We start from the raw sequence: 230,686 nt of genomic DNA on the forward strand, positions 1-230,686 counted from the left end.
TTAACGAATTCCCAACACTGGATTACACGCATCGAACGGAGGACGCGGCGCGCTCCGGTGGCGGCGTCGATTTCTCGCGAAATCGCCGCGCCGCTGGACGAGGCCGACGGTGGACATGGGGCGGTTCCCCGCGCGGAGGCCGTCAATTTCTCGCGAAATCGCCGCGCCGCTACGACGCAGCGCCGAACTCCCACCACTTACGCAGTCGGCACCGCCGCGGGTTCTCCGGTGCGGCTCTCGCGAGGAAGGCCCGACGTGGCGTAGGTCGCTACCCGATGTCGGGCCTCCCCGCAGCGAGAGCCGTGCCAGAGGTTCCGCCACCCCACCTCGGGGCGGCGTCGATTTCTCGCGAAATCTCCACCCCGAAGACCGCCGTGGGGACGCGACCATACGGCGTGAGCAGCGTACGTGTCCCTGGTGCGTGAGTCGGATGCATTGCCAGGCCGGGCCGCTCGCCGCGTAGGTCGCTACTCAAGAGCCGGCCCAACACTCCCAAGGCGCCGACTCACGTGCCGGTTACCCAGCCACGTAACCAAGACACTCGAATTCAATTCTCCGGAGGTTGCCAGGGATCTTCCCTGGGGAGCCCGGCGGCACGCCCCTTGGCCGCCACCACGAGCGCCATCTTGCGGGAAGCCTCGTCGATCATCTCGTCACCCAGCATGGCGGCACCACGCCTGCCACCGGCTTCCGAGGTGTACCAGGCATAGGCGTCGAGGATGTTCTCCGCCCGCTCGTAGTCCCGCTGCCGCGGCGAGAACACCTCGTTGACGGGCTCGACCTGGCCGGGGTGCAGCACCCACTTGCCGTCCAGACCGAGCGCGGCGGAACGACCGGCCACCCGGCGAAGTCCCTCGAGGTCCTTGATCTGCAGGTACGGCCCGTCGATGGCCTGCAGACCGTTGGCGCGGGCCGCGGTGAGCAACCGCATCAGCACGTGATGGTAGGCGTCGCCCACGTCGTATCCGGGAGGCTGCTCACCGACCACGAGCGAGGGCATGTTGATGGAGGCCATGAAATCGGCCGGGCCGAACACCAGTGCGCGCAGCCGGCCCGAGGCGGCGGCTATCGAGTCGACCGAGGTCAGCCCCTTGGCGTCCTCGATCTGCGCCTCGATACCGATCGTCCCCACGGCGAGCCCCAGTGCCCGTTCGATCTGGGTGATCGTGAGGTCGAGCCAACTCACCTGCTCGGGACCGGTGACCTTGGGGAGCATGACGGTGTCCAGCGACCGGCCCGCCCCCTCCACCACGTCCACCACGTCGCGGTAGGCCCACTGGCTTTCCGGATCGTTGATCCGGACGGTGCGGATCCGGTCTCCCCAGCCTCCCTCGTTCAGCGCGGCGACGACGTTCTCGCGTGCCTGGGCCTTGGCCAACGGGGCAACCGCGTCCTCCAGATCGAGGAAGAACTGGTCCGACCCCAGCCCCCTGGCCTTGTCGATCATCTTCGGGCTGGAGCCGGGCACCGCGAGACAGCTGCGGCGGGAACGTTGCGGATCGGCCACGTCGGGCACTCCTTCGCGCGGGAACACTGCTGTCCGATCCTCCGCCCGCCGGGCTCACCGGACGGAAGCGGCCCGGTCTCACCATGTGGACAGGCGGAGACATCGAGTGGTCACGTCGGCGATTCCGGGCGAGGTGTCACCACGAACCGCCGCGAACCGGGTTTTGTCTACCACGAGGCGACCGGCATGCGGTCCTCGCCGCGTTTCGCCGCTGCTCAGCCCGGTCGGAACAACTAGCCTGATCGGCGTGGCTGGCAGCAGCAGGGTATTCGCGGCGCGCATGTCCGGCCTTGTCGTCTTCGGACCCGACGGGCAGTCCATAGGCAAGGTGCGCGACGTCGTGGCGGGGCTGCGCAAGGACCGACGCCCACCACGCGTGCTGGGGATCGTGGTCGAGGTCGCCACCCACCGCCGCATCTTCGTCCCCATGCTGCGGGTCACCGGTATCGACTCCAATGCGGTGCTGCTTTCCACCGGCAGCGTTAACATGCGCCGGTTCCACCAGCGTCCGAACGAGGTGCTGGTGCTCGGCCAGCTGCTGGACGCGCGGGTGACGCTGCTCCCCTCCGGCAGGTCGGCCGTGCTCGTCGACGCGGCGCTGGAACAGCAGCGCAACCGGGAGTGGCAGCTCGGCAAGGTGGCCGTGCACGTGCGCAGCGGACCGCTGGGACGCAAGGGACCGATACAGGTGCTGGCCTGGGACCAGGTCGCCGGACCCGCCACGGCACAGCTGACGGAGCAACCGCAGGAGGTCAACGAGCTGCTCGGCGTCCTCGACGAGATGCGCGCGGTCGACGTGGCCAGCGCGCTGCACGACCTGCCGGAGAAGCGGCGGTACGAGGTGGCGGAGGCTCTGGACGACGAGCGGCTGGCCGACGTCGTCGAGGAACTCCCGGAGGAGGACCAGAAGGATCTGGTGGCACATCTCGACGAGGACCGGGTGGCCGACCTGCTCGAGGCGATGAACCCGGACGACGCCGCCGACCTGCTGGCCGAGTTGACCGAACCGGACAAGGAACGACTGCTCAACCTGATGGCCCCCGAGGAGTCCGAACCCGTCAAACGGCTGCTGGCGTACTCGGCCGACACCGCGGGCGGTCTGATGACCCCCGACCCGGTGGTGCTGGCACCGGACGCCACCGTCGCGGAGGCCCTCGCCCGCGTGCGCAACGCGGAACTGCCGGTCGCGCTGGCGAGCATGGTCTTCGTCTGCCGCCCGCCCTCGGAGACCCCGACGGGCCCGTATCTCGGCTGCGTCCACATCCAGCGGCTGCTGCGCGAGCCCCCGTCCAACCTCGTCGCCGGAGCGGTGGACACCGATCTCGCCAGCCTGCCGACCGGAGCCAAACTGGCCGAGATCACCCGGTACTTCGCCGCCTACAACCTGGTCTGCGGAGCGGTGCTGGACGACCAGGAACATCTGCTCGGCGCCGTCACCGTCGACGACGTGCTGGACCACCTGCTCCCGGAGAACTGGCGCGAGGGAGGTCTTCCCGACGCCGGGACTCCCGACTTCGAGCCGAAGACGGACGGTGAGCATGCCTGAACTCTTCCCGCGCAGACGGCTCGACCAGCCACGCAGACGCCACCGCCTCGCCTTCGAGCTCGACCCGGAGATGTTCGGCAAGTTCTCCGAACGGATCGCGCGCCTCCTCGGCACCGGCAAGTTCCTGTTCTGGCAGACCGTGCTCGTCACCAGCTGGATCACGATCAACCTCGTGGCGGTACGATTGGCCTGGGACCCCTACCCGTTCATCCTGCTCAACCTGGCGTTCTCCACGCAGGCCGCCTACGCGGCACCGTTGATCCTGCTGGCGCAGAACCGGCAGGACGACCGGGACCGGGTGTCGCTCGAGGAGGACCGTGCGCGGGCGGAGCGGACCAAGGCCGACACCGAGTACCTCGCTCGGGAGCTCGCCGCCCTTAGACTGGCTGTCGGCGAGGTCGCCACACGGGACTACCTGCGCGGCGAACTGGATCGGTTGCGTGACGACCTCCCCGGCACGGAGAGCCCGGAAAGCAGGCGACGAAGAAGCAGCGCACGGGGTGAAGGATCCGACAGCTCCGGAGCCGTCGAGCAGGATTGAACGGAACGATTGCCGGTCGGGCTGTGAATCCTCGGGTACTCGTCCGTAACATGAGTGTCGGCACACCAGCTCAGGAAAGGTCGGTGTCGCGTAACCGTGACCACTACGCAGCCCACTCCCACCGAGGACGCGGTGCGGCAGGCCCTCACCAAGGTGGAGGACCCGGAGATCCACAAGCCGATCACCGATCTCGGCATGGTCAAGGACGTGACCATCGGCTCCGAGGGTGACGTCAAGGTCGGCGTGTACCTGACGGTGCAGGGCTGTCCGATGCGGGAGACCATCACCCAGCGGGTCGACTCAGCCGTTTCCGAGGTCACCGGGGTCAGCTCCGTCGAGGTGGAACTCGACGTGATGAGTGACGAACAGCGCACCGAACTGCGCAAGCAGCTGCGCGGTGACTCCGAGGAACCCCGCATTCCCTTCGCCGAGCCGGGATCGCTCACCCGGGTTTACTGTGTCGCCTCCGGCAAGGGCGGCGTCGGCAAGTCCAGCGTGACCGTCAACCTCGCGGCCTCGATGGCCGAGCGCGGCCTGTCCGTCGGTGTCGTCGACGCCGACATCTACGGCCACTCGGTGCCACGAATGCTGGGGACCGAGAGCAAGCCCACCCAGGTCGAGAACATGATCATGCCGCCGCAGGCGCACGGGGTCAAGCTGATCTCGATCGGCATGTTCACCCCGGGAAACACGCCGGTGGTCTGGCGTGGCCCGATGCTGCACCGCGCGTTGCAGCAGTTCCTCTCGGACGTCTTCTGGGGGGACCTGGACGTGCTGCTGCTGGACCTGCCACCGGGTACCGGCGACGTCGCGCTGTCCACCGCCCAGCTGATCCCGAACGCGGAGATCCTGGTGGTCACCACACCGCAGCAGGCCGCGGCAGAGGTGGCCGAGCGTGCGGGCGCCATCGCGATGCAGACCCGACAGCGCATCGCCGGTGTCGTGGAGAACATGTCGTGGATGGAGCTGCCCGACGGTCAGCGCGTGGAGGTATTCGGCACCGGCGGCGGTCAGATCGTCTCGGACTCGCTGACGCGCTCCGTCGGTTCGGATGTCCCGCTGCTCGGACAGGTACCGCTGGACACCCGACTTCGCGAGGCCGGGGACAGCGGCTCCCCACTGGTGCTGGAGGATCCCGACTCGCCCGCGAGCCAGGTGCTGGCCGACGTCGCCAAGAAGTTGTCGACCAGGGCACGGGGACTGGCAGGGCAGTTGCTCTCCGTCTCCCCCGCATGAGACAGCGGGAGTCCGACCGGTTTGCGTGGCTGGCTTCGTGGCGGAACCTCGCGTGCGGTGCCGACTCACGTGCCGGCTACGCAACCACCTGTGCAACCGGCACCCGACCAATCCACCATCAGGGGTGTCGATTTCGCGAGAAATTGACACCCCGGCATGGCGGTGTGGCCCCGGCTCCGTCAATTTCTCGCGAAATCGCCGGGCGGTGGGACGAGGCGGTGCCGAACTCCCGCCACTCCCGCAGGCCGAACTCCCGCCGCCCTCGCAGTCGGCACCGCCGCGGGTTCTCGCGTGCGGTTCTCGCGAGGAAGGCCCGACGTGGCGTAGGTGGCTACTCGATGTCGGGCCTCGCCGGAGCGAGAGCCGTGCGCGAGGTTCCGCCACCCGCACCGCTGTGCGGACCGGGTGGAGCAAGGTCACGCTCAGGTGCGGGCGATGGCCAGCAGACCGCTGCCGATGGGCAGGGCGACCGGGACCAACCTGGGATCGGCGTGAATGGCGTTCAGGATGTCGCGGGGCATCTGCGGACCGCCGTCGGGATCGAACACCCTGTCACCAGCGGCATGCCGAAACGCCCCGTTGAGAATCAACGTCGCACCGGGGCGCAGCAGCGGTGCGGCCAGTTCCAACAGCTCCGCCATGGGCGAGTTCCCGACCACGACGTGCACCAGGTCGTAGGCGTCCTCGGCCAGCCTGGGCAGCACCTCCGCCCCCACACCGGTGATCATCCGAAGCTTATTGCCCGACAGTCCGGCCTCGGCGACCGCCTCGCGGGTCGCCCGCTGCGCCTCGGTGTCGAGTGTGATACACGTCAGGGTGCCTTCCGGGATCATTCCCTCGCACAGGGCGAGCGCCGTGGACGACGAACCGGCGACCTCCACCGCCGCCCTGGCGCGCAACGCCGATGCCAGGAAACGCAACATCGCCTCGGGCGACCCGAACCGTTCCTCCACGACCCCGTCGGTCATCGGCGGTTCCCCGACCAGCTCCACTGGGGCGCGAGCGGAGTTCCGGACGCGGCCGGGTATACCCCCGCCGCGGTCGCGGGGTGGCGGAGGGCCACTACCCATCGGCACGGGGGAGGAAATCTCGGGTTGCACAATTGCACAGGTTATCGTTGCGGGAGTGGCTACTCGCCGAGGTGGGGTACAACGATCGCGTAACCTCTGCCCACCGCCGGGTAACGCTCCGGGAGTCCACGTACGCACCGTTCCGGCAGCTCCCGCCGCACGAATTTCCGAATCCGACTCACAACAGAGCGAAACGAGTTCGGAAGAGATCGGTTACGCATGGAACCCGGCCGCGGCCCCGGAGGACCGGACCGTTCGCGGGAGACCCCGGTACTCACCGGGATGGCGGGCCGATGGGTGAGAACAAGTTCTCAGGAGCTTCTCAGGCTCTTATCACGGTCACCTAATCCCCGGGAAGCACACTCGAAGGGTGACAGTCGGCAGGATTTGCGACGCATCGCCGCTACGTCCCCACGAAGAGCCGCGGTGCCGGGAACAAACCGGCCGAGGCGATCGTTCTACCGGGCGCAACCGCCCGCAGGAGGTGCCTTCTCGCCACATGGCCACCCACACGGCAGCACCGAGCCCGATTCCACCGAACACCACGGGAACAGCACGTTCCGACAGCGGAACCACGGCCCCCCGGTCGGTGGATTCGGAAGAGCACGGCGAACAACACGTGGTTTCCCCCGAGGAGACCACCGCCAACTGGACACCCCCCTCGTGGGAGGAAGTGGTCCGGGAACACGCTGACCGCGTGTACCGGTTGGCGTTCCGGCTCTCCGGCAACAAGCACGACGCGGAGGATCTCACTCAGGAGACCTTCATCCGGGTGTTCCGGTCACTGGCGTCGTACCGCCCCGGCACCTTCGAGGGATGGCTGCACCGCATCACGACCAACCTCTTCCTGGACATGGCACGCAGGCGCTCCAGACTGCGCATGGAGGGACTGCCGGAGGACACCGATCGCATTCCGGGACGCGGCCCGAGTCCGGAGCAGGTTTTCCAGGACACCCATCTGGATCCGGACCTGCAGGCTGCCCTGGAGGAGCTCTCTCCGGAGTTCCGTGCGGCGATCGTGCTGTGTGACGTCGAAGGGCTCTCCTACGAGGAGATCGGTGCCACGCTGGGCGTCAAGCTGGGAACCGTACGTAGCCGCATCCACCGCGGGCGGCAGTTGCTGAAGTCGGCCCTGGAAGCTCGCCGTGAGCTCACTCGGGAGGAAACAGCATGACCGGTCTTCGAGGGTGGGGGCTGCCTGAGCAGCATCTGGCGCTGGACGCGCTCGTGGCTTTCGTGGACGGCGAGCTCAGCCCGGGGGCGCACGACCGCGCCGCCGCGCACCTGGCCACCTGCCCGAGTTGTGCCACGGAGGCGGACGCACAGCGGCAGGCACGTTCGGCCGTACGAACCGCGTCGACACCTTCGATCTCCCCGCAACTGCTGCAGTCGCTGCAGTCGATCCCCGCGACCGCCGAGCTACCCGAGCAGCCGGACAACCTGGCGCTGAGCGAGGACGGACAGCTCGTCACGCTCAACCGGCGTCCGGGGAGCTCGAAATCCGCACCCTTAGGGACGAGCACCCCGTTGGGAAAAGGTTCCGGCCGATTCGGATCCGTCTCCGAGGGCGGCTCGCTCCCGACCGACACGGGGACGCAGCAATCGAGGCTCGGCGGACGTCGCGCCAAACAGAGTGCCGGTGTGGTGTTCTCCGGCCTCGTGCTGGGGGCGCTGGCATTCATGAACACCCCGGCGGACGGAGCACGTAACCCGGCGAACACGGTGCCCGATCCGATGCCGCAGGGCGGAGCTGTCGAGGAGGCGGGCAGCTCGGCCACGCCGAGCGAGGGCGCCCCGACCACCGCGGCGACGATTCCCACGGCCGAGTCGACGACAGCTCCGGCCACCAGTGTCTCCGTGCGGCCGGACTCGCTGGACAGGAGTTCCACTCCCGAGCCCGACCCGGCTTCGTAACCGCCACACACCGAGTTCACGCGCGGAAGCCAACGAGGACTTCACTCCCGCTCGGGCAACATGGCACGTGCGCCGAAGTGTCGAGCGCGGGAGACGGCCGGAGGATTCGCCGAGCGGCTATCCCACTCCGGTGAGCGCGATGTCTCCTTCGTGTGATGCACTCAGGGCAGCCGGCCGAACCGACACGTGCGTAAAACCGGGGAGCGATGAGCGAGCAGCCGAGGACATCCGCGCATCAGGGGGATCCGGGAGAGCATTCGGGCACGGATGGACCCGCTGCGAGCGTCGAGCACGATGAGCCGACGAAACACCCGGAGACAGCGCCGCGGTACTCCTCAGCCGGGAACGGCTCGGAAGAGCATCCGCCCGAGGCCGCCGTCTTCGGCAGGCCCGAGGGAGTTCGAGGCAGCTTCGACCACCGGGGGATCGACAGCACTCCCCGGGTGAATCACGCGCCACCGACCCCGGAATCACTGGCGCACGCGTTCGGTCGTCCGGCGGGCGCCTCGGAACCATTACAACGCGCACCGTGGGAAACGGGAGCACGGCAGTCGGGCGAGGACGGCGCCGACGAACCGGTCTTCTGGAACGAGCAGGGCGAACGGGATCCCTGGCGCGATCCAACCTCCGGAGCGGTACTCGGTGGCCCCGCGCTGGAGGAGAACCGCTCGGAGTCGGGGACGACCCCCGGTGATGGGCCGCTGCTCAGTGCCCGCGAAGTGCTGTTCGGACGCAGGGTCCGTCCCCGTTCCCTGCTCACCCTTGGACTGGTGGTGTTGCTGCTCGGAGCGGCCGGGGGATTCGTGGGGCGTATCACCGCCGAGGAGGGCAATCCGCTCACCAATCCGGACGTGACGCTGGCCAGTGTGGAGCCGGGCAACGACCGCCCCGCGGGTTCGGTTTCGGGAGTCGCCTCTCGCGTGGTGCCCGCTGTGGTCTCGGTCGAGGTGAGAATAGGTTCCGAGGGGGGTACCGGCTCGGGTGTCGTGATCGACGGCAACGGCTACGTCGTGACGAACAACCACGTGGTCTCGATGGCCGCGGAAACACCGAACGCGAAGATATTCACGGTTTTCTCGGACGGCACCAGGACATCGGCTCGAATCGTCGGACGCGATCCGCAGACCGACCTCGCGGTGCTCAAGGTGGAGGTCAGCAATCCGACCGTCGCGCGGTTGGGGTCCTCGGAGGATCTGCGCGTCGGGGACAGAGTACTGGCCATCGGTTCCCCGCTGGGGCTGGACAACACCGTCACCAGCGGCATCGTCAGTTCGATTGACCGGCCGATGCGACTCGCCGGTGAGGGCACCGACACCAACGCCGTGATCGACGCCATTCAGACCGACGCGGCCGTGAACCCGGGCAACTCGGGCGGAGCGTTGGTGTCGGGGAACGGAGCCGTGGTGGGCATCAACACGGCCATCAGGACGTTGGGCACGGGCGGCAGCAGCGGATCGATCGGTCTCGGGTTCGCGATACCGATCGACAAGGTCCGCCGGATAGCCCAACAGCTCATCCGCACCGGTGAGGTACGGCACGCCGAGCTCGGCGTGAACACCAAGTCGGTCACCGACGGCATCGCCGACGGTGCCCAGGTCCAGAACGTGCAGCAGGGCAGCGCCGCCGAGAAGGCCGGAATCGTCGAGGGCGACGTGATCACCAAGGTGGACGACCGTGAGATCACCGGGGCCGACGAGTTGCAGGTCGCGGTGGACGAGCACGACGTGGGTGCGGTCGTTCCGGTGACCGTGGTTCGCGATGGCAACGAACTCGTCCTGGACGTCACCCTCCAATAGCGCGCCGAGTTTGGATAGGCTGAGTCCGGACAGCGGTTCCCGCTCACCCCACAGTGCGGGCACCGACGCGACGCCCCGGAAGGAGTCGAGGTGTTCGATAGCATCGGCTGGGGTGAGATCCTGGTTCTCATCGTCGCCGGTCTGTTCATCCTCGGACCCGAACGGCTGCCTTCCGCGGCGGCCTGGCTGGGTAAGACGGTTCGTCAGGTCCGCGAGTACGCCACCGGAGCACGAGACCAGCTGCGTTCCGAGCTGGGACCGGAGTTCGACGATCTGCGCAAGCCGTTGGAGGATCTGCGCGGCATCCGCGATTTCGACCCCAAGCGGGCGGTGAGCAAGCACCTGTTCGACGACGAGAACCCGCTGGACGGGGTCACCAACGACCGGGGTTCGGGCACGAACGGGCACAAACCGAGATCGGACGCTCCCCCCTCGTTCCGTCGGGAAAAGCCGCTGGATCCGGGCGAACGCCCACCGTTCGACTCCGACGCCACCTGACGGTCGGGACGGTCCCGCGCCCGGACAAGCACCGTGAGTAGCGCGGCGTCGATTCGCGGCGTCGATTTCTCGCGAAATCGCCGCGCGGTTGGGTGGCCCTCGGTGCGTGAGGTGGTGGGACTCCGGCTCCGTCGATTTCTCGCGAAATCGCCGCGCCGCTACGGCGCAAGTCGAACTCCCACCACTCCCGCAAGTCGAGTCCCGACCGCCCTCGCGATCGGCACCGCCGCGGGTTCTCCGGTGCGGCTCTCGCGAGGAAGGCCCGACGTCGCGTAGGTGCCTACCCGATGTCGGGCCTCCCGGAGCGAGAGCCGTGCGAGAGGTTCCGCCAAGAACCCAGCTACGGAAGCCGGGAGACCGACCTAGTCACCCAGGCCGGCGACGAATTCGACGAGGGTGCGGGCGGCGAACCCGGTGGCCCCCGCGACCACCTCGTCGTAGGGTTTGTCGGCGCGCGCGGGACCGGCGATGTCGAGGTGCGCCCACGGCAACTCGCCGGTGAACTCGCGGAGGAACAGTGCCGCCATCAGCGCGCCAGGGCCCTGTGCTGCCTGCTTGACGTCGGCCGTGGTGCCGCGGACGTCGGTGGCGTGGTCCTCGGACAGCGGCATGGGCCACCAGTTCTCACCGGCACGCCGCCCGGCGTCACGCACCCGTTCACCGAGTTTCTCGTCGCTGCTGAACACACCACCGGTTCGCAGCCCGAGCGCGACCTTCATCGCACCGGTCAACGTGGCGACGTCCACGATCAGATCGGGCTCGTGGTTGCGAACGGCGTAGCCGAGCGCGTCAGCCATCACCATGCGCCCCTCGGCGTCGGTGTTGGCTACCTCGGTCGTGGTCCCGTCGTAGTGACGCACCACGTCACCTGGGCGGTAGGCGGACCCGGAGACGTGGTTCTCCGCCATCGGGACCAACGCGGTCACGCGGGCGGGAAGCTCCAGCCTGGCTATGGCCAGCATGGCGCCGATCACGGCACCGCCACCCGCCATGTCGGTGCGCATCATTTCCATGCCCTCGGCGGGTTTCAACGAGATCCCGCCGGTGTCGAAAGTGATCCCTTTGCCCACCAGCACGACGTGGCGGATCCCGGAATCGGCGTTACCGGAACCCTGCCAGGTGAGTTCGAGGAGCCGCGGCGGCCTGGAAGACCCGCCACCGACCGCGAGCACACCACCGAATCCCTGTCCGGCCAGCCACTTCTCGTCGCGCACCGTCGCGTTGAGTCCGGTTACGGAGCCGGTCATGGCAGCGGCGGTGTCGGCCAGCCAAGCCGGGCTCTTGACGTTGGAAGGCGCGTTGGCGAGGTCGCGTGCGACCGAGGTCGCCGAGGCCCACTCCCTGGCGCGTCGGGCGGTCTCGCGCAGCCGCGTGACGTCCTCACCCGGCTGAGCCACCAGCAGAACCTTGCGCACGCGGGGCGGGGTCGGACGCGCACTCACCCTGAAGTGGTACTCCCCCAGTGCCACGCCCAGGGTGAGGGCGCTGACGAGCTCCGGGGTGACCCCGGAGGGCAGCCGGAACTGCACGTACTCCACGTCCAGCGCCTCACCCAGATCGCGGGGATCGGCTCCCTCACCACCGGAGTCGCCGATACGGGCGCGAATCGCCCTGGCCAGTTCACCACCAGCGGTGCGCCAGCGGAACGGCTCACCGTCACCGATGCCCACAGCCCAGCCGAGTCGCCCCTCGGAAAGCGGAACCGCGCGGACTTCACCCGCCTTGCCACTGACGTCCAGTGCTCGCAGGGTCGCGGTGTCGACGCCGAGGTTCCCGGCGGCGGTTTCCAGATCCGGTTCGCCGTCGATGTCGGCCACCGGTACCGCGGCCGGGATTCCCTCACCCCATCGTTCGACGACGTCGACCTCGACCAAAGCGGTCGGAATCACGGGAAGAACGGCTTCCGGGTTCGAAGCCGCGGGAGCGGAACCGGGCACTGCGGCACCTTCCTGACCTGGTTGTTCGGTTGGTTCGTGCTGTCGTGGGACCAAAACGATCACTCGATCGAGACCATAACCGGGGATCGTCCCGGCCCGTACCGGCGCGCCGGAAAGTGACCCCGGCACCCACCGGCGCCGGGATCGCTCGCATGGCGGGGCGAGCGGACGCTCGCCGGTCACCTCACGGCGGCCTCAACCGGTGACCGAGTTTAGAGCCTCGCTCAGATTCGTGGCCTCCTCCATCGTCATTTCGACGACAAGACGCCCACCACCCTCGAGCGGGATGCGCATCACGACTCCGCGTCCCTCCTTGGTCACCTCGAGGGGACCGTCACCGGTCCGGGGCTTCATGGCCGCCATAGCGTGCTCCCTCCGTGAACTCATCCCACCGACTGGTCACCGGACCAGCCTTTGTCCTACATTCTCCCCCATCCGGACGCACCCGCGAAACCGAACCGATCAACTTCCGTCCGTGCTGCGCTGCTCGAACGATGCGTCCAGGCTGCGAACTCCATCATCCTGGCCCGCCGATCGGCGAGTCGAAGACCTTTCGGGCGCGTCGCCGTGCCGGTCGGCCACATCCACGACGGGTGGGCACCACAGCGGACATCCCACCACAACCACGAACCACCGCCCGTGTTCCCGCGGTGCACACTGCCGAGGTGACGGGGTCGGGACGGGTGCGCACGGCTACTCACCGAACGAAACGAGGTCTACTGTGGAGCAAGAGGCGAACGACTCGACCGTGGTGAGTATCACAACGAACCGGGGACGGGCCACCGTCCACGCCGATGACGAGGGAGATGTGGCGTGACCGAGGTACTGCTGACCGAAAACATCGATGGTGTGCGCCGAATCACACTCAATCGGCCCGACTCGTACAACTCGCTCACCGTGGAGCTCAAGGAACGGTTGATCGAAGCCTTCCGAGCGGCGGCGGCCGACGACTCGGTCCGGGCGGTGGTGATCACCGGAGCGGGCAAGGCGTTCTGCGCCGGTCAGGACCTCAAGGAACACATCAGTCAACTGGACTCCGGCGACAGCACGCCGATGCACACCGTGGAGGAGCACTACAACCCGCTGATCCGTGCGATAACCACACTGCCCAAACCGGTGATCGCGGCGATCAACGGCGTCGCGGCCGGAGCGGGCGCCTCGATCGCGTACGCCTGCGACCTTCGCATCGCGGCGGAGAACGCCAAGTTCGTGATGTCGTTCGCCGACGTGGGTCTCTCCACCGACTCGGGGGCCTCCTGGACCCTGCCCCGGCTCATCGGCTACGGACGCGCGATGGAACTGCTGCTGCTGGGAGAGGCCGTGACCGCCGAAGCGGCGGAGCGGATGGGCATGGTCAACCGCGTGGTGCCCCGCGACGAGGCGGTGGACAACGCCACGGAACTGGCGGGACGCATGGCCACCGGACCCACCAGCGCCTACGCCAGGATCAAGGAAACGATGCTGGCGGCGGCCGCCGAGGGGCTGGACGAGGCCCTCGCCGTGGAGGCCGGGGCGCAGAACCAGTGCGGCGGCACCCGGGACCACCGGGAGGCCGTGGACGCCTTCGTGGCGAAACGCTCCCCGGAGTTCACCGGCCAGTGAGCGACCCGGCTAGCGTCGCCCCCGGGGTCGCGCGACAACGCCCGCGCGGCTGCCCGGCTCCCGACACACGCGCCGAGAACCACGTGGTGCTCACCCGGCGAGCCAGCACCCGGCGACGTGATCGTCGATCATTCCTGTCGCCTGCATCAACGCGTAGCAGGTGACGGGGCCGAGAAACCGAAAACCACGGTCGCGCAGTCGAGTGGCCATCGCGGCGGACTCCGGGGTGCTGGCAGGCACCTCCGCCGTGGTGGCCGGACGCGTCCTCGTGGCCGGGTCCGGCGCGAAGGACCAGAGCAGCTCGTCCAACGACCGGTCCAGTTCGAGCACGGCACGGGCGTTGCCGATGGCGGCGTCGACCTTGGCCCGGTTCCGCACGATCCCACGGTCGGAGAGCAGTCGCTGCCGGTCTCGTTCGTCGAACTCGGCGACCCGCCGGGGATCGAAGTCCGCGAAGGCCGCCCGAAAGGCCGGGCGTTTCCGCAGGATGGTCAGCCAGGAGAGCCCGGACTGGAAGGATTCCAGACAAAGTCGCTCGAACAAGGCGTGCTGCCCGTGCACGGGCTTGCCCCACTCGGTGTCGTGGTACTCCCGGTAGTCCGGCGGGTCCGCGCCCCACGAACAACGCGGTTTGCCGTCCGCACCGACGATCGCGGTCACCGTTCTCCCCACTCGGTCTCGTAGTTCCGGCAGAACGCGACGAAGGAGCGCAGCGAACGGCGCAGGCCCCACTCGACGGCGGGTGCGGCCAGCGGCCAGCCGACCGCGAACACCGTGGGGAGCTCGAAGCGTTCCCACCAGAGGAACCGGCTACCACCCGCACCGTCGGGTTCCACCACGAAACCGCCGGTGCCCCGCACCAGCGCCCCGGTGTGCCGCACGGAGCACCTCTCGGGTGGTTGCCAGACCTCGATCCGCATCGTGTCGAGCACCCCCAGCGAACCGAGCCCGGTGAAGGCCGCCAGTTCCGAACCGGGACGGTCCCCACCGCCTCCCGCGATCCACACCCGGGTTCCCAACATCCACTCGCCCTGCCTGGACCAGTCGGTCACCGCGGCCCAGACCACCTCGGGAGCGTGGGGAACCGATATCGCGGACCGCAGTTCACGTTCGATCATGGTTGTCACCTTCCCGGCCGGTCGGGTCCGCTCCCCCGTGCTGCTGGTCCTCACCGCCGTGGGACCGCTCCGCTTCCTCGTGTGGCCGGTCCGCTTCCACATGTGGCCGGTCCGCTTCCTCGTGTGACCGGTCCGCTTCGCCGCACGGCGCGCGGCTCTCGACCTCGCGAAGCGACTGTTCGAGCACCGCGACGCGCTGCCGCGTGTCGTCGAGCTCGTCGGCCAACCGATCCAACGCCCAGTCGACCTCGGAAGCCTTGTAGCCGCGGAAGACCTGTTGGAAACGCAGCGACCGGACATCGTCCCCGGTCACCGGCGGGGGCGGCAACCGGGTGGGTGTGGCCCCCGGCGGCAACGGTTCCAGTTCCTCACCGCGTCCGAACACGAGCACGGCCAGCAGATAGACCACCGCCGCCACCGCGAGCACGATCACGACGTAGATGAGTGCACTTGCCACAGCACAGATCGTGGCACGTGACTTCCCGCGCGGCGCTATCGGACCGATGCGGCTGGCGGCCCCAGCACACCGTCGATGGCCGCCGTGAACTCGCGCCAGGCACGCCGTTCGTCGTTGAGCGTTCGCATCCCGGAGGGGGTCAGGCTGTACGTCCGCCGCTGCCTGCCACCGACGGTACTCCACTCACTGCGCACGTAACCCGCTCGTTCGAGCCGCCGCAGCGCCGGGTACACGGTCCCGGTGGGCAACGACACGGCGCCACCACTGCGCTGTTGCAGTGCCTCGATGATCGCGTAGCCGTGCAGCCGTTTGCCGTCCAGTGTGGCCAGCAGCAGTCCGTCCAAATGACCGCGGAGCGCATCAGCTTTCACAGGTAGCCACTCTACGTTCCCGGATGGACACTGTCACCGAATTTCCCGCAAGAGACTTAGGTCCCGTCGACCCCCCGGGATAAATGAGTTGTGTCACAGCCAGCTCTCGAATCCCGAGCGGGGCGTCGGGAGTCAGCCCGAACAGGCCCGCAACGCCGAGTCCACGTCCTCGACCACTGTCAGCGCGTCCAGCGATCCCCGCGAGGCGAAGCCGGACTCCACGAGTTCACGGGTCCAGTCCAGCAGGCCGCGATAGTGCCCGTCCGGATCCAGCAGCACCACGGGTTTGGTGTGCATGCCGATGTAGCGCGATGTCCACACCTCGAACAGCTCCTCGCAGGTACCGATACCGCCCGGCAGCGCGAGAAAGGCCGTGGCGTGCGCGTCCATGAGCCCCTTGCGTTCCCGCATCGTGTCGACCACCAGCAGCTCGTCCGCCTCGGTGTCGGCCACTTCGCGGTCGACCAGCTCGCGGGGAATGACGCCGACAGTACGGGCTCCGCCCGAGCGGGCGGCCCGGGCGACTTCGCCCATCATGGACACTCGTCCACCGCCGGAAACCAGCTTCCAGCCACGTTCGGCGATCCCGGCACCCACCTCTCCCGCGAGGCGTACGTAGCGTTCCGGGACGGGACGCGAGGCGCAGTAGACGCACACGGTGACCTGCCCGGTCGCCCCCTGTCCCTGGACGTGCTGTGTCATGCTGCCTCCGGCTGCGAAGCCTGTCAGTGGGCCGCGTCCCAGGCGGCGTACGCCTCCTCCACCACCCGCACCGCGTCGTCGACGTCATCGGTCAGGTGGAGCAGCCCCAGTTCCTGATCGCCGATCTTACCGCTGGAGTGCATGGTGTCGCGGATCCACTCGTAGAGCCCGCGCCAGTACGAACGGCCGAACATCACCACGGGGAACTTGGTGACCTTCTTCGTCTGCACCAGGGTCAGCGACTCGAACAGCTCGTCCATGGTCCCGAATCCACCGGGCAGGCACACGAACGCCTGGGCGTACTTGACGAACATCGTCTTGCGCGTGAAGAAGTACCGGAAGTTCACCCCGAGGTCGACCCACGGGTTCAGCCCCTGCTCGAAGGGGAGCTCGATCCCCAGCCCGATGGACAGCCCGCCCGCCTCGGAGGCGCCTCGGTTGACCGCCTCCATGGTGCCGGGCCCACCACCGGTGATCACCGCGGAGCCGGTTCCCGCCAGGGCCGATCCCAGCCGCACGCCCTCCCGGTACTCCTCGTGCTCCCGTGGCGTGCGGGCCGAACCGAACACGGTGGTGGCACGGGGAACCTCGGCCAGCGCGCCGAATCCCTCGACGAACTCGGCCTGGATCCGCATCACCCGCCAGGGATCGGTGTGCACCCAGTCGGCGGGACCCCTGGAATCGAGCAGCCGTTGGTCGGTGGTCGTCGGCTCGCCCATCCTGGAGCGGCGCAGCACTACGGGACCGCGCTGCTTTTCGTGGGGGTGTTCGTCCCCGTCCGGATACTCACCGTCACCGCCGAGAACCTCTCCCACCGGTTGCTGTTCCTCGCTTTCCGGGTGGTGTGCTCCGTTGCCTTCCGGACCGTGGTGTCGCTGACCGTCGATCGTCATGCCACCGAGCTTATGCACTCCGCGTGAACCCGAGATGATGTCCCCGGAACAGGCGACGGGCGATCGGCTCAACCCGGTACCGCTTCCGGACGCGTTCGGCGTCCCCCGAAAGCCGTGAGCGGAGTAACATCCTGGGCAAGCGACCCGTACCGTCACCGCGCGGCGGTGACGCGCACGAGTCGTCGGCGTGGTCTCCCGGTCCCGACGAGCGGCGGAGGGGCCGGGACGGAATCTCGCCGCTGCAGGGGGCCGGAAATGATCATCGAAGTACTCATCGGCGTACTGGTCGTTCTCGCGCTCGTCGCCGCTTCCAGTGTGCGGATCATCAGGCAGTACGAGCGCGGTGTGGTGCTGCGCTTCGGACGGCTGCAGCGCACCGTCAGACCTCCGGGCCTGACGGCGATCGTGCCCGGGGTCGATCGGCTGCGCAAGGTCAACATGCAGATCATCACGATGCCCGTACCGGGTCAGGAGGGGATAACCAGGGACAACGTGACCGTGAAGGTGGACGCGGTGGTCTACTTCAACGTCACCGACCCCGCCAGGGCCGTCATCAACGTGGAGGACTACCTGTTCGCCATGGGCCAGGTGGCCCAGGCCTCGCTCCGCTCGATCATCGGCAAGAGCGATCTCGACGACCTGCTGTCGGACCGGGAGAAGCTCAATCAGGGGCTGGAGGTCATGATCGACAGCCCCGCGTTGAACTGGGGCGTGCACATCGACAGGGTCGAGATCAAGGACGTCTCACTGCCCGAGGCGATGAAACGCTCGATCGCGCGACAGGCCGAGGCGGAACGGGAACGCCGTTCGCGGATCATCTCCGCCGACGGCGAGTTCCAGGCCTCCCGCAAGCTCTCGGAAGCCGCGGCGGTGATGGGGCAGACCCCGGCCGCGTTGCAGCTGCGTCTGCTGGAGACCGTGGTCGAGGTGGCCGCCGAGAAGAACTCCACCCTCGTGCTGCCGTTCCCGGTCGAACTGCTGCGCTTCGTGGACCGCACGCGGGACGGTGCCGCCGAAGCCCCCGCCGCGGCGATGGACACCTCGGGCGACGACCACTCCGGGACGGAGGACGGCGGAGAGACCGAACAGCGCCGTTCCACGGCCGAGGAGTGGTACGAGCTGCCGGACGACGCCGGAGGCGGTGTGTCCGTTCGAACCGATACGGCCGGAACGGAATCACCACCGCACGTGCCGGGACAACGGGAGACTCAGCAGCGGGCCGAGGAGCAGGAGGACGCCACGCGCACCGGACCCGCCCGGTAAGGCCCGGTGGATCCGGTTGTCGCGGTCAACAGCGCGGTCAGCCCGGTACACCGTCCCCCAGTGCCCGACGCAGCACCTCGGCGCAGTGCCGGACGTCGGCCGCGGCGACGTTCTCCTGCTGGGTGTGGGCGAGAGTCGGCGAACCGGGGCCGAAGTTCACGGCGGGCATGCCGCGCGCGGCGAACCGCGCCACATCGGTCCAGCCGAGCTTGGCGACCGGTGAGGATCCGGAAGCACGCACCAACTCGCTGGTCGCCTCCTCGGCCAGACCGGGGTGCGCTGCCCTGGCGGCGTCGACCACGGTCACCTCGAACCCCTCGAACACCTCCCGGACCCGCTGTTCCGCCTCGGCCAACGAGGTGTCCGGGGCGAACCGGTGGTTGACGGTGACCACGCACTCGTCCGGCACCACGTTGCCCGCCACGCCGCCGCTGATGCCGACCGCCTGCAGCCCCTCGTGGAAGCGCAACCCGTCGATCTCGGGTTCACGCGGGGTGTACTCGGTGAGCCTGCGCAACACCGGCTCGGCCGCGTGGATGGCGTTCTCCCCCATCCAGGCGCGTGCCGAGTGCGCCCGGACCCCGCGGGTTCGCACCTCGACCCGCAGCGTCCCCTGGCACCCCGCCTCGACGGCCGCGTTGGACGGCTCGCACACCACCGCGAGCCCCCCGTCCATCCAGTCGGGCAGGTCACGCTCGATCCGGTTGAGCCCGTTGCGGTCGGCGGAGACCTCCTCGCAGTCGTAGAACACGAAGGTCAGGTCGTGCTTCGGCCGGTCGAGCGTCGCGGCGAGGTGCAGCATCACCGCGTCGCCGCCCTTCATGTCCACCGTCCCGCAGCCGTGCAGTATCTCCTCGTCCGCGCCACCGGAACGGCGCAGCGGCAGGTTGTCGTTGACGGGAACGGTGTCCAGGTGGCCGGCGAGGACCACTCGGGACTCCAGACCGAGGTTCGTGCGGGCCAGCACGGCGTTCCCACTGCGTACGACCTCCAGCCCCGGGGCGTCCGTACGCAGCGCCTGTTCCACGGCGTCGGCCAGCTCGTCCTCGGAACCGGAAACGCTCGGGATGTCGACCAAAGCGGCGGTGAGTTCGACCGGGTCGGCGGTGAGATCCAATCGCGGCGTCACGTCCGGCACCCTACCGCCCACTGCGAGGCGGCACCGGCGCGGCGATTACCGTTTTCACGGCCCCGGGTGTGGCCGCACGAGCCCCGGGAAGACTCTCCCGCTCGGCTCGAATGCCGAGTTCAAAGCCGATTGGAGAACGATGAGCAGCCCGAACACTCCGGACCCGCAGGTTACCGGCGCCCACGGTGTGGGAATCGCCACGATCACCGACGACGGAACCGTGCTCGACACCTGGTTCCCGACCGTCCGGCTCGGTGAGCCCGAGCAGGTCGGCAGCAGCCGACTGACCACTGCCGAGGCAGCCGACTCGCTGGGGGACGCCGGAGCGGAGCTGCTCGGCCGCGACGAGGCGCGCGGTGTGGAGGTGGTGGCCGTGCGCACGGGCATCGGCAAGCTCGCCGACGCCCCCGCCGACACACACGATCTCTACCTGCGGCTGCACCTGCTCTCGCACCGGTTGGTGCGCCCGCACGGGCAGAACCTGGAGGGCATGTTCGGCCTGCTGTCCAACGCGGTCTGGACCAACCACGGCCCCTGCCCGGTGGAGGGCTTCGAGGCCACCAGGCTGCGGCTCAGCGCGCGTGGCCCGGTGACGGTCTACAGCGTCGACAAGTTCCCCCGCATGGTGGACTACGTCATCCCGTCGGGGGTCCGTATCGGCGATGCCGACCGGGTTCGGCTGGGTGCCCACCTGGCCAGCGGCACCACCGTGATGCACGAGGGATTCGTCAACTTCAACGCGGGCACGCTGGGTGCCTCCATGGTGGAGGGGCGCATCTCGGCGGGCGTCGTCGTCGGTGACGGCTCGGACGTCGGGGGCGGCGCCTCGATCATGGGCACGCTGTCCGGTGGCGGTCGTGAGGTGATCTCGGTCGGCGAGCGCTGCCTGATCGGCGCGAACGGCGGCTGCGGCATCTCGCTGGGCGACGACTGCGTCGTGGAGGCGGGGCTTTACCTCACGGCGGGCACCAAGGTCGCCCTGGAGGACGGCAAGCTGACCAAGGCCGCGGAGCTGTCCGGCGCGGACGGGTTGCTGTTCCGGCGCAACTCGAACACCGGCGCCGTCGAGGTCATGGCGCGCACCGGCGGCAAGGTGGAGCTCAACGCCGCGTTGCACGCCAACGACTGATCGAGGCTTTCCGGTCGGATTGCTCGCTCGGCGGAACCTCCCGCCTGCTCTCGCTCCGGGCGGCCCGACATCGGGTAGGTGGGCGGCACGGGGGCGGCCTGCCGCGAACACGCCCCGGAAACCGGGCCGGGAAGGTCGTGTCGGCACTACCATGACGGCATGTCCTCGGACGACGCTCGGGACGACGCGCGTAACCGGACCTCGGCGGGGACCGATCCGGTCGACATCGGTCTGCCCGCCGAGCCGGTGCGCGCCGCGCGCGGCGCGTCGGTCGTCGAGCACATCCGCGCCGCGCTGGACACCAGGACCAGGGCACTGCTGGCACATGATCCGGGTACGCGTTCCGGCTCGGATCCCGAGGACCTGCACCGGATGCGGGTGTCGGTTCGCCGGATGCGGGCGGTGCTCAAGGCCGGGCGGAGCTGGCTCGAACGGGACTGGTGCCGCTCGCTGCGGGCCGAGCTCGGCTGGCTGGGACGCGGTCTGGGGCCGGTTCGGGATCTGGACGTCCAGCTGGCAGGGCTTCGCGAGGAACGCGATGAGCTGGACGAGGCCGAGCGGAGACCGGCGACGCGGCTGATCGACGAGCTGACCGAGCGGCGCGAGTCCGCTCGCGCGGACCTGCTGGAGATGATGCGGGCCGAACGCTACGAGCGGTTGCTGCGGTCGCTGGGCGAGGCGGTGCACGAAGGCCCGCCGACCGCCTCGACTCCGCCCGCCGAGTCCGACGCGCTGTACGAGTTGGTGCGTGGCGGCGTGCGAACCGTCGAACGCGCTGTCGGTCGGCTGGGCGACCCACCGACGGACGAGCGGCTGCACGCGCTGCGGATCGAGGCCAAACGGCTCCGCTACTGCGCGGAGCTGGCGGTGCCGGTGTTCGACGGAGTCGTCAAGGACGTGCTGGCAGCCGCCGAGAAGCTGCAGGACGTGCTCGGGGTGCACCAGGACGCGGTGGTGACCGAGGAGTGGCTGTGGTGGTTGACCCACGGCGATGAAAACGGTTCGGAACCGGCTCCCGTCCGGGATCCCGAGGTCGTGTTCGTGGCGGGGCGGCTGGCCGAGCGAGCGCGGGCTCGCAGGGTGCGACAGCGCGAGGCGTGGTGGCCCGCCTGGCGGAAGCTGCTGCGGTTGGAGCTGTAGCGGGTCGTACGACGACAGGGCGCGAGCCGGATCGCCAGAACCGGGATGCCGTGCGGATCTCACTTCGGTTCCCGGGACCGCGCCGACCCGACACGCCCGGGAGAGGACGTGAAGCAGCGCCCCTGCGCAGGCGGCGGCGATTTCTCGCGAAATTGACGCGCCGTCGGTGTCGGGGCCGGCCGATGTCGTCGGGGCCGGCCGATGTCGTCGGGGCCGGCCGATGTCGTCGGGGCCGGCGGCGAGAGCCCCGTGAGAGGGTCCGCCAACCGGGCGCCGCGGCGAACCGGTCCCGGCCCCGGAACGACCGCTATTCGGCGAGACGCCGCGCGGCGGCTTCGACACGCTCGTCGGAGGCGGTCAGCGCCACCCGCACGTGCTGCTCACCGGCGGGGCCGTAGAACGTGCCGGGGGCCACCAGGATTCCGCGCCGAGCCAGCCAGTCCACCGTGCTCCAGGCGTCCGTGCCGCCGCCCGCCCACAGGTAGAGCCCGGCCTCGGAGTGGTCGATCCGGAACCCGGCGCCCTCCAGTGCGCTCCACAGCCGCTCACGCCGCGCACGGTAGCGCTCGTACTGCTGCCGCACGTGCTCGTCGTCGCCGAGCGCGGCGGTCATGGCCTCCTGCACGGGCCGGGGCATGATCATTCCGGCGTGCTTGCGCACTTCCAGCAGGTTGCCGACAAGCCGCGGATCACCGGTGACGAAGCCCGCGCGGTAGCCCGCGAAGTTGGAGGTCTTCGACAGCGAGTGAACCGCCAGCACCCCATCCGGTCGCTCGCCGGACACCGCCCGGTCCAGTACGGACACCGGCCGGTTCCGCCACCCCAGGTCCAGGTAGCACTCGTCGGAGGCCACCACGGCGCCGACCTCGCGTGCCGCGCGCACCGATTCGGCCATGGTGGCGGCACCGTCGACCCGCCCGGTGGGATTGGACGGCGAGTTCAGCCACACCAGGGCGGTCCCGGCGGGCGGGGCCTGTCCGGGAGCCAGCCGAACGATCTCGGCACCGGCCAGGCGGGCTCCCACCTCGTAGGTGGGATAGGCCAGTTCGGGAATCGCCACCACGTCCCCGGGACGGACCCCCAACAGGGTGGGCAGCCAGGCGACGAACTCCTTGGAGCCGACCGTGGGCAGCACGGCTTCCGCGTCGAGCCCGGTCACGCCGTGCCTGCGCCGCAGGGCCTCGACGGCGGCGGAACGGAGTTCCGCCGTGCCGTGCGTCGCCGGGTAACCGGGCGAGTCCGCCCCGGCGGCGAGGGCTTCACGCAGCACGGGCGGCACCGAGTCGACGGGGGTACCCACCGACAGGTTGACCACGCCGTCGGGATGCGAACGCGCCAGCTCACCGGCCGAGGCGAGCGAGTCCCAGGGGAACTCGGGCAGCCGGGGGCCCCGCGGCTCGGGCGATGACTGCCCGGTTACCGCGACACCGCCGGACAAACCGTCGACACTCATTCGCCCTGCGGGGGCAGGCTGGACACGGGCTCGACGTCCTTGTTGACCTTGCCCACCTTGGCGGCGCCGCCCGGTGAACCCAGGTCGTCGAAGAAGTCCACGTTGGCCTGCGTGTAGGCAGCCCACTCGTCGGGAACGTCGTCCTCGTAGTAGATGGCCTCAACCGGGCAGACCGGTTCACAGGCACCGCAGTCGACGCACTCGTCCGGATGGATGTAGAGCATCCGCCCGCCCTCGTAGATGCAGTCGACGGGGCATTCCTCGATGCATCCCTTGTCGAGCACGTCGACGCAGGGCTCGGCGATCACGTAGGTCACGATTGCTCTCCTGCTTGGTACGTTTTCTCGTCCCGCGCCGGTTTCCCGCGCGGCTGACGCCAGTATCTCTCGGAAGCGCCCCGTACACATAGGTGGTTCCACAGCGCGGGAGCCACGATGAGGGTACTCGGCGCCGCACGCGCAGGTAAACGGCCACGCGCCGTAGCGGCACCGTGAGTACTCAGTCGGTTGACAACCTACCGTGCTTGTTGATCCATTTGCTCGCCTTCCGCGCGATACTCCGCAGCGCGGCTCGTTCTCCCAGGTAACCGCCCACGACACCGACCACGGGCAGCGAACCGAGCACCTCGTGGTGCAGCCTTCCCTGCGGGCGCGCGTCCAATGCGGCGTGCACCTCCCAGAGCGCACGTGCCATTCGCCACACCGCCCGTGCGAGCGCCCTGGGGCGGGAGCGCCGCCCGTCCGTCAGTTCACCGGTGAGCTCGACCGCCCGCCGCTCGTCGACCAGTCGCTGCTCGGTCCACTGCCGCTCGGAACCGCCGCCCGCCGCTACCTCACGGGACATATCGCGACCGAGCATCACGTGCGCGATCATCCTGACCTGCTCCGTCCGGTCGTGCAGTCCGTGTTCACCGGCGACGGCGACGAGGACGAGTCCCTGCGCGACCGTGCCCAGCGCGTTGCGCAGGGGAAGTTTGGAAGTGATGACCCCGCCGAAGCGGGGCAGCCCGACGATCGCGGCGAGGAACCTGCCCACCCGCAGCGACCACCAGTCGCAGCGTTGCGAGACGGTCATCGCGTCCCAGGCCGAGCTGCCGGGAAGCCGCATGCCGTCGAGCCTGCGCAGCAACCCCGCGGTGTTCTTCCGCCGGGAACCGCTCGCCGCATCCGTTCGGTGGTCCACCACCGATTCGAGCTCGCCGGTGGCTCGGCCGCTCGCGCCGTCCGCCCCCGCGCGAAGGTCGTCCCCGGTGGGCTGTGGACCGAACTTGCCGCGCAGCCGGAACGGGTCGGACTCCCGCAGCGCGCGCAGCACCGGATCGCAGGCACGCACGAACGGCCGCAGCACCTCGGCGAGTCGCTCGTCGGTGATCACCTCGGCCACGGCTGTTCACCTCGCACCCGGCGGAGCGTTCCGCACGATGCCGATCATGGCCGCCGCGGGCAGCACCCCGGCCGCGATCAGCAGATAAGTGCGCCAGTCCTGCGCGGGCAGCAGCACGTCGCCACCGGGGCCGAACACGCCCAGCACGAACACGGTGAGAAACCACACCAGCACCGGCACCCAGCAGGCCGCACCGTTCGGGGAGCTCTTGGCCGCCACCGCCACCAGCAGGGGGTTGGTGACGGCCGCCACGGCAGCGGTTATCGGGAACTGCACCGGCCCCAGGTACGAGGGCAGGAAGAACAGTTCGATGATCGCCAGCAGCAGCGCGTCCAGCGCCAGCAGTGCGATCAGGCCGTGCTCCGGCTGTTTCGTGATGTGCTCACTCGTCATGGCTTCCCGCCTGTTCGGAAGTCGCGGCCCGCTCCGAGGTCGTGTCCAGCCCCGCGAACAGGTCCGTGCTCGGTGCCGCCTCGTCGCCGCTGCCCAGTGCGTAGTACTCGGTGGTCGACACCGGCTGGCCGATCCCGTTGGACAACGCGTAGGCAGCCGTTCCGACACCCTCGGACGAGTCGCCGGTCCAGACCCGCACCTGGGTGCGGTGCGCCCGCAACGCCGCGAGCTTGGCGGGCAGCTGTTCCGCGACATCGACGGAGGTGGTGATCTCGTCGGGCTCGACGGCCGGTAGTTCCGCGGCGTCGGGCAGCGGGAACGGCACGTCGCAGGACTCGCCGAGCCGTTCCAGTCCCGCCCGGAGATCGGCCACGGACCGGACCGCGTAGAACAGCCTGCGCACCTCGGGCACCCGTTGGGTGGCCGCCACGGTCAACTCGTGCGCCCGAACGTGGTCCGGGTGGCCGTACCCGCCGTCCGAGGCGTAGGTGACCACCACCTGGGGGCGAACCTCGCGCAGCACGGCTTCCAGCTGGGCGATCTGCTCGGCGGGATCGCCCGCCACCAGTGAGCGGGGGTGGCTTCGCGGTGCCGCGGTGGCGGTCTTGCCGTGCTCCTGCCACACCATCCCGGAATCGCGCCAGCGCCCGATGCCGCCGAGGAAGCGCTGCTCGGTGACTCCCAGCGAGGAACAGGCACGACGCAGTTCACCGATGCGGTAGCCGCCCAGCTGGTCGGCCCCGTCGGAATCCAACCCGCGCAGTTCGTCGGGAATGACCTCACCCTCCTCACCCAGCGTGCAGGTGACCAGGGTCACCCGCACTCCGGCGGCGGCGTAGCGGGCGATGGTTCCACCGGTCCAGAGTGTCTCGTCGTCCGGATGCGCGTGTACCAGCAGCAAGCTCGGTTCAGTCGTCGATGTCACTGGTCCAGGTTAGGACTCCGTGGCGGGCCACCGGAGGCAACCGGTTACCGAACCGATCACGGCAGCGGAACCGGTCACGGCAGGGTGGCGGGCTGGTGCGAAGCGTGCGAAGTGATCAGGCTCACCACCCGGTCCTCGGGTGAGAACTCGCCCTCGCGCCACAGGCGATCGGCGGCCACCAGCGGAGCGGCGGAGCTGAGTTCGGCCGCCACACCGGCCGCGGCGAGTCGATCGGTGGCCGTGCGGAGCTCCGCCTCGGAGCAGGCGACCGCCGTTCCTCCGGACTCGCGCAGCACCCGCAGCGACATGACCGTGCCCTGCGGATTGCCGATCGACGATGCGAAACTGTCGGGGTCGACCGGCTGTTCGGGCGGCAGTTCCAGATCCAGCCGCGACGCGGTGGACAACGAGGGGTAGCGCTCCGCGGCGATCATGCGGGGCGTGCGCCGCGCGAGGCCGAGCGTGTGCAGTTCCCGGAACCCCAGCCACAGTCCGGCGAAACCGTCGCCTCGGGACACGGGCACGACCACCGCCTCGGGGGACTCGCCGAGTTCCTCGACGATCTCGTAGGCCATCGTCTTGTAACCTTCGATGCCCGCCCAGTGGCTGGCGACCGGGATCGTCGAGGTGTTGGTGAGCACCGCCCAGCCTTCCACCGAGGCCCTGTCACGAAGCAGCTCCCACCGCTGGTCGACGTCGGCGGCCCGAAGCACTCGACCGCCGTGCAGCTCGATGAGGCCACGCCACACGTCGGGAATTCCGGGCGCGGTGACCACGACGCAGTCCAGCCCCGCCAACGCGGCGTAGGCCGCGGCGGAGACCCCGGCGTTGCCGCTGGAGGCCAGCGCCACCGTGCCGTAACCGTGTCGTGCGGCGCGGGAGACGGCGGCGCTGTAGAACCGGTCCTTGAAACTGCCGGTGGGGTTGCGGCGCTCGTCCTTGAGCAGCATCCGGTGGCTGCCCTCGTGCGCTCCCGCCGCCAGCGGCACGAGCGGGGTGCCGCCCTCACGCAGGGTCACCGCGTGTTCGCGAGCCACCGGCAGCAACTCACGGTAGGACCACATGCCCTCGCGCCTCGCCGCCCAGCGACGTGCCAGTTCGGCACCGTCCACTCCGCTGAGATCGTGCTCGGCCAGCATCGCGGCGGGCACGCCCTCGCCCCGGCAGTCCGGACAGCCCTCGGTGTCCTCGCTCGGTTCGCCGCGCGCGCCGCACCGGACGCAGCGCAGCCCGAGGAGCAGGGGAGCACCGGAGGAGTTCCCGGCGGCGTCGTGCGGATCCGAACCCGGGATCACTGCGGCCAAGACGGTTCGCTCCCTTCGGTGTGCCGGTCCCGATCAACCCGGATATCCCGGTCAACCTAACCGACCGGGGCGTGCGGTACCACCCGGTTTCCGGGGGCCGGACCTGAACGGATCACCAGTCGTAGCTCTCACCGGGTGCTCCCACCCACTCACCCGCACTGCTGAACGGACCCGCGAACCCAGGGCCGTCGTGCACTCCGCTGACCTCCCGCCGCACGGCGAGCACCTGCGCCTCCTGGTAGAGCGGCAGTGCGACCGCCTCGGACCACAGTGCGGGCTCGACCCGCTCGGATGCGCGCCGGAAGGGCACCTCTCCGGTCGTGGCCGCCTCGATCGTCGGCTGCAGCAGCTGATCGCAGAAACCGACCATGTTGAACTGGCGTGTCCGTCCAGTGTCGGGATCGACCGCCGGACAACCCCACTGTGCGGCCATGGTGGCGGCGGGATCGGTGTTCACCGGTCGGGAGACGACCGCGAGGTCGATACCGGCGGAGCTCGGCGGGTCCTGCACATCGGGGTCCGTGGTGAGCATGGTGCGGTAGAGCTCATCACCCTTGGGGGTGACAACGGTGGTCTGAATGTCCTGCTCGTTGAGCTGTTCCGCCACGGAGTTGGCGATCGCCTCGTGGGAGTCCTCCCGGAACTGGGCGGCGATGACCAGATTCAGCGGTGACCCGTTCCGCACCCAGCTACCACCGCTGTGCTGGTACCCCGCCTTGGTGAGCAGCTGCTCGACGCGTTTCGGCGAGGGACCTTCCGTGTACTCGCCGGAGGGCTCGGTGGGAACGTAGCCGGGCTGGGAAGGGGCCAGCACCTGGGCGTGCGCGGGAAGGTCCGCGGCCGGACCGCCACCGGTCCCGGTGTCGATCAGCTCCTGCCGGTCCAGCGCGGCCAACACGGCTCGGCGTACCCGAACGTCGCCGAGCTGTGGGCTGTTCGGCCGCAGCAACAGTGTGCTGCTCACCGGACGGGGCATCGTGGTCAGCTGGACGTCCTCACCGAGACCGCGCAGCGCCTCCATCGTGGCGGCATCCGCCGAGAACATCCCCACCTGCACGTTCCCGCTGCGCAGTGCGGTTATGTTCTCGGCACGTGCCGCCTTGCGCAGCACGATGCGGTTGGACTGGGCGGGGTTGCCCCAGTAGCGCTCGTTGCGCATCAGCACGACCTCGCCACGGTCGAGGTCGAACGTGCGTATGGCGAACGGTCCGCCGGAAGCGGGGTATCCGTAGTCCAGGGTGTCCGCCCATCCACCGGGGGCGTCCTTGAGCAGATGCGCCGGCAGCAGGTGGTCGAACAGCGATTTCCAGCCCGGATACGGCTTCTCGAAGGTGACCCGCACGGTTTTTCCGCCCTGGCGGGACTCCACGTTCGAGATCAACCGGTAGCCCACGGGATTGATCACGCCGGGCTGGACGCGGAGCTGCTCCCAGAGGTAGACGAAGTCCTCCGCCGCGATCGGCGCACCGTCCGACCAGCCCGCCGCGGTGCGAATCCGGTAGCGCACGGTGAACTTCTCGGCGTCCTCGACCACCTCGGCCGATTCCAGCAACGTCTCGTTGAGCACCCGCTCGCCGTTCTTACCGGGCACGAACACCGAGGGAAGCATGAGCTCGGCCAGAGCGTCGGTGACCGGTGACTGGTCGGCCAGCACGTGCGGGTTGAAACCACCGCGCAGTTCGTCGACGCTCGCCACGACGACCTTGGGTTTGGGCGGTTCGGTCGGGGGTTCGGAGCTGGGGGGCGGCGAGGTCGACTCGACCAGCGGTGGTGGCGGCGCGTTCGTGCAACCCGCGATCATGGTCAACGAGACCAACAGCAGTGACACGACGGGAAGCACACGACGCCGAGTTCGGTACACGCTGGACGAACCTCCGTTGCGGATCCGGCCGGAACCACGACCCTCACGGACGCCCCCTGCCCGGGCGGCGTCGTTCTACCCGCCACCCTGCCGTCACATGGTTCCGAACGGACACGACCATGCCACACTCCGAACCGGTTCCACCCGGCGACTCCGCGAGATGGTCGGCACGGGAGCGGCGTCCCCTGCCGACCACCCCGAAACTCCGGGGCGGGCCGGAACCGGTTCGGACCGACGGCAGCGTTCGGTCAGCCCTGCGAGTCCCTGGACTTGGCCCGGGAGCGTTCCCTGCCGCGCTGGGTGCCGTCCAGGGTGACCTTGCGAATGCGCAACGCCTTGGGCCCCACCTCGACGCACTCGTCCGCGGAGCAGAACTCCAGCGCCTCCTCCAGACCCAGCTTGCGCGGGCGAGCGAGCCGTTCCAGCTCCTCGGAACCGGCCGAGCGCATGTTGGTGAGCTTCTTCTCCTTGGTGACGTTGAGGTCCAGGTCCTCGGCCCTGGGGTTCTCCCCGACGACCATTCCCTCGTAGACATCGTCACCGGGCTCGACGAAGAAGGTCCCCCGGTCGGACAGCTGCATCAGGGCGTAGTTGGTGACCGGACCGGTGCGGTCGGCCACGAGCGATCCGCTGTTGCGGGTGCGCAGTTCACCCGCCCACGGGTAGTAGCCCTCGAAGACGTGGTTGGCGATTCCCGCCCCCCTGGTCTCGGTGAGGAACTCGGTGCGGAAACCGATCAGTCCGCGCGCGGGCACCACGTAGTCGAGCTTGATCCGGCCGGTGCCGTGCCCGTCCATGGTCTCCATCTTGCCCTTGCGACTGGCCAGCAACTGGGTCACCGCGCCCAGGTGGTCCTCCGGGATGTCCAGGGAGAGGCGTTCGAAGGGCTCGTGCAGTTTGCCGTCGATGGTCTTGGTTACCACCTCGGGCTTACCCACGGTGAGTTCGAATCCCTCCCGGCGCATGGTCTCCACCAGCACGGCCAGGGCCAGCTCGCCACGGCCCTGCACCTCCCAGGTGTCCGGGCGTTCGGTGTCCACGACACGTAGGCTCACGTTGCCGACGAGCTCGGAGTCCAGACGGTTCTTGACCAGGCGGGCGGTGACCTTGCTACCGCCGTTGCGCCCCGCGGTGGGCGAGGTGTTGGTGCCGATCGTCAACGAGATGGCGGGGGCGTCGACCGTGATGCGCGGCAACGGATCCGGTTGTTCCGGATCCGTGAGGGTGTCACCGATGTTGATGTCGGGAATCCCCGCGATGGCGACCAGGTCACCGGCCGAGGCGTAGTCGGCGTTGACCCGCTCCAGGTTCTCGGTGACCATCAGCTCGGTCAGCCGCACCTTCTCCACGCTGCCGTCCTCGCGGCACAGCCCGACGGTCTGCCCCTTGCGCAGCTCACCGGCGTGGATCCGGCACATACCGATCCTGCCCAGGAACGAGGACGCGTCGAGATTGGTGACCAACGCGCGCAGCGGAGCCTGCGGGTCCCCCTTCGGTGCGGGCACGTGCTCGAGCAGGGTGTTGAACAGCGGGGTGAGGTCGCTCTCGGGGACCTCACCCAGCGCCGGAGCGGTCATGTCGGAGCGCCCCGCCTTCGCGGAGGCGTAGACGACGGGGATGTCCAGCACCGACTCGTCGGCACCTACCTCGGCTGCCAGTTCGAGCAGCAGTTCGTGGGTCTCGTCGACCACCTCGGCGACCCTGGAGTCCGGCCGGTCCACCTTGTTGACGACCAGGATGACCGGAAGCTCGGCCGCGAGGGTTTTGCGCAGCACGAACCTGGTCTGCGGCAGCGGCCCCTCGCTGGCGTCGACCAGCAGCATGACGCCGTCGACCATCGACAGGCCACGTTCCACCTCACCGCCGAAGTCGGCGTGGCCCGGGGTGTCGATGACGTTGATGGTCGTCGCCCCCTCCGGAGTCACCCGCCGGATCGCGGTGTTCTTGGACAGGATCGTGATGCCCTTCTCCCGCTCCAGGTCATTGGAGTCCATCACGCGGTCAACGGGCTCGGTGCGCTCGGAGAACGCGCCGGACTGCCGGAGCATGGCATCCACCAGGGTGGTCTTGCCGTGGTCGACGTGCGCGACGAGCGCGATGTTGCGCAGATCGGTACGGGTGCGCTGGTTCGGGCTGGCGACACTGGTGGCGGACACGCAGGAACTCCTGGCTGTCGTACGGGTCGTGGTAACGGCTTCGTTTCGGAAACCACCCGGATGGTTCGCCCGCGACGGAACCGGCGGGTGTGGCCACCGCGGAATCGAATTCGTGATCACACGCCAGCGGCGTGCTCCCCTTCCGGCGGCCTGCTTCTTCTCCCCCAGGGTAGTGCACCGAGGAGGTCATTCGGTCGTGTGGCTCGACACCATCGGCCAACGGTTGACCCAACAGGGTTAGGTTCGCCTATCCTCATCCCTGACCGCCGCTCCCCGCAGGAGGACCACGTGGGAAAGAAGAAAGACACCATCAAGGTGAAACGAAAGTGCTGCCAATCGAAATCAGCGTGCAAAACCTGCCCGATCGTGGTACTGCGCGAAGCGCTCCGGGAGTCCAAGGCGGCGGAAGCCGAAAAAGCCCGCAAGAAGAAGAAAAAGAAGAAAGCGACCCTCGAAACGACCCAGCAATAGCATCGCACCGGAGGACGTCGCCACGCGGAGGACTCCGCGTCCGAGTCCCGAAACCCGATTCCCGGCATTCGAACCCAGGGCATTCGGATCCGGGACATCCGCCCCAGAACATCCACACTGCCCGCCCCCGGAACGTGCACCGAGGGCTGTCCACCCCGTGACCATTCCACTCCAGTGACCGCCCCCGTCCCGCGAGCACCCCGGAACCCGACACCGTGCGAACGGTGTCGCGAACCGAGGCGGCCCGCTCGCTACTCCGCCGGGGTCAGATGATCGGCGTAATCGGCCAGCTCCGGGATGGTTCGAAGCGCCTGGAACTCGATCACCTCCTGACTTGCCACCTTGTGCACGACGAACGGGTCGGTCGCCAGGATGGCGTCCAGCTGCCCACGCGACATGGACCGCGCGATGATGACTCCGCCGGTTCGGGGGTGCCGCCTTCCCGAAGCCACGAAGTCTCCGGAGTCTTGATGATGGGACAACCATTCGGAATGATCCGGCAACAGCGCGTCCACATCCGCCAACGGGGCCGTGTAATGCACCAGAACTACGTACATTCTTTCACGATAGCTCCGATCGACAATCGAGGCGAGCAACCTCGTACAACGCCACACTATTCGACCAACCGGAAGAACATTTCAGACAAATCCGAAATTTAGTCGCGAATCCGCTTCGGGTTATTTTGGATCATGTTTTCCGCTTTCGGCGACCATGATCGTCCGCAGCGAGTCGAGCAGCAGCCGGTCGGCCTCCAGCCATTCCAGTCCCGCCAGCTGGGAGAGTTCGATCCAGCGCAGCGCCCGGTGCTCCACCGGAACGGGCGGGCGCGCGCCCGCCGCCAGCCGTGCCCGCCAAACCCGCAGCAGCATCCCGGACCCCGCTGACAGCGGAATGTCGGTTCCCACCCTCCCCAGCGGGACCACCTCGGTGGCGAGCTCCTCGCGGCACTCCCGCACCACCGCCTCCGGCTCGTCCTCACCCGGTTCGACCCTGCCGCCGGGTAGCTCCCAGCTGCCCGCGTGGTGAGCGGGATAACACCGCTGCTGCGCGAGCAACATCCCGTCCTCGACGAGCGCGGTACCCACCACGACCGGCCGGGGCGCCCACTCCGAGACGAGCTCCCGCACCGCCGCGAGACAGGCGCTCACTCGCCCGCACAACCACCGGGGAAGGCTTTCCCCCGCCAGGTGAACCTCGCAGCGGGAACGGTTACCCGTCGTACGCTCTTCCGGCCTGAACTCCAGCAGTACCGGACCACCGACCGCGGGCGAGTCGAGGCGCAACCGCAGTCCCGCCTCGTCGGCACGCAGCACGGTTCCCACCCCGCCACCTTCGCCGCCCGCGTCCTCGGGCTCCGCCGCGTCACCCGCACCGACGGCGACGGGAAACCGATCGCCGGCCAGCAACAGCTCCCCCACCGCTTCGGGCGCTCGTTCCGCTGTCGCGCCGAGAAATCCGGTCACGGTACGGGTGTGCCGCAGCGCCGCGGCGACCACGTGGACGGGAGCGTCGACGGCGAAAGCTGATTCCGGCACGACAGGAATCGTGCCCGCCCCGGTGCGGGACGAGTTCCCCGGGGCGAGAACACCGCCGGAACACCGACGACTCCGGACGGCCCGCCGCTCCCTGCTCCGGTCACAGCGCTCTACTCCGGTCACCGCCCCCGGCCGGGCAGGCGAACCTCGAACCGCGCGCCCCCTTCCGGGGAACTCCCCACCTGTGTCGATCCGCCGCGGCGTCGGACCACTTCGGCGACCAGCGCCAATCCCAGCCCCGAGCCACCACCGTCGCGTGCGCGATCGGGCTCGGCACGGTAGAACCGCTCGAACACGTGAGGGCGGTGCTCCGGTGCTATGCCCGGCCCGTCGTCGTCCACGAGCAGCCGCGCGCCCCGCGAGGTCGGCAGCACGGAGACACGCACGATGGCCCGCGCGTAGCGCAGCGCGTTCCCGACGAGGTTGTCCAGCACGGTGGCGACCTCGGCGGGCGTGGACCACACGGTGACGGCGGACAGCGGCGTGGTCAGTCGCACCCTGGTCCCGGCACCCGCCGTGTTCGACCGGTCCACCACCAGCCGTGCCGCCGCCACGAGTTCCACCGGTTCCCCCTCGGGGGGTGTAGCGGTGTCCGAACGCGCCAGCGCCAGCAGCCCCTCCACCAGCTCGGACAGGCGCCGGGCCTCCTGTTCGATCTGCCGCAGCGTCTCCTGGGCCAGTTCCGGATCGGGGTGAACCACCGCGACCTCCGCCTGTGCCCGGATCGAGCCCACCGGATTGCGCAGTTCGTGCGCCGCGTCCCCGGTGAACCTGCTCAGTCGCTCGGTGTCCGCGTCACGCCGGGCGAGCATGTCGTTGGTAGCCCGCGCGAGCGAGCGCAGCTCGTCGTCGGCCTCCGGCAGCGGTAGTCGCTCCCCCACCGGCAGTTGTGCCGCGGCCAGCCGCATCCGGCGCACCGGGCGAAGCGCCCCGCGTACCGCCAACCAGGTCGCCGTGCCCACGAGCAGCGCGACCACCAGCGAGCCGATCCCGAGCACCCGGTTCGCGGTGGTGCGAACGTCGCGATAGGCCGAGAGGTCCGCCCGGGCCAGCACCAGCAGAGGTTTGCCGCTCGGCGCGGCCACCACGCGCCCCACCCAGCGCACTCCCGCACCGGAACCACCGGTTCCGCCGGACCTGGTGACTCCCTTGCCCGCTTTCAGGCTGTTGATCTCCCACGGTCGCAGCGCGGTGGTTCCCCGGCCGTCCACCGGGTTGCCCGCGGTGTCCAGCACCCGGATGCCGTCTCCGGCGACCCGCCCGGGAGCGGCACCCCCGGTCAGGTTCGCCGCGACGGCGCGCGACTCGGTGCGAAGCCTCGTGTCCACCGACTCCAGCGAGAGCAGCCCGATGAACGCACCGCTGATGGACACGATCACGGCCAGCCCGAGCAACGAGGCGAACACGGCGGCGACGCTGGTGCGGAACTGCACGGTCCGCCGCCGCCACCAGGCACGGGGGTCGCGACCGGCCACGAACCGGAAACGGCGTCTCATGAGGTGACACGCCCTTCGCGCCGGGCTGGAACAGCGGCGCCGGAGCCGAACCGGCGCCGTGCCTCACGCATCGTTCATCCGGTACCCGTGGCCGCGCACCGTCTCCACCAGTTCTCCCGCACCGACCGCGTCGAGCTTGCGCCGCAGATAACCGACGTAGACCTCCACCACGTTGCGGGTGACCTCCTGGTCGTTGCCCCACACCGCCTGCAGCAGGTCCTCCTTGGTCAGCACCGTGCCCGGACGACTCGCCAACGCCACCAGCAGTTTGTACTCCCTGGGGGACAACGCGATCGGATCACCGGCCCAGCTGACCTTGCGTCCGGAGCGGTCGATCTCCAGTTCACCGACCCTGAGGCTGTCCTGCCTGGCGGGGGTGTCACCTCTGCGAACGAGCGCCCGCACCTGCGCGGTCAGCACCACGAACGAGAACGGTTTGACCACGTACCCGTCGGCTCCCAGATCCAGCCCGTCGGCCTGGTCGAACTCACCGTCCTTGGCCGAGACCAGCAGCACCGGTGTGTGTATCCCGCGATGCCGTAACCGCTCCAGCACCCGGTAGCCGGACAGGCCGGGAAGCAGCACGTCCAGCAGAATGACGTCGAACGATCCCGTCGCGCCCAGCCGGAGTGCTTCGTGCCCCTCCGCGCAGACGGTGACCTCCATACCTTCGGCGGACAAGCCGCGACGCAACGCGGTCCGGACACCCGCTTCGTCGTCGACCACCAGTACCCGGACGGGAGTGTTCTCATGGTTCACGACTCTCAGCATGCCCGCGACACCATCGACAACGCATCGCACGCCCGGTTTCCATCGCGGTGGACGGCACGGTCCATCATTAACGGGTCGTCGGCGTCCGCCCCGCCCGCCGGGGCGCGGATGCCCGCACACGAGCCCGAACGAAAGCCCCGGCCGTATTCTCAGGATCATCTCAGCGGGACGGGTGCAAGGTGGGTGTCGACCACAAGGAATTCGAAGGGACTCGGATGAGACGCAGGAACATCGCGCTTACCGCCTCGGCCGGAGTCGCCGCCGGAGCGCTCGGACTCACCTCGATGACGCTTCCCGCCGGCGCGCAGAGCCCCCAGCTTCCCCAGGTGTCCGCCGATGAGCTGGTCGCTTCGGTGATGGAGTCGGATCCACCGGCACTCGCGGGCAGGATCACCGTGCACAACGAGCTCGGGTTACCCGCTCTCCCCGGAGCGGGCGAGGCGGGCGAGCTGCTCTCGGGCGGCGACAAGTCGATGCGGGTCTGGTACGACGGTCAGCAGCGGCAACGGATCTCGATGTCCAACGGTAGCGGCGAGACCACCGTGGTCGACGACGGCAACACGGTGTGGAAGTGGGACTCCGCCGAGCGCACCGTGGTCAAGTACTCCCACGGGGAGTCCTCCCAGGGGGAGTCCGGGACGAAACGTCCAGACGCGGGCACTCCGGCGGCCCCCTCGGAGATCGCTCAGCCCTCGGAGATCGCCCAGCGGCTCGTCGGCAAACTGCGGGACACCAGCACCGTGCAGGTGGACGGTACCGCGAGCGTCGCGGGGCGGGACGCCTACGAGCTGGTGCTGACGCCGAAACCGAACGAGCGCACCAAGCTGCGGGAGGTCAGGATCGCCGTGGGAGCCGAGAGTCGGATCCCGCTGCGGGTGGAGGTCAACACCAACGGTTCGAGCGATCCCGCGCTGCGGGCCGGGTTCTCCGAACTGAGCACGGGCGAGCAGGACGCGGAGCTGTTCCAGTTCACCCCGCCGGAGGACGCGAAGGTACGCACGCCCGAAAAACCCGAGGAGCGGAGTTCCGCTCCCTCCCGGCAGGGGAGCTCCGACTCCGGCGACGACAACCGTCCCAGGACCGAGGGAACCGGCTGGGACACGGTGGTGCTGAGCCGGTTGCCGGAGAACGCGATGCGTTCGTCGGCCGGTGACGATGAACAGTCCGCACCCGGTGCGGCCGAAGCCGGGGGAACCGGTGTTCGCGCCATGGCCGAGCGCATGGGATCGCCGGTCAGCGGATCGTGGGGCCACGGCTGGGTGATCAACACCTCGGTCGGCTCGGCGGTACTGACCTCCGACGGCCGGGTGGCCGCGGGAGCGGTTCCGCAGCAGGTACTGATCGAGGCACTGCGGGACTCCTGATGACAGGACCCGCTGACACCGCCGAGGCGGGGGCCACGAGCGCCCCCGTCTCCGGGCGGGACGAACCGGAACCCGCACTGCGCACCAGCTCGCTACGCAAGACCTACGGCGGGACAGTGGCGGTCGCCGATGTGGACCTGTGGGTACCGCGCGGTGCGGTGGTCGGCATGCTCGGCCCGAACGGATCGGGCAAGACCACCACGATCCGGATGCTGCTGGGGCTGACCGAGCCGTCCTCCGGATCGGTCGAACTGCTCGGACACCGCATGCCGGACCAGAGCGGTCGTGCACTGCCTTCGGTGGGAGCCCTGGTGGAAGGACCGGGGTTTCACCCCTTCATGTCGGGTAGGCGGAACCTGCTCCGCTGTGCCGCCATGGAGCCCGCGCTGTACGGCTCGGACATCGCCACGGCGGTGCGGCAGGCACTGGAGCGAGTGGGCCTCGTCGAGGCCGCGGAGCGCAAGTACCGCTCCTACTCGCTGGGCATGAAGCAGCGGCTCGGGCTGGCAGCCGCGCTGCTCGTGCCGCGCGACCTCGTGGTGCTCGACGAACCCACGAACGGTCTGGATCCGGCCGGCACCAGGGAAATACGTCGAATCATCGCGGAGCTGCACGCGAACGGGACAACGGTGGTGGTCTCCTCACACCTGCTGTCCGAGGTGGAGGCGACCTGCACCCACGCGGCCGTGCTGCAGGCGGGTTCGCTGATCGCCCAGGGCGAGTTGGCGACCCTGCTGGAGTCCGGCGGCCCCAATCTGCTGCTCCGGGTCTCCGACAACGACTCGGGGCTGGAAGCGCTGCGGCAGAGCGGCATACCGGCTCGCGTGGAGCTGGGAGAGCTACGAGTGGAACTGTCCGAAACGGACGCACCCGAAGTCGTCGCGGCACTGGTGCACGCCGGGATCGGGGTGCACGAGGCACGCCGGGACCGTGCCGGCCTGGAGGAGATCTTCGCTCGACTCACCGAGGGGGAGTCATGACGGGAACGGCCTCACGAGTCGAGCTGCCGTCCGGCGTCCGGCAGCGTGCTTCGGCGCCGTTCGGGCGAGTGGTGGGCTCCGAGCTGAGTTGGATACTGCACCGGCCGCGCAATCTGCTCGCGCTGCTCGGGCTGGCGGTGATCCCCGTCCTGATCGGAACGGTGCTCGCCATAACCGGAGGCCCTTCAGGCGGAACGGGACTGTTCTCGGCGGTCGCGGGCAACGGGCTGGTCCTTCCGGTGCTGGCCCTGATGCTGACGCAGAACCTGCTGCTGCCGTTGATCACCGCGATGGTGGCCGCCGACGGACTGGCGGGCGAAGCGGCCAACGGCACGCTGCGCGGACTGCTGCTGGCACCGGTCGGCAGGGTACGGCTGGTGGTGGTCAAAGCGCTGGGCGTGCTGCTGATGGTGGTGCTCGCCGTCGGGGTCGTCGCGTTGAGCGGAGTGCTGACCGGACTGCTGATCGTCGGAAGCGACGGTCTGGTCACCCTGTCCGGCACCACTCTCCCGCTGGGGGAAGCACTGGGCAGGGTCGCACTGGCGACGGGTTGGTGCGCGGTACAGATGGCCGCGGTCGGCGCGGTCGCGCTGGCGATATCCGCGACGACCGAGCACTCGCTGCTGGTGCTGATCGCCACGGTGGGGGGTTTGATCGTGTTCGGGGTGCTGGAGGCCATCCCGGCCCTGGAGTGGCTCAAGCCGATCTTCATAACCGCCGACTGGTACTCCATCAGCGATGTGCTGAGCGATCCGATCCGCTGGAACGATCTGGTGGACGGGCTGTGGCGCGCCGGTTGCTACATGCTGGTGGGCTTTTCGGCGGCGGTCGCACGGATGGCCACCAAGGACACCTGATCGCTCGAACCGGACGAGCTGCGAGTTCCACCACGACCGTCCATCGGTCGTTGCAGTGTTCCGGATGACCTCGCCGAAAGCCACCGAGGACGCACGACCGCCCCGGTCGAAGGTTACGAACGGGGCGGTCTCGGGATGACCCGTCTCACCTCCAGGAGTCAGCTCGCGAAGCAGTAGGCGCTACCACCGAAGTTCCAGCAGTCCACCCCTCGCGTCGCGGAATCCGAGTGGCCATTGCCGTCGATCACGGTCAACTCGACGATGTAGCTGTCGGTCGCGGCCGGATAGGCGTGGTCCGTCGTCACTCCACTGCCGCTGTCCCCGTCACCGAAGCTCCAGCCGTACTCGACGATGTCGCCGTCCGGATCGGTGCTCTCGCCCGCGTCGAACGAGCATTCATCGTAGTCGCAGTTGACGATGAACGAGGCCGAGGGCGGCTCACCGGAACCGGGCGGTGTCCCGACGTCGACCGTCTTCGTCACCTCGTCGGTGTTGCCCGCGTCATCGGTGACCGTGAGTGTCACCCGATACTCACCGGCCTCGGCGTAACTGTGCGAGGGGCGCACGCCGGTTCCGGTGGCACCGTCACCGAAGGTCCACTCGTAGGAGCGCACCGAACCGTCCGGGTCCCTCGTCGCCGAGGCGTCGAAGGAGCAGAAGGCTTCGGAGTCGGAGCATTCAGCCGAGAACCGGGCCGTGGGAACGCCGTTCCCACCGCCGCAGTACTTCTCCCCCTCGCCGATGGCGCTGTAAGGGCAGTCGGAGTAGTCGAGCAGCGACAACACTGCCTCACGATTGCGTTCGGTCTCGCGATCGATCACCTCGTCCGGTGGGTAGAAGCCGGGACTGCTGGATTCCGGATACATCTCGAAGGTGAACGAGAAGATCCCCTGCTCGGCCCACATCCAGTCGTTGACCGAACCGTCGGTGATGTAGAGATCACTGGACTGCTGCGGCGTGTAGTCGTTCGTCGCCGCCAGCTCCTCACCGATCGTCACGAACGTCTCGTGCGCGTCCCGCGACATGTCCGAACCGGTGTCGTCATAGGTGTAGCCCATCGGCCACAGCACCAGCTCACTGTAGGTGTGGAAGTCGATGTGGGCCTCGATTTGTTGCTCACCGTCGACCACGCGACCGCGCACGAAGTCTGCCACCGCGCTGACTTCGGGAGCGGATTCGGGGCTCGGGCCCCGGTATGTGCTGCTGCTCGGATTCCCCGAGGAGCCTCCGCAGCAGCCCCACTGATAGGCCCAGTTCCGGTTCAGATCGGTACCGACGGCACCCTCGTTCGGCTGGCGGTTCTTGCGCCAGGAACGGTACCGACTGCCGTCGATATCGTATTCGACACCGTCCGGATTGACCATGGGCAGAATCCAGACCTCCCTGGAATCCACCAGCTCGGTGACGCGGCTGTCCGAACCGTAGGACTCGGTGAGCATATCGGCGATGTAGAGCGCCATCTCGGGAGTGAGATGCTCGCGAGCGTGCTGGTTCGCGGTGAAGAGCACTTCGGGTTCGTTCTCGTCGGTCTCGGCGTCGTCGCTGATCTTGATTCCCGGAATGTCCCGGCCCTCGTAGGTCTGCCCCACCGTGAAGCGGTCGGACAGATCCGGGTGTTCGGAGGCGATCCGGTCCAGTTCGGCCACGATCTCGCCGTAGTCGTGGTATCCGGAGTCCTCCGAGGGGAAGTCCTGGGTTCGAGCGAGTCGCTCGGTTTCGAATCCGAGTCGCCGGACCGAGCTCAGTTCACTCGGTAAAGCGGTGATGGTGACCGTGTGCTTGTCGACGCCCTCGATGGAGGAGCCCGTACGGGCGATACTGGTGCGTTCTTCCTTGGTGTCCACACCGAGCACGCGGTAGATGTCCGACGTCGGCGCGTTTCCGAAGGGGGAACCGGGTCCGGACTCCGTCGCCACGGCCGTGCCGCTCGGGTTCGGAACATCAGCGGCTCGCTGGTCCGCTTGCGAGACGGCGGGGGTCAGCAGGGCGAGGCCGATACCGGCGGCCACTATTCTTTTGATCATCGAGTTCTCCCGTATACGGTTGAACAGGTGGTCGGGTGGTACCGCGCGGCGGCACCACCCGACCCGTCCCCGGATGCGACCGGCACCGGGGTGTCATCGGTGAGCGGCGTCAGCCCGCGAAGCAGTAGGCGCTGCCGCTGAAGTTCCAGCAGTCCACCTCTCGCGTGGCCGAATCGGAGTTGTCCTTGCTGTCGGTCACGGTCAGCTCGACGGTGTAGGAGCCGTTGGCGGCGGGGAAAGCGTGGTCGACCTTCGCGCCGGTGGCGGTTTCGCCGTCACCGAAGTTCCAGGCGTATCCGGTGATGTCGCCGTCGGCATCGGTGCTTTCACTCGCGTCGAAAGCGCACTCGCTCCATCCGCAGTTCACGGTGAAGGACGCGCTGGGGGCACGGCCCTCGCCGGGATCGGGATCCGGCTCGCCTCCGCCGTCGCTCAGATAGGAGACGTTGAGCAGTCTGTTCGGCGAACCCTGCCCGATGCCGGTGAGTCGGCCGGCGGACGCGTTGTTCACCAGCGCGTCGCTGACCTGCCGAGGTGTCGCGTTCGGATTCTCCCCGAGATGCAGGGCGGCGGCACCCGCGACGTGCGGCGAGGCCATCGACGTGCCGTTCTTGGACTCCGTGGCGGAGTCGCCCGAATTCGACGCGGAGGTGATGTCGGTTCCGGGGGCGAAGATGTCCAGGCAGCTACCGTAATTGGATTCGGCGCCCGGGATCGCGGGCCACGTGGAGCGCTCGTCGCTGCCGTTGGAAGCTCCGACGGTGATCGCGTTCGGAGTCCGGGCAGGTGTCACGTCGCAAGCGTCCTTTCCGGAGTTGCCTGCCGCCACGGCAACCGTCACTCCCGATTCCACGGCTCCAGCGACCGCGTCGTCCACCGACTCGTTCGGGCTGCCGCCGATGCTCATATTGGCCACGGCGGGCCCGTCCGCGTTCTCGGCGACCCAGTCGATACCGGAGATGACCTGCGACCAGGCTCCCCGGCCGTCACAGCCGAGAACCCGAACCCCGACCAGCGTCGTCTCCTTCGCCATGCCGTAGGTCTCGCCGCCGACAGTGCCCGCCACGTGGGTTCCGTGCCCGTTGCAGTCCCCGGCATCGGGGTCGTCGTCGACGAAGTCGTACCCGCTTCGGGCACGGTCCTCGAACTCGTCGTGGCTGGTTCGCACACCGGTATCGATGATGTAGCTCGTGACACCGCTGCCCGCGCTCGTCGGGTAGGAGTAGGTGTCGTCGAGCGGCAGTTCCGACTGGTCGCTACGGTCGAGTCCCCACGTGGGATTGTTCTGGTTGTCCATCGTGTGGACGGCGGAGTCCTGCTCGACGTAGGCGACGCCGGGCTCACCGGCGAGATCACGCGCCTGCTGCTCGCTCATCCGCGCCGAGAAACCGTTCAGCGCCGTGTCGTACGTCGCCAGCAACTGTCCGCGGTGTTCGTCGGAAAGCGAGCGTGCCCTGGCGCCGACCGACCGCGTCCCGGCTCCGTCCTCGAATACGACGATGTAGTTCTCCGAGATGGCAGCGGGGTCGTCGAGACCTCGGATCTGGCCGTCCGCCGCGGACTGTTGAGCGACAGCGGTGCCACCCGCCGCGAATGCGGCCACGGCAGTGGCTCCTGACAACGCGCACGCCCCCGCGGTGCGTCTCAGGGACCGACGGTGTTCCTTCATCGGGTGCTCCAATAGCCATCGATCTGGTGTGCGATACGGCGCGGCAACCGATTAACGCTTACTCAGTGCCACGCGATAGATCACTCTTGGAGGTGAAACCGCTAGGAACAATCCGGGGACTACTACGTACCGATACGTATTTAAGGCGAGAATTCCGGTACGGACATCAATCTAAAGTGGGTTACCTTCACACGATGGTGTGGCTATGGTTGATGACACACTTCATGCACCGTTCGGCGTAGTCACCGGAGGCTGTATGGCGAACGCGGTACGTTCTTCCGCTGGGCACACTTCTCACCACGCGACGGTGCGCACGACCTCACCGGTACTGGTCGGCCGAACGGCGGAACTGAACACGCTGCTCGATTACGCGACCGACTCACCCTCGGCGATTTTCGTGGAAGGTGAAGCGGGTATCGGAAAGACCCGCATCGTGCACGAACTGATCGAGCACCCCCGACTGGCGGGAAAACGATTCCTGACCGCGCACTGCCAACCCATGCGCGAACCGTTCCCCTACGGTGTCCTACTGGACGCGCTGCGCGCGGCGGGCAACCGAATCACCCCAGTCACCGAGCTGAGTCCGGTGACGGGGGTACTGCGGAGCTACCTTCCGGAACTGGCCGGGATACTGCCACCGGCCCCGGAACAACTCCACGACACACGTGCCGAACGGCACCGTCTCTTCCGTGCGGTTCGCGAGTTGCTCGACGCGTTCGGTCACACCGTGCTGATCGTCGAGGACCTGCACTGGGCCGACGAGGACTCGCGCGATCTGCTCCGCTTCCTGCTGGCCGAACTGCCGAGTCACTTCACGCTGCTGGTCACCTATCGGCGCGAGGAAGTAGCGGGCGGCATGCCGCTCGGTCCCGCCTGCCGTTCATCCGCTTCGGACAAAACCGCCACGGTCGTCGTCGGACCGCTCGACGTGTCCGGCGTGCAGCGGCTGACCGCCGCCATCCTCGGTGACTGCTTCGTCTCACCCGACTTCGCCGCACGGCTCCACGAGCGAACCGCGGGCATCCCGTTCGTGCTGGAGGAAACACTACGGGCCCTGCGTGATCCGGCGGGAGCGGTGCGAACGGACGGCGTTCGGGCACGCCGCCTGCTGGAGGAGGCCGAGGTACCCGCGCTGCTCCGCGAAGCCGCGCTGGAGCGGCTGTCCCGACTCTCGGACTCCGCCAGACGTACCACCCAGACAGCCGCCGTACTGGGAATCCCGGCCTCGACGCGGCTGCTCGGTGATATGACGGCGTTTTCCGCTGAAAACGTACGTGCCGCCCTGACCGAAGCGATCGAAGCCGGAATCCTGTTCGAATGCGGTCGAGCGCGCTACGGGTTCCGACACGCGTTGGCACGCCAGGCCGTGTACTGGACGTTACCCGGTCCCGATCGGGAGCGGCTGCACGCGCGCGCGGCGATCGAGCTCGCTCGTACCGTCCCACAACCGCTGGTGCGGCTCGCCGAGCACAGTCGATACGCGGGCGCACACGAGGACTGGCTGTACTACGCCGAAGCCGCCTCCGACCAGGCGGGTGAAGTCGGTGACGCGGCCACGGCGACGAGCTCGCTACAGGCGCTGCTCGACGAAGCCGACCTCGCCCCGTCGGACGTGGGCAGGCTCGCGGGCAAACTGAGCCGAGTGGCCTACACCGGACTCAATCAGCACGAGGTCACGGCGGCGTTGGAGCGGCTGCTCTCCGACTCTCGCCTGCCCGCCTCGGTACGCGGTGAGGTACGGCTGGCACTGGGGCTGCTGCTCAGCAGACAGTCCGGTGGACTCGAATCCGGCCGCACCGCGATCACCAACGCTATCGACGAGCTGACCGGACGCCCCCAACTGCGGGTGAAGGCGATGTCGGTGCTCGCGCAGCCCTACATCGGTGCCGTCGCACTCGGCGAACATCGGGCTTGGATGAGTGAAGTCGACAGGGCCGTCGAGGACGAGCCCGATGCGTCGTTTCGACTGAGCATGCTCGCCAACAACGCGCCGGCCCAACTCATGATCGGAGAGCCCTCGGCGTGGCGGGCGATCGAACGGCTGCCCACGAGCACGGACACCTCACACGAACAACGCGATCTCGCTAGGGCACACTGCAACATCGCGGATTCCTGTTCCTGGGTCGGCCACTTCGAAACGGCGCGAGGTTATCTGAACAGCGGGATCCGCTTGGCCAACGACTGCGGAGCACCGTTCATAGTCAGTACGGCACGCGCGACACGAGCACATCTGGACTGGGTGACCGGCCATTGGCACGGCCTGGCCGAACGCGCGGCGACGTTGCACGAGGAGTACCGCGACCTGCTACCCGTGGCCAGCGAACTCTCGCTGATCATGGGGTGCCTGGCCGTGGCGACCGGACAGTGGCAGCGTGCCGAACGACATCTGCGTGACACCGGTATGGACGATCCCAACAACGCCTACGCCCCCGTGGTCGTCAACGCCTATGCGGCCACGTTACGTATGCTGTCGGCGCAGCGGGAGCACGACAGAGCCGCGGAGATCGCGGATATCGGTATCCGACTGGTGCGCCGCAAGGAGGCGTGGGTTTGGGCCGCCGAACTGGTCCCCGGAGCCGTCGCGGCTCAGCTGCGGGTCGGACGCGTGGCGGCGGCCGAGCGGGTGGCCGAAACGTTCGACACGGCGGTGGCCGGCCTCGACGCTCCGGCCGCGAGGGCCGCGCGTCCGATGTGCCGTGGTCTGCTGGCGGCTCGGTGCGGGGACGAACGAGCAGGTCGGTTGTTGGAAGAGGCACGTGATCGTGCTGTCAATCTACCCGCGCCGTACTTCGCCGCGCTCGCGGCGGAGCGATTGTGCCGATGGCGCGTCGAACGTGCCCGAACTGACCGGGACAGGACCACGGAATCGGCGGACGGCTGTGCGGATCCCGCGGCGTTCGGAGCGTTGGCCGAGGAGTTCGACGCGCTCGGGGCCACCCACGACGCCGCCCGCTGCCGGTACGCGTTGCGGGAGCACGGTGTCACGCAGTCCTCGCGGCGCGGCAGACGGGGATACGGCGAGCAGCTGTCGCCTCGGGAAGAAGAGGTGTGTCGATTCGTCCGGGACGGAAACACCAACCGCGAGATCGCGCGGGTCATGTTCCTTTCGACACGCACGGTCGAGCAGCACGTCGCCAACGTGCTGCGCAAGCTCAAGCTCGCTTCCCGCGAGCAACTTCGACACCGCTCACCGGAACACCGCCGAGTGTGACTCCTCCGCCTCGCCGTTCTTCCCGGCGGATCGGGTGGCCGGTGTCAAGCGATCGGTTTCCGCGGCGGTACGGAACGAGCACCGGTCTTTCCCATCAGGAGCGCCGAGATGGGCGGCTGTCGTGGCGGTCGAGGTGACAGCCAACAGGGCCTCGGGGGAACGGTCGCCGACGGGGACCGTTCGATTGGTTCGATCGGCTGATGGACATCACCCGATAGAACACGAGCATCGCTCGGATGGCCGTAGCAACGCACTACTCCGAATTGCCAACCTGCTCCTCGGCATTCCGCAGTCGACAGAGTAGGCGGACCGATGGTCGCTTTCACCTACCCGGAGTTCTACCTGCCCCACCCCGCCCGGCTGAATCCGCACCTGGAACGTTCCCGAAGGCACAGCGCCGAGTGGGCGGAGCGGATGGGCATGTTGGAAGCTCCCAAACCGGGAGGTGGTGTGATCTGGGACCGGCAGGCGCTGGAGAAGATGGACTACGCGCTGATGTGCGCCTACACCCACCCCGACTGTGACGGACCGATGCTGGATCTGATCACCGACTGGTACGTGTGGGTGTTCTTCTTCGACGACGACTTCCTCGAGCAGTTCAAGTACTCCCGGGACCCGCGCGGCGCACAGCGGTACCTGGACCGGCTGGACCTGTTCATGCCCGAGGATGACCAGCAGGCACCGGAACCCGCCAACGCCGCTGAGGCGGGTCTGCACGATCTCTGGCAGCGCACCGCACCGTCGATGTCGAGCGGTTGGCGCAGGCGGTTCACCCGCAGCACCCACAATCTGATGGTCGAGTCGATGTGGGAACTGGACAACATAACCCGCGGCAGGATCGCGAATCCGATCGAGTACATGCAGATGCGGCGCAGGGTGGGTGGCGCGCCGTGGTCGGCCAACCTGGTGGAGTGCGCCGTCAAGGCGGAACTACCGGACCACATCACCGCTCTTCGCCCGATCGAGGTGCTGTCCGACAGCTTCTCGGACGCGGTGCACCTGCGCAACGACCTGTTCTCCTACCAGCGGGAGGTCGCCGAGGAAGGCGAGAATTCCAACGCGGTGCTGGTGTTCGAACGATTCCTCGACTGCTCCACGCAGCAGGCGGCCGAGCTGGTCAACGACCTGCTGACCTCTCGGCTGCAGCGTTTCGAGAACGCGGCGCTGCACGACGTTCCCGCGCTGTTCGCCGACAACGGTCTTCCCCCCGACGAGCAGGCCAGAGTGGCGGCCTACGTCAAAGGACTGCAGGACTGGCAGTCCGGCGGCCACGAATGGCACGCCACGTCCAGCCGCTACACCAACGAACAGCTCGAACCCCGGGGCAACCCGGTGCTGGGGGTGCTGGGAGGCCCGAACGGGCTGGGAACCTCGGCGAGCAGGCTCCACACGTCCACCGCGACGATCGGGGTGGCGCACCGCTCACGGCAGCACTCCCACCAACCGTTCGAGCGAGTGGGACCGCTTCCCCTCCCCGAGCTGGACGTGCCCTACGCCTTCCGCACCAGTCGACACATCGACACGGCACGCGCCTACGCGATCGACTGGGCACGCCGTATGGGAATGTTCGACTCGGTGCCCGGGGTGGAACTCGGCGGCGTCTGGGACGAAGAGCGTTTCGTGAATCTGGACCTGCCGCACTGCGCCTCGATGATCCACGCCGACGCGGAGTTGGACCAGCTCAAGCTGTCCTCGGACTGGTTGGCCTGGGGAACCTACGGTGACGACTACTACCCGCTGGTGTTCGGGACCACCCGCAACCTGACGGCAGCCAAGCAACAGGACGCGCGGCTCCCGGACTTCATGCCGCTGGACATGAGCGGCACACCGGAACCGAGCAACCCGGTCGAACGCGGCCTGGCCGACCTGTGGCAGCGCACCGCCACACCGCTGTCCCCCGCCGCCCGTGGCGAGTTCCGCGAGGCAGTGCTGGACATGACGTCCAGTTGGGTCTGGGAACTGGACAACCAGACGGCCAACCGGATACCGGACCCGGTGGACTACATCGAGATGCGTCGTAGAACGTTCGGCTCGGACATGACCATGAGTCTGTCGCGGCTCTCGGCGGCGAACTCGGTCCCGCCGGAGATCTACCGCACCCGCACGCTGCGGGAGCTGGACACCGCCGCACAGGACTTCGCCTGCTTCGTCAACGATCTGTTCTCCTACCAGAAGGAGATCGAGTTCGAGGGCGAACTGCACAACATGGTGCTGGTGGTGCGTAACTTCCTGGGAGTCGACCAGCAACGGGCACGCGATGTCGTGGGAGAGCTGGCCAACTCCAGGATGGCCCAGTTCCAGCACATCATCGCCAACGAGCTGCCCGGGCTGTACGAGCAGTTCGATCTGGACGAGGACGTGCGGCGCCGGCTGGAACGTCACGTGGCGGAGCTGCAGGACTGGATGTCGGGCATCCTGGAGTGGCATCGCCGCTGTGTGCGCTACACCGAGGCCGAACTGCGGCGTGTCGCGAACCCCTTCGGTTTCAGCTTCGGGCCCACCGGCCTGGGGACCTCCGCCGCCCGGATCGCCTGAGCGGGAGCTCTCACCGGTCGTGCCCACTCGAAGTCGGGGCTCCCGCGACGAGGATCCGCGAAAGGTTCCGTCGGACGAGCACCTGCGAAAACCCGGTCGACGGAGTCGCGCTACGAGTCGACGATCAGGGCCGTCCCGTTCGGTTCGAGCGTGAGCGTCACCTCGTCGTCGACGTGGGGAACGTCGTCGAGCGAGGTGACGGCTTCCAGCCAGTCGAACCCGGGCGCGTCCGGGAGGGTCACCGTCAAGCGCACGTGGTCGTGCCGATGGACCCGTTCCCGCACCACAGCACGCGATCGCCCGACCGGGGTGCCTTCGCGAGCGGGAGCGGCCCGCAGTCCCGCCGAACGTAGTCCGATTCGGACTGTCCCCACGGGGCAGTCCGGTGGGCGGGGCAGCGTACCGAGCTCACAACGGATCGTCTCCTCATCGGCGAGACCGGACAGAACGATGCCGCAGCCCAGGAACCGCGCCACCTCCTCGGTGGCGGGCCGGTGCCAGAGGCGCCACGGGGTATCGAGCTGTTCGATCCGCCCCGCCGCGAGTACCGCTATCCGGTCGGCGAGTGTGAAGGCCTCGTCGTGGTCGTGGGTCACCAGCACGCCGGTCATCCGATTCCGATCGAGCACCCGTGCCAGATCCACGGCCAGCCGCTCCCGCAGAATCCGGTCCAGCCCGGAGAGCGGTTCGTCGAGCAACAGCAACCGGGGCTCGGCCGCCAGCGCCCGAGCCAGCGCGACCCGTTGCGCCTGCCCTCCGGACAACTCGGTGACTCGTCGATCCTGATAACCGGCCAGCCCGACCAGTTCGAGAAGTCGAGCCACCGTCTCGCGGCGCTCGCGTCTGCCGACCGATCGCATCCGCAGCGCGAAGTCCACATTGCCCGCCACGTCGCGGTGCCCGAAGAGCTGGCCGTCCTGGAAGACCATGCCGAAACCGCGGCGGTGCACCGGCACCCCGGACAGCTCGACACCGTCGAAGGCGATCCGTCCTCCCGAAGGACGCTCCAGCCCGGCCACGCTCCGCAGCAGGGTGGTCTTGCCGCAACCGGAGGGCCCCAGCACTGCCAGCACCTCACCGCGTGGCACGTGAAGGTCCACACCGGACAGTGCCGTGGTGCCGCCGTAGCGCACCGTCAGCTCTTCCAGCCGCAGGCCGTCGTCCGGCTCACGGCGGTTCTCCGGAACCGCCGTTGTTTCCCGGGACCCGAGTACGGAGCGCATCAGAACTCCCCCGACGAATCGGAACGCAGGGTTTCGATGACCAGCACCGCGCAGGCGGTGACCAGCATCAGCAATGCACAGGCCGCGTAGGCCATCTGAGTGTTCAGCTCTCCGGGACGACTGAGCAGCGTGCTGATCGCCACCGGAAGTGTCGGCGCCTCCGGACGGGCCAGGAAACCGGTTGCGCCGAACTCGCCCAGTGCGACGACGAAACCGAATCCCGCGGCGGTGACCACCGCCCGCCCTGCCAGCGGCAGGTCCACCTCGCGACGGATCCGCCACGGTCCGGCCCCCAGCGTCGCGGCGGCAGCACGCACCCGCCGATCCACCGAGCGCAGGACCGGCAGTATCGTCCTGATCACCAGTGGCGTGATCACCAGGGCCTGGGCGAACGGCACCAGCAGCGGCGAGGTCCGCAGATCGCCTGGCAGCACGTGCAGCGTGACGAGGTAGCCGAACCCGACCGTGACGGCGGAGACTCCCAGCGGGAGCATCAGGGCGGCGTCCATGAGTTCCGCCGCCCACCGGCTGCGCAGACTCGTCAGCACCAGGCAGGCGAGCACACCGAGCAGCAACGACATCCACGTCGCGTCGGTGGCGGTGCGCAGCGAGTTCCACGCGGCCTGCCACCCCGACACGTCCAGCACTCCCCCCGTGCCGGACAACGCCCGATAGCCGGCCAGACTCCAACCACCGCGCGCGTTCACCGAACGCACGAGCAGGGCGACGATCGGAGCGGCCAGAGCTCCGAGCACGACGACCGCGCAGCCCACCGGTACCCACTCGCCACCGATAGGGCGTCGTAGGGCGGCTCGTGACCGGCGCAGCGCGAGCACGTTCTCCCTGCGTCCGCGAGCGAACGCGGCGACGGCTAGCGCGGCCAGCACCGCCGCGAACTGCAGCAGCGACAGCGCGGCCGCGCCGGACAGGTCGAGCAGCCGCACGGTGCGCAGGTAGATCTCCGTTTCCAGCGTCCGGTACCGCCCGCCACCCAGTACCAGCACCACGCCGAAGCTGGTGGAGCAGAACAGGAAGACCACCGCCGCGGCCGACCACAGTGCGGGGCGCAACGCGGGTAGCGTCACGGTGCGGAAGGCCCGGAGAGGTCCCGCCCCGAGGCTGCGGGCCGCGTCGGTCGCTCTCGGGTCGAGCTGGGTCCACAGGCCGCTGACGGTCCGGGCGACCACGGCGACGTTGAAGAACGCGTTGGCGAGCACGATCGCCCACGCGTTCGGCTCGGCGGTGCCGAGCAGAGCGCGAAAGGCCATTCCCACCACCAGGGTGGGGAGTACGAACGGGACGGTGATCAGGGCGCGCAGCAGGGCCTTCCCCGGCACGGGCACCCGCGCGAGCAGGTAGGCCAGCGGCATCCCGGCCACGATCGCCAGGACGGTGGAGGCCGCAGCCTGGCCGAGCGTGAAGGCGACGATCCGCCAGGTTTCCGGAGCGGTCAGTACCGCACCGAGGCCCGAGCCCAGTCCGAGGCGCAGGATCGCCACCACCGGCCACGCGAAGAAGACGCCGAGAAACCCCAGCACCAGCGCGGCGCCCACGGTGATGAACACGGCGTGTCCGCGTGGTCGCGGACCGGAAACCGCGGTGCCGTCGGCCCCGGCCTTGTTCTTCGCCGTCCCGTTCGCCGGGGCCTCGCCGGCCGTCACCGGTTCGTCAGGGACCGCCACTGGCGTATCCACTCGGCGCGGTCGCGCTCCACCCGCTCCGGCCGCATCTCGGTGGGGTCGGACGGCCGCGGGGCGACGCCCTGCCAACTCTCCGGCAGCTCAACCCCCATGAGCACCGGATAGACGTACATCTGCTCGGGCATCCGGCGCTGGAACTTCCACGAGAGCAGGAAGTCCATCAGCTCCCGCGCTCCCTTGGGGTTCGTGGCCCCGTCTATGACACCGGCGTACTCGATCTGGCGGTAGCACGTGTCCAGCAGTGCCTTGGTGCGCGGTTGTCCGTTCCGGCCGACTTCGGCGGCGGGTGAGGAGGCGTAGGACAGCACGATCGGACGGGACCCACCGCCGGACGAGCCGGAGAAGTCCTGCTTGTAGGCCTGCTGCCAGCCCGAGGAGATGCGAACGTCGTTGTCCAGCAGTTCTCGCCAGTAGTTCTGCCATCCCTGCTCACCGAACGTGGACACGGTGTTGAGCAGGAAAGCCAGACCGGGCGAGGAGGTCGCCGGATCGGGAACCGCGAACAGGCCCGCGTAGCGCGGCTCGGCCAGATCCGCGAGTTCGGCGGGCGGTTCGAGGTCGTGCTGTTCGAACCAGCGCAGATCGATGTTGACGCAGACGTCGCCCGCGTCGACGGGTGTCGGGCTGTCGTTGGCGCCGTGGCCGTACTCGATCGGGATGTGGCCCGCCCCCTCGGGGCGGTAGGAGGCGAACACCCCGTTGTCGACGGCGCGCGAGAGGTACGTGGAGTCGACACCGAAGGCGACGTCGCCGATCGGGGCGTCCTTGGTGAGCACCAGCTCGTTGGTGAGTTCGCCCGCGTCTCCCTTGCGCAGGATTCGGAGGCGGTAGCCGGACTCCTGCTGGAACCTCTTCCGTAACTCATCACTGATCACGAACGAATCGTGCGTGACCAGCGTCACGGTGGGGGCCTGCGAGTCACGGCCGGTGCCCATGAGTGAGCACCCGGCCACCAGTAATGTGACTGCCACTGCCAGCGTGGCACGCGTTCGACGTGCGGTACTGCGTCTCAACGATCCTCCCGTGGTCACACCACGAGTGCGACACCGAGCTGATCGCACGCCTCCCTGCGCCGGCATTACCCGGGTTCAGGTAGGACGGTCGAGGACCCCGTGTCCTCCTCTCAGCCCAGCGCACTGGACTCCCGTGGCGAACCGGAAGTCTACTGCATCGCACTATCCCGACCGAGACCCGAGAGCGATTCACTCCGGTTGGGCCTCGTTGGCCCGCTCCTACCGGCGACGCACCTCGCGGAGGCTCCCCAGGAGAATCGCACCGCTACTCGTCCGTGGCCAGCTCGGCCGCCTCGTGGGCACATCCCCAGGAGACCGCCACCCCATCGCCGCCGTGGCCGTAGTTGTGCACGATGCGGGCGCCTTCGTAGTGCTCCACCTTGAGCCGTACGCTCTCGCTCCTGGGGCGCAGGCCGACGATCTCCTCCCGGACGGGCGCGTCGCGCAGCTCGGGTCGGATCTCGGCACAGCGACGCAGGATTCCCGCCGTGACCTCCCCGTCCGGAACGCGGTCCCAGGCGTACGGCACCGCGACACCGCCGAGCACCAGCCGGTCGCCGTGCGGCATGTAACTGGCCCACCGGCCGCTCTCGGAGAGCTCGACGAAGTACTCCGCGATCCCCGGGTTCTCCACGACGACGTGTTGCCCGAGCACGGGCAGCACACCGGCGTCACCGACCAGCTCACGTGCTCCCACCCCGGTGCAGTTGACCACGATCCGGCTCTCCCCCGCGGCGTCCGAGAGGCTCGGCACCTGGCTGCGGAGCAGCTCACCACCCGCCTCGCGGAACCGCCGGGTGAGGTAGTCCAGATAGCGGGGCATGTCGATCAGCGGGAGCGTGGCCCGCGCGCCTGCCGTGAACCCGTGCGGCAGTTCGCCCGGCTCGCAGGCACGAAGATCCGTCATCAGCCGGGTCTCCTCGGGCCGCTTCGCGGCGATCGGCTCCCGACTGGCCACCGTGCCGAGGGCCAGGTGAACTCCCGTACCCGGCTCGTTCGCCAGTTCCAGGAACCGACCGTGGGAGCGGCGCGCCCAGGCGACGGTGCGGTCACGGGGAGCCAACGAGATCGGTCCCCATATCGCCCCGGCCACCGCCGAGGTGGTCTCGCCGGGGTACTCCGTGGTTCTGATACGCACGCGACAACCGCGTTCGGCGAGCAACACGGCCGTGGTTAACCCGGAAACGCCGGCACCGATGACCAGAACCCTCGGCGATCGACCACTCATTGGCTGACGATAGCACCGGGCGAGTCGTCGGGACACCTTCTTCGCGGGCACGGATACCGACGCTCGCCCGCCGGACGCGCACCCGAGAAGTGACCGCGACGTGGTTCGCCCCGCTCAGCGGGAGTCAGCGTGCGGCCCCGAGCCCGACCGCGTCCCACTCCCCGCCGAGTGCGGGCGCCAGCCCCGATACCGCGACGGCGTGGAACTCGGCTCCCCGCAGTCGCCCGGCTCCCTCGGGCAGCGCCCCGAGCAGTGGAACGCCGGTCACGGCGGGAAGGTCGGCCGCGTTGCAGCGCGCCGCGAGATCGGGATCACTCGGTCGGCTTCCGATCACGAGCCCGGGGCAGTCCAACCCACGGTGGCGCAGTTCCCGGACGGTCAGCGCGCTCGCGTTCAACGCGCCCAGTCCCGCCGGGCACACCACCAGCACCGGCGCGGCCAGTGAACCCGCCGCGTCGGCGAGCGTGCCGCCGTAATCGTCGTAGGGCACCAGCAGCCCACCGGCCCCCTCCACCAGCACGAGATCGTGCGAGGCGGCCAACCGAGCGACCGCCGCGACGATCCGCTCCGGCGTGACCGGCGAGGCCCCCTCGCGTCGCGCCGCCACGGCGGGTGCCAACGGGTCGCGGTGGCGCGCGAGTTCCAAAGTGGTGACACCGCCCGTCGTTCGCTCGACCCCACCGGTCATTCGCCCGATCGCGGCGGTATCACCCTCGTCGTCGCCCACGGTTCCGGTCTGCGCGGGTTTGAGCACCGCCACCGAGCCGGAGGCGGTGGCGGCCAACGCGGCGGTGACCACGGTCTTGCCGACCCCGGTGCCGGTACCGGTCACGAAAAGCGTCCTGCCCACCGTGCTCACCCCGCTGCCGCAGCCGCGCGAACGGCCTCGGTCACCGTGGCCAGGTCCTCGGGACCGATCACGTAGGGCGGCATGGTGTAGATCAGGTCGCGGAACGGACGCAGCCACACCCCGTGCTCGACCGCGGCACGGCTCGCGGCGGTGGTGTCCACCTCGTGATCGAGCTGTACGACACCGATCGCTCCGAGCACTCGCACATCAAGCACCCCGGGCAGCTCCCGCACCGGGGACAGCCCGTCCCGCAGCCCGGACTCGATCGCGCCGATCTCGGTGCGCCAGTCCTTCTCCAGCAGCGTCCGCAACGAGGCGCAGGCCACCGCGGCGGCGAGGGGATTACCCATGAAGGTGGGCCCGTGCGCCAGCACGGGCACCGAGCCCCGCGCTATCCCCTCGGCGACTCGGGTGGTGCACAACGTCGCGGCCATACTGAGGTAACCACCGGTGAGCGCCTTTCCCACGCACATCACGTCCGGCGCGACCCCGGAGTGGTCGGCGGCGAACAGCTCGCCCGTACGTCCGAAGCCGGTGGCGATCTCGTCGAAGACGAGCAGCACCTCGTAACGGTCGGCCAGCTCGCGCAGCGCGCGCGGGTACTCGGGCGAGTGGAACCGCATGCCGCCCGCGCCCTGCACGATCGGTTCGACCACGACGGCGGCCAGTTCCTCGTGGTGGCGCCGCAGCAGCTCCTCGAAGTGCTCGAGGTAGTCGCGCTCGACCTCGGCATCGAACCCGGCGGGTGGAGCCGCGGCGAAGAGCTGCTCGGGCAGCGCACCGCGCCACAGGTGGTGCATCCCGCCTTCCGGGTCACACACCGACATCGGATGCCAGGTGTCGCCGTGATAGCCGCCGCGCCAGGTGAGCAACCGTCGTTTCCCGGCCCGCCCCCGACCGCGCCAGTACTGCAGACACATCTTGACCGCCACCTCGATCGCCACCGAGCCGGAGTCGGCCGGGAAGACGTGCCGCAGCGGGTCGGGGGTGATCTCGACGAGGCTCGCGGCGAGCCGCACGGCGGGTTCGTGGGTGAGGCCGCCGAACATCACGTGACCCACGCGGTCGAGCTGCCGCCGAACCGCCTCGTCGAGGTCGGGGTGGCGGTAGCCGTGGATCGCCGCCCACCAGGAGGACATGCCGTCGATGAGTTCCCGCTGCCCGTACCGCTCGGAGCGGGTGCGCAGCCTCACCCCCTGGGCGTCGGTCACGGTCAGCGGCTCCGGGGCGGCGGGCATCTCCGAATAGGGGTGCCAGACGTGATTTTTGTCCAGTTGGGACAGTTCTTCCGGCGACAGCGGTGTGTCCGACAGGGCTCTGAGCACACCGGAATGCTGCCGCGCCACCGGACGGAACCCCATTCGCGGCGGGAACAAATCCCCGGCACCGCGGTTGTACGTCCCGGCCACTGGTCACCGGCTCGCCACTCCCACAGGCTCTGACGACATGGCCCCTCGGACCACCACCCCCGACGAGCCGGATCCGGAAACGGTGTTCGACCGACTGGACCGGGAAGCCGAACGCCGCGACCGCGCGGGGCTGACCAGGAGACCACCGACGAGATCGGCGGCGGAGAGCACACTGGACCTCGCGGGCAACGACTATCTCGGGCTGGCGACCCACCGCGCGGTCACCGGAGCGGCCGCGGACGCCGCACGACTGTGGGGAGCGGGCTCGACCGGTTCCCGCCTGGTCACCGGCACAACCGAGTCGCACGCCAAGCTGGAGACCGAACTCGCGGAGTTCTACGGGACGGAATCGGCGCTGGTTTTCTCCTCGGGATACACCGCCAACCTGGCGATGATCACAGCGCTGGCCGATGAGCGTTCGGTGCTCGTCTCCGACCGCCACAACCACGCCTCGCTCATCGACGGGTGCAGACTCTCCCGAGCCGGGGTGCGCATCGTGGACCACACCGATCCCGACGCGGCGGCGAGCGAGCTCTCCCGGTACCCGGGGGCCGGGCTGCTGCTGACCGAGTCGGTGTTCTCCGTGGACGGTGACACCGCACCGCTGCGGGATGCGCTGCGGGTCTGCCGCGTGAACGGCGCGGCGCTGCTGGTCGACGACGCGCACGGCCTCGGCGTGCTCGGTGAGGGCGGGGCGGGCGCGCTGACCGAGTTCGGCATGCGCGCCGCTCCGGACGTGGTGAGCACGGTGACCCTGTCCAAGTCGCTGGGAGCGCAGGGCGGGGCGGTGCTGGGGCCGCACCGCGTGATCGAGCACCTCAGGCAGACGGCCCGCACGTTCGTTTTCGATACCGGCCTGGCCCCGCCGGCTGTGGCGGCGGCAGCGGCGGCGTTGGGGGTGCTGCGGGAGCAGCCGGGACGTGGCGCACGGGTGCGCGAGGTGGCCGAAGGACTGCACCGGGAACTGGTGCGACGCGGCGTGCCCGCCACACGGCCCGGGGCCGCGGTACTGGGTATTCCCGTGGGCGGGGCGAACACCGCCGTGGCGTGGGCCGCGGCATGCCTGCGCCGGGGCGTACGAGTGGGGTGCTTCCGACCGCCCTCGGTCCCCGACGGTGACGCGCGGTTGCGGCTGACGGCGCGGGCCGACCTGGGCCCGGAACGACTCACCGAGGTGGCAGCCGTGATCGCCGAAACCGCTCCGGAAGGCATCGGGTGAGCCGGGTGTCGCCCGGTACGGCCACGAATCCGTCCACCTGAACCGACTCGAGCGGCCGGAATTCTTCCGGAACGGTTCGTCGCGGCGCTCGTCTCGGCGGGAGTGCCCCTCCGGCACGACAGCGCAGGAGGGGCACTCCCGAGGTCGTCACCGTCACCGGTTCCGCCACGGCGGATTTCCGCGGGAGATCCCGCCGATCGGTCCGGAAAGGTAGGGCGGGACTTCGATCAGGGCTTGCGGCCCACGGCCCCGACGATGCAGTTCGACACTTCCGGCTCCTGCTTGTAACGGGGGCCGTCCGGCCACCAGTCACAGCACCGCACCAGCCCCGGGTCGACCAGTTCCAGCCCCGAGAACATGCTCCGGATCTGTTGTTCGGTGCGGAACTTCCCACTTCCCATCGGACTGTGGGTGAATCGTTCGTCCATCCTGTTGGCCAACGCGGTGTAGTAGTCGTCGTCACGCGGATCGTAGAAGTGGCTCAGCACCACGAACGATCCCGAGGGCAACGCCTCGATGTACTCCCGCATGATGTCGCCGGGATCGCGTTCGCCGACGTAATGGTGCAGCGTTCCGACCTGGAGCAGTGCCAGCGGCTGGGAGAAGTCGATGTGGGCGTTGACCACCGGATCTTCCAGAATGGTTCGCGGTTGGAAGATGTCGGCCGGGCTGAAGTGGGTCTTCTCGTTCTCCTCCAGCAACGCACGGCCGTGGGCGAGCACCACCGGATCGTTGTCCACATAGACGACCCTGGCCTCGGGGTTGAGCCGCTGCGCCACTTGATGGGTGTTCTCGGCGGTCGGTAAGCCGGAGCCGCAGTCCAGGAACTGCGAGATGTCGGTCTGGCTGGCCAGGAAACGGATCGTCCGGATCAGGAACTCGCGGTTGTCCCAGGCCAGATCAGCCGCTTCCGGCGCTGCCTGCTTGACTCCCTCGAAGACTTGCCGATCGACTTCGTAGTTGTCCTTGCCACCGAGAAATGCGTCGTAGACCCTGGCGATACTCGCCTTGCTCGTATCGATGTGGACCGGAGTAGCGCTCTCCGGCGGGGATCCTGCTTCGGTCATCTCAACCTCGTGTCGGGGGTCGGGTTCAGGGTCGGACGGTGCACTCGGCGTAGGAGTGTCAGCGCATGCTGTAAATGCAAGCACAAGGAGGTAATCTCACGAAACCGTGCGGCAGAACTTCGATTGGCACGAATGCCGGATCGCCTTCCCCCCGAACGAGTTCACCGCCGACTACAGTGTGAGAGCGAGAATCCGGTGTGTACACCGATGAACAGGAGTGGGGATGACCACCGTCGATTCCGGCGAACCCGATGACGAGCACGTCGAGGAACATCCGAAACCGACAGCCAGGCGAATCGTGTTGGGCGCACAGCTGCGCAGGCTGCGCGAGAGAGCCGACATCACGCGCGCCCAGGCAGCGGACGAGATTCGTGGGTCCGAATCCAAAATCAGCCGGATCGAGCTCGCCAAGGTCAGCCTGAAGGAACGCGATGTCCGCGACCTGCTCAAGTGCTACGGGGTCACCGACGACGAGCAGCAACGGCCGTTCCTGGAAATGGTGCGCGAGTCCAAACAGCCCGGCTGGTGGAACCGCTACAGCGATCTGATGCCCGAGTGGTTCCAGGACTTCGTCGGTCTGGAGGAGTCGGCCTCGCGGATCCAGACCTACGAACTCCAGTTCGTGCCGGGACTGCTGCAGATCGAGCCCTACGCCAAAGCCATCGCCAGTCACGGCAGACCGGAGCTGGCCGACGAGAACGTCCGGCGCAGGGTCGCACTGCGCATGCAGCGGCAGAAACTGCTCAACGGGCCGCAAGCCCCTCGGGTGTGGGCGGTGATCGACGAGTCCGTGTTACACCGACCGATCGGTGGACTCGACGTGATGCGGCAGCAGGTGGACCACCTGCTGGAAATGACCAAGCGTTCCACCATCACGCTGCAGGTGGTCCCGTACCGGCTCAGCGGTTACGCAGCGGAGGGCTCGTTCAGCATGTTGCGCTTCGCGGAGCCCGAGCTTCCGAATCTGGTCTACGTGGAACATCTCGCGGGCGCGCTGCACCTGGACAAACCGGAGGAGATCGAACAGTACAGCAGGGTGTTCGACCACCTGACCGTGGACGCCGAAACCCCGGAGGAGTCCAGGAAGTTGTTGCACAAGGTGCGAGCGGAACTCTGAGTCCCCGGATCGGCCGGGTTCTCGTAGCCCGGGTTCTCGTAGGTGGTTACGTGGCGGAACCTCCCGCTGATTCCCGCTTCGGGAGGTTTTCCCGGCGACCGGGCCAGCACTTCGGACCACCGATCACTCACCGCCACCCCGGTCGTCCATTCAGGTGAGTCGCGTCGTCGAATCAGAGCAACTCGGCGGAAACGAACCGTGAAACGGGTTTCCCCGGACATCGAATCGAGCAGCACGCGACACCAGCGAATCGCGCCGCTCAACCGGCCGAAGGCCAAGTTTCCGAGCAGTGTACCCCGGCGACGCCCTGCACAGGAACCCTGAACAATCTCGCACGATCGTGTGTATTCGTGCAGCTGCACGTGCAGATGCATTGCCTTTTCGGCGCCCCGTTGGCAAGATCTCGTGCACGTGCAGATGCACAACACAGAAAAGGTGACCACATGAGCGAGATGAGCCGCACCAGCACCTCGGCCGCCGAGCTACCGAGTGTGCGGTGGCGCAAGAGCAGGCACAGCGGTGCGATCGGGAACTGTGTGGAGGTCGCCGCGCTCAACGGCGGCGAGGTCGCCATGCGCAATTCCCGTGACCCGGAAGGCACCGCTCTCGTTTACACCCGCGCCGAGATCGCCGCGTTCGTGGCCGGCGCGAAGGACGGAGAATTCGATGACTTCATCAACTGACACCCAGTGCGATTCGGACGCGCGGCTGCGCGAACTGATGGCCCGGGGCTTTCAGTTCATGCAGTCCACCGATTCCCGTGGCGAGCTGCGGGCGCTGGTCGGCGTGCGTGGGCACGACAACGTCATCGACGTGGTGAGCCTCGAATCGGAGGACCACGTGACGGCGACCAGGATGCCGAGTTACGAGGAGAACGTCTTCGAACCCAGCACCACCTGGTGGCATTCCAGTGGCCGGGTATGCGACGTGATCGACCGTCTGCTCGAACTCCCCGACGACCACACTCCCGGCTCTCTGCTGGTCGCCGCCGGACTCTAGTCGGACTTCGTCGACCGGTTACACCGAAGTGGTCGCGTGGCGGAACCTCTCTCCGACCCCGCCACGGAAGAACCGACATCGTGCGGACACCTCTCCGGTGTCGGGCCGTCCGCACGAGAATCGCACGAGCCCCTGCGGGTGATCCGGCAGTGTGAGCGGTCGTTCGCCGCTCGCGGCGTCGAAGAGCACCGCCCATGTCGGCGACACGCCCTGAAGAACAGCGGTCGGGAACCGTTCCCGGCGAGACAACCGACCGATCCGACTCGGAACCACTACCTCCTGATGTGACGGAGAAACCCTTCCGAAACCGCGCGGCCGGAATCGGCCCGGAAGTTCCGTCGCACATGACCGGGATCACTGCCCGCCTCGTAGCCACGGCCTACCGTGTACGGGGCGGGCAGATCTCGCAGGGCACCCGATACGAACCTCTCCCGGCGGCGATTCCGCGACTTCCGCCGGTGACCAGGGCGACCTTATCGATGAGTTGATTCATCTCGACTCCCGTGTTATGTCCGCAGTGGACATCGAGTCAGCCGCCTCCGCAACGGGCTCCGACCCAGAATCCGGTGCGGCGTTCGTTCCTGAGAAGGCTCCCCTGCTCAAAATGTCGGGAAGCAGGGTCAGAAAACCGGCGACCGCTATCACGGCCCCGATCCACAACGGTGCCCGCAATCCGTAACCGGCACTGATCCCCAGGCCACCCACCCAGGATCCGAACACGACTCCCATCGTGATGCAGGACGTGTGCACCGTGTTCACCAGTGAACCGCCGTTCGCCGTCCCCATCACGCGGGCCACCAGCGCTGGATTCATGGTCACACCGACCAGACCGATTCCGATCAGCGCGAGGACGACCGCAGGGGGCCGTGTGGTGAACAGCCCGAAAACGATCAGCAGGACGATCAGTGACACCACTCCGGCCGTCAGGGTGCTGATGGCCCTCGTGTCCGCCAGCCTGCCGACGATGTGGTTGCCGAGGATCGTGGCCGCCCCGTACGCGAACAGCAGCGTCGTGACAGTGGTCGCACCGAGGTCGGTCACCTCGGACAGGATGGGCGTGAAGTAGCTGAACGCCGCGTAAGTCGCGCCGATGACCAGGGTGCTGGTGGAGTAGACCGCCCACAATCTCCAGTTCTGGAACGCGGCGATTTCGCTGCGCACGCTTGTGTACTGCGAAGCCTGGAGACGAGGCACGACGAGAGCGGTGAGTGCGCCCACCGTAATCGCCATGACGGCGACGATCCAGAAGCTCATCCGCCAACCGAAGGACGATCCGATGTAGTTCGCCAGCGGAAGCCCCAGCACGGTGCCGGCCATGAGACCGCTGAGGACGACGGAGCTCGCCCGAGCCGCGACGTTGGGGCCGGCGAGTTGGATCGCGGCGGCGATGGCCACGCCGAAGAAGGCTCCCGAAACCGCACCGGTGATCAAGCGGGCGACGAGCAACGATCCGTATCCCGGCGACAGCGCTCCCAGCACCTCACCGGTTACGAAAGCCCCGAACAGGACCATGAGAGCCCACCGGCGAGGCAGCCTCAGCAGCGCGGTGTTCAGGAGCGGCCCGCCGATCGCCATGGCCAGGGCGTACAACGAGATCAGATAGCCGACCCGGGAGACGGAGACGCCGAGTTCCTGCGCCATGGCGGGCATCATTCCGGTGACCTGCAGTTCGCTGGTCACCAGGGCGAATATTCCGAGCCCCAGTACATATACGGCGATGGGCATGGCGGTGGAGTTCCTCTCGACGGGATTCGTTGTCGTACTGGGTCAACCGACGGAGTCGGCCTGTGCCTGAAAAGATCCGTAACGTCTTCCCACCTCGATCACGTGCTCGTTGTCGGAGGGCTGGAAGCGGGGAACGGCTACTCCTGGCACCGCGGGTCTCCCGGTTTCGAGGAAAAACGCTCGAAGCCGCCTGGTGTGAAGATGAGGAGCCGCCGAGCGGTGTGCGGGCTCTTGTCGCGGGATCCGCGCATCGTGTTGCGCGGAATGAATACGAAATCGCCGGAGCGCCCGGTCACGGTCTGATCGCCGATGCGGATTTCGAGTTCGCCTTCGGCCGCGTGAGAAGCCTCGTCCACGTCGCCTGTCCCCTGAGCCGTGAGCAAGCGCGGCTTCCGGCATGACGGACGCCGCGCACAAATCTTGACCGATCGGTCATGATTAGATCGAGACAGCACGTTGCTGTCAAGCGGTAATCTGGTCTCTCGAAACGGCGTCCGTGGTCAACGGCCGTTGACCACGAGCCAGCACAAACCCGCAGCACGGGGAGCCCCATGCCGAGAGGACGTCACCGGGAGTTCGACTTCGACGCGGCTGTCGACGCTGCCCTCACCGTTTTCTGGAGCAAGGGGTACGAAGGCACGAGCCTGGCCGATCTGACCGACGCGATCGGTATCCGCCGCGGCAGCCTCTACGCGGCGTTCGGCAGCAAGGAAGCCCTGTTCGAGCGGGTGCTGCTGCGCTACAGCCGCACCATCGCTCAGTACGTCGAAGAGGCGATAACCGCTCCCACCGCCCACGCGGTCATAGCTCGGGTCTGGCGCGGGGCCGCCGAGGCCACCACCGGTGAGAACGCGCCGCACGGTTGTCTGATCGTGCACGGCGCGCTCAGCTGTTCCAGCGAGAACGACGCCGTCAGGTCACGTCTGGCCGAGATACGACACAGCGACAAGCAGCGGCTGCGCGAAAGATTCGAACGCGCGATAGCGGCCGCGGATCTACCGGCCGAGACCGATCCCGCCGCGCTGGCGAGCTATGTCGTGACGGTACAACACGGCATCGCCGTACAGGCGCGCAGCGGAGCGACTCGTCAGGAACTGCTGGCCATGGTCGATTTGGCGCTCACCGGAATAGACCAGTCAGTGTAATGCCGACAGCTACTCGGACAGCACGTCGCCGCGACGGCATGGGGTGCCCTCCCGACCGCATTCGCTTTCGGACCTCGCACATGGTCGACGAGCCCCCGGAGCGCGGCCACGATCTACCGTGCGGGGGCAGATCTCGTCGGAGGAGGAGTTGACTCGAATGGACGATTCAGCGCGGGATGTCGAGAACAGCGGCTCGGAACCCGAACCGCTCGAAGTGACCGACGAGGCGGAACTGCGGGAACTGCTGGGCACTCCGTTGCGGCGGACCCTGGACAAGGAACGCGCCGAACTGCACGAGCTGGACAAGCGGTGGCTGGCCCACTCCCCGTTCTGCCTGGTGGCCACCTCCGACGAACTGGGGCACTGCGACGTCTCACCCAAGGGAGACCCGCCCGGGTTCACACTGGTGCTGGACGACTCCACGATCGCGCTACCGGAACGCCCCGGTAACCGCCGCGCGGACGGTTTCCGCAACATACTGCGCAATCCGCACGTCGGGCTGCTCTACATGCTGCCCGGCAGGGGCGACACACTGCGGATCAACGGAAGGGCTCGGATCGTGCGGCGTGCCCCGTTCTTCGAACGCATGGAGGTGAAGGGACACCGACCGGTACTGGCACTGGTGGTCGAGATCGAGCAGGTCTTCCACCACTGCGCCAAGGCGTTCATGCGTTCCGGGCTCTGGAACCCGGAGAGCTGGACTCCGGAAGCGATGGAATCGCGTCCGGCCATCGCCAAGACGCTGGAGACTCCGGAGAAGAGCCTGGCCGAGTTGGAGCACTACTACGGCGCGGAGTACGCGAAGAAGCTGTACGGCTGACGTGTCCGCCACCTTCGCTCCCCTGCCACCACCCCACCCCGGAACCGCGTCCCCGCGCTCCGACAGTTGGGACCACCGCACCGAGCCGGTTCGGCTCGGACAGTCGTGATCGGACACACCACTGTCGAAGTTGACCATCGCTACCGAGTGATGATGACCTGAGTGAGGGGAACATGCATCGGAGTCGCTCATGGAACGAGACAACAAGGTATTTCAGCCGCTTTCCAAGCGGGAGTACATCTGGCGGGGCGTGGGGTTCATGGCGGCTCCGACTGCCCCTCTCGTCGTGAACGTGCTGGAAGTGCCCCTCTGGGCGGGTTTGCCGCTAGTCGCGGCCGCGGGCGGTGCCGGATTCCTCGTGCTGCGGCACTTCACGACCATGGAACCGAACCCCACGGGGCCGATGAAACCGGCGAAGTGGCGGTTCGGGTTCCCCGACCGCTCGACGTTGCGCCCGAACAGGTACCGCTCCGCGGAAACCGCGGACGGGGCCGACTGACCGTCCTCACCGGACGATTGTCGAGGCGCTCACGTGCCGGAACCGAAACGCACCGGAGTCCAGCTCGCGCTGTACACGCTGTCGGTGCTGCTGCTGCCGGTGTTCCTGTACGTCACCTGGCGGGTGGAGTCGCCCTGGCCACGGCTCGGTTGCATGCTACTCGCGTTCGGCTGCCAGCTGGTCGCGAAGCTGCTGCGGCAGCGCCAACTCAGGCTGTTCGAACGCGAGTCGGCAGCCGGGAGTTCCGTTCCAGAGAACCAGGGTCGTGCCCGCCCTGGTGACGGGGAAGACGGTCTCCCCGCCACCGAGAAATCGTCCTCCCGTCCTTGATGATCTCCCCGCCAGGCTTCGGCACATCGGCCCAGTCGGCGAGCGAAACCATTACAACGATCAGATGCTTTTTGCTCCCACCGGCTTCGCGGCTCTGTCGCGGAAGAAGATCGGTTGGTTACCTTCCTCTCAGTCACGAACTTCGGGGGAGGTTCACAGCAGTGACCATGCGAGCCGATCCGGCGTTCATCGCCGAGCTGGGAAACGAACTGGAAAGGTCGACCGAAGGGCTGCGTAACAGGATTCCGGCCCCCAGGGCCGACGCCGGGCCTTCGACGCAGGCGATAGCGGCCACCGTTGCCGAGGTGCTACGCGCGGCCGCCGGGTTGACCGAGACGACTTTCGACACGGCCGACGATCTGCACGCCAACAGAGCGACCTACGCCACTGTCGAGGACGACAACACCGGCCGGTTCGAGGGGCTGGAATCACCTCGGTAACCGCGTTTGGGGGAACGCGTCATGCCACTGAACACCTACGTCGCCGGTGATCCCGGTTCACTGCGGGAGCTGATCGACACCCTGCGCGGGCTCAGCAGTGGAATCGAACGAGCGGCCACCGGATGGCATCACACCAGATCCAGATCCGAAACGGATTGGCAGGGCCCCGCCGCGGAAGCGTACCGGGAAACCGCACGAAACACCGGCCGCGATGCCGACGAACTGGAGAACACGCTCCACGAGCTCACCCACTGCGTCGAGGAGTTCACCACCGATCTGGACACCGTTCTGACGCGCATGAGCCGAGCACGCGAGGTCGCCCGACAAGGCGGGCTGATGGTGCTCGGGGAAATGATCCATCAACCACGCAAGATCTCGGCACCGACGATCGGTGGGCTCGCCACCGAACCGAACGATCCGAACGCGTCCGGCACCGGGGGCGAGTGGTTCGCCCGCGCGGAAGCCACCTACACCGAAGTCGAGACGCTGGTGACAGCGGCCAGGACAACGGAGCGTACCGCTCACGAACGCCTCGGCGCCGCACTCGACCGGATCGGGAAAGAGCTCCGTGAACTGGTCGGACGCTCGGATTGGAGAACGGCGGCGAACTCGGCCGACCATCCGGCCGCCGCCGGACTGAGCGAGACAGCCGACGCGCTGGAGAAACGTTCCGCCGAAACGACTCGGGTCATGATGCGGGAGGCCGTGGCGAACGGTCCGGATCGCGTACGCGGGGTTTGGGAAACGCTGACCGCTGCCCAACGAGCGGACCTCGAGGCCCGATTCCCGCGACTCGTCGGTGATGCGGACGGCCTGCCCGTGGCGGTACGGCACGAGGCGAATACCGCACTGCTGGCACGGGAACGGAATCGTCTCCGAGAACAGATACGCGAGGTAGTGGCGCGGGCCCGTGCCGAGGGACGCTCCAGCAGTGACGCGGCGGAATCACTGTACGAGTCACTGGACACGTTGGAAGAGCTCCAGGCATATCTGCGGCAGGACGAGAAATATCTGCTCTCCCTGGACGGCACGGCCGACAACAGGGGTCGAGTGATCGTCGCTTCCGGAAACCCCGACACGGCGGACCACGTTGCCACGTTCGTGCCGGGAACGAGATCGGACCTGGGGAACGCGATGGACTACATCGTGGACGGTGACAAGGTACGGGAACGAGCGGAACAACTCGCACCGGGCGAGGACGTCGCCAACATCACCTACCTGGATTACGAATCACCGGATTCGCTCGTCAGCGCCGCTCGCGAGTCGTTCGCGGAGAACGGCAGTGCGGATCTGGCCCGCTTCCAGGAAGGTCTTCGGATTTCCCACCAGGGCCCGGTGAGCCACAACACGATCATCGGGCATTCCTATGGCACCACGGTGATCGGATACACCGCCTCCGGCGCAGGACTGGCCGTGGACGACATGGTCTTCATGGGCTCCCCCGGCGTCGGGACGTGGCGCGCGAGTGAACTGGGAATCCCTTCCGAACACGTCTGGTCCGGCACCGCGCCGCTCGATCCGATCCGCTCCGTCCCGGACGGATGGTTCGGACAGGACCCCAACAATCCGTTCTTCGGAGCACGAGAGGTTCCCGTGGACGCGATGGGAGATCACAACACCTACTGGGACGACCGGGAATCCGTGGACGGCATGGCACGAATAGTGGCGGGAAGAGCAGCGGGAACGGATTGACGGAATGGTGCCGAAGAAGCAGCGTCCTCCCGGTGTCGATCCACGGACCCGCGATCCGCTCGCGATCCTGGGTGGGATGCTGTACGCACTGGGAGTGTTCGAATGGGTTTCGGTGGTACCCATCAATCTGCTCGGGGCCGCGATCAACGGCACCACCGATTCCACGACGAACGAGTTGTTCACCGTTCTGCTGGTGCTATTCGCGCTCGTCTGCGGGGCGGGCACGCTCATCATCTGCGCGAACATCGGCATGGTCGGGACGACGTCGAAGGTGGTACTGGGGGGATACCTGCTGCTGCTGACGATCGGCATCGGAGCCAACATCTGGTTCGTCACGCTGACCGGTAGCCCGCCGAACCGGTGCGAAGTCCCGCCGTGCGGGTGATCCGTTGCCGGTTCCCTCGCGGGCAACCGCTCAACCACGCCACTCGGGACGCTCGATAACGGCTCGATAAGAGAGCTGTTCACACTACACGAGAATCGGTTACTCTCCGGACTTACGAGATCGACCGCGCGTGGGAAACGGATATGACTGTTGCGGGAATACTGCTGGTTCTGATCGGACTGGGCGTGATCGTGTGGTCGATCGTGTTCGCCCTGCGCCGGTACGAGCGGTGGAGCACGACCACCACCAGGAGATTCTGGACCGGCCTGAGTGGTGGACTCCTCGCGCTGCTCGTGGGTTTCGTCGCCACCGTGCTGAGCATCGTGCCCGCCCCGGAGAACACCGCCGGGAGCGGAAACGGCACCACGGCCCCCTCCACCCCGGCGGTCGCGTCGAGTACCCCCGCGACCTCCGCCAGCACACCACCCACCGGCCCCACACCTCCCTCGGTCGTTCCGGGCGGCGTGACTCGCGCCGAGGTGGCCGGGATCATCGACGGTGACACCGTGGAACTCCTCGGTCGCACCGGAGCGGGCCCACTGCCGGACGAGAAGCGGGTAGAGGTACGGCTGCTGGAGATCGACGCCCCGGAAGTGGGGCAGCGGGAGCAGTGCTACGGCGACGAGGCCACCGCTCGGCTGCGTGAGCTGCTGCCGGTGGGCGGCACCGTGTGGATCCAGCGGGACGAACGGTTACGCGACCGGTACGACCGCTACCTGCTCTACCTATGGAACGCGGACGGCGTCTTCGTGAATCCGGAGCTGGTGCGCGACGGGTTCGCCAAGGCGGTGCTCCACCGACCGAACGACAAGCACTGGAACACGATCAGCGGTGCGCAGCCGGGCGCACGCGGCGCCGGATCCGGGCTGTGGGGTGCCTGCGAACGGTTCGGGCAACCCGGCGACACGTCCACCACGGAGCGGAGACCCTCCCCTGAGCCGAATCCTCGGCCACGACCGGAACCACGGCCCGAACCGGAACCACGGCCCGACCCCGAAACACGGCACCAAACCGAACAGCGCGACTCCGGCGGATACCGATTCCCACCACCGCCACCGGACAGGGACTGCTCCCAGGTCTCGGCCCACGACTTCCGGGTGAGGCCGGGTGACCCGCATCGGTTCGACTCGGACGGCGACGGGATCGGCTGCGAGAGCTGACGGCGATGCCACCACGGCGTTCCTCTGCGGCGTTCCTCTGCGGCGTTCCTCTGCGGCGTTCCTCTGCGGCGTTCCTCTGCAGCGCTCCGGTCGGGCAGCGATCCTGACAGGACTCATCCTGGGTAACTACGACACACGCTGGGTGTCCGCCCGCGCGCCCCCGTCGGCCTCACCACGCTGCCTCGCACGGTAGAGAAACACCCCGTACAGCATCGCCATCGGGCCACCCAGCAGGACGCAGAGGAGGTTGATCAGCAGAACCCAGTAGTTGCGGTCCGGCACCTGGCTCAACGTGAACAGCAGTGCCACGAAGTTGAGCAGCGCGACGAAGGACCACGCGAGCACGGCGGTCAACGCGTTCCTTCGCGAAATGTTCGACGCACCAAGAGCCAACGTTCCACCTCCGGACCGACAGACCGCGTCCGGCAACCGTTCCGGTTGCACCGGCAGCACGAACGCTGGGAAAGACCCTCAAGAACTCACACTATAGAGTGTCACCCCGACCGGACGCTTGCCGCCGAATTCGAACCGGGAGTGACCAAGTGCACACCTTGAGGTGAAACTGTGCCGACATCACGGGAGTTGACGCAGGGTGGAAGCACAACGGCACCCCTGCGGTCGGTTCGAACGCCGGAACCGCCGATAATCGCTGCTGCCCCCGACCCGCTGGAAAGCGAGCACTCCGTTGGCGCGTGAACCGAGCAGAGCAGAAGGCAACCCGACGTTCATCGGCAGTATCGATCCCTTCTGCTGGATAGCGGTCGTCCCACTGCTGATGGCGGCATTGTTCGTGAGCCTGGCGATCATGCCGACGCTGGGACTGATCATGGCCGTGCTGGGCGTCCTCGTCCTGGTGCTGGACGGTTGGATCAACTGGCGCTGGCACAACACCTGGGGCAACCGTCAGGATGCGGGCCGCGGCTCGACCCGCTCCGGCGGTTCGAGGCCGGGCAACGGTTCGAGATCGGGCAGCGGTTCGAACTCCGGGCGCGGAGCCACCTCGGGCGGCAGGCCCACCTCCACCGGAAGGCGTCCCACCGCGGGCCGCAGGTGACGCCCACGGCTCGCTTCGGTTCTCCAGTCGATCGGGCAGGCCCCGGCACCGGCCCCGTGCGCGACCGGTGCCGAGCACCGCGCGGAAATCAGCGCAGGAACTTGTCGGGAGTCAGCGGCAGTTCCCGAACCCGCACGCCCGTGGCGTGGTGCGCGGCGTTGCCGACGGCCGCCGCCGTACCCACGATCCCGACCTCGCCGATCCCCTTGGCACCCACCGGGTTGACGTGCGGATCGTGCTCGTCGACCCAGCTCACCTCGATCGAACCCACATCCGCGTTGCTCGCGATGTGATACCCGGCGAGGTCGTGGTTGACGACGTGGCCGAACCGTTCGTCGACGACGCTGTGCTCGTGCAGCGCCATCGAGATCCCCATCGTCATCCCACCGAGGAACTGCGAGTGCGCGGTGCGCGGATTGACGATCCGGCCCGCCGCGAACACTCCCAGCATCCGGGGAACCCGCACCTCACCGGTGTCGGCGTGCACCCGCACCTCGGCGAACTGCGCACCGTAGGCGTTCATCGCGTACTTGCCCAGGTCCGGATTGCCGGCCGCACCCGCCGTGGTTTCGACTCCCTCTCCGGGATCGCTGCCGTGCTCGGCGCGGAACGCACGCACCGCGTCCACGACGGTCGAGCCCCACGAGGCGGTACCGGCGGACCCGCCCGCCAGGCCGGCGTTCGGCTGCTCGGTGCTGCCGAGCCGCAGTTCCACTGCTTCGAACGGGACCTCCAGCCCCTCGGCCGCGAGCTGGGTCAGCGCCGTACGGGCTCCCGTACCGATGTCGGCCGCACCGATCTCCACCCGGTACTTCCCGTCGGACTCGTGCCGAATCGTGGCCAGCGAGCCGGGGAACAGCAGGCTCGGGAAGCTGGCGGCGGCCACGCCGGTGCCCACGAACCAGTCGCCCTCCCGCCGCGTACCGGGCCGGGGATCGCGTTCGTGCCACCCGAACCGCTCGGCACCCTGCCGCAGGCAGGCGACCAGGTTGCGGCTGGAGAACGGCAGCCCGGAGACCGGAGCGACCTCCGGTTCGTTCCGCAACCGGAGGTCGATCGGGTCGATCCCGGAACGAACCGCCAGTTCGTCGACAGCGCTTTCCAGCGCGTACATCCCGCTCGCCTCACCGGGCGCCCGCATCCAGGTGGGGGCGGGGACGTCCAGCGCGGCGAGCCGGTTGGTGACGCGGCGGTTCGGTGACGCGTACATCTCCCGGGAGGCGCTGGCGCTCTGCTCGGCGTACTGCTTGAACCGGGAGGTCTGCTCCAGCGAGTCGTGCTCGGTGGCGGTGAGCCGCCCATCGGAGTCGGCCCCGAGCCGCACCCGCTGCCGGGTGGGTGGGCGGTACCCCACCAGCTCGAACATCTGGGTGCGCGAGAGCGCGCACTTGACCGGTCTGCCCGCCGTCCGGCGCGCGGCCAGCACCGTCAGTGCCACGTGCCCGTGCGGCATCCCCTTGGAGCCGAAAGCACCCCCGACGTGCGGCGCGATCACGCTGATCCGCTCCTTGTCGAGGCCGACCAGCGGGGCGAGCAGGTCCCGGACCAGGTGCGAGCCCTGGTTCGAGTCGTGGAGGGTGAGTCCGTCGTCGTCCCACGTCGCGATGACGGCGTGCGGTTCGATCGGATTGTGGTGTTCGGGCGGCGTGGTGTAGGTGACGTCCACCGTGTGGGTCGCCTCCGCCAGCGCGGTGTCCACGTCGCCCCGCTCCAGGTCCGGCGACAGCATGGGACTGGCATCGGCGTCCGGGGTGTAGACGATGTTCGCGTCGTCCCGGAACTCGCTGTCGTGCGGCAGCCGCTCGTAGCGAATGTCGACGAGCCCGGCCGCGTGCGCCGCGATCTCCGGCGTCTCGGCGACCACCGCGCCGACGAGCTGGCCGCGGAAGTCGATCCCGTCGGACTGCAGCACGGCCAGTTCGGGGTCACCGACGGGGTTCAGGGCGTCCGCGTTGTGGTGGGTCAGCACGGTGTGCACCCCGTCGACCCGCTCGGCTGCCGCGGTGTCGATGCTCGCGATGCGGCCCCGTGCGATGCCCGCCCGCAGCGGATGCAGGTAGAGCGGGTCCGTCACCGGGTACTCGAAGGCGTAAGGCGCGGTACCGGTCACCTTGGCACGGCCCTCGACCCGTTCCGGCCCCTGCGAGGTGGCCCGCGTCGCTCCGGTCATGATCCCTCCTGCTGGGTGAGCTCGCGCAGCACCGATGCCAGGGTGTTGCGAGTCATGGGCACCTTGAACTCGTTGTCGCGCAGCGTTTCCGCCTCGGCGAGTTCGGCGTCGGCCGCCGCGCGGAACGCCTCCTCGGTGGCCGGGGCGCCGTGCAGCGCCCGTTCCGCCGCCGTGGCCCGCCAGGGCTTGTGCGCGAGCCCGCCGAAGGCGATCCGGGCGTCGGTGATGTCACCGTCGGTGACCTCGACCGCCGCCGCCACCGAGACGAGCGCGAAGGCGTAGGAGGCCCTGTCCCGCACCTTGCGGTAGCGCGAACGAACGGCGAAGGGCAGTGAGGGGAGCTCGACGGCGGTGACGAGCTCGCCGTGCCGCAGCACGGTGTCCTGCTCCGGCTCGTCGCCCGGCAGCCGGTGCAGCTCGGTCACCGGCACGGTGCGCTGCCCGTCCGGCCCCGCCACCAGCACGTCGGCGTCGAGCGCGGCCAGCGCGACCGCCATGTCCGAGGGATGGGTAGCCACGCACCGCTCGGAGGCACCGAGGACGGCGTGGTGCCGGTTCCAGCCCTCCAGCGCCGAGCACCCCGAGCCGGGTTCGCGCTTGTTGCACGGGGTGGTGACGTCCTGGAAGTAGGAGCAGCGGGTGCGCTGCAGCAGGTTGCCGCCCGTGGTCGCCAGGTTGCGCAGCTGCCCGGAGGCCCCGGACAGCAGTGCCTGCGCGAGCACGGGGTAGCGCTGCCGGATCACCGGCTCCGCCGCCAGGTCGCTGTTGCGCACCGTGGCGCCGATGCGGACCCGGCCGTCGGGCAGCGACTCGACCGAGTCGTAGGGCAGCCGGGTGATGTCGACCAGTTTCCCCGGTTCGGTGATCCCCAGCTTCATGTGGTCGACGAGGTTGGTCCCGCCACCGATGTAGCGCGCTTCGGGATCGCGGCTGACGGTCGCTATCGCGCTGTCGGCGTCGGTGGCGCGCTGGTAGTCGAAGGGTTTCACTCGGCGGCCTCTCGGATGGCTGTGACGATGTTGGCGTAGGCACCGCAGCGGCAGAGGTTGCCGCTCATGCGTTCACGGATCTCGTCCTCGTCGAGTTCGACCGACTCGTCGAGATCCTCGGTCACGTAGCTGGGCCAGCCCGACTTGGCCTCGTCCAACATGCCCACCGCGGAGCAGACCTGCCCCGGGGTGCAGTAGCCGCACTGGAAACCGTCGTTGTCCAGCAGCGCCCGCTGCACCGGGTGCGGTTCGTCCTCCTCGGCCAGTCCTTCCGCGGTGACGACCTCGCTGTCGTCGTTCGCAACGGCGAAGGTCAGACAGCTGGTGGCACGCCTGCCGTCCAGCAGCACGGTGCAGGCACCGCACTGCCCGTGGTCACATCCCTTCTTCGGAGAGGTCACCCCCAATCGTTCGCGTAGTGCGTCCAGCAGAGTCGTCCGGGTGTCGACGGACAGGGTTTCCCGCCGTCCGTCCACCCGCAGGGTTATCTCCGAGTCCATTCCGAAAATCGCCTCTTGGTCGTGTAGGGCGGTGATCTCGAACGACACCCGTGTCAGAGCGGGGTTCAGTGATCATCGTACGCGCGCAGTCTGCCCGCGATCCGGACTCGCGTCGAACCCTCCTCGTCGCGGAGCGGGATGCACCGTCCCCACCCGGTGCCGGACGGCCACCGGCGTACCCGGAACCCGGTGGGGGCCGTGCCTCGCGGCACGGCCCCGTGCGAAGCGACGAACTCGGCTCACCCGGTGTGTTCCACGGGCAACCACAGTTCGTAGTTCATCCGGGTGCCGTCGCCGGTCGGCTGGGCACTCAGGATCTCCGGGCCGGGCACGCCGCGGTAGGGGTTGGAGGGGAACCACTGGGTGAACACGTCCCGCCAGATGTACTGCGCGGCTTCCGGTGGTTCGCCCTCGGAGCGGAACACCGCCCACGTCCCGGCGGGCACGACTCGCTCCGCTACTCCTTCTTCCTCGGGGGCGGCGGCCGAGGACACCACCCCCTGCAGGAACTCGGTCAGGCTGCCCTCGGAACGCGACGAGTCGTCGTGCGGCTCCACCGCGGAAACGATGCCCTCCGGTTCCTGGTCCGAGAGCGGCTTCAACCGCGCCAACCGCTCGGTGCCGATGCTCGCGGTGAACTCCGCGATGGCCTCGTTGTGTCCCTCGTGCACGATCGGCACCTCGGTGCGGTAGCCGAGCAGCCGGAACTCCGCCTTGTCGACGATCCGGAACTCCATGGGTGTGCTCCCTTCGACGGTGAGGTGAAACGTCATCCGTGGTTGGGAGGTCAGTGCCGCCCCGGAACGTCTCGCCTCGGCCGGACCGACACCGTGCACTGCACGGAACGCCCGCGCGAAGGTCTCGCCGGAGCCGTAGCCGTAGGTCACGGCGATGTCGAGCAGCGAGCGCCGCCCGGCCAGCACCTCCCCCGCTGCCAACGTCAACCTGCGTCTGCGCACGTACTCCGACAGCGGGATTCCGGCGAGCGTCGCGAACATCCGCCGGAAGTGGTACGGCGAGGTGTGGGCGATCCGTGCGAGCACCTCGATGTCGATGTCGGCGGCGATGTGCCGCTCGACGTGGTCCATGGCCTCGTTGAGACGGTCGAGCACGGCGACCTCCTTCCCGGATTCGAAACTAGGGCCTCGGCCGTAGCGTCCACCCGACCTTCCGTGCCCGATTCGGTCGGCTCGTGCCGGATGCGGTCGGACGGGAGGTCGATCACCGGCGAGCGGCACCCGCGCACGAACCGACCGGTTCCGCGTCGGCAGGCGGTTCGGTGCACCACCGAACCACCCCGAAGCGGCTTCGACCGCGTGAAACCGCCACGACGAAAGAAGATCACACCAAAATCCACCAGAAATCCGCCCTGAACACCGGAAAAACCATCACGAAAAATTCCCCCGGTTCATAAAAAATTCGCATCAGCGCCACGTCAGCACCGTGTCAGCACCTTCCTGTAGATTTCACCGAAACTTCGACACCGAAAACCGCGAACGAAATCGTCGGGGTGTTAAATTGCAAGAACGAACAGCTTTTCTGTTCCCCGGACAAGGAGCGTACGTCCCGGGTATACTGGACGAGAGAGCGAATGGGTTCCCACGTGTTCGGCACGTGCTCGCCGAAGTCGACCAGGTAGCCGGAGAGTACGGTTACGGCCCGGTTTCTCCGCTGTTGTCCGACCCGTCGTCCCCCACCACGAAATCACTCGCTTCGGAACAACCGGACCTGACCGATCTCGCTATTTTCGCCACGAACGCCGCCACCAACGAGATACTGCTCGGCCTGGGGGTCAAAGCCGATGTTCTGGCAGGGCACAGCTTTGGGGAGCTCGCCGCGCTGACGTCGGCCGGAGCGATGGACGTCGACAGCGCCACGAGACTGGTGTGCGAGAGAGCGGCAACACTACGGCGAACCGGACCCACCGAAACCGGAATGGCAGCCGTGTCCGCGGACGCGAGGCGCGTGGAACATCTCGTTGGTTTCGTCGATGACCCCTCGATAAAAGTAGCCGTGGACAACGGCCCCGGACAGACCGTGATATCGGGCCCGAGATCCGCGTTGGAGTCACTGGGGGAAGTGGCTCGGGCAGCAGGAGCCGTGGTCACGCCACTACACACGGCATACGCATTCCACAATCCGATCATGCGGAACTCATCCGAAGAATTCACGGCCGCCACGGCTTCGCTGCCGATCAGTGCCCCGCGTCAAGCGGTATTCTCCGCCACACTGGGACGTTACCTGGTTTCCGCTGATGACGTGAGAATGCTGGTGGACAATCACATGGTAACACCGGTTCGGTTCTACGACGGACTGTTAAGGCTGTTCCGTGACGGTGTGCGCACTTTCGTGGAGGCCGGCGCGCGCAAGGCACTGACGGGAATAGTCCGCAACTCCCTGCCCCCACTGGTCACCGCTGTTCCCGTCCTCCCGAAGCGGGGAGCGACAAACGATCTGGAACGGAGACTTTTCCCGGACGAAGCGGACGGCGAAGGGCCGGAGGCCCCCACCTTCCACAACCCTCCGGAGTCGACCTCGGTACCGGCGGAAACACCAACCCGACCAGAACCGCTCAAGGCCGAACGAGCCCAACCGGACACCGCCGCGTCGACACCGGAACCGACTCCACGAGCGGACGATGCGGCTCCCGGCGTGCGAACACCTCCCCCCGAGAGCCGGGAAACCCCGGATGAATCCGAACCAGCTCCGGAAAGCGATTCACTGCTCTCCCGAACCCGTAAGATTTACGCCGAAAATCTCGGATTTCCCGAGGAGATGCTCACCGAAGACATCGACCTGGAGGCCGATCTCGGCACGGACTCCATCAAGCAGGTGGAAATTTTCGGGATCGCCCGCGAACACTTCGGTCTCCCCGAACCCTCCACCGGCCTCTCACCGGCGGATGCCAGCACGCTCGGTGAGATCACGAGTCTGCTGAAAAGCCTCGGTTCCCGGGACACGAACGAGGGGTGACCGATAAATGGAACGTCGGAACGGCACTGATGACCAGCTCATCGCGGTGGTCGGTATGGGACTGGCGCTGCCGACCGCGTACTCGCCCGAGGAACTCTGGAAAGCCCTGCAGCGAGGCGACAACGTGTTCAGCGAACCCGGTGAGCGTTTCCACCTGAACCATTTCTGGTCGGCCGATCGGTCGGAGCGGGACCGCACATACGCGCGGGTTTCGGGCTACATCCACGACTTCTCACCACATCCTGGCCTGCGCAGGGACGAGGACCTGCTCGGAGCGAGCATGCGCGAGCGGGGAACACGGTGGTTGCGCCACAGCCTGCTACAGGCGCGGGACGGCGTCGGATCCGACGAGCACGATCGGTGCGGACTGTACTTCGGTGGCTGGTCCGGGGGCAGTCAGAGCCTGATGGAAGCCGTCACGGTAGCGAGGTCCCGCGGCGCACTGGGTGAAAGCGACGAGGAATCGGAACGGGTAGTGCGTTCCCTGCTGAGACACTACCGGAACGCACTCGAAGTTCCCGAGCAATCGACTCCGCACCGCATAGTCAGGGATTCCGCTTCCGGAGTGATCAGCAACGTCTCGGAGTCCCTGGTGGTCGACACGGCGTGCTCCTCTTCGCTGTACGCGATCGACCTGGGGACGAAAGCATTGCTGGCGGGCGACTGCGATATAGCCTACTGCGGCGGATTCTCCGTGCTGGATCCGAGCATGTCGGTAATGTTCTCAAAGGTCAGCGGACTGTCTCCCACCGGTCAGGTAAGGTCTTTCGACCACGAAGCCGACGGAACGCTGTTCTGCGACGCGGCCGGAGTGGTGACTCTCAAGAAACTGTCGAAAGCGACGGCGGACGGCGATACGGTACTCGGAGTACTGACCGGTTTCGGCGCGGCGGCGGACGGGCGGGGGAAGTCCATTTCCGCACCCAACCCGGCCGGACAGGAACGTGCCGTACACCGCGCTCGGACCGTCAACGGGCTTCGCCCGGAGGACGTGGACGGGGTCATCGCGCACGCCACGGGAACACCGGCCGGTGACGCTTCCGAGCTCGGTACGCTCGCCGCCTTGGCGCCGAGTCGTGGATACCCGACTGTCGCGAACAAGGCGGTGTTCGGTCATCCGGGCTGGGCGGCCGGAGTGATCTCGGCCATCCACGCGATCTCGGCTCTGCGAGCGGAACGTCTTCCCGCCCAGCCGGCTTTCACACGACCGAGTAGCGACATCGACACCTCCCGCACCCTAATCCCGGTCGAGGAGTTCCCACTACCGAGAACTCGAGATCGCAGGCGCACCCTCGGCGCGTCCGCGTTCGGTTTCGGCGGCACCAACGCGCACCTGCTGGTCTCCGACGCTCCGGAAGCGGGACGCCCGGACAATGAGTTCCCGCAGCGCTCCGGCCCGCCCCCGCTCAGCGGTTCGACGGTACTCGTCGCCTGGTCAGCGCTCCTACCCACCGAGCCTTCCACGAAAGAAGTCAGCGATTGGCTGCGCGGTGACACCGAGGCTTTCCCCCACTCGTTCGGAGAGCACTATCCTCTACCGAATCCCGTGGAGACACGGCTGTCACAGCGCACGATGGGAACGATCGATCGGACGCAACTGATGGCCCTGCAGGTCACGAATCGCTTCATCGAGGATCACGGGGAGCTTTGGGCCGAATCGCGGGACACCACGGGAATCATCGGCGCTCACACGGGAGTGCCGACCAGGTTGGCCGATACGGCGTTCCGGTGCTACTTCGACGATCTCAGCCAAACGCTGGAACACGCACTCGAACCGGAGACACTCACCGGTGTCCTCCCTCGACTACGAGAATCACGCGACGCGATCCCACCCCCCAGTGAAGACACCCAGGCAGGCGTGCTGCCGAACGTCATCGCTTCTCGTATCGCGGCTCGCCACGACCTGCACGGAGCCTGCATGACGGTGGACAGCGGGAACGATTCGACGTTGCACGCCCTGCACACCGCGGACCGCTACCTCCGGACGGGGGAGCTCGAACTGGCTCTGGTACTCGGTATCAACGGCAAGAGCCGCTCGGCGACAGCGATCAGTGGACGGCGCGAAGAGTACTCGGAAGGTGCCTTCCTGATGGCCGTCACGGACGAACGCACCGCTTCCGAACACGGGTGGCCGGTACTCGCCAACCTGGACATCATCCGCTCCGGTGAGGATGTCCCGACTCCCCGAACCGGGAGGCGCTTTCCCGGGGCGGACGGCGCGGTGGATGTGCTCCGCGCCCTGCACTCCGACGACGGTACTACCGACGTGGTGGGCGAGGAGATCACCGTGGCCGTCCGGCCGGTGAGCGGAACGACTGTCGAGACGCCGGACGAGCACTCCACTCAACGGAACTCAGCGGAACTCACGCGCAGATACGTCCCTTCACTGCTGCCCTCCCCCATGACCGGGGAAGGGCGAGTACCGCCAGTACCACCTGGCAGTGTGGTGTTGAGCGATCATCCCGAGACCATCGCTCCGTTCCGTGCGGAGCTCGACAGCCTCGGAGCCGTGGTGGTCGACGCTGATCATTCGGAAACGACGGCTCAGGACGTGCGGGCGGGAGCGGACCTTCGGGACGCCACCTCGCTGGAGCCGTTCCACCGAGCGCTGGACGAAGCCACACCACATCTGACAGTGATCGTCGACCTTCCGGCGGAGCGAACACGAGAGAGTCCTGATCAACGGTTTCTCCGGTTACACGACCTGGCTTTCCTGGCCGTGCGACGACTCGCCCCACGCTGGGCGGGGGAAACCGGATCAGTGGCGGTACTGTTCACCAACCACCCGCCCGGCGACACCGAGCATCCCAAGGCAGCGTTGTTCTCCGGGATGATCAGAGCGCTGAATCGTGAGTACCCGGATACGGCCATGTCGGTCGTGACCACCGAGGAGGAACCGAATCACGACGTGCTCCGGAATCTGGCGCGAGAACGCGAGAACGATCTGCCGCGCACCGTGGTCCGCATTGTCGAGGGTGTACGCCACACCGAAGCGCTCCTCGCCGATCCTCTTCCCGACGAGGTACCGCGGTTGCCTGTCAGTGACGACTCGGTAGTGCTCGTAACGGGAGGAACCAGTGGGGTGGTTCGTTCGATTCTCGACGGGCTGAGCCGAAACGTCGCACCGCGACTGTGGTTGCTCGGACGTACCGCCCCGCGGGAGATACCCGCGCGGATCGCCGAGGCCGAGGACGATCAGTTGCTCGCACTCCGTCGCTCACTGATAAGTGAACTGCACGAGTCGGACGAACGACGTTCCCCGCAATCAGTCGTCAACGAAGTCGACGACATGCTCCGAGCACGTGAAATACAGCGCGATCTCGAACAATTGCGCGAAGCGTTCGGCGAGGACAGGGTTCACTACCTCTCATGCGATATCACGGATTCGGAAGCCGTGCGGAACGCGAGCGGGGAAATCTTGCGGACCGAGGGCCGCGTCGATCTGGTCATCCACGCGGCGGGTGTGGAGCAACCGGCCAAACTCGAGCGCAAGACGCTCGACTCCTTCCAGCGGGTCCGCGACACCAAAGTGGTGGGACACGACAACCTGAAGAGAGCTTTGGCGGATCACCCACCTACCTTGTGGTGTAACGTTGGATCGATCGCCGGCGTCCTCGGGGTCCCGAACGACAGCGACTACTCCTGCGCGAACGCGTACTTGCAGAAGACGGGGCCGTACACGAACTCGGAACGGGAGTTCACCATAGGATTCCCTCTCTGGGAGAACACCGGCATGGCGTCACAACCGCTACTGCGCGCACGCCTCGACCGAAATCAATGGTTCACCCCGATTTCGACCTCGGAAGGGAACGAGCAGTTCATTCGCGAGCTGCGCGCCGCGAGAACGCGTGCGGACGACCCGGTGTACCTCGGCGGGAACGAGCAGGAATGGAACCAGTCCAACGGACCCGAAATATCCGGCAACAGAACCGAACCGAAGAAGAAAGAAATGTCGGCACGAACCTTGCCCACTACCAACTCCACACTCCGAACCGCGACATGGCGACTGAGATTCGATCCGAATCGTGATCGATACCTGCACGATCACCTGGTACGAAACCAGCCCACCCTGCCGGGAACGTTCATGTTGAACCTCGCCGCGAACGCGGCGCAAACCTTCGCCCCGGACAGGACGGTCACCGGTTTTCGCGATGCGCTGTTCGGAAGGTTCGTCCGCCCCTTCGCGGGAAAGTTGCCGTTCTCGCTGCAAATCGAGGGGGAGCTGGCAGCGGAACCGGATCGTCCGGCCGATCCCATGCGGATCCGGGTGTATCTGCGTTCGGACCTGATCGGACCGGACGGCCACATACGAACCGCGTCTCGGGAGCACTTTCACACGGATGTTCTGCTGAGTCGAAAGGACGAGGTGGTTCGTTCACCACGACCCCCCGAAAACGGACAACACGGCAGCAGCGTCAACGACCCCTACCCGTCGGAGACCTCGCCGGTGAGACTGAGCGGCGTGTTCGACAACCTCCGCGACGCCCGTGCCGATGAGAAGAGTGCCAGGGCGACCTGGGCACCGAACTTGGCGGGGGAACGGTTTCTCGACGAGATGAGCATCCCGGCCCTGCTGATCTGCTCAACCCTGCGCACCGCCGCGTTGCCTCCCGCAGAGGACCTCTCGCAGGCGGTCTACGTTCCGCGCGGACTGGAAGGACTCGACCTTTTCACGGAAAACGCGAATGATCTCGACCTCTTCGGACAGTACGGAAACCACATCAGAGTTGAGGTCACGGGAGACGAACGCTACTACGCGAGTTCACCCGACGGAAACGTCCTGTTGCGGGCTTACGGGGTCGAGCTGGCCCGGATAGGCGACGTTCCGGCCAGTACGGACAGGAGGGCTTCATGAACCAGCATGATCGGTCACGACTGGAACGCGGCCACGAGGTGATCCGACAACGCGAACCGGAGGCCGGCGAACGCATGCTGGATCGGTTACGATCCCTGGACCCGGTTTTCGAGGACCTCATGGTCGGTTTCGTCTTCGCCGATGTCTACGATCGTTCCGTACTCTCCGTCAGGGAACGAGAGCTGATCAGACTCGCCTCGATAATCGCGCTCGGGGTCACGGAATCTCCGCTCAAGGCGAACATCGCCGCCAGCCTCAACAACGAGATTTCCCGCGAGGAGGTCAAGGAGGTCTTCGTGCAGAGTCTGCCTTACGCGGGTTTCCCCCGAACCGTCGCGGCGCTCGAGACGCTCGGAGAAGTTCTGGCGGAACGAGGCGAATCGTTCGAACGAGATTCCGACCGATCACGGTGACGCCCGCTCTCATCGCCTTCGTTCGGCCCCCACTACGGAGTTACCGGCCTGGGACCCCGGCTCGAGCGGTGCCGCCCGGCAGGCCGGGATGAACCCGGTGGGCGACAGGAGCGTAGTGGCCGAGAGTAACCGGTTCGATCCCTCCAGAGCACTTCTCCTTCGGTAGCGACGAACACCGTGCCCACGCCATCCCCTGGAAACGATCCACAGCACCACCCGAACAGATAGAAGCAAACAGTATTCACTTCCGGGCGGTGTCCAGGCGAGTCGAGGCGTAAGCTGTGTTCGTCGCGAACCTCCGGTGTGGGAGAGCTTATGACCGGCCTCGACGAATCACACGACCACGGTTACGGGTTCCCCGGCGACACCGACGTCGGTCTTCCCAATCCCGCGCGGGTCTACGACTACTGGCTCGGCGGGTCGGCGAACTTCGCCGTGGACCGCGAGCTGGGGGATCACATCGCCGAGAGCGAGCCCCGGATCGCGAGCATGGCGCGGGAGAACAGGTCACTGCTGCGCCGCATGGTGGCCCACTGCTGCCGGCAGGGGGTGGATCAGTTCCTCGACCTGGGTTCCGGGGTGCCCACGATCGGCAACGTGCACGAGATCGCGCACCGGCACGATCCGGATTCCCGGGTGGTCTACGTGGACAACGAGCCCGTGGCGGTCTCGCACAGCGAGTTGCTGCTCGAAGGGGTGGACAAGGTCACGATCCTGCGCGGCGACCTCAACGACCCGGCGGAGGTGCTGAACTCGCCGGTCACCCGCGGCATGCTGGATCTGAACCGGCCGGTGGCGGTGTTGCTGCTCTGCGTGCTGCAGTACTTCCCCGACACCGATCGGCTGCGTGACACGGTGGCGAGGTACCGGGCGGGGCTGGCGCCCGGCAGCTACATCGCGATCTCGCACCTGACCACCGACGACGGTGCCGTGAACACGAGCGGAGTGGCCGAGCGCATCCAGCACAGCCGCGCCAACCACCAGGCCTACCCGCGGGGCTACGAGGATGTGCTCAGCCTGTTCGAGGGCACCCGGCTAGTCGAGCCGGGAATCCGCTACGCCCAGGACTGGCACCACGGCGAGATCGCGGGCCCCACCGAACCCAGCGGCATCTACGCCGGACTGGCCCGGGTGCCGGAGTGAGGACCTCCGGGTGCTCGCGGATTTCGCGCGAAATTCACGCGTGACCGGCACACGCGGTGTCAACGAGGACTTACCCCGCGACAGCTGGAATGTGCGCTGCGTCCACCACTGTCGTCACCGGGACGACCGGAACGAACAACCGTTCGACCGAAACATAGGATGGAGCGGCTCTGAAACCGCATCCCTCGGGGAGACATCCGATTGAACGCTGAATACGACATGATGGAGTACCAGGCCAGACAGAAGTCGCTGGTGGTCAGCTACGTGCTGTGGCTCTTCCTCGGCCTGTTCGGTGCCCACCGATTCTACGCGGGCAACCGCGTCGGTACCGCCGTGGCGCAGCTGGTGTGCACGGTGCTCGTCATCACCAGCCCCATCAGTGCCGTGTGGGCACTCGTGGACGCCTTCCTCATTCCCGGCTGGATCAAGCAGCACAACCTGGAGCTGGCCGGCGAACTGCGGCAGCGCGACCCGGGCAGGGCGTAGCGATGAGATCGTTGCCCGCGCGGTCGTGAGACCGCGACGTTCGAGGGAAGTACCCTCCCGGTTCGTTCCGGCCACGGTCGCGCTCATCCGGTCGCGAGGTCCGCGCCGATCCCAACAGTGGGTCCGGCGCGGGCACGCCACCCACGCCGACTGCGAACGGTACGTGGGATTCGTTCCCGCGTAATCGCCGCTTCCGGGGGAGCCGGACACCGCCCGGGCGTAAATTTCGCGCGAAATCGTCGCGGCACCCCGAAGGACCGCGTCTCGGTGGGAACGGGGCCGGTGGCGGAACCGGGCAACGACGCGGCCACCGTACCGGTCGAGGCCGCCGGCAACAGGGGTCCGCGGCTGAACATCCGTCTCCAGTCGACGATCACGGCACCATCCACCCGAGGACCGGGGTGGACTGCAGGAACACCAAGCAGCACACGGCCAGCAGCAACAGCAGGCTCCAGCCGAAGATACGGCGGAACAGCACGCCCTCCTGACCGACCAGGCCGACCGCGGCGGTCCCCACCGCCAGGTTCTGCGGCGAGATCATCTTGGCCATCACGCCGCCGGAGGAGTTCGCCGCGCCGAGCAGCACGGGGTCGGCACCGATCCGGGAGGCCGCCGTGCTCTGCAGCTTGCCGAACAGCGCGTTCGATCCCGCGTCGGTGCCGGTGATCGTGACGCCGAACCAGCCGACGATCGGCGAGAGGAACGCGAAGAACGGCCCGGTGTCGGCCAGCCACGTGCCGAGGGTGGTGATCTGCCCGGAGAAGTTCATGACGTAGGACAGCGCGAACACCGCCAGGATGGCCAGGATCGCCCAGCCGAACTGGCGCACGGTCCGGCCCCACACCAGCGCTCCGTCGCGTGGCGAGACGCGCAGGAACGGCAGGGACAGCAGCCCGGAGATCAGCAGCAGGGTGCCGGTGGCCGAACCGAAGGCGAACTCGTAGTCGGTGTCGACGGTCGCGCCCGTCGACGAAACGATGTCCAGTCCCGGCCAGGCGAAGGTGGTGCCGATCGCCGCCAGCGGCGCTCGAAGCGCTTCGACCCGCACCAGCGAGAACACCAGAATGATGATCACGTAGGGCGCGAAGGCGCGCAGCACCTCGGAACGCCGATCCCGCTCGGGGCCGGAGTCCTCGACGGCGCCGCCTCCCCCGGCGATGGCCGCGGCGGTCACCGGTTCACCGGCGGGGCGCCAGACCCGGAGCAACAGCAGCAAGGCGGCGGCGGAGACGATCGCGGCGACGATGTCGGCGAGCTGGTAGACCAGTTCCGAGGCCACGAACTGCGCGACCGCGAAGCTCACCCCACCGACGAGCGCGCCCGGCCACGCCTGGCGCAGCCCACGCCTGCCGTCGGCCACGAACAGCAGCACGAACGGAACGACGATCGCCAGCAGCGAGACCTGCCGTCCGGCCATCGCACCGAAGTCCCCGGCCGGCAGACCGGTGACCTCGCCGAGCACCGTGATCGGGTTTCCCATCCCGCCGAAGGCAACCGGCGCGGTGTTGGCGATCAACGTCAGGGTGGCCGCCTTGAGCGGTCGCACCCCCAGCGCGATGAGCATCACCGCGCAGATGGCGACCGGGCTGCCGCCGCCGGCCAGGGCTTCCAGCAGCGCGCCGAAGGAGAACGCGATGACGATCGCCTGGATCCGGATGTCGTCACCGATCGAGGAGAACGCTCTTCGCAGCACCGCGAAATGACCGCTGTGGACGGTCATGTTGTAGATCCAGATCGCGTTGAACGTCAGCCACAGGATCAGCAGCACGCTCTGCGCGGCGCCGTAGATCCCGGCGTTGACCGCCATGAGCGGCGGCATCCCGTAGGCCCCCACGGCGATCAGCAGCGAGACCCCGAGCGTCGCGACCCCGGCCCAGTGCGCCTTCCACCGGAAGACACCCAGCAGCACCAGCAGCACGACCAGCGGGAGCAGCGCGAGCAACGCCGAGAGCAGCAGTGATCCGGCCGGATTCGCTTCCTGTTGGTACGGCACTACGACCTCCGGACCCCCGAATGGCGGTTGTTCCGAAATACAGAACGCGGTTCCATTTACCGCGACAACATCGTGACCCCGAACACATTCCGGAGCTATCGACCGCATGGACGAAATCGATTGCTCCCGAAAGGACGGCGACGTGGAGATCAGGCACCCCACCCATCCCGGCCAGTACACGGAGTTCGGCACCGAGGAGCTCCGGGCGCACTACCTGGTCGAGGACCTGTTCGCACCGGGCGAGATCCGCACGGTCTACACCCACCAGGACCGAATGGTGCTGGGCGGCGCCGTCCCACGGCCGGGAACCGCACTGGAACTGAGCGCCGAACCACCGCTGCGAAGCGAGTACTTCTGCGAACGCCGGGAACTGGGCGTGATCGCGCTCGGCGGCGGATCGGTGACCGCGGACGGGGAGGAGTACGAGCTGGCGCACCGCGACTGCCTCTACGTCGGCAGGGGGACGAGGTCGGTGTCGTTCAGCAGTGACGAGGGGGCGCGGTTCTACCTGGTCTCCGCGCCCGCCCACACCGAGTACCCGACGCGGGTGGCCCGACACGCGGACACGACTCCCGCCGAGTTGGGCGATCCGGCCACCGCCAACGTGCGCGGGCTGCGCAAGTACGTTCACCCCGAGGGAATCCACTCCTGCCAACTCGTCATGGGGATCACCGAACTCGCCGAGGGCAGCGTGTGGAACACGATGCCGTGTCACACGCACGACCGACGCACCGAGTGCTACCTCTACGTGGACCTTCCACCGGAGCACCGGGTGATCCACCTGCTGGGCCGTCCCGACGAGACGCGCCACCTGGTCGTGCGCAACGAGCAGGCGGTCATCTCGCCGAGCTGGTCGGTCCACAGTGGTGCGGGGACCCACCGCTACGGCTTCGTGTGGGCCATGGCCGGGGAGAACCAGGACTTCGGGGACATGGACCACGTGGCGATCGACGAACTTCGCTGACCGGGGGGCGATCAACGATGACGAGTACCGAACTGTTCTCCCTGAGCGGGCGCACCGCACTGGTCACCGGCGCGCGTACCGGCATCGGGCGCGCGGTGGCCCTCGGGTTGGCCGCCGCTGGCGCGGACCTGGTCCTGCTCGGGCACCACGACGACCTCGACGAGGTCACCGCCGAGGCGGGCGCGCACGGCGGCAGGGTGCACCGGGTGGTGGCCGACCTCACCGACCCCTCCGGAGCACGCGAGGTGCTGGAACCCGTCGTGGCCGAGCACCACATCGACATTCTGGTCAACAACGCCGGAATCATTCACCGCGAACCGGCCACCGAGGTCGGCCTCGACGACTGGAGTCGCGTGCTGGGCATCAACACCGACTCGGTGTTCGCGCTCAGCCAGCTGGTGGGGCGGCGGATGGTCGAGCGCGGCGACGGCAGGATCATCAACATCGCCTCGCTGCTGTCGTTCCAGGGTGGCAAGGGCGTCGCGGGCTACGCGGCGTCGAAGCACGCCGTCGCCGGACTGACCAGGGCGCTGGCCAACGAGTGGGGACCCCACGGCGTCCGGGTCAACGCGATCGCCCCCGGCTACATCACCACCGACAACACCGCCCCGCTGCGGGACGACCCCACGCGCGAGGCCGAGATCAGATCACGCATCCCGGCCGGGCGCTGGGGCGAGCCCGAGGATCTGGTCGGGGCGGCGGTGTTTCTGTCCTCGAGGGCGGCGAACTACATTAACGGCCATGTTCTCGTCGTCGACGGTGGCTGGATGAGCAGGTGAGCAACAACGAGTCGTTCGAAGGCCCCGGGGCGGCGCGCAAGGTGCTGCGTGTGCTGGAAGGTCTCACCGAGCACAGCCGGGTGGTCGACCTGGCGACCGCCACGGGGCTTCCGAAGTCCACTGTGCACCGACTGCTGCGGGTGCTGGTGGAGACGGGCTTCGTCAACACCGACGGCGCGGGTGAGTACCGGGTCGGCAACCGGGTGGTGCGGCTGGCGAACCGGGTGATCGACCGGTTCGACCCGACCACGCAGGCCGAACCGGTGTTGTCCTGGCTGCTGCACGAGACCGGCTGCACGGTGCACTTCGCGCTGCGCTTCGGCGACGAGCTCTGCTACGTCCACAAGAAGGAACCGGACAAGCCGTACCGGATGAGCTCGCGGGTCGGGATGCGCCTGCCGTGGCACAGCAGCGCCATAGGCAAGGCCGCGCTGGCGGCGATGCCCACGGGCGAACTCGACACCCTGCTGGACACGCTGACGCTGGAAGCGCGGACGGCGAACTCGCTGACCACCCGCGAGGCGCTGCTGCGGCGGCTCGCCGACGTCCGCCGCGGCGGCCACGCCCTCGACGACGGGGAGAACGAGCCCGGCGTGCGGTGCGTCGGTGCCGCGGTGCGCGACCACACCGCGGCGGTCATCGGCGGCGTCAGCGTCTCCGCGCTGTCCCTGGAGCACAGCATGGACGAACTCGCCACGCTGGCCCCGACGGTGGCGCGCGCCGCCGACAGCATCTCGAGCGCGCTCGGCCACCTGCCGTGAGCACGGCCGACGCGGCCGACCACTCGGGGCCGTCGCCCGGTTTCGGCACGTCGGCCGCTCCCCCGCAGGCCCACACGACGCAGCTCTACTTCCCCACCGGAGGATTCCCCCAGACCGGAACGACGGCGTCCCGGACCTCGGCGAGCAGCTCGCGCATGGCGTCCTCGGCCTCCTCCGATCTCGCGTTGGCCACGGCGTGCGCGGCTCGCTCGTGCAGGTCCAGCGCGCGAGGAACCGGCTGGTGCGGCATCAGTCCCAGCTGAGTTCGCCCCCGCAGCACCACCGCGACCACATCGGCCAACGCCTCGAACATCTCGTTGCCGCTGGTCCGCAACAACGCGGTGTGGAACTCGATGTCCAGCTCGAGGAAGTCGTCGAGCTCACCCGCTTCGCCCTTGGCGCGCATCATCGAGGACAGCTCCACCACACGCGATCTCACCTCGCCCGAAGCGTTGCGCGCGGCGTCGGCCGTGGCCAGTGGTTCGACCGCGATGCGAAGCTCGGTCAGCGAACGCAACTGGGCCTCCCGCCCCTCGCCCGCGAGTCGCCACCAGATCACACGTGGGTCGAACACGTTCCAGGACCGCCTCGGCTGAACCGTGATGCCGACCCGGCGCCGGGACGTGACCAGCCCCATCGACTGCAGCACCCGCACGCTCTCCCGCACCACGGTGCGCGACACCCCGAACCGCTCCTCGAGCAGGTCGAGCGTCAGCACGTGTCCGGTGGGCAACCTACCGTCGGTGATCTCCTTGCCGAGCGTGTCCAGCACGCCACTGTGCAGCACTTCGACATTCGACTCCCCGGCACCGCCTCCCACCGCATCGGCCGGTGAAGCACGCACGGTCGCGGTGTCGTTCGCAGAACTCGCCCGCTGCTCACTCCCCTCGTGTCCGTGTCCGGACCTCGTCACGTCGTTCTCCTGCTCCACGGTTGCCGGGTTTACCCGTACAGATTACCGAGTTCCCGGTGTCTTCCCAGTCACATCATTTGGTGATAACTTTCGCCGCCAAAGGTAATACTTTTTAGCCGCGTGGACATGACACGGAAACGGACGCAGCTCGACGAGGGAGTCGTATGACAGCCACATGCCTGGTGGTGATGGGCGTTTCGGGGGCGGGCAAGAGCACCGTCGCGCAGCTGCTCGCCCAACAGCTCGATCGGCCCTCGGCCGAGGCCGACGAGTTCCACCCCGAAGCCAACATCGCCAAGATGACGGCAGGCGTCCCGCTCACCGACGAGGACCGGCTGCCCTGGCTGTGGCGGATCCGCGACTGGATCACCCGACACGCCACGAGCGGGACGAACACGATCGTGACCTGCTCCTCGCTGAAGCGGACGTACCGGGACGTCCTGCGGCAGGCCGGGGCGAACGTGCGGTTCCTGCACCTGTCCGGCTCGGCCGAAACGATCGAGGGCAGGCTCACGAGCCGTTCCGGGCACTTCATGCCCAGCTCACTGCTGCGCTCGCAGTTCGACGACCTCGAACCGCTACACCCCGACGAGGCCGGCCTGACCGTCGACGTCGTCGACACCCCGCAAGACATCGTGCGGCAGACCCTCGCGGCTCTCGACCCCGGCGCCTGCCACGCCGCGCGATGACCATCGAAACCGGCACAAAGCAACGGAGCTTTTGAATGAACATCGATGGCTGGACACAGACAATGGGTTCGGGCCCATTACTCGGCATAGCGGCGGCCGCGATCGCCGTACTGCTGTTCCTGATCATCAAGCTGCGCGTGCACGCCTTTCTCGCGCTGGTGCTGGTCAGCCTCGCCACCGCGTTCGCGTCCGGCATCCCCGCGAACAGCATCATCGAAACACTCACCAGCGGATTCGGCTCCACGCTGGCCAGCGTGGCGCTGCTGGTCGGGCTCGGCGCGATGCTCGGCAGACTCCTGGAAGTCAGCGGAGGCGCCCAGTCGCTGACCGACGCGCTGCTGAACAGGTTCGGCGAACGACGCGCACCGATGGCGCTGGGCGTCGCCTCGCTGATCTTCGGCTTTCCCATCTTCTTCGACGCGGGACTCGTCGTGATGCTGCCGATCGTGTTCGCGGTGGCACGCAGGCTCGGCGGCGGCGTGCTGCGCTACGGCCTGCCCACGGCGGGCGCGTTCTCGGTGATGCACATCTTCGTTCCACCGCACCCCGGGCCGGTGGCGGCCAGCGGACTGCTGGGTGCCGACGTCGGGCTGGTCCTCGCGCTCGCCCTGGTGGTCGCGATTCCGACGTGGTACCTGACCAGCTACCTCTACGGCCTCTGGGTGGGCAAGCGCATCGTGCTGCCGGTGCCGGAACTGCTCAACGGCGGCGGTCCCGTGGAGCAGGACGAGAACCCGCCCCCCGCACGCACCGTCATCTCGCTGCTGCTGCTTCCGCTGCTGCTGATCTTCGCCAACACCGGGCTGAACACCGCCGGCGAGGCGGGGTGGGCGAACCCCGAGGCGGGCTGGTTCCAGGTCGCCCGCACCCTGGGTGCCACACCGGTCGCGCTGCTGATCACCGTGTTCGTGGCCACCTACGTCCTGGGGACCCGCCGGGGACGCGGCCAGGACGTCGTCGAGAAGCTGCTCGACTCCGCGCTCGGCCCGGTGTGCGCGATCATCCTGATCACCGGCGCGGGCGGCATGTTCGGCGGCGTGCTGCAGGCCAGCGGCATCGGCGACGCGCTCTCGGACGTCATGTCCGACATCGGAATGCCGGTGATCGTCGCCGCCTACGTGATCGCCGCGGTGATCCGCATCGCGCAGGGCTCGGCCACCGTCGCGCTGACGACCGCGGCCGGACTGGTCCAGCCGGTGGTGCTCGGACAGGACTTCAACTCGGTGCAGCTGGCCGCGCTGGTGCTGGCGCTGGCGGCGGGCTCGGTCACCGCGGGCCACGTCAACGACTCCGGGTTCTGGCTGGTGGGCCGCTTCTTCGGGATGGACGTGAAGACGACGCTGAAGACCTGGACGGTCATGCAGACCACCATCGGACTGATGGGCTTCGGCATCGCCTCCCTGCTGTTCGTCGTCGCCTGAGCGGAGGACTCCTTGGTATCCGAACTGTTCGACCTGACCGGCCGGGTCGCGCTGGTCACCGGCAGCAGTCGCGGCATCGGCAACGCCGTCGCGAAAGGACTCGCCGAGGCCGGGGCCACGGTGGTGCTCAACGGCCGCGACCGACAGCGGGCCGCCGAAGCACGTGACGCGCTGCGCGCGGCGGTACCGGGCGCCGAGTGCGACGTGGTGTGCTTCGACGTCACCGCCGAGAACGAGGTCGTCGAAGGGGTGGCCGAGATCGCCCACCGCCACGGCGGAATCGACGTCCTGGTCAACAACGCGGGCTTCCAGCACCGCGAGCCGATGTTCGACCTCTCGGTGGAGCGCTGGGAGGAGGTGCTGCGCACCGACCTGACCAGCGCCTTCCTCGTGGGACGCACGGTGGCGCGCGACATGGTGCGACGCGGGAGCGGCAGGATCATCAACATCTGCTCGGTGCAGGCCGAGCTCGCCCGACCGTCGATCGCGCCGTACACGGCGGCCAAGGGCGGGCTGCGGAACCTGACCCGGGCCATGACCGCCGAGTGGGCGGGCAGCGGCCTGCAGATCAACGGCATCGCACCCGGCTACATCGCGACCGAGCTGACCTCGGCCCTGGTCGACGATCCCGAGTTCAGCGGCTGGGTGACCGGCCGCACTCCCGCCGGTCGGTGGGGCAGCACCGACGATCTGCTCGGCCCGGCGGTGTTCCTGGCCTCGGACGCCGCGTCGTTCGTCAACGGGCAGATACTGTTCGTCGACGGCGGCATGACGGCAGTGGTCTGACCGGCGGTTCTCCGGTGGTTTCGGGTGGGGCGGTCCATCGTGGACCGCCCCTTCCCGGCCGCGCGACCGATGCCGGGCACGGCGTCGCGTGCCAGTCGCGGCCACTCGCACGGCAGGAGCGGCCACTCGCGTGGCATCGGTGGGTCACCCGCGCAGGAACTCCAGCAGGTCCGCGTTGATCGTCTCCGCCTGCGTGGTGGGCATACCGTGCGGGAAGTTCTCGTAAGTCCGCAACGTGGCGCTGCGCAGCAGCTTCGCCGACAGCGGCCCGGAGGCCACGTAGGGCACGACCTGGTCGTCCTGGCTGTGCATCACCAGCACCGGCACGGTGATCTTCTTCAGGTCCTCGGTGAAGTCGGTCTGGGAGAAGGCGACCACACCGTCGTAGTGGGCCTTCGCGCCACCCATCATGCCCTGGCGCCACCAGTTCTGGATCACCGCTTCCGAGGGCTCGGCGCCCGGGCGGTTGAAACCGTAGAACGGGCCCGCGGCTATGTCGCGGTAGAACTGCGAGCGGTTCGCGGCCAGCTGCCGCTGGAAGTCGTCGAAGACGTCCTTGGGCAGGCCGTCCGGGTTGCTCTCGGTCCGCACCATCAGCGGCGGCACCGCGCAGAGGAGCGCCGCCTTGGCGACCCGGCTCTCGCCGTGGCGGGCCAGGTAGCGGACGACCTCGCCGCCGCCGGTGGAGTGACCCACGTGGATCGCGTTCGAGAGATCGAGGTGCGCCGTCAGCGCGGCGAGGTCGTCGGCGTAGTGGTCCATGTCGTGGCCCTCGCCGGTCTGTTCGGAACGCCCGTGGCCACGCCGGTCGTGGGCGATGACCCGGTAACCGTGGTGCAGGAAGAACAGCAGCTGGGCGTCCCAGTCGTCGGCCGAGAGCGGCCAGCCGTGGCTGAACACGATCGGTTGGCCGGAGCCCCAGTCCTTGTAGTAGATCTCCGTGCCGTCGTTGGTGGTGATGGTGCCCATACGATGTCCCCCGAGATCATCATGGAATGACGCGGCGGGGTGCCGCCGCGTGCCCGTACGGTCGCACCACTCGACACTCCACGCAGGCCGGGAGAGCTCCCCGGGCGTTCCGTCACCGGACGGACGTCGGGCGAGCCCGAGGGATGCGCTTGGAACCGCACGTATGATCCGGTTTCGGCGCGAGGCGGGATGTTTCACGTGGGGTCAAAACGGATTGGCGGAGCCCAACAGCGGCTACACCGGAAGCCACGAGCGGTGCGGTGCGGCTGCTGGAATTATCGAATTCGAGCTCCGCCTGAAAATTCATCCGAATGCAGTAGCGGGATCAGTCGTTCGACGCCAGAAAGCCTTCGGCAGTTCGAACACCCCGACGCAGGAGGATTCAGCGACGTTTACCATTGGTCGGTAGTCCCGCGGAGCGGGTTCGTACCGAGTTACCGTACTTCTCGGCGGCTCGATCGGCAGCGTCCTGCTCCAGCGGACGCTTCAATCTCCCCTTGACCGGACCCTGGATGTCCTGGCCCTTCCCGGTTTTCCTCGCCTTCTCGCACTTGTAGGCGTTGCGTCGTGAACCGGAGATCTCTTGTTGGATGGTTTTGCTGTACTGAGCCCTACCCATGGAGTCATCGAACCACTGCCGTCAACGGGTTTTCGGCGGTCCAGTCGCCACATGAGACGAATTTCCGAGTACATGTCTCCTACCCGATACCGACGTGCTCGTTCCGACCGGTCGGATTTTCCACGGCTTCGGCGGAATCAAGGGGATTCGGTTCGCTCTAGTTCGGCGCGGATGGTCTCCGGATCGCGCCTTCCGGAGCGGTAGGGACAGCCCTGGCAGGTTGGCTCCGGTTCGGGAGCCCGTTCCAGCAACTCCTGCCAGCAGTCCCAACAGGTGGGGCACTGGATCCAGTCCATCTCGCTGGGGCGCGCCATCGGCAGCGCCGAACCACACAGGCTCTCGGCCACTGGAGTCCCGTCCCACTGCCTGCCCCGGAAGGCGTGCCGCTTCGATTCGGGGGCCGGGATCGGCATCCAGAAGTGCTGACGTTCACTCGTCATCGTGACTCCTCAAGGCGCTTAAACTGCTAAATCTGCTAACTCGTGAAAACTAACAGAACCGCTAAATCTGCTAAAGCGACAAGCGGTCAACCGATCGAGCGAACTATCTTCGGACCATGTCCGATCGACTGCTGACGAGCGGGGAGCTGGCGCGAGCTCTCGGGATCTCACACCAGTCGATCACCAACTACGCGCGGACGGGCCAGCTGGAACCCACCCTGACCACCCCGGGTGGTCACTACCGCTGGGAGCTCGACGACGTGAAGCGCCAGCTCCGCGAACTCAACGAGCGGCGCCGCAAGGGCTGATTCCCCACGAGCTCGGCCGTAGCCGCGTCTCGGCCCGGCGAGCTCGGGAGAGTACGGCAGGATACTTCGCGGTTTCGGTCGCGGGGCTTGCGGATTCTCCGGCCACACGCCAGAATCCGAACTCGCGTCGCGTGCCGGTGGCGGACAGCGTCAGGCATGGAGGCGTCCAGTTCACGGGAGCACCCGTTGACCGTTCTGTTCAACCACACGATCATCGCCGCGCACGACAAGCACGATTCGGCGTCGTTTTTCACCCGCATCTTCGACCTGCCTCCGGCCGAACCGGGTGGTCACTTCCTCGTAGTACGACTGGACGGCGGCACTATGCTGCAGTTCGCCGAACCCGGCGTCGAGTTCCCGCCGCAGCACTACGCCTTTCTTATCACCGAGGCGGATTTCGACGGGTTGTACGGCCGCCTGCGGCACGAGGGAGTGCCGCACTGGGCCGATCCACGAGGAAAGCTGCCCGAGCAGCACAACAACAACCACGGCGGACGGGGTGTGTACTTCACCGACCCGTCCGAGCACTTTCTGGAGGCCATAACCCAGCCGTACAGCTCCTGAAGAACCCGCACCGTACCGCGTGATCCGATTCTCCGGTTCGCGCCACGGGGATCAGGTAGTCGGTGAGGTGAGGGGTGGACGTGGTCGCTTCCGAAACAGCGACCACGTTCCCAGGAGAACTGGCGATGAGCACACCGGAAGACGGCTCGGCCGCCACACAGGACAGTGCGATTCTTCACTCAAAACAGTTCCCGATATTCACGGGACACGATTCCTCTCTCCCCAGTAATGATTCACCCCAAAGAGAGGGCGATACTACCAGAACGCGCCTCTTCGGCAGACACTGTCATCTTTCCACGATGCGAAACCTCAATCTGATAAATATCGTGCCCACCCGGAACCCCCGGGACCGCTATACCGAATGTACATGAATTAGAGGAAAAAGAGTACTTGGATTTATTTAGTTCACCTACAGCCAATACCTCCCCGGTTGAGGACAACACTCGAACCTGAACTCCCTCCCTAATATCATCATAGCCATCCGATCCCCGACAATCACCAACCGACGCATACTGGGTCACCCCATCGCGAAGCGTGAATACCCCCTTCGCTTCGAAATCTCCCGGAGAAAACAACCATGCGCTCAACCAAACCAAACCACCTACCAACACAGCAGAGAGGAAACCAGCCACAAACACAAGCCAGCTTCTGCGCCAAACGGGCCCTCTAGTAGTCCCGACCGACTGTTGTTGCGAGTGCTGCTGTTTCAGCTGAACCACGTCAGTGTAAGTACTGTAAGGATACGAGCTTCGCCCGTACTCTGTCATCAAAACCCCCTGAAGCGAGTTGACTACGCTTTGACCATGCCAGAAAGCACACGAAATATCAAAGCGCTCAAGATATCGAATCCGCAACAACATTGTCCATGTCAAGTTATCAACAAATCACCTGCCCAGCACATGATTACGAGAGCGAAGTAGTACTTACAACCCGAATGGGCCCTGCGAACAACGCGTCGGGAACGGAAAATCTGACGAAGAAACAGTGAACCCTGCCCATCATCCACTTCCAAAAAGAGCATTGTGAACGATACACGCAGGGCACGCCTCCACTCACGTACCACGATATTCCTAGATGATAGAGAGCAGCGGTTGCCGCACTTCCTTACCGACCGGGGATCGTTCCCGGGAGTGGGCGAACAGGTTCAGGTGACAGGAAATGTCTCGGTGGTCGCGCAACGCGACCGAGCCGGAGAACAGCTCAGCGGTCACAAGCCGATCGTCGTAACTGGGACATCGCGATCCTGACAGCCAACCTCTCGCCGGAGAGCCCGGCCGCGTCACGCAGTTGCCTGAGCGTCTCAGCCAGGCTCCTGCGATTCAGCTGCTCAGTGTCGGGTTCGAGCATTCCAGTCGCTCAACGTCTCGGCATGTGACAAGGCTACGTCCCGCCACGCCAGATACCGCGTCAAATCGGGATTCTCCAGCTGTCGTCTGGTGACCAGAGTGCCGTCGGAATCGAAACACAACTCCACCACCAGCGACTCGTCGAACAACCAGAAGTCGCGCTGGGGAAGATCGAAGTCCAGGTCGGTCAGGTCCAGAATCCGGATGTCTTCTCCTGCATCGAGATTACCGGGAATCCCCCAGGCAAGCTGGTAGCGCTGATACTCGTTGAGCGGCCGACGGACAGTCCGGACACGCCCGACGTTCTTACCGGCCGCCAAGAACGCACGAACCCGCTCGTGCCACCTCGAATTGTGCCCCTCCGGTTTCGGTTCCCCGGCCCGGAACAGCCGTAAGTTCTCCTGTCCCTGCTCATGTTGTAGGTGGACTGGCATTCGAAGCGCCAGGCGGAACGCTCACACTCGGCGAACCTCCTGCCGAACTCCTCGGCGTCCAGGAGCACTTCAGTACCTCCCCGAGTCCTCGACCGGTCTCAGCGCCGCCGATCCGGACAACGCCGCCACAACGTGCAGAACGGTTTCGACCGGTAGCTCGACAGTGGTGGACATCGACGAGAAGCACCGCCACGTCGAACTACACGATATCCGTTCGAAGTCATGGGCACGGGTGACCCTCGTACGTGATGAGCATCCATGGATCGTCGATCAACTCGGTCCGCTCCGACTGTGGGACGAGGTGGAGGCGGCCTACACGTGGTGGTCAGATACCGGGAGGCCAGGGCCGGGTCAGTACGAACTCACCGTGACTCAGGACGGCACACACACGGTTCGAGTGGACGCAGCGGACGGTGTGCTCTCCTGGAACATCCGCGTCTGAGGCCTCGGTGACACCGCGAACAGCTACCTTGTGCGTCCGATTGATCCTGGAAAGTGGCATGATCCGATCATGCGCTGTCGAACGACCACGAAGGCCGGTAAGCCCTGCCCCAACGGGGCGCGTCCCTCCGGGCTTTGCCACATCCACGACCCGGCGGTGCAGTGCGGCGGGACCACCAAAAGGGGAACCCGCTGCACGGTCGCCACCGGCGGCGGACGGTGCGAACATCACGGAAAGACGCGCTCGAAGAACTCACAGCTCGACCTGTGGCAAAGCCGTCGGCAGAAAGCCGATTCCGGGAAACGTGCCGAGCGGATCACGGTGTTCGACCCGGTACTCGGACCGATCAACACCGACGCCTATCCCCCAACCAGTACTTCCCGGATAATCGATCATCCGAGGTGACCACGTCGAGGGATTGTCCGTGAGGCAGCAGAACCGACCGGATGTGGAGCTAAGCCGCCCCCTCGATGCGCGCACGTAGCGCGGGAAGACCGGCGTCACGCACGGCCGCCACGAGATCCGCGGCAACCTCCTGCCTGCTTTCCCCCTCCGCATCGAGTACCCACCATCGATCCTGCCCGTCGACCAGTTTTCCGAGGCGCTGCTGCCACTGACAGCTGGTGCTGTACATCGTGTTGGGACTCGGTCTCTCGGGCAGGTGAGTCCTCGATTCGCGTAATTCCTTGTACCCGGCTCGGTGGATGACGCTCACGTTGACCGTGAACTTGAGCCACTCGCTGGAGCTGGAGAGCGAGGACTGGATGCCGATCTCGGCGAGGTACTCGCGCGAGGGCAACCTGTACCGCTTGCCCGATCCCTTGAGGCCGAGCTCGCGAAGCGCCGGGGCGACGTCGTCGCGGAGCATCTCGGCCAGAACGTCCTGTGCTTGACCCATGGGCGCAAGGTATCGATCGGGACCGACAAGCACGGTCGGCTCACAACCCGTCGAACCGTTGCCGGCTCACGCACTCGGAACGTTTCCCGCTGGTGGAAAGCTCAAGGAGTGCCGGTGCCATGTGAACCCGGTCCGGGCTGGCACGGACAGCCAATTCTCCTTCGCGGTTAGAGATTGTTCAAGCCCCGCAGTACGGCCGACAGCATTTCTTCACCAAGCGGTGTGCAACTGCCCGCACTCGCGGGAATGGGGATGTGTCGGCGCGTGGGAATATCGTCTGCGAGGTCTCCGTGAAACAGGATTCGATACCCGCTTGGTCGACTATCAGACTTGGAGGGGACTCCCTCGGCCACTGGTTACCTCGTTGTTTCTGCCGTGGTAGCGCCATACAGCCGCGTTTTGGCACTTCTCGCGGCAGGGACCGTCGATGTCGATACGTTCGATCCGACCGGCTTCGAACCGGACACCGCATCGGGTGCGCAACAGACATTCCGGTAACCGCTCATCGGTTCCGCGCACCACTCGCTGATATTCGGGTGCCTCTCCCTCGCGATAGCGAGCCCGTTTCATTTCCCACCTTTCCGAGTCATTCATGTGTGGGTGGACAGTCCCCGCCGAAGACGGGGAAGGAGCGTGTCGGGGAATCTCCGCAACGACGAGGACCGTCCTGTGAGTAGTCTCGGCGCTACTTTCGGTGCACGGTAGAGTCGAGCCGTTCACAAGGGTTCACAAGTGAGGCAGTGATGGCGACGGGAGCAGACCTCAGAGCGCTCCGGGAAGAGGCGGGGATCAGCCTTGCTCGGATGGCCGGCCGGACCCACTTCACGAAGTCCCACCTGTCCATGATCGAGACAGGTAAGCGCTCGATCGCCGCTGAGGTCATCAGTGCCTATGAACAGGCCCTCGGTAAGCCGCTGACTCCCCCGCAGGACGACCCGGTGCGCCTCGCGCACGAGTGGCTGGTCTCGACCTCTCCGATGGCCGTGCAGACCCGCTCGGGACGGACGGTCGGTGCTTCCCTTGCCAGCGAGCTGGAGGCTCGTGTGGTGGAGCTGAGGCACCTTGACGACACGGTGAGCAGTGAACAACTGGGGCCGGTCATTGCCAAGGAGCTGAGTGAGGCTGAGAACTTGGTTCGCTGTGCCAACTTCACAGAGCCTGTCGGCAAGCGATTGTTCACCGCTGTCGGAGAGCTGTCCCAGCTCGCCGGATGGGTGGCCAGTGATGCCGGTCGGTACAGGCAAGCTCAGCGGCTCTACCTGTCCGGAGTAGCAGCCGCGAACGAAGCGCACGACAGGGTGCTCGGAGCACAGCTCCTGTCGAGCCTGAGCTACCAGATCGCCAATGTCGGCAAGCCCGCTGACGCTGCCCTGTTGGCTCGCACCGCCGTCCAAGGAGCGCAGGAAGCCACTCCGGTCGTGCGTGCCCTGTTTCTGGAACGCGCCGCTTGGGCCGCGGCGAAGGCAGGAAAATCAGAGGCGACCTGGAGAGCGCTGGACCAGGTTGACGACTCCTACGAGCGACGTGGAGCCGGTGAGCCGGAGTGGGTGTACTGGCTCAACCGAACCGAAATCGACGTCATGGCCGGACGCTGCATGATCGAACTGGGTCGGCCTCGCGAGGCCGAACCCCTGCTCTCGGCAGCCATCGCCAGCTACCCACCCGAGCACGCGCGAGAGGTGGCCCTGTACCGCTCCTGGCTCGCCGAGTCCTACGCACGGGCAGGGGATCTCGACGCAGCCCGCGAAGCGCTCGACAGCGCCAAGCGGTACGGCTCCGAGATGCCCTCCGTCCGCAGCGATACCCGCTTCGAGACGGTCGAACAGTTGCTGTCCACTTAAGACTCGGTTGAACTTCGGGAGTTAGCCCAAATCAGCACGGTGCCGAGAAACAACAGGAACCCGCACTCACACATCGGGCATGTCAGTACGGGTTTCCTACCGCTGAGCTGAAAGTTTGACTTTATCGACCGAGAAGTGTGTGAGACCCCGAGCTTTCCGCTACACGTTGAACCTGAACTCGACCACGTCGCCGTCCTGCATCACGTACTCCTTGCCCTCCAGCCGGACGTTGCCGGCGGAGCGGGCGGCGTTCATCGAACCGGCTTCGACCAGGTCCTCGTAGGAGATGATCTCGGCCTTGATGAAGCCGCGCTGGAAGTCGGTGTGGATGGCACCGGCGGCCTCCGGCGCGGTGGCGCCCTTGCGGATCGTCCAGGCGCGGGCCTCCTTGGGCCCGGCCGTGAGGTAGGTCTGCAGCCCCAGCGTGTGGAACCCGGCCCTGGCCAGCGCGTTCAGCCCCGGCTCCTCCTGCCCCACCGAGAAGAGCAGCTCGCGAGCGGACTCCTCGTCCAGCTCCAGCAGCTCCGACTCGACCTTGGCGTCCAGGAAGACCGCGTCACCGGGCGCCACGAGCTCGCGCAGCTCCTTGAGCTTGGCCTCGTCGGAGAGCACGCCCTCGTCGCAGTTGAAGACGTAGAGGAACGGCTTGGTGGTCAGCAGGTTCAGCTCGGCGAGCTCGGGAACCTCGGTGCCGCGCCCCGCCGAGAACAGGGTCTTGCCCTCCTCCAGCACCTCCTTGGCGGCCTGCACGGCCTCCACGGCGGGCCTGCGCTCCTTCTTGGTGCGCGCTTCCTTCTCCAGGCGGGGCAGCGCCTTCTCGATGGTCTGCAGGTCCGCGAGGATGAGCTCGGTGTTGATGGTCTCGATGTCGCTGGACGGGTTCACCTGACCATCGACGTGAACCACGTTCGAGTCGTCGAACACGCGGATCACCTGGCAGATCGCGTCCGCCTCACGGATGTTGGCGAGGAACTGGTTGCCCAGCCCCTGACCTTCGGAGGCACCCTGCACGATCCCGGCGATGTCGACGAACGAGACGGTCGCGGGCACGGTGCGCGCCGAGTCGAACATCTCGGCGAGCCTGTCCAGCCGCTGGTCCGGCAGCGGAACCACACCGACGTTGGGTTCGATGGTCGCGAACGGGTAGTTGGCCGCGACCGCTTCGTTGCGGGTCAGCGCGTTGAACAGCGTGGACTTGCCCACGTTGGGCAGGCCGACGATTCCGAGAGTGAGGGTCACAGCTGTCCAAGTCTAGGAGCCCGATTCGGATCACGGTCAGGCGGGCGAGCCGACCGCCCGCCGTGCCGGATGTGCGGGGCAGCCCCTCGGCACATCGAGACCGTCGGCGATCACCAGGGGGAGCCTCAGTAACCGCCGCCGTCCTCCTCCTGCTCCTGCTGCTCGCCGTCCTCCTGGTCCTGCTGCTCCTGTTGGTCCCCGCCACCGGGGCCCTGCTCGCCCTCCTCGCAGGAACCCGCCGTCAGTAGCGCCAGCGCCGCCAGTGCGGCGGCGAACCAGCGAGCGATGTCACGTCCCCGAGTCATGTCCCGAAGATAGGTGCCGGACTCCGATCGCGCAGCAGACCGCCTCACTTCCGGCGCTCGCCAGGGCCGAATCCCACGCCCGCACCTCTCGGGAAGCCCGGGACACCCGAACCATCGTGTCCGATTTCCGCTAGTGGGGCACGCCGAGCAGTGGCAGTCTCGACTCATGCTGGTCACATCGCAACAGGCCTACCGCGCCGTGGCGTCCCGGGACATCCGGTTCGACGGATGCTTCGTGACCGGCGTGCGCAGCACCGGTATCTACTGCAGGCCCTCCTGCCCCGCGCGCACCCCGAAGTCCGGCAACGTCGAGTTCTTCGCCACGGCGGCGGCCGCGCAGCAGGCCGGTTACCGCGCGTGCCGCCGCTGCCTGCCGGACGCCGTGCCGGGCTCGCCGGAGTGGAACCTGCGGGCGGATCTCGCGGGGCGCGCGATGCGGCTGGTCACCGACGGGCTCGTCGAGCGGGAGGGCGTGCCGGGGCTGGCCGCGCGGCTCGGCTACTCCACTCGACAGCTGACCCGCGTACTCACCGAGGAACTGGGGGCGGGGCCGCTCGCGCTGGCACGCGCCCACCGGGCGCACACCGCGCGGCTGCTGATCGCGACCACCGAGCTGAACTTCACCGACATCGCCTACGCCGCCGGGTTCACGAGCCTGCGCCAGTTCAACGAGACCGTTCGGGAGGTGTTCGCCACCAACCCGACGGAACTGCGGGCGCGGACGACCCGGCGCCGCTCCCCCGAGGGGCTCCCCGCTGGCACGTTGCGGCTGCGCTTGCCGATGCGGTTGCCGTTCGACGCCCCGGGCACGCTGGGATTCCGGCTCGGTCCCGCCGTGGAGGGGATGGAGTGGACGACCGGAAACGGTTACGGCCGGACCCTGCGACTGCCGCACGGTCACGGGGTCGCGGAACTCACCTCTCGAACGGACCACCTGGCGGTCACCCTGCGGTTGACCGAACTCCGCGACCTCGGCAGCGCGGTGGCACGACTGCGCAGGCTGTTCGACCTGGACTGCGATCCGGTGGCCGTCGACGAGGTGCTCGGCTCGGATCCCGCGCTGGCCGGAACGGTGGCGAGGACACCGGGAGTACGGCTGCCCGGCAGCGCGGACGGCACGGAAACCGCGGTGCGGGCTCTGCTCGACGAAGCGGGGCCCGACGAATCGGGGTTCGACGGAGCCGGACCGACCGGCGACGGCCACACCGGGCTCTCCCGGCTGGTCACCGAGCTCGGCGAACGAGTCCCCGCCCTCGACGGGACGAGCGAGGTCGTGCTGTTCCCGACCGCCGAGGCGCTCGCCGAGGGAGCGGAGCGCGTGCTGCCCGGATCCGGCGGCGGCGCGTCGGCGATTCGCGGGCTCGCCACCGCACTTACCAGCGGTGCGCTGCGGGTCGACGAGGGGCGCGACGGGGCGGAACTGCGCGAGGAGCTGCGCGGGGCGGGTCTCGGGGAGCGCGCCGCCGACCACGTGAGCACGCGCGTGCTGGGCGAGCCGGACAGCTTCCCGCTCCCCGACCGCGCGTTACGTCGCGGCGCCGGACTGCTGGGCCTGCCCGACGGCGGCGCGCTGCTCGACCACGCGCGGCAGTGGAGCCCGTGGCGCTCCTACGCGGCGGTGCACCTGTGGCGGGCCGCCCGGAGCGCCCGACACGCGACGAACCACGAACATCACACCGAATCCACGACGAGGGAGCCGACATGACAGCCAAATGGTCCATGATGGACACCCGTTTCGGCCCGTTCACCACGGTGGTCGACGGCGAGGGCACGGTGCTCGCCGCCGGGTGGACCGGCGCCGTCGACGAGCTGCTGCCGCTCATAGCGGAATCACTGCGGCCGCACGAGATCCGCAAGGCCACCGACCTCGGGGAGGTGAGCCGCGCCGTGCGCCGGTATCACGAGGGCGAGCTGGACGCGGCGGCCGACATCCCGGTCTCCCAGCGGTCCGGCCCGTTCCGGGAACAGGCCTGGCGGGTGCTGCGGGAGATCCCGGGCGGCAAGTCCGTCAGCTATCGCGACTACGCGGCGCTGATCGGGCGCCCCGAAGCGGTGCGGGCCGCCGCTGCCGCTTGTTCGCACAACGCGGCGGCGCTGTTCGTGCCGTGCCACCGGGTGCTGCGCGGCGACGGCTCGCTCGGCGGATTCCGCTGGGGTCTCGAACTGAAGCGACAGCTCCTCGACCACGAAGGTGGTCAACGTTAACCGTCTGGTCTGCCAGGGGGTTCCCGTGGCGGAACCTCTCGCACGGCTCTCGCTCCGGGAGACCCGACATCGAGTAGCCACCTACAGCCACGTCGGGCCTTCCTCACGAGAGCCGCACGAGAGAACCCGCGGCCGGTCCTGCTGCGAGGGTGGTCGGAGTGCGGCCTGCGGAAGTGGTGGGAGTTCGGCACCGCGTCGTCCCACCCCCCGGCGATTTCGTGGGAAATTTCGCGTCCGAGCCTCACCGCCGTAGGGGGCGTCAATTTCTCGAGAAATTGACGGAGCTGGGGCCACACCGCCGTGTCGGTACGTAAATTTCGCGAGAAATCGCGGCGCTCCGGAGAGCATCGTGGGGAAACGACCATGAGCGCGGCAGCGAGGACGACCCCGTACACGACCGGCCCCGGCCACTTGCGACCACTTTCGCGATCGGCACCGCCGCGGGTTCTCCGGCGAGTGCCTCGCGAGGACGCCCCCGACGTCGTGCAGGTCGCTACCCGATGTCGGGGCACCCGCAGCGAGGCGCCGCCGGGGGTTCCGCCACCCGCACCGCTGTGCAGACCGAGCGGAGCACGATCACGATCAGGTGCGGGTGGAGGTAACTCCTCCGATCTCACCGTTGCGGAACGCCTCCACGAACAGCCGGTAGTCGTCGCGCACCACGTCGGCGTAGCTCATCGCGAAGTCGCAGAGCCAGTCCGCGAACTCCTCCTCCCTGCCTTCGAGCACCTTCGAGATGGCGTCCTCGGTCTGGAACGGAACCAGCGTCTGGTCCGAGTCCGAGTCCGCGACACAGTGGATCTTGGCGATGGCACGTCCCAGGTAGTCCACCACCGGCCGGATGTCATCCGGTTCGGTGAGTTCGCCCCAGTCCAGATCGGACACGTAGGGCGAGACCTCGGAGACCACGTAGCCGGTGCCGTCGATCTCGGTGTAGCCCAGCAGCGCGTCGGCGTGCGCCTGCAGCGCCCGCTGCGACATCGCGGTGCGCTGCCCGTGGTGCAGGAAGTAGTTCCGGATCCGCTCATCGGGCACCACCGTCGCGGGCGCGGCCGCGTTGCCCTGCTTCACCGACAGGATCAGGTCGTTCTCCAGCGCCTCGTTCTCGCCCTCGATGAGCACGCTGTAGGCGGGCAGCCCCGCGCTGCCGATGCCGAAACCGCTGCGCCCCACCACGTCCTTGATCTGGTAGGCGATGTCGCGCATCTTCTTGTCCTGCGGAATCGTGCTCAGGTAGCGCTGGAACGCCTCGATGACGCGCTGGTACTCCTCGTCGCCGAGCCTGCGTACGCCCACCCCGTTACGGAACTTGCGGTCGTAGCCCTCGGTCTCGGTCTCGCGGTCGAGCAGCCCGCCCCTGCTCCGCAGCCGGGCCTGCTGCAGCACCTCGCGGATCGGCCCGTCGGTGGTGCCGAGGTTCAGCGAGAAGGCGGCGTCGTCGTCACCGGCCACGAACTGCCGCACCTGGTCGATGTAGGAGCGGGTGGCGCGGCGGATGAACTCGCCGATGTCCTCGTCCGGCAGCGCCTTGCTCCACCCGAGCAGCGCGAGGCTGGCGGCGAATCGCTGCAGGTCCCAGGTGAAATGTCCGAGGTACGCCTCGTCGAAGTCGTTGACGTCGAAGATCAGCACGCCTTCGCCGTCCATGTAGGTGCCGAAGTTCTCGGCGTGCAGGTCGCCCTGGATCCAGACCCTGCTGGTGCGTTCGTCGGCCCACGGGTCCTTGAGCCGGGCGACGTCGGAGTAGAACAGGCAGGCCGTGCCGCGGTAGAAGGCGAACGGCGAGGCGGCCATCTTGCGGAACTTGGTGCGGAAGGCGGCGGGCTTGTTCTCCATCAGTTCGGAGAAGGTGTCCACCAGGGTGTTCACGATGTACTCGCGGCGAGCATCCGGATCGTGGGTCTCCAGCATGCTGGACAGCTCGGACATGAACCGACCTTTCCCGGCCCGGTCACGCCGGACCGCGGTATCGACGCTGCTCGGTTGAGTTCACGCACCGGCACACCGAACGCATCACCGGCCCGCCGTGGTCGGGCCGGTGATGAACACGGTGTGGGGCTACGCCTCGATCGCCAGTGACGAACCGCCGCGCGACTTGCGCACCCGCAGGCGTACCGGAATACGCTGCCGCAGTTCGTCGACGTGCGACACCAGACCGACCGTCCTGCCCCCGGCGCGCAGCTCGTCCAGCGCGTCCATCACGAGGTCGAGTGTATCCCCGTCCAGGGTGCCGAAGCCCTCGTCGATGAACAACGTGTCGAGCATCGCGCCACCGGATTCGGAGCTGACCACGTCGGCCAGCCCGAGAGCCAGCGACAGCGAGGCGAGGAACGACTCACCCCCGGACAGCGTCTTGGTGGAGCGGGTGCGTCCCGAGTAGTCGTCGATCACGCGCAGGTCCAGCCCGCCCCGTTTGCCGTGCGCGCCCTGCTCGTCGGAGTGCACGAACGCGTAACGCCCGTCGCTCATGTGCCGCAGCCTGGCGGTGGCGGCCTCGGCGACCTCCTCCAGCCGCGCGGCGAGCACGTAGGAACGCAGCGTCATCAGACGGGCGTTCTGGCCCCGGCCGTTGATCACGTCGGTCAGGGCGTGCAGTTCGGCGAACTCCTCCTCCAGGGGCGCCAGTTCCTTCCAGGACTGCCGCAGGTCCCCACCGAGCTCGGACAGTTGCACACTGCGGTGCCCGAGGTCACCGAGCACCCCCGCTGCCTCGTCGGCCGACCTGCCGACCTGTTCGGCCGCGGCCGCGGCGCCTTCGGTGTCGACCTCGGTGTCGGTCGAGACGTCCGGCAGCTCGCGCAGGGTGGCCCTGGCCGCTGCGTCGCGGCGGTCGACGTCGGCCAGCCAGTCCGCTAGTTCGTCGATGCGTGACTGCTCCCGCCGTGCCTCCAGCGCCGCCTCGGAGCTGTCGAAACCGTTCTCGACGGCGATCCGCGCCAGCGCCTCGCGCTGCTCGGTCTCGCGGGTCACCGCGCGGTCGTGTTCGCCGCGTGCCCGCACCGCGCGTTCGAGGCGTTCGGCGAGTTCGAGCAGGTGTCGCCGTCGCGCGGTGACCGTGTCGAACTCGCCACGTGCCTCGCGCAGCCGTTGCTCCCGCTCGTCGACGGTCTCGGCGAGTGATTCCCGGCCGGAGCGCGCGGCGCTGATCCGTTTGTCGAGTTCGGTGCGCTCGGCTGTCAACCGCTCGGCGCGGTTGTTGAGCTCGCTCAACCGTTCGGCTCGGCGCTGCCGCTGATCCGCCAGTTCGCGCAGGTCGTCGCGTTCGGCGGTGGCCCGCTCGAACTCCTCGCGCAGTTGCTCTTCGGTGCGTTCGCCGAGCTGTTCGCGGAGCCGGGCGTGTTCTCGTTCGGCTTCCTCCAGCTCACCCCTCGCGTTGTCTCTGCGCTGCTGGTACTCGGTCTCGGTCTCGCGGGCCAGCCGTTCGTCGTCGGGGCCGACGGAGGACTCGCGCGGCTCGGCCGGGTGGGGGTGTTCGAACGAGCCGCAGACCGGGCAGGCCGCCTCGGATTCGAGCCGGGTGGCCAGTTCGGCGGCCATGCCCGCGAGTCTGCGTTCCCGGATGTCCTGCAGCTGATCGCGCGCTTTCTGGTGCTCGTCGACGGCGTGCTGTGCCCGTTCGCGTGCGGTGTCGCGTCGCGCCTCGGTTTCGGGGAGTCGCCGGGCGGCCTCCAGCGACGCGTTCAGTTCCTCGCACCTGGCGGTGACCGTCTCCAACCGTTCGGGGGCCTGTTCGGCTTCGTGGGCAGCCGCGCGGGCCTGTTCGAGTGCCTCCGGCAGTTGGTGCTGCTGTTGCGCGAGTTCCTCGTCGGTGGCGAGGTCGGCGGCGATGCTCTCGTCGAGTTCGGTGATCCGCGCTCGGTCGTGGCGCTGCTGCTCGGCCTCCTGCTCCCGATCGGCCAGCACGGCCGCTTCCTGGTGGTAGCGGAGCGACCGAGCGTGCAACTCGTCGGTGTCGGCGGATCCGTTCCCGGCGGGCGCCGCGCCGTCGGTTTCGTGATCGGGGCAATCGGCCAGGGCCCGGTGCAGCTCCCGCTCGGCATCGCGCAGTCGGGCGGTGCTGTTGTCCAGTTCCCGGGCCGCGTTGCCCACGGGAGCGGCGCGGCGGGCCGCGTCGAGCTCGACACCGGCGGCCCGGTAGGTCTCCGCCAGGGCGGCGAGTTCGTTGAGTTCCGCGCGGGCTTCGCGGACGCGTCGCACCTTCTCCGCGAGTTCGCGCTGCTGAGCCAACCTCTCCTCGGCCTGCTTGCGCTGTTGCCGGAGCCGTTCGTCCTCGGCGCGGGCGTGCTCGTACTGCCGGGCGAAGCTTCGTTCGATCTCGTCCAGCCATTCGGCACGGTCCTGGTCCTCGCCGGGTTCGTCACCCGCGACCTGGGCGAACCGGGCCAGCAGTCTCTCGCTGCGCTCCCGGGCGGTGTGCAGCTCGGCCCGGCGCTGTCTGCGCCGCTCGGCGAACCAGTCCTCGATGCGGGAGAACTGCCGGGTGTCGAAGAGTTCCTCCAGCAGATCGGCCCGCTCCTCGGCGTCGGCGCGCAGGAACCGCGCGAAGTCGCCCTGCGGCAGCAGCACAACCTGGCAGAACTGCTTCGCGTTCATCCCGAGCAGTCGGTTCACTGCCGCCCCGACGTCGTCGACGCGGGTGATTCCCTCGGGTGCTTCGCCTTCGGGAGGTTCGTCGAGCCAGGTCAGCGTGGCCTTCGCGTTCTCCTTGGTGGTGCCCTCGCCCCTTTTCTTGGGACGTTGGTACTCGGGGTTGCGCTCCACGCGCATCCGGCAGCCCTGCACGCTCAGTTCCAGCGAAACCTGGGTCGGCGTCTCCGGCGGTGCCGTGTCGCAGCGCAGCGCCTTCACCTGAACCTGGTCACGGGCTCCCGGAACCTGGCCGTACAGCGCGAAGGTGACGGCGTCGAGCACGGTGGTCTTGCCCGCCCCGGTGTCGCCGTGCAGCAGGAAGAGCCCGTCGGCACCGAGCTCGTCGAAGTCGATCCGCTGCCGGTCCCGGAACGGGCCGAAGGCGGACAGTTCCAGGTGATGCAGTCTCACCGCCGCACCTCCGCGGTGTTCACTTCGGACAGCGCACGGTCCAACAACGCGCTCTCCGAATCGGACGGTTCCTCTCCCCGGCAGTTGGCGACGAAGTCCCGCAGCAGCCGCGGCTCGTCGCGACCGCGCACCGCCTCCGAGTAACGCAGCGAGGCGCGGGCCCTGCCGCCCTCGGGTTCCCACTCCATGTGCACGGCGTGGGGGAATCGCTGCTGCAGCCTGCGCATCCCGTCCACCGGGCGGGCCTCGTCGGTGACCGTGGCAGAAACGTAGCAGTCCGTGGCGGATTCGTACTCGGGGTCGTGCAGCAGCTGTTCGAGGGTTCCCGACACGGTGGCCAGTTCGCGGGGCACGGGCAGTTCGATCCGGCGTGTTTCGGACAGCCCCTCGGAGTCCAGCTCGACCAGCCACACCGATTTGCGCTGCCGCGCCTCGGAGAACGAGTAGGCCATCGGGCTGCCCGAGTACCGCACCCGCTCGGTGATCCGCTGGCAACCGTGCAGATGCCCCAGCGCCACGTAGTCGACCCCGGCGAACACGTCGGCGGGCACCTGGTCCACCCCGCCGACGGCGATGTTGCGTTCGGAGTCGCTGCTGCCGCCACCGGTGACGAAGGCGTGTGCCAGCACCACGGACCTGGTGCCGGGATCGCGGCTGTCCAGTTCGCCCCGAACCCGGTTCATCGCCTCACCCAGCACAGCGGGGTGACCGCGCTCGACGTCCTCGGCCGCGCCGGGTGCCGTGCTGGTGCGCAGCACCTGCCGAGCCGGGTCGGGTTCGAGGTAGGGGATGCCGTAGAAGGCCACCGGTCCGTGCTCGTCGGAGAGCACGGTGGGCTCGTGCAGGGTGGCGACGCGGGTGTGCAGGTGCAGCCCGCCGGCGGCCGCGAATCCGGCGAACGCCCCTACCCGCTGCGGGGAGTCGTGGTTGCCCGACGTGACGACCAGCCGCGCGCCGGTCCGGCGGAGCTGTTCGAGCACGTCGACGCAGGTCTGCACCGCCTCGCCGGAAGGCACAGAGCGGTCGTAGAGGTCCCCGGAGATCACCACCACGTCCACGTTCTCGGCACGGACGATCTCGGCCAGCTCGGAGAGTACCCGCCGCTGGTCGTCGAGCAGGTCGTGGCCGTGGAACGTACGACCGATGTGCCAGTCCGAGGTGTGCAGCAGGCGCATGGCCGCACGCTATCGACACACCGCGGCGGTTCGATCACCCCGTCGGCAGTTGGTGTGGCACGGGAGACAACGGTGTGCCGCGAGTGAGGGCGGCGTGTCGCGGACGGGGACGGGACGCGGCTCCCACTCGTCGGCGATGATCCGTTCGACGACCGACGGACGAGAGGAGTGCTCGTGGGGTCAGCGATGCTCGGGGGTCTGCTGGTGGTGATGGTGCTGCTGTTCGCGGCCGCGCTGCTGGTGATCTGGCGGTTGTACGGCGATTCCGTCCGCAGGGCCGAGGATTCCGCGCGGCGGGCGGAGGAGGCGCTGCGGATGCTGGAAGCGGAGCGGGAGCGCGCCTCGCGGAACGAGGCGGCGCTGCGGCGCTACGAGGTGACCTTCGCCTCCAGCACCGGACGCGGCGAGTTGGGCGAACAGGCCCTGGTACGAACCACGCGGGCACTGGGACTGCGGGAAGGGGTTCACTTCACCCAGCAGACCGACCTCGCGGGCGGTGGTGCCGCCCGGCCGGACCTGGTGCTCAACGTGAGCGGGGACCGGCGCGTACCGGTGGATGCCAAGGCCAGTTTCGCCGCGTGGGCCGAGGCGATGGAAACGGACGATCCGGCGGAGCGCGACGAGGCACTGCGGGTGCACGCCCGCAACATCCGCGCCCGCGCCAAGGAGCTCGCGGGTAAGGACTACCAGCGTTGGGCCGACGCCATCTACGGCGCGATCATGTTCGTTCCCTCCGACGCGGCGGTGGTCTCGGCGCTGGACAGCGACCCGACACTGCTGGGGTGGCTGCTGGAGAAGCGGGTGTTCCTGTGTGGACCCACCGGGTTCGGGGTGCTGGCCTCGGCCGCGCTGTTCGCGGCGACCGAACGCACCATCGCCGCCGACATCGAGCGGATCCGCGCCCAGGCGGTGGAGGCGCAGCGGGCCGCGGCCTCGGCGGTGGAGGCGGTCAACCTGTCCGGCACCCACCTGCAGCGGTTCGTCTCGGCACGCCGCAGGGAGCTCGACGCGCTGGAGCACTTCCGGGGGGCGGTGCTGCCGCTGGCCGAGCTGAACGACGCCACCGGGGTGGCCGAGGTGCGTCGGACCTCGGAAGGACTGGCCGGTTCCGATGGACCGGCGGGTTCGGAGGAGTTGGCCGGTTCGGAAGGGTCGTCCGGTTCCGAGGACGAGGCGGGTCGCACCGACAGGGTGGCTTCCCGGAACGGGACGGGCGACGGCGCGGCGGAATGACCGGACGCGACGGCTGCCCGACGCTTCGGTCCTGTCGGAACACCGCACGGTAGTACCGCCTTGCCGCTCGCGGTATGCCCGAGGCGGGAGCAGGCTCAACCGGCGGTGGCGATCCGCTGCTGTTCGGCGAGGAAGTGCGCCGTCTCGGCGGTGCTCTCGTAGAGCGTGCGGTAGTGGCGGTAGAAGGCGTCGTAGCGTTCGGTGTTGGCCGGGTCCGGCTCGACCCGGTCGACCACCGGATTCCACTCGTCCGGGGCAACCGCCGTGCCGGTGGCCAACCCGGCCAGCAGCGCGTCGCCGTAGCAGGCACCCACCGTTTCCGTCGGGATCAGCTGGGTGCAGCCGGTCACGTCGGAGACGATGCGGGTCCACAATCCGCCCGTGGTGCCACCGCCCACCGCCACGAGTCGTTCGGTCGCGGTGTCCGAACCGCGCATCTCGGCGAGGTTGTGCCGCACTCCGTAGGCGATTCCCTCCAGGGCACCGCGGTAGAGCTCGGCCCGGCCGTGCTCGGTGGTCAGGCCGAACAGCATGCCCCGCGCGTCCGGGTCGAACACGGGGGTGCGCTCACCGGCGAAGTAGGGCAACAGCAGCAGCCCGCGGCTTCCGGCGGGAACCTCGGAAGCGGCGGCGACCAGCTCGGAGAACTCCCCGTCGAACAGGCCGCGCAGCCAGTCGGTCACCGCGCCGGAAGTGGCCATCCCGGCGGCCTGGGTGTAGGTGTCCGGGTGAACACCGCGAGTGCCCCACAGCACCGGATGGGGCCGGAGCCGTTCCACGACCCGCACGAAGAACATGGTGGTGCCGTACATCAGCATCACGTCGCCGGGATCGCGCACACCGGCGCTGCACGCCTCCGCCCAGGCGTCCACGGTGCCCACCGTGACCGGCAGCCCCTCCGGTAGTCCGGTCTCGGCGGCGGCGCGGGCGTGGACCCTGCCCGCCGTTTCGGTGGGCCAGGCCAGTTCGGGCAGTTCGAGGCCGGGTGCCACCGCGCCGGACCACTCGGGGGCCCAGCGTTTCCGGTGAAGATCGTAGATCGGATCGCACTGGCTGGCCGAGTGGTGGTCGAGCACGTAGCGACCGGTGAGGCGGTGCACCAGGTAGGAGCCGCACATCAGCAGTTTCGCGGTGCGGCGGTAGGTCTCGGGTTCGTTGTTGACCAGCCAGCGGATCTTGGGGCCGACCGCCTGGCTGCTCAGTGCCGAACCGCTGTGCCGCAGTATCTCCTCGGGGCCGAGTTCGGCGTTCAGTTCCACGATCTCGGCGGTGGCCCTGGTGTCCACGCCGTACAGGATCGCGGGCCGCAGCGGGTTGCCCGCCTCGTCGGCGGGCAGCAGTGTCGGCCCGATACCGCTGACCCCGAGCCCGGCGATCCCGCGCCGCTCGGCGGCGGGCAACAGCTCGGCCACCAGCTCCCGGAAGTCGTGCCACCAGATCGCCTCGGCGTCGTGCTCGACCCGCCCCGGTGACGGGCGGCTCGTGGCGTGTGCGCGCTCGGCCCTGGCCAGGATCTTACCGCTGGTGGTGGTCAGGACGCCCTTGGAGCTGGACGTGCCGATGTCGATTCCCAGCAGTACTTCTTCGGACATCGCTCCCACTTCCCGCAGCCGTCGCGAAACCACGGCGAACCCTCGGCCGTTCGGGTTTCCCGTCGATGTTCGGCGTCAATCTCCCACGAAACCGCCGCGCCGGTGAGGGTGATGCGGCACCGCGCGGCGTCAATTTCCCACGAAATCACCGCGTCGCTGTGACGCGGAGCCGAACCCCCACCACTCCCGCAAGCCGAGCTCCTACCACCTGGGCAGCCCGCACCACCGCGGGTTCTCCCGTGCGGCTCTCGCGAGGACGCCGGAGACGTTGTGTAGGTCGCTACCCGATGTCGGGCCTCCCCGCAGCGAGAGCCGTGCCAGAGGTTCCGCCGAGTGATCACCTCGGCAAACCGGGCGGCAAACTCCTCACCGCGTCCACTCTTCCAGATCGAGGTCGAGCAGCTGGGCCACGGCGCGCAGCTCGGTACGGTGATCACCCGGAACCGCGTGGATGTGGTTGGCGCCGAACCGGGACAGGAACGTCTCGGTGGGCACGTCCAACCGGGCGAAGGCGTGTGGCCACTCCGGGGTGGAGCGATCGACGAGCTCCGCCGTGGTCGCCGGGTCGAACTCGAGGAACTCGCCGAGCATCAGCTGCATGCGGTACCGGCCGTCCCTTCTCGTCAGCCTGCCCAGCGTCATGGTTCCGGGTGCCGCGATGTGCCGCACCGAAGCGCCGCCGGCGGGGAAGAAGAACACCTCGGGGCACAGCCGCACGCGGGAGAGGTTCTCCGCCGGATCGGCGCTGCGCGCGGCGAACCAGGTGGCGTGCTGCCCGGAGTTGCACAGGTCCCACACGTCGCGGTCGGGGTGGTAGTGCCGCACGTCCGCGAACAGCGCGGGAGTTCCCGCGACGTCCGAGAGCAGCTTCATGGTCAGCGCACCGTCCATATCGGCCTCGGTCGCGCAGATGTGGGGCCGCTTCGGCCCGTTCCAGTCGTAGGGATCGTTGAGCAGGGCTTCGGTGACGTCCATGGTCGCGAAGTTCTCGGTCAACTCCGGTTGCGCCTTGATGCCGGAGAAGTCCAGGCCGCGTTCGGCGATGATCTCGCGCACGGCCAGGTAGGAGGCGATCTGGCGTTCCAGCAGTTCCGGAGTGAGCTTGTCGCCGTCGTAGCGCACCTCGCCCGCGTACTGCTCGAACCACTCCCGCGCCTTGCGGACCTCGCCGGGGTCGGCGTGCCGGGAGCGCAGCACCAGCTCGTACTGGTCGATCTCCTCCACGTCGATCCCGAACGAGCGCTGCCACTGGTCGGTGTTGGCCACGGCGGTGTTCATTCCCATCGGTCGCCCGCCGAAGCGGCCGAAGGTCAGGCCGCGCAACCCCGAGGCGGCAGCGGCGGCGGTGGCCCTCGCGCCGATGTGGGACAGCGGTTCCGGATCGTCGGGCGCACCCCACGTCCTGGTGTGGTCGCGTCCGATCTGGTCGAGAGCGCCGCCCGCGGCCAACATGCCCACCAGTCCGGGCTCGGTCGGATCGGTGCTGGCCGCCAGCACCAGCGGTGTGTCGAGTGCCGAAGCGGCGAGCATGGTGAAGTGCGGGAAGGCCCAGACGGCGTAGTACAGCACGGTGACGTCGACGCCGGAGTCCGCCAGGCGCCTCCCCTGTGCGGTGGCGGCGATGTTGGAGTTCACCGGGTCACCGCCCTCGATGACCTCGTGGCCCGCCGCGCGCAGCGATCGCACCAGAACGCTCTGCTTTTCCCGAATGAAATCCGAATTTCGCTGGTGCACGTGTTCCCGGCCGTCGGAAATGCCGAGCACACCGATACGAGCCACGAAAACCCCCGAACTCCGGCGACAATGCCGGGAATCGTCGCGACGTGCCGTCGCCTGTGGAATGTTCCGAAACGACGGGTAGGTCGTTCGGCGAGAAATTATTCCCCTAGCGGAATGATGTCAATTCGACACTGGCACCAGAATTCTCGATCGTTTTTCGTGTTCGGCTCGCACGGCGGGCACGGGCACTATTCTCCCGTCGACCGGTAGGAGAACGCGGTGTAGCGCACCGCCGACCAGGGCGGCGCGTCGTCCGTGGGCAGCAGCCGCACTCGCAGCGTGTTCCGGCCTCGGGTGAGCTCGGCCGGGATGTCGAAACCGTCCTCCAACCACCGGTGCGCGCTGTTGCCCAACGGCTGCGACCAGATACCGGCTTCCCGACCGTTGACCAGCACACGAACCCGCTGATGACTGCTGCGCTGGTCGGCGAGTCTGCGGAGTCGCACCCCGGAGTTGTCCGGGTCGATCCGCACCCGGAACCCGATCTCACCGGTGGTCGAGGTGGTCGTGTACCGGTACGGGCCCGGATCGCGCCTGCCCTCGAAGGTGGCGGTGAGCTCCCGACGCGACTCGCCGAGGGCGCGGTAGTCGTGTGCCAGTCTGCTGAACCGGTCGCCCAGGTCGATCCGGTCGGTGCGCCGCATGGTGGAGACCGGGTTGCCGTACCAGTAGGCGGTGGAGCTGTAGCGCGCCGGCTCGTTGTTGGCCGGTCCGTGTTCGATACCGGCCACGATTTCGCTGTCGAACGACACCGCGTCGGACACGAGCAGCCGATAGGTCCCGGTGCAGTCATAGCGGCACCCGTCACCGGAGTACTCGTAAGCGGGATTGCCCGTCAGCGGCATGGCGAAGGTGGTGCCGCCCCGGAAGTACCAGCCCGACTCGTAGAAGTCCTCCGTTCCGGTGCCGTACCAGGCCGGACTGGCCGAGCCGTCCACGTAGAACCGCTCGTCGCCCTCCAGGTAGTTGCGCTGGTTGGCACGTGGGGAGGCCGAGGAACGCGGCCCCTCCGGAGTGCGCGCCACGCCGGGGGGAATCCTGCCGCGCATGGTGTGCGTCACGCCGTAGAACGTACCGCTGCCCGAGGTGGACAGGAACTTCCAGTCCTTGCCGGGCTCGGTGAGGCCCTGGCGGTGCGTGGCGTGGAAGTGGCCCGAGCCGGTCCCCGGCCCCGCACCCGCCGAGGGGGCGGCGGTCGCTTCGAGCACCGCGCGGCGGATCGGTACCGACCCCTCGTTGACCAGCTCGATCTCGGCCCGGCGCGCGAACGGCATGGGCCACCAGGAGGTGTACCACCCCTCTCCGGCGTCTATGGAGCTCATAAGTCTGCGCACGTCGTACTCACCGAGACCGGAGCCGAAGAACTCACCGATCGGGGCGTCGACGGTGGTGCGTCCGTCGAAGGTGATCCGCAACCGCACGTCGCGCAGCACCGCGTCGGAGTCCTCGACCCGCGCGCGCTCGTGCGGCAGCTGGGCCACCAGTTTGCGCCGCTGGAAGACCTGGTTGTCGATCCGGTAGTCGTGCGCCGCCTCGTCACCGGGATTGGCCGTTCCCACGTCGAGGACGTCGGTGCGGATCCAGTCGCCGTCCACCCTGCTGTGCACTTCGTAGCGGAACTCGTTGATGTCCACCTCGGCGGACCGGAACTCGTTGGTGACGCGCAGCTCGGTCCTGCCCCGGGTCAGCGGGGCGGGCACGGTGATCCGCTCGCGGCCCCACTCCCCCTGCCGCGCCGGGCCGCTGTTCCAGGTGCCGACGCGTTCGTCGCCGACGAGCAGTCGCGCCACCTGGCCTCCGACGTTGGCGTCGTAGCGGCGGGTTATCCGGACCCCGTCGTTGCCGGGTGCGATGCGCGCGTCGAAGGAGCTGGATCCGCCCGGGCCGAACGCGCGCCCGTCGTCGATGACGCGCGGTGCCGCCACGACGCCGGGGAGACGGAGCCGAAGTTCGTCGATCATCGCCGGCCCGCGGATCGGTTTCAGCGTGGTGGACTCGCCGGGGCGCAGCGAGAACCGGGAGCGCCGTTCCGCGATCGTGGGCGCGTCCGGTTTGGGATCGGCCACCCCGAACCGACGCAGCCGCCGGACCACGTCCAGCGCCGGGTCACGCGGGTCGAAGGTGGTGACGCCGTCCGCGTCGGCGAACGAGCGGTAGTCGACGTGGTAGAAGTACGGGTTCTCGTCCACGGTGATCCGCATGGACTCCCGGTAGGGCATCGGGACCTTGACGACCGCGCCACCGGAGGTGTCGCGCGCGTCGCCGACCAGGGGCCAGACGAACGGTGGCCCCAGTTCACCCGCCACGACGTCGGCGAGCGGGGCGTCCAGCACGGTCCGGCCGTCCAGTCGGATGTGGATGTCGCCGGTGGCGGTGACATCGCCCCAGGGGTCACGGGTGAACCAGACGGAGGTGACCTCCCCTGCTCCGGTGTGCTCCGCGATGACACAGCCGCGCTCGGTGGTGCGCAGGCACGAATGGGTTCCGTTGAAGCCGTCGTCGTTGCTGCCGCTCCTGGCGAAGCTGGAGAACTGCTTGCTGTTGCCACCGTGTCGGAGTCCGCCCAGCTCGTCCAGCGAGCGGTAGGTCTCCCAACCGACCGTGCGGCCGTCACCCGATCCGGCCGGTGTGCCGGGTTCCTCGGCACGGACGCGTTCCGAGGCGGGGTCGCCGGTGGTGGCCCCGAGGGTGCCGAGAACCAGCACGAACACGAGGAGAACGCGCGCCGCGCGCCCGCGAACGGCGGGCCCGGACCGGATTCCCGCGCTTGTTCCCACGGCCATCGTGTTCGCCTCCCGAATAGGAATCCGCGACCACGCTGCGGGAAGCCGCACCGGGGTCGATCCACTTCCCGGGAATTGTCGTACGATCGCGGTCGATTCCGCACCGAAATCCACATCGTTCGTTCGGGGGAATCGACGCTACGGGAAACACAGCGAAAAACCAGAGATCTTCACATTTCCGCGATGTTCGGCGACATCGGATCACCGATGCTCTCCGCCGGATTCGTCACCGCCGGATTCGTCACCGGGAATTCAACCGGCGATAAACCTCGGCGGCGTTCTCCCGGGTGACCAGCTGTGTCGGCAGGGTCCGCTTCCGGGGGACCGACTCGCAGTCGATCAGTATCCGCTTCGCGGCGGCTATCGCCTCCGCACCCCCGGTGGGATAGACGAACGTCGCCGACAGGCGACCCTGCCGCACCGCGTTGATTCCACCGGAGGGCGTGGGGAGCCCGTCGATGCCGACGAACTTCGTTCCCCCGGCCCGTCCTGCCGCCCGCGCGGCGAGGTGGGCGCCCTCGGCCATGGGGTCGTTGTGCCCGTAAACCGCGTCGATGCGGGGGTGGGCCTTGAGCATCGCCGCCATCTTCGACCGGGCCTCGGCACGCAGCCACTGCCCGTCCGCGGTGGCGATGATCTCGATTCCCGACCCCTTGATCCCGGCGCGGAAACCCCTGCCACGTTCGGCCGCGGGCGTGGAGCCGGACAGACCGCGCAGCTCGACGATTTCGCCGCCCTCGGGCAGCAGCCGCTCGGCGAGGTACTCGCCCGCCTTTCGGCCGATCTTCTCGTTGTCGGCGCCGATGAACGTGGAGTAGGAATCGCCGTTGACCTTGCGGTCCAGCAGGATCACCGGGATGCCGCTGTTGTAGGCCCTGCCGACCACCCCGGTAAGCGGGGCCGCCTCGTTGGGGCTGACGATCAGCAGGTCCACCCGCTTGGTGATCAGGGTCCGGATCTGGCTGACCTGTCTGGAGTTGTCCTGCGCGGCGTCGAGGAACTGCACCTCGTCGAACTGCTCGACCTCGGCGGCGGCACGCCTGATGTCGGCGTTCATCCGTACCCGGTAGGGCTCGGCGACGTTGGCCTGGCTGACGCCGATGGTGTACTCCTCGCCCGGTCCACCGCAGACCTCCGCCGAATCCGGTCCCCCACCGGCCCCGCCCGCGTTCGTGCTCGTGGTCCCGCATCCGGCACCGAGCAGCGCGACCGCGCAGACAGCCGCGAACATCGATCGCGTCCGAGAACTCATCCGGGCTCCTTTTCCACTACCGGATTTCCACTACCGGGAGGGCCACAGCCGCTGCGCGGCGGCGGCAGCCACGATCACGAGGCCCTTGATGACCAACTGCAGGTCGGTGTCCACTGTGTTGAGCGCGAGGATGTTGTTGAGCACTCCCAGCAGCAGCGCGCCCGCTATCGTGCCCATCATCGAGCCGCGACCGCCCGCCAGGCTCGTCCCACCCACGACCACGGCGGCGATCCCGTCCAACTCGTAGGAGATCCCGGCGTTGGGGCTGCCGGTGTTGAGCTGACCGGCGTGCACGATGCCCGCCAGGGCCGCGCACAGTCCGCAGATCCCGAACGCGATGATCTTGACCCGGTTGACCGGGACCCCCGAGGTCCTGGCCGCCTTCTCGTTGCCGCCGATGGCGTAGAGGTGGCGGGAGAAGGCGCTGCCCCGGAGGAACGCCACCGCGAGTACCGCGAGCACCGCGAAGATCAGCGCCGGGACGGGCACGATGCCGTCGAAGGTCCGCTCCCCCAGCAGCGAGAACGACAGCGGTGCCCGCCCCGCACCGGAGCCGTAGCTGATCGGCACGGTCTGTCCACCGGACCACAGGCGGGCCAATCCCCTGGCGATCTGCAGCCCCGCGAGCGTGACGATGAACGCCTGCACCCGCAGCAGCGCCACCGCCAGCCCCTGCAGCAGGCCGAACACCAGCCCGGCGAGCAGCACCACCGAGACCGCGGCGAGCATCCCGAAGTCGTCCTCGGTCAGCAACACGGCCGAGCCCACCGCCGCCAGCCCGAGCAACGATCCCACCGACAGGTCGATACCGCCGACGAGGATGACGAAGGTGAGGCCGATCGCGATGATTCCTATCTCGGAGATCGCCCGCACGAGGTTGAACAGGTTCTCGCTGGTCAGGAAGATGATCTCGCCGTCGTCGCCACGCGGCGAGAACACCACCGAGGCCAGGAAGACGAGGACGAGGCCGAACAGGCTCTGGAACCGCAGCAGCGCCTCGGCACCACCCGAACCACTCCGCCCCGCCCGTCGAGCTTCGCTCGGCCGAGTTCCGGACGACCGGTCCCCTGTCGACTGTCTCCCCGTCGACCGGCCCCCGCTCGTCGAGGTCCCGGCCCCTGTCTCCGGGGGGATGGCGTCCGGAGCGGATCCCCCGGTGGAGGTGGACGCGGAGTCGGTGGGCTCGTCGTCGGTGGCGCGCGAGCTCATCTCCCACCCCCGGTGGAAGCCACCGCCGGCTCCGCCGCGTCACTCCGATTTCCCATCGCGGCCGCCAGTAGCTCGGCCCGGCTGGTTCGCGAGCTGTCGAACTCGGCGACGGATCCGCCGTCCCGCAGCACCACGACGCGGGAACACACGTCGAGAAGTTCGGCGAGTTCCGAGGACGCGAGCAGCACCCCGATGCCCTGTCCGGCGATCTCGTCCAGCAACCGGTAGATCTCGACCTTGGCCGCCACGTCGACCCCCCTCGTGGGATCGTCCAACAGCAGCAGGGCGGGCTCGGTCAGCAGCATCCGTCCGAACACGACCTTCTGCTGATTGCCGCCGGATAGCGTGCCCACGGAATCGGACGTGGAACCGAGCTTGATACCGAGCCGTCGAGCGCTCCGTCGCGCGGTCCAGCTCTCCCGCCTTCCGGCGACCAGCCCGAGCCTGCCGAGCCGGGGCAGCACGGACAACACCGTGTTGGCGGTCACGGAGTGTTCGGTGACCAGACCACTGCCCGCCCGGTCCTCGGGCACGAGCGCGACTCCGGAACGCAGCGCCTGCCGGGGGCCGCGCGGCCGGTAGCGGGAAGCGTGCAACCGCACCTCACCGCGCCATTCGGCGCTCGGCCCCATCCCGTAGAGCGCTTCGAGCAGTTCGGTGCGTCCCGAACCGAGCAATCCGCACAGCCCCACGATCTCGCCACGGTGCACCGACAGGTCCACGCCCGCGGGATTCCTCCTGCCGTCGTCGCGCCCGCGGGGGCGCACCGCGAAGCGGGACAGCGCGAGCAATTCCCCGCCCGGACTCCGCCGAGTCGGTGTGAAAGCGGTGGCGAAGTCGTCGCCGACCATGGCGTCGGCTGCCTGCTCGGCCGTGACGCTGCGCGCGTCGAACTCGGCGGCCACCCCGCCGTCGCGCAGGACGGTGGCGCGGTCGGCGACCTCGCCGATCTCGTCCATCCGGTGGGAGATGTAGACGATCCCGGTACCGTCGCGGCGCAGTTCGGCGATCACCGCGAACAGCCTGTCCACCTCGCTTCCGGACAGCGCCGAGGTCGGCTCGTCCATGATCAGCACCGCGGCGTGTCGGGCCAGCGCGCGGGCTACGGTGACCAGCTGCTGCTCACCGATGCGGAGTCGTCCCACAGGGCTGCGCGGGTCGAGGTCCACCCCGATGCGCCGCAGCGGTTCACGGGTCCGCGCGTTCATCAGGGAACGGTCCACAGTGCCGCGTGCGGTGCGGGGCTCGCGTCCGAGGTGGAGGTTCTCGGCGACCGACAGCGCGGGTACCAGATCCAGCTCCTGCTGGATCATGGCGACCCCGGCACGTTGCGCGTCGCTCGGCCCGCGGAAAACGCGGGGTTTCCCGGCGATGCGGATCTCACCGGAATGGCCGGTGACATCGCCGGACAGCACCCGCATGAGGGTGGACTTGCCCGCACCGTTCTCGCCGAGCAGCGCGTGGACCTCACCGGCCCGCACGGTCAGGTCCACGCCCGAACAGGCCAGCACACCACCGAACCGTTTCGTGATCGCCCGTAGCTCCACCAACGGTGGTGCGGCGTCCATTGCGTCACCCCCTGCGGAACACGAGCGGATAACCGGTCGCTTCGCCCCGCCCGCTCACCCGTGTGCTGTGTCAAGCATCACACGATGTAACCGGGGCCCGCGCGCTCCGCCCGCGTCTATCACCCGATTCGGTGGCGATAACGAACAGGTCACGGGACTACCGCCATCGAGCGGGGGAAGCCGCTCGCCGCCGAGGAGCGAGCCACCGGGATTCGTGGACGTGTCGTTGCGACCGCACTGGACCGTTACGGTGACAAACGTGACCGCGACATCCGAGCGCAACATCCACAGCCCCGAAAGTCGTTCCGGACAGTTGGCACAACGGTCGGCTTTCGGAACCACCCGCGGCATCCCGTGGTGGGCGGCGTTTCTGCTGCCGCTGGTGCTGGCCGCCTTGTGTGCCGTGATCGACACGTTGATCTGGTCGGGCCCCGGTGTCGTTTTCACGTCGGGCTGCATCGTGGGCACCCTGCTCGCGGTCATGCTGGTTCAGCGCGGCAGCCTGTTCGGCCCGATGGTGCAGCCGCCGCTGGTCGTGGCGATCGTCATCCCGAGCGTGGTCTGGGCCATGGGGGTCGGTTTCAACGCGGGCGACGGCCTTCGCCAGGTAATGCTCTCGCTGGCCACACCGTTGATCAACAGCTTTCCGGCGATGGCAGCTGCGACGGCGGTGGCGATACTCGGCGGGCTGCTGCGGATATTCGTACTACAGCCGAGGAAGCGACGCGACGGGAACACGGCGGCGACCGAATCGGCTCGCGAGGAGCGGAGCGACCGCGACGGACGCGGTTCCAGGGCAAGGGGGGCCGAGCGGGCCTCCCGTGGTGGCCCCGGCGAGGGCCGCGAGAGCACGTCGAACCGTGGCAGAGCCGGTACGGCGACCGCGGATCCCGAGGACGCGGACGACCGGGCGGCCCGGAGGAAATCACCACGGTCCGGACAACGCGAGCAGCGTTCGGAATCCCCCGAGTCCTCGGGCCGACGCGGAGCTCCTCCCGGACGTGGTTCCGGACCGAGGACGCGCTCCGGGCGGCCACCGGAGCGAACCGACGGCGAAGCGCCCCGTGGTTCCGGCAGGCGCGAACGGGACGGCGGGAACCCACCGAACGGACGGGACGACCAGCGGTCAGGACGCGGACAACGGGGCGGTGAACCGCCCGAGAGCTCCGCGCCGAACCAGGACAGGCGTCCGGCGCCCCCGGGCAGGGGCAACGCGAAACGCCCCCCGCGCGAAGGGGACTCCCCTGGCGGGTCGGCGCGGCGGGGGCGGACCGAACCGCCGGGCAGGCCGCGGCGTCCCCGACGGGACGAGGGCTGATCGAGGCTTTCCGGCCGGGTCGCTCGCTCCGCGGAACCACTGGGGCGCTCGCGATCACCCCGGGAGTGGTCGTGGAACCACTCCCGGACCGGAACACGGCTCGGTGATGCACCGTCCGAACCGGAAGCGGCAGCCCCCGCTGCCCGAAAGCCCGCCGCCCGACAGCGCCGCCCGAACCGGCGTGCTCAGCGCACGCTCTGCGGACTGTTCGGGTTCTCGTCCAGGTCCTTGCGCAGCTCGCGGGGCAACGCGAACGAGACCTTCTCGTTGGCCGTGGTGACTTCCTCGACCTCACCCCAGCCACGTTCCCGCAGGTAATCCAGCACCTGGAAGACCAGCACGTCCGGCACCGAGGCCCCGCTGGTGACACCGACGGTGTCGACTCCCTCCAGCCAGGACTCGTCGATGTCGCTGGCGTAGTCGATCAGGTGGGAGTCGGTGGCTCCCGCGTGCAGCGCGACCTCCACCAGGCGCTTGGAGTTCGAGGAGTTCTGCGAACCGACCACCAGCACGAGATCGCACTCCTCGGCCATCGCCTTGACCGCGACCTGGCGGTTCGAGGTGGCGTAGCAGATGTCGTCGCTGGGCGGGGCCTGCATCTCGGGGTACTTGTCCTGCAGCTGGTTCACCCGCTCCATCGTCTCGTCCACGCTCAGGGTGGTCTGGGAAAGCCAGACGACCCGCGAGGGGTCGCGCACCTCGACCTGGTCGACGTCCTCCGGCTTGTCCACCAGCTGGACGTTCTCCGGAGCCTCACCCGAGGTTCCCTCGACCTCCTCGTGCCCCTCGTGCCCGATGAGCAGGATGTCGTAATCCTCCCGAGCGAACCGGTTCACCTCCTTGTGCACCTTGGTGACCAGTGGGCAGGTGGCGTCGATGGTGCGCAGGTTGCGTCGGGTCGCGGCCTCGCGAACCGCGGGGGAAACGCCGTGGGCCGAGAAGACCAGCAGCGATCCCTCCGGGACCTCCTCGGTGTCCTCGACGAACACGACGCCGCGGTCACGCAGGTTCCCCACCACGTGCTGGTTGTGCACGATCTCCTTGCGGACGTAGACGGGTGCCCCGTACTTCTCCAGCACGCGTTCCACCGTGTCCACTGCGCGATCGACTCCCGCGCAGTAACCACGTGGTTTGGCCAGCAGAACGCGTTTACCCGACGGGGCGGAGTCGGTGGCTGTCGTATCCTGTCCGGAGTCGGAAGCCTGCGGCGAGGTGCTCATACCGCACAGGGTACGGATGCGGCTCGGAACGGTCAGCAGCCAGCACCGTCCCCGACGGGGCGACGATTCCGATGACGAGGTGGTCCGGACGCGCTCCGGCACCGTGACCACGCGAACAGTGCTCGAGGGGGTCACGAGGCCCCTCGTGGGACCGCGCGGTGCGCGGCACCACTCCGTCACGTGATGACGAGGGCCACGCTCGTGGGGCAAGCTTGACGGTATGCGATCGTTTCCTTTGCCGATTCGGGTGGCAGCGGGGCTGGCGGGCACGGTGGTCGAACAGACCCGCAGGCTGCCCGACCACCTGATCGGTCTGCCCGTCACCGTCACCAGTCAGGCGCTGCAGCTGAGCATGCGGGTGCAGCAGCACATCACGGAGCTGGCGATCAAGGGAGACGACCTGCTCGCCTATGCGCGGCAGACCGAACAGCAGCCCGAGTGGGCGACGTTCGACGAGGACGAGTCGTTCCCCGACTCGAGTCGGGAAGGGACCGACCGGCAGGCAGGGACCGACCGACGGGCGAGAACGAGCAGTGACGAGGCCGACCGCTTCGTGGCGCAGCCGCCGCCGGAACACGAGTGGTCGAGCGAGCGGGCCCCGGAGGACGTCTCGGATCTGCTGCCCGGCTACGAGGAGATGACCCTGCCGCAGCTGCGGGGGAAGTTACGCGGGCTCTCCGAGTCGGACCTGGTGCGACTGCTGGAGCACGAACGGGCGCATTCCCGGCGCCCGGACTTCCTGCAGATGCTGTTCAACCGGCTGAACAACGTACGCGCCGCCGAGCGCGACAGCTGACCGATCGCGGGCGACCCGACGAGCACCCGGTCGGGAACACGACCGTCGAGCCGACCACGGCCGGTCGTGCCGGCACGTGCGCCCGCGACCGGGAGAGTCCGGCCCAACCCGAGTCGTCATCCGAAGGAGCGAGTCCGCTGAGTTCCGCCACCAGCGCCGAAAACCCCTGGCCGGTTCGTACCGTCTCCCGCAAGATAGCGGAGTGGATCAACCGGTTGGGAAACATCTGGGTGGAGGGTCAGCTCACCCAGATCTCCGCACGTCCCAAGGCCACCACCGCGTTCCTGACGCTGCGCGACCCCTCCGCCGACGTGTCGCTGACGCTGACCTGCCCGAACACGCTGCTGCAGGGCATGGACCCACCGCTGACCGACGGCAGCAGGGTGGTGGTGCACGGTAAACCCTCGTTCTACGTGGGCAGGGGAACCCTGAGCCTGCGGGTGGACGAGATCCGCACGGTCGGTGTCGGCGAGTTGCTGGCACGTATCGAGCGGCTCCGCAAGCTGCTGGCGGCCGAGGGACTGTTCGAGACCGCCCGGAAACGTTCCCCACCGCTGCTGCCCGGACGTGTGGGGCTGATCACCGGACGCGGCTCGGCCGCCGAACACGACGTGATCAGCAACGCCCGGTTGCGCTGGCCCGCCGTGGACTTCGCGGTGCGCAACGTGGCCGTGCAGGGTTCCACCGCGGTGCCCCAGATCCTGGAGGCGCTTTCCGAGCTCGACCGCGACCCGGACGTCGAGGTGATAGTGCTGGCGCGTGGCGGCGGCAGCGTGGAGGACCTGCTGCCGTTCTCGGACGAGACGCTGTGCCGCGCGGTCGCCACGTGCACCACCCCCGTGGTGAGCGCGATAGGGCACGAACCGGACTCCCCGCTGCTGGATCACGTCGCGGATGTGCGCAGCTCCACACCCACGGGCGCGGGCAAGCGGGTGGTGCCCGACGTGACCGAGGAGACCAGACGTATCGGACAGCTCACCGACCGCGCCAGACGGGCACTGCGCGGTTGGGTGGAGCGCGAGCAGGGACTGCTGAATTCGCTGCGCAGCAGGCCGTCGCTCGCGGATCCGAAAGGTCCGCTGCGGCACAGGGGCGAAGAGGTGGACGCGCTGCGCCAACGTGGCAGGCGCGCGATGCTGACGGTGATCACCGGGGAGGGACAGGAGCTCGCCGCGACGAGGTCACGCTTGACGGCGCTGGGTCCGGCAGCCACGCTTGCTCGCGGTTACGCGATCGTGCAACGCGCCGACGGTCCGGATTCGTCCATCTTGCGTTCGGCGGAGCAGGTTCGCCCCGGAACGCCCCTGCGGATCCGTCTGGAGGACGGCACCGTACATGCCGTCGTGACCGAGGACGAGTAGCCGGCCGCACCGGAATCCGACGGCACGCCCGCCGCGAGAGGTCCCGCGCGGACCTCTCGCGCGGCGTGAGCCGCGATGACGAGGTTTCCGGCAGTTGAAAGCGCACATGGAGGTCGTGGTGCTGAATCACGGGCGAGAGCCCATCTTCCTCCCCCTCACCGTCGCCGTCACCACTTCGGCGGCCACGGCTCCGGGCACACCCGCCGTGGGTGATGCCCGCGTGGTCCGGAGCCGAGCGGAGGAAACGGACACGGTGGCGGCGGGCTGCTGGGCGGCACTGCTCGGCGGTTGTCACCCTCCGGAGCGACGCGCGTTGCCGACGCAGCTCAGCGCACTCGCGGAGGCGACCTCACGGTACGTGGGCGACCGGTGGTGGTCGGAGCGCGGGGTGGGGTACCGGCGTAGGGTCGCCTCGGCACAACTACGCATCAACGACGCGGTCCGCGAGGGTGACGGCGAGGAGTTCGCCGAGGCCTTCGTGGGCTACGACCAGGCCATCGCCGAGGCGGTCATGTCGGTACAGCAGAACTTGGAAAGAGCCACGCATTGACCAGCAGCGAACCGGAAAGTCCCGACGAGAGCGCGGGGACGGCCCCCCAGAACGCTTCCGAGCACGGAATCGATCCCGAATCCGACCACCCGGACGTCGCCGGACTGGGGTATGAACGAGCTCGCGACGAACTGGCCGAGGTGGTCAAACGGCTGGAAGCGGGCGGGCTCTCCCTGGAGGACTCCCTCGCGCTGTGGGAGCGCGGGGAGGCGCTGGCCAAGGTCTGCGAACGCCATCTGGCCGGTGCGCGGCAGCGTGTGGACCAGGCCCTGGCCGCGGTGGAACAGCACGAGGAGCAAGCGGAACCCGGCCAGTGAGCCCGGCCGCGTTACTGCCCGGGTTCCACGACGGAGGCCCGCGAGACGGCCCGGGCCATCGTGCGGAACTCCCGCTCGTCCCCGTTGCCGGTGATCAGCAGTCGCACGTCGTCACGCTCGCTGACCCACGCCCGTTCCGAACGGATGCTCCGGTAGATCACCCACTTGCGACCTGCCACGTCGACGGTTCCCAACGCTCTGGGCCGCTGTTCGGTCTCGAAGGAGACCAGCTCGGCCTCCGAGGCCGGTGACTGCGACAACCGCACGTAGTGGGTTCGACCGGTCAGCCAACCCACCTGCACGGCGGTGCTGTCCGGGGCTACCTGCCGCACGTCCACGGAGTTCGCACGCCAGCCCTCGGGCAGCCCGGGACGCAGCACCTGGAAGTCGACCCGACGAGCCGCGGAGTCGAGCTCCTCGGAGGCGTTGATGGTGGGGGCCGTCGAGGGGTCCAGCGATGGCCCCAGCGGGCTGAACGAGCAGCGCCCGGTCAATCCGGCTATCCCCAGCACCACGAGTATCAGCGGCAGCATCGCGAACAACATGGCGCGAGGCCCACGGGGCGGACCTCCCGCCGGAGCACTGGATCGATTGTCCTCCGAGCTCTGGTTGCGCTGTTCAGCCACGCCTCGCATGCTCTCACCCACCGGGATGCCCGTTCCGACGCGCCCGCGCGGCGGAACGGGCGCGTGGCCTGCGCCACTTCACCGGAACGGCACGGGCACGGATCTGCGAAGATCCGCTCATCGGCAGGATCACGGGCGGTGAACACTCCGCCCGACCGGGCTCGTCCGTCGGGACGAGGCAAGGCCGGACGACCGACGACGACCAAGGCAGCGGACAGTTACCGAGACGGCGAGTCGCACTCGCCCACGGGAGGCGCCATGAGCAGTTCCAGCACCGCTTCGCACGAGACCACCCGCCATCCCGAGGCTCCCGACCGCAACCTGGCGATGGACCTGGTGCGGGTGACCGAGGCGGCCGCGATGGCCGCGGGCCGCTGGGTGGGACGTGGCGACAAGAACTCGGGGGACGGGGCCGCCGTCGAGGCCATGCGCAAGCTGATCGGGACCGTGGCGATGCGCGGAGTGGTCGTGATCGGCGAGGGCGAGAAGGACGAGGCCCCGATGCTGTTCAACGGCGAGGAAGTGGGCAACCACCACGGACCCGAGTGCGACGTGGCCGTCGACCCGATCGACGGAACCACCCTGTTGAGCAAGGGGATGCCGAACGCCCTGGCGGTACTGGCGGTCGCCGAGCGCAACGCGATGTTCGACCCCTCCGCCGTGTTCTACATGGAGAAGCTGGCCGTAGGCCCCGAGGCGGCGGACGTGGTCGACATCGGTGCCCCCGTGGCCGAGAACATCCGTCGGGTGGCCAAGGCCAAGCAGATCGAGGTCTCCGACGTCACCGTGTGCATCCTGGACCGTCCTCGGCATGAGCAGCTGGTCTCCGAGGTGCGTGCGGCGGGCGCCAGGATCCAGTTCATCTCGGACGGCGACGTGGCGGGAGCGATCGCCGCCGCACGTCCGGACAGCGGGGTGGACATGCTCATGGGAATCGGCGGCACCCCCGAGGGCATCATCACCGCGTGCGCGTTGAAGTGCATGGACGGCGAGTTGCAGGCCCGGCTGTGGCCGAAGGACAACACCGAGCGGGAACAGGTTCGCGCCGCCGGGCACGACCCCGAACGGATTCTGACCACCTCGGACCTGGTGGGCGGCGACAACGTGTTCTTCTGCGCCACCGGCATCACCGACGGGGCGTTGCTGCGCGGGGTGCACTACCGGGCGCAGCGCTGCACCACCCAGTCGTTGATGATGCGTTCCAAGTCGGGCACGGTCCGGCTGATCGAGGGCTCGCACAAGCTGAGCAAGCTCAACGAGTACTCGGAGCTCGACTTCACGAACGGCGAGCCCACCGCGCGCTACGGCCTGCTGCCCTGATAACTCGCGACTGAGTCCGGCCCTCGCGGCCGAATCGGAGCCACCTCGGCCGAGTTCGGGAACCCGCGACCGGCTCCGGAAGCCCGGCACCGGAGCCGTCGCGGGTATCCGGCACACGAGGCGTCAATTTCCCACGAAATCGCCGCGCGGCTCAGCGAAGGCCACCGGCGTGTGAGGCCGGTCCGGCCCAGGTGAGCGTCAATTTCTCGCGAAATCACCGCGCCGGTGAGGGTGGTATGCCCCCACGCGGCGTCAATTTCTCGCGAAATCGCCACGCCGCTGTGACGCAGAACCGAACTCCGACCCCCCCTCGCAATCGGCACCGCCGCGGGTTCTCCCGTGCGGCTCTCGCGAGGACGGTCCCGACGTTGCGTAGTAACTACCCGATGTCGGGGCACCCGCAGCGAGAGCCGTGCGAGAGGTTCCGCCACCCGCACCGCCACGCAGAACGAGCCGACACCCTGTAAGAGACTTCAGCCGGTGTTGGTGGAGTGTCCGGGAAATAGTCGCGCCGAGGGATCGAGTTCCACCGCGATGTTGTTCACGGCGGTGGCGGCCTCGCCGAACCCGGTGGCTATGAGCTTGACCTTGCCCGGGTAGGAGGCCACATCGCCCGCGGCGTAGATCCGCTCCCGGTTCGTCCGCATCGTGGTGTCCACTTTGATGGAACGTTTGTCCAGTTCGAGCTCCCATTCGGCTATGGGGCCGAGTTCGGCGGTGAATCCCAGCGCGGCCACCACGGTCTGGGCACGCAGCACCTTGGTGTCCCCTCCGGACAGTTCGAGTTCGATCTCCCGTACCCGGTGCTCGTCACCGCGGATCTCGGCCACCTCGGCGCCGGTGATCAGCGGTACGTCGAGACGCTCCACTTCCCGGATGAGCCCGTCCTGGGCGCGGAACCTGGCGCGGCGGTGCACCAGGGTGACGCTGTTGGCGACCGGGTGCAGTGCCAGTACCCAGTCGAACGCGGAGTCCCCGCCGCCCACCACGACGACGTCGCGACCCTCGTGCGCGGCGATCTCGGGGATGAAATGCACGACTCCCCGCTCCAGCCAGCCGTCACCGGCGGGCAACGGCCTGGGGGTGAACTCGCCGATTCCGGCCGTGATCAGCATCGCTCCGGCCCGCACGGCACTGCCGTCCCCCAGTCCCACGAGCAGGCCCCGCGAGTCGACGGCGAGGTCGGTGGCGTACCTGCCCAGCAGGTAGGTGGGCTCGTAGCGGTCGGCCTGCTCGACGAGTCCGCTGATCAGGTCTCGTCCCCTGATCTCGGGAAAGCCCGCCACGTCGAAGATCCGTTTCTCCGGGTACATGGCCGTCACCTGACCGCCGGGTTCGGGCAACGAGTCCACCAGCGCGGCCGACAGGCCGCGGAACCCGGCGTAGTAGGCGGCGTAGAGTCCCGTCGGCCCCGCTCCGACGATCAGCACGTCGACCTCGGCGGCGACCTCTTCACCCGACAGCGTGTCGCGACTCATGTCCACCTCGCGCAGTGACGGCAACACCCGGTTTCCAGCGTAGCCCGAGGTCGGGCGCGGTTGGGCGATCAGCGCGCGTCGATCACCGAGTGGCCGAACCCATACTGACCCGCGCGGTCGACACGGTTCACACTTTTCGCATGAGTGAACAGCGATACCGCACCGAGCACGACACCATGGGTGAGGTACAGGTGCCCGCCGAGGCCCTGTACCGGGCGCAGACGCAGCGTGCCGTGGACAACTTCCCCGTTTCCGGGCAGGGACTGGAACGGGCCCAGATCCGCGCGCTGGGGCTGCTCAAGGCCGCGACCGCGCGGGTCAACGGCAAACTGGGCGTGCTGGAGGCGGACATGGCCGAGGCGATCGCCGCCGCGGCCGACGAGGTGGCCGAGGGCCGTCACGACGACCACTTCCCCATCGACGTGTTCCAGACCGGTTCGGGAACCAGCTCGAACATGAACGCCAACGAGGTGATCGCCACCCTGGCCACCCGTTCGCTCGGACGCGACGTCCACCCGAACGACCACGTCAACGCCTCGCAGTCCTCCAACGACACCTTCCCGACCACGATCCACGTCGCCGCCACCGAGGCGGTGCTGACCGACGCGATCCCGGCGCTGGAGCGGCTCGCGGCGGTGATCGAGGGCCGTGCCGCGGAGTGGAGCGAGGTGGTCAAGTCGGGTCGTACCCACCTGATGGACGCGGTGCCGATCACGCTGGGCCAGGAGGCCGGCGCGTGGGCCGCGCAGGTGCGGTACGGCGTGGAGCGGCTGCGTGCCGGGCTGGACCGGCTCGGTGAGCTGCCCATCGGTGGTACCGCCGTTGGCTCGGGCCTGAACGCTCCCGAGGGCTTCGGCGCCGCCGTCTCGTCCGAACTGGCCCGGGTGACCGGTCTTCCGTTGACCGAGGCGCGCAACCACTTCGAGGCGCAGGCCACCCAGGACGGGGTGGTGGAGACCTCGGGCAACCTGCGCACCGTCGCGGTGAGCCTGAACAAGATCGCCAATGATCTGCGCTGGCTCGGCTCCGGCCCCCGGACCGGGCTGGCCGAGCTCGCGCTGCCGGACCTGCAACCGGGCTCGTCGATCATGCCCGGCAAGGTCAACCCGGTGATCCCGGAGGCCACGATGCAGGTGGTGGCCCAGGTCGTCGGCAACGACGCCACGGTGTCCTTCGCGGGCTCGCAGGGCAACTTCCAGCTGAACGTGAACCTGCCGGTGATCGCGCGCAACGTGCTCGAGTCGACGAGGCTGCTCGCGGCGGTGTCCGGGTTGCTGGCGGACAAGGTCTTCGCCGGTGTGGCCGCGGACACCGAACGGACCCGGGAGTACGCCGAGGGCTCGCCCTCCATCGTCACCCCGCTCAACCGCTACATCGGGTACGAGGAGGCCGCCGCCGTGGCCAAGCAGGCGCTGAAGGAGCGCAAGACCATCCGCGAGGTGGTGCTGGAACGCGGCTACATCGAGGCGGGCGAGCTCACCCGGGAGCAGCTCGACGAGGCCCTGGACGTGCTGAGCATGGCGCGGGCCGAGCGCTGAACGACCGTTCCCGTCCGGCCCGGCCGTGCCACGCCCCGTGGGATTCGCCGGGCCGGTTCCGCGCGGTAGTGCGTGCGGGTCCCCACGTGGCGCGGGCAGCGGCTTCGTAACCGGATCCCCCTCGTGCCGGGTCTCCCCTAGCCCCGGCCGGCGGATCCGCTCGCGGACCCTCACCGCGGACTCCCGGAATCGGGCGATTACCTCACGCACCGGGGCCAGTGCGGGCGGGTAAGGCACCACCAGGGTGGACACGCCGAAATCGCACGGCACCGGCTCGTGACGGTACTCACACGACCGTGGCACTATCGTGACGCGATTGCGGCACTCCGGTATAGCTTGCCGCTGGTCGAACGCTGCGGGGACAGGGATTATGCAGAGTCCGGAAACGGAAGTCGGTCCTGCCGAGGACTTCACCGAGCACTTCGACAGCATCCGGTCGCTGGCCCGCGACGGCGACAACGCGGGCGCGATCGAGTTGGCCGACGGGATAGCCGCTGCCGCGACCGATCCGCTGGTGGTCTGCCGGGCCCTGGTGCTCAAGCTCGGCAGGCTGTTCAACCTGGGCCGTGTCCAGGAGTGCCCCGCGGTGTTGGACCGGGCCTTCGGCGTGCTGTCCGAACGGCGGGCACCCGCGCTGCGGGGCCACCTGCACGCGCTGGCGGGGATCATCGCCGCATCCGACTCGTTGGAACGCTGCGTGCGGCACCTGGTGCAGGCGGAGCGCGAACTGGACACCGAGCGGGGACCGACCGAGGACACCGTCACCGCCCGCCACGATCTGGCGGTGACCTACTCCTACCTCGGATTCCACGCCCAGGCCGCGCCGCTGGCCGAACGCTGTTACCGCGCCGGGCAGGCTCTCGGGTTGCCCAGCGGCGACCACGCGCTGCCCGAAGTGGCGGTGCGCTGGGCGGTTTCGGCGGATCACCTGGGCGACACCGAGAGCTGCGTCGACATGCTGCGACGGGTGCTGCGGACCTGGGCCGATCGCACCGAACCGCGTCGGCTCTGGCCCGCGGAGCAGTACTACTACGGCTACGCGGCGGTGCGGCTGCGGGCGCTCGGCGAACGGGCCGAGGTGGATCCCGCGCTGTTCACCGCCGAGGAGCACGGCTGGGAGGTGGCGGACCTGCGGATGCTGGCCGCGGCCTGCGAATCGATAGCCGAGGGCGACACCGCGGCGGCACTGCGCGGCCTCGACCGCCCGACCAGCCCCTACACGCTGGGAAGCGCCGAACCGCACCGGTTGCGTGCTCTGGCACACGCCGCGGACGGGAACCATCGCGCCGCCAGGGAAGCGGACCGGGAGGCCATCAGGACGGCCACCAGTGGCACCGGACAGCTGCGTGATCGGCTGGTGGACGGGACCAGGGCGCAGCTCGACCACGAGGCGCTGCGTCGCACCGTGGAGCAGTACGCCTCGGAGGCGCTCACCGATCCGCTCACCGGGCTGCCCAACCGCAGGCACTTCGACCGCTACGTGGCGCGGTTGACCGAGGAGGGCAGCGATGCCGCGGTGGGAGTCATCGACCTGGACGGTTTCAAGGCGGTCAACACGGTCTACGGCCACCTCTCGGGCGATCTGGTGCTGCAACGCGTGGCGGCCATCCTCGCCAGGACCCTCCGGCAGGGGGATTTCGTCGCGCGTTACGGCGGTGACGAGTTCGTCGCGGTACTGCCGCGTACCGACCTCTCGGACGCACACCGCATCGGGGCCCGGATAGCGAGCGCGGTGGCGGACGGCGACTGGGACGCGCTGGTGGCGGGCACTCCGGTTTCGGTCACGATCGGGTGGGCCGATCTGACGGAACCGTTCGGGTTGTCCGGCACCCTCGAAACGGCGGACAGGGCCATGTTGAGCCGCAAGCGGGCGAACCGGGAGACGGTGGCCGCCGAGACCCCGTAACGGGTGGGTGTCCGATGTCCCGGCACCGCTAGTGAGAAGGTGGGGTCATGAGCAACCGCGGCAGCGAGCCGGATTCCGAGCAGTCTCCCGATATGCCTCCGCCGGTGGAGCTTCCCGACGAGCTGGTGGAAGGCGCGGACCGTTCGATCAACATCGGCGGCGAGCCCACCACGGGAGGCAGGGCCTCCGCTTTCGCGGGGGCGGAGCCGGAGGCCTACGTGGCGGTGCTGGTAACGGAGTCGACCTCGGACTCACCCGACTTCCAACCGCTGTACGAGGAGTCGTTCGTGCTGTTGACGGCTCACTCGGAGGAGGAAGCCCACGAGAAGGCGCGCGAGTACGGCAAGCAGCAGGAGATCAGTTACCACAACGAGCACCAGCAGCTGGTGACCTGGCGGCTCAAGCACGTCGTGGAGGTCAAGCAGATCGAGGACGCGACCTTCGACGACGGCTCCGAGCTCTACAGCAGGTTCTTCCGGGACTACGCGCGGTACCGCTCGTTCGAACCGACCCTGGAGGGCGAGGAGCCCTGACCGCCCGGTTCGGTTCGGGGGCGCGGCTTCGGGTTCGTGGTTTCGCACGAACGCCACGGGCCGGTGGGGGCTGGGACTGGCGAATCGGCACAACATCGCCGTCGACCGGCCACGTACGGGTGAGACGCCGCCGCGCGAGGAGTAGTCTGGCGGGTTGTGCGGTTCTTGAACGGACAACGCCCCACCACGGACCTGACCTACGACGACGTTTTCCTCGCGCCGGTGCGCTCGGGGGTGGAGTCGCGGTTCGACGTGGATCTGTCGACCGACGACGGCTCCGGTACGACGCTGCCGATCGTGGTCGCCAACATGACGGCGGTAGCGGGACGACGAATGGCCGAGACGATCGCCCGGCGGGGCGGCCTCGTGGTGTTGCCACAGGACGTGGCCCCGGAAGCCGTGGCCGAGATCGTCTCCTGGGTGAAGTCGCGACACACCGTGTGGGACACCCCGCTGGTGTTGCACGAGGGCGACGCGGTCGCCGACGCGCTCAACCTGCTGCCGAAGCGGGCGCACGGCGCGGTGGTGGTCGTCGACGACGACAATCGCCCGCTGGGGGTGGTCGACGAGCGGTGCTGCACCGGCGTGGACCGGTTCGCCCGGATCGGCGAGGTCGCCGATCGCGACCCGGTGGTGCTGCCGCTGGAGACCAAGCCACGCGAGGTGTTCGAGTCGCTGCACCAGCGGGGCAGCGAGGTGGCGCTCGCCGTGAACGACGCGGGTGAGCTCGCCGGGATCATGACGCGGCGGGGTGCGCTGCGTTCCGAGATCTACACCCCTGCGGTGGACTCCGAGGGCAGGCTGCGCGTGGCCGCCGCCGTGGGAGTCAGCGGCGACGTGGCGGGCAAGACCGCTGCGCTGCTGGACGCCGGGGTGGACATGCTGGTCGCCGACACCGCGCACGGGCATCAGGAGAAGATGATCGCCGCGCTGCGTGCGATCCGCTCCGTCTCCGGCGAGGTACCGGTGGTGGCGGGCAACGTGGTCACCGCCGAGGGGGTGCGCGACCTGGCCGAGGCCGGGGCCGACGTGATCAAGGTCGGTGTCGGGCCGGGCGCGATGTGCACCACCAGGATGATGACCGGCGTGGGCAGGCCGCAGTTCTCCGCCGTCGCCGAGTGCGCCGAGGCGGCGGCCGAGCTGGGCAAGCGGATCTGGGCCGACGGCGGTGTCCGGCACCCCAGGGACGTGGCGCTCGCGCTGGCGGCCGGCGCGGCCTCGGTGATGGTCGGCTCCTGGTTCGCGGGCACTTACGAGTCGCCTGGCGACATGCAGCGCGACGAGCACGGCAACGCCTACAAGGAGTCCTTCGGGATGGCATCCAAGCGCGCCGTGACCGCGCGCACCCGCTCGGACAGTGGCTTCGACCAGGCGCGCAAGGCGCTGTTCGAGGAGGGCATCTCCAGTTCGCGGATGCGGCTGGACCCCAACGCGCCGGGTGTGGAGGACCTGCTCGACGAGATCAGTTCGGGGCTGCGCTCCTCCTGCACCTACGCGGGCGCCCGCACGCTCCCGGAGTTCCACGACCGGGCCGTGGTGGGGATCCAGTCGGCCGCCGGTTTCGCCGAGGGCAGGCCGCTGCCCAGCGGTTGGTGACCTCTTCCGGGGCCGAGCGACACCGACTCGGCCCCCTTCCGCTCCGGAACGAGCGCAGCCTCCCAGCGCCGGAGTGACTCCGTTCCTCAGCTTTCAGGAGACGCGGCGGGCGCTCGCGCCCCGCGGTGGAGCCTCTCGCGCACCGCTTCGACACCCCGGGCCTCCAGAGACCGGGCACGGCCGGGAGCGTAGTAATACCGATCACGCCTCGACGAAGCGTTACCGGGACCCCGCGTGGGGCGGGGTCCCGCGCGAACGAGCACCGACGTCCGGCGCGTGAGCACTCGGAATCGTTCGAACCGGGAAGACACGATTGTCGAAATCCCGGGATTCGTGCCACGACGGCGAAAATGATGAAGCGGCCATGCCGAGCCCGCTGACCGTCGGTAATTCCGCGAACACTCCCGGCGTCCGACCGCGCCGCCGGCGGAGTAAGCGGCCCCACGCCCGGGCTTCAGTCTACGTAACGGATTACTGATGCACACCGTGTCGAGATCGACTACACATAACGAGTGAAGGTTGGCCCGTTCTACGGGCTCGGAATCACTGAACGAGAGCACCGGGCAGCGAGTGAGCCGAAAAGGCTGATTACCACCAGCAGGTGGTCGAACAGGCGATCGAGCAGTTATGAGAACGGTCTCCCGAACCCCGCCCCACGGAAAGCTGTAGCAATGCAAGAAAGAGAGATTCGCGCCTTCGTGACCATCGCCGACGCCAGGCGTATGGACCGTGCCGCACAACAGCTCGGATATTCGCAACCGGCAATCAGTTACCAGATCAAGTGCTTGGAGAAGTCGCTGCGCACGAAGCTCTTCGAACGAACCCCGGAAGGGGTGAGGCTCACCGACTCCGGGAAGCGGATCCTCCCGTCCGCGCGGGAGATGTTGGCACTCGTGGAGCGCATGAAGCGGATCTCCGAGGTCGGCGGGAACTCAGGGGCCAACGGGGCGGCGTCCGAGCTCGACCACCTGCTGAGCGGAGGGCACGGGGCACCTTCGAACGCCCCACGGTAACGCGCACGGTGGGGTCCGCGGCCGGGAACCGACCCCTGGGGCTCCCGGCCCCGTCCCCCGACACTTCCTCGCACGACCGTGGCCGGAAAGATCAGCGGCGACGGGTGAATCCCACCATCGCCGATCCCAACAACACTCCCCAGACCAGAAACCACATGTCCCAGACGTAGAGATGTCCACGCAGCGCGGTCCAGTCCACTTCTGGCGGAGCGGGAATGATGCCGATCTCGAGTGCCGCGGCGGCACCGACGAGCACTCCTCCGTACCCCACGAGCACGGCCGTTCCCGACCAACCGCACACCAGCAACAACCAGCGGGGGAACACGCTCCCCCACGGTTGAACGAGTGCCAGCGCGAACAGCGCACCCCCGAGTTTGACCAGCACGGTGACGGCGAGCACGAACATCATAACCGGGTTCCGCTCGACCACGGCCCGCGCGAGCCGACCTCCCACCGTCTCGAGGGCGAACGTGCCGCCCAATGTCCAGTAGAGATTGACGATCGCGAACAGCAGCCCGCACCAGAACGCGGCCCAGGCGCTCCGGAGTTGCCCACGGCTCGGGTCTGCTCGGGTGGCGGACGAAGACATCATCACCTTCCTGGAACAGCCAGGTGTGTTCGGGTGTCACGGGGGAGGAGCCGGGTCACGTCCGGTCTCCCCGGGTTCGGACGCGTCGGGACAGCGCGGCGAGCATGTCCCGACGGATGAGCCCGCTGCCTGCCCGGATCATCAGCCAGTAGAGCGCGAACTTCCGCCGGGTGGCCTGATCGGTGGCGTACACACGGGTCTCGGTGGACACAAGAGTTCCGGACCCCTGGCTACGCAGTTCGAAGTTCATCACGACCTTGGTCCACCCCGGTTCGGAGAAGGAGCGGAATTCCGCGTCGTCCCGCGGAGCTCGCTCGGGTCGCACGGGGCGCGCCCCGGTGTAACGAGCCACATCCGCGTGCAGGATCTCGCGCGGTGGATCCTCGATCAGTCGTCGCGGCCCGATCGAGTCCAGGACGAGGAGCTCACCGACCTCGCCCGCACCGTGTCGCCAGGCGGACGGCCCACCGCGCGCACGCAACAACAGGCCCGTGACGCGGAGATCGGCCATGCGCAGCGCGAGCAGCGTTTCGAAGGTTTCCACCTTCCCGGCCGGAACCCACTTCCGATGACGTTCGCGGTAATCGTACTCGGGCATGACTCGTTCGAGCAGTTCGTTCATCGGATCGTCAGATCTCCCCGGGCTCGATTCCCTCGGGTTTCACGCACGCTTCGTGTGATGCGCGTCGGTCGTATTTTCGCTGAACGTAGTAGAGCGAAGCCAGCAGATCCGAACCGGTGATCTCACGGGTATCCGCTACCTGCCCGATCGGCATCGCACCGACCGAGGCCCAGCGCAAACGACCGGTCTCGTCCACATAACTGCGAGCGCGACCCGGATTGTCCGGATGCAGGCAGTACGGTACGTCGAGCAGTCCGCGCTCGAAGGCACGCCCCAACGCGGTTCCCGGATCCTCGCCGAGTTCGAGTACCGCTTCGATGAGCGCACCGGCTTCCTCGTAGATCCCGGTTTCCCGCCGAATACCGCTCGTCCCGGCATTCCCCACCTCGGCGGCGGCAGCGGCGGCCAGCCGGAGCGATCGGACGTTCTCGGCGATGGTGGGAATCCGGTGCGCCTCCGCGGGCGTCTTCACGAGCAGTCTTCTGGCACCGCCGCGGACGGCCAGTTCCGCCGCGTCGCGGAGCAACGCCTCGGCTGCGAGGCGTTCGAAGGGGTATACCCCCATGTAGGCATAGACGACCGTGTGCCAGTCGATGTCGGAGAGGAACTCCTGTCCCAACCGACGAAGTGCCGTCAGCGCTTCCAGATCCTGCTCGGGATGTGTCTGCTGTGCATAGCTCAGTGAAACGCTGGTAAGCCCGTGCGCACGGAAGAAAATCCCCTCGAGGACCGTGAGGGCCAGCAGCAGACTGGGCGGGCACAACTGCCCCAGCATGCAGCCGCCGAAGCTCTCCACGTGCGGGAGCACACCGCGTCCCGACGTCGCCGCGAAACGTTCACAGGCTCTGGCCCACGCCTCGATGGAATCCTCGAGCGGTACTCTGCTGTACGGCAGACAGTAGGAGACCGGCCCTCCCTCACTGGCATCCAGCCCCAGATCGGAGATGGCGGCGAAAATGTCTTCCGGCAGTGGGCAACCGTGCCTTACCTGTACCGGGAACTCACTGCTCCATACCCCTTCGAGAACACTCGCCGTCACCTCGTGGGGATAAGTGACGATCGGGAAACCGTTCAACGACACGCCGTCGTCCAGTGCACGGCGCAACGCCTGGTAATCACCGGTTCTGGTGTAGCTGTCCAGCGTGATCGTTCCAACGGTCGGTACACCCGACCGCCGGACCTCGATCAGTCCCCGTCGCATCGTCTCCGGTGCGCTGAACCCCATTCGGGGCTGCACGACCAGATCGCCGGAACGGTAGGCGGAATCGACGTATCCCCCGAAGGAGGCGGACGGATAGGTCAGCACGCCGGTCCCCTCTCCGAACGCATCGCCCCCGCCGTTGTGGTGGGCAGACTGCGGAGAAAGCTTTCGAGTTCGACGAAGTCCGAGTCGTCGGGGAACACCGCGTCGAACCCGAGCCGCACCAGTTCCCGGATACGATGCCTGTCCGAAGCACCGGCGATGCCGAGTTTTCCACCGATAACGATCGGTATCGACCTCGACGAAGGCCGCGCGCGGAATTCGCCGATGAGATGCCTGCCGTCGGGGTAACCGTGCCCGTTGACGGTACTGATCACGACAACGTCGGGCCGCCAGTCGTCGACCGCGTCCAGCAGGGATGACGTGGGAACGCACGCCCCCAGGTTGCGTACCCGGATACCGGCCTGTTCCAGAGCCAGCTGCAGGAAAACCAGATTCCAGGTGTGCGCGTCCGAGGGCACGCTGGACAGCAGAACGCGCATCACCCCGTCCTCGGCGGACCCAGTTGGACGCACGGGTCCGGAACCGGTCATAACGTGATGCCTCCGTCGATGCGCAGCACCTGTCCGGTTATGTAGCTCGCCCGCTCGGAGACCAGATAGGACACCAGCTCGGCCACCTCGTACGGCTCCCCGACCCGGCCCAGCGGGACCGATTCGAGCGTCTTGGCCCGGGCTTTCTCCGAGACTTCGGCGGTCATATCGGTATCGATGAAGCCGGGAGCCACCACGTTGACCCGGATACCGAACGAGGCCACTTCCTTTGCCAGGGATCTGCTCATGCCGTTGATCCCCGCCTTGGCAGCGGAATAGTTCGTCTGTGTCGGGCTGGCGCTCACTCCCGCGACCGAGGAAACGTTCACGATCGCGCCGCCCTTGCGTTTCATCAGACCGAATACCATGGATCTGCAGAAGTGGAACGTTCCGTTCAGATTGGTGTCCAACACGGTGTTCCACTCTTCGATTCCCATTCGCACCATCGGGTTGTCCCGAACCACTCCGGCACAGTTCACCAAAGTGTCGAACGGACCGATTTCCCGCTCGGCCTCACCGAGAAACGCCCCTACCGCATCCGCGTCGGTGACGTCACATGCCGCGTGGTGGACCCGCGCACCGGAACGGCTCAACGATTCGGCCACGTCCCGCGCCGACTCGGATTCCGAGCGGTAGCAGAACGCGATGTCGAATCCCTCGTCGGCCAGCCGCTCGGCGACGGCTCTGCCGATTCCGCGTGACGCGCCGGTCACCACCGCTCGCCTTCTGCCGGACATGACACCTACTTCCGTAATCGGAACACCACCGGCACGACGAGTCGGACCGTTCGCGCGGAGGGGTTCAGAACACCCGGTTCGACCGGAACCGTAATCGTGCGAGCGGGCGAACAGAATCCGTGTCTGACCGAATTGCAGCTTTCGGCAACGGATCGACCGGACCAAGGGCCGCTGAACTGTTCGGCCGCTCGCACTCTTGCGTTACGGGTTCTCATTCCGCCATAGCCTCGATGAGGCTGCGGGGGCGCATGTCGGTCCAGTTTCGTTCGATGTAATCCAGGCAGGCGTCCCGCTCTCCGCTGTGTACGGTCGTCCAGCCGGCGGGAACCTCGATGAAGTCCGGCCAGAGTGAATGCTGCCCCTCGTCGTTGACCAGCACCAGAAAGCTTCCGTTCTCGTTGTCGAAGGGGTTGGTGCTCATTGGTCTTCCTTTCCTGCCGACGGTTGCGTGTTCATTTGTTCGGCCAGTACGCGGCCGATACGAGCCAGCGGTTCCGAATGAGTCATGTCGTTGTGCCTGACCTCGACGGGGTACTCGGTGACCTCGCCTGCCACGTAGGGGTGCCAGGCCACCTTGCCCGGGCCGGGACGTTCGTCAGCGGTCGCCACGAACAGGAGCGCGTCACCGGTGTAGTGGCTCGGCGTGTGCCCGCGTGCCAGCCTGGTGTTGTTCAGAAAGACCCGGTGCAACGCGCGGAGCCGATCCTCGGTGAGATCACCGAAGACACCGCCCTGTTCCCGCACCAGCCGTGCCGTTGACTCGGCGTCCAGATCCCGCTCACTCAGACCGGCCCGGTCGTATCCCGCGAGGTCGAGCATCGCGAGATAGAGTTCGGCCTCCTCGACATATCCCTCCTCCGATTCCTCGGCCGTCTTCGGGAAGCTGTCCAACATGGCCAGTAACTCGACTTCCTCGCCCTCGTTCCGCAACAAAACCGCCATCTCCTGAGCTATCAGTCCGCCGAAGGACCAGCCGAGGAGTCGGTATGGGCCGTGAGGTCGCACGGTGCGGACACGTTCGACGTAGTCATGCGCCACCTCGGTGACCGTGTCGGGAAGCGATTCCTCCCCGTCGAGGCCACGGGACTGCAGTCCGTAAATCGGCACGTCCGGTTCGAGGTGCTTCATCAGCCCCGCGTACGACCAGGCGAAACCACTGGCCGGATGCACGCAGAACAACGGGGACCGCTCGCCGCTCGCTCGCAACGGCAGCAGCACGTCGAAACCGTCGGAGTCGTCGTCCTCGCCCAATCGAGAGGCCAGCGCGGCGACGGTGGGTGCCTCGAAGAGCGTACGCATCGCGGTACGTACCCCGAACGCCGAGCGCACCCTGGATATCAGCCTGGTGGCCAGCAACGAGTGGCCGCCCAGTTCGAAGAAACCGTCGTGCACGCCGACCGTGGTCGTGTCCAGGACTTCGGCGAACAGTTCGCGGAGGACGCGTTCGGTCTGGTTGCGAGGTCCCTGTGCCGCCGCGGTTCCCTCGACCTCGGGGGGCGGCAGTGCCTCGCGGTCGAGTTTGCGGTTCGGTGTCGTCGGCAGCTCGTCGAGCTCGACGAAAGCGGTGGGAACCATGTAGGTGGGCAGCACCTCGGACAACGTCCGTCGCAAGCTGGAAGGGTCGAGTTCGGCGCCGTCGCGTGTGACGACGTAGGCGACCAGACGTTGATCACCGGGACGGTCCTCGCGGACGACCGCGGCAGCCGAGGCGATTTCGGGCCGAGCGGTCAGCAACGCCTCGATCTCGCCAGGTTCCACGCGGAAACCGCGCAGTTTTACCTGATCATCGACACGCCGCACGAACGCCAGCTGCCCGTCGGAGCGCCACCGCACGATGTCGCCGCTGCGGTACATGCGTTCGCCGGGGGGTCCGAACGGATTCGCCACGAACCTGCTCGCCGTCACACCGGGACGGTGAAGATACCCGCGCGCGAGACCCGTACCCGCGATGTAGAGTTCGCCGGCCACACCGATCTCGACCGGCAGCAGGTTCTCGTCGAGAACGTAGACCCGGGTGTTGTCCAACGGTTCGCCGATCGGCAGCGGCCCGGAGGGAATCCGCTGTTCCGGTTCCACCCGGTACTCGGTGCAGTTGACCGTCGTTTCAGTGGGACCGTACATGTTGAACACCGTCACGCCGGGGTTGCGCTCCCGCCACTCGTCGACACGTTCGCCGAGCAGCAGCTCACCACCGAGCAGCAGCTCCCCGTTCGGGGAGAACTCCTCGGGAAGCGTGTTCAGCACCGGCAGATGGCTCGGGGTTCCCTTCAGGAAGGTGGGCGGATGGTCGCGAAGCATCTCCACTGTCCGCGGATCGGAATCGTCGAGTCCGATCACGTGCACGGTTCCACCCACGGTGAGCGGCACGAACATGGCCGTCACGCTCAGATCGAACGACACCGGCGAATGCAACGGAACGGCACCGCGAACCCCTTGATAGTCGTTGCCTCCGAAAACCAGGTAGTCGGACAGCGAACGGTGCTCGACCACGACCCCTTTGGGACGGCCGGTGGACCCCGATGTGTAGATGACGTAGGCGGGGTTCGAGAACGCCGGTGCGGTCGGTTCGGCCTCGGGCAACTCGGCGGTTTCCTCGAACAGGACCGTACGCTCAGCAGCCGTCTCGACGCCGGATCGACGCAGCTCCGCGAGCACATCACCGTCGGTGAGCAACAGCTCGGGGGCGGCGTCGGCGAGCATGAACCCGATGCGGTCGGCCGGGTAGTCCGGATCCACGGGCAGGTAGGCACCGCCCGCTTCGAGTACCGCCAGCAACGCCACCACCATCTCGACCGAACGCGGTAGTGCCACGGCGACGAACCGTTCCGGTCCGACGCCGAAGGCGGCCAACCGCCGTGCGAGACGACTCACGCGTTCCGCCAGTTCCGCGTAGGACAGTTCGCCTCGTACGGTACGGACGGCGGGAGCGTCCGGGGTTGTGTGCGCCTGTGCGGCCAACATCTCGGGCAGTGTTCGGTCGGCGCCCGCTGTGGAAGTGTCGTTCCACTCCCCGAGCACCAGCTCACGCCGCTCGCCACGCAACAGTTCCACCGAACCGATGCGCCGATCGGGATCGGCGAGGAAGGACTCCAGCATGTGAAGCAGCCCGTCCACCATGCGTAGCACCGTGCTCCGGTCGTAGAGGTCGGTGCTGTACTGCAGGTCACCGATGATTCCCGCGGCCTCGCCGTCCGAGTCGCGCCGCTCGGCCAGGTTCAACGACAGGTCGAACTTGGCCGCACCGGGATCGAGCGGAAGCGTTTCCACATCGAGTCCGTCCATCTCCGCGTCCACGGTCTCGTGATTGCGGAAGGAGAGCATGACCTGGAACAACGGGTGTCGGGAAAGCGCTCGGGGTGGGTTGAGTTCCTCCACCAACCGCTCGAACGGCAAATCCTGATGCGCATACGCCGCCAAATCCGACCGACGCACCCGAGCCAACAACTCCCGAAAACTCGGATCCCCACCCGTATCCGTCCGCAACACCAACGTATTCACGAAAAACCCGACCAACCCATCCAACGCCTCATCGGTCCGCCCCGCCACCGGCGAACCAACCGGCACATCCGCCCCAGCACCCAACCGCGTCAACAACCCCGCCAACGCCGCCTGAAACACCATGAACAAACTCGCCCGCTCCCCAGCGGCCAACCCCAGCAACCCCCCATGCACCCCAGCCGAAATCTCGAACGGCACCCGGGCGCCGCGATGGCTCGGTACAGCGGGGCGGGCGCGGTCGGTGGGCAGGTCGAGTTCCTCGGGGATTCCGCTGAGGGCGTGTTCCCAGAACCGAAGCTGGCGGGACAGGGGACTGTCGGGATCCTGCTCGTCACCGAGGGCCTCGCGCTGCCAAAGGGTGAAGTCGGCGTACTGCACCTCCAGCGGCTCCAGCAGCGGCTCCTCTCCCGAGCAACGCGCTCTGTAGGCCGTGGACAGGTCCCGTGCCAGTGGAGCCGCGGAACCGCCGTCGCTGGCGATGTGGTGCATCAGCAGCAGCAGCACGTGCTCCCGTTCGCCGGTGCGGAACAGCCGGCTTCGGAGCGGTGTCTCGGTGGTCAGGTCGAACTCGGTCCGCACGAGCTCGTCCAGCCGTTCGGTCAGCTCGGCGTTGTCGAGCGTTTCGAGCGGTGTCTCTGGCCGGGCATCGGGCAGCACCACCTGGTGCGGCTCCTCACCGTGCTGCGGAAAGACGGTGCGCAAGCTCTCGTGCCTGTCCACGACGTCGCCGATCGCGGCTCGCAGCGCGGCCACGTCGAGTTCGCCGGTCAGTCGTAGCGCCAGGGGCACGTTGTAGGCCCCCGCCGTTTCCGAGAAACGGTTCAGAAACCACAGTCTGCGCTGTGCGAACGACAGCGGGACACGTTCCGGGCGTTCGAACTTCCGGGGAGCGCTCCGAGCGTGCGAGGGGGTACCGAGGCGCTCGGCCACTCCCGTCACGGTCGGGGTTTCGAACAAGGCACGCATCGGTACTTCTTCGCCGCTGACCGAACGGATCCGGTTCACCAGCCGCGTGGCCAACAGGGAGTGACCACCCAGCGCGAAGAAGTCGTCGTCGACATCGACCCGTTCCACTCCGAGCACTTCGGCGAACAGCAGGCACAGCACCTCCTCCCGCGGTGTCGCGGGCTCGCGTCCCGGAGAGGAGGTGGGGAACTCCGGTTCGGGCAACCGGTTGCGATCGACCTTGCCGTTGGGGCTCAGCGGCAGTGTCTCCAGCGGCACCAGCACGGTGGGGGTCATCGCCTCGGTCAGGTTCCCCGCCAGTGCGGCGCGTACGGCCGTCGTGTCGGAGGTACCGGTTACGTACCCCGCGAGCCTGGCCTGACCGGCGGAGTCCCGATGAACCGTGACCACCGCGTCACGCACTTCCTCGGCGGCCCGCAGCGCCGCCTCGACCTCACCGAGTTCGATCCGCTGCCCGCGGATCTTGACCTGCTGATCGTCACGGCCGAGGAACTCCAGCTGTCCGTCCGCCCGGTACCGCACCTGATCCCCGGTGCGGTACAGCCGGGTACCGGCTTGCCCGGAGAACGGGTCGGGCACGAATGCCAGCGCGGTTTTCACCGGATCCCCGAGATAGCCGTGGCCGACTCCCACCCCGCCGACGCAGAGTTCTCCCGGTACGCCGTCGGGAACCGGACGCAACGCTTCGTCGAGGACATAGAGGCTGGTGTTGCGCACCACGCGACCGATGGGGATCCGTACCTCGTCGGTATGGGACTCGGGTGTGATCACGGCGTGCGTGACGTCGTCCGAGCACTCGGTCGGTCCGTACGCGTTGACCAGGGGGACAGCGGGTTCGTACTCGAACCATCGCCCGCACAGGTCCGGCGGCAGGGCCTCGCCGGTGACCATCAACCACCGGAGGGCGCTCTGGGGCGAACCACCGGCTTCGCGACCTTCGGAACCCGGTGCGCTCACCACGGTGTCCCAGGTGTCGAGCGCGGCACGCAGCAAGGAGGGAACCACCTCGAGTACCGTGATCCGCTCCTCGCCGACCACTCGGAACAATCGTTCCGGGTCGCGGGCGGTCTCGTCCCCGACGACACGGGTACGACCACCCACGAGTAGTGGTGCGAGCATCTGCCACACCGAGATGTCGAAGGTCAGCGGCGCGTTCTGCACCAGAGTGTCCGACGCTGTCATGGCCAGGTCCTCCACCTTCGCGAACAGATGGTTGACCATGCCGCGACGGTGCACCAGTGCTCCCTTGGGTGCCCCGGTCGAACCAGAGGTGTACAGCACGTAGGCGAGGTCGTCGGGGCCGCCCCTCGGTTCGAGCAGCTCGTCGGGACCGTCCTGGCGATCGTCGAGCGGCAGGACCTCGGCTGAGGAGATCTCGGCCATCCGGGCGGCGAGTTCGTGGTGGTGCTCATCGGTGAGCACCACGCTCGCACCGCTCCGCGCGAGGATCCGTTCGTTGCGGGCACGCGGCGCGTTCGGATCCAGCGGCAGGAAGGCGGCTCCCGATCCGAGCACCCCGAGGACGGCCACCGGAACGCTCAACCGCCGCTCGGCGCAGAGAGCGACCAGGCTGCCGCGTGCCGCTCCCGCTTCCAGCAGGCGCCGGGAGAGCGCACTCGCCCGACGAACCAGGGTTCGGTAGTCCAGCTCGGAGTCGTCGTCGGCGAGGGCGACCGCAGCGGGGGAACGCACCGCGTGCTCCCGCACCCTGGAGACCAGATCGAAAGTCTCCGTCGCGCGTTCGCTGCGGTTGCGCTCGACCAACAGGCGGTGTCGCTCGTCCGGCCCCAGCAGATCGACTTCCCCGATCGGCCGGTCCGGATCGGCCACGACGGCTTCGAGGAACCGTCGGAAACGCTCGACGATCGATCGTGCGGTGCTCGGGTCGAACAGCTCCGCGCTGTAGTCCAGCCGAGCGCTCACTCCCGCGGGAGCGTCGTCGTGTCGCTCGGTGAGGTCCAGTGAGAGGTCGAACTGCGAGGCGTAGGCACCGACGGGCTCGGAAACGCTGCGCAGCCCGGGGAGGTCGAGCTCGGGCTCGGCGTTGTTCTGCAGCACCAGCATCACCTGGAACAGTGGGTTGCGTCCCAGCGCTCGGGGTGGGTTGAGTTCCTCCACCAACCGCTCGAACGGCAAATCCTGATGCGCATACGCCGCCAAATCCGACCGACGCACCCGAGCCAACAACTCCCGAAAACTCGGATCCCCACCCGTATCCGTCCGCAACACCAACGTATTCACGAAAAACCCGACCAACCCATCCAACGCCTCATCGGTCCGCCCCGCCACCGGCGAACCAACCGGCACATCCGCCCCAGCACCCAACCGCGTCAACAACCCCGCCAACGCCGCCTGAAACACCATGAACAAACTCGCCCGCTCCCCAGCGGCCAACCCCAGCAACCCCCCATGCACCCCAGCCGAAATCTCGAACAGCTCGGTGCCGCCACGGTAGGTGGGAGCGAGCGGGCGTGGGCGATCCGTGGGGAGCGGTAGTTCCTCGGGAAGATCGGCCAGCTCGGACTTCCAGAACGCGATTTGGCGAGCGATCGTGCTGTTCGGGTCGTCCTCACTGCCCAGCACCTCACGCTGCCACAGGCTGTAGTCGGCGTACTGCACCTCCAGCGGTTCACGCTCGGCTCGTTCGCCCGTCAGCCTCGCGACGTACGCCCGGGAGAGGTCGTCGGCCAGCGGCGCCATCGACCAGCCGTCACCCGCGATGTGGTGCAGCACGATCAGCAGTACCCGCTCCCGCTGCCCGATTTCGAACAGCGTCACCCGCATCGGTGGATCGGCCGGCAGGTCGAACCCGATCCCGACGCGGTCCAGCATCGCCTGCGGCAGCTCCTGCTCGGTCACGGAGAGACGTTCGATGTCCGGGGCCGCGTCCGAAGCGCGCAACACGCGCTGGTGCGGTTCGCCGTCCACATCGGGATAAACCGTTCGCAGCACCTCGTGCCGCTCAACCACGTCCCGGAAGGCACCACGCAGCGCTTCGACGTCGAGCGAGCCGCTGAGCCGGATCCCGACCGGGATCTTGTAGGGCGAGCCGGCACCTTCCAACGCGTTCAGGAACCACAACCTGCGCTGCCCGTAGGAGGCCGGCACGAGCTCGCCACGGGGCATCGCTCGCAACGGGGTGCGGGCGGCGGCGGCTCCGCTCATGGCCTGAGCGATACCGGCCACGGTGGGGGTTTCGAAGAGGTTTCGCACGGCCAGCTCCACGCCGAAGGTGGCGCGTACGCGGCTGATGAGGCGAGTGGCGAGCAGGGAGTGCCCGCCGAGCGCGAAGAAGTTGTCGTCGATGCCCACCGAGGTCGCGCCGAGGACGTCGGCGAACAGACCGCACAGTACCTCCTCCTCCGGAGTACGCGGACGCCTGCCGCCACCCGCCGTACGGGTGGGAGCGGACAGCTCGGCGCGGTCCAGCTTGCCGTTGGCGGTGATCGGCAACGACTCCAGTTCCACGAATACCGAAGGAACCATGTACTCGGGCAGTGCGGTTTCGGCCACGGAGCGCAACATCTCGGTGTCGATTCCCTCCCCGGTGGGGACCACGTAGGCGACCAGGCGTTTGTCCCCTGGTTCGTCCTCACGGGCGAGCACTGACACCTGCGCCACCTCGGGTCGTTCGGCGAGCGCGGTCTCGATCTCACCGAGCTCGATCCGGAAGCCGCGCACCTTGACCTGCTCATCGACGCGCCCGACGAACTCCAGCGCTCCCTCGGAGTTCCACCGCACGATGTCGCCGGTTCGGTACATCCGAGTGCCCGGCGACCCGAACGGGTCGGCGACGAACCAACTCGCGGTCAGCCGCGGGTTGTCCAGGTAACCGCGTGCCACCCCATCACCCGCGACGAAGAGCTCACCGGGTACGCCCGGCGGCACCGGAAGCAGGTTGGTGTCCAGGACGGAAACGCGCATGTTGTCCAGCGGGGAACCGATCGGGACGTTGTTCGGCACGCTCGTCGAGGAATCCATCAGGTACCGGGTGGCGAACGTAGTGGTCTCGGTGGGCCCGTAACCGTCTCCGACGACCAGGGAGGGGTTGACCTCCAGTACCCTGCGCACCATCGCGGCGGGCACCACATCACCACCCGTCCAGACCTCGCGGACACCCGCGAAACACTCCGGACACTCCTCGGCCAACAGCCGGAACAGTCCGGCCGTCAACCACAGGGCGGTGATCCCGCTATCGGTGATCGTGGCGGCCAGCTCGGCGATGTCCAGCTCACCCGCGGGTGCCACGACCAGTTCGCGTCCCGACAGCAGCGGAACCCACAGTTCGTAGGTGGAGGCGTCGAAAGCGTGCGGCGAGTGCAGCAGAACCCGCTGTTGTCGCTCGGTTTCCCAGCTTCCGTCGTGGGCCAGGCTCACGACGTCCCGGTGGCGAACCGCGACCCCCTTCGGCTCGCCGGTGGACCCCGACGTGAACATCACGTAGGCCAGCTGGTCCGGGTGAGCGGGTACTCGGGGATCGGTCTCGGATTCTCCGGAGAGATCCGTACGCCCGAGGACGACGATCTCCGCCTCGTGGGTCAGCGGCAGTTCGCACAACACCGGGTCGGTCAACAGGATCGCCGCACTCGTGCGTGAGAGGATCCGTTCCAGCCGTTCGGCCGGACTGCGGGCGTCGAGGGGAACGTAGGCACCGCCGGCCTTGAGCACGGCCAGTGTCGAGACGACCAGCTCAACGGAACGCTGCTGCAGGATCGCCACCGGCTGCTCCCCGCTTACTCCGAGACGAAGCAGCCGGTTCGCCAAGATGTTCGCTCGCCGATCGAGCTCGCGGTAGGTGATCCGCTCCTCTCCCACGAGCAGCGCGGTGGCTTCGGGAAAGCGTCGCACCTGCTCGGTGAACCGATCATGCACCGTGGTCGTGCCGACCACCGTCGGTGTTCCCGCTGAGTAACGCGCGAGCAGCTCGCTGTCCTGCTCGGTCAGCGCGTCCACCGCCGCGAGCGGGACCTCGGGGTCGTCGAGCAACAGCTCGACGAGTCCGTACAAACGCTGTGCGATCGCGTTGACGAACGACTCGTCGAGCACGTCCGGTCGGTAGTTGAGTCGCAGTTCCAGTGCGTTTCCCGGCAAGGCCACCAGGGTCAGCGGATAGTGCGTCGCATCGCGACCGTGTACTCCGGTTACCTCGAGTCCGGTCCCCGGCAGCCGCAACGTGTCCGGATCCAACGGGTAGTTCTCGAAAACGGTGAGCGTGTCGAACAGCTCGCCGGTACCGGTGAACCGCTGAATCTCGGTGAGTCCGGTGTAGTGGTGTGCCATCAGCTCGGCCTGCTCGGATTGCAACCGCTGCAACAGTTGGCGCAGCGACTCCTCGGGAGCGAGTCGCACGCGCACCGGGATGGTGTTGATGAACAGGCCGATCATGGACTCCGCGTCGGGAAGTTCGGGGGGACGTGCCGACACGGTGGCCCCGAAGACGACGTCCTGACGCCCGGTCATCCTCCCGAGCAACAGTGCCCACAGCGCCTGGACCACGGTATTGCCGGTCAGCCCCGAGGAACCGGCAAACTCGTTGACGCGGGCGGTGGTGGTCTCCGGCAGTCGCAGGGTGATCCGCTCCGGTAGAGCCGATTCCTCCGTGGTCGCCCGGGAGCCCGCCAGCAGGGTTGGTTCATCCACACCGGACAGTGCCGATCGCCAGATCCGCTCCGACTCACCCCGGGGACGGTTGGCCAGCCATTCGAGGTACTCACGATAGGGAGCGGGTTCGGAAAGGGCGGACGCGTCGCCCCCAGCCGCGTAGATGTCGAACAGTTCGCGGAGCAGCAGCGGAGCCGACCAGCCGTCCAGCAGGATGTGGTGGTGCGTGAGCACGAGACGACTGATTTCGGCATCCAGCCGGAAAACCGTCAACCGAAGCAGCGGCGGATCGCTCACGTCGAACCCACGTGCACGATCCTCGTCCATCAGCCGGGTGACCTCGGTCCGGTCGCTGTCGCGGAGGTCGATCTCCTCGCAGGCGACTTCGACGCTCTCCGGGACGAACTGCACCGGTGCACGCAGTTCCTCGTGGCGGAACCCACCTCGGAGGTTGGGATGCCGGACCAGCAGCACGCGCGCGGACTCACGCAGCGAATCCGCATCGAGCGGCCCGCTCAGATCCAGGGCGAGCTGCACCGTGTAGGCGTCCGAGCCACTGTCACCGTAGGCAGCGTGGAAGTGCAGTCCCTCCGCGAGCGGGGACAGCGGAAGCACGTCGACGAGCGGGGGAACCGCCCGCTGGAGGTCGTCGAGCTCGGACTGGTCGAGTTCGACGAGCGGGAAGTCCGAGGGCGTGTGACCTGTCGTGCCCGAGTGGTTCGTGCTGTCGACGATCGCCGACAGTGCCTCCCGCCACAGCGCGGCGAGTTCGTCGATTCGCTCGGTACCGAACAGTTCATGTGGCCAGGAAAGCTCGGCGACAAGAGTCGATCCGTCCGCACCGTCGTAGGCGGTGGTGGTGACCTCCAGAGCGTGCGGAACCGCCGCCCTCCCGTCCATCCGTCCACCGATCGCGCCGCTTTCGGCGGCCGGTTCGAACGCCGCGCCGTTACCTCCCGCACCGAACCGGCCGAGGTAGTTGAATCCGACCTGGGGCGCGGGACGGCCAGCCAACGCGACGGCGGCCTGCGGATTCAGGTAACGCAGCAGGCCGTAGCCGATCCCCTCGGGAAGTGCCCTGAGCTGCTCCTTGACCTGTTTCACCGCTCGCGCGGCGGCCGTTCCGCCGGAAAACGCCTCGCCCAGATCGACCTCGGAGATGTCGAGCCTTGCCGGATACATGGTGGTGAACCAACCGACCGTCCGTGACAGGTCCGTATCGGACACCTCGTCGGATCGGCCGTGCCCCTCCAGATCCAGCAACAGGGACGCACCCTCGCGCCCCCGGCTCGCCAGCCAGCGGGCCATCGCCATCGCGAACCCGGTGAGCAGCACCTCGTCCACCCCCGCGTGGAACGCGGCGGGAACGGTGGTCAGCAGTGGTTCGGCCAGCTCGCCGGGAAGTCGCAGCGTGGTCCCGCGCAGCGAGGCAACGGTGTCTCGCTCCGAATCGAGCGCGCGCTGTCCGAGCTGCCCCCCACCCGACGAGAGGACATCCGTCCAGGTTTCCAATTCGGCGAGCACGGCCGGATCGTGCGCGCGGGCCGTGAGTTTCTCGGCCCACCGCCGGAGTGAGGTGGGGACCGGTTCCAGCGAGGGGTCCCGACCCGCCGCGGCGGCCTGCCAGGCTGCCCGCAGGTCCGGCACCAGTATGCGCCACGACACGCCGTCCACCACCAGGTGATGGACCACGACGAGCAACCGCCCGGACGAGCGCGAGCCCGTGTCGATCCAGACCACCCGGATCATCTCCCCCGCTTCGGGGTCCAGCTCCGAGGCGGCGATCCTTTCCTGCTCGGCGACGTGGGTGGCCGTGTCCCTTCCATCGGTCGCGTCCACCCGCCGCACGATGTCGCGGGCGTGTACCGAGCCGGGTTCGGGAACGTGCAGCCCCCACAATCCCCCTGTTGTGCTCAGCCGCGCGCGCAGCGCATCGTGCCGGTCGATTACCGCCCGAACCGCGGTAAGCAGGTCCGCTTCGGCCAGTTCCCCGGGGGCGTTGAGCAGCACGGACTGGCAGAACTCACCGATAGGACCGCCGCGTTCACGCAGCCAGTGCATGATCGGGGTGAGCGGCACCGTCCCCACACCGGAGTCGTGTTCTTCCCCACCGCCGGAAGAGCCCGTCAGGACGGCTGCACCGGCCGAGGCCGCCAACTCGGCCACGGTCCGGTGCGTGAATACGTCTTTGGGAGTGAGGTGTATCCCGGACTTCCGCGCCCTGCTCACCAACTGGATCGAGGTGATGCTGTCGCCGCCCAGTTCGAAGAAGCTGTCGTGCACCCCGACCCCGGAGAGGTTGAGGACCTCGGTGAACAGCTCGGCCAGCGATTGCTCGGTGTCGGTACGCGGGGCGGTTCCCTTCGTGGTCGGTTCGAACACCGGGGCCGGCAGGGCGTTGCGATCCAGTTTGCTGCCGTTGGCGGTCATCGGAAGCGTGTCCATCGGCACGAACACCGCGGGCACCATGTGTTCGGGCAACCGCGCCCCCACGTGGGAGCGCAGCTTGTCGTTCTCCGGCTCCGTACCCTCGGTTCCGACGACATAACCGACGAGTCGCTTCACACCGGAACTGTCCTCGCAAGCCACGACCGCGCAGCGGGAGACGTCGGGATGGGCCGACACCACGGTTTCGATCTCACCCGGTTCTATCCGGAACCCCCGGATCTTGACCTGGTCATCGGCGCGTCCCAGAAACTCGAGCTGACCATCGGCACGCCAGCGTACGAGGTCACCGGTTCGATAGAGCCGGGAACCGGCGGGGCCGAACGGGTCCGCGACGAACCGGGTGGCGGTCAGGCCACGGCGTTCCGAATAGCCCCGTGCCAACCCGGTCGTGGCGACGTAGAGCTCGCCTTCCACACCGGGTGGCACCGATCGCAGGGCCTCATCGAGTACATGGGACCGGGTGTTGGGCAGTGGACGGCCGATGGGAGGTGTCTCCCCCGGCGAAAGCCGGTCGCTGATGGTGGCGGCGACCGTGATCTCCGTGGGGCCGTACGCGTTGCGCATCTCGCGCCCCCGCGCCCACCGTTCGACCAGCTCCGCGGAACACGCGTCACCACCCACGATCAGGCAGCGGAAGTCGGGCAGCTCCACCTCCGGCAGGGTCGCCAGTACGGCCGGCGGAATCAGGGCGTGTGTGACGTGCGTTTCCGCGAGGAGTCGGGCAAGCGGCTCCCCCGCCACCGCCTCACGGGGCGGCACGACCAGGGTCGCCCCCGCGTACCAGGCCATGCACATCTCCAACACCGAGGCGTCGAAACTCGGCGCGGAGAAGCGAAGGACTCTCGAATCGTGCCGCACGTCGAAACGTTCCACTTCGGTCTCGGCGAAGTCGTGCAGCCCCGCGTGGGTGACCACCACTCCCTTGGGCAGGCCCGTCGAACCCGAGGTGTAGATGAGATAAGCAGGATTGTCCGTGCGCAGCGGAGCGACTCGATCCCGGTCGCCGACCTCCCCTGTGGAGTACGAGTCCAGCCTCTCCAGCGTGCTCGGGTCGTCGAGGACCACCACGTCAGCCACCCGGGTGGAAAGCTCCGAGTCCTTGGTGGTCAGCACCACTTCGGGGCGGGCGTCGTCGAGCAGGAACGAGATCCGCTCATCGGGATGGTTCGGGTCGATCGGCACCCATGCCGCACCCGCCTTGACCACCGCCAGGCTCGCCCTCACCGACTCGATCGAGGTCGGCAGGAACAACGCGACACGGCTCTCCGGCCCGACACCGTGGTCGATCAACAGCCGGGCGAGTCGGTTCGATCCCGCGTCCAACTCCCCGTATGACACCGCCGCGGATTCGTCGACCACCGCCGGGGTGTCGGATCCGTTGTGAGCACCTCGCTGGAACAGTTCGGGCAGCGTGCGGGGACCTGTCGAGCGTTCGGTGGCATTGCGCGTGCTCAGCAGGTTCCGTTCCGTCTCATCGAGGAGGTCCAGTGAGCCGAGGGGCCGCCGCGGCGCGTCGAGCATCCGCTCCAGCAGGAGACGCAGTCTGTTCAACACGGAACTCGCCTGTTCCCGATCGAACAGCTCGGCTCGATGATCCAACCGGAGTGTGAGGCTCTCCCCGGGCAGCACTACCAGGGTGAGCGGATAGTGCGCGGCGTCCTCACCTCGGACACCGGTCAGCTCCAACCCCGTGCCCGGCAGCGCCAGCGCTTTCGAGTCCAGCGGGTAGTTCTCGAAGACGACGAGGGTGTCGAACAGCTCCCCGAGCCCGACGGCGCGCTGGATCTCCCGCAACGGGGTGTACTGCTGCTCCAGCAGCTCCGTCTGCTCTCGCTGGACCCGGCGTACCAGTGCGGAAGTGGACTCGGCCGGGTCCAGCAGGACGCGTACCGGAACGGTGTTGATGAACAACCCGATCATGGAATCCGAACCGGCCAGCTCGGGCGGCCTGCCGGAGACCGTCGAGCCGAACAGCACGTCCCACTCACCGGTCAGGGTTCCCAGCAGTGTCCCCCAGGCCGCCTGCACCAGCGTGTTGGGAGTGATTCCCTCCGTCCGGGCGAAAGCGCGTACCCGCTCGAGCAGTTCGTCGGGGAGTTCGAGCGTCACGCTCTCGGGCCGTGTCGGAGAACGGTCCGGTTCCGGGGCGGCCAACAGGCTCGGCTGGTCCACTCCCTCCAACGCTCGTTGCCAGACGGCCGTCGCCTCGGCGCTGTCGCGCTGATCGAGCCAGCGCACGTAGTCCCGGTAGGAAGCGCTCTCGGGCAGCGGGTCGGTGGCGGACTCCCCCGCGTAGAACGTGAACAGTTCACGCACCAGCAGTGGGAGCGACCAACCGTCCAGCAGGATGTGGTGCGCGGTGATCACGAACCGGTAACGGTCTTCATCGAACCGCAGCAGCGAGCACCGCAGCAGCGGAGCCACGTTGAGTCGAAACCGGCCGGTCTCCTCTACCTCGATACGAGTGGCCGTCTCCTCCCGCTCCGGAGTCGGCAGGTCCGTCAGGTCGATCTCGCGCCACGGCAGCTCGACCTCGGAGGAGATGACCTGTACCGTCTCGCCGCTCTTACGCTGTCTGAAGGCCGCCCGAAGATTGGGGTGCCGGGAAAGCACCCGGTACATCGAGTCGCGGAGACGTTCGCCGTCCAGCGCTCCGGCCAGATCGAGCACGAGCTGGACCGTGTAGACATCATCCGCGTCTTCGTCGTAGACGGCGTGGAAGTGGAACCCCTCCTGCAGCCCGGACAGCGGCAGAACATCCTCGACTCGGGCACGCTTCACCACAGTTCGCCCTCCGCTTCCAGTTCGTCCTCGAACAAGTCGATCTCGTCCTGGTCGAGCCCGACGAGAGTCAGGTCCGACGGTGTGTGTCCGCCCGCGTTCGTCCCGCCCGCGTGCTCGATCAACGCGTACAGCGTCCGTTCCCACAGTGCGAACAGTTCGGATTCCGCCGAGTCGCTCAGCAGCTCCTTCGGTCGGAGAGCGGTGAGCGTCAGCTCGGGTCCGACCGGCCCCTCAGCCACGGCCGCCGTAATGTCCAGCGCGTGGGTGACCGGCATGTCGGCATCGGCTCCGCCGTGCGGTCCCGGTGACTCCGGCACGGGGCCGAAGTCCTTCCCGGAATCGTTGGCGGGAAGCCTGCCGAGGTAGTTGAAGCAGACGTCCGGCGATTCGGACGGCAGGTCGACGGGCTCGGTGTCCGAACAACCGAGCAAGCCGAAACCGACCCCCGTTCCAGGGACCGAACGCAGTTGTTCCTTGATCCGCTTCAGAGCCCTGCCGGTGGCGGGCCCCGCGACGAGCACTTCCTCGATGTCCGGCTCGGACACTTCGAGCCGGACGGGATGGATGCTGGTGAACCACCCGACGGTGCGTGAAACATCCATGCCGCTCACGAGCTCTTCACGTCCGTGCCCCTCCAGATCGACGAGGACAGCCCCGGAGGACCGCCCGTGGCGCTTGCGCCAGACCTCGACCGCGACGACGAACCCGGTGAGCAGCACCTCGTCCATTCCCGCGTGGAACGCGGGGGCCACGGTGGTCAGCAGCTCACGGGTGGCTTCGACGGAGAGTCGCGAATCGTGCCGCCGCAGCGTGCCCACCGTGTCGGAGGGGCCCGGTTTCCGGTCCGCCACGTGTGCCTCATCGCCTCGGTACAGCGTCCGCTGCCAGAACGGGGCCTGTTCCCGCACCGCCGGCGAGTCCGCCAGCTCGGCCAGTCGGGAGGACCAACTCCGGAAGGACGTCGGCACCGGCTCCAGCTCGGGCTCCGCGCCATCCGCGACCGCTCGATGGGCGAGCTCCAGGTCGGGAAGCAGGACACGCCAGGACACCCCGTCGACGACGAGGTGATGAATCAACAGGAGCAGTCGCCCCGGTTCATCGATCCCGAAGTCGAACCAGACCGCGCGAACCATCGCCGCTCGACGCGGATCGAGCTCCTGCTGCGCGCCGAGGTGCTCGGCGCGGATCAGTTCGCTCGCATCGACCACTCCGGAGGCGTCGACGCGTCGAACCACGGCTTCGACGTCGATTTCGCCGGGCGGTGGTACTCGCAGCACAGGCCGCGGACCGTCGTCTACGAGCGCGGCGCGGAGCACGTCGTGGTACTCCAGGACCGCTCGCAGCGAGCGCACCAGTGTCGTTCTGTCCAACCCGGCCGGAGTTCGGACGAGCATCGACTGGTGGTAACCGGAGATCGGCCCACGCAGCGCGATGAGCCGCCGCGCGATCGGCGGAAGCACCACGTCCCCGACGCCCGCTCCGTCGGACTCGACGGGAGCTCGTGAGGTACTCGTGCACACTCCCGCCAACAGGGCCGGTGTGCCGCGCTCGAAAACGTCCTTCGGTCTGAAGTGCAGCTCGCGTCCGCGTGCTCGGGAAACGAGTTGGATCGACATGATGCTGTCACCGCCGAGCGCGAAGAACCCGTCGTCGACACCGACCTCGTCGAGGCCGAGCACGCTCGCGAACAGTTCGCACAGCCGCGCCTCCACCACCGTCCGGGGCGGGGCGGGCGAACTCTCCCGGACACCGACCTCGGGCTGGGGAAGTGCGGCACGGTCGAGTTTGCCGTTCGCGGTGACGGGAAGCTTCCCTATCGACACCAGGAACGACGGCACCATGTACTCGGGGAGCGTGCCCGCGAGATACGTCCGCAGCTCGGAAGTGTCCGCCCCCTCCCCCACCACGTATCCGACGAGCTGCCGGTTTCCGCCGGTGTCCTCTCGATCCACCACCACCGCCGCCGACACGGCAGGATGCCGGGTGAGCACCGACTCGATCTCGCCGAGCTCGACGCGGAAACCACGGATCTTGACCTGCTCGTCGACTCTGCCGAGGAATTCGAGCGCACCGTCCTCGCGTCGCGTGGCCAGATCACCCGTCCGGTAGAGCCGAGTGCCGGAGGTGTCGAACGGATTCGCGACGAATCGCTCCGCGGTGAGCCCGGGACGATTCAGATACCCGTGCGCCAGTTGTTCGCCCGCCAAGTACAGCTCACCCGGAGTCCCCGGTGGAACCGGACGCAACGCGGCGTCGAGCACGTGGATCCGGGTGTTCCACACCGGATACCCGATCGGAACGGTCGTCCCGGCCTGTTCGGCACAGTCCCACGCGGTCACGTCCACGGAGGCCTCGGTCGGTCCGTAGAGGTTGTGCAGCTCGGCGTCGAACGTCGCGCGGAATCGTTGACGCGCCGATTCCGGAAGTGCCTCACCGCTGCAGATCACCCGGCGCAGACTCGAACAGGCGGTCGGATCGGCCTCCAGCAGGAACGCTCGCAGCATGGACGGGACGAAGTGCAGGGTGGTGATTCCCTCGCGGGCGATGAGCCCGGAAAGGTATTCGGTGTCCCTGTGTCCCTCCGGCTCGGCCAGTACCACCGAGGCTCCCGAGATCAGCGGGAGGAAGAACTCCCAGACCGACACGTCGAAACCGGACGGGGTCTTCTGCAGCACGCGATCGGTGGCGTCGATCCCGTAGTGGTCGCGCATCCACAGCAGTCGGTTGACGATGCCGCGGTGCGGCACGACGACGCCCTTGGGTCGTCCGGTGGAACCGGAGGTGTAGATCAGGTAAGCCGGATCGTGCTCGGAGAGTACCGTGCCGCGCTCCTCGGCCGAGATGTCGTCGGCGGGCTGCCGTGAAACGGCGGCACGGAACCACTCGGTGTCCACCCGTAGCCGGGGGAGCTCGACTTCGATCTCGCCAACGGTGCCGGAGGTGCAGAGCAACAGGGTGGGGGCGCAGTCCGAGAGGACGTACTCGATCCGTTCGGCCGGGTAGTCCGGGTCCAGCGGCACGTAGGCCGCACCGGTCTTGTGCACCGCGTACAGTGCCGTTATCAGTTCGAGGGAGCGTGGCAAGGCGACCGCCACTCGCGTACCGCGCCCCGCCCCACTGGCGAGCAGCAGCCGGGCCAGTCGGTTCACATCGGCGTTGAACCGCTCGTAGCTAAGGCTTTGATCACCGAAGACGACGGCTCGCGCCGCCGGATCGAGACGCACCCGCCGTTCGAACAATTCGGGAAGGGTGGTCGTGGGAACTTCCCGCTCCGTTCGGTTGAGCTCTGTCCGCAGCCGGTGTCCCTCCTCCGGTTCGAGCGGATCGATCCGTCCGACCAGCGTGTCCGGGGCCTGCGTGAACACGTTGAGGACACGCCGAAGCCCGTCCAGCATCCGTCGCGCGGTAGCGGCTCCCACCGCGCCCGGCCGGTGGTCCAACCGCAGCCTCAGCCGCTCTCCCGGGGTGATGTTCAACGTCAACGGGTAGTGGGTGGAGTCGGTGCCGTGCACGTCGGTTACTTCGATGGCCGCACTCTCAGGAGAGAAAGTGCCGTCGCTGAGCGGATAGTTCTCGAAGACCACGAGGGTGTCGAACAACTCGTCGAATCCGGCGGCACGCTGCACATCGGCGGGCCCGAGGTGTTGGTGCTCCATGAGCTCGCTGTGATCGCGCTGCAGTTCGTGCAGCACTTCGTGCAGCGGGCGTTCCGGAGCCATCAGCGCCCGTACCGGGACGGTGTTGATGAACAGCCCCACCATCCACTCGACGTCCGGCAGTTCCGCGGGGCGTCCGGCGACCGTGGCGCCGAAGACGACGTCGTCCCTACCCGTGACGAACGCCAGCAACACCGCCCAGGCACCGCGCAGCACCGTGTTCAGTGTCAGCCCGTTCCTACGTGCGGTGGTGGTTAGCTGGAGGGTCACCGCTTCCGGAAGCTCGAACGTGTTCGCCTCCGGCAACCGGTCTTGCGGAGTACCCTCGCTGACCAGAGTCGGAGTCGCCCCGGCCAGGTAGTCCGCCCAGGCCGATTCCGCCGCTTCGCGGTCCCTGCCGGCCAACCAACGCTGGTAACCGCGATGGTCCGGGGCGGTGGGCAGCACCGAGTCGTCGCCGTCGGCGGCATAGAGCCGAAACAGCTCCGAGGCGAGCACGGGCAACGACCATCCGTCGAGCAGGATGTGGTGGCAGGTGAGCACGAGCGTGTAGCGCTGTCGCGCGGTTCGCACCAGGGCGAACCGCAACAGCGGTGGAGTGGACAGGTCGAAGCGGCGCACTCGGTGTTCCCGGCGCAGCGAGCGCAGTTCCGCCGCCGCGTCGGGGAGGTCAGCGAAGTCGTACTCTTCCCAGGGAACATCGACCTCGGCGAGCACGTAGTGCAGGGGTCGACGAAGGTCCTCGTACCAGAACGCGCCGCGCAGGACCGGATGACGACGCGACAGATGTCGCGCGCAACTTCGAAGCAGTTCGGACTCGACCGGACCGCTCATGTCGAAGCACACCTGCACGGTGTAGACATCCACGTTGCCGTCGTCGTAGAGCGCGTGGAACAGCAGCCCCTCGGCGAGCGGAGCGGGACGGAACAGGTCCCACACGTCACCGACCCCCGCCTCGACCGCGGCGACCTCCTCACCGTCGAGCTCGACCAGGTCGAAATCACTGGGTGTGAGCGCCCCACCGGGACGATCGGAACGCGTGCCGCACCACAGACGCAGCTCCTCGAGTTCGCGCAGCCAAGCGGTCACGATCCCGTCGATGCCGGTTTCGTCGAAGGCGGTGTCGAGATAGGTGAGCCGAGCCGTAAGACGCGGCTCGTCCGCGCTTCCCTCCGCCAACACATCGATTTCCAGGGCGTGCGCCGGAGGGAGATCCTCATCGGAGGAGACCGTCGCTCCCGCGCGTCGTAGCGTCCACCCCGTTCCGGAGTGGACGAGCCTGCCGAGGTAGTTGAAGCCGAGCCAGGGGCGTTCCGCCGCGGCCAGTTCAGGGGCCGTGTCGGTGTTGAGGTAACGCAGCAGGCCGAAACCGAGGCCGTGCTCGGGAACGGCGCGAACACGTTCTTTGACGCACCGGAGCGAGCCGAGCACCCCGTCGCCCTCGTCTCCGGTGAGATCCAGTCGAACCGGGTGGATACTGGTGAACCAACCGAGCGTGCGGTAAGGAGCCTCTCCCGGAGCGATCTCCTCGCGACCGTGGCGTTCCACGTCGACCAACAACGGCCGTCCGGCGGTGTCGATCCCGACGTCCCGCATCGCACGGGCTATGCCTGTCAGCAGCAGTTCGTCCACACCCGCGTGCGTCGCCGCGGGCATCTCGTTGAGCAGCGCCTCGGACAGGGCGTCCGGTAACGCCACCATGCGAGCGTGTACCTCACCGGATCCCTGCCCGGAGGGAACAGGAGGTTCCGCCACCGGCGCGGACAGCACTTCCTTCCAGTGGTCGAGTTCGGCGACCACTTCGGGCTGTCTCGCCAGTTCCGACAGACGGAGTGCCCAGTGCCGGTAGGACATCCCGCCGTGCTCGTAACGCAGTCGCCTACCTTCGGCCAGGGCCGACCAGCCCTCCTCCAGATCGTCGAACAGGATGCGCCAGGACACACCGTCGACCACGAGGTGGTGCGCCACGAGCAGGAGCTGCTTCCCCCTCCCGTCGTCGCCACACCCCTCGAACAGGACCGCTTGCACCATCCCGGCCGCGCGCGGCCGCAGCCTCCCGCGCGCGGACTCGGCCTCGGACTCGACCAGCTCAGCCATCTCGGAGTGCGGAATCCCGGAAGCATCCACCACCCGGACCTGGTCATCGACGTGCACCGACCCGGGCTCTTCCACGAAGAGCCCCCAGGTCGAATCCTCCTCCACCGTCAGCCGCATGCGCAGTACGTGATGTTGATCCACCAATCGACCGAGCAGGATGACCAGGTTCTCGCGATCCAGGGCGGAGGGCGCCTCCAGCAGCACGGACTGATTGAAACCGTCCACGGCGTCGCCGCGCTCGCGCAGCCAGTGCACGATGGGCGGCGGGGGGACGGCACCGGTGGCCGCCTCCGAGTATTCGACCGGCGTGCTCTCGTGCCGGGCAGCTGTGGCCAACCGCTCCACGGTCTTGTGGTCGAACACGTCGCGCGGCGTGATGGACAACCCGACCGATCGAGCCCGGCTGACGAGCTGGATGGCGACGATGCTGTCGCCACCGAGATCGAAGAAGTTCTGCTCCGGTGAGACCGAGCGCAGATCGAGCACCTCACTCACCAACCGGCACAACACTTCCTCGCCACTGGTGCGGGGGAGCCGGTCGGAGACCACGGCCGAGTAGTCGGGCGCGGGCAGTGCGGCACGATCGAGCTTTCCGCTGGGGTTCAGCGGGAACGAGTCGAGCACCACCACGGCGGCCGGAACCATGTAGTCGGGCAGCCGCGCGGCCAGCCGGTTACGCAGCCGATCCGGTTCCGGATCGCTCTCGGCCGCGCGGACCACGTAGGCGATGAGTTGTTTGCCGCCCGAGGTGTCCGTCCGAACCACCGCGGCGGCCCGTGCCACGTCCTCGTACGTGAGCAGTGCGTTCTCGATCTCCCCGAGTTCCACCCGGAAACCGCGTACCTTGACCTGATCGTCCGCACGGCCCAGATATTCGAGCTCGCCCAGGGCGTTCCAACGGACGATGTCACCAGTGCGGTACATGCGGTCTCCCGGCTCGCCCAATGGGTCGGCGACGAACCGGTGAGCGGTGAGTTCCGGGCGACGCAGGTAGCCCCTGGCCAACCCTGTACCTGCCAGGTACAGCTCACCGGAGAAGCCGACGGGGACCGGACGCAACGCCGCGTCCAGCACGTATGTGCGGGTATTGCTCAACGGATGGCCGATGTTGGGCGCCTCGGATCCGTTCCCGCCCCCGAACCAGGCGCTCGCATACACCGTGGCTTCGGTGGGACCGTAGATATTGGCTATCAGGGCCCCCGGTATCGCGGCGCGGATCGACTCCAGGTGGTGCGCCGACAACGGCTCGCCTGCCAACACGACCATGTCGGCACGCACGTCCACGTCCCCGTGGGCGAGCAGCGCCGAGAGCGCGGAGGGTACGGCGCTGACCAGCGTTCCGTGAAAGCTCCGGTTCGGTCGTTCGGCCAGGGCGAGCACATCACGGACCACTTCGATACGGCCGCCGCAGGTGAGCGGCCCGAACATTTCGAAGACCGAGACGTCGAAGTTCAGCGATGTGGCGGCCAGGGTCCGGGCCAACGTGTCGGGACCGATCGATTCCCTCGCCCAGCGTGCCAGGTCGGCGGCACTGCGGTGCGACACGACGACCCCCTTGGGGCGTCCCGTCGAACCGGAGGTGTAGATGGTGTAGGCGGGATTGTCCGACCGCAGTGGACGGACCCGGTCGGCGTCGGACAGCGTCGCTTCGGGCAACCGTGCCAGTTCCTCCGCCAGGTTGCGCGAATCGAGTACCGGCACCTCGGTATCGGGCAGTTCGCGGGGCGCGGCGGTGATCACCAGCGCGGGTTCGGACTCGGTGAGCATGACCGCGATCCGGTCCGCCGGATACTCGGGGTCGATCGGAACGTAGCCCGCACCGGAGCCCAGGATCCCCAACAGGGCGACCATCATCTCGGCCGAGCGAGGGACCGCCAGTGCCACGAGATCCTCGCTGCCGACTCCCCGTTCGGCCAGTAGCCGTGCGAATCGGTTCGCCCGGCCGAGCAGTCGGGCATAGCTCAGCTCCACCTCGTCTGCCACCACCGCGATGGCCGAAGGTGTACGCGCGGCCTGCTCGGCGACGGCGTCGTAGAGCGTCGTCTCCGCCACGGGGCGAACTCTTCCGGCGAACTCGGTCAGCACCTGGTGGCGTTCCCAGCGTCCGGCCATGTCGATCTCGGCCAACAACCGGTCCGGATCACGATCGGTGATGTCGCCGATCAGTTCGACGAACCGCTCGCGCATGAGCTCGAACTCGTCGGGCTGGTAAAGCTCGGGGTTGACGTCGAAGACGAGGTCGGCCCCGCCGTCCCCGCCTCTCCGGTCGATCACCAGCGACAAGTCCTCCACCGGCCCGCCGGCCAGGTTCCGGGCGCTGCCGCGAATCCCCGCGAAGTCCAGCTCGTAGTCGGTGAGCACGATGTTCACGTGCGGGCCGACCAACCGCTGGTCCTCGGCGAGCAGGTTCAGGTCGTGGCGCAGGTCCTCATAGCGGTAGCGCTGGTGCCGTGTGGCCTCGTGCAGCGCCTCGGACACCTCGCTCACCCACTCGCGCAGGGTGATCTCCTGCCGCACGTCCAGGCGCAGCGGCACAATGTTCGACGTCATTCCCGGAACCGAGTTCCGCGCCCCACCACGTCGGGCCGCCACCGGAAGCCCCAGCACGACCTGCTCCCCGCCGGAAGCCCGGTTCAGGTACAGCCCGAACGCCGCGACCAGCACCGTGGGCCAGCCCATTCCGAACCGGCGGGCCAGTGCGTGCACGGCCTCGATCCGAGCTGCGCTGAGTCTCACCACACCGCGCGAGAGGCGGGTGGGCATTCGGGGCGGCCGGTCGGCGAGTGTGGCCGGAGCCGGCGTGTCGGACAGGAGTTCGTTCCAGTAGGCGCGGTCCCGTCGGTACTGCTCGGAGTCGTGGTACCGCGCCTCGGCGTCGACGAGCGTGCGCAACTCGTCGAAGCCGCTCTCGGGCACCGGCGTCCCCGCAACCAGGGCGGAGTACACACCGGCCACCCGGAGCTCGATCAGCGCCATACCGACCCCGTCGAGCAGCACGTGGTGGTAGCGCTGAAACCAGCGGGTCTCCCCGGCGGAGAGCCTCAGCAGGGTGAACGAGAACGGAGCGGGATCCCGCGGATCGATCGGTTCCTCGAGCGCGGCGCGCGTCCACTCCGCGGCGGCCGCCTCGGGGTCGGGCTCTCCGGAGAGGTCGACGTGCTCGAACGGCGGTTCGACCCACGAGGCGATCTCCAGGGAGGTTTCCCCGGCGCGCTCGTCCACGACGACACGCGAACGCAACACCTCGGCGTCGGCCACGGTGCGTCGCAACGCCTCGTGGAAAAGCGTGACGTCGATCGATCCGGGAATCCGCACGCACTCGGCGACATTGTAGATCGGATTCGACGGATCGAGCCGCTGCGCGAAGAGGATTCCGCGCTGTGCCGCTGTCAACGGCACTGCTCGTCGGATTTCGGGCATGTTCGTCCAGCCTCGATTCACCGAATTTCCCCGCTCTGTTCGCACGGGCCCGTCGTGTGGGAGACGAAGCTGCGCGCGAGTTGGTCGATCTCATCCCATCCGGGCCGCGCCCACCGAACAACCTGGCTTGCAGCAACAGGAAGGTTTCGCCAACCGACTTCTCACGTGCCGGATCGATCCTGTTGCCTGGGATCGCCCGCTTCGACGACCGCAGGCGAGGTAACCAGTTTGGACAACGTCATCCAGGCGGAGGGACTCCGCAAGAACTACGGTGATCGACTCGCCGTGCGATCGGTCGATCTATCGGTGCCCGGAGGCAGTGTGCTCGGTGTGCTGGGCCCCAACGGCGCGGGCAAGACGACGCTGGTGCGAATGCTGGCGACGTTGCTCGATGTCGACGGTGGACATGCCGAGGTCGCCGGGTACGACGTCACGCGGCACCCCCGAAAGGTTCGGGAGCGGATCGGGCTGACCGGCCAGTACGCCGCTGTCGACTCCCGGCTGACCGCACGTGAGAATCTCAGGTTGATCGGACGACTGCATCACCTGGACCGGTTCGCGGCGGAGCGCCGCGGCGAGGAACTGTTGCGACGATTCGATCTGCTCGACGCCGCCGACCGGTACGTCGGAACCTACTCCGGCGGGATGCGCAGGCGGGTGGATCTCGCGGCCAGTCTCATCGGCGAGCCGATGGTGCTGTTTCTGGACGAGCCGACAACAGGGCTGGACCCGGCGAGTCGACAGGTGCTGTGGGACAGCATCACCGAGCAGGTAGAAGCGGGTACGAGCGTGTTGTTGACAACGCAGTACCTGGAAGAGGCCGATCGGCTGGCCGACCGGGTCGTCGTGATCGACGAGGGGTCGGTGGCCGCCGAGGGCAAACCGGCCGAGCTCAAGTCCAGGGTCGGCGGTGAGCGACTGCGGGTCGTGGTCCGCGAGCGGAGCGAGTTGCCCGGGGCGATTAGCGCACTGGCTCCGATCGCGCCCGAAGAGCCCGATGTGGACACCGCGACCGGCGAGGTGTCGATCGAGTTGCGGAACGGCGTCGAGTCACTCGCCCAGGCGGCCGAAGCGCTTCGCGGGGCCGGCGTCGAACCCGACGAGTTCGGGTTGTACCGCCCTTCACTGGACGACGTGTTCCTTTCACTGATCGGAGACCGCACGGTCACCGAGCAGTCGGCGCTAGGAAAGGCCCGAACGTGATCGAACTGATGAACGATTCCCGGGCGCTGCTGGGACGGCACATCCGACACCTGGTGCGGATGCCGGAAAAGCTGATCAGCATGACCGTCATGCCCGTGGCCTACGTCGCGGTGTTCGGAGTGCTGTTCGGCAGCGCGATATCCCTGCCCGGAGCCGAGTACCACGACTATCTGATGGCCGGGATCTTCGCGCAGACGATGCTCATGAACGTCTCCGGAACGGGCCTGGGAGTGGCCGACGACCTGAACAACGGCTTGGTGGACCGATTCCGCTCCCTGCCGATCACCAGCACTCCGGTGATGATCGCGCGCACCACCTCCAACGTGCTGTTGACCGTGCTGTCCAGCATCGCCATGTCCGTGGTCGGATTCGCCATAGGCTGGCGCACCGAGGCGGGGCCACTGTCGGTGCTCGGCGGTTTCGGTCTCCTGCTGTTACTGGGTATCGGCATGGCGTGGCTGGGGGCGTGGCTGGGCCTGGTACTGCGCAGTCCGGAAGTGATCAACCCGGTCACCTTCATGGTGATCATGCCGCTGACCTTCCTCTCGAACGCCTTCATACCGCTGAACGGGTTGCCGAGCTGGTTGCGCACGATCTGCCAGTGGAATCCGTTGAGCGTGGTGGTAGCCGCCTGCCGGAAGCTCTTCGGCAACGACATCGCTACCTCGCAGGCCGGAGCACTGGTCGTCCGAAACCCGGAGCCCCGCGCACTGCTGCTCACGGTGGCCCTCTCGGCGATCATGGCGCCGCTGGCTGTACGCGCCTACCGGAAAGCCGCAGCCGGATGACCGGTACCGGAAACATTCAGCTGGCGCGGGGCACGGCCACCCCCGAACCGTCCGACGAAGGACCTCACCTCCCCGCGAGCGGGCAACCGTGGGAACGGATCGGACGATTCCCGCCCGCCGGAGACATTCCGATCGACCACCGGAGCATCACACGATGACCCCTCGTCCCCTGCAACAGCGTCTCGCGGGGCTCCGCGGTGCGATGCCGCGCACTCCGATCTCCCGTCTACCGCACGGCCGATTCGATCTGAGGGCCAAACTGGAGTACTGCAATCCCAACGGCAGCTCCAAGGACCGCTCCGCGTTCTGGATCCTGAAAAACGCCATAGAGCGCGGGGAGATCACCGAGGGGACCACCGTGGTCGAATCCTCCTCGGGCAACTTCGCACTGTCGCTGGCCTCGTTCTGCCGCGTGCTGGGTATCGGTTTCGTCCCGGTGATCGATCCCAACGTGAACGCCTCCACCGAATCCTTCCTGCGAATGCTGTGCGACCGCGTGGAGAAGGTGACGGAGCGCGACAACTCGGGCGGTTTCCTAAGCACGAGGCTGAGCCGGGTCGCACAGCTGCGCTCCGAGCTGGCGGAGGTCTACTGGCCCAATCAGTACGGCAACCCCGACGCGCTGTCGGCGCACTACCGGCTCACCGGTGAGGAGATCTGCGACGAGCTGAGCCACGTCGACTACCTGTTCGTCGGCACGAGCACGGGTGGAACGATCAGCGGTCTCTCGATACGTGCCAAGGAGCGCTGGCCCGACGTACGGGTGATCGCGGTGGACGCCGAGGGATCGGCGATCTTCGGCGGCGAACCGGGCGTGCGCCGACTTCCCGGCCTGGGCTCCAGTATCCGTCCCCCGCTGTGTGAACGGGCGCTGATCGACGACGTGGTGCTGGTGCCGGAACTGGAGGCCGTCCGCGGCTGCCACGCCCTACTTCGCGAGTACGGGCTCTACACGGGAGGCTCCACGGGAAGCGTGTACGCCGCCATCTCACAGTACTTCGCCGGAGACGTGGAACCCCACTCGGACGATCATCCCGTGGTGGCTTTCCTGTGCGCCGATCGTGGCAACGCCTATGCCGACACCGTCTACGACTCGTCGTGGATCGCCGCGACCTTCGGCGAGGACATGAATCCTTCCGCCCATCGTTCGCGGATTCTGCCGGTTTGACTCGTCATCACGGGAGCTGAACATGCCCGAACTATCCGACCTGCCGTTTCGTGTCATCTCCGCCGAGGAGGTACTGGCACGGGTGGCCGCCGACAGACCGGCCTGCGTCGACATGGTGCGACGCGGTTACCTCGCGCACGACGCCCTGCGGAGCGTGGTGCCCCACAGCGGCTTCCTGCGGTTTCCGCACCGGGAGTCGGACCGGATCATCTCGTTGCCCTCCTATTTGGGGGGCGAGTTCGATGTCGCGGGTATCAAGTGGATCGCTAGCTTTCCGGAAAACACGGAGCAGGGGATACCGCGGGCCTCAGCGGTGTTGTTGCTCAACGACTGCGCGAACGGATACCCGTTCGGTTGCCTGGAGGCATCCATCATCTCCGCCACCCGCACCGCGGCCTCCGCCGTACTGGCCGCGGAAACGCTGTCGGGCTCGAGAGAAACCGCCTCGATCGGCTTCATCGGCACCGGGCTCATCGCGGATCATGTCCGGAGGTTCTTCCGTGATCTCGGCTGGAAGGTCGGCGGTTACCGACTGTTCGACCTAGACACGACGGCTGCCGAGAGGTTCGCGGCGCTGCTCGCCGAGGACGGTGCCGACGACGTGGAGATCGTCGACGGCCCGGAGGACGCCTTCGGTGCCGACGTGGTGGTCCTGACCACTGTGGCGGGACAACCGCACCTGCACGATCCGGCTCTCCTGGAGCACAACCCCCTCGTGCTGCACATCTCGCTGCGGGATCTGGGCCCGGAACTGATCAGGAACTCGTTCAACATCACCGACGACGTGACCCACGCCTTGCGGGAGCAAACCTCGCTGCACCTGACCGAGCAGGAGGACGGGCACCACGAGTTCGTCCACGGCACGATCGGCGAGCTGCTCAGCGGCAAGATCGAGCGTGCCGACGACCGAGCCACGATCTTCTCCCCGTTCGGGCTAGGAGCACTGGACCTCGCGGTGGGCAAATGGGTGCACGAGCGTGTGACAGCCGAGGCCGGTGGCACTGCTGTCCCGGATTTCTTCACGGGCGCGGCCGGATAACGTCGATGTTCGGTGTGGGCTCGGGGCGGCCTCCCCGACTCCCCGAGCCCACGAAGCACCGCTAGAACAGTCCCAACCGGGCCGCCCGGACACCCGCTTGGAACCGGCTTCGGGAATCCAGTCTGCTCATGGCGGAGGCCACATCGTTGCGAACGGTGCGGACGCTCACTCCGGTCCGGCGCGCGATGCCGTCGTCGGTCAGTCCCTCCGCCAACAACCGCAGCACCGTCGCGTGCCGCGAGCCCGCGACTCCCGCACCGCCGTCGGAAGTGCCGTCCGAGCGAACCGGTGTAGCCGAGTTCCACAACTCCGCGGCGATCCTGCGCACTTCGGCCACTTGTCGCGCACCGCGAAGCACGCGTACTTCCTCGTCATCACCCACCACGGCGACCGCGTCGTCGACCAGTACCGCTCGAAGCGGGACCGAGCGCACCACGCGCACCTCGAAGCCCTGACTTCCCAGCCAGGCGCTGTGCGCTCGCCGCGATGCCGACCGGATCGCATCGGCCCGCCAGACATTCCGCACGGTCAGGCCACGCCGGGAAGCCCACTCAGGAATCAGCCGGGAGAACTCGTAAGGGGTCTGCTCGCTCTCCGGCACCAGCATCACCACTTCACGGCCCGCGTGCGACACGAGACGCTCCACCACCGCGGCGAGTTCATCGAGTCCGGCCATCTCGAACTCACGTGCCGAACGTCGCTGTTCGCGTAGGTTGATCAACCCCTCGACGGCCTCGGGGCGAGGAACCGGTTCGATTCCACGGGTGGCGCACAGCCGCCGGGCAGCCAGCGCACGCAGGGCCAGGCAGGGTTCGACCGCCCGGACAGCACCGGGCTCATCGGCGGAATCAGCCACCAGCCCTTCCTGTCGCAACCCCTCGACGACCTCTGCCACCCGTTCCACGTCGTAGCTCAGGCACTCGGACAGCTCCGAGAGTCGCGAACGTGGCGAACCGAGTATGGCCCGGTAAACGGTTTCACTCGACCGGGAGATCCCGAGCGGCACGTGATCGACGAACTCCCGTTGACTCGAACGTAACGGTGACTCGGTAAAGACTGTCACGTAACCCCCACGGATGATTCGTGTGCACTCGTCGCTCACAGGTACCGAGGTGATCCTGGCGGTTACCGCGGGAAACCACGTTCCCCCGAATTTTTCGAACTCCCCCGCGAACGGACGTCGCCGATTCCTCCCGCCACAGAACTCTCGCGCGGACAGCGCGCCGCACGAGGAAAAATCGGCCGAACCGTCGCAGGCCCGAGAAACCCGAACCACTCTCGACAAGAGAGAAACACGGTCCATCACGGATGTCAAACCGCCCCAGCGAAACGCGGAACGCCACGAAAGTTAATCCCGCGGAAACGAGTCGAGCGCAGCACGAGAATCACCTGGTAGACGGATTGACAGGAAAATACCGACAGTAGCTTCGAACGCGGAACGAAACCATGAAAAAATCCATATGGAAATTTTCAAATCGGAGCGAAGGAACCACCCGGAGGGTCTCTCCGAATTCACCCCCGCGGGCAGGGCGTCAAAGGAAGTCACCGTAGATCCGCGCGAGTTCGTCCCTGGAATGCACTCCCAGTTTGCGATAGGCGTTCTGCAGATGCGACTCGACCGTACGGGTGGATATCCCCAGGCAACCGGCTACATCAGCCGACGAGCTCCCCGCGAGCACCCGACGCACGATCTGCTTCTCCCGTTTGGTCAGTGGCACTTCGGCCGACCGGGCAGCGGTTAGCAGACTTCTGGCGCCCAACGACTCGGCCAGACCGGCACCGGAGTGCTCCACGCCCGCGGCGGCGACCGTACGACCACGAGCGCGGAACTCACCACCCGCCAGCAGCAGAGCCTCCGCGGCCAACAGCCGCATCCCCTTCTCATCCAACTCCTCGGAGATCCGCACCAGCCCATCCGGTTCCCCTTCCGCGATCGTCCGTACGTAACGGATCCAGCTCGCCACGACCACCCCCTGCAACTCCCCCTCGATCTCGGCCAGCGCACGAGACGCCTCTTTCCCCCGGCCGAGGCGTGCTATATCGAGCAACGTGCGTGCCGCGGACAACAGCGCGCCCGAGCTCCTTGCCGCGGCAACACAGTCCCACAGTTCTTGCCGCCTCCGGCCCAGGTCGGTACCACCACTCTCGAGCCACGCCCTGGCACTGGCGAGCTCGGGCACGAAGCACTCCCGCAGGGGCAACTCCTCGCCCTCTTCCAGTGCGCGTTCCGCCTGTTCCGACTCCCCGCACATGGCAGCGACCTGAGCCAAGTTCCCCAGGCAGGAACCGTGCACGGCTGGGCCCAGACTCGTGGGGCGGCGCCGCATGATGCCCGATGCCTCCAGCAGACACGACATGGCCGTCCACAGATTCCCCGTGAGCATCTCCACTTCGCTCCACGCCGTGGCCCACATCGCCTGCTCCGGAAGTCTGCGATTGCGCAGCGTCTCGTAGTAGCCGGAGCGAGCGCGCCGACGGGCCTCGTGGAATTCCCCCGCGTAGGCGAGCGCGGTGATGGACACGATCTGGTCGAGATCGGACGGCGGACGCTGGTCCGGGCCGGAGACACGTGTCAGGGAGCCAACGGCATCGATCGCCTCGTGCAACCGGCCCGTCCAGGTCAGCGCGCTGACCCTGGCGGCGGTCAGGGCCGGGATCGAGCACTCGTCCACTTCCGCGAGTTCCGCGAGGAGCTCGTGCATCCGTCCCGCGTTCGCCGCCATGCCAACCCGCAGCGCCACCGCGTACTGATACCGCGAGTCCTCGGGTGGTAGCTGTGCGGTGATCTCGTTCACCAGCTCCTCGGCGGCCTTCGCACGGCCGGCGACCATGAACAGGTTGGCGGCCAGCCCCAGAGTGAGGTCGGCACGCACGTCCTTGTCCGAGGTACGACATCTGGCCTGTCTGAAGTAACTCTCCGCCTCGTCCACGCGTCCCAACCACAGCCCGCACTCACCGGCGATGGCCAGTGCCTCGGAAGTCGCTTCGGGAGAGTCCGCTCCCGCGAAACGGCTGAGCTCCCAGCCGATTCCGTAGTCTCCTCCGTCCATCGCGGCACGCGCGGCCCGCAGCACGAGCTCCGTATCGACCTGTTCACCGCGATCCTCGCTGTCACACAGCACGTGAACCAGTTCCGCGCTGGCGATGGGAGTATCAGCGAGCATCGAACGGAGGAGCGCGGAGTGCCGTCTGCGATGCTCCAGCCGGGAGGTGCGTTCGCGCAGCAGGCCTCCGTAGAGGGGATGGGTCAGTCGGACCGAGTCACGCCCCTCCAACCGAATTACGCCCTCGGCTTCGGCCACGGAGGGAACAGGGTGTTCCAACACCCTCTCCAACGCCGATATCGGCAACGTGTCCCCCGCCATCGCCAGCCATGTCGCCACTTCGAGAGTTTCCGGCGAAGCGTGGCGCAACCGGTCGTTCAACAGCTGCTGTAGCCGGTCCGACAACGGCGGGACTTCGACCAACTCCCAGAGACCGTCCTGGGTGCGTGCGATGGCTCCGGCTTCCAGCGCGCCGCGCAGCAACTCCCGCATCCAGAGCAGGTTGCCCTCGGTCGCCTCCGCCACCGAGCGCACCAGGACACCGTTCACCGGCCCTCCGAGGGCCTCGTGCAGGTAAGTGGAGATCTCGGTGATGAGCAACGCGCGCAGGGAGACCAACCGGCCGCCCAGGTCCTTCCACAGCGCGGTCACCGTCTCCGGACACTCCGCGTCGGCGTCCAGAGTCAGCACGACGAGCGCGTGGCCGCTTCCCGCGAGCGCGTGCAACAACGTCGCCGATTCGGGATCGAGCAGCTGCGCGTCGTCGACGGCGACCACTTGGCGGATTCGCGAGGACTGCTCCGCGTACAACGCGACCATGGTGCGAATCAGTTCGGTGGGGGCCGACCATCCCGAAACGTGTTGCGGCAGCATCCGTGCCACGGCACCGAACGGGATGTTCCGCGCGGCGGAGGTGGCCCGGGCGAGCTCCACCGACGCACCGATCTCCTGCGACATTCGCAGGGTGGCGTCGAGCATCCGGGATCTACCGGTGCCCCGAGAGCCGGTGATCGCGATCACCGAACACCGGGGATCGGTCAATCCCTCGTACACTGCCGCGAGTTCGGCTTCCCTACCCACGAATGGTTCACGATCCAGCACGATCGTATTTCTAGTCCATTCGTGGTTACGGGCCAACCGGCTCCAGGCGACGAAAACGGGAAACCGGGACGATGTCCCCGCGTCATTCGCCTGCGGGATTCACGCTGTCGAACTTCGTCGTCGAGAACCGGTTCCCCATGGCGCGGAAGCCGGGCACGCTCGACCTCCCAGCGGGATCGGGAGTCCTGGGTGTTCGGGAGCGGCCCAGCGCACTCGGAACGCTGGACGAACGTGGCGCGGGGTTACGGTTTTTCCCCTTCCCAACGTCGAAGCACCATCGCCGCGTTGCCCCCACCGAATCCCAGGGAATTCACCAGAACCGTACGCGGATCGGCAGCACGAGAGTGGTTCGGCACACAATCCACCGGACACTCCGGATCCGTGGTGCCGTGATTGACGGTGGGCGGCAGAAAGCCGTGCTGCAAGGCGAGAATCGCGGCGGTGCAACTGTGCGCGGCGGCGGCTCCCATGGTGTGACCGATCATCGACTTCGGCGCCGAGACCGGAGGTATCCCGTCGAAACCGAACACTCGGCCGAAAGCCCTGGACTCCAGGGAGTCGTTGATGGGAGTTCCCGTTCCGTGCGCGAGGACCAGGTCGACTTCCGCGGGGGAGATGCCCGCGTTACGCACCGCACCCGCCGCACACGCGGTCACGCTGTCCTCATCGGGTCTGGTGGGATGCATCGCGTCGCAGTTGAGGTGATACTCCAGCACTTCGGCCAGCACTCGCGCCCCTCGGGCCAACGCCGATTCGAGCGATTCCAGCACCAGGACAGCCGCGCCCTCACCGAAGACCACGCCGGCGCGATCCCGATCGAACGGTCTGCACAGATCCGGCGAGAGCGCTCCCATCCGGTAGAACGACGCGAACGTTCGACGGCATACGGACTCGGCACCGCCACACAACGCGAAGTCGACGTCGCCGGCCCGAAGCGCGTCCAGTCCGTACCCGAGGGTGTAGTTGCCCGCGGCACACACGGTGGGCATCGTGGCCACTTCGACGTCGGACAGCCCCAGTTCACGCGCCACCGCCGTGGACAGCCGAGCGGGCCGTATCCGTCCCGCTCTGTTCGGCTCCGCACCGCCGGACGAACCGTGTCCGGAGACCGAAGCCGCCAGCTCGTCCAGATCGAGTGACTCGCCGTCCGTGGTTCCCACCGCTACCAGACCGGATCCCGTCGGCCCTTCGTCGAACCCGGCGTCGGTCGCGGCCATTCGGGCAGCGGCGGCCGAGAACCGACCGACCCTGCCGAATTCCTCGGCATGAACGGTACGCAGCACCTCAGCGGGGTCGAAGTCGGTGACCTCGCACCCGTTCCCGTGCCGGAATCCCGTGGTGTCGAACAGCGATATCGGCCCGGTACCGCACCTGCCCTCGCGCAGCCCCGCCAAATATGCCTCGCGACCGCTGCCGATGCTCGATATCACTCCCAGACCGGTGACCACGACGCGCCGCGTCGAGTTCGCACGGTCCACCGGAACAGGCGTGGACGTGGTCATCTTCTCTCTCCCTTCACACCGGGTGGCCGGAGGTCCGACCGCTCGACAACCGCAGCAGGGTGGCCGCTGCCGTACCGCCGGGGTCGAGCGCACAGATCACCGCGGTTCTCTCCCGCGGCGGCGTTTCCCGTTCGGCGGAAACGATCGCTGCCAACATCGCGAAGACACTCGACACCGAGTCGAGCTCACCGAAGCGGTCCACGCTCGGCACCCGGGCGAGCGCACTGTCGCCGAACACTCCTCGCAGCACCCGGGACTCCAGAAGCCCGAGAGAGCCCTGGGCACCGCTGCCCACCGCTGCCCAGACCTCCGCCGGTTCAGTGCCGGTACGAGTGAGCAGCGCGTGCACGCACTCGGGCAGTGCGGTACCGATCTCATCCGGCAATCGCGTTCTGGTCTCCATCGCCACCACTTCGGCCCGTCCCGCACCATCGTCGGGGACTACCGTCGAGTCGGGACGATCCAGCACCAGCAGTCCGCAGCCCTCGCCCTGAGGCACCACCGTTTCGCCGTCACGCCGGGCCAACCACCCCCTGGCAGGCGAGCACTCCTCGGCGGCGCCGACCAGGACGCGCTCGGCTCTACCCGCTCCGAGCAACCGGTTCGCCTGGACGAGAGCGAGCAACCCCGCCACCCGGCCACCGGCGACGGTCGTGTTGGGGCCGGTGAGACCGTGCCGAATGGCGCACTCGGCGGCCGCACGGTTCATGATGGCGTTCGGCAGCAGCGCCGGATCGACCTCATAGGGCCTACGACCGGTGAGCCCCTGCCGGGTGAACTCCATCGCGCTCTGCGAGCTGCCCGCCGTGGTACCAAGCACCAGGCCGACCCTCTCGGTCTCGGTCAGCCCGGCGTCGTCACCCAGCAGTCGACTGACGGTGGCAGCCGCGAGCCCGGTCAGCCGATCAAGCGAACGAGCGCCCTTGCGCCCCAACAAAGCGGGGATGTCGAAGTCGGGAACGAGACGAGCCCGGCCGGGGGAGTCCAGCGGCCACTCCCACTCGACACGCGTGTCATTCCCGGCATCGGTGCACAGGCCGTCCACGAAAGCCGCACGGCCGACTCCCCCCGGTGAGAGGGCGGACCAGGCGCTGATCAAGGGGCGTCCACCGGGTACGGCAGCGGGGGTCATCGTGCTCTCCCGTCGTGTTTTCCGAAGATCACGACGGCGTTGCTGCCGCCGAAGGCCAGCCCGTTGCTCTGCACGATCCTCAGATCGGCCTCCGCCGCACGGTTGGGTACGCAGTCGATCGGGCACTCCGGATCGAGCTCCCGATGGTTGACGGTGGGCGGAACGAATCCGTGGGTGATCGCGGAGACGCACGCTATCGCCGCCAGCGCACTCGCCGCTCCCATGGCGTGCCCCAGCATCGACTTCACCGACACGGTCGGCGGCGGTGACTCACCGTACACGTCGAGCACCGCTCCGACCTCGGTAACGTCGTTGCGGCCGGTTCCGGTGCCGTGCGCCGAGACGAGATCGACGTCCCGGGGTGCGATTCCCGCGTCCCGCAGGGCCGTACGCATGCAGGAGGCCACGCTCGCCCGGTCGGGTGCGACGGGATGCAGCGCGTCGCAGTTGAGCCCGTAACCGAGCACCTCCGCGTGGATGGGAGCACCGCGCGCCAGTGCGGCACTCCTGCGCTCCAGCAGGAGCATCCCTGCCCCCTCCGACAGGAGAATGCCCGCCCTGTCGCGGTCGAACGGGCGGCACGCGTCGGGTGCCAGCAGCCCCAGCCGCGAGAATCCGCTGAACAGTTTGCGGCTCATGGCATCGGCTCCCCCGCAGAGCGCGAACTCCGCGGCACCGGAACGAACCGCGTCGACGCCCTCACCGATGGCGTGGTTACCAGCCGCGCACGCCGTTCCCGGCACGGACGGGACCGCCGAGGGCAGGTCCAACTCCTGGGAGACCGAGGTGGCGAGGTTGTGCGGCAGAACCGTCCCCGTAGGCAGCGGATCACGAGTCTCTCCGCCGGGAAGCGCCTCGGTTTCCACGAGACGTTCGAGCTGTGGCCCGCCCCCGTTGGTCGTACCGACCGAGATCACCCCGTCACCCCGGAGCGTCTCCTCGGGCGGCCGCGCATCGAGCACGGCCATCCGGGACGCGGCCACCGCGAACCGCGCCGCTCGGCCGAGTCGTTCGACGGGCAGACGCCGGATCCACCGGTCGGGCCGGAAACCGTTCACCTCGCAGCCGACCGGGTGTTCGAAGCCTCTGGTGTCGAAACCGGTGATCGGCGCGGCACCGGTGCGTCCGGCTCGCAGCCCCGCGACATAGTCGGTCAGCTCGCTGGCGATGGGAGACACCACACCCATACCTGTCACCACGACCCGCTCACCGGTGTCGTCACGATCCGGAAAAGTCATCACAACTCCAGTCGCCGGTCGGGGCGCCGCCGGTCCACTCCGCCGGTCCACTCCGAGCCGAGTGACCGCACGTGGTTCGTACGTAGGGGCGGCACGAAGTCTAGGTAAGCGCTCCGTTCCCCGACTCCGGAATTGCCGGTACCTGCAACAGGCGCCGAACCCGCCGCGGGAGGAGCGGAAAGTGATTCGGCGGGAAGCGCGCCCGCTATCCCTCGTTCAACATGGCGGCGAAGCTCCGCGACCATTCCGCTCCCCAGAGCTTCTCCCTACCGGCCACGAAGAAGGGAGTGCCGAACACGCCGTCGCGCTCCGCCCTTTCGAGGACTTTCCCGGCCTGTTCGCGGAGAACGGCATCGTCGGAAACGGCGCGTCGCACCTCCGAACCGAGGCCGAACTCCTCGGCGACACCGCCGATCTCCTCCAGGGTGCACACATCGCGACCCCCCTCCCACCGGGCCCGGTAGACCGCGCCGGCGAACTCCGCACCGCGACCGTGCCGTTCGGCGACGAGATAGGCCAGGTGGGGAACCTCCCAGCTCTCCGACTCCTCGACAGGCCAGCTCATCGTCAGACCACGTTTCCGAGCGATCCGGTTCACGTCCTGCCGCACATAGCGTTCCTTGGCGGCCGACATTTCTCCCCCGGGCAGTCCGGCTCCCTCGCCACGTCCCCACCCGGAATCCGAGAGGTCCCATACCGGCAGCCACTCGATCGCTCGAAACCGTTCCGGGAAGGATTCGCTCAGCTCCTCGAACGCGAACCGGCAGTACGGGTTGTGGAACGAGAAATACCAGCGAGCTCGGTTGCCATCAGTGTTCACGTTGTCCTCGCAGTTCACATCCCGTGTCGGTCAGCCGAGCACCCGCCCCGAGGGGCGCAGGGCGAGTACGGCGCGTTCCAACTCGAACACCCGGTTACCGCTCACTTCGGTGCGTCCTTCGAACAGCAACGTGTCGCCCGCTTCGCGGGACAGCGACACGTGATGCTCCAACACGTCGCCGGGATAGACGTCGCCGTGGAACTCCGCTTTGGCCATGGACCCGAACAGCAGCACTTTGTCACCGAATCCCCCGGCTCGTTCACCACCGAGCGCGGCGAGCAGTGCTGCCGACTGCCCCCAGGACTCGACGAGCAACGAGGCTGGGTATCTCGGATCGGTGTCGTCCGCGACATCCGCGTAGCAGGGTTCGTTGATCGTGACCGCCTTGCGCGCCACGAGCCTTTCGCCCGGTACCGCATCGACGACCCGATCGACGAGCAACATCGGATAGCGGTGCGGCAGCAGGGCACGGATCCGTTGGACGGACAGCACTACTACTCCTCCCGGTACGACAACCGCATGTTGGCCACGGCGAGCTCGGCGCGGTGGACCGAGGCGGAGACCGACCAGGGTTCGTCCCGTCCGGCCGGTTCGGTCCAGCGCAGCTCGATCGTCAGGTGATCACCGGGGTACACCGCGGCGCCGAACTTGGCGCTGCGTACTCCGCTCAGCCTCACGCGCCGTCCCGGCGGACCCCCCTGTACCGCCGTCCGGTGCACGAGGTCGAGAACGCACACCCCGGGGAAGACGGGGAAACCGGGGTAGTGTCCGGCGAAGACCGGTTCCTCGGGCGTGACCTCGACCTCCGCGCGCACCGTTCGGTCGGGCCCCACGGGCTCGTCCAACTCCACCGGGGCCGTCACGGGCGAGACCACGGCCCTGATCGTGCTGTTCACTGTGAGCTCCCGACGAGCGTGTGCGCTCTCGTTGTTCCCCGGATCACCGGTGATCTCCGGACAGGGCGCGCAGCGTCGACTCGTCGAAGGTGACCAGCTCCCACGTCCCGCCGGACCGTTGGGTCATGTAGCCGTGCGTGATTCGCCCGGTGGCAGTGGGTACCAGCCGACCGTCACGAACCACGTAACAGTCCATCCGCGAGGTGTAGAGCAGGCTCTTGAACACCTCTTCCACGGTGTAGACGGTGTAGAGGTCCTCTTCCATTCGCACTTCGTCCAGCAGGTCGAGTCGCGAGTGGGTCACCACCGGAATCCAGTTTCGCTCGTCCAGCACCCGTTTGACGTCGAGGCCCCGATCGGCGAGGAACAGATCGACCACTTCCTCGAGCTGCCGCAGGAAACCGGACATCGGCATCCGGTCGCCGAAATGGCAGTAGAAGTAGGGCACTCGCCATTTCCACCCGAACGCGTTGTCCGCACCGATCAACTCGTTCAGCACGGGATCCTGTCCCGATTCCCGGCCCCCCGTGGTGCCGCGTCCCGAGTCGAGGGCCGTGCGCGGCACCGGCGCCGCGGCGAGCTCGATCGGCTCGGCCGTGCCCAACCGCTCGGTCACGAACCGCTCGAGCTCGGCAGGCACGGGGAACCGCGCGTCCACACCTGGCTCCACGCGCAGCAGCACTTCGAGTACGGTCCTGGCGTTGGTGACGGACCGGCCCGCACGCGACACCGTGGAGGTGACGTCGAACCGCATCCGCGTGTCGTCCGGAGTGTGCACCGGCTTGACGGACAGCGTTGCCAGATCGTCCACGTGCAGGTTCTTCGGCAATCGCGTGTCGATGTGGACGACGTCCAGCCCGAGCCCGAACTCCTCGTAAAGCGTCCCGGGGGCCAGCCCGGCGGAGCGGAAGTGTTCCAGCACCGCGGCCTCGGCCAGGTAGTTGATGTGTCGGAAACCGAGCGAGGTGCTGACGGTGCACCCCTCGTACCCGGGACGCAACCGGGTGCTGCCGCTGGTTTCCAGCAGATTCCGGACGGCTTCGTCCCATGGACCGCCGGTGTCGTGTTCGGCGGTTTCCTGGGTCTTCGAAGTCGGTACGGCGGTCATGCGCTCACCTCGTTCACTGTTTCGGGGGCGGACTGTGGAGTCCCCGGCTCGTCCAGTTCGGCCAGAAATCGGCTCGCGGCGGCCACGAACTGCTCGGGAGCCTCGATCATCGGGAAGTGGCCGCAGTCGGAAAGCGACCGAGCACGTGCGTCCGGCAGGTTCTCGGCCAGCCGGAATCCCTCCTCCGGGGGCGCCGCCGCGTCGGATTCACCGACCAGCACCCGGCACGGCGAGGTGATCCGCTCGGTGAGCAACCAGGGTGTGCTCAGATAAAGATTGAAAAAGCACAACCAGCCGTAGGGCCCGATCTTGCGGCACATCAGTCGTCCGAGCTCCTCCGACTTCTCGTCGGAAAGGCGCCCTCCCGCGTGCAGTCGAATCCCGTCCCGGATCGTTCGCTCGAAATCGTGCAACGAGGTCGTGATCGACTCCCACTCGAAGTCGCCGGGATCGGAGCGATAGAAGGGTGAGACGAACACCGTTCCCGGGGTTCTTTGCCGACGCGGTTCGACGTCCCCGGAACGAGAGGTGCCGTACTCGGCCGGATCGAGCGAACCGTTGGCCAAGGCATCCAGCAGCAGACTCGCGGACAGCGAGTGAGCCACCAGCAGATCGAGCCCACCGGGAACGAGTTCCATCGCCGTACGCACCCACCGGGAGGAGTCGCCGCTCAACGACCACGTCGCGTCGAAGCCGCCCCGCCAGGGCAGATCGGCCGCCCAGACCTCGGTGTCCTCCGGCCAACCGCGCGAAACGGCGTTCCACACCGCCGCGCTGTTGGACAGTCCGTGCAGCAGCAGCACGCGGCGGCGGGGGCACTCCGCCGCCACCGTCCGGTGCAGTCGCACGGCGGCTTCGACACCGTTTCCTCGATCCGGTGATTCGATCGGCCCCGGTTCTTCGCCACTCACCGGTACTCCTTCGCCGACTCCAGGACGACACCCGCGCTCGCGTCGTCCGCGTCACTTCCGGCTACGGCATGGACCGATCCGTGCTCTCCCGAGTCGAACCAGCCCACCGCGGCCACGCACTGCAGCACACCGAGCGCTCCCGAAGCCGCCCCCCAGGTGGCGGAAAGGTCGGTTCGCGCCACTCCCGTCAACAACCGCTCCGGTAGCGATTCCCCGTCCGTTTCCGGCACCAACCACATGCCGGGCCGCGTTCGGACGTTGCCGCTCAGCAGTTCGAGGCATTCGGACACACCCGATGAACGAACACAGCTCACCAGTTCCGCGCGCGTCCGCGCGCCGCGCTCCCGCGCCGCCTCGGCGGATTCCAGGACCATCGCGGCCGCACCGTCGAGGCACCGTCGCTTTCCCGTGAAGGCGCGCACCGTTTCGTTGTCCGGTTCCACTCCGAGCACCAGGACCCGATCGGCTCGTTCGGCCCGCAGCAGCAGACTTGCCCACCGCACGGCGTCCACTCCGGAGGTGGGGCCGTTGCACAGCGTCAGGTTCGGGCCGCGCAGTCCGAACCTGATAGCTATCTCGGAGGCGATCACGTTGCTGGACGCGTTCGCGGTGTCCATCGGGCTGACCCCACGCGTGGTCTCGTCCGCTATGGTCCGAGCCACCCGGCAGACAGTGTCCAGATTCCCGAGGTTCGAACTGACCACCACCGCTGTGGCCGGATCGGCCCTGCCGTCCTCGCCGAGCAGCTCGGCGTCCCGCAGCGTCAGCAGCGCGGCGGCCAATCCCAGGGTCGTCGCGCGGTCCTTGTAGCGCAGTCCCTTCCTGCCGAGTACGGCGGCCGGATCGACTCGCTCGCCGGTCGGCTGCCGGGTGAGCAGATCGGTCGCTTCCGAAGCCCCCGGCAGCATCGGAAACGTTCCCGTGATCACGTTCATGGGTGCGACACCTCCAGGACCGCCACGGCGTTCACTCCGCCGAAGCCGAAGGCGTGCACTTGCGCCAACGACATCGATTCGGTGACCGGCCGCTCGCTCACCAGCCGGATCCCCTCGGCTTCCGGAGTCGGCGTGGTCAGCCCCGTGATCGGTGGGACCACTCCCGTTTCCAGGGAACGCACCGCCGCGACCAGACCGAGCAGTCCGGCGGAGCCGGAAGTGTGTCCGGTCATCGACTTGATGCCGGTTACCAGCGGTCGACCGACGCTGTTCCCGAAGACTCGGTGCAGCGACTCGGCCTCCACCTTGTCGTTCATCGGCGTACCGGTGGCGTGCAGCATCACCATGTCCACATCGGATGCTTCGACTGCCGCTCGCCGGTGCGCCTGGCGAATGCTCTCCGAGACGCCGTCCGGATCCGGCGCGGTGACGTGGTGCGCGTCGCAGTTGATCCCCACCGAACGCAACGACGCTCTGGGACCGGCATCGACCGAGTCGGATGCGCGCAGCACCACCGCGGCCGCGCCCTCACCCATTACGGCCCCCTTACGATCCAGGTCGAACGGGCGCGGCCCGTCGGTCGGCACCTGTTGGAACCTGTCGGTGAGGCCGAACATGCTCTCGGTGATCACGTCTGCCCCCGCCACGACGACGGTTTCGGTCTCGCCCAGTTCGATCAGATCGGTTCCCAGCGCGAGCGCGTACAACGAAGCCGAACAGGCACCGGAGAGGGTGTGCGTGTCGGCCGCTCCCAGCCGTCGGCGGAGTGCTGTGCCGAAGTGCAGGTGCTCGGCCCGGAATTCCGCCTCGTCACGCCACCAGAGCTCGGCCGATCGCAGCTCGCGGAGGCCGGTTCCGACCAACACCGGGACCTCGGTCGGGCCGGTGTACGAATCGTCGAGGTCGATTCCGGCATCGGCGAGGGCTTCCTCGACGGCCCGCAGCAGGAATCCGGTCGCGCGTCGCGGCTCGTCCACTCCCGGCTCGGGACGATCGTCTATCTCGAACAACCGCTGCGCGTTGTATCTGGTCCGATCGAATCCACGCATCTCCGCGAGGGCGCCCCGCCCCGAACGGAGATTCTCGAAAACGGTGTCGACATCGGCACCGATACCGGCCACCGCGCCGAGACCGGTTATTCCCACCGTCATACGGCCACTCCTTCCACCCTGTCGTGCCGAAATCCCGGAAGGCACGACGAGCGTGGTTCACAAAAGCACGCGTACTCGTTTCCGGAGCCGTATCGCACGAACCGGAGAATCACCCGAAAAGGGTGTCACGTCCAGCGCTCGTTCCGTTTGCGGCAACGAGCGTTGGTGTTCGGCCCGACAACGTGCTACGAGAACTCGGCCGGTTCGGCCTCCACGATGCTCGAAGCGCCGAGTCCGGCGGACGAGCAGTCCCCGGAACCGACCCGGCCACCGGTACGGACGGGGGAGAACCTTGCAGGTTCCGGCAGCCGCGGGAAAACGGACATGGTGGAATCCGTCTTCGGACGGTAGAACAGGGATCACACGATTCTTGCGGAATCCCGCCCGGTTTCTCGATGAGGTCCAGTATTCCGCCCCGGCACGACAAGCGGTTCGAACAGAACAGGAGGCCGAGAAACATGACGACTTCGGTGAACGAGCGTCACGCTCGGATCAAGGAACTCGTATGCGAGGTCCTCGAACTCGACCAGGAGGAAGTAACCGACACCAGCCTGTTCATCGAGGACCACGAGGCGGACTCGCTGCGGGCCATAGAGATCCTGGCCTCCCTCGAAAAGGAATTCGGCATAACCATCGACCAGTCCGAGCTGCCGCAACTGGTGAACCTGGAAAGCGTCTACACCGTTGTGGACCGCGAGATGGGGTGAACCGCTCACCGCATTACGAATCGGTGCCCGCGTCGGTGACGCGGGCACCGGCTTTTCGGGCACCGGCGTAGTGGGCAACCGATCCGCCTCAACCACACCCCCCGGCGTGCCCGTAGTCCAGGGTCCACACGGCTCTCCCCGACTCGTCGTCAGCCGTGCTCTCGGACGACACTCGGGGAGAGCGGACCTCCTCGACGAACTCCTCCAAGCGGTCCACTCCCCAGAAGCGGGCGGAACCGGTGACGAAGAACGGCACTCCGAAGACCTCCTCGGCACCGACTTCCAGCAGGCACCGTACCCCGCGCTCGCGCAACCCGGGATCGTCCGAGGCGGTGGCCAGCTCGTCCGGATCCAGCCCCAGCGATTCGCCGATCTCGGCCACCGTCGAGCGATCGCAGATGTCGCGTCCCTGTTCCCATCGAGCTCGATACGCCGCCGCCACGTACTCGGCTCCGCGCCCGTGATCGTGGGCACGCAGGTACGCCAGATGCGGCACCTCCCACACCGGCTGCCTGTCCAGCGGCCACTTCATCGCAGTACCGGATTCCCGGGTGCGGCGAGTGACGTCGCGCAGGATGTAGAGGTTCTTCGCACGGGACATCTCCGTGTAGACGACCGAACCGCCCATGGCGCGCAACGCACTCTCGGTGGACTCGTCCGGCTCCCACGTGGGTATCCATCGCAGTCCGTGAACCAGGTCCCGGTGACGCTCGACGAACCGCAGGTAGGAAAGCCACGAGTACGGACTCCGCAGCGAAAAGAAGAACTTCGCACGTGGTTCCTCCGGCATGTGAGTTCCTCACTCTCCGAGCGGGGTGACCACCGACGGGGCGACGTGGTCCCGGTACAGCGCCTCGACGAGCTCGGCGCGGTTGTCGACGACGGCGGTCGCGTTCACGTACCCCTTGTCGGTGATCTCGCCCGCCTCGATTCGGGGCGGACCGGCCAGCGGCAGGAACCGTCGCACTCGCGCGGAGGGGGCGGAATCCGCGTTGGCCGCTCGCAGGGCCTCGGCCAGCGTCTCTCGCAGCTTCTCGTGTTCGAGCAGCTCGGCGATGTCCGCGGCGGAGGTTCCCAACAACTCATTGGCCGGCTCCAGGTTGATCCAGCCGAGTGCCGCCACGTACGGCCGATTCGTACCGAGCAGTACGACATCGGTGATGAGGGCGGTCGCGTCCAACAACGACCGGCGCACCCGCGCCGTGGATATCCATGTGGCATTGCTCAGCTTGAAGTTCTCGGCCGCCCTGCCCTCGAACACCAGCCCTCGGGCGGGGACGGTCTCGTCGACGAACCGAGTGAGGTCACCGGTGCGGTAGTACCCCTCGTCGTCGAGGTCCAGCGATTCACCACCGAGATAGCCCGGGGTGACGGAGGGACCGTGCACCCGGGTTTCCAGCCCCGTCCCGTGCGGTACGAGCTTGACCGAAACGCCGGGAAGCGGAATGCCGATCCCGGACTCGGCCGACCCGTGTGTCGAGGTGGCCGCCGGTCCCGTTTCGGTCGCTCCCCAGGAGGAGACCACGGCTATGTCGCGCCCGCTGGTGGCGCGTGCGATCCTCGCCAGACGGGTGCGGAGTTCCCCCGGCATGTCCGCGCCGGCGTAGAGCAGGATCCTCGCTTCGGAGAAGATCCGCTCACCGAGCGCGGGGTCGCGCTCCACGCGATCGGCCAACATGGCGTACCCGGAAGGCACGTTCACGCATATGGTGGGAGGAACCTCCCGTAGGGCCTCGATCGTGCGCTCGAAGTCCGCATCGCTCGGTTTGCCGTCGTCCAGATGGATAGTGCCGCCGTTGTAGAGCGCCAAATGGAGATTGTGATTGCCGCCGAAGGTGTGGCTCCAGGGCAGCCAATCGGTGAGTACCGGTGGCTCATCCGCCAGGAACGGCCAGATCTGCCGCAGCATCTGCTGGTTGGCGCACAACATCCGATGAGTGTTGCGCACCCCCTTCGGAGTGCCGGTGGATCCGGAGGTGAAAAGGATCTTGGCCACGCTCTCCGGAGTGACTGCCCGACGCGCCCGCCGCACCGCCTCGGAGGGTTCGGTGGCGCACAGTTCACCGTAGGTGAGCTGGCCATCGCCGGGGGAACGCGAAACGACGGGAACACAGCTTCCCGCTGTGGCGGAGACCACCGTACGAAGCGCTTGCCGATAGGTCTCACCGTCCTCGGCGTACACCGCCCCGGGGGTGACGAGTTCCGTCATGGCGCGCAACCGCTGATGATCACCGGAGCGCAGCGAGTAGGCGACACTGACGGGGACAACCGGGATGCCGACGGTGTAACAGGCGAGCGTGATCATCAGATGTTCGAGCGAGTTGCCGGACAGCACCATCATCGGGCGCGTGCCGTCCAGCCCCCGAGCGAGCAACGAGGCGGCGATGCGCAGGGCGCGGGCCGAGCTGTCGGCATAGCTCGACGAACACCATCGCCCCGCGGAGTCCCGTTCGGCAGCCAGGACCCGATCGGGAGTGTGCTCCGCCCAGTACCGGAGTACCTCGCCGAGTGAGTCGGGGTGTGCGGCCAGTGGTTCCGCGGCACGCAGTACCCGGGTGCCGTCCGGCCGTTCCTCGTCCAGGACGTCGTGGGACGCAAAGGTCGCGAGAGTCATCACGCATCTCCTTCGAACGCGGCGGTGCGCAGCTGCCCGGAAGCGATCAGCGAGGTCACTGCTTCGATGTCGCCGTCCAACGGCCTGTCCCGCTCGAGGAAATCCGATACACCGCGGATCCGCTCGTAGACCGCGCGGGTGGCGTTGGTGAGCACCTCGGTTCCGCGAAGATCCACGGCCTGGCACAACGCGATCAGGTGGATCGCGGTGACCTGCTGGGCGAGCTCCACCACCGAACGGGCGTCGCGCGCGGCGATGGTGCCCATGCTGACCTTGTCCTGGTTGTGGGCCTCGGTGGACCGCGAGAACGAAGTCGCGGGATTCGTCAACTTGAGTGCCTCAGCGGTGAGGGCGGAAGCCGTGAGCTGCATCCCCTTGAACCCGTGACACAACCCGGCCTCGTAGTCCTCGGCTTCCGTCCTGGGCGCGAGGTTCGGGGTCAGACCGTTGTTGAACTTCTCGTCGACGATCAATTCGAGCTGCCGGTCCAGCATGTCGGCGACGCTGGCGACAGCCGTCTTCAACGAGTCCATGGCCTGTCCGACATGGCCGCCGTAGAAATTGCCCCCGTTACGGACGACCGAGTGCTGCACGTCGAACAGCGGGTTGTCGTTGGAGGAGTTCACCTCGACCGAGAGCCACTTGTTCACCCAGTCGACCGTGTCCCGCAGTACTCCGGCGACGTGCGGACAGCAACGGACCGAGTAGCGGTCCTGGATCGGGCGTTCCAGAACCCGAAAGTCCACGTCCGGAGCCGCTTCGGACTGCCCTGCCAGATACTCCGCCTCGTCGACCAGCATGTTCCGGATGGTCTCGGCGCTGGTGATCATCCCCGGGTACGGCTTCTGCTCGGCCAGGAAACCGGCGAAGTGTCCGGGGTTTCCGAGCAGCACCTGGGAAGCGAGCGCGGTGCACACCTCGGCCGCGTGGGCCAGCTGCTCGGCGTCGTGCGCGGCCAGAACAGCGTAGCCGGACATGAACGAAGTGCCGTTGACCAGCGCCAGCCCCTCCTTCGGCTCCAGCGATATCGGCTCCCGCCCGACTTCGCGCAGCGCCTGCCACGCTGGTTTGCTCTCTTCGCGGTGCCACACGGTCGACTCGCCGGTCAGCATTCCCGCCAGATAGGCCAACGGAACCAGATCCCCACTGGCACCCACTGACCCCCGTTCCGGAATCCGCGGCAGGATCCGCTCGTTGATGCAGTCCACCAGCAACTCGACCAGTTCCGGGCGTACGCCCGACCATCCCCTCGCCAGGCAGTTCGCCCGCACGATCATGGTGGCCCTGGTCACATCGTGTGTCGCGTGTGGTCCGATACCGCAGGAGAGGAAACGGACCAGGCTGTGCTGCAGCGAACCGGACTTTCGTTTGGAGATCTGACGAGTGTTGCTGTCACCGAAACCCGAGGTGACTCCGTAGATGGGTGCTCCGGTGTCGATGAGCTGGTGTTTGAATTCGTCGGATCCCGCGATCCGCTGCCGGGCCCCCTCGGAAAGTTCCACTGTCCCGGCCCGCGGGTCCCGGGCGAGGCGGACGATGTCTTCGAGTGCCACGTCGTGACCGTCCAGCGTCATACTGCCGACGTGCTGGCACGGAACGAGCGATTGTGTCATGCGCGCCCCTGCGTAACTGTTCGTTCTCCGTGAAGAAGTTCTTTCCGGGACATCAGTGGATACGGAACAATCCGCAGCCGACTTGCCCATCGGGATCCACCGAAGTGACGAGGAGAATGTTTCCGCCCGGAACGGGATCGCGTCTTGCCCGGACGAATCCGCCCAGCAGTTGGAAACAGCCGGATGCCCCATCGGTATCGCCGATCAGATGATCGACGGCGAATGTCCTGGGCTGGTCGCGGATCGTGCTGCTGACGGCGTGCAACTCCTCGATCCGCGTGGCTCCCTCCGGAGCGGACACGGCGACGGCCCACACGTCCTCGGCGACCAGCCCGGAACGACGCAGTGCCCTCGTGATCCGGTGGGCCAGCACCTCACCCGCGGACTCCACCGACGTCGCCGTTCCGAACTCGAGCGCGAGGATCCCGATCAGGTTCGAGCGACCGTGTCGCCGGGCGGACTCCTCGGATTCGGTCAGAAAGACGCACGCGCCCTCACCGAGCGGTGACCGACGTTGCCCGTGAGCCTGCTCGACCAGACGACAGCGCTGCTGGTTGAGATCCTCGATCGCGCCTGCCAGGACGACGTCCGCTCGACCACGCTCGTGCATCCGTCGCGTGTAGTTGAGAGCCGAGAGCCCGGTGAGCCTGCCCGTGGTCACGGTCGAGTTGAGTCCCTTGAGACCGTAGCGGATCGCACACTGCGAACTCGGATAGTTCATCGCGCTGCCGGGCAGCAGCTTGGGATCCACATGGTACGGCGCCGTTCCGGTCAGTGACTCCCGCATGATGCTCATCGAGCGATCGGCCGTCATCATGGCACCGCCCAGCACGATGCCACGTCGCTCGGCGACGGTGCTTTCGGTGTCGTACTCGTCGAGCAGCAGTCCGACGGTCCCCATCGCCAGGGCAGCGGGCCTGCCCAGCCTGTCGATGTTGACGGAGTCGTCGCCGAGCACGGAACGCACGTCGAAATTCGGGACCCGCGCCACCCCGGGAACGGGCCGACCGTCATCGGAATCAATTGTGGACAGCGCACACCGTTCGTCCCCGATTCCCGACTCGAACGCGGAGAAGCCGATACCGTACGAGGAAATCACAGAAAACCCGGAGATAATCACGAATAACTGCCCGCCCTTCGAAAACGATCGGCACGCTTGGTGCCGCGGACCGGGCTCGCCCGGCGTCGGCTTGCTCCACTCATCACACTGTTCTCGTCCACGAATCGCGGCGGTTTCCGCCGTCGAACGGTGTCCGGTTCCGAATGTCGTCCCCGGGTAAAGCCGGTGATCCTCCCGGGCCGTGTGCTGTGCGTCGACTCCGCCGAGGACGCTAGACCAGCTCGGCACGACGCGGGAAGCCAACGAAGCTCACCCTGCAGCTTCCGGCAACACCCGGTTCCCGAGAACGGTCACTCGCCGACGAGCGGGGGCCGCGCGCCGCGTCCGCGCGGGCAGTGGAGCTCCCCGAGTCGGGCGAGGCATCACAGCAACTCCAGCAGCGCGTGCAGCGCCGGGTTGTCGTTGCCGTTCCGCCAGGCCAGGTGCAGCTCCACCGGTTCCGGTTCGGGCAGGCGCACCTCCCGGAACACGACACCGTCCAGCCGGAGCCGGGTGGCGATGGAGGGCACGAGGGTGATCCCCAGCCCCACCTCCACCAGCGCCAGCAGGGTGTGCACCTGGCTCACGTGCTGCACGTAGTTCGGCCGCACCGCGGCATCCCGGAAGACGCCCACCAGCAGCTCGTGGAAGTAGCGCGCCTCGGAGGGCGAGTAGGTCACCACGTCGGCGCCGTCGAAGGCGCTCAACTCCAACGGTCCGGGTTCCGAGGCCAGCGGGTGTTTCACGGGCAGCGCCGCCAGCAGCGGCTCACGGCGCAGCAGCCGGGAGCACAGGTCCTGCCTGCCCGGCGGTCGCACCAGCCCGAGGTCGAGCGCTCCGGAGGAGAGCCGTTCGAGCTGCTCCCTGGTGACCAGTTCGCGCAGCACGAGCTCGACGTGCGGCAGGTGCTGTCGAGCCGTGTCGATCATCCCGCCCAGCACACCGTAGGCCGAGGTGGCGGTGAATCCCACCCGCACCACCCCTTCCTGGCCCTCGGTCACCCGACGCACCGAGAGCGCGGCGCTGTCGGCCTCGTAGAGCAGCCTGCGAGCGTCCGGCAGGAACGCACGCCCGGCCGGGGTGAGCCACACCGTCCGGCTGTCCCGGTGGAACAGCCGGACCTGTAGTTCCTTCTCCAGTTGCTGGATCTGCCGACTCAGCGGGGGCTGGGTCATGCGCAGCCGCTGCGCGGCCCTCCCGAAGTGGCCTTCCTCGGCGACCGCGACGAAACCGGACAGCTGGGTCAGTGTGAACATCGATGCTTTCGGGGTATTGGTGGATGCTTAATCGGAGTTAGACGTGCATCGATGGTTAACTCTAGCGTCACCTCCAACCAACGTTCTTAACCGGAGGAAGACGAACCGATGCCCCACCTCTCACCATCCGAGGTCGCCCGACGGCTGGCTTCCGGGCTGCTCTCGTTCCCGGTGACACACTTTCGGCAGGACCTGAGCCTCGACGAGTCCGCCTACCGCGCGAACATCCGATGGCTGGGCGGGTACGGGGCCGCCGGGCTGTTCGCGGCGGGCGGGACCGGGGAGTTCTTCTCCCTCACCCCGGCCGAGGTCGAGACGATGGTCACCGCCGCGGTCGAGGAGGTGCCACGGGACCTGCCGGTGATCGCCCCCGCCGGATACGGCACGGCCACCGCGGTGGAGATGGCCCGGGCCGCCGAGCGGTCGGGAGCGCACGGACTGCTGTTGCTGCCGCCCTACCTCACCGAGGCCGACCAGGAGGGGCTCGCGGCGCACGTTCGCCGCGTCTGCGCCGCCACCGACCTCGGCGTGATCGTCTACAGCCGTGCCAACGCGATCTTCACCGACACCACGGTGGCGCGACTGGCCGAGGACTGCCCGAACCTGATCGGTTTCAAGGACGGCGTCGGCGACATCGAGCGGATGACGCGCATCTACTCCCGCCTGGGCGACCGCCTCACCTACATCGGAGGGCTGCCCACCGCCGAGACGTTCGCACTGCCCTACCTGGAAATGGGTGTGAGCACGTACTCCTCGGCGATGTTCAACTTCGTGCCCGAGTTCGCCCTGCGGTTCTACGAGGCGGTGCAGCGCCGGGACCGGAACACGGTCCACCGCTACCTGAACGAGTTCGTACTGCCCTACTGCGAGATCAGGGACCGCCGGGCCGGTTACGCGGTCAGCATCGTCAAGGCGGGCATGCGGGCGATCGGCCGTCCCGCGGGGCCGGTGCGGACGCCGCTGGTGGATCTGGACGAAACCGAGCAGGCGATGCTCGACAACCTCGTGCAACGGATCTCGAAGGAGTGAGAACGATGACGCGACCCACCGGACACATGCTCGTCGCCGGAACGGAGATCGCCGGCAAGGGCGCGGGGATCCGTGCCGTCGATCCGGCCACCGGGCAAACCCTGGAGCCGGAGTTCGGCCACGGCAGCCCCGCCGATGTCGACCGCGCCTGCACCGCCGCCGAGGAGGCGTTCCCCGTCTACCGCGCCGCCCCGCGCAACGACCGCGCGGCGCTGCTGGACCGGATCGCCGACAACATCGACGCGCTCAACGAGACGCTGGTCGAACGCGCGCACTCCGAGAGCGGGCTGCCGAAGGCACGACTGACCGGCGAGGTCGGCCGCACCACCGGGCAGCTGCGGATGTTCGCCTCATTGGTCCGACAGGGCGACTTGGAGGCGCCACGCGTCGACCCGTCACCCGCCGCCGACGGCTCCCGTTCGCGGCCCGACATCAGGCAGCGTCGGATTCCGCTGGGACCGGTGGCGGTGTTCGGCGCGAGCAACTTCCCGCTGGCCTTCTCCGTCGCGGGTGGTGACACCACCTCCGCGCTGGCCGCCGGTTGCCCGGTGGTGGTCAAGGCGCACGACGCCCACCCCGGCACCTGCGAGCTGGTCGCGCGAGCCGTGACCCGGGCGGTCACCGAGCTCGACATGCCCGCAGGCACCTTCTCGATGCTGTTCGGCTCCGGGCCCGAGCTGGGCACCGCACTGGTGACGGACCCGCGGATCCAGGCGGTCGGCTTCACCGGTTCCCGCTCCGGCGGACTGGCGCTGCTGGCGGCGGCGCAGTCACGGCCGCGCCCGATCCCGGTGTTCGCGGAGATGAGCAGCACCAACCCGGTGTTCCTGCTGCCGAACGCGCTCGCCGAGCGGGCCGGGGACATCGCCACCGGTTTCGTCGGGTCGCTGACCTCGGGAGCAGGCCAGTTCTGCACCAACCCGGGGCTGGTCGTCGCGGTCGACGGTCCGGAACTGCGGGAGTTCCTGAGCGCCGCCGCCGACTCGGTCGCGGCGAGCGAACCGAGCACGATGCTCACACCCGACATCGCCCACGCCTACGCGGACCGGCTGGGCGAGCTCGCGGCACACCCCTCGGTCGAGGAACTGGCACGGGGAACCGGGACGGACCGGCCGAACACCTGCCGCCCCGCTCTGCTGGCCACCGATGCGGGCGAGTTCCTCGCCGACGAGTCGCTCCACCAGGAAGTGTTCGGCGCGTGCTCGCTGGTGGTCCGGTGCCGCGACGCCGAGCAGCTCCGCGAGGTCGCGCGGAACCTGGAGGGCCAGCTGACCGCCACGGTGCACGCCGCGACGGCCGACCACCCCGAGGCCGCCGCGCTGCTGCCACTGCTGGAACGGTGCGCGGGGCGCGTCCTGTTCGACGGCTGGCCGACCGGGGTTCAGGTGGGTCACGCGATGGTCCACGGTGGGCCGTTCCCCGCCACCTCGGACTCCCGGGGCACCTCGGTGGGCACCCTGGCCGTGGAGCGGTTCCTGCGGCCGGTCGCCTACCAGGACGTCCCCGAGGCACTGCTGCCCGACTCCGTCGCGCCGGGCAACCCCGAACAGCTGTGGCGCCGGGTCGACGGCGAACCGGGACGGCACTGAAGCGGGCGGTCGAAAGCACTTTCCGCCGGATCCTTCCGCCCCCAGCAGGAGGCGATAATGCCTACCGCGGGGACGGCTCACTTGGAACGGGTAGCTCCGTAACCCCGGGTTGGCCGCGGCTGCCGCAGCCTCGATCTCACCCAAGTCGGTGGAGATCCCGAAAGCATTGCGAATCGTCAGCACCGAGTAGTGACTATTCCACGAATTACCGAGGTTTTTGCTGATGGAACGAGAAGAAGGCAACAAGGCGGCCGTGGACACCCCGGATAGACCATTCCTGGGCCGAATCCGGAACTTCGGCCCAGGAATCGTGGCCGTCCTGAGCATGATGGGAGCCGGTGACCTCGTCACCGCCTCCGTGTCGGGCTCGAGCTACGGGTACAACCTCATGTGGCTGCTCGCCCTTTCCCTGATCGTTCGGTTCGTCATCGTGAACCTCATGGGCAGGTATCAGATTCTGAACCTGAAGGGGCAGACGATAGTCGAGGGCTACAGCGATGTCTCCAAGTACTACCCGTGGTTCATCGGCATCGCCATCCTCGTCAGTGGCCACTTCTTCAATGCCTACATGATCACCGGGGCGGGGGAGTCCCTCGCTTGGATATTCAATATCGGCCATCCGTTCATGTGGTCATGCGCGGTGGTTCTGGTCAGCCTGTTCGTCATCGGTCGTAATGTCTACAACACCATCGAGAAGCTCCTCAAACTCCTCCTGGTGTTGATGACGACCGCCTTCCTGGGGCTGGCGATCTACTCGGTTCCCGACGTGGGTGGGATCGTCAAGGGCACGGTGGGATTCGGCATCCCGAGTGATACCGGCGCGTTCGGGGTCTTCGCCGTCGCCCTCTCCCTGATCGGAGCGGTGGCGGGATCGATGGCCAACTTCCTGTACCCCTACTTCGTGAAGGAGAAGGGCTGGAAGGGTGTGCGCCACAAGAGGATCCAGCGCAACGACATCCTGTTCGGCATCTGCGCCGCCATCGTGATCAACCTGACGGTCTGGGTCGTCGGCGCCGAGATCCTCAGCCCGAACAACATCGAGGTCAACAGCTTGGAGGACATCTCCAAGGCGCTGTCGCTGCACCTGGGGACGTTCGGCGCCGTCGTCTTCTACCTCGGGGCGTTCGGAATCCTCTACAGCAGCGTGATCGGGTACGCGAACGGTTTCCCCAAGATCATAATCGATTGTTTGCACATGATCAGGCCGGAGCGCCGGGAGAAGTTCGGGCGGAAATTCGACGACGACCCGTGGTTCAAGTGGTTCAGCCTGTTCATTCTGATCTCGCCCATCATCTGGTCCATCCCCGGGATGCCCGGATTCGTCGAGATGGCGATCTTCGTCACCGGGATGCAGGCCGTCGTCGTGCCGATCACGGCGATCGGCCTCATGATTCTCGTGAACAAATCGAGCCATTTGGGCGAGCACAAGGCGAGCATCGCGGAGAACACCGTTCTGGTTCTGACCACCGCCCTGGCGATCTGGGTGAGCATCAAAGCGGTCATGGGGTGGTTCTAGTACCGCGGCCGGACGCTGGTGCTCGTGGCCGGCGCTGGGCCGGACCCGGTTCTTCCCCAGCGAATTCGTTCCGCGGGAAAAGGAGTTCCTAGGAGGCGGTGCCCGGTCGGTTCGCCGGGCACCGCCTCACGTGCGGCAACATCCCCTCGTTCAGCCGTCCAGGTTCAGCAGTGCCGTGTAGACCTCGCGACGCATACTCGTCCCTTTGAGCCGCGAGGTCCGCTCCGCCCCGAGCACACCGGCGGACGGCGAGTAGGAGACCCCGCCCGCCGGGCCCAGCGGTAGCGAGATCGCCGGTGGAGCCGGTTCGTAACGGGTGAGCTCGCCCTCGTCGTCCGCCAGGGCCCGGATGTTGGCGGCCACCACCCCGGCGTGCAGTTCGGCCGCCTTTGCCGTCTTGGCCTCCGGGATCGAGGTGAGGTCACCTATGGCGAACACGTGGTCCTGGCCGGGCAGCCGGAGTTCCGAGGTGACGTCGAGCGCCCCGTCCTCCCGGCGGGCCACCGCGAGTTCCTCGTCCAGGTATCCGCTGGTGGGCACCACTCCGTAGCAGCGGAACCAGAGATCCGCGTCGATTCGCTCGCCGGGACGGGTGGTCACGGAGAACGCCCCCGGTTCGCCGGGTTCGGAGGGCGGTTGTTCGGCCAGGGGGTTGCCGAACGAGAGCTCCACGCCGAGCTCGTCGAGCTGGCGCCGCAGTTCGGCGCGCAGCTCCGCCGGGAACGGCACCGCCGAGAGCGGTTCGGGCGCGGGATCGACGACGGTAACGGACTTGTTCGGCCAACCGTGCTTGATCTCCCCCGCCAGCTCCAGCCCGGCCGGCCCGGCCCCCAGCAGCAGGACGCCGCGCGAGTCGGCCAGCGCGTCGTGCGTGGTGCGCAGCTTCTTGACGGCGAGGGCGCTGTCGGTGACGTCCACCTTGGCCGGGAACGGATAGGAAGAGCCGGTGGCCAGCACCACGTAGTCCGCCTCGATCCGCTCGCCGGAGGCGAGTGTGACGGCCGAGTGGTCCACGCGCACCGCGCGGTCGCGGATCACCCTTCCGTTGCCGAGCAGGTTGTCGTAAGGCAGGAAGATCAGGTCCAACCAGGACGGTTCGACCAGCGCCCGGAGAGCCGCGACGTTGTGCACGAAGGTGTCGCGGGGTTCCACGAGCACGACCTCGGCGAACTCGTCGATCGCCCTGGCCGCCGTGATACCGCCGTATCCGCCACCGACAACGACGACGGTTGCTGTCATGGTTCCTCCGATATCCACGGGCCGTCACCCGCCTCGCGTTCGGGAACGGCTCGTTCCGCGTCAAATATTAATGTCATTATGTAACAGTTACAGTATGACATTAATTTGGCGGGTGGATAGAGTTGCACTCATGAGCGAGCACGAGACACGTCCCCCGAGCCTGCTTTCGCTGCCCTCCTACCTGGCGGGGCACGTCGCGCGTATCGGCCACCGGGAGCTGGACGGGGCGCTCGCCGAACGAGGACTGCGGTTACCGCACTTCGCGGTGCTCACGGCGCTCTCGGACTTCGGGCCGCTGACGCAGCACGTGCTCGCCGATCGGCTCCGGTTCAACCGCAGCCATCTGGTCGGCTACCTCGACAAGCTGGAGCAGCGGGAACTGGTGCGCCGGGAGCGCGACCCCGAGGACCGACGTCGGCACCGGGTCACGCTGACCACGGCCGGAGCGGAACTCGCCGGGGAGATGACAGCGGTCGCCCGGTCCGCGCAGCGAGAACTGCTCAGCCCCCTCACGGACGAGGAACGTGACACGCTGGTCGAGCTGCTGGGACGCGTGCTGGCCACCGACGACTCGGGGCGGAACTCCGCTGCCGACCGGGCTGCCGACTGAGTCCGGCACTCTTCGGAGAGACGCGCACCCGTCCGACGGACGGAACTCGCGCGTCCGACGTAAGCGACCGCTCGTGCGGGCACCGCTCCCTGCCGATGCTCACATGCACGCGACGCCTGATTGGGTACTCGTCCCGAGAAACGGTGAATTCACCGGCTTCGGCGCGCCATGACGTGAACAATCGATGACATGGCACAGACGACCAACAAGCAGGGTGAATGGCTGAAGAGCTCCTACAGCGCGGTAGCCAGTGACAACTGCGTGGAGGTGCGACTCACCGGCACCGCCGTGGGCGTCCGCGACTCCAAGAACCCGACGGCCCCGTCCACACCTTCACCCACCACGCCTGGCACGCCTTCCTCCGCGCCACGACCGAACCGACCGAATAGGACCGTTTTCAGTGACAACAACGCGTCAAGACGGTGTCGTCGGTTCAACTCACGAAACCGACGACACCCGTCGAAAACACCGATGACGACCAACGCGCTCACATAACAGTCAACGGCTCACCCTCGACGTCGAGTTCAGCGATGGCACGGCTGCCCAGCGATACCAGCTGTTCAAGTGCGTCGCGATCCAGACTGAGCACGAAGCTCTCCGAGGAACCGAACGCGAGGTTGGCCTGCTCGTTGAGCCGGTCCACCTCACAGCGGACCGCCACCCCACGGGCCATCTCCACGTAGGACTCCACCGATACCCCGGTGTGCCGGTAAAGACTCATGATCCACGCTCCTTGCTGGTCGATACGATGATTGATCGAGCTGACAGGAATGGTGGCCACCACAACCAAGATAAGACTGACCGTCAGTCTTTGACAGCCATCTGATCGGGTGAGTTACGAGAGGAAGCGCATGGGCCGTGCCCGTCAGACGTTCGAGCGGCGGCAACTGGGGCTCACCCTGCGTCGACTCCGGGAACAAGCAGGCAAATCACAGCACGCCGCTGCGCAGGAGATCGGCAAGGCGCGCTCGCGGTTGGTCCAGATCGAGGACGGTGAGGGAACCCTGCCACCGGACAGCCTCGACAGCCTGCTCGATCTCTACTCGGTAGAGCCTCAGGAACGGGAAACGGTACGAGCGCTGGCGAGCTCGGCCCGAAAACGCCAGAAACGCAGGGCGTACGTGGACACGCTGCCCGACGCCTACCAGCGGTTCGCCGACCTGGAAAGCAACGCGACCGAGATCAAGGCGTTCGAACCGAGCATCGTTCCCGGACTACTGCAGTCGCCTTCCTACATCCGTTCGGTAATAAGCTCCTGGGAAGGCATCTTCACCAGCTCAGCACCGGCCGAGATCGAACAGCGTATCGACTATCGGATGAATCGCCAGTCCAAAACATTGCACAGTGAGCACCCGAGCGAGCTCGACATCGTGCTCGCGGAGCACGCCATCCTGGACATGAAGAGAACTGACTTCTTGCTGCGGGATCAGCTCGAACACGTGCTGTCCCTGCTTGATCATCACGAAAGCCTGACAGTTCGAGTGCTGCCGGTAGGAGCGGTGTCGAATCCGGCTTGTGGCGGCGGATTCACGATATTCGGTTTCGGGGACCGAGGTTCACCGATAGCTTTCTCCTCGGTTGTACACGGCCCATCCGTCTACCTCGACGACGCGGAAGACGTGGGAGTGCTCACCAGAATCTTCGATCGAGTGTGCGAGTTGACACTCTCTCCAGAGGAGTCACGGGCTTTCCTGGAACGAACCCGCAAGGAGGTCTGATGTACGACACCGGCTGGATCAAGAGCAGTCGCAGTTCCGGAGGCAGCGACAACTGCGTGGAGGTGCGACTCACCGACACCGCCGTGGGCGTCCGCGACTCCAAGAACCCCGACGGCCCCGTCCACACCTTCACCCACCACGCCTGGCACGCCTTCCTCCGCACCGCCACCACCCTCGACGAGCACCGGCGATGAGAGCACCGGGACACCGCCGGACCGGGCGGAGTTAGCACGATCGGCGGTGGCCGGGCGTCAATTTCTCGCGAAATCGCCGCCCGGCCACGCCGTCCTTCGAGGGCTCGCCCCTGGGGGCATCAGCTCATGAACTCACCCTCCAGCATCTCGGTGACCAGGGCAGCCACCGGGGACCGCTCGGAGCGGGTCAGTGTGACGTGCGCGAACAGCGGGTGACCCTTGAGCTTCTCGATCACGGCCGCGACGCCGTCGTGCCTGCCGACCCGCAGGTTGTCGCGCTGCGCCACGTCGTGGGTGAGCACCACCCGCGAATTGGCACCCAGCCGCGACAGCACCGTCAGCAGCACGTTGCGCTCCAGCGACTGCGCCTCGTCGACGATCACGAAGGAGTCGTGCAGCGAGCGCCCCCTGATGTGGGTCAGCGGCAGCACTTCGAGCATCTCCCGGTCGATGACCTCGTCGATGACGTTCTGCCCCGCGAGCGCGCCCAGCGTGTCGTAGACCGCCTGCCCCCAGGGCTGCATCTTGTCGTCCTCGCTGCCGGGCAGGTAGCCGAGCTGCTGCCCGCCCACCGCGTAGAGCGGCCGGAAGACCATCACCTTGCGGTGCCTGTTCTGTTCCATCACGGATTCCAGCCCGGCGCACAGCGCCAGCGCGGACTTGCCGGTTCCGGCCCGACCGCCCAGCGAGACGATGCCGACCTCGGGGTCCAGCAACAGGTCCAGGGCTATCCGCTGCTCGGCGGAGCGACCGTGCAGCCCGAACGCCTCGCGCTCACCGCGCACCAGCCGCACCGTCTTGTCCGGGGTCACCCGGCCCAGCGCGTTCTTCGTTCCCGCGAGCAGCCGCAACCCGGTGTTGACCGGGAGTTCGGCGGCTTCGGCCAACTCCACCGAGCCGGACTTGAACAGCGTGTCCACCTCGTTGGGCGGCACGTCCAGATCGGTCATGCCGGACCAACCGGTGGAGATCACGTCCTGCGCCCGGTACTCGTCCGCGTCCAACGCCACAGCGGCGGCCTTGACCCGCAGCGGCATGTCCTTGCTGATCAGGGTCACCAGGTGACCGTCACCGGCCAGGTTCAGCGCGCACGCCAGGATGCGGGCGTCGTTGGACTCGTTGCGAAACCCCGGAGGCAGCACCTCGGGGTCGGAGTGGTTCAACTCGACGTGCAGTCGACCACCCGACTCACCGACCGGAACCGGCTCGTCCAACTTGCCGTGTCGCAGTCGCAGGTCGTCGAGACCACGCAGCGCCTCCCGCGCGAACCAGCCCAGTTCGGGGTGGTGGCGCTTGCCTTCCAACTCGCTGATCACGACCAGTGGCAGGACGACACTGTGCTCGGCGAACCTGGTGAAAGCCCAGGGGTCCGACAACAGCACAGAAGTGTCCAGGACGTAGCTACGCACTCCCCTTCCCTCGGACGCGTCCGACGGACGCGGTGCGGGAGCTGAGGAATTCACGCTTTCGGAACCGGACAGGGGCTCCGCTTGCTGGGAACGTCGTGTCATCACGGCTACTCCCTAACGGGCACGAACGACCGCGCCCGTTCGTCGGCGGGCCGGGCCGCCCCGCACCCCGTCGGAGTCGGGCCGTGGGCAGCCACCCGGTGGAGCCCGATCCGACCTTCGACACGGGTGAAGGGCCTCCCCGGACGGGCCGCAACTGCACGACCCGTCACCGCGGACGCTACCCGTGTGATCGGACGTTGGCAGGCAGCCACACAGGTGATTAAACGAATCGTCACCCGAAAGCCACAGTGTGCACACCCACACGGCCCCTACGGTGAACCCATCACCCGACCGTGGGCCGTGGACTGTTTCGCACCCGCACGCCGCGCGGAATCGATCCCGCGGTTCGCACCGCCTACCCGAGTCAGCGAGGGGACATCCCGCGCAGCCACTCCCCGCGCCCCGCACGGCGCACCCGGTCGGCGGCGATCCCGGCCGCGAACGAAAGCGTGTCGGGCAGGCCGGACAGCGGGGCACCACCGGCGACCGCGTGGACCACCGCACCGTGGAACACATCGCCCGCGCCGAGCGTGTCCACCGCCTCGACCTCGGGGACGGGAACGCTGCCGCTCGCGCCGTCCGGCGACCACCAGAGCACGTCCCCGGGCCCCCGGGTGATCGCCACGGACCCCACTCCGCGTTCGAACAGCGCGGCGGGCTGCTCGTCGAGCTCGGTCGTACCGGGCATCCGGAAGTCGGCGGAGCAGACCGCGAGGTCCACTCGGGGGAGGATCTCGGCGAGCACGGGTTTCCAACTGCCACCGTCGAGCACCACGGGAGCACCGGCCCGTTCGGCGTGCCGCACGGCCGCTCGGGCGAGCACGGGACGATGACCGTCCACGAGCACCGCGTCGGGGACGGTCCGCAGCAGTGCGCCCGGCTCCGGATCGGCATCCTTCGGGGCGCGCGAGACCACGCTGCGGCTACCGGTGGTGCTGTGCACCGTCACGGCGGAGACCACCGGCGGCGTCCCGCTCCCGGGAGTGACGTCGAGCAGTTCGACTCCGTGCTCGGCGAGTTCGTCCGCCACTACCCCGGCCATCGGGTGATTCCCCAGTGCCGTCAGCAGGCTCACCTCCGAACCGAGCGCGGCGGCGGTGACGGCGGCCCCGGTGGCAGGCCCGCCCGCGCTCAACTCTGCCCGCTCGGCGGTGGTCTTCTCGTTCGGCCCCGGGAACTCGGCCACCCGCTGCAGCAGGTCCAGCGTGACCATCCCGGCGCACAGCACGGCGCGTCGGCTCATCGGCCCTCCGATCGGCGGAAATCCCGGCGTTCGCGCCGGGGAGCAGTCAAGCGGCGATTCTGCCGGAGAGCTCGGACCGCAGGGTGTGCGGCGGCAGCGGCCGATCCAACAGCCGTTCGTAGCGAGCGCGGCGGTGTTCGGGACCATCGGCGTCCAACCAGGAACCGGTCAACTCGTACGCGGTTGGGCAGACGACGGCGTACGCGGCGGCGGAAGGGTCGGAGAGACGTTCCAGCAGCACCCGGGCACGCGAATCGTCCAGCAGCAACCAGCGCCGCAGGTACTCGCGCACCCGGTGGGGATCGGTGCCGTGCTCGTGCAGCATCAGCGCGGCGTCCCGCCGTACCCCGGCGAGCACGCGCCGCGCGGCGTCCATTCGTTCGAGGTCCTCCGCCGCGGGCACCGGCAGAATCCCGTGGAGCACCTCACGAACCCGGGCTCCCCAGGCCGGACCGAGCAGCACGTCCAGCGCCCGTTCGGCCAGTCCCTCCGAGACCGCGCACTGCGGGGTGTCGGTGAGCGCGATGTCGTGTTCGGGAAGCGTGCCGCGGCAGTGCTGGGTGTGGTGGCCGGGATAGCTCTCGTGCGCCAGCAGCCTGGGCAGGTCGCTGAGGCGGTGCGGCACGGCGGTGCTGACGGTGACGACGGAGCGGCCGCCGCCGAGGTAGTGCTGCAGCCCGCCGAAGGAAGGATCGTGCCGGAACCGGTACGTCACCCGCTCGTGCACCGGCAGCCGGAACGCCGCTCGCGCCCGGACTCGGAAGGCTTCGGAGAGGGCACGCACGCAGTCGGGCAGCGCTTCCGCCGGGACGCGTTCGCGTTCGCGGAAGTTCGCCACCCGCTCGACCAGCGTGGCGCCCCGGGGCAGCCAGTGGGCGAGTTCGTCGTGGACCGCCGCGTAGTGCTCGGGGTCGGTGCGGTCCACCTCGAGCTGGAAGCGGCGGCGCAGCCTGCCCGCGAACGACACGGGACCCCCGGCGAGCCCGCGGGCGGCGCAGTCCAGCGCGGCGAGCTGCCCGAGCAGGAAGTCGGTACGGTCGGCATCCAGCGCGGCCCGCCGGACGGTTCGACGCAGTCCGCGTGCCTGTGAGGCGAGCAAGCCGGGAAGCGGTGCGGGCTCGCGGTCCACCTGCCCGCGCAGCGCGCGATCGCCGGTGTAGCTCTGCACGAAGCCGAGGGACAGCCGCCCGAACCGCAGGCCGAGGACGAGGTACTCGGCGACCGGCGCTTCGGGCATGTCGGCAGGATAGCGGAGGTCGCGGCTTTCGTGCCGTGTTCGCGCCGCGGGGATCGGGGCGTTCGCCCCCGAGAGTGACGCACGACCGGAAAGCTTCCGGCGAATCATTCCGAGCACCAACGTCGCCTTTCGTGTGTCACCCGAAAGATACCTTTAGAAACCAAATTAGATATTTACACGATAGTGTTACCGAGCTTTCCTCGCGATCATGCAGTCGATAGGTTTCCTTCGTGTGCGCGCCCACGGCGGAATTTTCTGGGGTTCCGTCGTGCGAACCGCGTTCCACGAATCACCCGTACCGACAGGGAGCGAGAAAATGCTGAAGAAGACCGCCGCCACCGTGGGTATCGCCGCCGCCGGCATGGTCGCCATGGCCCCCATGGCCAGCGCCGACTCCAAGGACAACGACGGCATCAACATCCTCAACGACAACAACATCAGCGCCGTCCCGGTCCAGCTGTGCGGCAACAACGTCGCCGTGCTCGGCGTTGTCGCCAACGTGCTGACCTCGCAGTCCTCCGAGTGCGTCAACGCCCCGGTCGTGGACCACCCCAAGGCGATCAGCTGAGCCCGGATCCCGCGCGGAACCGGAAGAGCCGGAGTGGACGGAGCTGACCTGACAGCCGTCCACTCCGGATTCAGCGGCGAACCGAACGACCCCCCGGAGAGCTCGGAACGAGAACGGAGCCGTTTCTTCCGCGCGATCGCGTGCCACGATTCGGCAGCCGATTTCCGTTCTGAAGGGCGATTTTCCGCACTGACGGACTCGTTCCGGGTCAACTCACGACAAAATCTCCTCCGCCGCTCGGAGTGCGAACAGGCGGAGAGCGTCGGAATCGACGTGTAATTCGAAGGAGAACTCCCCCATGCTGAAGAAGACCGCCGCCGCCGTGGGTATCGCCGCCGCCGGCATGATGGCCATGGCCCCCATGGCCAGCGCCGACACCAAGGACAACGACGGCATCAACATCCTCAACGACAACAACCTGAGCGTGCTGCCGGTCCAGCTGTGCGGCAACAACGTCGCCGTGCTCGGTGCGGTCGTCAACCTGCTGCACGCGCAGCCCTCGGAGTGCGTCAACGCCCCGGTCGTGGACCACCCCACCTCGATCACCAACGGCAGCTGAGCACGGGCTGAACGGATTCGTCCCGACTCATCGGGATGAAACGAGCGGGGTCGGACATCGCGGTCCGGCCCCGCTTCTCGGTTCCACGGATATCGTCGACGTCGCGGCACTTCGCGACTCGCGCCCGCCGTTCGGGACCCCGGTTCGGGAACTCGATCCAAGAGCTCTGCCGAGAACGCGTCAGTTCCCGAATCTGCGATGCCGAGCCGCGAAATTTCGCAGTGCGCGCAGGAAGTCCACTCGCCGGAAGGCGGGCCAGTAGGCCTCGCAGAACCAGAACTCCGAGTGCGCCGACTGCCAGAGCATGAAACCGGACAATCGCTGTTCACCGGAAGTGCGGATCAACAGCTCCGGATCGGGCTGCCCGGAGGTGTAGAGGTGTTCGGCGATGTGATCGACGTCGAGCACCTCGGCGAGTTCCTCGATGGTGGTTCCCGCCTCGGCGTGCCGCTGCAGCATCTTGCGCACCGCGTCGGCGATCTCCTGCCTGCCGCCGTAGCCGACCGCCACGTTGACCTGCATCCCGTCCCGGTTCTCGGTCCGCAACGCGGCGGCCGAGATCCTGGCCGCGATCTCGGTGGGCAGCAGGTCCATCGCACCCACGATGCGCACCCGCCACGGCGTGCCGGGCTGGGTGATCTCCTCCACGACACCGGCGATGATCTCCAGCAGCGAGTCGACCTCGCTGCTGGCCCGCCGGAGGTTGTCGGTGGACAGCAGCCACAGCGTGACCACTTCCACCTGGTTCTCCCGACACCAGCCGAGAAAGTCCGAGATCTTGCGCGCCCCGGCACGATGACCGTAGTCGGCGTCGAACCCGGCCTCCTTCGCCCAGCGGCGATTGCCGTCCAGAATCACACCGACGTGTCTGGGGGGTTGCGCCCCCTTTAGCTGCCGGCGCAATCGCCGTTCGTAGAGATCGTAGACAAGCTCTCGTAGCCGAAGTCTCAGCGCCACGTTCCACGAGACTACTCGGAGGCTCGACGAGCACGGCAAGCGACCGCAGGATCGACACGGCCGCTCCGCGCGCAGCTCACCGAGGCGGGCGATTCGTGGCTCGTCCCGCACCGGGCGGGTGAACGTCATCATGTCGAGCGGAGCGGGGCGGTCTCCCTCCCGTAGGCTCGAAACGTGCCAACAGCGAGCCGCAACACGCGCGAGCCCTCGGCCGCTCAGCCGGTCAAACCCAAGCTGCGGGGCTGGATCCACCTGTGGTCCGCGCTCGGGGCGCTGGTCTCTGGCGCCGCGCTGATCGCGCTGGCCGGAACCACGGTGTCCGGACGTGCCGCGCTGGGGACCTCCATCTACGTCGCCACGGTGCTGGGCCTGTTCGGCGTAAGCGCGCTGTACCACCGCAGGACGTGGCGCACGGAAGGTGCGCGGACCACGATGCGGCGCCTCGACCACTCCATGATCTTCCTGTTCATCGCGGGCACCTACACGCCGCTGGCGATGCTGGCGATGCGGCCGACCACGGCGACGGTGGTGTTGGCGGTGGTGTGGGGCGGCGCACTCGGCGGCGTGGTGCTCAAGCTGGCCTGGCCGAACGGCCCGCGCTGGGTCGGGGTACCCGTCTACATCGCCCTCGGGTGGGTCGCGGTCTTCGTGCTGCCCGACCTGCTGGCCAACGCCGGGGCCACGGCGTTGGTGCTGCTGGTGGTCGGCGGCGTGCTCTACACCGGGGGTGCGATCTGCTACGCGCTGCGCCGCCCCGATCCGTGGCCGAGGGTGTTCGGCTACCACGAGTTCTTCCACGCGGCGGTCTCGGCGGCCGCGATCTGCCACCACATCGCCATCTGGCTGGCGCTGTACTCCTGAACGGGGCACTCCGGTCACGGCCCCGTCCGGGGGAGACGGATGGACCCCGTCCGGGAGACCGGTCGGCGGGAGCCTCCCGGACGCTCCCGCCTCGGGACGGCCGGTGTCGAGTGGGCGCGCTCAGCCGCGCAGCGTCGCCAGCAGCTCCGCCGCGCTGCCGACGGGCCGATCGCACACGTAGCCCCTGCAGACGTAGGCCGCGGCTGACCCCGCCAACAGCCCCCGGTCGGCCAGCAGCGGAACCTCCGCGTCCTCGGGTTCCCCCGCCACGGCCACCGCGCCACCCGGCGAATGACGACGGGCGGTGGCGATCAGCTCGTCCCGGTCGCTGTCGGCGGGACCGGCCACGGCGATCTGCAGCGGCCCGTGCCTGCTCGCCTCGGCCGCGGCCAGCCAGTGCCCCGCGAACCTCGGGGCGCGCCGCGCGAGCAGCCCCGCCCGGTTCAGCGCCTGTTCGGCGGCCTCGCGGTAGCGCCCGGATCGCTCGGAGCCCGCGAGCGCCCCCGCCGTCACCAAAGCCGAGGTGACCGAGGACGCCCCGGATGGGCTCGAGTTGTCCGTGGGATCCGAAGGGCGGTTGACCAGGGCTTCGGCGTCCGAAGCGGTGTCGTGGAACGCCCCCGGGTTCTCGGTGTCGGCGAACAGCTCCAGCGCGGTGTCAAGCAGCTCGCACGCCGTGTCCAGCCAGTGCGCCGAACCGGTGGCCTGGTGCAGGCTCAGCAGCCCCTCGGCGAGGCAGCCGTAGTCCTCCAGCACTCCTTCGGCGGTGCCCGGCACACCGGCGCGGGAGGTGCGCAGCAGCCTGCCGTCCCGGAGCTGGGTGTCCAGCAGCAGCCGCGCGGCCGTCTCCGCCGCGCTGAGCCAGTCGGGGCGGTCCAGCGCGGTGGCGGCCTCGGTCAGCGCGGTGATCGCGAGTCCGTTCCAGGCGGTGACCACCTTGTCGTCCCTGGCGGGCTGCGGGCGTCCCGCGCGTTCCCGCAGCAGCCGCTCCCGCACGTCCCGCCACCGCTCGGGATCGTCCGGATCACGGAGCAGGCGCAACGTGGAGGTGCCGTGCTCGAAGGTGCCTTCCGAGGTCACCCCGAAGATCTCCGCCGCCCACGTGCCGTCGTCCTCGCCGAGCGCCTGGCGCAGCTGCTCCGGGGTCCACACGTAGGTGATCCCCTCGCCCTGCTCGGTGTCGGCGTCCAGCGAGGCCGCGAAGCCGCCCTCCGGGGTGCCGAGGTCGCGCACCAGGAACTCCGCCGTCTCCCCCGCGACCCGCCGCGGCAGTTCGGGGTCGGTGCCGGGAACCCCGGCGGCGTGCCGCCGCGCCAGGTGGGTGTAGGCCCGCAGCAGCAGCGCGTTGTCGTAGAGCATCTTCTCGAAGTGCGGCACGATCCAGGACGCGTCCACGCTGTAGCGGGCGAAACCACCCGCCAGCTGGTCGTTGATGCCGCCGCGCGCCATCGCCACGGCCGCGCTCTCGGCGAGCTGCCACGCCCGCGCGCCGGTGCCGGTGTCGCCCGCGCGTTCGTGGTGGCGCAGCAGGAACTCCAGCACCATCGACGGCGGGAACTTGGGAGCACTGCCGAAACCGCCGTTGTCGGCGTCGAACTCCTCGGCCAGCCCGGTCACCGCGGCTTCCAGCGCCTCGTCGTCCACCGCGGACTCCGGCAGCGCCGCGCGCTGGCTCGCCAGCTGCTCGACGATCTTGCTCGCGCTCTGCCGCACCTCCTCGGTGCGTTCCTGCCAGGCGCTGATCACCGCGTCGAGCAGCTGCCGGAAGGACGGCATGCCGTGCATCGGCGCGGCCGGGTAGTAGGTGCCGCAGTGGAACGGCTCGCCGTCCGGGGTCAGGAAGCAGGTCAGCGGCCAGCCCGCCTGGCCGGTCATGGCCTGGGTGGCCTGGATGTAGACGGCGTCGATGTCCGGGCGTTCCTCCCGGTCGACCTTGATGTTGACGAACTCCTCGTTCATGATCCCGGCCGTGTCGGGATCCTCGAACGACTCGTGCGCCATCACGTGGCACCAGTGGCAGGCCGCGTAGCCGATCGAGAGCAGCACCGGCACGTCGCGCCGCCGTGCCTCCTCGAACGCCTCGGTGCACCAGGGCCACCAGTCGACCGGGTTGTCGGCGTGCTGGAGCAGGTACGGACTCGTCGCCCGGGCTAGCCGCTGTGCCATACCCGCAGCGTCCCACGCCGACGGTCCCGGCACCGAGCAGCCCCGCCGCGAGAAGCCCCGCCGGAACTCGCGCGGGTCGCCGGTTCCCGCCCGAGCGGTCGGTGTCTCGCCGTGTCGGCACGGCTCCTGAGCGGCGAGGGCAGGACGCCGCTCGGGAACGGCCGAAGGCGGTCACCGGAACCGGATCAGTCCACTCCGGGCAGTTCCACCTCGGTGATCAGCCCCCTGTGGTCGGTGCCGCTGATGTCGACCGTCCGGTAGTCGGCGGCGCCGACCTCGCTGCCGCCGACGAGCACGTGGTCGATCGTGATCCCGAGGAACTCCGGCAGGGAGGACGGCCAGGTCGTGCTCAACCCGGTACCCGCGGTGCTGCCGACGTCCGTGCATCCGTTGGAGGTCAGTCGCCGCATCGGCCCCTGGTTCAGCGTGGAGTTGAAGTCCCCGGCGAGCACGAACGGCCGCTCGAAATCACAGTACTCCTCGAGCAGGTCGTGACCGACCCGCCATCCCGACGTCCCTCCCGGAAGCGGCGGCGGGGGGTGCACGGCGGCCACGTGCCAGGTCACCGCCGAGCCCCTGATCTTCGCGTCGATGGTGCCCAGCGAGCCCGCGACTTTTTCGGTTCCGAACTCCGGCCGGAGCTCCGGTTTCACCAACAGCGAGGTGGGGTAAGGGCCGATCCGCCTGCGGGTCGGGTGCTCGACGTCGCCAACCAGGGGGGCGTGTGTCTCGTACACGTACTCGTCCCCGGTGCGGGCGAGCCTGTCGACCAGTTTTCCGGCATAACCGTTCAGGAAAGGTGTGGAAACGTTCCTGAGCCGTCGTATTGCTACGCGGCGTTGGCCCCGGCCCGTTGTGTCGGGGTCTTCCCGTGGCGATACCCGCTGCCAGCGGGGCTGGTCTTACGTGGGTTTCCAGCGGGCTCGTTTTTCGTCGCCCCGCAACTCGGGGAGGACGCCAGGCCCGCGAGGTTGCGGGCCGCATTGAGGTCGCGATCAGTGCGGTAGCCGCAGTGATCGCAGGTGAATGTCCGCTCGGACAGGCGCAGTTTGGCTTTCACCGCACCACAGTCGTTGCAGGTTTTCGAGCTGGGGTAGAACCGGTCTGCCGCCACCAGATCGCGGCCTGACCAGGTGGTTTTGTAGTCGAGTTGGCGACGCAGCTCGCCCATGCCGACACCGGAGATGGCGCGAGCCAACCGGCGGTTGCGCACCATCCCGGCCACGTGGAGGTCTTCCACCACGACGGTGTCGAACTCGGCCACGAGTCGGGTGGAGAGCTTGTGCAGCCCGTCGCGGCGCGCGTTCGCCACGGCGGTGTGCAGCGTGGCGATGCGTGCTTGGGTCGTGCGCCACCGGTTCGACGGTGTGCGCTTGGTGCGCTTGTCCGGGCCCTGCTGGCGGGCGGCCCGACGCTGCAACCGGCGCAACTCCCGCTGCGCGGCGTCGAGGTGTTTCGGGTTGGCGATGATTTCCCCGGTGGAAAGCACCGCCAGGTGCTTCACCCCGAGGTCAACACCCACCGTCCCGCCCTTGACCGCAGGCTCAGGTTCGGTCTTGGTGATCTCGACGGACAACGACACGTGCCACCGGCCGCGTTGAAACGACACGGTGGCCGATCGGATGCGGGCGGTGCCGCGTTCGACGTGCCGGGCGAGTTTGCGGGTGGATTCGTGCGTGCGCACGAGCCCAATGCGGGGCAGCTGCACATGCCGCCGATCCGACTCGGACAGCCCGAACGAACCGGTGGAGAACCGGCACGACAAGCGGTGGCGCTTGGACTTGAACCGGGGAAACCCGATCCGCTTCCCGGCGCGTTTACCGGTGCGGGACGTGTGCCAATTACCCAGAGCATCAGCCAGATTGGCCAGACCCGAGGCGTAGGCTTCCTTCGAGTTCTCGCCCCACCACGGGGCCACCTCGTCCTTCGCGGCGTTCCAGGCTTTGCGCAGGGAATAGGCCGACCAGTTCAGGCTCGGCGTCAACTCGGATTCGGGCACGCCGTAGGAGCGTTCGGCTTCCCGCTGGTTCAGCACGGCCCTGACCTGGGCCAGGCCCCAGTTGTGGGCGAACCGTGCCGCGCCGCAGTGCGACGACAACATGGCCTGCTGCTGCCCGGTCGGGTCGAGCGCGAATTGGTACGCCTGCAACACCGTGGTCATCGCGGCGGCACCTCCGCCGCCTTCAGTGCTGCTTTCGCCCGCTTGGCCGCCGACCGGCGCCCGTACAAGCGGGCGCACATCGACGTGAGCACTTCGGTCATGTCGCGCACCAGGTCGTCTTCCACTTCGGCGTCGTTGAGTACGACGATTCGGCGGGACTGGGCGGACAGGGCGGCTTCGAGGTGTTCGACACCGAATCGGGCCAGCCGATCGCGGTGTTCCACCACGATGGTAGTTGCCTCGGGGGTAGCGAGCAGCTTCCGCAGTTTCTGCCGGTCGCCGTTCAACCCGGACCCGATCTCGGTGACCGTGGAATCTAGTGCGAGACCACGGCGAGCGCACTCTTGGACTACTCGTCCAGCTTGCCGATCCAGATCGTCGCGCTGATCCGCGCTGGAAACCCGACAGTACGCCACCGTCCGCCCGGTCTCAACCGTGGGCGGTTCGACCAGGATCGTGCCGGTGGACAGCTGACGAGCGGGCGCGGGCAAAGTTCCCGCGTGGAACCAGTTCAACGCGGTCCGGTAGGAAACACCCTGTTCCCGCGCCCACTCCTTCAGCTTCATGGGAACACTTTAGCACAGAGTGACACGTAATTACTCAGATGCCCGAACGGTTTTCGACCCCTGGAAGCTTCCGGCAGCGAGACCACCGCCGGATCGGCGCGCCGGATCTCCCTGGCGATCTCCGCCAGGTCGGCACCGTCGGCGGAAACGTTGAAGACGGCTATCCCGACCGAGCCGGAACCGGAGGAGACCGAACCGCTCGTCCCCCAGGTCGGGGGCAGCATCCCGATCGTGGAAACCAGCGCGGTGACCAGCGTCAGCGCCGAGATCACGAAACGCCGCCGCCACAACGGCACCACGGCGAGCAGCAGGACCAGCACGTTCAACTGGGGTCGCAACGCCGACAGCTGTGCCCAGGGGGTGAAGAGGTCGGTCCCGAGGCTGCCCGCCCACAGCACCGAGGCCACCCCGGCGAGTCCGCACAGGTAGAGCGCCGTTCGCAGTCGCCGTTTCCACGTTCCGGCTCGGCCTCCGGAAGCGGAATCGGAAAGGTGTTCGATCTTCAACGAACTCATCGTAGAGTTCGGCCCTCGACACGAACACCGAGAGCTCGTGATCGAGCTCCCCGTTCGGATTCTTTCCGGAGTCCGACGAACCACCTGGGGGACGGGGCATCCCAGGCCGGTCGGCACCGGAAATCGGCTGCGTGCGACACGCGCCGCGAGGCATGCTGGTGCCCGTGTTGTTGACGTTGAGCACCACCATGGGGGAGCGACCGGCCAGCGATCTGGGGTTCCTGCTGCACAAGCACCCCGAGCGGGCGCAGTCCTTCGACGTGACGGCGGGCAGGGCGCACGTTTACTACCCGCGCGCCGACGAGCACGACTGCACCGCCGCGCTGCTGCTGGAGACCGATCCGGTGGAGCTGGCGCGACAGGCCCGCCAGGGCGGTTCGTGGGCGCTGGGCCCCTACGTCAACGACCGCCCCTACGTGGCCTCCTCGCTGCTGGCGGTGGCGCTGGGCAGGGTGTTCCGGACCGCGCTGGCGGCCCGCTGCGAGGCGCGGCCCGAGCTGGTCACCCGAGCGGTGCCGCTGCGGATCGAGCTGCCCGCCGTGCCGCACGGCCGGGACCGGGAACTGCCGCGCCGCCTGTTCGAACCGCTGGGCTGGGAGGTCGAGCACGAGGTGCTGCACGACCCGGACCGGGGCGAGACCCGGTACGGGCGGCTGGCGCTGCGCGGCGAGCACACCGTCTCCGAGGCGTTGAACCAGCTCTACGTGCTGCTGCCGGTGCTCGACGACGCCAAGCACTACTGGGTCGGCCAGGACGAGATCGACAAGCTGCTGCGCGCGGGCGGGGCCTGGCTGGCGAGCCACCCCGAGCGGGAGCTGATCAGCGGGCGCTACCTGGTGCACGCGCGACCGCTGGTGGACGAGGCGCTGCGGCGGCTCACCGCTGAAGAGGGCACCGACCACGACGACGGCACCACCGAGACGCGCCCGCTGGCGGCGCAGCGCCGGGCCGCCGTGCTGGAAGTGCTGCGCACGACCGGGGCCCGCTCGGTGGTCGATCTGGGCTGCGGCGACGGCAAACTGCTGCGGGACCTGCTCGACGACACGGAGTTCGGCGAGATCCTGGGGGTGGACGTCTCCACCCGCGCGTTGCGGGCCGCCGAGCGCACCCTGCGGTTGGAGCGACGTTCGGAACGCGAGAACCACCGGATCCGACTTCGGCAGTCCGCGCTGACCTACACCGACTCGGGGTTGGTGGGCTACGACGCGGCCGTGCTCATGGAAGTGATCGAACACGTCGACCCGGAACGGCTGCCCGCGCTGGAACACGCGGTGTTCGGGCACGCGCGCCCGGCCCGGGTGGTGCTGACCACCCCGAACTCGGAGTACAACTCGCGCTATCCGGACCTGGTCGGTGGGATGCGCCATCCCGATCACCGCTTCGAGTTCGACCGTGCCGAGTTCGCGGAGTGGACGCGGCGGGTGGGACGCACCCACGGCTACACCGCCACGTCGAGCGGTGTCGGCGAAGCGGACCGGCGACTCGGACAGCCCACCCAGCTGGCCGTGTTCACCCGAAACGACCTCTCCGACAGGGACGCGACATCATGACCGAGACCGAGGACGCGAGCGCGGATCCGAGTGTGACCGAGCTGGAACTTCCCGAGCTCGCGCTGATCGTGCTCGTGGGTGCTTCCGGCTCCGGCAAGTCCACCTTCGCCGCCAGGCACTTCCCGCACACCCAGGTGCTGTCGAGCGATCACTGCCGGGCGATGGTGGCCGACGACCCCACCGACCAGGACGCGACGGCCGACGCCTTCGACGTGCTGCACCACATCGCGGGCAAGCGGCTGGCGGCGGGCCGGGTGACCGTCGTGGACGCCACGAACGTGCACAACCACGCCAGGCAGTCGCTGATCCGGCTCGCCCGGGAGCACGACGTGCTGCCGGTCGCCGTGGTGCTCGACATGCCCGAGAGCCTCTGCCTGCGGCGCAACGCCGAGCGCCCGGAGGCCCCGGATCCGGGTGTGGTGCGGCGGCAGCGCAAGGACCTGCGCCGCTCGCTGAAGGGACTGCGGCGGGAAGGGTTCCGGCGGGTGCACGTGCTCCGTTCCGAGTCCGAAGTGGATTCGGCGGAACCGCGGTGGACCAAGCTGTTCAACAACCGCCGCGCCGACACCGGCCCGTTCGACGTGATCGGCGACGTGCACGGCTGTCGCGTGGAGCTGGAAGCACTGCTGACCGAGCTCGGCTACCGGCTGCGGCACGATGCCGACGGGAACGCGGTCGACGCCGAACACCCGAGGGGCAGGCGCGCGATACTGCTGGGTGACCTGGTGGACCGGGGGCCGGACAGCGCGGGCACGCTCCGGCTGGTCATGGGCATGGCCGAGTCGGGCAACGCGCTGGTGATCATCGGCAACCACGAGCACAAACTGGTCAAGGCGCTCGACGGCCGCAAGGTGCGGATCCCGGATTCGCTGCGGGAGACGCTGGATCAGCTCGACGGGCTGGGTGCGGACTTCCGACGACGTGCCCGCGACTTCTGCGACGGACTGACCGCCCACTACGTGCTGGACGGCGGGAACCTGGTCGTGGCACACGCGGGCCTGCCGGAGCGCTACCACGGCAGGGCCTCCGGCCGGGTGCGCGCGTTCGCGATGTACGGCGACACCACCGGCGAGACCGACGAGTGGGGGCTGCCGGTGCGTTATCCCTGGGCCAAGGAGTACCGGGGCAGCGCGACGGTGCTGTACGGCCACACCCCGGTGGCCGCGGCCGAGTGGGTCAACAACACGATGTGCCTGGACACGGGGTGCGTGTTCGGTGGGGAGCTCACCGCGCTGCGCTACCCGGAGCGGGAGACGGTGTCGGTACCGGCGGAGCGGGTGTACAGCGAACCGGCACGTCCGCCGCGGAACGACGAGTCGACCGACCGGGACGGGAGCGAGCGGCAGGATCCCGCCGAGCGGACCCCGCGACGCGAACCGGGAACGCTCGATCTGGGGGACGTGTCCGGGCGCCGCGTGGTGCACACCGGCCATCACGGCCGGGTGACGATCGGTGCCGAGCAGTCCGCCGCCGCCTTGGAGGTGCTGAGCAGGCTCGCGATCGATCCCCGGCTGCTGCTGTACCTGCCGCCGACGATGCCGCCCTGCTCCACGGTGACCGAGGGCGAGCTGCTGGAGCACCCGGAACGGGCCTTCGCCGACTATCGGCACCAGGGGATGCGGGAGCTGGTGTGCCAGGAGAAGCACATGGGCTCGCGCGCCGTGGTGCTGCTGTGCCGCGACGACCGGACCGCGCGGGAAAGGTTCGGGATCGAACCCCGGCCCTCGGGCACGCCGGGAACGATCCACACCCGCACCGGGCGGGCGTTCTTCGACGAGGCGACCTCGGCCACGCTGCTCGCGCGAGTCCACGCCGCCGTGGGCCGGACCGACCTGTGGGAGGAGTTCGACACCGACTGGTTACTGCTGGACACGGAGCTGCTGCCCTGGAACGCCAAGGCGGCGGGTCTGATCGACGAGCGGTACGCGGGCACGGCCACGGCAGGCGACAGCACGTTGCGGAGCACGCTGCGGGGTCTGCGCGAGGCGGAGCGGCGCGGGCTCGACGTGGCCGCGTTGCGAACCAGGTTCGAGGCCAGGCACACCGACGTCGAGCGCTTCCGCACGGCCTACCGCTCGTACTGCCACCCCGTCGACGGCACCGAGGGGATACGGCTCGCACCGTTCCGGGTGCTGGCGAGCGAGGGGCAGGCGTATCGCGACACCGAGCAGGAGTGGCACCTGGCAACCGCCGACCGGCTCGCCGAGGCGGATCCGGGGCTGTTCCGCACGACCCGACGACGCGCGGTCGACATCGACGACGCAGGCTCGGTGGCCGCGGCTACCGCCTGGTGGGAGGAGCTGACCGCCGAGGGCGGTGAGGGCATGGTCGTCAAACCGCGCACGGCGGCACCGCGCGGCCGGAACGGGCTGGTCCAGCCCGGGGTGAAGGTGCGGGGCAGGGAGTACCTGCGGCTGGTCTACGGACCGGAGTACACCGAGCCGCACAACCTGGAACGGCTGCGGAAGCGCTCACTCGGCAGGAAGCGATCGCTCGCGTTGCGGGAGCACGGCCTGGGGCTCGAAGCGCTCGATCGCCTCGCGGGCGGCGAACCGCTGTGGCGGCTGCACGAGTGCGTCTCCGCCGTGCTGGCCCTCGAATCGGATCCGGTGGACCCCCGGTTGTGACCACGCCGCGTGGAACGGACCACTCGTGCGGTCCGTTCCACGCGGCTACGAACGTGAGTTCCCGCCAACGCTCGACGGGAAAGATCCGCTCAGTCCGCACGCCCCCGATCGCGACGCTCCGCGGCCTCGTCTCCCGCCGAGTCGTCCGTCGGGGCGTTGTCGTCGGAGGGCTCGCCGCCGGAAGCCTCGGGGCCGGGATGTCGTCCCGGCTCCTCGGAAGCGGCGGACGAGTCGGAGTCCTCGGTTCGCTCGGCGGCCCCGTCGGCGGCCCCGTCGGCGGCCCCGGCTTCCCGCTGTCGGGCCAGGCGAGCGGCCTCGGCACGTTTGACGCGTTTCGGCGCCGCCGCGGCGGCGCGCTGCTCGTCGAACCGGGTGGGAACCTTGCCGAGCTGCCTGGTCATGGATCGGGCCAGGAAGACGACCGCGATCAGCAGCACCAGGATCAGGAACAGCGCGAGCGGGGTGGACTTGCCGACCCCCTCTTCCTGCACTCCCGGACCAGAGTCCTGCGCCACCACCATGACCAGCGGTTGCCGCTCCGTCGCGAGCACCGCCGCGTAACCGAGCACCGTCATGCGTGCACTCGCTCCTGCACCCCGGTGAACAGATCGTCTTCCGGCAACGTCGTGTCCACCAACGATCGCACCAGTTCGTACTCCTCGGTGGGCCAGACCGAACGCTGGATGTCCAGCGGGACCGCGAACCACCTGCTGTTCGGGTCGATCTGCGTGGCGTGGGCACGCAGTGCGTCGTCACGGACCTCGAAGTAGTCCGCGCACTCGACCTGCGTGGTCACCCGCTCGTAGGGATCCTGGCGTGAGGGGTCCCACTTCCGCAGCCACTCACCGTAGGGCGATTCCAGCCCACGCTCCAGCAACGAATCGTGGAACAGCTGCATTCGACGCCTGGAGAAGCCGTGCCCATAGTACAACTTGAGCGGCTGCCAGGGCTCACCCGCGCCCGGGAACCGGTCGGGATCACCGGCAGCGTCGAAGGCAGCCATCGAGACCTCGTGGCACTTCACGTGGTCCGGGTGCGGGTAACCGCCGTTCTCGTCGTAGGTAACCAGCACGTGCGGCCGGAACTCGCGCACGATCCGGACCAGTTCCTCGGTGGGCGCCTCCAACGGCTGATTGGCGAAACACCCGTCCGGCAACGGCGGCGGCGGATCGCCCTCGGGAAGCCCGGAGTCGACGAACCCCATCCACCGGTGGTGCACACCGAGGATCTCCGCTGCCTCGGCCATCTCGCGACGCCGTATCTCCGGCATGTTCTCGACCACTCCCGGCTTGTCCATCGCCGGGTTCAGGATGCTGCCCGCTTCACCTCCGGTGCAGGTGACAACCATCACGTCGTGACCTTCCGCCACATAACGAGCCGTGCTGGCCGCCCCCTTGCTGGACTCGTCGTCCGGGTGAGCGTGCACAGTCATCAGGCGAAGTTTCTCCGCCATGTCCGGTATTCCCTTCCCGTCTGGCTGTCGACACCTGTACCGCCCCCGCGAACTCCGGGCGGTACGCCCCAGGGATACTCAACCGCAGGTCGCTTTCCATTGTTCCCGAACGTCGATGTCGACCGGCGGCAGCCCCCTGCGGAGGAGAACGGACCGCGGCGGGGAAGAACCACCGGAGAGGTCGAGAGGCTGAGACCGTGACGAGTTCATCCGAGCCGGGTTCGCCCGGAACGGGCAACCGGGTTCCCGAGGGCAGGTACGGCAGGCGCGGTTCCGGACGCCACCGGCGATGGCCGGTGTGGCTGGGAAGCGCGCTGGCACTGGCACTCGGGATCGTGCTCGCGGTCGCGGGCTACCGGAACTTCGGAAGCGCCCCCATCGACGGCAAGGCCTCCCAGTTCGACCTCCGCGACGACAACACCGTGCACATCACGCTGGAGGTGCGCCGCGACGACCCCTCCGAGCCGGCGGAATGCGTGGTGCGTTCCCGTGGGATCTCGGGCAAGGAGGCGGGACGCAAGGAGGTCTATCTGCCCCCCGGGGAAACGACCACCTACGTCGAGACGGTACTGCGGACCTCGGAGCAGCCGGTGACCGGTGAGGTTTTCGGCTGTTCCTACGATGTGCCGAATTATCTCCGGGAGGGTGCACGGCCATCCGGGTGAACTCGCCACGTCACTCCGGTGGTACCGGCTGAATACCCCACAACACCCCTTTACTCGTGTTATTGTCGCTACCAGCACGGCCCCGCACGGGCCGTGTTTTTCCATTCCGAGCTCTTCGGAGTGCGAAAGCTATCGGTCCGCGGAACGCGGAACCGCAGTCGACGAGGAGTGGTGACCGTGAGCGATACCCAGGCGACCTGGCTGACCCAAGATGCTTACGACCGGCTCAAGGGTGAGCTGGACGAGCTCGTGGCCGAGCGCCCGGCGATCGCTGCGAAGATCAACGAAGCTCGCGAAGAGGGCGACCTCAAGGAGAACGGCGGATACCACGCCGCGCGCGAGGAGCAGGGACAGCTGGAGGGACGTATCCGCCAGCTGCAGGAGTTGCTGCGCAACGCCAAGGTCGGCGACGTTCCGACCGAGTCCGGTGTGGCGCGTCCCGGCTCGGTGCTGACCGTGCGGTTCGAGGGCGAGAACGAGGAGGAGAAGTTCCTGCTCGCCAACCGCGAGGAAGGCGCCCACGGTGATCTGGAGGTCTATTCCCCGAGCTCGCCGCTCGGCAAGGCTCTGCTGGACGCCGCCGAGGGCGACGTCTGCGAATACGACCTGCCCAACGGCGGCAAGATGCAGGTGACACTGATCAAGGCGGAGCCGTTCCAGGGCTGATCGAGGTTTTCCGGTCGGATCGACGGGTCGCTCGCTCGGCGGAACCTCCCATCGGCTCCCGTTCCGGGAGCCGCGACATCGGGTAACGACCATCGACCGCCCCGGCGCAGGGGCGGTTCACTTCGGTTCGACGGGTGCTCCCCGTCACGAATCCCTCCCGGAACACATCGCGGAGCGGCTCGCTCGCCGCACGGGCATCGGCACGTGAGCTGGTTGTCCCGCCGCGTCGCGGGAAATCTCGAGCAGCGGCCCCGGATCGGTCACTCGGAATCGGCCAGGCGCTCCAGCAACGGGCGCACGCGGGGAGGCACCGGTGTGGACAGTGCGATGGAAGTGGAAGTGCGCAACACACCGGTTACCGCCACCACCCGGTCGATGACGCGCTGCAGGTCGTCGTTGGACCGCGCGACCATGCGCACGAACAGATCACCCTGTCCGGTGGTGGCGTGTACTTCGCAGACCTCGTCTATCGCGGCCAGCTGCTCGGCCACCGAACCGCGCTGCCCCTGAGCGATCTCCAGCACCGCGAACGCGGTCAGCCCGTACCCCACGGCGGCGAGATCCAGTTCCGGTGGAAAACCGCGCAGTATGCCGTGGCGGATCATCCGGTCCATGCGGGCCTGCACCGTGCCACGCGCCACACCCAGCCGGCGGGAGCACTCCAGCACCGGCAGGCGAGGCTCGTCCGAGAGCAACAGCAGCAGGCGCGCGTCCAGCTCGTCCAGCGACTCGTCACCCGAAGTGGTGGTCACAGCACGCTCCAAACATGTTTCGGTGATACAGGGTGAGCAGTCGACCCCCTACCAACCGACCACGAGTCGAGCAGGTTGTACAGCCGTGAAGCCTCCTGTTGCGCAGGGTGCGCGGCACTCGCAGGCTTGCGTACGCATCGAGTTCGCAGTCAGCGGGAGGACACCGTGACCGAGACCGCCAACCAAAGCACCGGGACCGCCGAGCGTGACGACGTGACGTTCGAGCAGATGAAGCAACTGGTCGGCCTGGTCCCGCACGACCCGGACCGGGACCCGTTCCCGGTCAGAGCCATGGACGCGGTCGTGTTCATCTCGGGAAACGCAACGCAGAGCGCGGTGTTCTACCAGAGCGCGCTGGGCATGAAGCTGATCGCCTACCGGGGACCGGAAACCGGCCACCGCGACCACCGGGCCTACGTGCTCAAGTCCGGTTCGGCGCGGTTCGTGCTCAAGGGTGCGGTCGACCCCGACAGCTCACTGGCCGACCACCACCGCGAGCACGGTGACGGGGTGTGCGATCTGTCCCTGGAGGTCACCGATGTCGACAAGTGCGTGGCACACGCCCGGGAGCAGGGAGCCACCGTGCTGGAGGAGCCGACGGACGTCTCCGACGAGCACGGCACGGTGCGCTACGCATCGATAGCCACCTACGGGCAGACCAGGCACAGCCTCATCGACCGGTCGGGGTACTCCGGTCCGTACTTCCCCGGCTACGTCGCCAAGGACAGCGGGTACCGCAAACCGGAGGGAGCACCGAAACGGGTGTTCCAGGCGATCGACCACTGCGTCGGCAACGTGCCGATGGGCGAGATGGACCGGTGGGTGTCGTTCTACAACCGCGTCATGGGCTTCGTGAACATGACCGAGTTCATCGGTGACGACATCGCCACCGAGTACTCGGCGCTGATGAGCAAGGTCGTGGCCAACGGCAACCACCGGGTCAAGTTCCCGCTCAACGAACCCGCGGTCGGCAGGAAGAAATCGCAGATAGACGAGTTCCTGGAGTTCTACGGCGGCTCGGGCTGCCAGCACATCGCGCTGGCCACCAACGACATCATCGCCAGCGTGACCGCGATGCGCGCCGCGGGAGTCGAGTTCCTCGGGGTTCCCGACTCCTACTACGACGATCCACAGCTGCGTGCCCGGATCGGTGAGGTGCGGCTGCCCATCGAAACGCTCAAGGAGCACGGGATTCTGGTGGATCGGGACGAGGACGGCTATCTGCTGCAGATCTTCACCAAACCGATCGGGGACCGCCCGACGATGTTCTTCGAACTCATCGAACGCCACGGCTCGCTCGGGTTCGGTATCGGCAATTTCAAGGCGCTTTTCCAGGCGATAGAGCGGGAGCAGGAACTGCGCGGCAACCTCTGATCGAGCTCGCTCCACACTCGTCGCGTGCCGTCAGCCACCGGCGATCGGTGCCGGGCGGCACGAATCGAACGGTGCGACACGCCGGGCCGCACGAGTGACGTTTCGCGGGATTCGTGATCGAGCACTCGACGGTCGAACGACTTCACCCGGAAGGGCTGAAGTTACCACTCTACCGAGTGCTTCGGCACCGCTGCTCACGGAAGAGGGCGGTCACGTGAGTAGCATCGGTCTCAGGTCGGGTGATGACCGATTGAGCCCGTCCTCGACGATTCGGTCGGGGGCGGGCATCGGTGTTTCGGCCACAGCGATCAGTGCGAGCCGAAGCGGTCAGTGCGAGCCGAAGCGGTCAGTGCGAGCCGGCGACACGAACCGGCCGACATGAAACAGCCGGCATGAAGCAGCCGGCATAAAACGGCCGGTACGAAACAGGCCGATACGAAACGGGCAGGTACGAAGCGGACGGTCGAATCGCCCGAACCCGTTTCACACGCGAATCCCGCGCCGGAAACCGGCAACCGAGTGCATCGCGACGTTCGCTCGAAACGCGCCATTCGAAAACGGATTCGGTAAGCTTGATGTCGTCACACCGCCAAGACCGGGTCGTCAGCGTACCGACCGACATCGCCCCCTGGAGGCACCATGCCACGGCTGAGTACCTCTTCCGGCACGCTTCCCCTGGTCGCGGGACTGACAACGGCGACGGCACTGTGCGCCGTCGCCGTGTTCACCGTGGTCAGTTCCGGTTGCGACGACCCCGGCAGCTACGAGACGAACGGTGAGGCCGTTCGGCTGGTGGGCGGCTGCGTGAGCCGCGAGGACCTGCCGGTGAGCCCGGATGAGGTGACCACGCCCGCCGCACCGGCGCCGTCCTGGAGTGTCGAAGGAGCCAAGAGCTGAACGGCCGCGGCGAAAGCCCGGCGCCGCAGCGGAAACCCGGCGCCGCGGCGAAAGCCCGGCGCCGTGCCACCCCACCGGCGCGGCGATTTCGCGAGAAATTGACACCACCCGGGCCACGCCGCACCACCCCAGCAGTGCGGCGATTTCGTGGGAAATTTACGCACCCTGGACCACGCCGTCCCAGCGGCGCGGCGATCAGCCCCAGCGGTGCGGCGTCACTCCAGGGCGGCGAGCAAATCCTGCAGCAGGTCGTCGACGTCCTCGATACCCGCGGAGACCCGGACCAGCTCGGCGGGCACCTGCAACAACGATCCCGCCGTGCTCGCGTGGGTCATCCTGCCGGGGTGTTCGATCAACGACTCCACCCCGCCCAGTGACTCGGCCAGGGTGAACAACCGGGTGCGGGCGCAGACGTCCACGGCGGCCTTTTCCCCGTCGGCGTGGGTGAACGAGACCATCCCACCGAACAGCCGCATCTGCCGCGCCGCGACCTCGTGGCCGGGGTGTTCCGGAAGCCCCGGGTAGAACACCCTGGTGACCTTGGGGTGTTCCCGCAACGCCGCGGCGATCCTGGCCGCGTTGGCGCTGTGCTGCTCCATCCGCGCAGCCAGGGTCTTGATGCCGCGCAGTGTGAGCCACGCGTCGAACGGCCCGGGAACCGCACCCACGGTGTTCTGCAGGAACGCGATTCCGGAAGCGATCTCCTCGTCGGAGGTGACCACGGCACCACCGACCACATCGGAGTGACCGCCGAGGTACTTCGTGGTGGAGTGCACCACCACGTCGGCCCCCAACGACAGCGGCTGCTGCAGGTAGGGCGAGGCGAACGTGTTGTCCACGACGAGTCGTGTGGAGGTCTCGGCCGCGAGCTCGGCGAGGGCGGCCAGATCGGCGATGTTGAGCAGCGGGTTGGTGGGCGACTCCACCCACAGGACCTTGGTGTTGTGCCGGATCGCCGCACGAACCTCGTCCACATCGGACACCCGGACGGGGGTGTAGTCGACGCCCCAACCGGTCAACACCTTGTCGATCAGCCGGAACGTCCCGCCGTAGGCGTCATCGGGGATGACCAGATGATCACCGGGACGCAGCACACCACGCAGCACCGCGTCGGTGGCGGCCATCCCGGAGGAGAAGGCCCGTGCGTAGCGCCCCGATTCCAGCGCGGCCAGGCACTCCTCCAGCGTGGTGCGGGTGGGGTTGCCGGTGCGGGAGTACTCGTAGCCCGCTCGCTGGTTTCCGACGCCGTCCTGGGCGTAGGTAGAGGTCGCGTGAATCGGCGGAATCACGGAGCCGGTCGAACTGTCGGGGTGCTGCCCCGCGTGGATGGCGCGAGTGGCGAAACCGTCGGTCATGCCCGGAACCCTACTCGTAGCCCTTCGGGATGCGGCACGCGCTCACGGAAGGTGAACAAGCCCACACACCGCGCCGGTCCGAGACCGTTGCGGAACGAGATTCGCGGGCGCCCCCACTCCGCGCACGGAGTGACACGCCCGCGAATCTCATGCGGACCACGGGAGTGGTCCGACTCGGATCGGTGCCGACGGTCCACTCACCACTGCGGTGGCTGTCCGGGCGGCTGGGGCGGGTACCCACCGGGTGGCGGACCGTAGGGCTGGCCGGGCATGGGCTGCTGGCCCTGCTGCGGGGGCCCTTGGTGGGGCGGCCCCTGCTGCGGTGGCTGCCCCGGTGCGGGTTGTTGTCCGGGCATCGGTTGCCCCGGCATCGGCTGGCCGGGCATGGGCTGCTGGCCCGGGGCGGGCTGGCCGGGCATCGGCTGGCCGGGCTGCCCCGGATAGGGCTGGCCGTAGGGCTGGGCGTACTGCTGTCCGGGAGCCATGCCGGGCTGCCCCGGCTGGCCGGGCATACCGGGTTGGCCGCCGGGGCCACCGGGTCCGGCCGGAGCGGCGGGGACGACGACCGTGCCCATGATCTTGTCGGCCCAGGTCTGGTTCTTGGGTTCCCACAGCGGTGCCAGGAAGCCGATGCCGATCGGAATGCTGTCGACGATGTGGCAGAGGTAGCGCAGGAAGGCGTAGCCGAAGCCCACCGGCCTGCCGGTTGTCTCGCTTATCAGCATGGTCTTGGCGTAGCCGCGGCCGAGGGACTGCCCGGTGGTGCCCTGCTTGTAACCGTAGTTCCAGATCATGAAGCCGAGCAGTGCGATTATGGACAGGAACATCAGTATGCCGCCGAAAAGAGCGGCACCACCGCCGCTCGTCCCGCCACTGGAAACGCTGCTGGCAGTGCCACCGAGCACCATGGCCATGGCGATCGCGTAGATGATGCCGTAAACCACGCCGGGGGCGATTCCGTCGATGAGGAAGCTCTTCACGCGGTCACCCAACTCCACCGGCGGTCCCGCCGGGACGACCGCCCCGGACTGGTTGTCACCGGACGGCTGCCCCGGCTGCTGCGGCGGTGCGCCGAACGGCCCCGGCTGTCCCGGTGGCGGTGGCTGCTGTGCCGGGAACCCACCGCTGGGCGTACCGGGCATCCCCGGGTGACCGCCGGGTGGCTGCCCGGGCATCTGCGGTGGCTGGCCGGGCATCGGCTGCTGCCCGGCGGGCTGTCCCGGCATACCCGGCTGACCGGGCATCTGCTGCCCGGGATGCTGCCCCGGCATGCCCTGCTGCCCAGGGGGCTGCCCGGGCATACCGGGCTGTCCCGGCATCTGGGGTGGTTGCGCACCCGGCGGCTGCGTCGCGAAACCACCGGACTGCTGTCCCCCCAGGCCGGGTTGTTCGTACATCGGCTGCGGCTGCTGCATGGACGGCGGGACGACCTGCGTGGTCCCGCCCTCCTGTGGCGGCTGCGGCTGCGGGGACTGTTCCATCTGCTGCATGGCCTGCGCGGGATTGACGACCTGCGTCGAATCCGCGCCGGAACTCCGATCGCCCTGTTGCCCGCTCTCCGGCTGCTCCGTCTCCTGCGGATTCATCCGCGAGGAGATCTTCTGTGTCGAGTCCGGGGTGGACGCGTCGGCCTCGGCGTTGCCGGACTGCTGCTCGAAGGACGAATCCGGCTGCCGCTCCTCCTGGTTACCACCTTCGGGTGATTGCGGAGAGCTCATCGGGTTTTCCTACCCCCTTGGGCGTGAACCTGGGCGTGTACGCGACCTACGGTATCCGACAGCACTCGGGCACAGGGGTCACCGTGTAACAGCACTTCGATATTCCCAGCACAGCACGTGTCCGCCGAAAGCGGGTTGTCCGGGGCAACGAGGTGCTCCGAGCCGTGCGACCGGTCGTTCCCGATCCGAACAACCCACCGGGGAGAACTCCGGTCAGCGCCCCGCGATGAAGGCGAGCACGTCCTGCCTGGTGACGACTCCGGCCGGTTTTCCGTCTACCAGCACCATCGCACCGTCGGCGTTCTTGAGCGCCCGCATGGCCGAGTTGATGTCCTCACCGGCTCCGATCGTGGGCAGCCGCGGCGACATGTGGGTCTCGACCCGATCGGCCAGGTTGGCCCTGCCCGCGAACAGCTCGTCCAGCAGGTCGCGCTCGTTGATCGCGCCCGCGACCTCGGCGGCCATGACCGGTGGCTCGGCCTTGACCACCGGCATCTGGGACACGCTGAACTCGCGCAGGATCGCCACCGCCTCGGCGACCGTCTCGTTCGGATGTACGTGCACCAGTTCGGGCATGGTGCCGTCCTTGCGCCGGAGGACGTCCCCGATCGAGCCGCCACTGTGCCCCGGGGGGAGGAATCCGTAGGAGGCCATCCAGGAGTCGTTGAAGACCTTGGTGAGGTAACCGCGCCCGCTGTCGGGCAGCATCACCACGATCACGTCCTCGGGATCGACGCGTTCCGCCAGCCGCAGCGCCGCGACCACGGCCATGCCGCAGGACCCCCCGACCAGCAGCGCCTCCTGCCGAGCCAGTTCCCTGGTCATCCGGAAGGAGTCCCCGTCGGAGACGGAGATGATCTCGTCGCAGATCTCGCGGTCGTAGGTGTTCGGCCAGAAGTCCTCGCCGACGCCCTCGACCAGGTAGGGACGCCCGTTTCCGCCGGAGTAGACCGAGCCCTCGGGGTCGGCGCCGACGATGCGGACCCGCCCCTCCGAGACCTCCTTGAGGTAGCGCCCGATACCGGAGATCGTGCCGCCGGTACCGATCCCCGCGACGAAGTGCGTCACGCGCCCCTCGGTCTGCTCCCAGATCTCCGGGCCGGTCGAGTGGTAGTGCGACTCGGGGTTGGCGGGATTGTCGTACTGGTTGGGTTTCCAGTAGCCGTCCTGCGCCGCCAGCCGATCGGAGACGCTGTAGTAGGAGTCCTCGTGCTCGGGTGGAACCGCGGTCGGGCACACGACGACCTCGGCACCGTAGGCCTCCAGGACGTTGCGCTTGTCCTCGCTGACCTTGTCCGGGCAGACGAACACGCAGCGGTAGCCCTTGCGCTGCGCGATCATCGCCAGCCCGACACCGGTGTTGCCCGAGGTGGGCTCCACGATGGTGCCTCCCGGCGGGAGTTCCCCCGACTCCTCGGCGGCCTCGATCATGCGCTCGGCGATGCGGTCCTTGACGCTGCCGCCGGGATTGAAGTATTCGACTTTGACCAGCACCCGGGCGTTGCCGGGCTTCGTCAGTGAGTTCAGCCGCACCAACGGTGTGTCACCGACAAGATCGGCCACGTGCTCCACGTAGTCCACGGCGGTTCCTTCCTCGTATCAACCGTGTGCCGTGCGGCCGCGCCGCGGATCCGCACGAATTCTCCCGGGGCCAAAACTTGCCCACCAGCAGTCTCCCCACCGGCCGCACCGCGCTCTCGGCGGGGTAGGTGATTCGCGAGCCGCGCGAACCCGCTGTTCAGGCGATTTTCACCCGTTCGCCCGCTCGGTACTCATTAACCATTCGCCCGTGACGAACGATATTCGGGTTACGGAACCTTCTGCGGGCTCGGCAAGCCCAACCGGACGGGAACCGGACTCCCCGGACATGCGACTTAGCCCGAACGGAGTGACCATTCGGCAGAGCGGTGTCCGAGGCGTCCGCGAGAGTCGGGGAGGCAACGATGATCGCTGCGCGACTGCTGCGGTTGGCCGCCGTCGGCACCGCTTCCGCGGGCGGACTGTCCGGCGCGGCGTACGGCCTGCTCAACGAACAGTCGAGATACGCCAGGCGGGTTATCGGCCCGCCCGGCAACGACCCCCTGAACGCGGACGGGACGTACTGTCCCGAACATTTCGGTGGCGGAGCGGGGGCCGCGATACCGCCGCTGGAGTTCGCCGTGCTGGGTGATTCCTCGGCCGCCGGGCTCGGCGTCGAGGTGGCGACGGAGCTGCCCGGGGTACGGCTGGCGAGCGGGCTGTCCGAGGAACTGGAACGCCCGGTGCGGTTGCGCACGCACGCGGTCGTGGGCTCGACCACGAGGGGGTTGGAGGCGCAGATCGACGCGGTGCTCCGGCGACCGCCCCGGTTGGTGCTGGTGCTGATCGGTGCCAACGACGTGACCACCCGCATACCGGTGAGCACGAGCACGGGACTGCTGGAGCAGGGGGTGGCCCGGTTGACCGAGGAGGGGGTGGCGGTGGTCGTGGGAACCTGTCCGGACCTCGGAGTGGTCCGCCCCATCCCGCAGCCGCTGCGTTCGGTCGTCCGCAGGAGGAGCCTCACCCTGGCGACCGAACAGCGCCGGGCGGTGGAACGTTCCGGAGGTCATGCCGTGCCGCTGGCCGACCTGCTCTCCCCCGAGTTCCTGACCCGCCCGGTGGAGCTGTTCGGACCGGACCGGTTCCACCCCTCCGCTGCCGGGTACGAGATGGCCGCCGAACTGCTGCTGCCGACACTGTGCGACGCGATCGGCGCCTGGACCGGTGTGCCGGTGCCCAAGGCTCCGGCACGTTCGGCGGCGGTCGAGGCCCGCAGACCGACCCGCCGGTTCGTGGCCAGGCTGAACCTGCGCTGGGGCCACCGCGCCGAGAACTGAGCCGGGAACTCCCCCACAGTCGCGCTGTGAAGATTCCAAAGACTCGGAACGACGCACGCGGGGTACCCCGGAGCGTGGTCGGTTCCCGTTCGGACGGCGTCGATTTCTCGCGAAATCGCCGGGACGGCGGTGCGGCACGACCGTGTGCGTAAATTTCCCACGAAATCGCCGGGCCAGTGCGGCGGTGCGGCCCCGGGCTCCGTCGATTTCTCGCGAAATCGCCGCGCCGCTGAGCCCCGAACCGAACTCCGACCACCCCCGCGGGCCGAGCCCCGACCGCCCTCGCAGGCCGCACTCCGGCCACCCTCGCAACCGGCACCGCCGCGGGTTCTCACGGGTCGTCTCGCGAGGACGCCGGAGACGTTGTGCAGGTCGCTACCCGATGTCGCCGGACCCGCGGCGAGAGCCGTGCGAGAGGTTCCGCCACCCGCACCGCCACGACAACCGAAACGGTCCAGTGCCACAACAATAAGGTGTTTTTGGTCCCTGTGCAGGCGTACCATCCAGTCGGTATGGCGTTGTTGTGAGTGCTATCACCGCGACAACATCGGGTAGGCCCCTAGGGTGAGCACATTCCACCGTGCGTGGCTCGAACACGTCACGGGAATCGTTCCGAAACAGACACAGCGACCGCGAAGGAGTTCCCGCCATGACCGAAGCAGTCATCGTCGCGACCGCCCGTTCCCCCATCGGGCGCGCGGGCAAGGGATCACTACTGGACATGCGCCCGGACGACCTCTCGGCACAGATCGTGCGGGCAGCGCTGGACAAGGTCCCCGAACTCGATCCCGGCGAGATCGACGACCTGATGCTCGGCTGCGGACTGCCCGGCGGCGAGCAGGGCTACAACATGGGGCGCGTGGTGGCCACGCTGCTCGGCCACGACCACCTGCCCGGCACGACGATCACCCGCTACTGCTCGTCCAGCCTGCAGACGACCCGAATGGCCATGCACGCCATCAAGGCGGGCGAGGGCGACGTTTTCATCAGCGCGGGCGTGGAGGCGGTTTCCCGCTTCGCGAAGGGGAACTCGGATTCGCTGCCGGACACCGCCAACCCGGTTTTCGACCGGGCGCAGCAGCGCACCCAGGAAGCCGCCGAGAACGGCGCCGCCGAGTGGGTGGACCCGAGGGAGTTCGGCGAACTCCCCGACGTCTACATCCCGATGGGTCAGACGGCGGAGAACCTGGCGCTGGCCAAGGGCATCGGCAGGGACGAGATGGACGAGTTCGGGGTGCGTTCGCAGAACCTCGCGGAGAAGGCCACCGCGAACGGGTTCTGGTCCCGGGAGATCACTCCGGTCACCACACCCTCCGGAGCGGTCGTGGACACCGACGACAGCCCGCGCGCCGGGGTGACCAAGGACGCGGTGTCGGGCCTCAAGCCGGTCTTCCGTCCCGACGGGCGGATCACTGCGGGCAACGCGTGCCCGCTCAACGACGGCGCGGCCGCGCTGGTGATCATGAGTGACCGCAAGGCGGAACAGCTCGGCCTGACCCCGCTGGCCCGGATCGTGTCCACCGGTGTGACGGCACTCTCCCCGGAGATCATGGGGTTGGGCCCGGTGGAGGCCTCCCGGCAGGCGCTCGGCCGGGCTGGCATGAGCATCGGCGACATGGACCTGGTCGAGATCAACGAGGCTTTCGCGGCCCAGGTGATCCCGTCCTACCAGGAGCTGGGAATCCCGTTGGACAAGCTCAACGTCAACGGCGGTGCCATCGCCGTGGGCCACCCGTTCGGCATGACCGGCGCGCGGATCACGACCACGCTGCTGAACTCGCTGCGGTACCACGACAAGCAGTTCGGGCTGGAGACGATGTGCGTCGGCGGTGGTCAGGGAATGGCCATGGTGCTGGAGCGGCTCAGCTGACAACGGGTGGCCGCGGCTCGTCACGGGACGAGCCGCGGCCGCCGGGCCGCGCCGCGGGAACGGCTACCGGTGCCGTTCGTACCGCACGAAAAGCGGCGCCCGTCCTCCGCCATGCGGAAAGGACGGGCGCCGCTGTGGTCCTTCTGAGCTGCTGCCCGGACATCCGGGCTGCTGCCGGGCGGAACTCGCGGGCACGTGGCCGATCGCACCGAACGGGCACCCACGAGGACCGGACCGGCGAAGTCCCGTTAGTCGCTCTGCAGGTAGGACAGCAACCGCAGGATCTCCAGGTACAGCCACACCAGCGTGACCATCAGGCTGAACGCGATGTACCAGGAGAACCTGGCGTCCACACCGCTCTTGATGGCACGGTCCGCCTCGTCGAAGTCCAGCAGGAAGACGAACGCGGCGATACCGATGCACAGCAGGCTGAAGCCGATGGCGAGCAGACCGCCGTCGCTGCTGCGGATGCCGAGACCACCCTCGACGAAGAAACCGGCGACCAGGTTGACCAGCATCAGCGTGAAGGCACCTGCCGCCGCGCCGATGACCCACTTGGTCAGCTTCGGGGTCACCCGGATCGCACCGGTCTTGTAGACCACCAGCATGGCCCCGAACACACCCATGGTGCCCGCGATGGCCTGCATGATGATGGCCGGGTTGTTCACCATCGTGGCGAAGAGATGGCTCACCGCGCCGAGGAACACACCCTCGACGGCGGCGTAGGCGATGACCAGCGCCGGGCTCACCTTCTTCTTGAAGATGTTGGCCAACGCCAGTACGAACCCGACGATCGCCGCCGGGAGCGCCAGTCCCCAGGAAGCGGCACCACCGATGATGTAGGTGGCCGCACCGGTACCGATCGTGATCGCCAACGTGGTGGCCGTCTTGGTCACGATGTCGTCGATCGACAGCGGCCGTCCGGTCTGCTGCGGAGCGGTGGGGGCCTGCCCCTCGGTCCCGAAGGCACCGGCGGGCTGGCCGTAGTTGAAGTTCGCGTACCCCCCACCCTTGGGCAGGTTCTTGAACGCAGGGTTGCTGCTTGTGCGCAAGTCATCCTCCCGGGCGTGCGTGCGCCGTCACCCGTATTAACGGCCGGAAACCGTGATCGGTTCCCGGCCACGTAAAACGCACTTTACCCGTAATCGCGGCACCGATCCCAGTGCCTCACCTGTTTCGGGAACGTCACGGTTTCAGCGACGCTTCTTCTGGCTCCGCTGCGCCGCCGACTGCTTACCCGAGCCACCCGAACGACTCTTGGACTGCTGACCCTTCTTGTTGCCCGAACCACCACCGGAACCACCGGAGGACTTGCCGCCGTTCTCCGAGCCGCCCGAGTCACCACCGGACTTGGCGCCCGCGGCCGACTTCGCGCTGCCGGAACCGTTCTTGGAACCCGAGCTGGTACCGGAGCCGGACTTGGCCCCGGAACCAGTCTTGGAGCCGGAGCCCGTCTTGGCACTGGACCCCGCCTTGGAGCCGTTGGTCCGTTGGGAGGTCTTCTTGGCCGCGGAGCCGCTGCCGGACTTGGAGCCGGAGCCCGCCTTGGAACCACCGCCGGACTTGGCGCCGTTCCCGGACGTGGTGTCGGGCGACTCATCCTCCGACTCGTCCTCGTCGAGCTCCGCGACGGCCTTCTTGCCGCCGCGGTCCGGCTTCTGTCCCGGCTTGGGGCGCGGGGCCTCCTTCTTGGCCGCGATGTCCTGCTCCTTCTGGCGCGCTTCCTCCCGGTCCACCTTGTTGGTGAGGAAGTGCTGCTGCCCCAGGGTCCAGACGTTGTTCGCGAGCCAGTAGAACAGCACCGCCAGCGGCAGGAACCAACCGGAGACCAGGGCGCCGATCGGGGCGAGGTACATCATGACCTTGCCCATCATCGCGCTCTGCGGGTTGGCCATCGCCGCGTCGGACTGGCGCTTCATCGACATTCGCATCGTGAAGTAGGTGGCCACCGAGGCGACGATCATCAACGGAATGCCAACGATGATCATATCGGTGCGGGTGGTGTCGAACTGCTCCAACTGCTGCTCGGACTGGGTGATCCAGTTGGAGAGCTTGGCACCGAAGATGTCGGCGTTGACGAAGGACTGAACGCCCTCCCTGCCGAAGGCGAAGTTGCTGTCCTCGGTGGGGTCGAAACCACGCAGCACGTGGAACAGGCTCAGAAAGACCGGGATCTGCACGAGCGCCGGAAGGCAGCCACCGAGCGGGTTGACCCCCTGCTCGGACTGCATCTTCTGCATCTCCTGCGCCATCTTCTGGCGGTCGTTCTTGTACTTCTCCCGGATCTTCTGCATCTGCGGGGCGAACTTCTGCATCTTGCGCCCCGCGCGGATCTGGCTCAGCGCGGGCTTGAGCAGCAGCACGCGCAGGGTGAACACCAGGAAGAAGACGGAGAGTATCCAACTGATGCCCTGATCCGGACCGAACACGGCGCCGAAGAGCTGATGCCAGACCCAGAGGAGCCACGACACCGGGTAGAGGATAAAGCCGAAGAATTGCTCCACTCGTTCACTCCTGGTCGTCGCCCGGCGCGCTCATCCGGGCTCTACCTGCACAGCCGCACTCCGACACGAACCGGAGGGTTCAACCCCGCCAGGGTGCCACGAGCGCATTCGATCAAGGTGGGCGGGACGGCCAGTAACCGGCCGACCGGCACGGATGCCGAGCTTCGAGGGCGATGCGAATCCGGGATCCCTAACCGGCCACCGCTCGGTTACTCGATCACTCGCGCCACACACCCACTCGGCGAACACGTTCGAACACGGCACGAACCGTGTCACGTTCCGGTTCCGGATTGTACGCGAAACGGACGGCCATCAGGCCCCCGATTCCGGTTCCCCGGCAACCGAATTCGAAAGTGTCCGATCGGGAACTTGACTTCGAGTTTGATCGAACTCCTAACTTCGATCTCGACAACGACACGCGGCACGACAGCCACTTCCGGGATTCGGGAAGGAAACGAGATGACCAACGACAGCACGACCGGCGACAACCTGCGCGTGGCAGTGATCATCGGCAGCGTCCGGGAGGGCCGCTTCGGGCCGACCGTGGGCGACTGGATAGCGGCCGAGGCCGAACGCCACGGTGACTTCGATGTCGACCTGGTGGATCTGGCCGAGGTGGAACTGCCGATCGACATGAGCGTGAGCTCAGCCTCCGACGCGG

General features: G+C 67.9%; 187 protein-coding genes, 1 pseudogene and 1 riboswitch (1 of these 189 only partly in view). Of the genes and pseudogenes, 83 read left to right on the top strand and 105 right to left on the bottom strand.

What is annotated here, in order from left to right; translation table 11 throughout:
- Positions 1–547 precede the first annotated feature (547 nt).
- Complete coding sequence (locus BM150_RS00500; RefSeq protein ID WP_092923155.1) at positions 548–1,507, bottom strand: HpcH/HpaI aldolase/citrate lyase family protein; 960 nt, start codon at positions 1,505–1,507, stop codon at positions 548–550.
- Positions 1,508–1,754: 247 nt separating this feature from the next.
- Between BM150_RS00500 and BM150_RS00505 the strand changes: the two genes are divergently transcribed.
- The 3 genes from BM150_RS00505 to BM150_RS00515 all read left to right on the top strand — a co-directional run bounded on the left by BM150_RS00505 (position 1,755) and on the right by BM150_RS00515 (position 4,830).
- Complete coding sequence (locus BM150_RS00505; RefSeq protein WP_175496609.1) at positions 1,755–3,053, top strand: magnesium transporter MgtE N-terminal domain-containing protein; 1,299 nt, start codon at positions 1,755–1,757, stop codon at positions 3,051–3,053.
- Entirely contained in the window at positions 3,046–3,594 is a 549-nt protein-coding gene (locus BM150_RS00510) for a DUF1003 domain-containing protein (RefSeq protein ID WP_092922145.1), read from the top strand. The genes BM150_RS00505 and BM150_RS00510 overlap by 8 nt, the downstream gene beginning before the upstream one ends.
- Before the next feature lie 96 nt (positions 3,595–3,690).
- Positions 3,691–4,830 carry an Mrp/NBP35 family ATP-binding protein gene (locus BM150_RS00515; RefSeq protein WP_092922148.1) on the top strand — a complete coding sequence of 380 codons (1,140 nt, stop codon included), beginning with the start codon at positions 3,691–3,693 and terminating at the stop codon, positions 4,828–4,830.
- A gap of 422 nt (positions 4,831–5,252) precedes the next feature.
- On the opposite strand, the gene BM150_RS00520 is transcribed toward BM150_RS00515, so the two are convergent.
- Positions 5,253–5,798, bottom strand: coding sequence for an O-methyltransferase (locus BM150_RS00520; RefSeq protein ID WP_092923161.1), 546 nt, complete (start codon positions 5,796–5,798; stop codon positions 5,253–5,255).
- Positions 5,799–6,399: 601 nt separating this feature from the next.
- On the opposite strand from BM150_RS00520, the gene sigE reads away from it, so the two are divergent.
- The 4 genes from sigE (at position 6,400) to BM150_RS00540 (ending at position 10,108) form a co-directional block, all read left to right on the top strand.
- Entirely contained in the window at positions 6,400–7,074 is a 675-nt protein-coding gene (gene sigE, locus BM150_RS00525; protein ID WP_175496610.1) for an RNA polymerase sigma factor SigE, read from the top strand.
- The gene (locus tag BM150_RS00530) at positions 7,071–7,814 is read left to right on the top strand and encodes an anti-sigma factor family protein (RefSeq protein WP_175496611.1); all 744 of its coding nucleotides are present in this window, start codon (positions 7,071–7,073) and stop codon (positions 7,812–7,814) included. Before sigE ends, BM150_RS00530 begins: the two co-directional genes overlap by 4 nt.
- A 206-nt stretch (positions 7,815–8,020) precedes the next feature.
- Positions 8,021–9,610, top strand: a complete 1,590-nt coding sequence (locus tag BM150_RS00535) for a trypsin-like peptidase domain-containing protein (RefSeq protein WP_092922151.1) — start codon at positions 8,021–8,023, stop codon at positions 9,608–9,610.
- A 90-nt stretch (positions 9,611–9,700) separates the two neighbouring features.
- Positions 9,701–10,108: a sec-independent translocase gene (locus tag BM150_RS00540; protein WP_092922154.1), complete on the top strand. Its 408-nt coding sequence runs from the start codon at positions 9,701–9,703 to the stop codon at positions 10,106–10,108.
- 362 nt (positions 10,109–10,470) lie between these two features.
- On the opposite strand, the gene BM150_RS00545 is transcribed toward BM150_RS00540, so the two are convergent.
- Both BM150_RS00545 and BM150_RS00550 read right to left on the bottom strand, forming a co-directional pair.
- Entirely contained in the window at positions 10,471–12,045 is a 1,575-nt protein-coding gene (locus BM150_RS00545; RefSeq protein ID WP_092922156.1) for a leucyl aminopeptidase, read from the bottom strand.
- A gap of 195 nt (positions 12,046–12,240) precedes the next feature.
- Positions 12,241–12,408, bottom strand: a complete 168-nt coding sequence (locus BM150_RS00550) for a DUF3117 domain-containing protein (RefSeq protein WP_019853228.1) — start codon at positions 12,406–12,408, stop codon at positions 12,241–12,243.
- Between the two features lie 450 nt (positions 12,409–12,858).
- On the opposite strand from BM150_RS00550, the gene BM150_RS00555 reads away from it, so the two are divergent.
- Positions 12,859–13,647 (top strand): enoyl-CoA hydratase-related protein, encoded by a 789-nt coding sequence (locus BM150_RS00555; RefSeq protein WP_092922158.1) that lies wholly within the window; start codon positions 12,859–12,861, stop codon positions 13,645–13,647.
- Between the two features lie 90 nt (positions 13,648–13,737).
- Here the strand turns inward: BM150_RS00555 and BM150_RS00560 are convergent, their stop codons facing one another.
- The 6 genes and pseudogenes from BM150_RS00560 to BM150_RS00585 form a co-directional block, all read right to left on the bottom strand.
- The gene (locus BM150_RS00560; RefSeq protein WP_092922160.1) at positions 13,738–14,307 is read right to left on the bottom strand and encodes a DNA-3-methyladenine glycosylase I; all 570 of its coding nucleotides are present in this window, start codon (positions 14,305–14,307) and stop codon (positions 13,738–13,740) included.
- The gene (locus tag BM150_RS00565) at positions 14,304–14,765 is read right to left on the bottom strand and encodes an SRPBCC family protein (protein ID WP_092922162.1); all 462 of its coding nucleotides are present in this window, start codon (positions 14,763–14,765) and stop codon (positions 14,304–14,306) included. The genes BM150_RS00560 and BM150_RS00565 overlap by 4 nt, the downstream gene beginning before the upstream one ends.
- Before the next feature lie 148 nt (positions 14,766–14,913).
- A pseudogene (locus tag BM150_RS00570) lies at positions 14,914–15,222 on the bottom strand (DivIVA domain-containing protein); the annotation flags it as partial.
- A gap of 35 nt (positions 15,223–15,257) precedes the next feature.
- Positions 15,258–15,593: a PadR family transcriptional regulator gene (locus tag BM150_RS00575; RefSeq protein ID WP_092922166.1), complete on the bottom strand. Its 336-nt coding sequence runs from the start codon at positions 15,591–15,593 to the stop codon at positions 15,258–15,260.
- A 132-nt stretch (positions 15,594–15,725) separates the two neighbouring features.
- Entirely contained in the window at positions 15,726–16,295 is a 570-nt protein-coding gene (locus BM150_RS00580; protein ID WP_092922168.1) for an LOG family protein, read from the bottom strand.
- A 23-nt stretch (positions 16,296–16,318) separates the two neighbouring features.
- Positions 16,319–17,188: an LOG family protein gene (locus BM150_RS00585; protein ID WP_217641278.1), complete on the bottom strand. Its 870-nt coding sequence runs from the start codon at positions 17,186–17,188 to the stop codon at positions 16,319–16,321.
- A 255-nt stretch (positions 17,189–17,443) separates the two neighbouring features.
- Between BM150_RS00585 and BM150_RS00590 the strand changes: the two genes are divergently transcribed.
- Entirely contained in the window at positions 17,444–18,451 is a 1,008-nt protein-coding gene (locus BM150_RS00590) for a slipin family protein (protein WP_092922170.1), read from the top strand.
- A gap of 37 nt (positions 18,452–18,488) precedes the next feature.
- Here the strand turns inward: BM150_RS00590 and dapE are convergent, their stop codons facing one another.
- Positions 18,489–19,580, bottom strand: coding sequence for a succinyl-diaminopimelate desuccinylase (gene dapE / locus BM150_RS00595; protein WP_092923174.1), 1,092 nt, complete (start codon positions 19,578–19,580; stop codon positions 18,489–18,491).
- A gap of 139 nt (positions 19,581–19,719) precedes the next feature.
- On the opposite strand from dapE, the gene dapD reads away from it, so the two are divergent.
- Complete coding sequence (gene dapD, locus BM150_RS00600) at positions 19,720–20,709, top strand: 2,3,4,5-tetrahydropyridine-2,6-dicarboxylate N-succinyltransferase (RefSeq protein ID WP_092922172.1); 990 nt, start codon at positions 19,720–19,722, stop codon at positions 20,707–20,709.
- A 159-nt stretch (positions 20,710–20,868) separates the two neighbouring features.
- On the top strand, positions 20,869–21,849 hold the full coding sequence (locus BM150_RS00605) for a CHAD domain-containing protein (RefSeq protein WP_092922174.1): 981 nt from the start codon (positions 20,869–20,871) through the stop codon (positions 21,847–21,849).
- A 307-nt stretch (positions 21,850–22,156) separates the two neighbouring features.
- Here BM150_RS00605 and dapC read toward each other — a convergent pair whose 3' ends face one another.
- The 8 genes from dapC to typA form a co-directional block, all read right to left on the bottom strand.
- A complete protein-coding gene (dapC, locus tag BM150_RS00610) occupies positions 22,157–23,302 on the bottom strand; it encodes a succinyldiaminopimelate transaminase (protein WP_092922176.1) in 1,146 nt (381 codons plus the stop codon).
- Complete coding sequence (fdxA, locus tag BM150_RS00615; protein WP_092625686.1) at positions 23,299–23,619, bottom strand: ferredoxin; 321 nt, start codon at positions 23,617–23,619, stop codon at positions 23,299–23,301. Before fdxA ends, dapC begins: the two co-directional genes overlap by 4 nt.
- Before the next feature lie 181 nt (positions 23,620–23,800).
- The gene (locus tag BM150_RS00620; protein ID WP_092922178.1) at positions 23,801–24,685 is read right to left on the bottom strand and encodes a hypothetical protein; all 885 of its coding nucleotides are present in this window, start codon (positions 24,683–24,685) and stop codon (positions 23,801–23,803) included.
- A 6-nt stretch (positions 24,686–24,691) separates the two neighbouring features.
- Complete coding sequence (locus BM150_RS00625) at positions 24,692–25,078, bottom strand: hypothetical protein (RefSeq protein ID WP_092922180.1); 387 nt, start codon at positions 25,076–25,078, stop codon at positions 24,692–24,694.
- A complete protein-coding gene (gene mshB, locus BM150_RS00630) occupies positions 25,068–26,003 on the bottom strand; it encodes an N-acetyl-1-D-myo-inositol-2-amino-2-deoxy-alpha-D-glucopyranoside deacetylase (protein ID WP_092922182.1) in 936 nt (311 codons plus the stop codon). Before mshB ends, BM150_RS00625 begins: the two co-directional genes overlap by 11 nt.
- Before the next feature lie 74 nt (positions 26,004–26,077).
- Positions 26,078–27,298, bottom strand: a complete 1,221-nt coding sequence (locus BM150_RS00635) for a threonine synthase (RefSeq protein ID WP_217641312.1) — start codon at positions 27,296–27,298, stop codon at positions 26,078–26,080.
- Positions 27,299–27,419: 121 nt separating this feature from the next.
- Positions 27,420–29,135 (bottom strand): ABC transporter family substrate-binding protein, encoded by a 1,716-nt coding sequence (locus BM150_RS00640; RefSeq protein WP_245755176.1) that lies wholly within the window; start codon positions 29,133–29,135, stop codon positions 27,420–27,422.
- A gap of 281 nt (positions 29,136–29,416) precedes the next feature.
- Positions 29,417–31,324, bottom strand: a complete 1,908-nt coding sequence (typA, locus tag BM150_RS00645; protein WP_092922184.1) for a translational GTPase TypA — start codon at positions 31,322–31,324, stop codon at positions 29,417–29,419.
- Positions 31,325–31,612: 288 nt separating this feature from the next.
- Between typA and BM150_RS23595 the strand changes: the two genes are divergently transcribed.
- A complete protein-coding gene (locus tag BM150_RS23595; protein ID WP_217641279.1) occupies positions 31,613–31,795 on the top strand; it encodes a hypothetical protein in 183 nt (60 codons plus the stop codon).
- 251 nt (positions 31,796–32,046) lie between these two features.
- Here the strand turns inward: BM150_RS23595 and BM150_RS00655 are convergent, their stop codons facing one another.
- The 4 genes from BM150_RS00655 to BM150_RS00670 all read right to left on the bottom strand — a co-directional run bounded on the left by BM150_RS00655 (position 32,047) and on the right by BM150_RS00670 (position 35,597).
- Positions 32,047–32,352, bottom strand: coding sequence for a YciI family protein (locus tag BM150_RS00655; RefSeq protein WP_092922188.1), 306 nt, complete (start codon positions 32,350–32,352; stop codon positions 32,047–32,049).
- A 120-nt stretch (positions 32,353–32,472) separates the two neighbouring features.
- The gene (locus BM150_RS00660) at positions 32,473–33,330 is read right to left on the bottom strand and encodes a (deoxy)nucleoside triphosphate pyrophosphohydrolase (RefSeq protein WP_092922190.1); all 858 of its coding nucleotides are present in this window, start codon (positions 33,328–33,330) and stop codon (positions 32,473–32,475) included.
- A 119-nt stretch (positions 33,331–33,449) separates the two neighbouring features.
- A complete protein-coding gene (locus tag BM150_RS00665) occupies positions 33,450–34,826 on the bottom strand; it encodes a sensor histidine kinase (protein ID WP_092922192.1) in 1,377 nt (458 codons plus the stop codon).
- A 63-nt stretch (positions 34,827–34,889) separates the two neighbouring features.
- Positions 34,890–35,597, bottom strand: coding sequence for a response regulator transcription factor (locus BM150_RS00670; RefSeq protein WP_092922194.1), 708 nt, complete (start codon positions 35,595–35,597; stop codon positions 34,890–34,892).
- 215 nt (positions 35,598–35,812) lie between these two features.
- On the opposite strand from BM150_RS00670, the gene BM150_RS00675 reads away from it, so the two are divergent.
- The 3 genes from BM150_RS00675 to BM150_RS00685 are packed head-to-tail and all read left to right on the top strand — an operon-like array spanning position 35,813 to position 38,798.
- A complete protein-coding gene (locus BM150_RS00675; RefSeq protein WP_092923184.1) occupies positions 35,813–36,961 on the top strand; it encodes a LolA family protein in 1,149 nt (382 codons plus the stop codon).
- The gene (locus BM150_RS00680; RefSeq protein ID WP_092922196.1) at positions 36,961–37,941 is read left to right on the top strand and encodes an ABC transporter ATP-binding protein; all 981 of its coding nucleotides are present in this window, start codon (positions 36,961–36,963) and stop codon (positions 37,939–37,941) included. Before BM150_RS00675 ends, BM150_RS00680 begins: the two co-directional genes overlap by 1 nt.
- Positions 37,938–38,798 (top strand): ABC transporter permease, encoded by an 861-nt coding sequence (locus tag BM150_RS00685; RefSeq protein ID WP_092922198.1) that lies wholly within the window; start codon positions 37,938–37,940, stop codon positions 38,796–38,798. The genes BM150_RS00680 and BM150_RS00685 overlap by 4 nt, the downstream gene beginning before the upstream one ends.
- 158 nt (positions 38,799–38,956) lie before the next feature.
- Here the strand turns inward: BM150_RS00685 and BM150_RS00690 are convergent, their stop codons facing one another.
- Both BM150_RS00690 and BM150_RS00695 read right to left on the bottom strand, forming a co-directional pair.
- Entirely contained in the window at positions 38,957–40,822 is a 1,866-nt protein-coding gene (locus BM150_RS00690; RefSeq protein ID WP_092922200.1) for a M14 family zinc carboxypeptidase, read from the bottom strand.
- A 109-nt stretch (positions 40,823–40,931) separates the two neighbouring features.
- Positions 40,932–42,425 (bottom strand): S8 family serine peptidase, encoded by a 1,494-nt coding sequence (locus tag BM150_RS00695; protein WP_245755178.1) that lies wholly within the window; start codon positions 42,423–42,425, stop codon positions 40,932–40,934.
- Between the two features lie 373 nt (positions 42,426–42,798).
- Between BM150_RS00695 and BM150_RS00700 the strand changes: the two genes are divergently transcribed.
- A complete protein-coding gene (locus BM150_RS00700; protein ID WP_245755179.1) occupies positions 42,799–45,702 on the top strand; it encodes a helix-turn-helix transcriptional regulator in 2,904 nt (967 codons plus the stop codon).
- Between the two features lie 312 nt (positions 45,703–46,014).
- Entirely contained in the window at positions 46,015–48,237 is a 2,223-nt protein-coding gene (locus BM150_RS00705; protein ID WP_092922206.1) for a terpene synthase family protein, read from the top strand.
- Between the two features lie 110 nt (positions 48,238–48,347).
- On the opposite strand, the gene BM150_RS00710 is transcribed toward BM150_RS00705, so the two are convergent.
- The 6 genes from BM150_RS00710 to BM150_RS00735 all read right to left on the bottom strand — a co-directional run bounded on the left by BM150_RS00710 (position 48,348) and on the right by BM150_RS00735 (position 55,612).
- Positions 48,348–49,460: an ABC transporter ATP-binding protein gene (locus BM150_RS00710; RefSeq protein WP_092922209.1), complete on the bottom strand. Its 1,113-nt coding sequence runs from the start codon at positions 49,458–49,460 to the stop codon at positions 48,348–48,350.
- Positions 49,460–51,025, bottom strand: coding sequence for an ABC transporter permease subunit (locus tag BM150_RS00715; RefSeq protein ID WP_092923191.1), 1,566 nt, complete (start codon positions 51,023–51,025; stop codon positions 49,460–49,462). The genes BM150_RS00710 and BM150_RS00715 overlap by 1 nt, the downstream gene beginning before the upstream one ends.
- Before the next feature lie 92 nt (positions 51,026–51,117).
- Positions 51,118–52,173, bottom strand: a complete 1,056-nt coding sequence (locus BM150_RS00720; RefSeq protein ID WP_217641280.1) for a thiamine ABC transporter substrate-binding protein — start codon at positions 52,171–52,173, stop codon at positions 51,118–51,120.
- Between the two features lie 34 nt (positions 52,174–52,207).
- Positions 52,208–52,318, bottom strand: a riboswitch (TPP riboswitch).
- A 120-nt stretch (positions 52,319–52,438) separates the two neighbouring features.
- Positions 52,439–53,401, bottom strand: a complete 963-nt coding sequence (locus tag BM150_RS00725) for an FAD-dependent oxidoreductase (protein ID WP_092922215.1) — start codon at positions 53,399–53,401, stop codon at positions 52,439–52,441.
- 124 nt (positions 53,402–53,525) lie between these two features.
- Positions 53,526–54,251, bottom strand: coding sequence for a dethiobiotin synthase (gene bioD, locus BM150_RS00730; protein WP_217641281.1), 726 nt, complete (start codon positions 54,249–54,251; stop codon positions 53,526–53,528).
- A gap of 5 nt (positions 54,252–54,256) precedes the next feature.
- On the bottom strand, positions 54,257–55,612 hold the full coding sequence (locus tag BM150_RS00735; protein ID WP_092922221.1) for an adenosylmethionine--8-amino-7-oxononanoate transaminase: 1,356 nt from the start codon (positions 55,610–55,612) through the stop codon (positions 54,257–54,259).
- Positions 55,613–55,697: 85 nt separating this feature from the next.
- Here BM150_RS00735 and BM150_RS00740 point away from each other — a divergent pair, with 85 nt between their 5' ends.
- A complete protein-coding gene (locus tag BM150_RS00740) occupies positions 55,698–56,879 on the top strand; it encodes an 8-amino-7-oxononanoate synthase (RefSeq protein WP_092922224.1) in 1,182 nt (393 codons plus the stop codon).
- 227 nt (positions 56,880–57,106) lie between these two features.
- On the opposite strand, the gene BM150_RS00745 is transcribed toward BM150_RS00740, so the two are convergent.
- On the bottom strand, positions 57,107–57,946 hold the full coding sequence (locus BM150_RS00745; RefSeq protein ID WP_092922227.1) for an SAM-dependent methyltransferase: 840 nt from the start codon (positions 57,944–57,946) through the stop codon (positions 57,107–57,109).
- Positions 57,947–58,169: 223 nt separating this feature from the next.
- Here BM150_RS00745 and BM150_RS00750 point away from each other — a divergent pair, with 223 nt between their 5' ends.
- The 3 genes from BM150_RS00750 (at position 58,170) to BM150_RS00760 (ending at position 60,062) form a co-directional block, all read left to right on the top strand.
- Positions 58,170–59,063, top strand: a complete 894-nt coding sequence (locus BM150_RS00750) for a helix-turn-helix domain-containing protein (RefSeq protein WP_092922230.1) — start codon at positions 58,170–58,172, stop codon at positions 59,061–59,063.
- A 443-nt stretch (positions 59,064–59,506) separates the two neighbouring features.
- Positions 59,507–59,746 (top strand): DUF397 domain-containing protein, encoded by a 240-nt coding sequence (locus tag BM150_RS00755; protein WP_092922233.1) that lies wholly within the window; start codon positions 59,507–59,509, stop codon positions 59,744–59,746.
- Positions 59,730–60,062 carry a hypothetical protein gene (locus BM150_RS00760; protein WP_092922236.1) on the top strand — a complete coding sequence of 111 codons (333 nt, stop codon included), beginning with the start codon at positions 59,730–59,732 and terminating at the stop codon, positions 60,060–60,062. The genes BM150_RS00755 and BM150_RS00760 overlap by 17 nt, the downstream gene beginning before the upstream one ends.
- A 489-nt stretch (positions 60,063–60,551) precedes the next feature.
- Here the strand turns inward: BM150_RS00760 and BM150_RS00765 are convergent, their stop codons facing one another.
- Positions 60,552–61,787, bottom strand: a complete 1,236-nt coding sequence (locus BM150_RS00765) for an MFS transporter (protein WP_092922239.1) — start codon at positions 61,785–61,787, stop codon at positions 60,552–60,554.
- A gap of 137 nt (positions 61,788–61,924) precedes the next feature.
- On the bottom strand, positions 61,925–62,143 hold the full coding sequence (locus tag BM150_RS00770) for a cupin domain-containing protein (RefSeq protein ID WP_092922242.1): 219 nt from the start codon (positions 62,141–62,143) through the stop codon (positions 61,925–61,927).
- Between the two features lie 195 nt (positions 62,144–62,338).
- Here BM150_RS00770 and BM150_RS00775 point away from each other — a divergent pair, with 195 nt between their 5' ends.
- From BM150_RS00775 to BM150_RS00810, 8 genes are all read left to right on the top strand, one after another.
- Positions 62,339–62,932: a TetR/AcrR family transcriptional regulator gene (locus BM150_RS00775; RefSeq protein ID WP_092922245.1), complete on the top strand. Its 594-nt coding sequence runs from the start codon at positions 62,339–62,341 to the stop codon at positions 62,930–62,932.
- A gap of 157 nt (positions 62,933–63,089) precedes the next feature.
- Positions 63,090–63,752 (top strand): pyridoxamine 5'-phosphate oxidase family protein, encoded by a 663-nt coding sequence (locus tag BM150_RS00780; RefSeq protein WP_092922249.1) that lies wholly within the window; start codon positions 63,090–63,092, stop codon positions 63,750–63,752.
- Between the two features lie 190 nt (positions 63,753–63,942).
- Complete coding sequence (locus BM150_RS00785) at positions 63,943–64,251, top strand: hypothetical protein (RefSeq protein ID WP_092922252.1); 309 nt, start codon at positions 63,943–63,945, stop codon at positions 64,249–64,251.
- A gap of 33 nt (positions 64,252–64,284) precedes the next feature.
- Positions 64,285–64,581: a hypothetical protein gene (locus tag BM150_RS00790; RefSeq protein WP_092922255.1), complete on the top strand. Its 297-nt coding sequence runs from the start codon at positions 64,285–64,287 to the stop codon at positions 64,579–64,581.
- Between the two features lie 167 nt (positions 64,582–64,748).
- Positions 64,749–65,021, top strand: coding sequence for a hypothetical protein (locus BM150_RS00795; RefSeq protein WP_092923194.1), 273 nt, complete (start codon positions 64,749–64,751; stop codon positions 65,019–65,021).
- Positions 65,022–65,042: 21 nt separating this feature from the next.
- Positions 65,043–66,713 carry an alpha/beta hydrolase gene (locus BM150_RS24365; protein WP_217641283.1) on the top strand — a complete coding sequence of 557 codons (1,671 nt, stop codon included), beginning with the start codon at positions 65,043–65,045 and terminating at the stop codon, positions 66,711–66,713.
- Positions 66,714–66,717: 4 nt separating this feature from the next.
- Positions 66,718–67,098: a hypothetical protein gene (locus BM150_RS00805; RefSeq protein WP_092922258.1), complete on the top strand. Its 381-nt coding sequence runs from the start codon at positions 66,718–66,720 to the stop codon at positions 67,096–67,098.
- Positions 67,099–67,241: 143 nt separating this feature from the next.
- Positions 67,242–68,258 carry a thermonuclease family protein gene (locus BM150_RS00810; RefSeq protein WP_092922261.1) on the top strand — a complete coding sequence of 339 codons (1,017 nt, stop codon included), beginning with the start codon at positions 67,242–67,244 and terminating at the stop codon, positions 68,256–68,258.
- Positions 68,259–68,384: 126 nt separating this feature from the next.
- On the opposite strand, the gene BM150_RS00815 is transcribed toward BM150_RS00810, so the two are convergent.
- The gene (locus BM150_RS00815; RefSeq protein ID WP_092922264.1) at positions 68,385–68,612 is read right to left on the bottom strand and encodes a hypothetical protein; all 228 of its coding nucleotides are present in this window, start codon (positions 68,610–68,612) and stop codon (positions 68,385–68,387) included.
- 331 nt (positions 68,613–68,943) lie between these two features.
- Between BM150_RS00815 and BM150_RS23975 the strand changes: the two genes are divergently transcribed.
- Positions 68,944–69,312 (top strand): hypothetical protein, encoded by a 369-nt coding sequence (locus tag BM150_RS23975; RefSeq protein ID WP_175496614.1) that lies wholly within the window; start codon positions 68,944–68,946, stop codon positions 69,310–69,312.
- 88 nt (positions 69,313–69,400) lie between these two features.
- On the opposite strand, the gene BM150_RS00825 is transcribed toward BM150_RS23975, so the two are convergent.
- The 4 genes from BM150_RS00825 to BM150_RS00840 all read right to left on the bottom strand — a co-directional run bounded on the left by BM150_RS00825 (position 69,401) and on the right by BM150_RS00840 (position 74,083).
- Complete coding sequence (locus tag BM150_RS00825; protein WP_092922267.1) at positions 69,401–71,482, bottom strand: xanthine dehydrogenase family protein molybdopterin-binding subunit; 2,082 nt, start codon at positions 71,480–71,482, stop codon at positions 69,401–69,403.
- Positions 71,479–72,471, bottom strand: a complete 993-nt coding sequence (locus BM150_RS00830) for an FAD binding domain-containing protein (protein ID WP_092922270.1) — start codon at positions 72,469–72,471, stop codon at positions 71,479–71,481. Before BM150_RS00830 ends, BM150_RS00825 begins: the two co-directional genes overlap by 4 nt.
- Positions 72,468–72,971, bottom strand: coding sequence for a 2Fe-2S iron-sulfur cluster-binding protein (locus BM150_RS00835; protein ID WP_092923199.1), 504 nt, complete (start codon positions 72,969–72,971; stop codon positions 72,468–72,470). Before BM150_RS00835 ends, BM150_RS00830 begins: the two co-directional genes overlap by 4 nt.
- Positions 72,972–73,210: 239 nt before the next feature.
- Positions 73,211–74,083: an AraC family transcriptional regulator gene (locus BM150_RS00840; protein ID WP_092922273.1), complete on the bottom strand. Its 873-nt coding sequence runs from the start codon at positions 74,081–74,083 to the stop codon at positions 73,211–73,213.
- A 331-nt stretch (positions 74,084–74,414) separates the two neighbouring features.
- Between BM150_RS00840 and BM150_RS00850 the strand changes: the two genes are divergently transcribed.
- The 5 genes from BM150_RS00850 to BM150_RS00870 all read left to right on the top strand — a co-directional run bounded on the left by BM150_RS00850 (position 74,415) and on the right by BM150_RS00870 (position 82,841).
- Positions 74,415–75,944 (top strand): acyltransferase domain-containing protein, encoded by a 1,530-nt coding sequence (locus BM150_RS00850; RefSeq protein ID WP_092922280.1) that lies wholly within the window; start codon positions 74,415–74,417, stop codon positions 75,942–75,944.
- Between the two features lie 7 nt (positions 75,945–75,951).
- A complete protein-coding gene (locus BM150_RS00855) occupies positions 75,952–80,799 on the top strand; it encodes an SDR family NAD(P)-dependent oxidoreductase (RefSeq protein ID WP_092922283.1) in 4,848 nt (1,615 codons plus the stop codon).
- On the top strand, positions 80,796–81,212 hold the full coding sequence (locus tag BM150_RS00860; protein WP_092922286.1) for a carboxymuconolactone decarboxylase family protein: 417 nt from the start codon (positions 80,796–80,798) through the stop codon (positions 81,210–81,212). Before BM150_RS00855 ends, BM150_RS00860 begins: the two co-directional genes overlap by 4 nt.
- A 315-nt stretch (positions 81,213–81,527) precedes the next feature.
- Positions 81,528–82,355 carry an SAM-dependent methyltransferase gene (locus tag BM150_RS00865; RefSeq protein ID WP_092922289.1) on the top strand — a complete coding sequence of 276 codons (828 nt, stop codon included), beginning with the start codon at positions 81,528–81,530 and terminating at the stop codon, positions 82,353–82,355.
- 201 nt (positions 82,356–82,556) lie between these two features.
- Positions 82,557–82,841: a TM2 domain-containing protein gene (locus BM150_RS00870; RefSeq protein WP_092922292.1), complete on the top strand. Its 285-nt coding sequence runs from the start codon at positions 82,557–82,559 to the stop codon at positions 82,839–82,841.
- A 373-nt stretch (positions 82,842–83,214) separates the two neighbouring features.
- Here BM150_RS00870 and BM150_RS00875 read toward each other — a convergent pair whose 3' ends face one another.
- The gene (locus BM150_RS00875) at positions 83,215–84,834 is read right to left on the bottom strand and encodes an L-lactate permease (protein WP_092922295.1); all 1,620 of its coding nucleotides are present in this window, start codon (positions 84,832–84,834) and stop codon (positions 83,215–83,217) included.
- Between the two features lie 106 nt (positions 84,835–84,940).
- On the opposite strand from BM150_RS00875, the gene kduI reads away from it, so the two are divergent.
- The 3 genes from kduI to BM150_RS00890 are packed head-to-tail and all read left to right on the top strand — an operon-like array spanning position 84,941 to position 87,338.
- Positions 84,941–85,798 carry a 5-dehydro-4-deoxy-D-glucuronate isomerase gene (kduI, locus tag BM150_RS00880; protein ID WP_092922298.1) on the top strand — a complete coding sequence of 286 codons (858 nt, stop codon included), beginning with the start codon at positions 84,941–84,943 and terminating at the stop codon, positions 85,796–85,798.
- 17 nt (positions 85,799–85,815) lie between these two features.
- Entirely contained in the window at positions 85,816–86,577 is a 762-nt protein-coding gene (locus BM150_RS00885; RefSeq protein ID WP_092922300.1) for a glucose 1-dehydrogenase, read from the top strand.
- Complete coding sequence (locus tag BM150_RS00890; protein WP_092922303.1) at positions 86,574–87,338, top strand: IclR family transcriptional regulator; 765 nt, start codon at positions 86,574–86,576, stop codon at positions 87,336–87,338. Before BM150_RS00885 ends, BM150_RS00890 begins: the two co-directional genes overlap by 4 nt.
- An 85-nt stretch (positions 87,339–87,423) precedes the next feature.
- Here the strand turns inward: BM150_RS00890 and BM150_RS00895 are convergent, their stop codons facing one another.
- A complete protein-coding gene (locus BM150_RS00895; RefSeq protein ID WP_092923202.1) occupies positions 87,424–88,158 on the bottom strand; it encodes an FCD domain-containing protein in 735 nt (244 codons plus the stop codon).
- A gap of 257 nt (positions 88,159–88,415) precedes the next feature.
- On the opposite strand from BM150_RS00895, the gene BM150_RS00900 reads away from it, so the two are divergent.
- From BM150_RS00900 to BM150_RS00910, 3 genes are read left to right on the top strand one after another with little or no spacing between them, the layout of a single operon-like run.
- Positions 88,416–88,940: a gluconokinase gene (locus BM150_RS00900; RefSeq protein WP_092922306.1), complete on the top strand. Its 525-nt coding sequence runs from the start codon at positions 88,416–88,418 to the stop codon at positions 88,938–88,940.
- A gap of 35 nt (positions 88,941–88,975) precedes the next feature.
- A complete protein-coding gene (locus BM150_RS00905; RefSeq protein ID WP_092922309.1) occupies positions 88,976–90,361 on the top strand; it encodes a GntP family permease in 1,386 nt (461 codons plus the stop codon).
- Positions 90,362–90,373: 12 nt separating this feature from the next.
- Entirely contained in the window at positions 90,374–91,147 is a 774-nt protein-coding gene (locus BM150_RS00910; RefSeq protein ID WP_092922312.1) for an SDR family oxidoreductase, read from the top strand.
- 144 nt (positions 91,148–91,291) lie between these two features.
- On the opposite strand, the gene BM150_RS00915 is transcribed toward BM150_RS00910, so the two are convergent.
- From BM150_RS00915 to BM150_RS00925, 3 genes are all read right to left on the bottom strand, one after another.
- On the bottom strand, positions 91,292–92,116 hold the full coding sequence (locus BM150_RS00915) for an alpha/beta fold hydrolase (protein WP_092922315.1): 825 nt from the start codon (positions 92,114–92,116) through the stop codon (positions 91,292–91,294).
- A gap of 382 nt (positions 92,117–92,498) precedes the next feature.
- The gene (locus BM150_RS00920) at positions 92,499–92,735 is read right to left on the bottom strand and encodes a hypothetical protein (protein WP_092922318.1); all 237 of its coding nucleotides are present in this window, start codon (positions 92,733–92,735) and stop codon (positions 92,499–92,501) included.
- Between the two features lie 137 nt (positions 92,736–92,872).
- Complete coding sequence (locus BM150_RS00925; protein ID WP_175496616.1) at positions 92,873–93,175, bottom strand: hypothetical protein; 303 nt, start codon at positions 93,173–93,175, stop codon at positions 92,873–92,875.
- 116 nt (positions 93,176–93,291) lie between these two features.
- Here BM150_RS00925 and BM150_RS00930 point away from each other — a divergent pair, with 116 nt between their 5' ends.
- Together BM150_RS00930 and BM150_RS00935 are read left to right on the top strand one after the other, a co-directional pair.
- Complete coding sequence (locus tag BM150_RS00930) at positions 93,292–93,483, top strand: helix-turn-helix domain-containing protein (protein ID WP_092922320.1); 192 nt, start codon at positions 93,292–93,294, stop codon at positions 93,481–93,483.
- Between the two features lie 186 nt (positions 93,484–93,669).
- Complete coding sequence (locus BM150_RS00935) at positions 93,670–94,047, top strand: VOC family protein (protein WP_092923205.1); 378 nt, start codon at positions 93,670–93,672, stop codon at positions 94,045–94,047.
- Between the two features lie 1,070 nt (positions 94,048–95,117).
- Here BM150_RS00935 and BM150_RS24370 read toward each other — a convergent pair.
- Together BM150_RS24370 and BM150_RS00950 are read right to left on the bottom strand one after the other, a co-directional pair.
- The gene (locus BM150_RS24370; RefSeq protein WP_217641285.1) at positions 95,118–95,258 is read right to left on the bottom strand and encodes a hypothetical protein; all 141 of its coding nucleotides are present in this window, start codon (positions 95,256–95,258) and stop codon (positions 95,118–95,120) included.
- 116 nt (positions 95,259–95,374) lie between these two features.
- Positions 95,375–95,827, bottom strand: a complete 453-nt coding sequence (locus tag BM150_RS00950) for a DUF6879 family protein (protein WP_217641286.1) — start codon at positions 95,825–95,827, stop codon at positions 95,375–95,377.
- A gap of 511 nt (positions 95,828–96,338) precedes the next feature.
- Here BM150_RS00950 and BM150_RS00960 point away from each other — a divergent pair.
- Positions 96,339–96,674 carry a hypothetical protein gene (locus BM150_RS00960; RefSeq protein ID WP_139219411.1) on the top strand — a complete coding sequence of 112 codons (336 nt, stop codon included), beginning with the start codon at positions 96,339–96,341 and terminating at the stop codon, positions 96,672–96,674.
- A gap of 49 nt (positions 96,675–96,723) precedes the next feature.
- Here BM150_RS00960 and BM150_RS00965 read toward each other — a convergent pair whose 3' ends face one another.
- Positions 96,724–97,167 carry a DUF4304 domain-containing protein gene (locus BM150_RS00965; protein WP_092922336.1) on the bottom strand — a complete coding sequence of 148 codons (444 nt, stop codon included), beginning with the start codon at positions 97,165–97,167 and terminating at the stop codon, positions 96,724–96,726.
- 743 nt (positions 97,168–97,910) lie between these two features.
- Between BM150_RS00965 and BM150_RS00970 the strand changes: the two genes are divergently transcribed.
- Positions 97,911–99,008, top strand: coding sequence for a helix-turn-helix domain-containing protein (locus BM150_RS00970; protein ID WP_092922339.1), 1,098 nt, complete (start codon positions 97,911–97,913; stop codon positions 99,006–99,008).
- 159 nt (positions 99,009–99,167) lie between these two features.
- On the opposite strand, the gene ychF is transcribed toward BM150_RS00970, so the two are convergent.
- Positions 99,168–100,247, bottom strand: a complete 1,080-nt coding sequence (ychF, locus tag BM150_RS00975) for a redox-regulated ATPase YchF (protein WP_092922342.1) — start codon at positions 100,245–100,247, stop codon at positions 99,168–99,170.
- Between the two features lie 125 nt (positions 100,248–100,372).
- Positions 100,373–100,552: a hypothetical protein gene (locus tag BM150_RS00980; protein ID WP_092922345.1), complete on the bottom strand. Its 180-nt coding sequence runs from the start codon at positions 100,550–100,552 to the stop codon at positions 100,373–100,375.
- 166 nt (positions 100,553–100,718) lie between these two features.
- Between BM150_RS00980 and BM150_RS00985 the strand changes: the two genes are divergently transcribed.
- Both BM150_RS00985 and BM150_RS00990 read left to right on the top strand, forming a co-directional pair.
- Positions 100,719–102,257 (top strand): DNA-3-methyladenine glycosylase 2 family protein, encoded by a 1,539-nt coding sequence (locus BM150_RS00985; protein WP_092922348.1) that lies wholly within the window; start codon positions 100,719–100,721, stop codon positions 102,255–102,257.
- Complete coding sequence (locus BM150_RS00990) at positions 102,254–102,757, top strand: methylated-DNA--[protein]-cysteine S-methyltransferase (protein ID WP_092922351.1); 504 nt, start codon at positions 102,254–102,256, stop codon at positions 102,755–102,757. Before BM150_RS00985 ends, BM150_RS00990 begins: the two co-directional genes overlap by 4 nt.
- 582 nt (positions 102,758–103,339) lie before the next feature.
- On the opposite strand, the gene BM150_RS00995 is transcribed toward BM150_RS00990, so the two are convergent.
- The 3 genes from BM150_RS00995 to BM150_RS01005 all read right to left on the bottom strand — a co-directional run bounded on the left by BM150_RS00995 (position 103,340) and on the right by BM150_RS01005 (position 108,972).
- Complete coding sequence (locus BM150_RS00995; RefSeq protein ID WP_092922354.1) at positions 103,340–104,686, bottom strand: DUF2252 domain-containing protein; 1,347 nt, start codon at positions 104,684–104,686, stop codon at positions 103,340–103,342.
- Positions 104,687–104,815: 129 nt separating this feature from the next.
- Positions 104,816–107,797 carry an AAA family ATPase gene (locus BM150_RS01000; protein WP_092922357.1) on the bottom strand — a complete coding sequence of 994 codons (2,982 nt, stop codon included), beginning with the start codon at positions 107,795–107,797 and terminating at the stop codon, positions 104,816–104,818.
- Complete coding sequence (locus BM150_RS01005) at positions 107,794–108,972, bottom strand: exonuclease SbcCD subunit D (protein WP_092922360.1); 1,179 nt, start codon at positions 108,970–108,972, stop codon at positions 107,794–107,796. Before BM150_RS01005 ends, BM150_RS01000 begins: the two co-directional genes overlap by 4 nt.
- Before the next feature lie 174 nt (positions 108,973–109,146).
- Here BM150_RS01005 and BM150_RS01010 point away from each other — a divergent pair, with 174 nt between their 5' ends.
- A complete protein-coding gene (locus BM150_RS01010; protein ID WP_092923208.1) occupies positions 109,147–110,205 on the top strand; it encodes a DNA recombination protein RmuC in 1,059 nt (352 codons plus the stop codon).
- Between the two features lie 95 nt (positions 110,206–110,300).
- Here BM150_RS01010 and BM150_RS01015 read toward each other — a convergent pair whose 3' ends face one another.
- The 6 genes from BM150_RS01015 to BM150_RS01040 form a co-directional block, all read right to left on the bottom strand.
- The gene (locus BM150_RS01015) at positions 110,301–111,797 is read right to left on the bottom strand and encodes an FGGY-family carbohydrate kinase (protein WP_092923211.1); all 1,497 of its coding nucleotides are present in this window, start codon (positions 111,795–111,797) and stop codon (positions 110,301–110,303) included.
- Between the two features lie 366 nt (positions 111,798–112,163).
- Positions 112,164–113,576 (bottom strand): L-fucose/L-arabinose isomerase family protein, encoded by a 1,413-nt coding sequence (locus BM150_RS01020; RefSeq protein WP_092922363.1) that lies wholly within the window; start codon positions 113,574–113,576, stop codon positions 112,164–112,166.
- A gap of 188 nt (positions 113,577–113,764) precedes the next feature.
- Positions 113,765–116,359 (bottom strand): glycoside hydrolase family 172 protein, encoded by a 2,595-nt coding sequence (locus BM150_RS01025; RefSeq protein WP_092923213.1) that lies wholly within the window; start codon positions 116,357–116,359, stop codon positions 113,765–113,767.
- A 241-nt stretch (positions 116,360–116,600) separates the two neighbouring features.
- On the bottom strand, positions 116,601–117,611 hold the full coding sequence (locus tag BM150_RS01030; RefSeq protein ID WP_092922366.1) for a substrate-binding domain-containing protein: 1,011 nt from the start codon (positions 117,609–117,611) through the stop codon (positions 116,601–116,603).
- Between the two features lie 30 nt (positions 117,612–117,641).
- Positions 117,642–118,820: an ABC transporter permease gene (locus tag BM150_RS01035; protein WP_217641287.1), complete on the bottom strand. Its 1,179-nt coding sequence runs from the start codon at positions 118,818–118,820 to the stop codon at positions 117,642–117,644.
- Positions 118,817–120,388 carry a sugar ABC transporter ATP-binding protein gene (locus tag BM150_RS01040; RefSeq protein ID WP_092922369.1) on the bottom strand — a complete coding sequence of 524 codons (1,572 nt, stop codon included), beginning with the start codon at positions 120,386–120,388 and terminating at the stop codon, positions 118,817–118,819. The genes BM150_RS01035 and BM150_RS01040 overlap by 4 nt, the downstream gene beginning before the upstream one ends.
- A 259-nt stretch (positions 120,389–120,647) precedes the next feature.
- Here BM150_RS01040 and BM150_RS01045 point away from each other — a divergent pair, with 259 nt between their 5' ends.
- Entirely contained in the window at positions 120,648–121,706 is a 1,059-nt protein-coding gene (locus tag BM150_RS01045; protein ID WP_139219413.1) for a DUF6542 domain-containing protein, read from the top strand.
- A gap of 185 nt (positions 121,707–121,891) precedes the next feature.
- Here BM150_RS01045 and BM150_RS01050 read toward each other — a convergent pair whose 3' ends face one another.
- Complete coding sequence (locus tag BM150_RS01050) at positions 121,892–122,926, bottom strand: 4-hydroxy-3-methylbut-2-enyl diphosphate reductase (RefSeq protein ID WP_092922375.1); 1,035 nt, start codon at positions 122,924–122,926, stop codon at positions 121,892–121,894.
- Between the two features lie 220 nt (positions 122,927–123,146).
- Here BM150_RS01050 and BM150_RS01055 point away from each other — a divergent pair, with 220 nt between their 5' ends.
- The 4 genes from BM150_RS01055 (at position 123,147) to BM150_RS01070 (ending at position 125,950) form a co-directional block, all read left to right on the top strand.
- On the top strand, positions 123,147–123,722 hold the full coding sequence (locus BM150_RS01055; RefSeq protein ID WP_092923219.1) for a lipid droplet-associated protein: 576 nt from the start codon (positions 123,147–123,149) through the stop codon (positions 123,720–123,722).
- A 137-nt stretch (positions 123,723–123,859) separates the two neighbouring features.
- The gene (xseA, locus tag BM150_RS01060; protein WP_092923222.1) at positions 123,860–125,083 is read left to right on the top strand and encodes an exodeoxyribonuclease VII large subunit; all 1,224 of its coding nucleotides are present in this window, start codon (positions 123,860–123,862) and stop codon (positions 125,081–125,083) included.
- Positions 125,084–125,201: 118 nt separating this feature from the next.
- On the top strand, positions 125,202–125,633 hold the full coding sequence (locus tag BM150_RS01065) for a hypothetical protein (protein WP_092923225.1): 432 nt from the start codon (positions 125,202–125,204) through the stop codon (positions 125,631–125,633).
- Between the two features lie 68 nt (positions 125,634–125,701).
- A complete protein-coding gene (locus tag BM150_RS01070) occupies positions 125,702–125,950 on the top strand; it encodes an exodeoxyribonuclease VII small subunit (RefSeq protein ID WP_092923227.1) in 249 nt (82 codons plus the stop codon).
- 11 nt (positions 125,951–125,961) lie between these two features.
- Here BM150_RS01070 and BM150_RS01075 read toward each other — a convergent pair whose 3' ends face one another.
- Positions 125,962–126,585 (bottom strand): DUF4245 domain-containing protein, encoded by a 624-nt coding sequence (locus tag BM150_RS01075; RefSeq protein ID WP_092923229.1) that lies wholly within the window; start codon positions 126,583–126,585, stop codon positions 125,962–125,964.
- A 249-nt stretch (positions 126,586–126,834) separates the two neighbouring features.
- Here BM150_RS01075 and glpX point away from each other — a divergent pair, with 249 nt between their 5' ends.
- Positions 126,835–127,896, top strand: a complete 1,062-nt coding sequence (gene glpX, locus BM150_RS01080) for a class II fructose-bisphosphatase (RefSeq protein ID WP_092922378.1) — start codon at positions 126,835–126,837, stop codon at positions 127,894–127,896.
- A gap of 473 nt (positions 127,897–128,369) precedes the next feature.
- Here glpX and BM150_RS01085 read toward each other — a convergent pair whose 3' ends face one another.
- The gene (locus BM150_RS01085; RefSeq protein WP_092923232.1) at positions 128,370–129,374 is read right to left on the bottom strand and encodes an NAD(P)/FAD-dependent oxidoreductase; all 1,005 of its coding nucleotides are present in this window, start codon (positions 129,372–129,374) and stop codon (positions 128,370–128,372) included.
- 140 nt (positions 129,375–129,514) lie between these two features.
- On the opposite strand from BM150_RS01085, the gene BM150_RS01090 reads away from it, so the two are divergent.
- The 5 genes from BM150_RS01090 (at position 129,515) to BM150_RS01110 (ending at position 135,960) form a co-directional block, all read left to right on the top strand.
- Entirely contained in the window at positions 129,515–130,912 is a 1,398-nt protein-coding gene (locus BM150_RS01090) for a class II fumarate hydratase (protein WP_092923235.1), read from the top strand.
- A gap of 370 nt (positions 130,913–131,282) precedes the next feature.
- Positions 131,283–132,818, top strand: coding sequence for a GGDEF domain-containing protein (locus BM150_RS01095; RefSeq protein WP_092922381.1), 1,536 nt, complete (start codon positions 131,283–131,285; stop codon positions 132,816–132,818).
- Positions 132,819–132,865: 47 nt separating this feature from the next.
- Complete coding sequence (locus tag BM150_RS01100; RefSeq protein WP_092922384.1) at positions 132,866–133,351, top strand: DUF4288 domain-containing protein; 486 nt, start codon at positions 132,866–132,868, stop codon at positions 133,349–133,351.
- A gap of 156 nt (positions 133,352–133,507) precedes the next feature.
- Entirely contained in the window at positions 133,508–134,947 is a 1,440-nt protein-coding gene (locus BM150_RS01105) for a GuaB1 family IMP dehydrogenase-related protein (RefSeq protein ID WP_092922387.1), read from the top strand.
- Positions 134,948–135,618: 671 nt separating this feature from the next.
- Complete coding sequence (locus BM150_RS01110; RefSeq protein ID WP_092922390.1) at positions 135,619–135,960, top strand: LysR family transcriptional regulator; 342 nt, start codon at positions 135,619–135,621, stop codon at positions 135,958–135,960.
- A gap of 91 nt (positions 135,961–136,051) precedes the next feature.
- Here the strand turns inward: BM150_RS01110 and BM150_RS01115 are convergent, their stop codons facing one another.
- The 8 genes from BM150_RS01115 to BM150_RS01150 all read right to left on the bottom strand — a co-directional run bounded on the left by BM150_RS01115 (position 136,052) and on the right by BM150_RS01150 (position 164,172).
- Entirely contained in the window at positions 136,052–136,552 is a 501-nt protein-coding gene (locus BM150_RS01115; RefSeq protein WP_217641289.1) for a DUF3995 domain-containing protein, read from the bottom strand.
- Positions 136,553–136,604: 52 nt separating this feature from the next.
- A complete protein-coding gene (locus BM150_RS01120) occupies positions 136,605–137,171 on the bottom strand; it encodes a hypothetical protein (RefSeq protein WP_092922395.1) in 567 nt (188 codons plus the stop codon).
- 7 nt (positions 137,172–137,178) lie between these two features.
- Positions 137,179–138,474 (bottom strand): methylaspartate mutase, encoded by a 1,296-nt coding sequence (locus tag BM150_RS01125; protein WP_092923238.1) that lies wholly within the window; start codon positions 138,472–138,474, stop codon positions 137,179–137,181.
- Positions 138,471–138,914 carry a cobalamin B12-binding domain-containing protein gene (locus tag BM150_RS01130; protein WP_092923241.1) on the bottom strand — a complete coding sequence of 148 codons (444 nt, stop codon included), beginning with the start codon at positions 138,912–138,914 and terminating at the stop codon, positions 138,471–138,473. The genes BM150_RS01125 and BM150_RS01130 overlap by 4 nt, the downstream gene beginning before the upstream one ends.
- A gap of 47 nt (positions 138,915–138,961) precedes the next feature.
- Positions 138,962–139,702, bottom strand: a complete 741-nt coding sequence (gene fabG, locus BM150_RS01135; protein WP_092922398.1) for a 3-oxoacyl-[acyl-carrier-protein] reductase — start codon at positions 139,700–139,702, stop codon at positions 138,962–138,964.
- Positions 139,703–139,913: 211 nt separating this feature from the next.
- The gene (locus BM150_RS01140) at positions 139,914–140,123 is read right to left on the bottom strand and encodes an MbtH family protein (protein WP_092922401.1); all 210 of its coding nucleotides are present in this window, start codon (positions 140,121–140,123) and stop codon (positions 139,914–139,916) included.
- Positions 140,120–154,996 carry a non-ribosomal peptide synthetase gene (locus BM150_RS01145; RefSeq protein ID WP_175496618.1) on the bottom strand — a complete coding sequence of 4,959 codons (14,877 nt, stop codon included), beginning with the start codon at positions 154,994–154,996 and terminating at the stop codon, positions 140,120–140,122. Before BM150_RS01145 ends, BM150_RS01140 begins: the two co-directional genes overlap by 4 nt.
- Entirely contained in the window at positions 154,993–164,172 is a 9,180-nt protein-coding gene (locus tag BM150_RS01150; RefSeq protein WP_092922407.1) for a non-ribosomal peptide synthetase, read from the bottom strand. Before BM150_RS01150 ends, BM150_RS01145 begins: the two co-directional genes overlap by 4 nt.
- A 228-nt stretch (positions 164,173–164,400) precedes the next feature.
- On the opposite strand from BM150_RS01150, the gene BM150_RS01155 reads away from it, so the two are divergent.
- The 4 genes from BM150_RS01155 to sbnB all read left to right on the top strand — a co-directional run bounded on the left by BM150_RS01155 (position 164,401) and on the right by sbnB (position 168,370).
- Entirely contained in the window at positions 164,401–165,375 is a 975-nt protein-coding gene (locus BM150_RS01155) for an ATP-binding cassette domain-containing protein (RefSeq protein WP_092922410.1), read from the top strand.
- Positions 165,372–166,163, top strand: a complete 792-nt coding sequence (locus BM150_RS01160) for an ABC transporter permease (RefSeq protein WP_092922413.1) — start codon at positions 165,372–165,374, stop codon at positions 166,161–166,163. Before BM150_RS01155 ends, BM150_RS01160 begins: the two co-directional genes overlap by 4 nt.
- A gap of 154 nt (positions 166,164–166,317) precedes the next feature.
- On the top strand, positions 166,318–167,331 hold the full coding sequence (sbnA, locus tag BM150_RS01165; RefSeq protein WP_092922416.1) for a 2,3-diaminopropionate biosynthesis protein SbnA: 1,014 nt from the start codon (positions 166,318–166,320) through the stop codon (positions 167,329–167,331).
- 22 nt (positions 167,332–167,353) lie between these two features.
- A complete protein-coding gene (sbnB, locus tag BM150_RS01170) occupies positions 167,354–168,370 on the top strand; it encodes a 2,3-diaminopropionate biosynthesis protein SbnB (protein WP_092922419.1) in 1,017 nt (338 codons plus the stop codon).
- A 61-nt stretch (positions 168,371–168,431) separates the two neighbouring features.
- Here the strand turns inward: sbnB and BM150_RS01175 are convergent, their stop codons facing one another.
- The 12 genes from BM150_RS01175 to BM150_RS01230 form a co-directional block, all read right to left on the bottom strand.
- The gene (locus BM150_RS01175) at positions 168,432–169,433 is read right to left on the bottom strand and encodes a helix-turn-helix transcriptional regulator (RefSeq protein ID WP_175496619.1); all 1,002 of its coding nucleotides are present in this window, start codon (positions 169,431–169,433) and stop codon (positions 168,432–168,434) included.
- Between the two features lie 469 nt (positions 169,434–169,902).
- Positions 169,903–172,515 carry a helix-turn-helix transcriptional regulator gene (locus BM150_RS01180; protein WP_092922425.1) on the bottom strand — a complete coding sequence of 871 codons (2,613 nt, stop codon included), beginning with the start codon at positions 172,513–172,515 and terminating at the stop codon, positions 169,903–169,905.
- Between the two features lie 242 nt (positions 172,516–172,757).
- Positions 172,758–174,017: a beta-ketoacyl-[acyl-carrier-protein] synthase family protein gene (locus BM150_RS01185; RefSeq protein WP_092922428.1), complete on the bottom strand. Its 1,260-nt coding sequence runs from the start codon at positions 174,015–174,017 to the stop codon at positions 172,758–172,760.
- Positions 174,018–174,030: 13 nt separating this feature from the next.
- Positions 174,031–175,149, bottom strand: a complete 1,119-nt coding sequence (locus BM150_RS01190) for a beta-ketoacyl synthase N-terminal-like domain-containing protein (protein ID WP_092922431.1) — start codon at positions 175,147–175,149, stop codon at positions 174,031–174,033.
- The gene (locus BM150_RS01195) at positions 175,146–176,387 is read right to left on the bottom strand and encodes a beta-ketoacyl-[acyl-carrier-protein] synthase family protein (protein ID WP_092922434.1); all 1,242 of its coding nucleotides are present in this window, start codon (positions 176,385–176,387) and stop codon (positions 175,146–175,148) included. The genes BM150_RS01190 and BM150_RS01195 overlap by 4 nt, the downstream gene beginning before the upstream one ends.
- Positions 176,388–176,592: 205 nt before the next feature.
- Entirely contained in the window at positions 176,593–177,207 is a 615-nt protein-coding gene (locus BM150_RS01200; RefSeq protein ID WP_175496620.1) for a 2-hydroxychromene-2-carboxylate isomerase, read from the bottom strand.
- Between the two features lie 30 nt (positions 177,208–177,237).
- Positions 177,238–177,699 (bottom strand): 3-hydroxyacyl-ACP dehydratase FabZ family protein, encoded by a 462-nt coding sequence (locus BM150_RS01205; protein ID WP_217641291.1) that lies wholly within the window; start codon positions 177,697–177,699, stop codon positions 177,238–177,240.
- A gap of 2 nt (positions 177,700–177,701) precedes the next feature.
- Positions 177,702–178,103 carry a 3-hydroxyacyl-ACP dehydratase FabZ family protein gene (locus BM150_RS01210; protein WP_092922440.1) on the bottom strand — a complete coding sequence of 134 codons (402 nt, stop codon included), beginning with the start codon at positions 178,101–178,103 and terminating at the stop codon, positions 177,702–177,704.
- Positions 178,104–178,146: 43 nt separating this feature from the next.
- The gene (locus tag BM150_RS01215) at positions 178,147–179,211 is read right to left on the bottom strand and encodes a thioesterase family protein (RefSeq protein WP_217641292.1); all 1,065 of its coding nucleotides are present in this window, start codon (positions 179,209–179,211) and stop codon (positions 178,147–178,149) included.
- A complete protein-coding gene (locus BM150_RS01220) occupies positions 179,208–180,122 on the bottom strand; it encodes an alpha/beta hydrolase (protein WP_092922443.1) in 915 nt (304 codons plus the stop codon). Before BM150_RS01220 ends, BM150_RS01215 begins: the two co-directional genes overlap by 4 nt.
- A complete protein-coding gene (locus BM150_RS01225) occupies positions 180,119–181,057 on the bottom strand; it encodes a beta-ketoacyl synthase N-terminal-like domain-containing protein (RefSeq protein ID WP_092922446.1) in 939 nt (312 codons plus the stop codon). The genes BM150_RS01220 and BM150_RS01225 overlap by 4 nt, the downstream gene beginning before the upstream one ends.
- A complete protein-coding gene (locus BM150_RS01230) occupies positions 181,054–182,208 on the bottom strand; it encodes a beta-ketoacyl synthase N-terminal-like domain-containing protein (protein WP_092922451.1) in 1,155 nt (384 codons plus the stop codon). Before BM150_RS01230 ends, BM150_RS01225 begins: the two co-directional genes overlap by 4 nt.
- Positions 182,209–182,666: 458 nt before the next feature.
- Between BM150_RS01230 and BM150_RS01235 the strand changes: the two genes are divergently transcribed.
- On the top strand, positions 182,667–182,915 hold the full coding sequence (locus tag BM150_RS01235) for an acyl carrier protein (protein ID WP_092922454.1): 249 nt from the start codon (positions 182,667–182,669) through the stop codon (positions 182,913–182,915).
- 88 nt (positions 182,916–183,003) lie between these two features.
- Here the strand turns inward: BM150_RS01235 and BM150_RS01240 are convergent, their stop codons facing one another.
- The 5 genes from BM150_RS01240 to BM150_RS01260 all read right to left on the bottom strand — a co-directional run bounded on the left by BM150_RS01240 (position 183,004) and on the right by BM150_RS01260 (position 189,497).
- Positions 183,004–183,705, bottom strand: coding sequence for a 2-hydroxychromene-2-carboxylate isomerase (locus BM150_RS01240; RefSeq protein ID WP_092922457.1), 702 nt, complete (start codon positions 183,703–183,705; stop codon positions 183,004–183,006).
- Between the two features lie 9 nt (positions 183,706–183,714).
- Positions 183,715–185,529 (bottom strand): AMP-binding protein, encoded by a 1,815-nt coding sequence (locus BM150_RS01245; protein ID WP_092922460.1) that lies wholly within the window; start codon positions 185,527–185,529, stop codon positions 183,715–183,717.
- The gene (locus tag BM150_RS01250) at positions 185,529–187,142 is read right to left on the bottom strand and encodes an HAL/PAL/TAL family ammonia-lyase (RefSeq protein WP_092922463.1); all 1,614 of its coding nucleotides are present in this window, start codon (positions 187,140–187,142) and stop codon (positions 185,529–185,531) included. Before BM150_RS01250 ends, BM150_RS01245 begins: the two co-directional genes overlap by 1 nt.
- A 52-nt stretch (positions 187,143–187,194) precedes the next feature.
- Positions 187,195–188,241, bottom strand: a complete 1,047-nt coding sequence (locus tag BM150_RS01255; RefSeq protein WP_092922466.1) for a beta-ketoacyl synthase N-terminal-like domain-containing protein — start codon at positions 188,239–188,241, stop codon at positions 187,195–187,197.
- Between the two features lie 383 nt (positions 188,242–188,624).
- Positions 188,625–189,497 (bottom strand): LysR substrate-binding domain-containing protein, encoded by an 873-nt coding sequence (locus BM150_RS01260; RefSeq protein WP_092922469.1) that lies wholly within the window; start codon positions 189,495–189,497, stop codon positions 188,625–188,627.
- Positions 189,498–189,605: 108 nt separating this feature from the next.
- Here BM150_RS01260 and kdgD point away from each other — a divergent pair, with 108 nt between their 5' ends.
- The 3 genes from kdgD (at position 189,606) to BM150_RS01275 (ending at position 193,631) form a co-directional block, all read left to right on the top strand.
- Positions 189,606–190,526, top strand: coding sequence for a 5-dehydro-4-deoxyglucarate dehydratase (gene kdgD, locus BM150_RS01265; protein ID WP_092922472.1), 921 nt, complete (start codon positions 189,606–189,608; stop codon positions 190,524–190,526).
- A gap of 5 nt (positions 190,527–190,531) precedes the next feature.
- Complete coding sequence (locus tag BM150_RS01270) at positions 190,532–192,115, top strand: aldehyde dehydrogenase (NADP(+)) (protein WP_092922475.1); 1,584 nt, start codon at positions 190,532–190,534, stop codon at positions 192,113–192,115.
- A gap of 223 nt (positions 192,116–192,338) precedes the next feature.
- Positions 192,339–193,631, top strand: coding sequence for an Nramp family divalent metal transporter (locus BM150_RS01275; RefSeq protein ID WP_092922477.1), 1,293 nt, complete (start codon positions 192,339–192,341; stop codon positions 193,629–193,631).
- A gap of 150 nt (positions 193,632–193,781) precedes the next feature.
- Here BM150_RS01275 and BM150_RS01280 read toward each other — a convergent pair whose 3' ends face one another.
- A complete protein-coding gene (locus tag BM150_RS01280; protein WP_092922480.1) occupies positions 193,782–194,870 on the bottom strand; it encodes an FAD-dependent oxidoreductase in 1,089 nt (362 codons plus the stop codon).
- A gap of 130 nt (positions 194,871–195,000) precedes the next feature.
- Here BM150_RS01280 and BM150_RS01285 point away from each other — a divergent pair, with 130 nt between their 5' ends.
- Together BM150_RS01285 and BM150_RS01290 are read left to right on the top strand one after the other, a co-directional pair.
- A complete protein-coding gene (locus BM150_RS01285) occupies positions 195,001–195,480 on the top strand; it encodes a MarR family winged helix-turn-helix transcriptional regulator (RefSeq protein ID WP_092922483.1) in 480 nt (159 codons plus the stop codon).
- Positions 195,481–195,669: 189 nt separating this feature from the next.
- Positions 195,670–195,975: a DUF397 domain-containing protein gene (locus BM150_RS01290; RefSeq protein ID WP_092922486.1), complete on the top strand. Its 306-nt coding sequence runs from the start codon at positions 195,670–195,672 to the stop codon at positions 195,973–195,975.
- Here the strand turns inward: BM150_RS01290 and BM150_RS01295 are convergent.
- Positions 195,968–196,261, bottom strand: a complete 294-nt coding sequence (locus BM150_RS01295; RefSeq protein ID WP_130468144.1) for a hypothetical protein — start codon at positions 196,259–196,261, stop codon at positions 195,968–195,970. The genes BM150_RS01290 and BM150_RS01295 overlap by 8 nt on opposite strands.
- A 70-nt stretch (positions 196,262–196,331) precedes the next feature.
- On the opposite strand from BM150_RS01295, the gene BM150_RS01300 reads away from it, so the two are divergent.
- A complete protein-coding gene (locus tag BM150_RS01300; protein WP_092922492.1) occupies positions 196,332–197,198 on the top strand; it encodes a helix-turn-helix domain-containing protein in 867 nt (288 codons plus the stop codon).
- Entirely contained in the window at positions 197,198–197,392 is a 195-nt protein-coding gene (locus BM150_RS01305) for a DUF397 domain-containing protein (protein ID WP_092922495.1), read from the top strand. Before BM150_RS01300 ends, BM150_RS01305 begins: the two co-directional genes overlap by 1 nt.
- A gap of 119 nt (positions 197,393–197,511) precedes the next feature.
- Here the strand turns inward: BM150_RS01305 and phoH2 are convergent, their stop codons facing one another.
- From phoH2 to BM150_RS01320, 3 genes are all read right to left on the bottom strand, one after another.
- Positions 197,512–198,903, bottom strand: a complete 1,392-nt coding sequence (phoH2, locus tag BM150_RS01310) for an RNA 5'-3' helicase PhoH2 (RefSeq protein ID WP_092923251.1) — start codon at positions 198,901–198,903, stop codon at positions 197,512–197,514.
- A 364-nt stretch (positions 198,904–199,267) separates the two neighbouring features.
- Positions 199,268–200,146 (bottom strand): PfkB family carbohydrate kinase, encoded by an 879-nt coding sequence (locus BM150_RS01315; protein ID WP_092922498.1) that lies wholly within the window; start codon positions 200,144–200,146, stop codon positions 199,268–199,270.
- A gap of 46 nt (positions 200,147–200,192) precedes the next feature.
- On the bottom strand, positions 200,193–201,383 hold the full coding sequence (locus BM150_RS01320; protein ID WP_175496621.1) for a hypothetical protein: 1,191 nt from the start codon (positions 201,381–201,383) through the stop codon (positions 200,193–200,195).
- Between the two features lie 316 nt (positions 201,384–201,699).
- Between BM150_RS01320 and BM150_RS01325 the strand changes: the two genes are divergently transcribed.
- Both BM150_RS01325 and BM150_RS01335 read left to right on the top strand, forming a co-directional pair.
- A complete protein-coding gene (locus BM150_RS01325) occupies positions 201,700–201,951 on the top strand; it encodes a hypothetical protein (RefSeq protein ID WP_175496622.1) in 252 nt (83 codons plus the stop codon).
- A 298-nt stretch (positions 201,952–202,249) separates the two neighbouring features.
- A complete protein-coding gene (locus tag BM150_RS01335; protein WP_092922503.1) occupies positions 202,250–202,510 on the top strand; it encodes a hypothetical protein in 261 nt (86 codons plus the stop codon).
- A gap of 180 nt (positions 202,511–202,690) precedes the next feature.
- Here the strand turns inward: BM150_RS01335 and BM150_RS01340 are convergent, their stop codons facing one another.
- Positions 202,691–203,467 carry an isoprenyl transferase gene (locus tag BM150_RS01340; protein WP_092922506.1) on the bottom strand — a complete coding sequence of 259 codons (777 nt, stop codon included), beginning with the start codon at positions 203,465–203,467 and terminating at the stop codon, positions 202,691–202,693.
- A 174-nt stretch (positions 203,468–203,641) separates the two neighbouring features.
- On the opposite strand from BM150_RS01340, the gene trhA reads away from it, so the two are divergent.
- Complete coding sequence (gene trhA, locus BM150_RS01345) at positions 203,642–204,328, top strand: PAQR family membrane homeostasis protein TrhA (RefSeq protein WP_092922509.1); 687 nt, start codon at positions 203,642–203,644, stop codon at positions 204,326–204,328.
- Between the two features lie 120 nt (positions 204,329–204,448).
- On the opposite strand, the gene BM150_RS01350 is transcribed toward trhA, so the two are convergent.
- The 5 genes from BM150_RS01350 to BM150_RS01370 form a co-directional block, all read right to left on the bottom strand.
- Positions 204,449–206,494, bottom strand: a complete 2,046-nt coding sequence (locus tag BM150_RS01350; RefSeq protein ID WP_092922512.1) for a thioredoxin domain-containing protein — start codon at positions 206,492–206,494, stop codon at positions 204,449–204,451.
- Positions 206,495–206,679: 185 nt separating this feature from the next.
- The gene (locus tag BM150_RS01355) at positions 206,680–207,231 is read right to left on the bottom strand and encodes an endonuclease/exonuclease/phosphatase family protein (RefSeq protein ID WP_175496623.1); all 552 of its coding nucleotides are present in this window, start codon (positions 207,229–207,231) and stop codon (positions 206,680–206,682) included.
- 92 nt (positions 207,232–207,323) lie between these two features.
- Positions 207,324–208,655 carry an IS607 family element RNA-guided endonuclease TnpB gene (gene tnpB / locus BM150_RS01360; protein ID WP_175496624.1) on the bottom strand — a complete coding sequence of 444 codons (1,332 nt, stop codon included), beginning with the start codon at positions 208,653–208,655 and terminating at the stop codon, positions 207,324–207,326.
- Complete coding sequence (locus BM150_RS01365) at positions 208,652–209,221, bottom strand: IS607 family transposase (RefSeq protein WP_092922518.1); 570 nt, start codon at positions 209,219–209,221, stop codon at positions 208,652–208,654. Before BM150_RS01365 ends, tnpB begins: the two co-directional genes overlap by 4 nt.
- On the bottom strand, positions 209,218–209,727 hold the full coding sequence (locus BM150_RS01370; protein WP_139219417.1) for a hypothetical protein: 510 nt from the start codon (positions 209,725–209,727) through the stop codon (positions 209,218–209,220). The genes BM150_RS01365 and BM150_RS01370 overlap by 4 nt, the downstream gene beginning before the upstream one ends.
- Before the next feature lie 173 nt (positions 209,728–209,900).
- Between BM150_RS01370 and BM150_RS01375 the strand changes: the two genes are divergently transcribed.
- Complete coding sequence (locus tag BM150_RS01375; protein ID WP_092923260.1) at positions 209,901–211,286, top strand: 3' terminal RNA ribose 2'-O-methyltransferase Hen1; 1,386 nt, start codon at positions 209,901–209,903, stop codon at positions 211,284–211,286.
- Complete coding sequence (locus tag BM150_RS01380; RefSeq protein ID WP_092922524.1) at positions 211,283–213,913, top strand: polynucleotide kinase-phosphatase; 2,631 nt, start codon at positions 211,283–211,285, stop codon at positions 213,911–213,913. Before BM150_RS01375 ends, BM150_RS01380 begins: the two co-directional genes overlap by 4 nt.
- Before the next feature lie 89 nt (positions 213,914–214,002).
- On the opposite strand, the gene BM150_RS23980 is transcribed toward BM150_RS01380, so the two are convergent.
- Positions 214,003–214,488 (bottom strand): hypothetical protein, encoded by a 486-nt coding sequence (locus BM150_RS23980; RefSeq protein ID WP_175496625.1) that lies wholly within the window; start codon positions 214,486–214,488, stop codon positions 214,003–214,005.
- Positions 214,485–215,366, bottom strand: coding sequence for a mycothiol conjugate amidase Mca (gene mca, locus BM150_RS01390; RefSeq protein WP_092922527.1), 882 nt, complete (start codon positions 215,364–215,366; stop codon positions 214,485–214,487). Before mca ends, BM150_RS23980 begins: the two co-directional genes overlap by 4 nt.
- Before the next feature lie 197 nt (positions 215,367–215,563).
- Between mca and BM150_RS01395 the strand changes: the two genes are divergently transcribed.
- Positions 215,564–216,031 (top strand): DUF4307 domain-containing protein, encoded by a 468-nt coding sequence (locus BM150_RS01395; protein WP_092922530.1) that lies wholly within the window; start codon positions 215,564–215,566, stop codon positions 216,029–216,031.
- Positions 216,032–216,208: 177 nt separating this feature from the next.
- Positions 216,209–216,697 carry a transcription elongation factor GreA gene (greA, locus tag BM150_RS01400; RefSeq protein WP_175496626.1) on the top strand — a complete coding sequence of 163 codons (489 nt, stop codon included), beginning with the start codon at positions 216,209–216,211 and terminating at the stop codon, positions 216,695–216,697.
- 260 nt (positions 216,698–216,957) lie between these two features.
- Here the strand turns inward: greA and BM150_RS01405 are convergent, their stop codons facing one another.
- Entirely contained in the window at positions 216,958–217,449 is a 492-nt protein-coding gene (locus tag BM150_RS01405; RefSeq protein ID WP_092922533.1) for an Lrp/AsnC family transcriptional regulator, read from the bottom strand.
- A gap of 228 nt (positions 217,450–217,677) precedes the next feature.
- Between BM150_RS01405 and hppD the strand changes: the two genes are divergently transcribed.
- Positions 217,678–218,823 carry a 4-hydroxyphenylpyruvate dioxygenase gene (hppD, locus tag BM150_RS01410; RefSeq protein ID WP_092923266.1) on the top strand — a complete coding sequence of 382 codons (1,146 nt, stop codon included), beginning with the start codon at positions 217,678–217,680 and terminating at the stop codon, positions 218,821–218,823.
- Between the two features lie 639 nt (positions 218,824–219,462).
- Positions 219,463–219,720, top strand: coding sequence for a hypothetical protein (locus BM150_RS01415; protein ID WP_175496627.1), 258 nt, complete (start codon positions 219,463–219,465; stop codon positions 219,718–219,720).
- Between the two features lie 215 nt (positions 219,721–219,935).
- Here the strand turns inward: BM150_RS01415 and BM150_RS01420 are convergent, their stop codons facing one another.
- The 3 genes from BM150_RS01420 to BM150_RS01430 form a co-directional block, all read right to left on the bottom strand.
- Positions 219,936–221,075 carry a cystathionine gamma-synthase gene (locus BM150_RS01420; RefSeq protein WP_092922536.1) on the bottom strand — a complete coding sequence of 380 codons (1,140 nt, stop codon included), beginning with the start codon at positions 221,073–221,075 and terminating at the stop codon, positions 219,936–219,938.
- A gap of 197 nt (positions 221,076–221,272) precedes the next feature.
- Positions 221,273–222,793 (bottom strand): RDD family protein, encoded by a 1,521-nt coding sequence (locus tag BM150_RS01425; RefSeq protein WP_092922539.1) that lies wholly within the window; start codon positions 222,791–222,793, stop codon positions 221,273–221,275.
- 213 nt (positions 222,794–223,006) lie between these two features.
- Positions 223,007–224,374 carry a cystathionine beta-synthase gene (locus BM150_RS01430; RefSeq protein WP_092922542.1) on the bottom strand — a complete coding sequence of 456 codons (1,368 nt, stop codon included), beginning with the start codon at positions 224,372–224,374 and terminating at the stop codon, positions 223,007–223,009.
- A gap of 362 nt (positions 224,375–224,736) precedes the next feature.
- On the opposite strand from BM150_RS01430, the gene BM150_RS01435 reads away from it, so the two are divergent.
- Both BM150_RS01435 and BM150_RS01440 read left to right on the top strand, forming a co-directional pair.
- Positions 224,737–225,651, top strand: coding sequence for an SGNH/GDSL hydrolase family protein (locus BM150_RS01435; protein ID WP_092922545.1), 915 nt, complete (start codon positions 224,737–224,739; stop codon positions 225,649–225,651).
- Positions 225,652–226,300: 649 nt separating this feature from the next.
- The gene (locus BM150_RS01440; protein ID WP_092922548.1) at positions 226,301–227,521 is read left to right on the top strand and encodes an acetyl-CoA C-acetyltransferase; all 1,221 of its coding nucleotides are present in this window, start codon (positions 226,301–226,303) and stop codon (positions 227,519–227,521) included.
- Positions 227,522–227,769: 248 nt separating this feature from the next.
- Here the strand turns inward: BM150_RS01440 and BM150_RS01445 are convergent, their stop codons facing one another.
- Together BM150_RS01445 and yidC are read right to left on the bottom strand one after the other, a co-directional pair.
- Positions 227,770–228,573, bottom strand: coding sequence for a Bax inhibitor-1/YccA family protein (locus BM150_RS01445; RefSeq protein ID WP_092922551.1), 804 nt, complete (start codon positions 228,571–228,573; stop codon positions 227,770–227,772).
- A gap of 141 nt (positions 228,574–228,714) precedes the next feature.
- On the bottom strand, positions 228,715–229,992 hold the full coding sequence (gene yidC / locus BM150_RS01450; RefSeq protein WP_245755186.1) for a membrane protein insertase YidC: 1,278 nt from the start codon (positions 229,990–229,992) through the stop codon (positions 228,715–228,717).
- A 492-nt stretch (positions 229,993–230,484) separates the two neighbouring features.
- Here yidC and BM150_RS01455 point away from each other — a divergent pair, with 492 nt between their 5' ends.
- A protein-coding gene (locus tag BM150_RS01455; RefSeq protein ID WP_092922557.1) for an NADPH-dependent FMN reductase crosses the window boundary here: on the top strand, positions 230,485–230,686 show its beginning. Its footprint extends 398 nt past the window's final position; the window shows 202 of its 600 coding nt (coding positions 1–202); it begins with the start codon at positions 230,485–230,487; its stop codon lies beyond the right edge, outside the window.

The sequence above is a fragment of the Actinopolyspora alba genome, from assembly GCF_900112765.1.
In the GTDB taxonomy this organism is placed as follows: Bacteria; Actinomycetota; Actinomycetes; order Mycobacteriales; family Pseudonocardiaceae; genus Actinopolyspora; species Actinopolyspora alba.

Excerpts from the sequence above, each read along its gene's own strand:
- BM150_RS00995 (WP_092922354.1), bottom strand. The coding sequence starts at position 104,686 with ATGTCCGAGCTGTCCAGCATGCTGGAGACCCACGATCCGGATGCTCGC.
- dapD (WP_092922172.1), top strand. The coding sequence starts at position 19,720 with ATGAGCAGCCCGAACACTCCGGACCCGCAGGTTACCGGCGCCCACGGT.
- BM150_RS00605 (WP_092922174.1), top strand. The coding sequence starts at position 20,869 with ATGTCCTCGGACGACGCTCGGGACGACGCGCGTAACCGGACCTCGGCG.
- BM150_RS00675 (WP_092923184.1), top strand. The coding sequence starts at position 35,813 with ATGAGACGCAGGAACATCGCGCTTACCGCCTCGGCCGGAGTCGCCGCC.
- BM150_RS01095 (WP_092922381.1), top strand. The coding sequence starts at position 131,283 with ATGCAGAGTCCGGAAACGGAAGTCGGTCCTGCCGAGGACTTCACCGAG.
- BM150_RS00625 (WP_092922180.1), bottom strand. The coding sequence starts at position 25,078 with ATGACGAGTGAGCACATCACGAAACAGCCGGAGCACGGCCTGATCGCA.
- BM150_RS00655 (WP_092922188.1), bottom strand. The coding sequence starts at position 32,352 with ATGTACGTAGTTCTGGTGCATTACACGGCCCCGTTGGCGGATGTGGAC.
- BM150_RS01050 (WP_092922375.1), bottom strand. The coding sequence starts at position 122,926 with ATGAGCACCTCGCCGCAGGCTTCCGACTCCGGACAGGATACGACAGCC.
- BM150_RS01085 (WP_092923232.1), bottom strand. The coding sequence starts at position 129,374 with ATGAGTCGCGACACGCTGTCGGGTGAAGAGGTCGCCGCCGAGGTCGAC.
- BM150_RS01140 (WP_092922401.1), bottom strand. The coding sequence starts at position 140,123 with ATGAGCACCAACCCCTTCGACAACGAGAACGGAAGCTTTCTGGTGCTG.
- BM150_RS00980 (WP_092922345.1), bottom strand. The coding sequence starts at position 100,552 with ATGACTCGGGGACGTGACATCGCTCGCTGGTTCGCCGCCGCACTGGCG.
- BM150_RS00725 (WP_092922215.1), bottom strand. The coding sequence starts at position 53,401 with ATGAGTGGTCGATCGCCGAGGGTTCTGGTCATCGGTGCCGGCGTTTCC.
- hppD (WP_092923266.1), top strand. The coding sequence starts at position 217,678 with ATGAAGCAACTGGTCGGCCTGGTCCCGCACGACCCGGACCGGGACCCG.
- BM150_RS01225 (WP_092922446.1), bottom strand. The coding sequence starts at position 181,057 with ATGAACGTGATCACGGGAACGTTTCCGATGCTGCCGGGGGCTTCGGAA.
- sbnB (WP_092922419.1), top strand. The coding sequence starts at position 167,354 with ATGCCCGAACTATCCGACCTGCCGTTTCGTGTCATCTCCGCCGAGGAG.
- BM150_RS00585 (WP_217641278.1), bottom strand. The coding sequence starts at position 17,188 with ATGACGATCGACGGTCAGCGACACCACGGTCCGGAAGGCAACGGAGCA.
- BM150_RS01425 (WP_092922539.1), bottom strand. The coding sequence starts at position 222,793 with ATGAGCTCTCCGCAATCACCCGAAGGTGGTAACCAGGAGGAGCGGCAG.
- BM150_RS01110 (WP_092922390.1), top strand. The coding sequence starts at position 135,619 with ATGCAAGAAAGAGAGATTCGCGCCTTCGTGACCATCGCCGACGCCAGG.
- BM150_RS00865 (WP_092922289.1), top strand. The coding sequence starts at position 81,528 with ATGACCGGCCTCGACGAATCACACGACCACGGTTACGGGTTCCCCGGC.
- phoH2 (WP_092923251.1), bottom strand. The coding sequence starts at position 198,903 with ATGACACGACGTTCCCAGCAAGCGGAGCCCCTGTCCGGTTCCGAAAGC.
- BM150_RS00510 (WP_092922145.1), top strand. The coding sequence starts at position 3,046 with ATGCCTGAACTCTTCCCGCGCAGACGGCTCGACCAGCCACGCAGACGC.
- BM150_RS01365 (WP_092922518.1), bottom strand. The coding sequence starts at position 209,221 with ATGAAGCTGAAGGAGTGGGCGCGGGAACAGGGTGTTTCCTACCGGACC.
- BM150_RS01305 (WP_092922495.1), top strand. The coding sequence starts at position 197,198 with ATGTACGACACCGGCTGGATCAAGAGCAGTCGCAGTTCCGGAGGCAGC.
- BM150_RS00530 (WP_175496611.1), top strand. The coding sequence starts at position 7,071 with ATGACCGGTCTTCGAGGGTGGGGGCTGCCTGAGCAGCATCTGGCGCTG.
- BM150_RS01250 (WP_092922463.1), bottom strand. The coding sequence starts at position 187,142 with ATGACACAATCGCTCGTTCCGTGCCAGCACGTCGGCAGTATGACGCTG.
- BM150_RS00990 (WP_092922351.1), top strand. The coding sequence starts at position 102,254 with ATGACAGCCAAATGGTCCATGATGGACACCCGTTTCGGCCCGTTCACC.
- BM150_RS01380 (WP_092922524.1), top strand. The coding sequence starts at position 211,283 with ATGACCGAGACCGAGGACGCGAGCGCGGATCCGAGTGTGACCGAGCTG.
- BM150_RS00810 (WP_092922261.1), top strand. The coding sequence starts at position 67,242 with ATGACTGTTGCGGGAATACTGCTGGTTCTGATCGGACTGGGCGTGATC.
- BM150_RS00765 (WP_092922239.1), bottom strand. The coding sequence starts at position 61,787 with ATGCCCATCGCCGTATATGTACTGGGGCTCGGAATATTCGCCCTGGTG.
- BM150_RS00825 (WP_092922267.1), bottom strand. The coding sequence starts at position 71,482 with ATGACCGGAGCGACGCGGGCCACCTCGCAGGGGCCGGAACGGGTCGAG.
- BM150_RS00920 (WP_092922318.1), bottom strand. The coding sequence starts at position 92,735 with ATGGGTAGGGCTCAGTACAGCAAAACCATCCAACAAGAGATCTCCGGT.
- BM150_RS00970 (WP_092922339.1), top strand. The coding sequence starts at position 97,911 with ATGGCGACGGGAGCAGACCTCAGAGCGCTCCGGGAAGAGGCGGGGATC.
- BM150_RS00760 (WP_092922236.1), top strand. The coding sequence starts at position 59,730 with ATGACTTCATCAACTGACACCCAGTGCGATTCGGACGCGCGGCTGCGC.
- sigE (WP_175496610.1), top strand. The coding sequence starts at position 6,400 with ATGGCCACCCACACGGCAGCACCGAGCCCGATTCCACCGAACACCACG.
- BM150_RS01325 (WP_175496622.1), top strand. The coding sequence starts at position 201,700 with ATGCTGAAGAAGACCGCCGCCACCGTGGGTATCGCCGCCGCCGGCATG.
- BM150_RS00805 (WP_092922258.1), top strand. The coding sequence starts at position 66,718 with ATGGTGCCGAAGAAGCAGCGTCCTCCCGGTGTCGATCCACGGACCCGC.
- BM150_RS00550 (WP_019853228.1), bottom strand. The coding sequence starts at position 12,408 with ATGGCGGCCATGAAGCCCCGGACCGGTGACGGTCCCCTCGAGGTGACC.
- BM150_RS01215 (WP_217641292.1), bottom strand. The coding sequence starts at position 179,211 with ATGACCGCCGTACCGACTTCGAAGACCCAGGAAACCGCCGAACACGAC.
- BM150_RS00950 (WP_217641286.1), bottom strand. The coding sequence starts at position 95,827 with ATGCCAGTCCACCTACAACATGAGCAGGGACAGGAGAACTTACGGCTG.
- BM150_RS00930 (WP_092922320.1), top strand. The coding sequence starts at position 93,292 with ATGTCCGATCGACTGCTGACGAGCGGGGAGCTGGCGCGAGCTCTCGGG.
- BM150_RS01055 (WP_092923219.1), top strand. The coding sequence starts at position 123,147 with ATGCGATCGTTTCCTTTGCCGATTCGGGTGGCAGCGGGGCTGGCGGGC.
- BM150_RS01420 (WP_092922536.1), bottom strand. The coding sequence starts at position 221,075 with ATGACCGACGGTTTCGCCACTCGCGCCATCCACGCGGGGCAGCACCCC.
- BM150_RS01320 (WP_175496621.1), bottom strand. The coding sequence starts at position 201,383 with ATGCCCGAAGCGCCGGTCGCCGAGTACCTCGTCCTCGGCCTGCGGTTC.
- BM150_RS00670 (WP_092922194.1), bottom strand. The coding sequence starts at position 35,597 with ATGCTGAGAGTCGTGAACCATGAGAACACTCCCGTCCGGGTACTGGTG.
- BM150_RS01260 (WP_092922469.1), bottom strand. The coding sequence starts at position 189,497 with ATGTTCACACTGACCCAGCTGTCCGGTTTCGTCGCGGTCGCCGAGGAA.
- kdgD (WP_092922472.1), top strand. The coding sequence starts at position 189,606 with ATGCCCCACCTCTCACCATCCGAGGTCGCCCGACGGCTGGCTTCCGGG.
- BM150_RS01035 (WP_217641287.1), bottom strand. The coding sequence starts at position 118,820 with ATGAGCTCGCGCGCCACCGACGACGAGCCCACCGACTCCGCGTCCACC.
- BM150_RS00665 (WP_092922192.1), bottom strand. The coding sequence starts at position 34,826 with ATGAGACGCCGTTTCCGGTTCGTGGCCGGTCGCGACCCCCGTGCCTGG.
- BM150_RS00775 (WP_092922245.1), top strand. The coding sequence starts at position 62,339 with ATGCCGAGAGGACGTCACCGGGAGTTCGACTTCGACGCGGCTGTCGAC.
- BM150_RS01245 (WP_092922460.1), bottom strand. The coding sequence starts at position 185,529 with ATGACTCTCGCGACCTTTGCGTCCCACGACGTCCTGGACGAGGAACGG.
- BM150_RS01315 (WP_092922498.1), bottom strand. The coding sequence starts at position 200,146 with ATGAGCCGACGCGCCGTGCTGTGCGCCGGGATGGTCACGCTGGACCTG.
- dapC (WP_092922176.1), bottom strand. The coding sequence starts at position 23,302 with ATGAGTGTCGACGGTTTGTCCGGCGGTGTCGCGGTAACCGGGCAGTCA.
- BM150_RS00960 (WP_139219411.1), top strand. The coding sequence starts at position 96,339 with ATGCGCTGTCGAACGACCACGAAGGCCGGTAAGCCCTGCCCCAACGGG.
- BM150_RS00835 (WP_092923199.1), bottom strand. The coding sequence starts at position 72,971 with ATGGACTCGGAGATAACCCTGCGGGTGGACGGACGGCGGGAAACCCTG.
- BM150_RS00745 (WP_092922227.1), bottom strand. The coding sequence starts at position 57,946 with ATGACCGAAGCAGGATCCCCGCCGGAGAGCGCTACTCCGGTCCACATC.
- BM150_RS01015 (WP_092923211.1), bottom strand. The coding sequence starts at position 111,797 with ATGTCCGAAGAAGTACTGCTGGGAATCGACATCGGCACGTCCAGCTCC.
- BM150_RS01005 (WP_092922360.1), bottom strand. The coding sequence starts at position 108,972 with ATGCGCCTGCTGCACACCTCGGACTGGCACATCGGTCGTACGTTCCAC.
- BM150_RS01075 (WP_092923229.1), bottom strand. The coding sequence starts at position 126,585 with ATGCGAGGCGTGGCTGAACAGCGCAACCAGAGCTCGGAGGACAATCGA.
- BM150_RS01030 (WP_092922366.1), bottom strand. The coding sequence starts at position 117,611 with ATGAGTTCTCGGACGCGATCGATGTTCGCGGCTGTCTGCGCGGTCGCG.
- BM150_RS00685 (WP_092922198.1), top strand. The coding sequence starts at position 37,938 with ATGACGGGAACGGCCTCACGAGTCGAGCTGCCGTCCGGCGTCCGGCAG.
- BM150_RS23980 (WP_175496625.1), bottom strand. The coding sequence starts at position 214,488 with ATGACGGTGCTCGGTTACGCGGCGGTGCTCGCGACGGAGCGGCAACCG.
- BM150_RS01130 (WP_092923241.1), bottom strand. The coding sequence starts at position 138,914 with ATGCGCGTTCTGCTGTCCAGCGTGCCCTCGGACGCGCACACCTGGAAT.
- BM150_RS00535 (WP_092922151.1), top strand. The coding sequence starts at position 8,021 with ATGAGCGAGCAGCCGAGGACATCCGCGCATCAGGGGGATCCGGGAGAG.
- BM150_RS01100 (WP_092922384.1), top strand. The coding sequence starts at position 132,866 with ATGAGCAACCGCGGCAGCGAGCCGGATTCCGAGCAGTCTCCCGATATG.
- fabG (WP_092922398.1), bottom strand. The coding sequence starts at position 139,702 with ATGTCCGGCAGAAGGCGAGCGGTGGTGACCGGCGCGTCACGCGGAATC.
- BM150_RS01335 (WP_092922503.1), top strand. The coding sequence starts at position 202,250 with ATGCTGAAGAAGACCGCCGCCGCCGTGGGTATCGCCGCCGCCGGCATG.
- BM150_RS00985 (WP_092922348.1), top strand. The coding sequence starts at position 100,719 with ATGCTGGTCACATCGCAACAGGCCTACCGCGCCGTGGCGTCCCGGGAC.
- BM150_RS01285 (WP_092922483.1), top strand. The coding sequence starts at position 195,001 with ATGAGCGAGCACGAGACACGTCCCCCGAGCCTGCTTTCGCTGCCCTCC.
- BM150_RS00750 (WP_092922230.1), top strand. The coding sequence starts at position 58,170 with ATGACCACCGTCGATTCCGGCGAACCCGATGACGAGCACGTCGAGGAA.
- BM150_RS00925 (WP_175496616.1), bottom strand. The coding sequence starts at position 93,175 with ATGACGAGTGAACGTCAGCACTTCTGGATGCCGATCCCGGCCCCCGAA.
- tnpB (WP_175496624.1), bottom strand. The coding sequence starts at position 208,655 with ATGACCACGGTGTTGCAGGCGTACCAATTCGCGCTCGACCCGACCGGG.
- BM150_RS00755 (WP_092922233.1), top strand. The coding sequence starts at position 59,507 with ATGAGCGAGATGAGCCGCACCAGCACCTCGGCCGCCGAGCTACCGAGT.
- BM150_RS00690 (WP_092922200.1), bottom strand. The coding sequence starts at position 40,822 with ATGATCAAAAGAATAGTGGCCGCCGGTATCGGCCTCGCCCTGCTGACC.
- BM150_RS01025 (WP_092923213.1), bottom strand. The coding sequence starts at position 116,359 with ATGGCCGTGGGAACAAGCGCGGGAATCCGGTCCGGGCCCGCCGTTCGC.
- BM150_RS01040 (WP_092922369.1), bottom strand. The coding sequence starts at position 120,388 with ATGGACGCCGCACCACCGTTGGTGGAGCTACGGGCGATCACGAAACGG.
- BM150_RS00860 (WP_092922286.1), top strand. The coding sequence starts at position 80,796 with ATGAACCAGCATGATCGGTCACGACTGGAACGCGGCCACGAGGTGATC.
- glpX (WP_092922378.1), top strand. The coding sequence starts at position 126,835 with ATGAGCAGTTCCAGCACCGCTTCGCACGAGACCACCCGCCATCCCGAG.
- BM150_RS01440 (WP_092922548.1), top strand. The coding sequence starts at position 226,301 with ATGACCGAAGCAGTCATCGTCGCGACCGCCCGTTCCCCCATCGGGCGC.
- BM150_RS01300 (WP_092922492.1), top strand. The coding sequence starts at position 196,332 with ATGGGCCGTGCCCGTCAGACGTTCGAGCGGCGGCAACTGGGGCTCACC.
- mca (WP_092922527.1), bottom strand. The coding sequence starts at position 215,366 with ATGGCGGAGAAACTTCGCCTGATGACTGTGCACGCTCACCCGGACGAC.
- BM150_RS00565 (WP_092922162.1), bottom strand. The coding sequence starts at position 14,765 with ATGATCGAACGTGAACTGCGGTCCGCGATATCGGTTCCCCACGCTCCC.
- BM150_RS00885 (WP_092922300.1), top strand. The coding sequence starts at position 85,816 with ATGACGAGTACCGAACTGTTCTCCCTGAGCGGGCGCACCGCACTGGTC.
- BM150_RS00705 (WP_092922206.1), top strand. The coding sequence starts at position 46,015 with ATGGTCGCTTTCACCTACCCGGAGTTCTACCTGCCCCACCCCGCCCGG.
- BM150_RS01240 (WP_092922457.1), bottom strand. The coding sequence starts at position 183,705 with ATGCCGGAGGAACCACGTGCGAAGTTCTTCTTTTCGCTGCGGAGTCCG.
- BM150_RS01415 (WP_175496627.1), top strand. The coding sequence starts at position 219,463 with ATGCCACGGCTGAGTACCTCTTCCGGCACGCTTCCCCTGGTCGCGGGA.
- BM150_RS01190 (WP_092922431.1), bottom strand. The coding sequence starts at position 175,149 with ATGACCCCCGCTGCCGTACCCGGTGGACGCCCCTTGATCAGCGCCTGG.
- BM150_RS00710 (WP_092922209.1), bottom strand. The coding sequence starts at position 49,460 with ATGCGCTCCGTACTCGGGTCCCGGGAAACAACGGCGGTTCCGGAGAAC.
- BM150_RS01115 (WP_217641289.1), bottom strand. The coding sequence starts at position 136,552 with ATGATGTCTTCGTCCGCCACCCGAGCAGACCCGAGCCGTGGGCAACTC.
- BM150_RS01195 (WP_092922434.1), bottom strand. The coding sequence starts at position 176,387 with ATGACTTTTCCGGATCGTGACGACACCGGTGAGCGGGTCGTGGTGACA.
- BM150_RS00795 (WP_092923194.1), top strand. The coding sequence starts at position 64,749 with ATGCGAGCCGATCCGGCGTTCATCGCCGAGCTGGGAAACGAACTGGAA.
- BM150_RS01350 (WP_092922512.1), bottom strand. The coding sequence starts at position 206,494 with ATGGCACAGCGGCTAGCCCGGGCGACGAGTCCGTACCTGCTCCAGCAC.
- BM150_RS01270 (WP_092922475.1), top strand. The coding sequence starts at position 190,532 with ATGACGCGACCCACCGGACACATGCTCGTCGCCGGAACGGAGATCGCC.
- BM150_RS00855 (WP_092922283.1), top strand. The coding sequence starts at position 75,952 with ATGGAACGTCGGAACGGCACTGATGACCAGCTCATCGCGGTGGTCGGT.
- BM150_RS00590 (WP_092922170.1), top strand. The coding sequence starts at position 17,444 with ATGATCATCGAAGTACTCATCGGCGTACTGGTCGTTCTCGCGCTCGTC.
- BM150_RS00580 (WP_092922168.1), bottom strand. The coding sequence starts at position 16,295 with ATGACACAGCACGTCCAGGGACAGGGGGCGACCGGGCAGGTCACCGTG.
- BM150_RS01275 (WP_092922477.1), top strand. The coding sequence starts at position 192,339 with ATGGAACGAGAAGAAGGCAACAAGGCGGCCGTGGACACCCCGGATAGA.
- BM150_RS01185 (WP_092922428.1), bottom strand. The coding sequence starts at position 174,017 with ATGACCACGTCCACGCCTGTTCCGGTGGACCGTGCGAACTCGACGCGG.
- BM150_RS00965 (WP_092922336.1), bottom strand. The coding sequence starts at position 97,167 with ATGGGTCAAGCACAGGACGTTCTGGCCGAGATGCTCCGCGACGACGTC.
- BM150_RS01290 (WP_092922486.1), top strand. The coding sequence starts at position 195,670 with ATGGCACAGACGACCAACAAGCAGGGTGAATGGCTGAAGAGCTCCTAC.
- BM150_RS00905 (WP_092922309.1), top strand. The coding sequence starts at position 88,976 with ATGAACATCGATGGCTGGACACAGACAATGGGTTCGGGCCCATTACTC.
- sbnA (WP_092922416.1), top strand. The coding sequence starts at position 166,318 with ATGACCCCTCGTCCCCTGCAACAGCGTCTCGCGGGGCTCCGCGGTGCG.
- BM150_RS01235 (WP_092922454.1), top strand. The coding sequence starts at position 182,667 with ATGACGACTTCGGTGAACGAGCGTCACGCTCGGATCAAGGAACTCGTA.
- BM150_RS01280 (WP_092922480.1), bottom strand. The coding sequence starts at position 194,870 with ATGACAGCAACCGTCGTCGTTGTCGGTGGCGGATACGGCGGTATCACG.
- BM150_RS01150 (WP_092922407.1), bottom strand. The coding sequence starts at position 164,172 with ATGCCCGAAATCCGACGAGCAGTGCCGTTGACAGCGGCACAGCGCGGA.
- BM150_RS00680 (WP_092922196.1), top strand. The coding sequence starts at position 36,961 with ATGACAGGACCCGCTGACACCGCCGAGGCGGGGGCCACGAGCGCCCCC.
- BM150_RS24365 (WP_217641283.1), top strand. The coding sequence starts at position 65,043 with ATGCCACTGAACACCTACGTCGCCGGTGATCCCGGTTCACTGCGGGAG.
- BM150_RS01120 (WP_092922395.1), bottom strand. The coding sequence starts at position 137,171 with ATGAACGAACTGCTCGAACGAGTCATGCCCGAGTACGATTACCGCGAA.
- BM150_RS00900 (WP_092922306.1), top strand. The coding sequence starts at position 88,416 with ATGACAGCCACATGCCTGGTGGTGATGGGCGTTTCGGGGGCGGGCAAG.
- BM150_RS00740 (WP_092922224.1), top strand. The coding sequence starts at position 55,698 with ATGGCCCCTCGGACCACCACCCCCGACGAGCCGGATCCGGAAACGGTG.
- BM150_RS00520 (WP_092923161.1), bottom strand. The coding sequence starts at position 5,798 with ATGACCGACGGGGTCGTGGAGGAACGGTTCGGGTCGCCCGAGGCGATG.
- BM150_RS00915 (WP_092922315.1), bottom strand. The coding sequence starts at position 92,116 with ATGGGCACCATCACCACCAACGACGGCACGGAGATCTACTACAAGGAC.
- BM150_RS00780 (WP_092922249.1), top strand. The coding sequence starts at position 63,090 with ATGGACGATTCAGCGCGGGATGTCGAGAACAGCGGCTCGGAACCCGAA.
- BM150_RS00735 (WP_092922221.1), bottom strand. The coding sequence starts at position 55,612 with ATGGGGTTCCGTCCGGTGGCGCGGCAGCATTCCGGTGTGCTCAGAGCC.
- BM150_RS01090 (WP_092923235.1), top strand. The coding sequence starts at position 129,515 with ATGAGTGAACAGCGATACCGCACCGAGCACGACACCATGGGTGAGGTA.
- BM150_RS01230 (WP_092922451.1), bottom strand. The coding sequence starts at position 182,208 with ATGACGGTGGGAATAACCGGTCTCGGCGCGGTGGCCGGTATCGGTGCC.
- BM150_RS01435 (WP_092922545.1), top strand. The coding sequence starts at position 224,737 with ATGATCGCTGCGCGACTGCTGCGGTTGGCCGCCGTCGGCACCGCTTCC.
- BM150_RS00785 (WP_092922252.1), top strand. The coding sequence starts at position 63,943 with ATGGAACGAGACAACAAGGTATTTCAGCCGCTTTCCAAGCGGGAGTAC.
- kduI (WP_092922298.1), top strand. The coding sequence starts at position 84,941 with ATGGACGAAATCGATTGCTCCCGAAAGGACGGCGACGTGGAGATCAGG.